A 230,686-nucleotide genomic window follows, 5' to 3' on the forward strand; every position below is an offset into this window, starting at 1 on the left:
CGAGTTCACCTCCGTCCCGGAGGAAGCCGAGGTGGAGGCCTGAGCGGCCGCGGCTACGATGGTGCGCGAGTCCGCGTCATGCAAAGGAAGCTCAATGAAGATCGTCTCCGCTCACGTCGGCACCATCCCGATCAGCTCCCCTATCCGCAACGCCTACATCGACTTCAGCTCGATGGACTGCTCCATCCTGGCCCTGGTCAGCGACGTGATCGTCGACGGCAAGCCGGTGGTCGGCTACGGCTTCAACTCCAACGGCCGCTACAACGCCTCCGCCATCCTCGAGCAGCGGCTGCTGCCCCGCCTGTTGGCCGCCCCCGAGGCCGAGCTGCTCGACGACGACGGCGCACTCGCCCCCGAACGCGCTTGGCGGGTAATGCTGCGCAATGAGAAGCCCGGCGGCCACGGGGAGCGTTCCGTCGCCGTGGGTGTGGCCGACATGGCCCTGCACGACCTGGCCGCGAAGCTCGCTGGCGTGCCCCTGTACCGCTGGATCTCCGACCACTACGGCGACGGCAAGCCCGACGCCGATGTCTTCGTCTACGCCGCCGGCGGCTACTACGCGCCCGGCAAGACTCTGACCGACTTGCAGGACGAGATGCATCGCTTCCTGGACGCCGGATACCGGGTGGTCAAGATGAAGATCGGCGGCGCCCCGCTGGATGAGGACCTGCGCCGCATCGAGGCGGTCATCGACGGCGTCCTCGACGGCGACGGCTCGCGCCTGGCGGTCGACGTCAACGGGCGCTTCGACCTGGACACCGCGTTGGAGTACGCCCGCGCGCTGGAGCCCTTGGGCCTGTTCTGGTACGAGGAGATCGGCGACCCGCTCGACTACGCCCTGAACGCCGTCGTCGCCGAGAACTACCGGCGCCCCATCGCCACCGGCGAGAACCTGTTCTCCATGCAGGACGCCCGCAACCTGCTGCGTTATGGCGGCATGCGTCCGGACCGCGACTACATCCAGGTAGACCCGGCGCTGTCCTACGGGCTGACCGAGTACCGCCGTGTCCTGGACGTGCTCGACCACCACGGCTGGTCCTCGCGCCGCTGCATCCCGCACGGCGGGCACCAGTTCTCACTCCACATCGCCGCAGGGTTGCACCTGGGCGGCAACGAGTCCTACCCGGGCGAGTTCCAGCCCACCGGCGGGTTCACCGACGACGCCCAAGTCGTGGATTCTCGGGTAGCTCCCGGAGAGCTACCGGGTATTGGGCTCGAGGGCAAGGCTGAGTTCTACTCCGTGCTGCGCGGCCTGCACGCCTGAGGCGGGCTGAGGCCCGACCCCCTGGCGGGAGAGGGCCGCGGCGGCCGTCAATCGACCTCGGCCAGCAGCTGCTGCATGCGGGCGACGCCCTCGGTGATGGCGTCGTCGCTCATGGCATAGGACATGCGCAGGAAGCCGGACGGGCCGAAGGCCTCCCCTGGCACCACGGCCACCTCGGCATACTCCAGCAGCAGGTCGGCCAGCGTAGCCGAGGAGTCGATCACGTGCCCGCGCAGCGAACGCCCGATTAGTCCCTCCACGCTCGGGTAGGCGTAGAAGGCGCCCTTGGGCGTGGGGACCTGCACGCCGTCGATCTCGGAGAGCATGGACACGATCAGCTGCCGCCGCCGGTCGAAGGCGGTGCGCATATGGGCGACCGCCGACAGGTCCCCGCCCACGGCCGCAATGGCCGCCCGCTGGGAGACGTTGGCGACGTTACTGGACAGGTGCGACTGGAAGTTGGTGGCCGCCCGAATCACGTCCGACGGGCCCATCATCCAGCCCACGCGCCAGCCGGTCATCGCATAGGTCTTGGCGACGCCGTTGAGCACCACCGTCTGGTCGGCAAGCTCGGGAACCAACGCCACAATGTGGGCCGGCTGAGCGTCGTCGTACAGCAGGTGCTCATAAATCTCATCGGTGACGACCCAGATGCCGTGCTCGAGCGCCCACTGGCCGATGTGCGTCAGCTCGGCGGGGGTGTAGACGGCCCCGGTCGGGTTCGACGGTGAACACAACAGCAGCACCTTGGTGTGCTCGGTGCGGGCGGCCTCCAGCTGCTCCACCGTCACCTTGTACTCCTGGTCCGCTCCGGCGAACACCTCCACGGTGCTGCCTCCGGCCAGGGCCACAACCTCCGGGTAGGTGGTCCAGATAGGGGTGGGCATGAGTACCTCGTCGCCCGGGTCGAGCAGTGCGGCGAACGCCTGGAATACGGCCTGCTTGCCGCCGTTGGTGACCAGGATGTCCTCCGGGGAGACCAGGTAGCCGGAGTCGCGCAGTGTCTTGGCGGAGATGACCTCGCGCAGTTCCGGCAGCCCCTTGGTGGGGGAGTACTTGTGGTTGACCGGGTCCTGGGCCGCGGCGACGGCGGCATCGACGATGTAGTCCGGGGTGGCGAAGTCCGGTTCGCCCGCGCCGAACCCGATGACCGGCCGGCCGGCTGCGCGCAGGGCCTTGGCCTTGGCGTCGACGGCGAGGGTCGCCGAAGGGGCGATGGCGGCCAGACGGGCTGAGACTCGGCTTCTAGGTGCAGTGCTCACGCGCCGATATTCTCATGACACCGCGGTAGGGCGGTGCCGCTGTCCCGCTATGCGGCGCGAGGTGGCAAGGCTCTCACGCCCGCAAGGCCGGGCACGGAGCCGCGGACGTGGCGCAGCCCACGCGGCTGAAGTTCCGCAATCGGCGGTCCGTGTGGCAAGATGGGTTGCCGCTGAAGGGCAGTGGCGCAATTGGTAGCGCACCGGTCTCCAAAACCGGCGGTTGTGGGTTCGAGTCCCGCCTGCCCTGCTGAGAACGGCGGATCTGTCGGGAGATCCCGTCGGTTCCGTCTTCTCGCCCGCCAGGGCGTGACCGAACCGTCGACCCGAGGATCACGAGAGAACATGAGCGATACGCGCGTCGCCAAGGGCACGCAGGAGAAGAGGCGCGGCCCGATCTCCCGCATCGCCCTGTACTTCCGGCAGGTGATCGACGAGCTCCGCAAGGTGGTCTGGCCCACCCGGAACGAGCTGTGGACCTACTTCGCAGTGGTGGTCGTATTCATCCTGGCGATCATGCTGTTCACCGGGGTGCTCGACGCGATCTTCGACCGGCTCGTCATGTGGGCCTTCGCCTGACCGTCCCGATCCGTCCCCGTTTCCACCAGTCGCCGTCGCCGTCAGATTCAGTCCGAGGAAAGAGAAACACCGTGTCCGAGGAGAACATCCCCGAGGAGCCCACCGTCGTCGACGAGGCCGCCCCCGCCGCCGAGTCGGCCGTCGAGCCGCAGCAGCCGGCCGACGTCGACCCGGTCGAGGAGTTCCGCAAGCAGCTGTCCTCGCTGCCCGGCGAGTGGTACGTGCTGCACACCTACTCCGGTTATGAGCGCCGCGTCGCCGCGGACATCATGGCGCGCGCGGAGAACTTCGAGCTGGAGGACTACGTCTTCGACGCCGTCGCCCCCATGGAGACGGTCATCGAGATCAAGAACGGCAACAAGAAGAAGGAGGTCTCGCGGGTCCGCATCCCCGGCTACGTGTTCGTGCGCATGGACCTGGATGACCCGGAGACCTCCGAGCAGGTGTGGCGCACCATCAAGGACACGCCCGCCGTCACCGGCTTCGTCGGCGACCGCTACGACCCGGTGCCCTTGACCTTCGAAGAGGCCGTCTCCCAGCTCGGCCCCACCCCCGAGGAGGTCGCCTCCAAGCGGGCTGCCGCAGCCACCGCCGCCCCCGAGGAGGGCGCCGCCACCCAGGTTGCCGCCGACGGCCAGGTCTACGAGGTGGCCTTCTCTGTGGGGGAGTCCGTCATCGTCACCGATGGCCCCTTCGAGTCGCTGCCCGCCACGATCTCGGAGATCCACCCCGAGACGCAGAAGCTGCAGGTGCTCATCTCCCTGTTCGGCCGCGACACCCCGGCCGAGCTGGCCTTCAACCAGGTCGCCAAGATCTGACCGCCCGGCCCGCGGGTCCTAAGGACCCGCGGGCGAGGGCGCAGCGCCTGTGAGACCGCCCACCGGCGGGGTCATGGGCGTGCACGCGGGTCTAAGATAGGCGCTCGCGTGCGAGGTACGTGCCCACGTACCAACGCATGAACCCGCTGCACGGCAGGTGTGCAGCATTCCGGACAAGAAAGATCGAATTACCCATGGCTCCTAAGAAGAAGGTCGCCGGGCTGATCAAGCTCCAGATCCAGGCCGGCCAGGCCAACCCGGCCCCGCCGATCGGCCCCGCGCTCGGTCAGCACGGCGTGAACATCATGGAGTTCTGCAAGGCCTACAACGCTGCCACCGAGTCGCAGCGCGGCAACGTCGTCCCGGTGGAGATCACGGTTTACGAGGACCGCTCCTTCACCTTCGTGACCAAGACCCCGCCGGCCGCGGAACTGATCAAGAAGGCCGCAGGCGTCTCCAAGGGCTCCGCCACCCCGCACACGGACAAGGTCGGCTCACTGACCCAGGCCCAGGTGCGCGAGATCGCAGAGACCAAGATGCGTGACCTGAACGCCAACGACGTCGACTCCGCCGCGAAGATCATCGCCGGCACCGCCCGCTCCATGGGCATCAGCGTCGAGGCCTGAATCCAGGCCAACCTCCCCAAACCAATAAGCGTGGAAGGGCCTGCGCGGCCCGTTCACCACGACTGCTAAGGAGAAGCAGATGACTAAGCGCAGTAAGGCTTACCGCGCCGCCGCGGAGAAGATCCAGTCCGGGATCCTCTACACGCCGGCGGAGGCTGTGAAGCTGGCCAAGGAGACGTCCGTCACGAAGTTCGACTCCACCGTGGATGTCGTTCTCCGGCTGGGCGTTGACCCCCGCAAGGCCGACCAGATGGTGCGTGGCACCGTGTCCCTGCCGCACGGTACCGGCAAGACCGCCCGCGTGGTCGTCTTCGCGCAGGGTGAGCGGGCTGAGCAGGCCCTTGCCGCCGGCGCCGACGAGGTCGGCGGCGACGAGCTCATCGCGAAGGTCGCCGGCGGCTACACCGATTTCGACGCAGCCGTCGCCACCCCCGACCTGATGGGCAAGGTCGGTCGCCTCGGCCGCGTCCTCGGTCCCCGTGGCCTCATGCCCAACCCCCGGACCGGCACCGTCACCATGGATGTGGCCAAGGCCGTCGCCGACATCAAGGGCGGCCGCATCGAGTTCCGGGTGGACCGCGCCGGCAACCTCAACTTCGTGATCGGCAAGTCCTCCTTCACCGAGGAGCAGCTGGCCGAGAACTTCCAGGCCGCTCTGGACGAGGTGCAGCGCCTGAAGCCGTCCGCATCCAAGGGCCGCTACATCCTCAAGGCCACCATGGCCACGACGATGGGTCCCGGCATCCCCATGGATGTCGCCAAGCTCTGAGACGTTTCGGCTGACAGACAGCTGAATCGACGGGCCGGTTCCCAGACGGGACCGGCCCGTCCGTCATCACAACCAGACTTTCCTCTTAGGATGGCCGCACCGGGCAGGCCGGGCCAGTGCGCCCACGTGCCCGGCCTGCCCCCTACCCCGAGGAGACACCCATGCCCCCGATCGACGCCGCCGCCCAACGCCTGGGCAGCGCCTATGTGTTGGACGCACGCATCGGCGGGGGCGCGCAAGGGGATGTGTGGCTCGCCCACCGCAACGACGCCCCCGGCATTCCGTTGGCGGTCAAGTTGCTGCGCGCCGACCTGCTGGAGGACGCCGACGTCGTCGAGCGTTTCATCCGAGAGCGCGCCACCTTGATGCGGGTGTCCTCCCCCTACGTCGTGGGCGTGCAGGACATGGTGATTGAGGGCAGCCGCTTCGCCATCGTCATGGACTATGTGGGCGGCGGCACCCTGCGGGGGCTGCTCAATGAGCAAGGGGTGCTGTCACCCGCCGAGGTGGCTCGGGTCGGGGCCATGCTCGCGAGCGGACTGGCCGTCGTTCACGATGCCGGCATCGTCCACCGCGACATCAAGCCCGCCAACGTGCTGATCTCCCCACCGGGCGGGAGTGCCGATCCGGCCGACGGTGATGACACCGTGGTCGGTCAGGGCGCCTGGACGCCCCGACTCGCCGACTTCGGGGTCGCCCGCATCTGTGACACGGTCGCCTCCTCCCACGCCACCGGCGCCATTGGCACCCCGTTGTACATGGCCCCGAGATCCTCGATCCCGCCGCCCCCACGCCGGCCGCCGACGTCTACTCCCTCGGTGTGCTGTTGTACGAGGCCGCCTGCGGCATCACCCCGTTCGTCGGTGCCCCTCCCAGGTGCTCGCGCAGCACGCCCGCCGTGCTCCCGGCCGCCCAGACGGCGTTCCCGACGCCCTGTGGAGTGTGCTGGAGCGCATGCTCGCCAAGCAGCCGGCCGCCCGTCCCAGTGCCCGCGAGGTCGCCGCTGCACTGCGAATGGCCGCTCCCGCGCTGGCGGGCTGCGCCCCCGCTCGCCGCCTGACCGTGCCCCCGCCGTCCGCTCCTGCGGCCGCGCCCTACCTGTGGGCCGACGACGCGCTGCCCGGTTCGGCGATGGCTCCGACTGAGGCGGGCCCGGCCGGGCCCGAGGCCGGGACTCCTCCCACCGCCCCGCTGGCGCTGCCGCCGACGGCGGTCGCCGCGGGCGAGCCCACACGCGTGTCCGCCGCATCCGCCGCACCCGCCGCAGGTGAGGCCGCTGCGCAGGCCCGGTTCGCCGGCGCCCCGCAGCCGCCCGCCCCGCCGGCCGACTGGGCGCCCCCGAATGTTGGAGCCGTGTCCCGACCAGTGCCACGCAGCCGCCGCCCCAGGCGCGCGCTTTTCGGTGTAATCGGCGCGGTCGTCGTGCTCGCCGTCGCCGTCGGCGGGGTGATCGTCTGGCGGCACCGGACCGCGGGTGCGCCCGGTCCCACCGCCGTAGCCGCACTGCCCGCACAGGCCGACACGATCGAGCTGCAGCGAATCACCGATGTCGATGAGTACCGCCTTGCGCCCGACCACGGTGCCCTGGCGGCGGAGACCAGCTACAAGCACTGGTCGCTGTACGACCTGGACGCCGCGGGCCAGGCCCCGGTCTGGTCCGGCGACTGTGACTCGGCGGGCTTCTGGACCAGCGAGACCTTCCTGTGCGTCCAGGACGACACCGGGCAGCTGATCGGCCTGGACGGCACCGAGGCCGGCGGTGTCCTCGCGTTCGACGAGCGCAAGCAGCTGGGAACCACGGGAAGCGCCGCCATTGTGCTCGACGGCAGCTACTCCGGCTCGCTCGTGGCCATGGACGCCGACGGCGAGCAGGTGTGGCGCCGCGACGGCGGCTTCCGCGAGGCGCGCATCGGTGCGGGCTTCATCGTCACCTACGAGACCGGCTCCGAGCGGCTGCTCGTGCTCTCCGCGGAAACCGGGGAGGTACTCCTGTCCGAGGCGGCCGAGAACGCCCCCGACTTCGACTCCTCCCTGCCTGGCGGCATCGGCATCGACGCTGGCACGCAGGCCTTCTACAAGGTCGATGGCGAGGCGGTGACCGTCTACGACGCCACCGGCACCGAGGTCGGCACCGTGGACGGGGCCGGTACCCGTTCGGATTGGGTGCTTTCCGACGCCGTGAGTGCCGAGCAGCTGGTGGAGCTGCTGCGCAGCGCTGCCGCTGACAGCTCGGTGCACGTGCGCGGCCGAAGCGCCGAGGCCGGGCTCACGCTCAATACGATCGACTGTACCGTCACCGGCCCCGACGGAGCGAGCTATGACGTTCCGGAGCGCACCGACGGGGAGGCCTGCGTCATCACCCCGGAGGGACTCATCGGCAAAGACGAAGGTGTGCTATTCACAATGGGGCAGCCCTCCTCGCGCACGGACGCCACCGGAGACAACGTGATCGCCTACGACCTCGACGACGGCGAGCAGCTCTGGCAGGCGGCCGGCACCCTGGTGGGTGTGCTGCCGCCGTCGGACAATGCCGCCGGCAAGGCCGCCGGGGCCCCGCGCATGCTGGTGGCCGAGGGAGACGACCTGGTCATTCACGCCGTCGTGGGCAAGTAAGCCGAGACTGGGCGCCGCCGGTCAGGCCTGCGCCACCGGGCCAACGGAACGGGGCATCTGCCCGGAAGCCGCCGTGGAGGCCTGGTCCGGCGAGGGAGTAGCCGCCGCGATAGGGCCGTGGCCTCTGCCTGGTTCTTCGGCGTCATCACCCCTCGACTCTGCGGCTGGCGGCGCCTGCGTCGTCGGAGGCCTTCGCCGCGCGGGGCGGTCTAGGTCCGGTTGTGTAAGTGCTTGGGTGGCGGTGCGCGGTTGGGTGGCGGTGTGTGGTTTTTGAGCCTGTCTGTTGGACCGCTGTTCCCCCGTTGGACCGCTGTTCCCCGGTTGGACCCCTGTTCCCCGGTTGGACCGCCGTAGCCGCCGGTTACAGCGGTCCAACGGGGCGTGGGCGGTCCAACGGGGCGGTGCAGGTCCCACTCGCCCCCTTCGTCGGGCGCACACCAAGCCCACTCAAGCTGGGGCCCGGTAGCCGCCGGATACGACGAACTCGCCATCCGCTATCAGACCATCATCCACATCGCCAGCACCGACCCACCACCACAAACGACTTACACAACACGACACTAGGTATGCGGGCTACCTGATCGGCACGGTCAAGATCTCCTCCGAGCAAGAGGTGAGCGTTCCATTGTTCTTGATACAGATCCCTGATGATTTGCTCTTCATTAGGATGTGGTCGTCTTATGCGACTTCAGGCTGCACGCTTTTGAAGGGCAACTCCCGGCATTTGGTTGTCGACTTCATTAACTCCGATGAAAATAGCATTGTGCTGGCCGGCTACATCTCGGGAACAATGGTGGCCAATGATGTTCGTAGTCTCCCGGTGGTATGGCCGGACACGGGGGAGGATACGGGGCGCTTCGCGTTTGGGGGTGTGGGTGGAGCCGGGAGGAGGTTCGTCGGCTTGCTTTGCGCTGGCGTGGTCTGCTACGCCGGTTCGGTGTCTGCTGAAGGGTTCTGGGCCCTTCAGCGGAGCTCAAACTGGCGTAGCAGAGGCCGAAGGGGCGTACCCAACGACCGCGCGCTGGCCTTGACCCCACTCGCTCTACGCCCGCGACACCGCCCCGAGGACATCCCCGCCGCCGGTGACGTCGTCGTCAGCCTCAGAACATCCTCGCAGGCCCCACGACATCGCTGCCCGGACGCCCGAGCACGACCTCGCGCGCCCGAGCACGACCACCTAGCCGGGCCGGTGCACGCCGAATAGCGCACCCGACCACGACCACCCGCGGGCCCGAACCACCACACCCACAATCCGCAGAGCCCGTGAGCATTCGATGGTGCTCCCAGCTGTCACAGATTGCACCACTTTTGCTGGGACATGCCGGAACCTTGGTCGACAGAACCGCATGATTTCAACGATGTGCGCTAGGTGGCTCGCGTCCGGGCAGGTAAAGTGGTGCAATCAGTGACAGCTGGGCGATGGTCACCGTGGTGAACCGGCAGGCTCACCGGTTTCCTCGCCCGGAGACACGCCGGCCGCCACATCCACAAGCACGACGAGCCGGCCTGGATGGCCTGGCGGGGTTGCTAGAGGACACGCCCCGGCCCTCGAGGACGCCTCCCGGGAGAGCGTCCTAGGCGGCCCGACGACGTCCCCGCCGACCCGAGCACGACCGCACCGCACCAACCACCACCCCACACCACAGCCCCGGCCGGACCTCACACCCGCAAACCGGAAGCGCCTGTTTACTACGCCGGTTGGGTGTCTGCTGAAGGGGTCTGGGGAGGTCAAACTGGCGTAGCAGAGGCCGAAGGGGCGTACCCAACGACCGCGCCCTGGCCTCGATCCCACTCGCTCCACGCCCGTGGCACCGCCCCGAGGACATCCCCGCCGCCGGTGACGTCGTCGTCAGCCTCAGAACGTCCGCGCAGGACCCACGACCTCGTTTCCCGCACGCCCGAGCACGACCTCATCGTCCCGAACACGACCACCAAGTCGGACCCGTCCGCGCCGAACAGCGCGCCGAACACGACCAACCGCGAGCCCGAACCACCACACCCACAAACGCGAAGAGCCGGATACGGTGACCATGGACATGATCGGTGAGGATGACGCTTTCGGTCAGCATCTGGCGGTTCGCCTGACCGATATACCGGTCGTGGAGGCGTAGACGCAGGGAGCGAGACCCTTGGCGGCCGCAAGCGGGGCAGTCCTCCCTATGGTGGCGGGCTTCATCGGACGGTTAGCGTCGGTGTGTTCCCGTCCGCAGTGAAGGAGCCCCCGATGCTGAGTCGACCTTCGAGCAGCCACGGCCAATCCGTGATGCCATCTGTAGCGCCGCGTACTGTTGCCTCACGCGCTTCCACGTCCTGCGGGATGACCCGCCGCGGCGTGCTGCTCGGTGCGACTGCGGTTGCGCTGGGCGGGCTGTTCAGCGGTTGCGCGGCGGGAAATCGATCTCCAGACACGGGGAGTACTACCGCGGCAGCCACAGCCGAGGCCGTCACTTTGGACGCGCAGTACAGGGGCGCAATCCTGACTGTGCAGGTGGGCCCTGCAGCGTCATACGGCGGGTATACGGTTGTGCGCCTGCGAATCGCCACCGACTCTCAGAAGATGATGGACCTCGCGGGTGTCTTCGCGTCGCCCAAAGACTCGCTCGCCATGACCCAGATCTACATGTTGTCGCTCGCTCGGGATCAGGCTTATCTGGAATTGACTCTGAAGTCCGCCGTCGGGCGATACGGGGTGGCTCAGGGAAAGCCGCTGGACCTGTTCCCCGTATTCGGTGCGGTGGACCCTGACGTACGTGAGGTGGAGGTCTTCCTACCTAACCTCGGGGTTGCCCTGGGAGTACCAGTGGTGTCCTCGGAGGAGGTCGACTTCCCCGTGACCGAGATAATCGACGACGCGGGGCTCACAAACCAATACCCCTTGCAAACTGACCCTTTCGCCATCGGATCCCTTGCCATCGCGGGTGACGGATCGTCGGATACGGCGGTGCTCAACGGCCAGACCACGGTCACCCTGCTGAGCGACCTGCTCTTCTCCGACGACAGCACCGCTGAACCGGAACTTTCCGAGCGAGCCGATGACATGCTCGCCGCCGTCGTGAAGCAGTTGGCGTCCTTCCCCTCGGGTGGCACCGTGTCGGTATGCGGGCATGAGACAGAGCACAACTACGACGGCGATGTTGAGGGGGGCGAGGCGGAGGCTCAGGCGGTCGCGGATAGATTGGCTGATCTGGCCGACCTGGAGCACTGGGAGGTGTCGATTGAAGGTGGCGATTACCGTACGCCGCGTCTCGATAGGCACAGCAGCCTCGGGACCTGGCTGTATGACGAGGAGTTCGCGCACATCAACCGGCGAGTCGAGGTCGTGCTGGTCCCCAACGATCCAACCGAGGGCGATACTTCGGACGCCGCCGTCGGCGATGCGGAGCCGCAGGCGACCGGCCCGGTCGCAAACGGCGCTCAGGGTGTCACCGTCACTGTGGGCGAATGGGGGAAACTGACCCTGTCCATGGAACGGGTCATTCGCGTAGACGGTTTCCTGGTCGGTACGGTGATGCTGGGGGTAGAGGAGACCCTCGGGGTAAACGTGTACCCCAAGGGCGCCTTCCTACTCCCTGACACCGCCCAGGGGGCTCACTGGGGTGACTGCCTGAACTATGCCTGCAACCTGACATTGCTCAATGGCAGCGTCAGGCAGCTGCCGGCGGAGTACTGGAAAACTGGTGGTGGTAACGACTACGTGCCGCTCACTAACTACATGAGCGACGACGTCCTTCCTGCCGATCTGGTTCAGATTCCGGTGATCTGGCCGGACGTGGGTGGGGATACGGTCACGCTCGACCTGCCGGGTGGTGCGAACTGTGAGGGTGAGGCGATCACCGCTCGCCTTACTGACATACCCGTCGTCGAGGCGTAGGGGATGAGGCCACCGATCGGGGCGTCTGCGGGAGAGCTCTCCCCATGGCGACGCACGCCGCCGGCCGGTTAGGGTCGGTGTGTTCCCACGCCGAAGCAAAGGAGCCAGTAATGCCCCAGCGGAATTCATATACCCACGCTCAGTCTGCGGTGCGGTCCGCTTCCGCCTGGCGCACTTCCACGCCCCATGGACCATCCCGCCGCGGCGTGCTGCTCGGTGCGACGGCGGCCGTGCTGGGTGGGGTGCTTGGCGGTTGCACGGTGGGTGGGGATTCGACGGCTGATGACGGGGCATCGCCGACGCCGACCGCGGCCCCGGTGGTGCTTGAGACTGAGTACGCGGGCGCCTCCTTGACCGTCCAAGTGGGGCCCGCCGCGGTGGTGGACGAGTTCACTGTGGTGAGAGTGATGATCAGTACTGACATCACTGATGAGATTGACGTAACCGAGTTGTTCGGAGGGTGGGGCGGCAGCTTCGGCAATATGTGGAGCATTCATATGCTCTCCCTGGCGAATGGGCTTGCATTCCCCCAGCTGGGCCACAGCTCATATGCCGGGGACTATTACATCTCTGCAGATGATGCGGCTGAGCTGTATCCAGTTTTCGCCGCGGTGAACAGTGACATCGACAGGGTCGAGGTGTTCCTCCCCAATGTCGGCACGGCCATAGACGTGCCCGTGGTGGATCTCGGTGGGGCCGCTCTTACCTCGGAGCAGGTGGACAGGGCAGTCAGTCTAGCGGAGCAGAATGAGTGGCTGCGAAACAACGGGGACGGCCCATTCCCAATCACTTCGCTCACAGTGGCAGGAGACTGGTCGGCAGACACCGCTGTCTCCAGCGATCCTTCTGGGGCCGTTGTCGTGAGCATGCTCGGCGACCGACTGTTCAACGACGAAGACCCCGACGACCCCAAGGCGGTCGAGTTGTCTGGTGATGCCGACGAGGTCATGGCACCCCTCGTGAGGCAACTCGAGTCCTATCCCTCTGGTGGTCAGCTGCAGCTCACCGGGCACCAGCCGTTCCGGGCCCCCTACTTCCACTACACGACGCACGAGGGCGGGCCCCGGGCAGAGGCGCAGGCGATAGCGGACCGGTTGGCTGAACTGACCGACCTGAGTCGGTGGGAGGTTGCGGTGTCCGGCGAGGAGGATTCGCAAGAACGGAACGTGGACTACGGCGACCCTGACAATGATCTGCTCTTCTACTACAACTACCGAGTGGAAGCGAGGGCGACGCCGGAAGATCCGGCCGAGCGCGTCGCGGCAGACGTAGCCGAAGACGAACTCGGGCTGGGAACAGGTGTGCCCGTCGCGTCCGGAGCCGAGGGCGTAGACATCGAGGTCGAAGGCGTGCGTGCCCACCTGGCCTTGGATGAGGTGGTGCGGGTTGGAGAATTCCTCGTGGGTACGGTCTCCCTCAGCGCTGAACAATCACTGCCCGCCAGCGCCTTCCTCTTGCCGGACTCGGGTCAATGCGCATATTGGAACGGCCGAATCGGCCACGCCTGCAACCTGACCCTGCTGGTGGGCGACGCTCGAAGGCTGCCAGTGGCCTATGTGGACCATATTGGCCTCAACACACCGGTGACGAATACCTGGGGTGCATCTGGGGCGCTTGTTCCGTCAGACTGGACAACCTCTATCCCCGTGGTCTGGCCGGATGTGGGTGGAGACACGGTTACGCTCGACTTGCCGGGCGGGCCCAACGCCCTCGGTCAGCCGATCGCCGCCCGCCTGACCGACATTCCCGTCGTCGACGCCTGAGCGGGTCGGCGCCTGCCACGTTCGGCGTCGGCGTGACCAAGAGCACCGTGGGCCATCGTCGTCGGGCTTGCGTCGCGTGGGGTTGCGGCGTGTATCGTCGGGTCCGCCAAAGACCGCAGGTCTCCCGCGCAAGCGGGGCCAAGTCCGCGCCACGCGGAGCCGGCGCAGGTGAGAACGAGCCCAACGGCTATCGGTGCACTCCGAGTGCCGTGACGAGCCCCGTGCCCACCGGCGCGGGGCTTTTTCAGTGCCGGAACCTGTGGCAGACCACGGAAGGAGGGCCCATGGCAAGGCCTGAGAAGGACGCGGCTGTTGCACAGCTGGCGGACAAGTTCCGTGAGGCCAACGCCGTTCTGCTCACCGAGTACCGTGGGCTGAGCGTCGCCGACCTCAAGGAGTTGCGCCGCTCGCTCGCCGGCAACGCCGAATACACCGTGGCGAAGAACACGCTGGCATCCATCGCCGCCCGTCGCGTCGGACTGGAAGCGATTGTGGACGACCTGAAGGGCCCCACCGCCCTGACGTTCGTGACCGGGGAGCCGGTCGAGGCCGCTAAGGCCCTGCGTGACTTCGCCAAGGACAACAAGAACCTCATCATCAAGTCCGGCGTCATGGACGGCAACGCCCTGACCGCCGACGAGATCGACCGGCTCGCTTCGCTCGAGTCCCGCGAGGTCCTGCTGGCCAAGGCTGCGGGCGCTATCAAGGCGTCCCTGTCGAAGGCCGCGTACCTGTTCGCTGCGCCCGCCTCCAAGGCGGTCCGCACCGTCGACGCCCTGCGCGAGAAGCAGGAATCCGCGGCCTGAGCCGCGTCCACCACCAACCCAAAATCGCCCTGCGCACAGACACGGCGCAGGACCCCTTTTCCAGGAAGGAACGCCCATCATGGCGAAGCTGACCACCGACGAGCTCATCGAGGCCTTCAAGGAGCTCTCCCTCATCGAGCTGTCCGATTTCGTTAAGGCCTTCGAGGAGACCTTCGACGTTACCGCCGCGGCCCCGGCCGCTGCCGTCGTCGCCGCCGCCCCCGGTGCTGCTGCCGGCGGTGCCGCCGAGGAGGAGAAGACCGAGTTCGACGTCATCCTCGAGTCCGCTGGCGACAAGAAGATCCAGGTCATCAAGGAGGTGCGCGCCCTGACCTCCCTCGGCCTGAAGGAGGCCAAGGACCTCGTCGAGGCCGCCCCCAAGGCCGTCCTCGAGGGCGCCGCCAAGGACGCTGCCGAGAAGGCCAAGGCTCAGCTCGAGGACGCCGGCGCCACCGTCACCCTCAAGTGAGTTCGTCCCCGACGGCGTCGGCACCTCGCCGGCGCCGGGGGACCGCATAAACACCGGCGTCGCCCCGACCACCCACGCGTGGTCGGGGCGACGCCGTATCACGCCCACGACGGGCCTGCGGCAGTGCAGCTGCTGCGGCTGGATTGCGGGGCCGTAGGCAGGGTCGGTGCTGGGAGAGCTGTGCCGCCGGGGGAGTGGGGCAGTATGCGGGATTGTGGCGGGAATCGCAAGGAGGAACACCGTCTCGGCGTGGATCGGTGCGGCGTGAGCGTGTAGGCTAGCTCTTCGCGTACCTTGTGTGTACTGGCCTCAGTGGTACTGCCCGCGAGCCGGCGCGACCAGTCGGCGGACCCGAGAGGGGAGCGTGGGGGAACTGCCGGGCCCGCACACAGGTGTACGCAGAGTGATCCCCGAGATGAGGGAAGGATCCCCTTTGGCTGCCTCGCGCACCTCTGCACCAACCGCCGCTGACATCGCCGCGCGTACCGCGTCGCGTCGAATCAATTTCGCCAAGATTGCCGAGCCGATGCAGGCTCCGAATCTTCTGGGCCTGCAGACCGAGAGCTTCGACTGGCTCGTGGGCAACGAGAAGTGGCGCGCCCGAGTGGACGCCGCCAACGCCGCCCAGCCGGGCTCGCTGCCGGAAACCTCCGGGCTGGAAGAGATCTTCGACGAGATCTCGCCGATTGAGGACTTCGGCGAGACCATGGCCCTGTCCTTCCACGACCACCGCTTCGAAGAGCCGAAGTACACGGCCGAGGAGTGCCAGGAGAAGGACCTGACCTACTCCGCCCCGCTGTACGTGGTGGCGGACTTCGAGAACTTCACCACCGGTGAGATCAAGTCCCAGACGGTCTTCATGGGCGACTTCCCGCTCATGACCGACAAGGGCACCTTCATCGTTAACGGCTCGGAGCGCGTCGTCGTCTCCCAGCTGGTCCGCTCCCCGGGCGTGTACTTCGAGCGCACCACCGAGAAGGCCTCGGACAAGTACGTCTACAACGTCAAGTTCATCCCCTCGCGCGGCGCCTGGCTGGAGTTCGAGGTGGACAAGAACGACCGCGTGGCCGTGCGCATCGACCGCAAGCGCAAGCAGGACATCGCCGTCTTCCTGCTGGCACTGGGCCTGGACGAGGCCGAGATCCGCGAGGAGTTCAAGGACTACCCGGCGCTGACCACCGCCCTGGATGAGGACCGCAAGGTCACCACCCAGGACGAGGCCCTGCTGGACATCTACAAGAAGATCCGTCCCGGTGAGCCGCCCAGCGTCGAGGCCGGCCGCACCCTGCTGGAGAACTTCTACTTCAACGCCAAGCGCTACGACCTGGCCAAGGTCGGCCGCTACAAGATCAACAAGAAGCTCGGCCTGGCCGCGGACCTGAACGAGTCCGTGCTGCGCATCGAGGACATCGTCGCCGCCATCAAGTACCTGCTCGCGCTGCATGCCGGCGCCGAGACCGTCGAGGGCGTGCGCGACGGGGAGATCGTGGACCTCGCCGTCGAGTACGACGACATCGACCACCTCGGCAACCGCCGCATCCGCGCCGTCGGCGAGCTCATCCAGTCGCAGGTGCGCACCGGCATGAGCCGCATGGAGCGGCAGGTGCGCGAGCGCATGACCACTCAGGACGTCGAGGCCATCACCCCGAATACCCTGATCAACATCCGGCCCGTCACGGCCGCGATCAAGGAGTTCTTCGGCACCAGCCAGCTGTCCCAGTTCATGGACCAGAACAACCCGCTGGCCGGCCTGACCCACAAGCGGCGTCTGTCCGCGCTCGGCCCCGGCGGTCTGTCCCGGGAGCGCGCCTCCATGGAGGTGCGCGACGTGCACACCTCCCACTACGGGCGCATGTGCCCCATCGAGTCCCCCGAGGGCCCGAACATCGGTCTGATCGGCTCGCTGGCCACCTTCGGGCGCATCAACCCCTTCGGCTTCATCGAGACCCCCTACCGGGTGGTGCGCGACGGTCAGGTCACCGATGAGATCCACTATCTGACCGCCGACGACGAGGACCGCCACGTCATCGCCCAGGCGAACGTGGAACTCACCGCCGACGAGCACTTCGCCGAGGACCACGTGCTGTGCCGCGTGACCGGTGGCGAGCCGGCCCTGGTGCCGGCCTCCCAGGTGGACCTCATGGACGTGTCCCCGCGGCAGATGGTCTCCGTGGGTACTTCGCTGATCCCGTTCCTCGAGCACGACGACGCCAACCGCGCCCTCATGGGTGCCAACATGCAGCGCCAGGCCGTGCCGCTGATCCGCCCCGACGCCCCGCTTGTGGGCACCGGCATGGAGCGGCGCACCGCCGTCGACGCCGGTGACGTACTGGTCGCCTCCAAGGGCGGCGTGGTCACCGAGGTGTGCGCCGACTTCGTGCGCGTGGCCAACGACGACGGCACCGAGACCGTCTACAAGGTCGCCAAGTTCCGCCGCTCCAACCAGGGCAACTGCTACAACCAGCGCGTGGTCGCCTCCGAGGGCGAGCGCGTGGAGGTCGGCAGCGTGCTCGCGGACGGCCCCGCCACCGACGACGGCGACCTGGCCCTGGGCCAGAACCTCCTGGTCGCCTTCATGACCTGGGAGGGCCTGAACTACGAGGACGCCATCATCGTCTCCCAGCGCGTGGTCGCCGAGGACCTGCTCACCTCGATCCACATCGAGGAGCACGAGGTCGACGCGCGCGACACCAAGCTGGGCGCCGAGGAGATCACCCGCGACATCCCCAACGTCTCCGAGGAGGCGCTGGCCAACCTGGACGAGCGCGGCATTATCCGCATCGGTGCCGAGGTCCGCAGCGGCGACATCCTGGTCGGCAAGGTCACCCCGAAGGGCGAGACCGAGCTGACCAGTGAGGAGCGGCTGCTGCGCGCCATCTTCGGTGAGAAGGCCCGCGAGGTGCGCGACACCTCCCTGCGCGTGCCCCACGGCGAGTACGGCATCGTCACCGGCGTGCGCGAGTTCGACGCCTCCTCCGAGGACGCCGAACTGCCCGCCGGCGTGAACCGGATGGTGCGCGTGTACATCGCTCAGCGCCGCAAGATCACCGTCGGTGACAAGCTCTCGGGCCGCCACGGCAACAAGGGCGTCATCTCGAAGATCCTGCCCGTGGAGGACATGCCCTTCCTCGCCGACGGCACCCCGGTGGACGTCATCCTCAACCCGCTGGGCGTGCCCAGCCGTATGAACGTCGGTCAGGTCCTCGAGCTGCACCTGGGCTGGGTCGCCTCCCGCGGCTGGGACGCCTCCGCCGCCCGCGAGGCCGGCGAGGCCTGGGCCGAGCGCCTGCCCGAGAACGGCGTGTCCGCCGAGCCCGGTACGCCCGTGGCCACCCCGGTGTTCGACGGTGTGCGCGACGACGAGATCATGGGCCTGCTCGACTCCACCCTGCCCAACCGGGACGGCCTCCAGCTGGTTCAGCCCGACGGCAAGGCGCGGCTGTTCGACGGCCGCTCCGGAGAGCCCTTCCCGTACCCGGTGTCGGTCGGCTACATGTACATCCTCAAGCTGCACCACCTGGTGGACGACAAGATTCACGCCCGCTCCACCGGCCCGTACTCGATGATCACCCAGCAGCCGCTGGGCGGTAAGGCGCAGTTCGGTGGCCAGCGCTTCGGCGAGATGGAGGTGTGGGCCATGGAGGCGTACGGCGCCGCCCACGCCCTCCAGGAGCTGCTGACCGTCAAGTCCGACGACGTCAACGGGCGCGTGAAGGTCTACGAGGCCATCGTCAAGGGCGAGGACATCCCCGAGCCCGGCATCCCCGAGTCCTTCAAGGTGCTCATGAAGGAGATGCAGTCGCTGTGCCTGAACGTTGAGGCCCTGGACGCCGCCGGCAATGTCATCGGCCTGGATGACACCGACGACGACGGCCGGCGCGCCTCCGAGGAGCTCGGCTTCGACCTGGGTCGCCGTCCTGGCGGAAGCGCCATGGCGGTGGACGAGATCTAACCCCAACGTCCGGGAGGTCGGGCGCCCAGCGCGCCGGCCCTCCCGGGCCAACGGGCCCGGTGCCGCCGTGGAAACGCGGCACCGGAAACCCTTAAGACTTTTGAGCTGACCACTCTGAATCGGAAGTAGGAACTGTGCTCGACGCCAACGTGTTCGACAGGATCCAGCTCGGCCTTGCCACCGCCGAGGACATCAAGTCCTGGTCGCATGGCGAGGTCAAGAAGCCCGAGACCATCAACTACCGCACCCTCAAGCCGGAGAAGGACGGACTCTTCTGCGAGAAGATCTTCGGCCCCACCCGTGACTGGGAGTGCGCGTGCGGCAAGTACAAGCGCGTGCGCTACAAGGGCATCGTCTGCGAGCGCTGCGGAGTCGAGGTGACTCGCTCCAAGGTGCGCCGCGAGCGCATGGCCCACATCAAGCTGGCCGCGCCCGTCACCCACATCTGGTACTTCAAGGGCGTCCCCTCGCGCCTGGGGTACCTGCTCAACCTGGCCCCCAAGGACCTGGAGAAGGTCATCTACTTCGCTGCCCACATGGTCACCGAGGTGGATGAGGAGGCCCGCCACGACGACCTGCCCTCGCTGCGCAACGAGTTCGAGGTCAAGAAGCAGCACGTGGAGGAGGCCGGCCAGGCCGACATCGAGGCCCGCCAGCGGCGTCTGGAGGAGGACCTCGCCCAGCTCGAGGCGGAGGGCGCCGAGCAGGCGCAGCGGGACAAGGCCCGCAAGACCGCCGAGCGCGAGATGGCCTCCCTGCGCCGCAAGAACACCCGCACCCTGGAGCACATGGACAAGGTGTGGGACCGCTTCGTGTCCCTCAAGGTCGGCGACCTCGAGGGCGACGAGGTCCTGTACCGGGACATGGCCGCCGACTACGGCATCTACTTCAAGGGCGCCATGGGCGCAGAGGCCATCCAGGACCGCCTGCGCAACTTCGACCTGGAGGCGGAGGCCGCCGCCCTGAACGAGATTGTCGACAGCGGCACCGGCCAGCGTAAGACCCGCGCCATCAAGCGGCTGAAGGTCATTAACGCCTTCCGCATGACCGGCACCGCCCCCGAGGCCATGGTGCTGGACAACATCCCGGTGATTCCCCCGGACCTGCGCCCCATGGTGCAGCTGGACGGTGGCCGCTTCGCAACCTCCGACCTCAATGACCTGTACCGCCGCGTCATCAACCGCAACAACCGCCTCAAGCGGCTGATGGACCTGGGCGCCCCGACGATCATCGTCAACAACGAGAAGCGCATGCTGCAGGACGCCGTCGACGCCCTGTTCGACAACGGCCGCCGCGGCCGCCCCGTCACCGGTGTGGGCAACCGCCCGCTGAAGTCCCTGTCCGACATGCTCAAGGGCAAGCAGGGGCGCTTCCGTCAGAACCTGCTGGGCAAGCGTGTGGACTACTCGGGCCGCTCCGTCATCGTCGTCGGCCCGCAGCTGAAGCTGCACCAGTGCGGTCTTCCCAGCCAGATGGCCCTGGAGCTGTTCAAGCCCTTCGTCATGAAGCGGCTGGTGGAGCTCAAGGAGGCGCAGAACGTCAAGGCCGCCAAGCGGATGGTCGAGCGCGCCAACCCGAAGGTCTGGGACGTGCTGGCCGAGGTCATCCGCGAGCACCCGGTCCTGCTCAACCGCGCTCCCACGCTGCACCGCCTGGGCATCCAGGCCTTCGAGCCGCAGCTGATCGAGGGCAAGGCCATCCAGTTGCACCCGCTGGTGTGCGGTGCCTTCAACGCCGACTTCGACGGCGACCAGATGGCCGTGCACCTGCCGCTGGGCGCCGAGGCGCAGGCCGAGGCCCGCATCCTGATGCTCTCGAGCAACAACATCCTCAAGCCCTCCGACGGTCGCCCCGTGACCATGCCCTCCCAGGACATGATCATCGGCACCTACTACCTCACCCAGGAGCCGGACCCGGCCGTGGCGGTGGAGACCGACGAGCACGGCGAGCCGATCGTCCCGGCCTTCTCCTCCTACGCGGAGGCGGTCATGGCCTACGACTTCGGCAAGCTGGATGTGAACGCCACCTGCGACATCCGCTTCGAGGAGGGCATCACCGCGCCCGAGGGCTGGCAGCCGCCCGAGAACTGGAGCGAGGGCGACCCGATCACCCTGCGCACCTCCTTCGGCCGCGCGCTGTTCAACACCGCCCTGCCCGAGTCCTTCCCCTACGTCAACTACACCGTTGACAAGAAGAAGCTGGGCAACATCATCAACACGCTGGCGGAGTCCTACCCGCGCGTGGAGGTGGCCGCCTGCCTGGACGAGTTGAAGGCCAACGGCTTCCACTGGTCCACCTGGTCCGGCATCACCGTGGCCTTCGCCGACGTGGTCTCCCCGCCCTCCAAGCCGGAGATCCTCGCCCGCTACGAGGCCGAGGCCGCCGAGATCGAGGAGCAGTTCGAGCTCGGTGCCCTCACCGAGGACGACCGCTACAAGTCGTTGATCGACATCTGGACCAAGGCCACCGACGAGGTCGCCGAGGCCATGCGCGCCAACTTCCCCGAGCGCAACACCGTCTACCAGATGGTGGCGTCCGGTGGCCGCGGCAACTGGGACCAGATTCGCCAGCTGGCCGGCATGCGCGGCCTGGTGGCCGACCCCAAGCAGCGCCTCATCGAGCGGCCGATTGAGTCCAACTACCGGGAGGGTTTGTCCGTCCTGGAGTACTTCATCGCCACCCACGGCGCCCGCAAGGGTCTGGCCGACACGGCTCTGCGCACCGCCGACTCCGGCTACCTGACCCGGCGTCTGGTCGACGTCTCCCAGGACGTGATCGTCCGCGAGGACGACTGCGGCACCCGCAAGGGTCTGACCAAGCGGCTGTTCACCTGGAAGGAGGTCGACGGCGAGCGCGTCAAGGAGGTCTCCGACATCCTGGAGACCACCGTGTTCGGCACCACGCTCGCCCGCGACGCCGTGGACGCCGACGGCAACGTCGTGATCGAGGCCGGCACCGACCTGGGCGACGCCAACATCCGCGCGGCCATCGACGCCGGCATCGAGCAGGTCGTGTGCCGCTCCGTGCTGACCTGCGACTCCGCCGTCGGCACCTGTGCCGCCTGCTACGGTCGCTCCCTGGCCACCGGCAAGCGCGTCGACATCGGTGAGGCGGTCGGCATCATCGCCGCCCAGTCCATCGGTGAGCCCGGAACGCAGCTGACCATGCGTACCTTCCACACCGGTGGTGCGGCCGGCGCCGCCGACATCACCCAGGGTCTGCCCCGTGTGCAGGAGCTCTTCGAGGCCCGCACCCCCAAGGGTGAGGCCGCGGTGGCCGAGGCCGCCGGCACCCTCAAGATTGAGGACGACGCCGACGGCAAGCGGCTGGTCATCACCCGCGACGACGGTGAGGAGGACCTGGTGGTCCCCGTTTCCCGCCGCCAGCGGCTGCTGGTTACCGACGGCGACCACGTGGAGCCGGGCGACGCCCTCACCGAGGGGCCGATCGACCCCAAGAAGCTGCTGCGCCTGCGCAGCGTCGGCGCCACCCAGCGTCACCTGGTGGACGAGGTGCAGGAGGTCTACCGCTCCCAGGGCGTGGACATCCACTCCAAGCACATCGAGGTCATCGTGCGGCAGATGCTGCGTCGCGTGACCGTGCTGGACGCCGGTGACACCAACCTGCTGCAGGGCGACCTGGTGGACGTCTCGCGCTACCGCGAGGAGAACCGCCGGGTCATGGCGGAGGGCGGCAAGACCGCCTCCGCGCGCACCGAGCTGATGGGTATCACCAAGGCGTCGCTGGCCACCGACTCCTGGCTGAGCGCCGCCTCCTTCCAGGAGACCACGCGCGTGCTCACCGAGGCCGCCATGAGCGGCAAGTCGGACCCGCTGCTGGGCCTGAAGGAGAACGTCATCCTGGGCAAGCTGATCCCCGCCGGCACCGGTCTGGCCCGCTACTCGGACATCGAGGTGGAGCCGACCGAGGAGGTCAAGGCGGAGGTCTTCTCCCGGGCCGGCTACGCCGGCGGCGACGGCTTCTCCGCGGGCGACTCGGTGGCGCTGGACGATTTCTCCTTCGGCGGTGACTTCCGCGCGGACTTCTCCGACGACTTCCGCACCGGATTCAACACCTCCTCGGAGGACATCCAGTTCTGACGCGTGGCGGTCGCCTTCCGGCCTCGCAGCGCTAACCGACCACGACGGCGGCCCGCACCCTCCACTCCGGAGGATGCGGGCCGCCGTCACGTACACGCCACCGGTCGAGCGGTGTTCCACGATGTGAGTCTGTCTTGACTGTGGGGCGCATGTGCGAAACTATCCGGGACATAACGGTCGTTCCCAAAGTTGACCGTCCCCCATCTCCTTTCCAAGGAACATTGTGATGGCCGCATATCAGAATCCAGCTGCTCCGAACTCCCACGTCGGCGGACACAACGTGACCGACTTCGCGCTCGCACCGGGCGAGACCGGGGTGTACGGCGAAAGCTTCCTCGTCTCGATCCTCGCCCCGTATCTAAAGGGGCAGCTCATGTGCTCGACGACTCGCTTCGTCTACAAGGTGCCCAATACGTTGCTCGGCATCATTCCGATCGGAAACACTGAGAACACAATTCCGCTGTCGGCCATCGCCGCCGTCTCGACCTCGTCACGTTTTAAGGTCGGCCGCGCTCTGCTCGCTCTCGTCCTGGCGATTCTCGGCTTCGCGATGATCGGTGACTCGCCGCTGGGTGGTCTGCTGTGTCTCATACTGGCGGTCATGTTCGCACTGACCTCGATTTCCCTAGCGCTGGTGGCTACCAACCACGCCGGAGGAAGTTTTGGCCCAGAGGTTTCGGTGCTGGACAAGGCCAAGCTCGAGGCCTTCCGCGCCGAGCTGCAGAATCGGGTCTTTGCTGACACCGCGGCGCTTCAGCACGGACAAGCACAGGACCTGCGGATGCAGTCATTGGCCATGCAGCAAATGCAGGTGGCCCAGATGCAGCAGATGCAACAGCAGCAGATGCAGCAGCAGTTGGCGCAGCAGCAGGCTGCTCAGGCTGCGCCACAGCAGTATCTTGCCGCCGCTCCGCAGCAGGCTGCGTATGACGCCCAGTCGGCACCGCAGCAGTTCGGCCAGCCGGTGCCTCAGCAGCCGTATGAGGCGCAGGCCCCTGCCGCGGGGAACCCCGCCGCCCAGCCGATGCCTCAGCAGCCGTATGAGGCGCAGGCCCCCGCCGCAGGGAACCCCACCGCCCAGCCGGCAACTACGCAGCAGTACCAGGCACAGTCGTACGGACCGCAGCAACCCAATCAGTCCGCCGAGGGGCAGGCGGGCTCGTGGCCTCAGGAGCAGCCTCCCACTCCGCAGACACCGCAGGCCTGAGAGGGGGTGCGACCGCGGGTCGCTGCCGCTGCTCCTGCTGCGGCGGCCGCGGCGACGCCTTCTTCGACGCGATCTCCGCAAGCTTCCGCAATAGCCGTCTTGCTCTTCGCGGGTCAATTGAGATGCGCATCACGTCGTGGCAAGGTGTGCGGCGTCCAGCCCTCCCTATTCCCAAAGGGATGCTATGAGTGACCAACACAATCTACCGAGTCCCGGCCCACATCCTGAGAGCGGCCCCGGTGGGGTAGCGCCTGCTGCGAAACCCTCCAGCTCGCCTGCGGGCGCCTCGCCGCCGGTTGCGCCCAGCCCAACTGTCCTTGAATTCGGCCCGCAGCCGGACGCGACGACGCCGTTCCCGGCGCCCCCGGTAGCCGCCCAGGATGTGCCCGCGCCATCTCAGGCGGCGCCGGCCCCGCCCCAGCCGGTACCCGGGCAGCCGGCCACGCCGGTGCAGCCGACGTCCACCGTGTGGCCCGGTACGGGGATGCAGCCGCCGGCCGTGCCCAATACCGCTGCTCCCAGTCACGTGGCAGCCGCCATGCACACGCTCACCCGCAAGCCCGCGCTCACGACGGTAGGCCTCACCCTCGCAGTGGTATTCGGAGTTGCGTTGGGCTCGGCGATCCTGCTCATGACCTCGCTGGAGCTGCTCGGGCAGCACGACGTGCCGACTCCCTTCGGGGTGTTCGTGGTCGCCATGGGCTTCAGCCTCGGGGGAGGCCTGCAGGCGACGATCTCCCCGCAGTTACTGGGGAGCGACGCATATGTGTCTGCCAACGTGGGGCTCACGGTACTGCCGCTGGGAACGCTGCTGGCAATCGCCGTCGGCGTGTATTTGCTGGCCAGGCGGCGCGCGCCCGTAGACGAGTCCGCGGCGCCCCTCGGAGCGATGACGTTACGCGCCGCCGTCGAGGCGGCCGTGGCCGCACTCTTGGCATGCCTGCTCACCGCCCTGGGATCCTACGACCCGGCGGGAACGGGCGAAGCGGTTGTGCGTGCGTCGGCCGCTTCATCCCTACTGATGACTTGGGTGATCGTCTTTGCCGCGCTGATACTCGCACGTGCGGGGGTACAGCTCACCTCCCGGGTCCCGGCCCGGTTGCGCCAGGTATTGCGCGAACTCGGCGCGCTGGCAACGATTATCGGCGTGGTGCTCGGCGTGGTCAGCATCGTCGTCGCTGTGTTTGCGGCGTTCAAGAACGACGCCGGTGGTGCCATTCCCCTGCTGCCCGTTCTGGTCGGCAACCTGATCGTCTACGCCCTCACCCTCGGCACCCTGGGCGGCATCGCCGGCTCCTTCTCTGCTCCTTTCCTGCAGGAATTCGGCGTCAGTGACGTCCCCTACCCGTCGGGCAGCGCCTCTGCCTGGGACATCATGGGCGCCTGGTCGATCCTGCTGTATGTCGCCGTGCTGGTGGTGGCCGTGGCGGGCGCGGCGCGCGTCGGAGTGCGCCGGCCGCGGCTGGCTGCGGCGGACCCGGCCCGGACCTGGCAGATGCCGGTCGCCGTGCTGGCGGCAGGACTGATCGTGCTGCACTTGCTCGCGCCGGTGCGCCTCTCGGGCCGGCTGCTGGGGCAGCAGGCCACAGCCAGTGTCGGTCCGGCCTGGTGGTCGAGCCTGACACTGGCGCTCTTCGCGCTGATCGTTTCTGTGCTGGCGGAGGTGCTGCCGGCCTGGCTGTACGCCAACGCCAACTCCTTCCTGCGGCTGTGCGCAGGCACCCAGGCGGTCGAATACTGGGCGACCGGCCAGGCCCAGCCGGCCCAGCAGCAGTCATTCGTGGCGTCGACCGCCGTCCCGCCCGCGCCTGCGTTTACGCCGGCGCCCGCCCCGGCGCCGGACGAATACGTTGCTCCCTACGCCGCGCAGCCCAACGCGACTTCGACGCCGACGCCGGCCCCTGCTGCGCCGCCGCCCCCTGCGGTGTACGTGCCATCCGCCCCGGTGGCGTCGGCCACATCCGCGCCCGCGGCCATGTCGGCCAATGCGGCGGGAGCCCCCGTGCCGCCACTGCCCGCGCCACAACCGATGGACCCGGCGGCCAGGCGACGGCTGAAGCGCGTGGCCGGCGCGGTGGTTGCCTGCCTGGTTCTTGTCGGTGCGGGTGCCATCGCGGTGCATGTGCTCAACGCGCGGCGGGGGCCGGAGCAGGCGGTCGAGGCCTACCTGGAGCTGCTCGCCGACGGCCACGCCGCGGAGGCCACCGCCATGGTCGATCCCGGCGTCCCCAACGATCAGCGACTTCTGCTCACTGACGAGACGCTGGGTGCCGCCACCTCGCGCATCGAGGTGGTGGATGTGGAGGCGCCCTCGGACACGGATACCTACGCGAGCACGGGAACGCGGGACTCGGTCACGGTGACCGCCACGATCTCCCTGGACGGCGAGCGCTTCGACGTGCCCATCGTGGTCAAGGCCGGCGACAAGGAATACGGGGTGCTGAACACCTGGGAGGTGGACACCCCGCTCGTTCGGGAAGTCACGCTGTCCTCCTATACGCTCGGCGCCGTCACCGTCGGCGGCACGCAGGTGCCGTTGGAGACCAGTGAGTACGACGGCGGCTCCGCCACCCAGTACGTCTACTTCGGCATCTACGACGTCGGCGTTGACGCAGACGTGTCTGACTACCTCACGGCCGACACCACCGAGCTGAACATCAACTCCACGTCCAGCACCACCGTCCAGGTGGAGGGTGAGGCGACCGAGGCGTTGGAGAACCTCGTGCTTGACGCAGTCAACGCGCAGGCGACGGAGTGCGTCACTCCGCCCGGAAACATGGACGAGGTATGCCCGTACGCGCTGCAGTCCACCGAACTGGATTCCCTGGAAGTGACCGCCGAGGCCACGGAAGTGACGGTGAACGGCACTGCCTTCAAGAGCGGTTCGATCACCTTCACCACCCGCAACATCCCGACCAGCTGGAACAAGAATCCCAAGGACAAGGACTGGAATTACACCTTCTCCGGCACGATCGAATGGCCGGAGGACGGTGATGACGAACCGATCGTCACCGTTACCGACTCGTACGTGTACTACGGGTACTGAGGCCGACGTACGGCGTCGCGAGCGTCATCCGCTAGCTCGAGACCGTGTCCAAGCGCACGCGCGCGATGACGCTGCGGATCGGTACCGTTTTGGATGTACCTTATCCGTAGCGCCATCGCTAAGGAGAGTCGCCCGTGACCACGCCGTCCGCACCCGAGTACCCGCCCAATCCGTCTTCATCACACAGCGCGACCAGGCGCGTAAGCGCGTTCGGCCGCAACGGCAGGGATGGACAGCTGGATCGCGACGCCGACGACGCTCAGTGGCAGGACGCCCAGCCCACGCAGGCAGTCGACATCACCACCGGTCTGGGCGACGGCGCCGCCACCACCGCCCTACCCGAGTCGTATGCACCCGCCGATTACGCGGACGCCGGCTACTCACCATCCGCCGCGGACCCCACCCCGACCATGGCGCTGCCGACCGGCATCGGCCATACGACGCCCCCAACGCAGAGCACGTATGCGCCCGCCTCCGGCAATGCGCAACCGGGCGCCCCCGCGCGACTGCCCGCGCCCCCGGCCCGCCGCCATACGGCTGCCACCCCGCTGGGCACGATCCTGGTGCTCGTGGCCTCCGCGCTGCTCGGCTGGGGCATGTACACGCTGCTTACTTCCATAGACGTATTCGCCGTCGCTCAGGGCACGGGCAGCCTGATCAACACCACGGCCGCCGCGGCCTTCGCGATCGGGGGAGTACTGGCCTTCATCGCCTTCATAGTCGCCATCGTGGCCGTGGTCCGGGCGCGGCCGAAGACGGCCGCGGCGCTGCTGCTGGTGGCCTCCCTGGTCCTGCCGACCGCGGCGACGGTGGGCGCCGCGCATTACGGGGCGAGCGCTCTCGAGGAGCGAACCGTGGCACAGGCGGTGGCATACGCCGGTTCGATCGACGTGGATGCGATCGACAGCGAGCAGATCGACGCCATCATCGATCGGGTCGAGTCCCTGGGAGTGGACATCCCCGGCAAGGACGAGGTGCTGGACATCCTCCGTTCCGTCAAGGGAGAGTAGCGGGAGCGGCTCAGGCTGGGCGGGGATCGCGGATGCGGAAACAGGTTGTGTGAGGCCTTGTCTCTCAAAATGAAAAGATGTCATTATTAACGGCTCGCCGCCGGCCTGGAGAACACCACTGTCGTGTGCGTCTCGGCTGACCTGCCCTTTGCGGCCGCACGCTTCTGCGGCGCCGAGGGCCTGGACCAGGTCGTGACGGGTTCCACCTTCCGCTCCAGCTTCGGCGATGACTACGGGGTCGTGCTGGTAGATGGCCCTACGGCCGGGCTGATGTCCCGTGCCGTCGTGGTGCTCGACACCGACGGCACCGTCCTGTACACCGAGCAGGTACCGGAGATCCGGCAGGAGCCCGACTACGACGCCGCCATCGCTGCGCTGGTATAGCCAGGCCAACTGGCATATAACCCAGCCGGCCGGTATGTGTGTGCGGGGCAGGCGGCGCTCCGGCAAGTGTCTGGCTGCGCCGACGTCGGGGGAGTCCACCACTGCGCCATTTCGGCGTTGGGTACGCACCTTAGGGGTTTGCTGAAGGCTTTTGAGGCGTTCAGCAGACCGTTAAGGGGCGTTGTAAACGGTGAACTGGCGTAGTAAACGGGTTCTTTGTGTTTGTGGGTGTGGTGGTTCGGGCTGGCGGTCGGGGTGTGGCGGTCGTGTTTGGGTGCGGGAGGACGACGTCGGGTTGGCGGGGTCGTTCTCGGGTAAGCGAGGACGTGCTCGGGTCGATGAGGACGTCGTCGGCGCCGTTGCGCGTGCGGACGGTTCGTGTGTTCCGGTGACGGTTCGTCAGGTAGCAGCAAATGTGCTGTCTCCACACTTCTGGGACGGTTGAGTCTCATGACTTCTGGGACGGTTGAGTCTCATGGGTTTTGGGACGGTTGGGAGCGGGGTGAGCGGGGTGGCCTGCTGATGATTCTGTTGGGTGGTTTGGAAGCGTTGATGGTGGCCCGGCTGTGGGTCTGTGCCTGGGTGGGCTGGGGCCAGGGGATCGCGGCGAAGTGTGTTCCGGCCTGGTCGTAAAGGTCCAGACGGGTGGGGTACTGGCGGAACTCGATTCTCTGGCCGGCCATGAAGGAACCGACGTAGATGATCCGGCCCTTGTAGGTCACGGTCCCGTTGCTCAGGGCCTGTCTGCTGGTGATGGCCGGGTCGGTGCTGGCTGCCTGCGGCAGGCTCAGCGGCACCGGCCCGGATAGCGCGTCAAGGTTGATCGGGGAGGGGTTGGGCAGGGCCCGGGGGACCTGGTGCCACACGCGTATGGGGGTTATGGCTATCCCCAGCCCCTGGTGCTGGCGCTCGGTGTTGTAGTAGGCGGTGAAACACTCCAGGCCGGTGTTGAGGTCCTCCAGGGTGGTGTAGGGGTGCGCTTCCAGCCACAGCTGGAGGGGCTTATGGGAGCTTTCGACCTTGCCCTGGGTCTGTGGGTGACCGATGGCGCCGCTGATCGGACGGATCCCCAGCGACGCGAGCCACCTCTCTGTCCGCCCGAATCCGGTGGTGCGGTGAGTGTTGAAAGCCCTGCCGTTGTCGGTCAGGATGGCTGCGGGCCGCCCCCAGGAGTCGAAGGCCTCGGACAGGATTTGGCGGGTGGCCTCATGCGTCTCCCCGCCCCAGGCCGCCTTGAGCGCCACCAGCACCCTGGAGCAGTCATCGATGACCTGGTAGATGGTCACCACACGCCCCTGGATGCGCCACTCGATACCGTCCAGCTGCCACAGCTCGTTAGCACTGGTACGCGTGAACCGCTTGAAAGACACCCGCGGGCGCTTGCGTGGCGCCGGAACCACCAGCCCCATGGCCCGCATGCGCCTGGCAATAGTCGCCCGCGACGGGGCCGGGTTGGCCCCCGCCCCGGACAGCACCCACCACACCGACCACGCACCCGCATCCTTCCCATCGGCAACCAGCTCCCGGCGTACCTGGGCGATACGCTCATCAACCCGCTCATCCCAACGGCGCGCCGGGTGCAGCGGCGCCCTGGAACGGGCGACCAGCGCCGCCCCCGGTCCCTCCTGCTTGGCCCGCTTACGGATCCGGTAGAACGAGGACTTCGAGACCCCCACCTGCCGGCAGAACTCCTCCACGCTCACACCCGCAACCCGCGAGTCAAACTCAATGATGCGCTGACGCTTGAACGGCGAAACTGCATAACCCATCCCCCAACCCAACCCCACCCACACCGCCCCAGAATCTCACTACTTCTGACACTCCCAGATGTCATGAGATCCAACAGTCCCAGAAGTCATGAGACAACACAGTACACCTACCTCACGAACCGTCGTCGGATGTGCCGAACCGTCGACCGCAACGTACGAACCGTCAGGTGAACACACGAGCCGTCGGGTGAAGGCGCGCGCCGCATCACCGGAACCCGCACGCATCGCCCTTCACCCGGCGAACCGCCACCTGTCGGCCGGCCACGTCCCCATACTTGAAGGGCCGGTCATAGCGACCGGGCTCGGTGGGGCAGCACGTGGCCAGGAACACCCCGACGCCGTCTGGCGTGCAGTGTCATGCCCGGGTAATGTGCCCCACTGGTGCCCGCGTGCGGGCCACCGTTCTCCATTCCGTTCCCAGCCACTCGGAGCTCAGGCTCCGGTCGGTGACGCGGGTCTGCCGCGGCGGGAACCGACGGGCCCCGTCACGGGGCTCCGGACGCATCGCCGTCGGCCGGGCCGACGCCGAGCGGGCCGGCCCTCACCGTGGCGCAGTGCGCCGTCGCGGGGGAGCGGGTCGGCACGTGGGCAGCGACAGCCCGCAAGCACTTCAAGATGGAGAATCAGTAGTGCCCACGATTCAGCAGCTGGTCCGCAAGGGCCGCTCGACCAAGCGCGCGGCGTCCAAGACGCCGGCGCTCAAGTCCAGTCCGCAGCGCCGTGGCGTATGCACCCGTGTGTACACCACGACCCCGAAGAAGCCGAACTCCGCCCTGCGTAAGGTCGCCCGTGTGCGCCTTTCCACCGGTATCGAGGTTACGGCCTACATCCCCGGTGAGGGGCACAACCTCCAGGAGCACTCGATCGTGCTCGTCCGCGGTGGTCGTGTGAAGGACCTTCCCGGTGTCCGCTACCACATCGTGCGCGGCTCCCTCGACACCCAGGGTGTCAAGGGCCGCCAGCAGGCACGTTCCAAGTACGGCGCCAAGAAGGAGAAGAACTAATGCCTCGTAAGGGTCCCGCACCCCGGCGCCCGCTGGCCGTCGACCCGGTCTACGGCTCGCCCGTCGTCACCCAGCTCGTCAACCGCGTCCTGCTTGACGGCAAGAAGGCGACCGCCGAGCGCATCGTCTACGGCGCCCTCGAGGGCGTGCGTTCCAAGACCGACCAGGATCCGGTCTCGGTGCTCAAGCGCGCCCTGGACAACATTCGCCCGTCCCTGGAGGTCCGCTCCCGCCGCGTCGGTGGTGCGACCTACCAGGTCCCGGTCGAGGTTCGCCCCAACCGCGCCACCACCCTCGCCCTGCGCTGGCTCGTGGACTTCTCCCGCCAGCGGCGCGAGAACACCATGACCGAGCGGCTCATGAACGAGATCCTGGACGCCTCCAACGGTCTCGGCGCCGCCGTCAAGCGGCGCGAGGACATGCACCGAATGGCCGAGTCCAACAAGGCCTTCGCTCACTACCGCTGGTAATCAACCGCACGCCCCCGGGCCCCAGGGCCCGGGCGGCGCCCAACTCCCGCACCACAAGAACGAAGGACATCACTAGTGGCACTAGACGTGCTGACTGACCTCACCAAGGTCCGCAACATCGGCATCATGGCTCACATCGATGCCGGCAAGACGACCGTGACGGAGCGCATCCTGTTCTACACGGGCATCAACTACAAGATCGGCGAGACGCACGACGGCGCCTCGACGATGGACTGGATGGAACAGGAGCAGGAGCGCGGTATCACCATTACCTCCGCGGCCACCACCTGCTTCTGGAAGGACAACCAGATCAACATCATCGACACCCCCGGCCACGTCGACTTCACGGTCGAGGTCGAGCGCTCCCTGCGTGTGCTCGACGGCGCGGTCGCTGTCTTCGACGGCAAGGAGGGCGTCGAGCCCCAGTCCGAGACGGTGTGGCGCCAGGCGGACAAGTACAACGTGCCCCGCATCTGCTACATCAACAAGATGGACAAGCTGGGTGCGAACTTCGACTTCTCCGTACAGACGATTCGCGACCGGCTTCAGGCCACCCCGATTGTCGTCAACTTCCCCATCGGTGCCGAGAACGAGTTCTCCGGCGTCGTCGACGTGCTGGAGATGCGGGCCATCCGCTTCCCCGAGAAGGACGCCGACGGCAAGGACACCCGCGGCAGCGTCGTCGTTTACGAGGACATCCCGGCCGAGCTGGTCTCCCGCGCCGAGGAGCTGCGCAACGAGCTCATCGAGACGGTTGCCGAGGCCGACGACGAGCTGATGGAGAAGTACCTGGAGGGCGAGGAGCTGTCGGTCGCCGAGCTCAAGCGCGGCATCCGCAAGCTCACCATCGCCGGCGAGGCCTTCCCGGTCTTCGCCGGGTCCGCCTTTAAGAACAAGGGCATTCAGCCCGTGCTCGACGGCGTGCTCGACTACCTGCCCTCCCCGCTGGACGTGCCCGACGTTGAGGGGCACGTCCCCGGAGACGAGTCCAAGGTCATCACCCGCAAGGCCGATGAGCACGAGCCTTTCTCCGCGCTGGCCTTCAAGGTCGCCACGCACCCGTTCTACGGCAAGCTCGTGTACGTGCGCGTGTACTCCGGCAAGGTCTCCCAGGGCGACACGATCCTGAACGCCACCAAGGGCCGCAAGGAGCGCGTCGGCAAGCTCTTCCAGATGCACTCCAACAAGGAGAACCCGGTGGAGCAGGCCCACGCCGGCCACATCTACGCGTTCATCGGGCTGAAGGACGTCACCACCGGTGACACCCTGTCCGCCCAGGGCGACCCGATCATCCTGGAGTCGATGACCTTCCCGGACCCGGTGATCCACGTGGCCATCGAGCCCAAGACCAAGGGCGACCAGGAGAAGCTCGGCGTCGCCATTCAGAAGCTCTCCGAGGAGGACCCGACCTTCACGGTCGAGCTCGACGAGGAGACCGGCCAGACCGTCATCGGCGGTATGGGCGAGCTGCACCTGGACGTCTTCGTGGACCGCATGCGGCGCGAGTTCAAGGTGGAGGCGAACGTCGGTAACCCGATGGTCGCCTACCGCGAGACCATCCGCAAGAAGGTCGACAAGGTCGAGTACACGCACAAGAAGCAGACCGGTGGCTCCGGCCAGTTCGCGAAGGTGCTCATGTCCTTCGAGCCGCTGACTCACGACGACGCGGACGAGGAGGGCGAGAACAAGCACTACGAGTTCGTCAACGCCGTCACCGGTGGCCGCGTGCCCCGTGAGTTCATCCCCAGCGTCGACGCCGGCGTGCAGGAGGCCATGACCACGGGTGTGCTGGCCGGTTACCCGATGGTGGACGTCAAGGCGACTCTGGTCGACGGCGGCTACCACGAGGTCGACTCCTCCGAGATGGCCTTCAAGATCGCCGGCTCCATGGCCTTCAAGGAGGGCGCCAAGCGTGCCAAGCCGGTTCTGCTGGAGCCGGTCATGGCCGTCGAGGTGCGCACCCCCGAGGAGTACATGGGCGACGTCATCGGCGACCTGAACTCCCGGCGCGGCATGGTCCAGTCGATGGAGGACGCGCAGGGCGTGAAGGTCATCAAGGCCAACGTCCCGCTGTCGGAGATGTTCGGGTACGTGGGCGACCTGCGTTCCAAGACCCAGGGGCGCGCCGTGTACTCCATGGAGTTCGACTCCTACGCCGAGGTTCCCAAGAACGTCGCGGACGAGGTCATCGCCAAGGCCAAGGGCGAGTGACCCAGACCGCACCGGTGCCGGGGCGCGGCGGCGCGAGCCGTCCGCCCCGGCCCCACCCGGCCCCGGAATTGCCTCCGGGGCAACTCATCCAAGTAAGATTTCCAACAATTCATCAGTAGACACTCTCGCAGTCGGTACGGCTACCATGTGCTAGTCGATCCCCGACGAAGAGAACTACCCGAGTCCCAGGAGGACACCAGTGGCCAAGGCCAAGTTCGAGCGGACCAAGCCGCACGTCAACATCGGAACGATCGGTCACGTCGACCACGGTAAGACGACGCTGACCGCAGCGATCTCCAAGGTCCTGCACGACGAGTACCCGGACCTGAACCCCTTCACTCCCTTCGACGAGATCGACAAGGCTCCCGAGGAGCGCCAGCGCGGTATCACCATCAACATCGCGCACGTCGAGTACGAGACCGCCAAGCGTCACTACGCTCACGTCGACGCCCCCGGTCACGCCGACTACATCAAGAACATGATCACCGGTGCCGCGCAGATGGACGGCGCCATCCTGGTGGTCGCCGCCACCGACGGCCCCATGGCCCAGACCCGCGAGCACGTTCTGCTCGCCCGTCAGGTCGGCGTCCCCGCCCTGCTGGTCGCCCTGAACAAGGCCGACATGGTCGACGACGAGGAGCTCCTCGAGCTGGTCGAGATGGAGGTCCGCGAGCTGCTGTCCTCCCAGGACTACGACGGCGACAACGCCCCCGTGATCCGCGTGTCCGCGCTCAAGGCCCTCGAGGGTGACCCCGAGTGGACCGCCAAGATCAAGGAGCTCATGGACGCGGTCGACGAGTACATCCCGACCCCCGAGCGTGACATGGACAAGCCGTTCCTCATGCCCATCGAGGACGTCTTCACCATCACCGGTCGCGGCACCGTCGTCACCGGTCGCGTCGAGCGCGGCAAGCTGCCGATCAACTCCGAGGTCGAGATCCTCGGTATCCGCGAGGCGCAGAAGACCACCGTCACCGGCATCGAGATGTTCCACAAGTCCATGGACGAGGCGTGGGCCGGTGAGAACTGCGGTCTGCTGCTGCGCGGCACCCGTCGTGAGGACGTCGAGCGCGGTCAGGTCGTCTGCAAGCCCGGCTCCATCACCCCGCACACCCAGTTCGAGGGCCACGTCTACATCCTGACCAAGGATGAGGGCGGCCGCCACAACCCGTTCTACTCGAACTACCGTCCGCAGTTCTACTTCCGCACCACGGACGTCACCGGCGTCATCACGCTGCCCGAGGGCACCGAGATGGTCATGCCCGGCGACACCACCGAGATGTCCGTCGAGCTGATCCAGCCCATCGCCATGGAGGAGGGCCTCGGCTTCGCCATCCGTGAGGGTGGCCGTACCGTCGGCTCCGGCCGCGTCACCAAGATCATCAAGTGACGAGCCACGGCGCTCCATGCGCTGACGCAGCTGCGGGCACTGGCTCGCGGTGAGGCTTCGCGGGAGGCCCGCCACCCACACCGGGTGGCGGGCCTCCCGTCGTTGCGGGTGAGCGCCGCGGACTGCGACACGCCCGAGCGCGTGGACCCGTGCGCGGTCTCACAGGCCCTGCGGGCCTGCTCGGCTTTCGCATGCGGGCGCGGCGCTGATAACGTAGGCCAGCCGGCGGGCCAACGCCCGCTCCGGCCGCACCGGGGGCCCACCCCGGAATCCAGTCTGACGGACCCGATCGCCATCGGGATTCCGTGTGTCCAGACCGGCTCACCAGCCCTTGACCGGGCCGAGGTGCGCGTCGCACTGCGACACGCCCGAGCGCGTGGACCGGTCACCGAAAGCAAGAGAGGTTAGGCGCCATGGCGGGACAGAAGATCCGCATCCGGCTCAAGTCCTACGACCACGAGGTCATCGACTCCTCGGCGCGCAAGATCGTCGACGTCGTGACCCGCGCGGGCGCGACGGTCGTGGGCCCAGTGCCGCTGCCGACCGAGAAGAACGTGTTCTGCGTCATCCGGTCGCCCCACAAGTACAAGGACAGCCGCGAGCACTTCGAGATGCGTACGCACAAGCGGCTGATCGACATCGTCGACCCGACGCCGAAGGCCGTCGACTCGCTCATGCGTCTCGACCTGCCGGCCGACGTCAACATTGAGATCAAGCTCTGAGGACTGAAGCCATGACTACCAACCAGCGGTCCGCCGCGCCCATCAAGGCGCTGCTCGGCACCAAGCTCGGCATGACTCAGGTCTGGGACGAGAACGGCGCCCTGCGTCCGGTCACGGTCGTGCGCGTGGACCCCAACGTCGTCACCCAGATCCGCACCGTCGAGAACGACGGCTACGAGGCCGTCCAGCTCGCCTTCGGCGAGATCGATGAGCGCAAGGTAACCAAGCCGCTCGCTGGCCACTTCGCCAAGGCCGGCGTCACCCCCCGCCGCCACGTCGCCGAGGTGCGCACCTCGCTCGCCGGCGAGTTCGCGCCCGGCCAGGAGCTCGCGGCCGACACCTTCGAAGTCGGCCAGCTGGTCGACGTCACCGGCACCTCGAAGGGTAAGGGCTTCGCCGGCACCATGAAGCGCCACGGCTTCTCCGGCGTCGGCGCCTCCCACGGTGCCCACCGCAACCACCGCAAGCCCGGCTCCGTCGGCGCCTGCGCCACCCCGGGCCGCATCTTCAAGGGCCTGCGCATGGCCGGCCGCATGGGCCACGCGACCACGACCGTCCAGAACCTCAAGGTCCGCGGCGTCGACACCGAAAAGGGCGTGCTGCTCATGGGCGGCGCCATCCCCGGCCCCAAGGGCTCCGTGGTCGTCATCCGCACCGCCGTGAAGGGAGCCTGACACCATGGCAGACACCATCACCGTCGACGTCGTCGACTCCACCGGAGCCAAGACCGGCACCGTGGAGCTGCCCGGCGAGATCTTCGACGTCGAGCTCAACATCCCGCTGATGCACCAGGTCGTCGTGGCCCAGCTGGCCGCGGCCCGCCAGGGCACCCACGCCACCAAGACCCGCGGCATGGTCCGCGGCGGTGGCCGCAAGCCCTACCGACAGAAGGGCACCGGCCGCGCCCGCCAGGGCTCCATCCGCGCCCCCCAGTTCACCGGCGGCGGTACCGTGCACGGCCCGCAGCCGCGCGACTACTCCCAGCGCACCCCGAAGAAGATGAAGGCCGCCGCCCTGCGCTCGGCCCTGTCCGACCGGGCCCGTAACGGCCGCATCCACGTCATCACCGAGTTCGTCACCTCCGAGAAGCCGTCCACCAAGTCGGCCCTCGCCGCCCTGCGCAACCTCACGGACCGCCCCAAGTCCCTGGTGGTCGCCACCGGCACCGACGAACTCACCCGACTCAGCCTGCGCAACGCCCCCGAGGCGCACGTGCTCAAGGCCGACCAGCTGAACACCTACGACGTCCTCAACTCCGACGACGTCGTCTTCACCGCCGCCGCCCTGGACGACTTCCTCGGCAAGGGTGAGGAGGAGTCCAAGTGAGCTTCGTAAAGAGCAAGAACCCCCGCGACGTGATTATTGCGCCGGTCGTCTCCGAGAAGTCGTACACCTGCATGGATCGCGGGCAGTACACCTTCGTCGTGGCCCCCGACGCCAACAAGACCGAGATCAAGATCGCCATCGAGTCCATCTTCGATGTCAAGGTCGCCTCGGTGAACACGCTCAACCGCCGCGGCAAGACCCGCCGCACCCGCACGGGCATCGGCAAGTCGAAGGACACCAAGCGCGCGATCGTGACTCTGCGCGAGGGCACCATCGACATCTTCGGCGACGTGACGGACTGACACGGAAGGTAGAAGATCGAGATGGCAATCCGTAAGTACAAGCCGACGACCCCCGGTCGCCGCGGCTCGTCGGTCGCCGACTTCAGCGAGCTGACCCGCAACCGCCCCGAGAAGTCGCTGGTCCGGCCGCTGAGCAAGACCGGTGGCCGCAACTCCTCCGGGCGCATCACCACCCGTCACAAGGGTGGCGGTCACAAGCGCGCCTACCGGCTGATCGACTTCCGCCGGCACGACAAGGACGGCGTGCCCGCCAAGGTCGCGCACATCGAGTACGACCCGAACCGCACCGCCCGCATCGCCCTGCTGCACTACGCCGACGGCGAGAAGCGCTACATCCTGGCCCCCAACGGCCTGCGCCAGGGTGACCGGATCGAGGCCGGCCCCGAGGCCGACATCAAGCCGGGCAACTGCCTGCCGCTGCGCAACATCCCCACCGGTACCGTGGTGCACGCCGTCGAGCTGCGCCCCGGCGGTGGCGCCAAGATCGCCCGCAGCGCCGGCACCTCGGTGCAGCTGGTCGCCAAGGAGGGCAAGTACGCGCAGCTGCGCATGCCCTCCGGCGAGATCCGCAACGTCGAGGCCGCCTGCCGGGCGACCATCGGCGAGGTCGGCAACGCCGAGCAGTCCAACATCAACTGGGGCAAGGCCGGCCGCATGCGCTGGAAGGGCGTCCGCCCGACCGTGCGCGGTGTGGTCATGAACCCGGTGGACCACCCCCACGGTGGTGGTGAGGGCCGCACCTCTGGTGGCCGCCACCCCGTCTCGCCCTGGGGCAAGCCTGAGGGCCGTACCCGTCGTCCCAACAAGTCCAGTGACCGGCTCATCGTGCGCCGTCGCCGGACCGGCAAGAAGCGCTGATAGGAGCCAGTCATGTCGCGAAGCCTTAAGAAGGGCCCCTTCGTCGACGACCACCTGCAGAAGAAGGTGGACGCCCAGAACGAGCAGGGCACCAAGAACGTCATCAAGACCTGGTCCCGGCGTTCGATGATCACGCCGGACTTCATCGGGCACACCTTCGCCGTCCACGACGGTCGCAAGCACGTCCCGGTGTTCGTTACCGAGTCCATGGTGGGCCACAAGCTCGGTGAGTTCGCTCCCACCCGTACCTTCCGTGGGCACGTCAAGGACGACCGCAAGGCGCGTCGCTGACGGGCGCCGGAGAGTTTGAGAGGCTAAGAATCATGGAAGCCAAGGCGCAGGCCAAGTACGTGCGCTGCACGCCGATGAAGGCACGCCGGATCGTGGACCAGGTCCGCGGCAAGCGCGCCGTCGACGCCGTGGGCGTGCTGCGTTTCGCACCGCAGTCCGCTGCAGTGCCCGTCCGCAAGGTCATCGAGTCCGCTATCGCCAACGCCCGGTACAAGGCCGAGCGCGACGGCGAGCGCTTCAACGAGAACGACCTGTTCATCACCGAGGTGTACGCCGACGAGGGCCCGACCCTCAAGCGGTTCCGCCCGCGCGCCCAGGGACGCGCGGCCCGGATCCTCAAGCGCACCAGTCACATCACCGTCGTCGTCGGCGACCGCGCCGACACCGCCAAGCAGGAAGGAGCCCGGTAATGGGGCAGAAGGTCAACCCGACCGGTTTCCGCCTGGGCATCACCACGGACCACCGCTCCCGCTGGTTCGCCGACTCCACCAAGCCCGGTCAGCGCTACCGCGACTTCGTGGACGAGGACGTCAAGATCCGGCGCCTCATGGAGAACGGCATGGAGCGCGCCGGCATCTCCAAGGTCGACATTGAGCGCACCCGCGACCGGGTCCGCGTCGACCTGCACACCGCCCGCCCCGGCATCGTCATCGGGCGTCGCGGCGTGGAGGCCGAGCGCCTGCGCGGCCAGCTGGAGAAGCTGACCGGCAAGCAGGTTCAGCTCAACATCCTCGAGGTCCGCAACCCCGACCTGGACGCGCAGCTGGTCGCCCAGGGCATCGCCGAGCAGCTCGCCAGCCGCGTCTCCTTCCGCCGCGCCATGCGCCGCGGACTGCAGTCGGCCATGCGCGCCGGCGCCAAGGGTGTGCGCGTGCAGTGCTCCGGCCGCCTCGGCGGCGCGGAGATGAGCCGCAGCGAGTTCTACCGCGAGGGGCGCGTGCCGCTGCACACCCTGCGGGCCAACATCGATTACGGCTTCTACGAGGCCAAGACCACCTTCGGCCGCATCGGCGTGAAGGTGTGGATCTACAAGGGCGACATGACCGAGCGCGAGTTCGCCCGCCAGCAGGCCGAGTCCGCCCCGCGCGGCCGCGGCCGTGGTGAGCGCCGCGGCGGCCGCCGCGGTGAGCGCGCCCCGCGCCAGAACGAGCAGCAGGCCGAGCAGGCGCCGGCCACCGAGAACGCTGCCCCCGATCAGGGAACGGAGGCCTGAGCCGTGCTCATCCCCCGCCGGACCAAGTACCGCAAGCAGCACCGCCCGCACCGTTCGGGCATGTCCAAGGGCGGCAACCAGATCGCCTTCGGCGACTACGGCATCCAGGCCCTCGAGCCCGCCTACGTCACCAACCGGCAGATCGAGGCGGCCCGTATCGCCATGACCCGCCACATCAAGCGCGGCGGCAAGGTGTGGATCAACATCTTCCCGGACCGTCCGCTGACCAAGAAGCCCGCCGAGACCCGTATGGGTTCCGGTAAGGGCGCCCCGGAGTGGTGGATCGCCAACGTCAAGCCCGGACGCATCATGTTCGAGCTCGGCGGCGTCGACGTCGACCTGGCCCGCGAGGCCATGCGTCGCGCCCAGGCGAAGCTGCCGATGAAGACCCGTTTCGTGACCCGTGAGGGTGGTGACATCTGATGGCTATCGGTTCCAAGGGGCTCACCCCCGCAGACCTCGACGCCATGGACGACGAGCGCCTCGCCGAGGAGCTGTCCAAGGCCAAGACGGAGCTGTTCAACCTCCGGTTCGCGTCCGCGACCGGGCAGCTGGAGGACCACGGCCGCATGAAGGCCGTGCGTCGCGACATTGCCCGCATCTACACCATTGTGCGCGAGCGCGAGCTCGGCATCCGCACCGCTCCGAGCACTCAGGAGGAGGACGCCAAGTGAGCGAACAGACCACTGACAACGTGACCGCCGGCGAGCAGGCCGGCACCGACGCCCCCCAGCGCAACCACCGCAAGGTGCGCCGTGGCTACGTCGTGTCCGACAAGATGCAGAAGACCATCGTCGTCGAGGTGGAGGAGCGTTACAAGCACTCCCTGTACGGCAAGGTTCTGCGCCGCTCGAAGAAGTTCAAGGTCCACGACGAGCACAACGACGCCCACCCCGGCGACCTCGTGCTGATCATGGAGACCCGGCCGCTGAGCGCCACCAAGCGTTGGCGACTGGTGGAGATCCTCGAGAAGGCCAAGTGATTCGTTGCTGGGACCGGTAGGCCATCGGGTCGCGGTCCCGCGCGGGCTTCACCACACAACGACGACGCCGCAGCCTCCGGGGCAGCCCGGGCTGCGGCGTCGTCGTATTAGGCGGAGAGCTATCGGGGCTCTTCGTGTTTGACCTCGTGACGGGGTATCCGGGTGATGGTTTGTGTGCGCATCCCGGTGGGCGCGGTGCGTGGCGTGACGGGCAGGCGCAGGAGGGGTGCGCCTACTTGGACCGCGTTCCCCCCGTTGGACCGCCTGAGACAGCGTCTAGAGCGGTCCAAGTGAGGCTGAGCGGTCCAAGTAGAGGCAGTGGGAATCAGTCGTCGAAGTCGAAACCGTCCGCATCTGCCGCGGTGACAAGGGCGGTCAGCGAATTTGGATCCGTCAAGTACGGAACGAGCGTTCGTGCCAGCCGTTCCATCAGGGGACGGCTGCCGTAGGCGATGAATGTGTCGCCCTCGGGGTCGGCCTCGACTTCGGGGAGCTCGCCGAGATCGACCAGGCGCTGAACCACACCGGCCCAGAAATACCCGTTGGGCTCGTGACCGAGTTCGGCAACGCTTTCGGCCGTGCGCGGCTCTCCGACGTCGAAGTGGCACGACCACTGGTCGAACTCGGGCGCCTCGTGCAGGTGGACGTAGTCGGGGAACTCCACAGAAGCGGGTTCAGCGGAAGCGGTCATACGCCGCACAGCCTTTCCGGATGATCGAGAACGGTTGTCGCGATTGTACGAGGCGTCGCCGCGGCAGGTCGACTTATGGAGCTCCACCATCCAAAATGCCCGGACTGGCGACCGGCCGCACGTGCCCTGGGCCGCCGCGACGGTCGCCGGCTCGCGGTGGTGAGCAAAGGCACAGGCCCGGATTTCCGGCCGGACTACCGGCGATTCCCTGCGTTGCACTAGGGTTGGGGAGTTGCGCGCGCCCTCGGTGCGCCCGGCAGAGACCTCGCGCTCCTGCGCCTGTGTCTGTCGGGGCCTGCGTACCGGGACTCGTCCGCCGTCGGCGGGCAGCGTGCACCACCAGAAGGAACGTTCGGCCAGGCTCGCGCCGCCATGCGTGGCGGGAGAACCGGCTCGACGACAGGAGAACATTCAATGATCCAGCAGGAGTCGCGACTAAAGGTCGCCGACAACACCGGTGCCAAGGAGATCCTGTGCATCCGTGTGCTCGGCGGCTCGGGTCGGCGCTATGCGGGCATCGGCGACCAGATCGTCGCTACCGTGAAGGACGCCATCCCCGGCGGCAACGTCAAGAAGGGCGAGGTCGTCAGGGCGGTCGTCGTGCGCGCCACCAAGGAACGTCGCCGCCCGGACGGCTCGTACATTCGTTTCGACGAGAACGCCGCCGTCATCATCAGGGACAAGGATGGCGAGCCCCGCGGCACGCGCATCTTCGGCCCCGTCGGCCGTGAGCTTCGCGAGAAGAAGTTCATGCGCATCGTTTCGCTCGCACCGGAGGTGATCTGACCCATGGCACGCATTAAGAAGGGCGACCAGGTCATCGTCATCGCCGGCAAGGACAAGGGCAAGACCGGCCGCGTGCTTCGGGTCATCCCGAAGGAGGACCGCGTCGTCGTCGAGGGCGTGCAGCGCGTAACCAAGCACACGCGCCCGCGGCAGACCGCCCAGGGAGCCCGCGCCGGCGGCATCGAGACCGTCGAGGCCCCCATCCACATCTCAAACGTCATGCCGATCGACCCCAAGACGGGCCAGCGCACTCGCGTCGGCTTCCGGGTCGAGGAGGGCGTGCGCCCCAACGGCCGTAAGCGCACCGTTCGCGTGCGCTACGCCAAGAAGTCCGGGGAGGATCTGTGACCATGGCTGAGAACACGGCTGAGACCACGGCGACCGCCGTCGCCCCCCGGCTGAAGGCCAAGTACGACGACCAGGTGCGTCCCGCCCTGATGGAGGAGTTCAAGCACTCCAACGTCATGCAGGTCGGGCGCGTCGCCAAGGTCGTCGTCAACATGGGTGTGGGCGAGGCCGCCCACGACTCGAAGCTGATCGAGGGCGCCGTCCGCGACCTCGCAGCCATCACCGGCCAGAAGCCGCAGGTGACTCGGGCACGCAAGTCGATTGCCCAGTTCAAGCTGCGCGCCGGACAGCCCATCGGCGCCCACGTCACGCTGCGTGGCGACCGCATGTGGGAGTTCCTCGACCGGCTCATCTCCATCTCGCTGCCCCGCATCCGCGACTTCCGCGGCCTGAGCCCGAAGCAGTTCGACGGCAACGGCAACTACACCTTCGGACTGACCGAGCAGGCGGTGTTCCACGAGATCGACCCCGACGCCATCGACCGCGTGCGCGGCATGGACATCACCGTGGTGACCACGGCCAAGACCGACGAGGAGGCCCGCTCGCTGCTCAAGCAGCTCGGCTTCCCCTTCAAGGAGAAGTGACATGGCTAAGACCTCTTTGAAAGTCAAGGCGAACCGCAAGCCGAAGTTCGGCGTCCGTGCCTACACGCGCTGCCAGCGCTGCGGCCGGCCCCGCTCGGTGTACCGCAAGTTCGGCCTGTGCCGCATCTGCCTGCGCGAGATGGCCCTCAACGGCCAGCTCCCCGGCGTGAGCAAGTCCAGCTGGTAAGAACTTACGTCGCAGGTCCGAGAAGGAAACCGCGACGAGGAAGGGCGCAGGCCCACTCATGACAATGACAGACCCAATCGCAGACATGCTGACTCGTCTGCGCAATGCCAACAACGCATACCACGAGACCGTCTCCATGCCCTCCAGCAAGCTGAAGGTGAATATCGCCAAGATGCTGAAGAACGAGGGCTACATCGACGGCTACGAGGTGACCGACGCCCAGGTCGGCAAGACGCTCACGCTGACCCTGAAGTACGGTGCCAACCGGCAGCGTGCCATCCAGGGGCTCAAGCGCGTGTCGAAGCCCGGTCTGCGCGTGTACGCAAAGTCCACGAACCTGCCCAAGGTCCTCGGCGGCCTGGGGGTGGCCATTCTGTCCACCTCCTCCGGCCTGCTCACCGACCGGCAGGCGGAGGCCCGGGGCGTAGGCGGCGAAGTGCTCGCCTACGTCTGGTGAGAGAAGGAGCGGAGAAGAACCATGTCTCGTATTGGACGCCTTCCCGTTCCGGTTCCCGCCGGAGTGGACGTAACCATTGAAGGAAATGACGTGACGGTCAAGGGCCCCAAGGGCACCCTGACCCGCACCATCGCCGAGCCGCTGACGGTCGCCCGCCAGGAGGACGGCTCCATCCTGGTGTCCCGGCCCGACGACGAGCGCCGCTCGCGCTCGCTGCACGGCCTGTCCCGCACGCTGATCAACAACATGGTCATCGGTGTGACCGAGGGCTACTCCAAGGAGCTGGAGATCGTCGGCACCGGTTACCGTGCGGCCCAGAAGGGCACCGGCATCGAGCTGTCACTCGGCTTCTCCCACACCGTCGTCGTCGACGCCCCCGAGGGCATCGAGTTGAAGGTGGATGGTCCCGCCAAGGTGATCGTCTCGGGTATCTCCAAGGAGCAGGTCGGCGAGGTCGCCGCGAACATTCGCAAGATCCGCCCGCCGGAGCCCTACAAGGGCAAGGGTGTGCGCTACGCCGGCGAGAACGTGCGCCGCAAGGTCGGAAAGGCTGGTAAGTGACCATGGCTTACGCGATCAAGAGGGACAAGACCAAGGCTGTCGCCCGCAAGATCCGCCACCAGCGCGTGCGCAAGCACGTGTCCGGCACCGCCGAGCGCCCCCGGCTGGTGGTCAGCCGTTCCAACCGCCACATGGTGGCGCAGGTTATCGACGACACCATCGGCCACACGCTCTGCGCCGCCTCCACCCACGAGGCGGCGGCCCAGGGCGTCGAGGGCCACAAGGTCGGCGCGGCTCACCGCGTGGGCGAGCTGATTGCCGAGCGCGCCAAGGCGCTGGGCATTGAGAAGGTCGTGTTCGACCGTGGCGGCTACAAGTACCACGGTCGCGTCGCGGCCGTCGCCGAGGGCGCCCGCGAGGGCGGCCTGGAGTTCTGAGCCAGACGACGAGAAAGCTAAGGAGTTTCTGATGGCTGCACCGCAGCGAGACAGGTCCGCGTCGTCCGACGGCTCGGCCCGGCGTGAGAGCGACCGCGGCGAGGGCCGCGGCCGCCGTGACCGCAACAATGACCGCCGCGACCGGGGCACCGGCCGGGGCAACGACGACAAGTACATCGAGCGCGTCGTCACCATCAACCGCGTGTCCAAGGTCGTCAAGGGCGGCCGCCGCTTCACCTTCACGGCGCTGGTCGTCGTCGGTGACGGTGAGGGCACGGTGGGCGTCGGCTACGGCAAGGCGAAGGAAGTTCCCGCCGCCATTGCCAAGGCCGTCGAGGCGGCGAAGAAGGAGTTCTTCCACGTCCCGATGATCCGCCGCACCATCCCGCACGTGGTCCAGGGGGAGGACGCGGCCGGCATCGTGCTGCTGCGGCCCGCCTCGCCCGGTACCGGTGTTATCGCCGGCGGCCCGGTGCGTGCCGTCCTGGAGTGCGCCGGCGTCCACGACATCCTGTCGAAGTCGCTCGGCTCCTCGAACGCGATCAACATCGTCCACGCGACGGTGGCCGCGCTCAAGCAGCTCGAGCAGCCGGAGTCGGTCGCGGTTCGCCGTGGCCTGCCCCTGGAGGAGGTCGCGCCGCAGTCCATGCTGCGCGCCCGCGCCGAGGGTGAGGCCGCCAAGCGCGCCGAGGCCGAGAAGAAGGAGGCCGAAAAGGCCGCTGAAGGAGTGGGTGTGTGATGGCTGACGCCGCAACCGCTAAGACACAGCAGGACGCCCGGCAGATCAAGGTGACCCAGGTCCGCTCCGGCATCGGGGGTACCCGCCGCCAGCGCGAGACCCTGAAGGCCCTCGGCCTGCACCGGATCCGCCAGTCCGTGGTCCGCGAGGACAACCCGTCCGTGCGCGGCATGATCGCCAGGGTGGCGCACCTCGTCACCGTTGAGGAGGCCTGAGATGGCTGACACGAAGAAGCACGAGGAGGCCGGGCAGGTCGTTCGCCTGCATGACCTCCGCCCCGCTCCGGGCGCCAAGAAGGCCAAGACCCGCGTGGGTCGCGGTGAGGCGTCCAAGGGTAAGACCGCCGGCCGTGGTACCAAGGGCACCAAGGCGCGGTACCAGGTTCGCCCCGGCTTCGAGGGCGGCCAGATGCCGCTGCACATGCGCCTGCCCAAGCTGCGCGGCTTCCGCAACCCGAACCGGGTCGAGTACCAGCCCGTCAACGTCGGGCGCATCGCCGAGCTGTTCCCCGAGGGCGGCCAGGTTGGCGTTGAAGACCTGGTAGCCAAGGGCGCGGTGCGCAAGGGCCGCCTGGTCAAGGTGCTGGGTGGCGGCGACGTCGCGGTCAAGCTCGACATCACCGCCGACGCCTGGTCCGACTCCGCCAAGGAGAAGGTCGAGGCCGCGGGCGGCACGCTGGTCGCGCGCTGACCGCGGGGCCGGCCGTCGCCACGGCGGCGGCCGACACGCACAGCAAATGTCACGGCTCCGGCCGGGCCGGGGGAGACCCCGGCCCGGCCGGAGCCGTTCTGCTGACCACCCCCCGACGTCCCACGCGTACGCCTCCGCCTCTCACGTGCGGGTTTGGATCTCGCGTACGCGTTCGGCTTCCACGTTCGGGTTCCGCTCCCACGTGCGAGTCTTGGAGCTTTCCCCGCGCCTGGTAGCCGAATATCTCCAAAACGCGTACGTGAGGCGGGAACTTGTGCGTTTGAGTAATCGACGGGTGTGCGTTTGGCGCGGCGGGCGCGGGACGGCGTGACCGATACCCCCGAATACGGCGCCTCGGCGGGTGGCAGCATCTGCCGGGCGGGGTAGGGTAGCCCAGGGTTGCACCCTGGGTTTAACCCCGGGTACATCCCGAGCGTCTGCCGGCGCGTCATGAATGTCGACAGGCGCAGTGCCCCGCGTCCGCAATCAGCCGCCCACAGGAGACCGAGTGTTCAGTGCGTTCATCCAGGCGTTCAAAACGCCGGACCTGAGGAGAAAGCTCCTGTTCACCCTGGGCATCATGGCCCTGTTCCGGTTCGGTTCCGTGCTGCCCACCCCCGGCGTGAACCTGGCCAACGTGCAGGTGTGCGTGGGGGAGGCCGAGGATGCGGGCCTGCTCGGCCTGATCAACATCTTCTCCGGTGGAGCGCTGCTGCAGCTGAGCGTATTCGCGCTGGGCATCATGCCCTACATCACCGCCTCCATCATCATCCAGCTGCTGCGCGTGGTGATCCCGCGCTTCGAGGAGCTGTACAAGGAGGGCCAGTCGGGCACCGCCAAGCTGACGGAGTACACCCGCTACCTCACGATCGGGTTGGGCGTGCTCCAGTCGGCCACAATCGTCGCCACCGCCGCGAACGGCAACCTGTTCACCGGCTGCTCGGTGGACGTCATCCCGAACGACTCCCCCCTGAACCTGGCGCTGATGATCGTCACCATGACCGCCGGCACCGGCCTGATCATGTGGCTGGGTGAGCTCATCACCGAGCACGGCATCGGCAACGGTATGTCCCTGCTGATCTTCACCTCGATCGTGGCGCGCATGCCGCAGAACCTGCTGTCCATCCTGGGCGGCTCCGGCGGTCTCTCCCGCTTCCTGGCGGTCGTAGCCATCATCCTGGTGGCCACGCTAGCGGTGGTCTTCGTAGAGCAGGCCACCCGCCGCATCCCGGTGCAGTACGCCAAGCGCATGGTGGGACGGCGCCAGTACGGCGGCTCCACCACCTACATCCCCATCAAGATCAACACCGCCGGCGTCATCCCGGTCATCTTCGCCTCCTCCCTGCTGGCCATGCCGCAGCTGATCGCCCAGTTCGGCTCGCCCACCAGTTCCTGGGTGCAGTGGATCGCCACCAACCTGCGGCAGACCGACACGGTCTACCTGGTGGGCTACGCCCTGCTGATCTTCGCCTTCACGTTCTTCTACACGGCCATCACCTTCAACTCCGAGGAGATCGCCGACAACATGAAGCGCTACGGCGGCTTCATCCCCGGCATCCGCGCCGGTGAGCCGACGGTGCGCTACCTCAGCTACGTAATCAACCGGATCACCGCGGCGGGCTCCGTCTACCTGGTGATCCTGGCCCTGCTGCCGACGCTCGCCGTCATCCGGCTGGGCCTGTCCCAGAATCTGCCGTTCGGCGGCACGACCATCCTGATCATGGTGGGGGTCGGCCTGCAGACGGTTAAGGAAATCAACTCTCAGCTGCAGCAGCGGCACTACGAAGGGTTCCTCTCATGAGCGCACGTATGGTCATCCTCGGTCCACCCGGAGCCGGCAAGGGCACCCAGGCAGCCCGCATTTGCGAGCGCCTGGGCATCCCCGCCATCTCCACCGGCGACATCTTCCGTGCGAACGTCGCCGGCGGCACCGAGTTGGGCCGCCAGGCCAAGCAGTACATGGACGCCGGCGAGTACGTGCCCGACTCGGTGACCAATGCCATGGTCGCCGACCGGCTGGCCGCCGACGACGCCGCCGACGGCTTCCTGCTGGACGGTTACCCCCGCACCGAGGCGCAGGTGCACGAGCTGGACAGCATGCTCGCCGCCGCCGGCCTGTCCCTGGACGTGGTCCTGGAGATCACCGCGGACGCCGAGGTCGTGGTCCAGCGGCTGCTGGGGCGCGCCGCCGAGCAGGGCCGCACCGACGACACCGAACCGGTCATTCGTCGTCGCCTGGAGGTGTACGCGGAGCAGACCGAGCCGCTGGCCGCCCTGTACGAGCAGCGCGGGCTGCTGGTGCGCGCCGACGGCGTCGGCGCGCTGGATGAGGTCACCGACCGGATCATGAGCGCGCTCGCCACGCGCGGCGTCACCGCCTGAAGGGGACACCCGCCATGCTGACGCGCGAGCGGATTCAGCTCAAGACCCCGGACCAGCTGCGGCACATGCGCCGGGCCGGGCTCGTCGTCGCCGATATCCACGCCGCCCTGCGGGAGGCCGTGCGCCCCGGCGTCACCACCGCAGAGCTTGACGCCGTCTCCGCCGACGCCATCGCCCGCGGCGGCGCCCACTCCAACTTCCTGGGTTACTACGACTACCCGGCCACCGTCTGCATCTCCGTCAACGACGAGGTGGTCCATGGGATCCCGGGGGAGCGGGTGCTCGAGCCGGGCGACCTGGTCACCTTCGACTGTGGCGCCTACATCCTCGACGACGCCGGCACCCAGTGGCACGGCGACGCCGCCTTCACCACCGTGGTGGGCGGCCGCTATGCCTCCGAGTCCGATCGGGTGCTGGACACCACCACCCGGCAGGCCCTGTGGGACGCGATCGCCGCCGTCGCCCGTGCCGCCGCCGGAGAGACCGCTGGGCGAGCCACACGGTTGAACACGGTTGGCGACACGGTCGAGGCCACCGTTGCTGCGGTGAGCGAGCGCGAGGGGGTGCATCTGGGCATCCTGCAGGACTACGTGGGCCACGGCATCGGTACCGCCATGCACATGGCCCCCGACGTGCTCAACTATTCCGTCAAGCACAAGGGCCCCAAGCTCCGGGCGGGCATGGTGCTCGCCATCGAACCGATGCTCACCGCCGGTGGCACGGAGGTGGACGAGCTCGACGACGGCTGGACCGTGGTCACGCGGGACGGTTCGCACGCCGCCCAGTGGGAGCACACGGTCGCGCTCGTGCCCGGCGGAGTGTGGGTGCTGACAGCCCCCGATGGGGGAGTGGAGGGCCTGGCCCCCTACGGCCTGGAGCCCAAGCCCCTGGACTGACTCCTCTGCTGTCCTGCTGTCCTGCGCCCGCGATCGCCGAGGTCGGTTGAAGTTACGTGCCGAGGTCGGTGGAAGTTACGTGCCGAGGTCGGTCGTGCCGGGAGCGAGGCGGGGCCGGCGACGCGCCGGAGTCGAGGCGCGCAGTGTGTCGGGAAACACCGCCGGATAATGCCCCTCCGCGGTGGTCAGCCGCGGCGGGTTTGCCGTATCGTTGGCGATCGGCGCGTCCAGGACGTGGTGCCATACCATTTTGCCCGCCGGCTCACCGGCTTCCCGCAAGGTGGGGTGGCGCGTCCAGCGCACCATGCCGGCGGCGTCGTCGCCGGAGGGAGTATCCAGCGAGAAAGCAACCGACGGAGGAACATGGCTAAGAAGGACGGCGTCATCGAGGTCGAGGGATCGGTCGTCGAGGCCCTTCCGAACGCGATGTTCCGGGTCGAGCTGAGCAACGGGCATGTCGTGCTCGCGCACATCTCGGGCAAGATGCGGCAGCACTACATCCGCATCCTGCCGGAGGACCGCGTGGTCGTTGAGCTCAGCCCCTACGACCTGTCGCGTGGCCGCATCGTCTACCGGTACAAGTGACAGTCCTCCCTGCCGGGAGGACGGAGGAACAACATGAAGGTCAAGCCGAGCGTCAAGAAGATCTGTGACAACTGCAAGGTGATTCGTCGCCACGGCAAGGTCATGGTCATCTGCGACAACCCGCGGCACAAGCAGCGTCAGGGCTGACACCCGCGCGTCGCCGGCCTGGGGTCGGCGGCAAAACAACTCAGCACTCACCCCAGTGGCGCCTCGCGCCACCACCCCCGGTTCCTGGAGGCCGGGGCCACCGGAAGGCGGTGGAGGGGATGGGTGACGACCTCCGGGAGCACACAGGAGAACCACACAGTGGCACGCATTTCCGGCGTCGACCTGCCTCGCGAGAAGCGAGTCGAGGTCGCGCTCACCTACATCTACGGGATCGGACGCACCCGCGCCCAGAAGACCCTCGAGGCCACCGGGGTCAACCCGGACACCCGGGTCAAGGACCTGACGGAGGACGAGCTGGTCGCGCTGCGCAACCACATCGACTCCAGCTACCAGGTCGAGGGCGACCTGCGTCGTGAGGTCCAGGCGGACATCCGCCGCAAGATTGAGATCGGCTCCTACCAGGGCCTGCGCCACCGCCGGCACCTGCCGGTCCGCGGCCAGCGCACCAAGACCAACGCCCGCACTCGCAAGGGCCCCAAGCGCACCGTGGCCGGTAAGAAGAAGGCCAAGTAACCAGCCGTTATCCGGGCGCCGCAGGCCCGGAACTAGACCTCACTCGAAGAAGGAAGCATGCCCCCTAAGACTCGTTCCACCGCGCGCAAGCCGCGCCGCAAGGACCGTAAGAACGTCACCCACGGTCACGCCTACATCAAGTCCACCTTCAACAACACCATCGTGTCCCTGACGGACCCCAACGGCGCCGTCATCGCCTGGGCCTCCTCCGGCCAGGTCGGTTTCAAGGGCTCGCGCAAGTCGACGCCGTACGCCGCTCAGCTCGCCGCCGAGGCTGCCGCCCGCCGCGCCCAGGACCACGGCATGAAGAAGGTCGACGTGTTCGTCAAGGGCCCCGGCTCCGGCCGCGAGACCGCGATCCGCTCCCTCCAGGCTGCCGGCCTCGAGGTCGGCTCGATCACCGACGTGACCCCGCAGGCGCACAACGGCTGCCGCCCGCCGAAGCGGCGCCGCGTCTGAGGCTCGACCCTACGGTCGGCGCCTCCCCACAAAAGCTGGGGACGACGTCGGCCATTGGCTCCGCCCGGACAGGACGGGCCGGCCGCCGACGCGTGTCGGCGGCCAACACCATGAGGAACGGCGTCATATAGCGGGCGCCGCGACGAAAGGAAACCCCTAGTGCTCATTGCACAGCGACCCACACTCTCCGAGGAGGTCATTGAGGAGGACCGCCGCTCGCGGTTCATCCTCGAGCCCCTCGAGCCCGGCTTCGGCTACACGCTCGGAAACTCCCTGCGTCGCACGCTGCTGTCCTCCATCCCGGGCGCGGCCGTGACCTCCGTCCGCATTGAGGGCGTGCCCCACGAGTTCCGCACCATTGCCGGGGTCAAGGAGGACGTCGCCCAGATCATCCTGAATATCAAGGAGATCGTCCTGTCGTCCGAGAACGACGAGCCGGTGGTCATGTACCTGCGCAAGTCCGGCCCGGGCGTCGTCGTCGCCGGCGACATCACCCCGCCGGCGGGCGTGGAGATCCACAACCCCGAGCTGGTGATCGCCACTCTCAACGAGAAGGGCAAGCTGGAGATCGAGCTGACGGTCGAGCGCGGCCGCGGCTACGTGTCCGCCAACCAGAACAAGGACCCGAACGCCGAGATCTCGCGTATTCCGGTCGACTCCATCTACTCACCGGTCAAGAAGGTCTCCTACGCGGTGGAGGCCACCCGTGTGGAGCAGCGCACGGACTTCGACCGCCTGGTGGTGGACGTGGAGACCAAGGCCTCCATGACCCCGCGCGACGCGCTGGCCTCCGCCGGCAAGACGCTGGTTGAGCTGTTCGGGCTGGCCCGTGAGCTCAACGTCGAGGCCGAGGGCATCGAGGTCGGCCCCTCGCCGATGGATCAGGCCCTGCAGCAGGATCTGGCCATGATGATTGACGAGCTGGACCTGCAGGCCCGCTCCTCCAACGCCCTCAAGCGCGAGGGCATCCACACCGTCGGTGAGCTCGTCGCGCGCAGCGAGGCTGACCTCCTCGACATCCGCAACTTCGGTGCCAAGTCGATCTCCGAGATCAAGGACAAGCTGGCCGAGCTCGGGCTGTCCCTCAAGGGGTCCCCGGTCGACTACGCCCCGGAGGGCGACTACACCAACCCCACCTTCAGCGACGAGCAGCAGGCCTGACGCCGGCTCGCCATTCCACTAGGAGACAACATGCCTCGCCCCACCAAGGGTCCCCGGCTGGGCGGATCCCCCCAGCACGAGCGCCACATGCTGGCCAACCTGGCCACGCAGCTCATCATCCACGAGTCGATCACGACCACGGAGGCCCGCGCCCGGCGCCTGCGGCCCTACGTCGAGAAGCTCATCACCAAGGGCAAGCGCGGCGACCTTCACGCCCGCCGCACCGTGATGAAGAAGATGACGGACAAGTACGCCGTCTACCGCCTCTTCGACGAGATCGCCCCGCAGATGGCCGACCGCGACGGCGGCTACACCCGCATCATCAAGACCGCGCCGCGCCGGGGCGACAACGCCCCCATGGCCCAGATCTCGCTGGTGCTGGAGCCGGTCGCCAAGAAGGCCGTCGTCGACGACGCCGTCCGCACCGCTAAGCGTGCGGCCGAGCAGGCCGTGGCCGAGGTTGAGGAGGCCGCCGCCGAGGTCGAGGCCGAGGAGACTCCGGCCGATGACGTCGCCGAGGTTGCCGTGGAGGAGACCGAGGCCGCTGACGAGGCCGCTGTCGACGAGACTTCCGGCAAGCCCGTCTACGCCGGCTCGGTGCGCCTGGAGAAGGGCTCCACCGAGGCGCCCGACGCCGACCACGAGGTCAAGGGCAACGAGGACTCCATGAAGTACCACGTGCCCGGCTCCCGCTGGTACGACAACACGGTGGCCGAGGTCTGGTTCGCCTCGGCCGAGGACGCCGAGGCCGCGGGCTTCGCCCCCGCCGGCGGTGCCGCCGCGCAGAAGGTCAAGAAGTGAGCCGGTCCCGGTAGGGTCTGAGCGCTGGTGGGCCGCAAGGCTCACACATACGGGGAGGGCCGGTCGCCGCGAGGTGACCGGCCCTCCCTGCGTCTCAGCGTCGGGCGTGCGGAGCCGGAGGCGGTAGTGGTGCGGCGTCGTCGGGCGGGACGGGGCCGTCAGGGCCGGGCCATCTCCCAGCAGCGGGCTCCGCCGGTCATGCCGGCCTCGTTGGGCACGACGACGACGTCGTCGCCGATCTTGTCGAGCTGGAAGGCGGTGATGCGGCGGGAGTTGCCGCCGCCCAGGTAGAGCCGGTCCCACATGTACATGGGGCGCAGTGCCTCGACCACGCGCCGCACCCGCCGCGACCAGTGGGCGTCCCCCAGGCGCAGGCGCTCGTGCTCGCCGATGTAGTCGTCATAGCTAAGACCCCAGCGGACCGGCCCCTGGGAGACCTCCACGTGCGGGGCGAGCACGCCGTTGTCGAAGACGGCGTTGCCCAGACCCGTCCCCAGGGTCACGATCATCTCCAGGCCGTGGCCGGTGACGACGCCGGCGCCGGCCACCTCGGCGTCGTTGAGCACCAGCACCGGGCGGCCGAGGGTCTCCTGTAGTCGCCCGCCCATGTCGAAGCGCGCCCAGGCCTCCACCAGCTCCGGCAGGACGCGGGAGCGGGGGCCGTCCTTGGTGATGTAGTGGGGGGTGGCGATGACGACCCCGTGGCGGATCATGCCGGGCATGCCGACGGTCACCCGGTCGGCGGGCGGCAGCTGATCGGCCAGGTCCTTGATGGTGTCCACCAGCAGTTCCGGCGGCAGCGGGTAGGGGGTGGGGGTGCGCAGGGCGCGGGAGATGATGGCGCCGTCGGCGTCGAGCACGGAGGCCTTGATGCCGCCGCCGCCGCAGTCGACGCTGAGCGTGGTCGTAGTGGTCACGCCCCGACGCTACCGGTTTGGGGATGCGAGAGACAGTTGAAGAAGAACTCTGCGTCACCGGTGCTCACAAGTTTGATCACGACGCGCTGAGAATGAGGATAACTGTGATGTCTCAGGACATCGGTGACACTTGTGGTCGTTTTCGGGGTCTGCCGCGGTTGGAGCGTGTGCTGGGGTCGTGGTGGCTGACGTACCTGGTGGCCGGGTCGGGCCAGGGGTAGCTGGTGATGACCTCGCCGTCGGTGTCGACGAACCAGATAGCGGTGGTGTTCCAGCAGGCGGTGACCTGTTGGCCGGCACGTTTCTTGGAGACCAGGAACGAGGTATTAGCGATCGTGACGGTGCCGTTGGATGCGATCGTCTTGGCCCGCTGACCGTGCTCGCCGAGCCGGGACCGGCTGCGGCGCCCCTTGTCGGCCAGGACTTCATAGTCGTCCAGGGCCTGCTGCGCGGCCGCGGCGCTCGGGTCCGGTGGGCCTCCAGGGATCACCGGCTCATCACGCGCGGGGTCGGGGCGCGGTGGAGCGGCGACAGGGGTGGCCCGCCATGCCTGGGCCGGGGTGATGCGCCCGGGCAGGCCCTGGTGGGGGCGCTCGTTGTTTACAGGTGGTCGAAGGCGTCTACCTGGTCCTGTAGCTCTTCGATGGTGTGGGCTAGGGGCTGGTTGTCCAGGTAGCGGAACAGGGTCTGGTGGAAGCGCTCATTCTTACCCTGAGTGGTTGGCTTGTACGGCTTGCCGGTGATCGCCTCAACCCCAAGAGTCCTGATGTGCTCTACCAGCGCGCCCTGCATGCCCCGCCTGGTGGGGTTCAGAGCAGCACCGTTGTCGGTCAATAGCCGCTGGGGCACCCCGTAGCGGACCACGGCCCGGTCGAATACCGCGATAGCAGCTTCGCTGGTTCTGCGACCAGGCGACCAGGGACGCCACCGCCAGGCGGGAGTGATCGTCGATGAGCTGGGGATACGACGCACTTGCGTCCTCCGGCGAGGACGTACTCGGTGGCGCCCCGTCTGCCAGCAGGCGTTCGGGGCGGGGTAGACGAACCGCCTCCACGCAGACCTAGGCCGCTTGTACGGCTCGCGTCTTGCCACGCCCCGTTGGGAGGGTGATGCTCCTATGCGTGTCAAGCGGTGGCGAGCCATTGGTCGTAGGTGGTGGTGAGGTCGCGGTCGGGGCGTTTGCCTCGTTCGAGTTCGCTGATGCGGGCGGGCCAGGTGTGTAGGGCGGTGGCGGCTTGGGTGAGGGTGATGTTCTTGGTCTTGCGGCGTTGGCGCAGGGTGGTGTGGTCTGGTAGGGGTTGGGGGTTGGTCAGGGTTTTGTAGATCTCGCGGGTGATGGCTCTTTTGAGGCATCTGATGGCTTCTCGTTTGGTCTTGCCTCGGGAGATCAGGCGTTGGATGTAGGCGCGTGTGGTGGGGTCGTGTGTGGCGCGGTTGTGGGCGATTTGGTGGATGGCCCAGTTGGCTTGGCGGTCGCCTCCGCGGTTGAGGCGGTGGCGGTCGGTGCGGCCTGAGGAGGCGGGTATGGGGCAGGTGCCGGTCATGGCGGCCAGGGCGGCTTGGGAGCGGATGCGGCCGGGGTTGTCCCCGGCCAGGGACAGTAGTTCGGCTGCGACGACGGTGCCTACGCCCTTGGTGGCGCGCAGGGCCGGGTTGGCTTGTAGGGTCAGGGTGTCGAGCAGGCGGGTGTGCTGGTTGATCTCGGTGTCCAGGTCGAGCCAGCGCCGGGCCAGGCAGCCCAGGACGGAGCGCACGATCTGGCCGGGGTCCTGTTGGGGGTCGGGCTGGTCCAGTGCGGCCAGCGCGTCCAGAAGGGCCCGGTCGTCCAGGCCCCGGTAGTCCTCGCGTACGCTGGTGGGGGCGGTGATCAGCAGGTCCTTGAGCTGGCGCATGGTGTCGCCCTGGGCGCGTACGGCCTGGCGGCGGGCGTTCTTGGCGGCGCGGATCGCGGTGACGCTGCCGGTGCCGGTCTTGGGTACCGGTAGTGATCCGTCGTCCGCTGCGGCGGCGCGTGCGGCCCTGTAGGCGTCGATGGTGTCGGTCTTGCCTCTGGGGCGCTTGGGGGTGCCGGGGCGCAGGGCCTCGCGTACTTGCAGGCCCTGGGACAGTAGGTGGCTGGTCAGGGTCCTGCCGTAGGAGCCGGTGCCCTCCACCGCCACTAGTGCGGGTCGGCCGTGGCTGGTGATGAAGTCGTACAGGTCTTGGTGGCCTTCCGGGGTGGAGGGGAACTGGCGGTCCGCCAGCGGGTGGCCCAGGGCGTCCACTACGGCCGCGTGGTGGGTGTCGGCGTGGGTGTCCACGCCGGCGAACACGCTCGCCGACGCTCCCGGTCCGGCACCTGCGGTGCCGGTGTGGACATGCTCGGGTGTCCTTGTCATGATGAGTCCTGCCTCTCGCGCAGTATGTGGTGTGGGGGCTGCGGCCGCCCGGGTCGTGCGCGGACAAGACGTTTACGGGACGATTCGTAGGATGAGTTCAGGCTCCTATTAGGTCACGCGCCGGCCCGGCGGCTGCGCTCGTCGGCGAGGCGGACAAATCACGCGAAAGGCACCACTACCGGCAGGCCAGTCAGTTTGAGGGTCACGCCCCACGACGAGCACAACCAACATAAACGTCAGATTGTTTGTGTAAGGGGTGTGGCCTGACCTGCGAGGAGACGAGAGGGTGAGTGTGAATGAGGATCGGGCTGCGGCTGGTGAGCGGCAGCGTGAGATCGCTGAGGAGCTGAAGGCATCGGGCGCGTTGGATGAGATCTTCGCCCAGATCGATGCCGGTACCCCGTTGACTGGAGAGGATGGCCTGCTGACCGGCGTGCTCAAGGCGGCCCTGGAGCGGGGTCCTGGGTGGCCGAGCTGGCCAGCCATTTGGGCTATGAGAAGGGCGCTGCGGACGCCGCGGCGCATCCCAACTCTCGTAACGGCACGAGTCGTAAGACGGTCAGTACTTAAGGATCGGGGATGTTGACCTGGACGTGCCGCGGGATAGGGCCGGCACCATACGCCCCGATGCTGGTACCCAAGGGGCAGCGCCGCCTGGACGGCCTGGACGGGATGATCATCAGCCTGTACGCCGGCGGCATGACGGTGCGAGACATCCAGCACCATCTGGCCTCGACCATCGGCACCGAGCTGAGCCACGAGACGATCAACACAGGTCACCGATCAGATCGGCGAGGAGGTCCTGGCCTGGCAGCACCGGCCGCTGGAGTCTCTTTACCCGGTGATTCTGGCTGGACGCGATCGTGGTCAAGATCCGCGACGGAGCCCACGTCTCCAACCGGGCCGCACACATCGCCGTAGGGCGCGGGGCATGGACGGGATCAAGCACGTCCTGGGGATCTGGGTGCAGGCCCATGAGGGGGCTAAGTTCTGGGCCGGGGTGTGCGCCCGTGCCGGCACAACCGCGGCGTCCTAGGGGCGTGCTGATCGTGTGCTGCGACGGACTGACTGGGTTCCCCGAGGCTATCGAGGCGACCTGGCCGCAGGCCACTGTCCAGACCTGCGTGGTGCACCTGATCCGGGCCGCCACACGGTTCGTGTCCTACAAGGACCGCAAGGCCGTGTGCGCCGCGCTGCGGCCGATCTACCAGGCCGCTAATGAGGAGGCCGCCCTGGAGGCCCTGGCGGCCTTCGAGACCAGCGAACTCGGCCAGCGCTACCCGGCGGCGGTCAAGACCTTCACCGACGCCTGGGAGCGGTTCACCCCGTTCCTGGCGTACTCCGGCCGATGCTGCGCCGGGTCATCTCTCCCCCACTGCGTGGGAGGTACCCCCTCCACCAACAGCATCGAGTCGCCCAGCTACCAGCAGCAGAGGTGCCCGAAGAACCGGGGCCAGTTCCCCTCCGACGCCGCGGCGGTGAAGCTTTTGTGGCTGGCGATCTGCAACATCGAGGACAAGCGCGCCAGACAGCGCGAGAAGGAGAAGAACCTACCCGCCAGCAAACGCAAAGCGCCAGGCCGGCTCGTGGAGGGAGCGGTGACCACCAACTGGAAACAAGCCCTCCAGCAACTGGCCCTGGCCTACCCAGAACGAATCAACCCCCACCTGTGACCCAACCCACTTACACAAACATATTGACAGGCTCCCCGTTGGCGGAAGATGCGTGCCAGAGCTGCTGGCGAGGGCGCGTCCAGCCCCATTGCCAGCATCTTGTCATGAACGGACACCGGCCCGTGGTCTAGGCCGGAGGACGCCATTGAGGCGCGCACCGCCACCGTCTGATTCTTGATGTCCTGGCCCAAGGCGGTAGGGCTAGACCTCGGACGCCTGGACAGCGGCTCGAGGACAGCGGCCTGCCCCAGCTCGACAGCCCTGCGTCGCAGCTTGTAGAAGGTGTTGCGGCTGATGGCGTGCTCGGCGCAAAACGAGGTCACCGCACCACGCGGGGCGTCGTCGGGCCACCGGGCAATCGCAAGTCTGATACGCGGGTCAACAGGATCATTACTCACCGGCCCATCACAGCCGACCTGTCACCACCAACAACCCCCGAACTGTCACCGATGTCCTGAGGCAGGATAGAAAATAAAGATAACAAACGGATGTCAAATGTGGCGGTTTGTCTTCAAATAGACATCGTCGTGTCGCATAGCGTAGGTTTCATAACATACTGAATCCTGTTGACGGACCGCGAATTCTGTGCGACGATGTATCTGACGCAAGCGCTGTTGCTAGCGTCGGCGTCGATACGTGCGTCGGCGTCGATACGTGCGTCGGTATTGGCGCCTGGAACTCTACTCCTGGGAGTTTGTCATGAAATGTCGCGCATTCACTTCCTTGTTGCTCGCTGGGTCGCTGATCCTCGGTGCAGCTCCGGCGTTCTCGGCGGTGACTATGTCAACCACGGGGGCGTCCGCAACTCGTTCCGGCAACACGGTCACCGTCAGGGACACGTCGGCGGACAGTCATTCGGTGTTCGCCAACGTCAACAACACGGGCAATCGTCTCGATAACAATGCCGGCTATGGTGCGTCGGTCTCGCGGACGTATGGCTTCACAGTGACCTCCGTGCGGGCGTGTGTTAACATTCAGCGCGCCCCTGACCGCTGCTCGAACTGGGGCTGACGCCGGAGCTGCTTACCTTCTCAACATGGGGAACGGTCCTCTACCATGAACGCTGTGAATGCGGCTTCCTATGAATCGAAGATCCCAGCTCTTGTCATGGACGGGGTCAGTTTCTCCTACGGAAAACAGCAGGTGCTCCACGATGTGTCGCTGACCGTCCCGGTGGGGCGGTCAGTGGCCATTGTGGGCCCCTCCGGCAGCGGCAAGTCCACGCTTCTGTCGATCGTGCTGGGACTACTGAAGCCGGACGCAGGCAGGATAAGCATTACTGGCAAGCCGGTGGACGCGGGGCTGTCCGGGGCGACCTCGCGCCTGCGCCGCGAGACCATCGGCATGGTCTTCCAATCCGGTTACCTGCTTGACGAACTCAGCCCGGTGGAGAACGTCATGTTGCCCGCGCTGGCTGCCGGCGTGGACGCGGGCGAGGCCCGCAAGCGGGCCGAACGCGCGCTGAGCGGGCTCGGGCTGGCCGAACTGGAGCGGCCCGTGGGCACCTACTCCGGTGGCGAGCAGCAGCGCGTGGCCATCGGACGTGCACTGGTGAATTCTCCCCAACTGCTCGTTGCGGATGAGCCCACCGCCTCCCTTGATCCTGACAATCGGCAGGCAGTGGTGGAGCTGCTGCTGGGGCAGGCGAGCGCACACGGCTGTGGCATCCTCCTGGTCACCCACGACATGAGCGTGGCGGGACGGGCCGATGCGGTGCTGCGCCTGGCCGACGGACGCCTGGAGCCACAGTCGTGAGAGGCGCACTGTTAAAGGGCCTGGTCGGGGTGGCGCATGCCTTGCGGCGCCAGCATGCCCACGCCGGTACACGCGCCGGCGCAATCGTGGTGGCGCTCGGGACCTTCCTTACTTGTGTAGGCGCGCTCGGAGCCGTATTGGCCGCCACCACCATTGACCTGCGTACCGAGCGCTCGGCTGCGGCCTCACCGGTCTTCGTGGAGTCCGAAGAAGATGCCCAACTGCTGTACTACTACGCCTACGGCAGCAGCAATGACCGCCCAGTGACGATCGGCGTAATCGAACCGCTCTCCGATGACGCGCCGCTACCGCCGGGTGTGGAGCAGTGGCCGGATCCTGGCCAGGCGGTGGTCTCCCCACAGCTCGCGGAAGAACTCACCGGAGATGCCGCCCTTGACTACGGACAGGTGGTCGGCACAATCGACCCGGCCGCCCTAGAGAGTCCCACTGAGCGACGCGTGTACATGCGCCCGGCTTCCGATGCGCTGCAAGCCGAGGCGATGTTTCCGGTTTCAGGCTTCGGAGCGCCGCCGGAGGACGAGAACTCGATCCTTCACGGTGTCGGCTATCTCTACGGCAGCTCCAAGGGCGAGACAGTGCCGCTGGCGCTCATTGCGCTGTCAGTCACCGGGCTTATCACCGTGGCCGCCGGTGCCTGTGTGGGCGCGCAGTCGCTGCGCCGCGACGGGCTCATGTTCATGACCATCGGCCTGCAGCGCCGCCACATGGCGATCGTGGATGCGCTGGAACTCCTGCGTGTCACGCTCGTCGGTGCCGCGGGTGCCGGGGTACTGCTGGCGGTCGCCTGCCTGCGGGACATCAGTATTCCATTCCTGGATACGCGGTACCTGGCAACCGACACCCGCGCAGCCCTGGTGGCCTTCATCGTGGCCCTTTTGGCGGCATGGCTGATGTCCAACCTGGCACTCATCCTGGCCCGTGCCGCGGTGCGGCGTCTGGGAGGAAGGCGCCGGTCCCGGGGTGGTGAGCCCAACCGCGGGCTGGCCAGTTCCATCTGCCTGTTTGCCATGGTGGCGGCCGTCAGCGTGCCGCAACTGTGGCCGAACTGGCCCGAAAAGACGATCCTGTGCACCCTGGCTGGCGCCGTGGTGGCGATAACCGCGTGGGCGCCGATCACCGCATGCACCCAGGCCATAGGCGCCGGGCTCGCGCAAGTGGGCCTACACCATCGCTCTCCGGGCGCCCTGGTGGGAGGCCGCGTGTTGCAGCGGCAGACAGTACGTAGCAGGCGCCTGGCCATCGGGGTGTGCGCCGCGGTCATTATGGCCGGCTTTGTACAGTTGTGGGTTGGCTCGCTTGGGGTGGCCTACTACGGCTCGGTCGCTAACCGGGATGTCTTCGGTACCAGCGTGCTTGAGATCGCCAGCCGTATGGACACAAGCGCCTTCGTTTCGGTGTTGCCCGAGAATACGGGCGTGGTTCGCGTGGGCCAGGCTGAATGGGACGAGGAGCTGCAGCAGGACGTGACCACGCTTAGTGCCGACTGCGCGACGCTCGAGGCCCTGGAACTGCAGTGCTCCGTCGGGGAGGCCGAGCGCGTCACCCTGACCACGGCTCGCCAACGCTACGTGGCCGGAGCGCAGCTGGCGGATGTCACTGCGGTGGATGCCACCGCCGCGGTTTCAGAGGATCAGACTCTGGTGCTTATCTCCCTGGACGGCAGCGACCTGAACGTGAATCAGCTGCAGACGCTGGCCAGCGAGCGCATCCCGGGTGCGGTGGTGGGCACTCGTTCCGAATGGATCGTTTCCGGTGTGGACACCCTCCTCAAGGCCAACTGGGTGATCACGCTCGCCATCGTGGGACTCACGGGCGTATTCGTTGCGCTCGCGGTGGTGGTCGCCACCGATGCCCGCGGGCTCGGCGCGCTGCTGGCGCCGCTGGGCTCCCTGCTGGGCCGACCCCGGATAGCCTCTGCCGCCGCGGCCTGGAGCGCGGGGGTGCCCCTGCTGGTTTCGGGCGGATTCGGCGTGCTCGCCTACCAGATCCTGCCCATGGGCATGGACAAGATCGCCGGTGATACCGACATGTTCGCCACCCTATGGCACCCCAGCTCCGCGTTCACCGCGGCCGCGTTGGTGCTGACGGTGGTGGCCGCGCTCGTCGCCGCAGGACTGGCCGGCAACCTGGCACAGCGCTACGTGCGCGCCTGGCGTCCCGGTGCCACCGCGGCCGAGCTGCGCGCCTAGAGCCTTCGCAAGGCGGGGAAGGACACGCTCTCGGTTGCTGTTGCACGACCTTGGGGTGTTTTGCACGACCCCGGGGTGGTCGTGCAATGGCACCAAGGTCGTGCATCAACACGTCCGGATGCCTCTCTGTTGCTTCTGTCAATGGGCCACAATGGCGTCGCGCCAACGCGCCAGCCGGCTCTTGATCTCATCAAGCTGTGCGGGGATGACGCCGTAGTCGGTGACATGTTCAGGCTGCATTCGCTCGGCAAACGCTAGTCGCTGCGCGAGGCGATCCAGCGTGAACCCGGTATCGGCGCGCTTGGCCAGGCGATAGAGATCCGCGTCGGAGTACTGACCGCTCCGTCGGATGGCATCAACGTCAAGGAAGTCTCGTACCTCGCCTCGCGAAAACAGTGCTGCGATCTTGTTTCCAACAGCATCATCTTGAGCCAGGACAGGACCGATGGCGAGGGAAACGGCTGGTTCGGCGCGCCAGTCGATTCCGAGGTCCATTCCGATCTCCAGCCCGTTCGGTGTCGTTACGGTCAACTGTGCGAAGCCCTGCTGCCGCCGTTCCACAAGGACGCGATACCCGTGTTCTCTCACCTGGGTGATGAGGCGATCTACGGCGGGTTCAAAACGGGCTTGCGCACTCTGCACGGTGAAAAGATCGACGTCTTGGGTGGGGCGGTTGATGAGCCCATGTTCGCGAATCGCCCCTGACCCCGCCAAGGCGAACTCGTCGTCGGCCAAGGCAGCGAGCGCTAGCTTTGTCAAGCGCCACTGCTCATCAGCCAGGCGACCGACTACCATGCGAGCCCACGCAACTCGGGGAATCGCCCTTCCCAAAGCGTGACGATTCGCTGGTCGAGGTTCAGAGTCGGCCACAGTGCCACGAGTCGGTCGCGGTTGATGAATCGCCGCTGGTCGTCAACGGTCCCCTCAGCGAGGACAGCCTGATAGACGATCTGCGCATGCGGGTCTCGGCTAACGTCATACGTTCGAGTTCCCGGTACCCAGCGCACACGCAGGGGGAGGGTGACCTCGCCTGCTGCAGGACCGGTTAGCTCATCCAGTGTGGTTGGCGCCTCGATGGGTTTAATGTCCCGGAACCGCATACGCTCTGCGGTGCGTTCAACCATATGTCTTGGGCCTCCTTGACTTCAGGGTACGCCGGCAACCTGGCCCAGCGCTATGTGCGTGCCTGGCGGCCGGGCGCCACCGCTGCCGAGCTGCGCGGATAGGGTCTTTGTCTCCGGGCGTGCGCGCGAAGGGCCGGGCTGGCCGCCGAAGGTGAGGCGGGGGCCGTTGCTGTTGAACGACCCTGGGCCACGTTGCACGACCTTGGGGTGTTTTGCACGACCCCGGGGTGGTCGTGGAACGCACACCAAGGTCGTGCAATGGCACCAAGGTCGTGCAAGTGAGACGCGGCCCGACGTCTAGCACCGAGGCGGACGGGTGAAGGCAGCACCCGGGCTGTGGTCTCATGGTTGCCATGACCGATGCCGAGCCCACGCGCGATGCTGACCCCACGTACGGAGCCGACCCCACCCGCCCCGACACGGTGCGCGTGCGCCTGGACCTCGCCTACGACGGCACCGGCTTCCACGGCTGGGCAGCCCAGCCCGGCCTGCGCACCGTCGAGGGCGTGCTGACCGACGCCCTGGCCACCGTGCTGCGCGCTCCGGTGCGGCTGACGGTGGCCGGGCGCACCGACGCCGGCGTGCACGCGAGCGGGCAGGTCGCCCACCTCGACGTGCCCGTCGCAGCCTGGCGCGCCCTGCCCGGACGCTCCACGCGTACCCCCGAGCAGACGCTGCTGGACCGGCTGGCCGGCGTGCTGGCCCGCGAGGCCCAGGGCGGCCCAGCCCCCGCCCCGCGCGGCGCCGGCGACCTCGTGGTCCACGGCGTGCGCGTGGTCCCCGCCGCCTTCGACGCCCGCTTCTCCGCCCTGACCCGCCGCTACCGGTACCGGATCGCCGACGGCGGCCCCGCCGGCGCCCCGCGCGACCCCGCGCGCCGCGGCCAGGTCCTGTGGGTGAACGAGCGGCTCGACGTCGACGCCATGCAGATGGCCGCCCACCCCCTGCTGGGCGAGCACGACTTCCTGTCCTACTGCCGCCCCCGCGAGGGCGCCACCACCATCCGCACCCTGAAAGAGCTCTCCTGGCGGCGTGTGCCCGCCGACGCCCCCGGCCCCGACGGCGGCCTGGTCACCCTCACCGTCGTCGCCGACGCCTTCTGCCACTCCATGGTGCGTTCCCTGGTGGGCGCCGCCCTCGAAGTCGGGACCGGACGCCGCGACGTCGACTGGCCCGCCCGGCTGCTGGCAGCCCGCAGTCGAGGCCGGGCTGCGCCGGTTGCTCCGGCCCATGGGCTCACCTTGGAAGCCGTCACCTACCCGGCCGACGCCGAGCTGGCCGCACAGGCCGAGCGGGCCCGCACCCTGCGTCGGGCGCCGAACTGTTGCGACTGACCGCGCGGCTGATGGTGCGGTCAGTCCCGGGCGCCGGTCCCGTCGGCAGGCGCCCCTGGTACCGCTGCACCGTCGGCGAGCGGCACAGCGGCGTGTCAGGTTTCACGGCCGCCCGGGTGCCGGCGGCTTTGACCGTCCCCGAAGCCGCCGGTAGGGTAGGGGATCGTCGTGCAGCACGCGATCACGCTCGTGGTGCCATCCCACTCGCCACTTGCGGCCGGTGCTCCGACCACCTCATCTGACCATGGCGGTCCCGCCGGATGCCAGCGCCTGCGTTGTGTCCGCGTGTCCGCCCGCCAAGAGAAACGAAGGCAACGCCAGTGCGCACGTACACACCGAAGCCCGGCGACGTCAAGAAGAACTGGTACGTCATTGACGCCAGCGACGTCGTGCTCGGCCAGCTCGCAGCCCAGGCTGCAACCCTGCTCCGTGGGAAGCACAAGCCGCAGTTCGCGCCGAACGAGGACTGTGGCGACTACGTCGTCATCATCAACGCCGACAAGGTCGTCCTCACCCGCGGCAAGGCCGACAAGAAGTTCGCCTACCGCCACTCCGGCTACCCGGGCGGCCTGACCGCCGTCTCCTACCGGGAGCTGCTGGCCACCCACCCCGAGCGGGCCGTCCAGAAGGCCATCAAGGGCATGCTGCCCCACACCCGCCTGGGGCGCGCCCAGCTGAAGAAGCTGAAGGTGTACGCCGGTCCGGAGCACCCGCACGCCTCCCAGAACCCGCAGAGCTACCAGCTCACCCAGGTCACCCAGTAAGCGCTCCAGCGCCCGGCACCCGACAAGCAAAGGACACATCGTGGCTGAGACCACCGTCGACATCGACGCGCTGGACGAGGACAACGCCCCCGCCAGCTACACCACCGAATCCACCCCCACCGAGGGACGCGGCCAGTCCATCACCGCTCCTGGCATGGGACTCGGCCGCCGCAAGGAGGCCGTCGCCCGCGTCCGCCTCATCCCCGGCACCGGCCAGTGGAAGATCAACGGCCGCACCCTGGAGGACTACTTCCCCAACAAGCTGCACCAGCAGCTCGTGCGCGCCCCCTTCACCATCCTCGAGCTCGAGGGCCGCTTCGACGTCATCGCCCGCATCAACGGCGGCGGCATCTCCGGCCAGGCCGGCGCCCTGCGCCTGGGCATCGCCCGCGCCCTGAACGAGATCGACCGTGAGGCCAACCGCCCGGCCCTGAAGAAGGCCGGCTTCCTCACCCGTGACGCCCGCATTGTGGAGCGCAAGAAGGCCGGTCTGCACAAGGCCCGCCGCGCCCCGCAGTACTCCAAGCGCTGACCGCGGCGGCGCCCCCTCCGGGGTGCCCCGAAGCGCATATTTCACGTCGGTGGCCGTCTTCCTTCGGGGAGGCGGCCACCGGTTTGCGCTCCGGCGTGGAATGATGGGGCCGTCTACCCACAGGAGGATCCCATGTCACGACTCTTCGGCACCGACGGCGTCCGCGGACTCGCCAACGAACTGCTCACCCCTGATCTCGCAGTCAGCCTCGGCCGGGCCGCGGCCAGCGTCCTGGTCGGCTCGGACGACTCGCCCCACCGGCTGGGCCGCCGCCCCCGCGCCGTCGTCGGCCGCGACACCCGCGCCAGCGGCGAGTTCCTCGACCACGCCATCAGCGCCGGCCTGGCCGCCTCCGGCATGGATGTCACCCGCGTCGGCGTGCTGCCCACCCCCGCCATCGCTCACCTGACCGCCAGCCAGGACGTCAGCCTCGGCGTGGTCATCTCCGCCTCCCACAACCCCTTCCCTGACAACGGCATCAAGTTCTTCGCCCGCGGCGGCTACAAGCTCGAGGACGCCGTGGAGGACCGCATCGAGGCAGCCCTGAACGAGGACCTGCCCCGCCCCACCGGCGCCGCCGTCGGTCGCGTCATCAAGGGCGAGACGGTCGCCGACCAGACCTACATCAACCACCTGGTGGACTCCGTAGCCACCGACCTGTCCGGCCTGCGCATCGTGGTGGACGCCTCCAACGGCGCCGCCAGCAACGTCGGCCCCGCCGCCCTGCGCTCCGCCGGCGCCGAGGTCATCGCCATCAACGCCTCCCCGGACGGGCTGAACATCAACGCCGACTGCGGTTCCACCCACCCTGAGCAGCTGCAGGCGTATGTGCGCAGCGTCGGCGCGGACATGGGGGTCGCCTATGACGGGGACGCCGACCGCTGCATGGCCGTGGACGCAGACGGCAACCTGGTGGACGGCGACCAGATCATGGGCCTGTTGGCCGTGGGCATGAAGGCCGACGGCACGCTCGGCTCCGACACGCTGGTGGTCACCGTCATGAGCAACCTGGGCCTGATCCTGGCCATGCGCGAGCACGGCATCCGCATTGTGCAGACCGGCGTGGGCGACCGCTACGTGCTGGAGAAGATGCTGCAGGGCGGCTACACCCTCGGCGGCGAGCAGTCCGGGCACGTCATCGACACGATCCACGCCACCACCGGTGACGGCGTGCTCACCTCGCTGCGTGTGGCCGCCCGCATGAAGCGCACCGGCAAGTCCCTGGCCGAGCTGGCCAGCATTGTGCAGCGCCTGCCGCAGACGCTCATCAACGTCCCCGGCGTGGACAAGGCCGCCGCCGGCACCAACAAGGCGGTGCAGGACGCCGTCGCCGACGCCGAGAAGCAGCTGGGGGAGACCGGCCGAGTGCTGCTGCGCCCGTCGGGCACCGAGCCGCTGGTGCGCGTGATGGTGGAGGCCGCCAGCCAGGAGGAGGCCGACCGCGTGGCCGCCGGCCTGGCCGCCGTCGTCAAGGACAACCTCGCACTGTGATCGCGCGGCCCGGGAGACCGGGTCGTCCACGGCTTTCATGCGTATGTGTGCCCCGCCAGGAATATCGGGCGGGGCACACATACGTCTGGGGCGGGCGGCGAGCACCGGTGATGCTGGCCGCCCCAGCCCGCACGGTTTTCAACAGGTTGCGGTTATGGCGGTCCACCGTACGACTGTCCACAGGTCGTCGTCATCGTAAGCGTGCTCCGCTGTAGCTTTGCCACACAGGAGAGCAACAGCAGGGTGGAGGGGACATGGACTTGCCAGACGGTGGATACCGTCCTCCGCCGAGTCATGTGTGTGAGGACGAGACCTACCCGCTAGACGTGGTGCTCGGCGGCGTGGTGGGAACTCATCGGATACTCGTACGTTTGAGGACATACCGGGGGAGGCTTGTCGACTACGCGCTCCAACATGAGTGGCGCAGTGAGTGGGGAGGCGACTGGAAGCCGGTGTTTCGGATCGACACGCGCCATGGCTGCATCCATTCCCACCAGTACCACCGGGATGGGGCTCGTGAGACGCGTCCCATCCAAGCCTTGGGCAGAAACGACCGTGCCATACTGGAAGAGTCCTACGAGACGTCGTATACGCAGGTATTCGACTGGATGGAGCAGCACTTCAGGAGCTGGCAGAGATGAGCGGCACCAAGACGACGCGGCGCGATGCGGCGCGCGCCGTGGGACTCTTCCTCGGCACGCCCGAGGGGCGGGAACTGTTTGCGCGCAACCACTACGTCAGTGAGACCAGGATACTTGCGGTTCCCGAATCCGAGCCCTTCGACTCCGTGCTCTCCGATCACCTCGACCATGGCGCCGACACCATAGTCGCCGTGTTCTTTCCTGATCGTCGGGGCGACGAGCGTTTCGGGTTCTTGAAGTGGGAGATGCCTGCAACAGACTTGCGTGAGGACTGGAGCGCGGAAGACGCGATGACGTTGGGGCGCGGCTCCGCTGGTCACACGTCGTCTATCGGCGCCGTTGTGGACATGATGAAAGCGCAGCGTTTTACCTGGCTCGGCCCGGAGCGTCGACTTCCCGCGCCGGAGGTGTCGGCGCTGCTTAAGCGCCTGTCCGCTAGGGCCTTCGCCGCCGCCTGACGAGGGACTCAGACGACCGGGCCCGCGCCGTTCAACGGCGCGGGCCCGGCACAATTTGGGGGAGTTCAGTGCACGTGCTCACTCCATGGCGCGGATGACTTCCTCCACGGTCTCCTTGGCGTCGCCGAAGAGCATGGAGGTGTTGTCCTTGAAGAACAGCGGGTTCTGCACGCCGGCGTAGCCGGTGGCCATGGAGCGCTTGAACACCACGACCTTGGCGGCATCCCAAACCCGCAGCACCGGCATGCCGGCGATGGGGGAGCCGGGCTCCTCCGCGGCGGGGTTGACCGTGTCATTCGCACCGATGACCAGCACCACGTCGACGTCGGAGAAGCTGTCGTTGACCTCGTCCATCTCCAGCACCAGGTCGTAGGGGACCTTCGCCTCCGCCAGCAGCACGTTCATGTGCCCGGGCAGGCGGCCGGCCACGGGGTGGATGCCGAAGGTGACGTCCACGCCCTCCCCGCGCAGCATCTCCGTCAGCGTCGCCACGGGGTACTGGGCGTGCGCCACGGCCATGCCGTAGCCGGGGGTGATCACCACGCGCTTGGCGTCCTGCAGCGCCCGGGCGACGGCGCCCACGTCGGTCTGCTGGATGGTGCCCTCCTCGCCCGCGGCGGGGGCGGCGACCGCGCCCTCGGTGCCGTAGCCGCCCAGCAGCACGGACACGAAGGAGCGGTTCATGGCCTGGCACATCAGGTAGGACAGGTAGGCGCCGGAGGAGCCCACCAGTGCGCCGGTGATGATCAGCAGGTCGTTGTTGACCATGAAGCCGGTGAAGGCGGAGGCCCAACCGGAGTAGGAGTTCATGATGGCGACGACCACGGGCATGTCACCGCCGCCGATCGCCACCACCAGGTGGGCGCCCAGGGCCAGGGCGATCACCGTCATCACCGCCAGGCACACCCAGGCCGCCGTCGACCCCGGCGGCAGCAGGATGAAGGCGACCATGAGTACGAGGCTGACCAGCAGAGCGGCGAGATTGAGCTTATTGCGCCCCGGCAGGGTGATCGGGCGGCCCGGGACACGCCCGGCGAGTTTGAGCGCCGCCAGCACCGAGCCGGTGAAGGTCACGGCGCCGACGAACACGCCCAGGAACACCTCACCCAGGTGGAATCCTCCCAGCAACTCCGACATCGCATCGGGGGAGGCGTAGGAGCTGTAGCCCACCAGTACGGCGGCCAGACCTACCAGCCCGTTCAGGACCGCGATCAGCTGCGGCATGCCGGTCATGGCTACCCGCCCGGCCAGCAGCATGCCGATCACGGCGCCGATGCCGAGGGCCAGGGCGATCAGGATGGCGGTGGTGACCACGCCCTGTCCGGGGTCGGAGGTCAAAGCCAGGCCGATGGCGGCCGCGACCGCGACCACCATGCCGACGGCGCCGGCGATGTTCCCGGCGACCGCGGTCTCGTGCCGGGACAGTCCGGCGGCGGCGGCGATGAACAGTACCGCCGCGGCGACGTAGGCCAGGGCCACCGGCGAGGGCAGGGTCAGGCCGACGGCGGCGGCGGAGGCCGCAGGGGACACGGCCGACAGAGCCGCTGGCGTGAATGCGGGCAGGGAGACAACAGCTGCGCAGGACATGCCCTCACTCCTTCCTGAACATGGCGAGCATGCGGTTGGTGACCGCGAAGCCGCCGAAGACGTTGATGGACGCGAGCAGGATCGCGATGAAGGCGACGGCGCTGATCGCCGGGTTGGCGTTGCCGACCTGCGAGATGGCGCCGAGCAGGATGATGCCGGAGATCGCATTGGTCACCGACATCAGCGGCGTGTGCAGTGCCGGGGTCACGTTGGAGATGACGTGGAATCCCAGGATGACCGCCAGGGCCAGCACGATGTAGTGGCTGGTGGCGGCCGCGGGGGTGACCAGCACCAAGACGGCGACTGCGACGGCGGCCAGCGCGAGGCCGATGCTCATGCGCCGGCGTGAACGGGCCCGGGCGGCGGCCTGGGCCTCGGCGTCTCCGGAGGCATCGGGGGCCGGCTCGGGGGTCGGGGCGGCCGGCGCCTTGGGGGCGGCCGAGACCGCCACGGGCGGCGGCGGCCACAGCAGTTCGCCGGCCTGGCACACGGTGATGGCCCGCACCACCTGGTCGTCCAGGTCCAGGGTCAGGTCGCCGTCCTTGGCGGGGGTGACCAGGGTAAGCAGGTTGAGGATGTTGCGGCCGTACAGCTGGGAGGCCTGGGCGGGCAGGCGCTCGGCCAGGTCGGTGTAGGCGACGATGGTCACACCGGAGTCGGTGGTGACCACCTCACCTGGCACGGTCAGCTCGGTGTTGCCGCCGTTGGCTGCCGCCATGTCAACGATCACCGAACCGGGCTGCATGGCGTCGATCGCGGCGCGGTCCAGCAGCAGCGGGGCGCGGCGGCCAGGGATGTTCGCCGTCGTGATCACGATGTCCGCGGCGGCGGACTGCTCCGCATACAGGGCGTTCGCCAGCGCCGCCTGGTCGGTACTCATCTCCTTGGCGTAGCCGTCGGCGGACACCTCCTGGGCGGTGGGCACGGGTACGAACTCGGCCCCCACCGACTTGACCTGGTCGGCCACCTCCGGGCGCACGTCGGTGCCCTTGACTACGGCGCCCAGGGAGTAGGCGGTGCCGATGGCGGCCAGGCCGGCCACGCCCGCGCCGATCACGTACACGGAGGCGGGCGGGAACTTGCCGGCGGCGGTCACCTGGCCGTTGAGCAGGCGGCCGAAGTGCGCGGCGGCCTCGATGACGGCCCGGTAGCCGGCCAGGTTCGCCTGGGAGGAGAGCACGTCCATGCTCTGTGCCCGGGAGATGCGCGGCACGGTGTCGATTGCCAGGGCGGTGAGGGAATGGTCCTGCAGGCTCTGCACGAGCTCGGGATGGCGGGCGGGGTCGAGCCTTCCGATGAGGGTGGCGCCCGGGTGCATGAGGTCCAGCTCGGCGTCGTCGGGTGCATAGGCGGTGACGACGACGTTGCAGCCCCAGGTCTCGGCGCGGTCGGCGAGCTGCGCGCCTGCCTCTTCATAGGCGGCGTCGGGGAACTGGGCCGGTGCCCCGGCTCCCCGCTGGACGACGACGTCGTAGCCCAGACGGATCAGCTGTTCCACTGTCTGCGGCGTGGCCGCGGTCATAGAGCGGTCCGGAGGCTGGCAGGGGATTCCAAGACGCATAGAAGCTCCTTTCAGCGGGCGCGCCCGGTGGCGCGGCGGCGACCGCGGGTTGGGGAATACGGGCGCGCGTGGTGACTCACGCAACAGTAGAACGCGTCGGGGTGGGTGTCACGCGGCGTCTCACCGCCGCGGGCCTTGAAGCGGCGCGAAGCGGTGGCCGGCGAGCCGCCCGCCTCAGTGGGAGATGTGGCTCGACTCACTTAAAAGCTCTCTTGCGGGAAGTGAGTTACTGAGGGAGAGTAACACCCGTCGGAACCACCGCACGCAGTAAGGAGAACATCGTGGCTGCTGCATCCCTCCCGTCCGTTACCGTCTTCGGAGCCGGTGCCATCGGCTCCGCCGTCGCCCAGCTCGCCGTCAAGGCCGGCGCCTCCGTCCAGGTGCTTGCCCGCGACGCCGCGAAGGCCGCCGCTGCGGCCGACGGCGCCACCGCCGGAACCATCGGCGACGCCGTCACCGGCGACCTGGTCGTCCTGGCACTGCCCTACCCGGCCATCGCCGAGGTGCTGTCCGCCTACCCCGCGGACGCCTTCGCCGGCAAGATCGTCGTCGACCCCTCCAACCCGATCGACTTCGCCACGCTCGACTCCGTCGTCGCCCCCGGCTCGTCGGCCGCCGCGGAGGTTGCCGAGCGCCTGCCCGGAGCGCAGGTCGTCAAGGCCTTCAACACGAACTTCGCCGCGACCCTCGCCGCCGGCACCATTGCCGGTGAGCCGGTCACCGTCTATGCCGCCGCGGACAGCGAGGACGCCAAGGCGACCCTGCGCGCTCTCGTGGAGGCGGCCGGCCTGGCCTATGTGGACGCCGGAGCGCTCAAGCGGGCGCATGAGCTGGAGGCCATGGGCGCGCTCCAGATCGGCCTGGCCCTGAGCGAGCAGGTCGCCTGGACCGGAGGCTTCGCCGTCATCAAGTGAACCCGCCCGCCGGGCAAACCACTAACCGTGTGACGCGTGCGCCCGCCGTCCCCAACTCGGGGCGGCGGGCGCAGCCCTGTACGCTGTACCTTTCTCAGAGGCCGGTAGAATCCCATTGTTCGGGTTCCGACGGCGGGGCGAAGGGAGGAACGGCGCATGAGTGCGACAGGTGAGGGCGAGCACGCCTACAACCCCTACAGCCGGTCCTGCCCCTCACGACGCCTGTTGCGCGAGCTCGGTGAACTGTGGAGCGTGCTGGTCATCGGCGCCCTTTACGAGGGGCCGCTGCGCTTCACCGAGATCTCCCGGCGCGTGGACGGTATCTCCACCAAGATGCTCACCCAGACGCTACGCACCCTGGAACGCGACGGCCTGGTCAGGCGCGAGTACTACACCGAGACCCCGCCGCGGGTCACCTACGAGTTGACCGCACTGGGGCGGGACCTCGCCGACGTCATGGACGCCCTGGAGAAGTGGGCCGTCGGGCACATGGATGACGTGCTCGCCGCCCGCGAGGCATACGACGCCGAACGCGCGGACTAGCCATGTTCCACAGGCCCCGACCGGCTCTCAACCAGTACGACGCCGGCACCTCCACTGCGTCACGAGCGGTGCCACCGCCCGAGCGCATCGTGGCGCGCCCAAACCGTCGGGCTCGCACCAGAGGCTGCCTGATCGTCTTCATGGGACTGCTGCCGATCGCCGCCGGCATAGCGGTGTTGGCGATCGGAGAGATCGAGGGCGGCCTGCTCCTGGTCACCATCGGGGTGCTGGTGGTCTTCCTCGGCACGGCGCCCTGGCGGGAGTACACGATCTTCGACGCCGACGGCATTCACTCCCACACCACGCTGCGTGACATCGACGCCCCCTGGCCCGACTCGCGTGCGGCCTTCGTCGTACGTCAGGCGTACGGGAAATACTTCAATACGGCGTATGTCGTTGCTCCATCGACTGTGGGCAGCTTCAAGCTGGGAGCGCCACGAGTGGTCGGTGGTTTTGTCGGCGACATCAGGGCTCAAGTGGAGACGGAGGTCGACGAGATCTGGGCCTGGGCGGTTGACCGCGGCTACGTACCTGGCGTCGCGCGGCACCGGGGCCATAAGCGGCGCAGGAGGCGCAAGGCGACCGCGCCCGGACGCCCAATGAACAGCCGGGGAGATGCTCCCGCTGCGGAGGTCTTCGACGACGCGGAGTCGCAATGGCAGAAGCCCGTGGTGTTCTCCGCCTGGTCCGGGCAGCGCTGGGAGATCATCTGGCACATTCTCGGCACCCTCGCGCTCGGCGGCGGCGGTGTGGGCTACGCCTTCTACACGCTCAGTCGGAGCGGCATTGACTCCGTGGCCGGCAAGCTGGGTTTCGCAATCGGGCTGCTCATGTTGATTGTCGCGGTGCGGGTATTGCCAGATCTCCTTGAAACCGCCCGTGCCCGCCTGACCGTGTACGCGGAGGGCATCGATTATTTCAGCGGCATGTACTCCTTCTGGATTGACTGGCCCACTTCGCGCTCGTCCATCTTCGTCGCGGAGACCGAGGAGTATCGCAGGACTGTGGTGGAGGTGAGAATCCTCGCCGCCGAGGGCCTGTCCGTATCGGTTCCGGGACTGCGGTGGTTGGGAGGCGGCGATCGCGCGCTTCTGGCTGCTGCGGCGGCGGCCGACTCCATTTGGGAAATGGGCGTCGCCTCCGGCTTCGCGGTGGACGATGGTGGCTACCAGCCGGCCGCCGACCCGGAGTGCGAACGCCGACGCGTCGCCGTCGCGCGCCGGATCGAGTACCTCAATGCCCAGGGATGAACCGAGTCATCGGAGTTTCGGCTCGAGGCGAGCCGTGCGAGGTTACGTGTGGAGGGGGTTATGAGATGGCCCTCCTGCTGGGACGCGAGACGGCGCGGCGGCTCTACTAGGCAAAAAATAACGGTATGGATATGGTGGCTGTGCGCGCCGCTGCTGCTCCGGTACCGATCTGGGGCGTTCTCGGCCCCGCTCGCGAGCTGCTTGAAGGACTTGACATGCCTGCTTCCGTTCACGGCGACCTGCCCTATTCTCGCGGCAGCGTCCCCACACCCGGAACGAGTGCGTAGGCGCAGCCCCGGGAGTTGCTGGTGCGTCGACCGGATGCCTCCAGCATGATCGCCGGCGTCGTCTTCTTGTTTGCCGGCCTGATAGTTTTTAGCATCGTCCAGGTGCCGCATGCCGTCGATCCAGAGCTGCCGGTCACCGTGCCCTTATGTGCGGGTGGGGCGCTATTACTGTTCCTTGGCATCGTGGTGCTGCGACGCCGCACCGTATTCGATGCCCGCGGCATTCACTCCCGCGGCCTGCTGCGGACGGTTCACCTGCCGTGGCCCGACTCCCGTGGCCAGCCTGTACCGGATTGTTCGGGAACGCACGATCCTCTCGCGGGAAGGGCTGGCGCTGGTGGGGTGGCGAACCCGCCGGGTGGCGTGGCCGCCGTCGCGCTCGTACTTCTTCGTGCGAACTCGGCGCTTCCTCGGGTTTGCCGAGGCCTCCGCCTGGCTGCTCGACCCGATCGGGCTGGCGCTGCGCCTACCCGGCACGCTGCGCTATGCCAAGGATGAGGACCGCGCCCTGCTCGCCTCCACGACCGCGGCACAAACCATCTGGGAGTGGGGCGTCTCCCGCGCAGTCGCCCACGACGACTGCGCCTACTGTCCGGCCCCCGACGATGCGATCGAACAGGAGCGACGCGCCAACGATCGGCGGATCGCCTACCTCATGTCCCGCGGCATCATGTAGGAAATCGGACACCTTCGGCCCACGCGGACATCGGCCCGTCAGGGACGGTGTTCGGAGCGAGGGACGCCAGCAGCTTCGGCCCATGCGGACATTCGGCCCGTCGCGGGTGGGTGCGGGCGGTTGCCGGTTGCGGGATGCTCCGCCCGAGTCCGCCCCGACCCGCCCCAGCCAACCGACCATGGGCGTTCAGGCCTTGCGCAGCAGCACCCGGCTCATGTGATGGTCGGCGTCCTTGTGCAGCACGAGGGTGGCCCGTCCCCGGGTGGGGGCGATGTTCTCCCGCAGATTCACCAGGTTGACGCTCTCCCACACCTCGTTCGCCGCCGCCAGCGCGATGTCGTCCGGGATGGCCTGGTAGCGCCGGAAGTAGGAGTCGGGGTCCTTGAAGGCCGTGTGCTTGAGCGTCAGGAAGCGGTCCAGGTACCAGCGGCGGATGTCCTCCGGGTCGGCGTCCACATAGATGGAGAAGTCGATGAAGTCGCTCACCGCCAGCGCCGACGCCACCGTGCGCTCATCGTTGCCGGGGGAGTGGCGCACCCGCGGGGCGGGCTGGAGCACATTCAACCCCTCCAGCACCACCACGTCCGGCCGCTCAATCACGAGTTTCCTGCCCGGCACGATGTCGTAGACGGTGTGCGAGTACACCGGCGCCTCCACCCGGGGTGCTCCGGACTTCACCGCGGTGACGAACTCCAGCAGCGCCTTCTGGTCGTAGGACTCCGGGAAGCCCTTGCGGGCGGTCAGGCCGCGCGCCTCCAGCACGGCGTTGGGCAGCAGGAAGCCGTCGGTGGTCACCAGGTCCACCCGTGGGGTGTCCGGGAAGCGGGCCAGCAGGTGGGCTAGCAGCCGCGCCGTCGTCGACTTGCCGACCGCAACCGAGCCGGCCACAGCCACCACGAACGGCGTGGGGCGTTCATCCACCCCCAGGAAGCCGGCGGTGCGGCGGGCGCGCTCGCGGGCGGTGGTGATGAAGTGCTCCAGCAGTGCCGTCAGCGGCCGGTAGACCACATCCACCTCCGGCAGGTCGATCGGATCACCCAGACCGCGCAGCTTCTCCAGGTCCGCCTGGGTCAGCGGCAGCGGCGCGGAGGAGGCGAGCGCACGCCACTGGTCGCGATGCAACTCGATGTACGGCGAGGGGGGCGTCCCGGGCCGGGACGCCAACGCCGCAGGGGATGCGGGGGTGTTCACCACACCAGTGTGACGCATTGTTACCTCATAGGCACGCGTGGGCGCCGCCAGGAGGCTGTGACGCCGCATCTCTCACCGGGGCCGCCGGTCGATTTCTTCGCGCGTTCACGGCGCGGGCGTTGTGCCCGGGGGCGGGTTGGTGGTTCGATCGGGCACATGTGTGGAATCGTCGGCCATGTTGGCCCCCTGACCTCGTTAACCGCCTCGTCCGCCCCCGGCTCCGGTCGCTCCCTGGAGGTGCTGCTGGACGGACTCTCGCGCCTGGAGTACCGCGGCTACGACTCTGCGGGCGTCGCCCTGGTGCGGCCCGGCGACGTCGAACGCCTAACGACCGTCAAGGCCGCCGGCAAGCTGGACAACCTGCGCGCCGCCCTGGACGAGGCCGCACCTGCGCCGGCCACTGCCGGCATCGGTCACACCCGCTGGGCCACCCACGGCGGCCCCACCACCGAGAACGCCCACCCGCACCGGGCGGGCTCCTTGGCGGTGGTGCATAACGGCATTATTGAGAACTTCCGTGCCCTGCGCGCCGAGGTGGAGGCCACCGGGCACACCCTGCTGTCCGCCACCGACACCGAGGTGGTCGCCCACCTGCTCGACCTCGACTTCACCGACCGGCTCACCGCCGCGGGCGAGGCCGGCACCGTGGACCCGGACGCGGCCGCCGCGCTGTTGGTGGAGTCCATGCGCGCCGTCACCGCCCGCCTGGAGGGCACCTTCGCGCTGCTGGCCGTCACCGAGCTCGCCCCCGGTGCGATCGTCGCCGCCCGCCGCTCCAGCCCGCTGGTGATCGGCCTGGGCGAGGGGGAGAACTTCCTCGGCTCGGACGTGGCCGCCTTTGTCGCCTTCACCACCCACGCCGCCGAGGTCGACGACGACCAGGTGCTGTTGCTGACCGCCGACTCCGTCACCGTGTGGGACGCCGCCGGTGACGTCGTCACCCCGCGCCAGTGGGAGGTCTCCTGGGATGCGTCCGCCGCCGTCAAGGGCGGGTACGACACCTTCATGGACAAGGAGATCCACGACGAGCCCACCGCCGTCGCCGAGACCCTGCTCGGGCGCGTCGACGACCGCGGTGAACTGGTCCTGGACGAGATGCGCATCGACCCGGCCGTGCTGCGCAGCATCGACAAGATCATCGTCGTCGCCTGCGGCACCGCCGCCTACGCCGGGCACGTCGCCAAGTACGCCATCGAGCACTGGTGCCGCATCCCGGTGGAGATCGAACTCGCCCACGAGTTCCGCTACCGCGACCCGATCGTGTCGGAGAAGACCCTGACCGTGGCCATCTCCCAGTCGGGGGAGACCATGGACACCATCCAGGCGGTCCGCCACGCCCGCGAACAGGGCAGCCGGGCGCTGGCGATCGTCAACACCTACGGCTCCACGATCGCCCGCGAGGCCGACGCCGTCCTGTACACGCACGCCGGCCCGGAGGTGGCCGTGGCCTCCACCAAGGCCTTCCTCGCCCAGATCACCGCCTGCTACCTGCTGGGCCTGTACCTGGCGCAGCTGCGCGGCAACAAGTGGCCCGACGAGGTCGCCGACTACCTGGAGAATCTCGGCAAGATGCCCGCCAAGCTCGAGCGCCTGCTCGCCGAGCAGGAGGACAGCATCCGCGAGCTCGGGGCGCAGCTGGCCGACCAGACCTCCTTCCTGTTCCTGGGCCGCCACGTCGGCTACCCGGTCGCCCTGGAGGGGGCGCTGAAGCTGAAGGAGGTCGCCTACGTGCACGCCGAGGGCTTCGCCGCCGGCGAGCTCAAGCACGGCCCCATCGCCCTGGTGGAGGACGGGCTGCCGGTGTTCGTCATCGTCCCCACCCCGCGGCGCCCCGTCCTGCATGACAAGGTCATCTCCAATATTCAGGAGGTGCGCGCCCGCGGCGCCCGCACCATCGTCATCGCCGAGGAGGGCGACGAGGCGGTCACCCCCTTCGCCGACACCGTCATCCGCATCCCGGCCACGCCGACCCTGATGTGGCCGCTGCTGACGGTGGTGCCGCTGCAGATCTTCGCCTCCGCGCTGGCCAAGGCCAAGGGGCTGGATGTGGACCAGCCCCGCAACCTGGCCAAGTCCGTCACCGTGGAGTAGCGCTCATGAATGGGGCTCCAGCGTCTGCCAAGAAGCAAATGCAGAGGGCTGGGTTGATGTAACGATTCGCATAGCGACTTGCCAAGACTATCGCCTGTGGTTGAACTCACGTTCAAGCGGTGAATCGAATTGGATGCGCCCAGTCCCCGGATATGTAGGAGTCGTCATGCGTGTTGTCGGCCGCATTCCCCGTAGGTCCTTGGTTTTGTCTGCTGGCATCGTTGTTGCCGCTTCGCTGTCACCTGATGCGGTGGCGGCAGGCCGATCGGTTTTGCTCCAACCGGTTGAGACAAGTTCCAAGGTCATTGTTCCGACTGAGCCTATCGAGGTTGACGGCGTGCTTCTAGGGGCTGAGGAGGGGCTGCGGCTATACTCATTTGAGGGTGAGTTTGTCTCCGGGGGTCAGAACCAATTGAATGCCTCTACGGCTTCTCCGGCAGGGTATGCTCCTTATGAGAGCAAGAAGATTTCGTGGGGCGCGTCTTATGTGCGCAACGAGCAGATTGCGCTTCTATCCTATCGTGGCTCGACGTATGCGGCGGCCAACGTATATGCCGGTAAGCGTATTATTTGTACCGTGATTAAATACAGAAGGTCTGGAAAGGAGCTTGCTTCTGCAACGTCGAATGCGCGTGTGGTATCGGGCCGTTGGGCGGCTGGGTACGTCAAGGTGGCGCTCGCGCGTGACAACCTCACGATCAATGGGGCGAAGACGGAATGGGCTTATGATTACTACGGAATTGCGCCGGGCGTGACCCCCTGAGGATTGCTATGTCTGTTTCATCTTCTATCGCAGAGCCACGGCGGATGCGGCTTGTCTTCGTCGCCGCGCTCCTGCATGCCCTGCTTGTCGCCGGCGCCATGGTGTATCTGTACCTGCTGGTCGGTGAGGTCTACGCCACCGAGCCCTCGCTCAGATTCCCGCTTCTCGCATCCGTGCTGGTCACCGCAATACCTCTGCCCTGGTTGGTCGCATGCCTGCGCGTCGCGGGATACGCGTAGAGAGCAATGCATGGCGAAACCCGCAGGCCCGAGATGCTGTTGCAACGAGTGCGGCCACTGCTGGCGGTCCAAGCCGGTGCGGCCCTGCTCATTCCGCCGTTCATCGGCTGGCTCGAGGATGTGGGGCACATAGCCGTCGCCGGGGCCTCGTTGTTCGTTGCCAGCCTGGCGCTGCTCGCCTGGGCGTTGACAGGTGTCGTCTCAGCGGAGACCGAAGCCCATTCCGACAACGGGGCCGTTCTCGAGCGGCCTTAGTGACACGGTGTCTTCCAGACGGTGGGCGTGCTCCAATCACTGTTCCGGGCGGATCCGACATGGCTCGCCTACGTGGCGTGGCGGCATATGCGGACCAGGGACTGGCAAATGTACAAGAATTAAGCCGTGAGTCAGCTTCTCCCAACTGAAAACGCCTACCCGGCCCGTGCCGTCGCCGACGCGGAGGCACCGCTGACCGCGGGCACCGACCGCTACATGCATGCCGCCGCCCACGCCCTGGCTCGGGCGGCGGTGGAGGAGCTCCGCGGTATGCGCGGTGCCGTGCCCGGAGCGCGCGTGCTGCTGCTTGTGGGTGGCGGTCACAACGGCGGCGACGCCCTGCTGGCCGGCGCCCTGCTGGCGCGCCGCGGCTGCGCCGTCACCGCCGCCCCCGCTGCCGAGATATCCCGGCTGCACGCCACGGCTCTGGCGGACGCCTGCGCCGCCGGCGTGCGTCTCGCCGCTGATCCAATGGCCGCGGCCCGTGCAGCCGCCGGGGGAGCGGCCGGAGCCGACCTGGTGGTTGACGGGCTCACCGGCATCGGCGCCACCGGGCCACTGCGCCCGGCCGCGGCCGAGCTCATCGCTCCGCTGTGCGCCGCCGGGGATCCGGGGGAGCGGCCCTTCCGGGTGCTGGCCGTCGACCTTCCCTCCGGCGTCGGCGTGGACGACGGCACCCTGCCCGGCCCCGCGCTGGCCGCCGACCGTACCGTCACCTTCACCTGCTTCAAGGCAGCCCACCTGGCGCCGCCGGCGGCGCCCCGGTGCGGGCGCGTGGACGTGGTCGACCTGGGACTGCCGGTGCCGGATGCGGCGGTGTTGGCGCGCCGGCCCGCGGATGCAGAACTGGGTCGCCTGCTGCGCGTGCCCGGGGACCGCGACCACAAGTACACCCGGGGCGTGGTCGGGCTGTGGGCCGGCAGCCAGACCTATCCGGGGGCCGCGGTGCTGGCCGCGTCGGCGGCGGTGCGCACGGGCGCCGGCATGGTGCGGTTGGCGGCGCCGGCGCGGGTGGTCGACCTGGTGCTCGCCCGCCGCCCCGAGGTCGTGCCCGCCGACGGGCGCTGTCAGGCGCTGGTGCTCGGCCCCGGCACCGACCCCGCCGACGCCCCACGCGCCGCCGAACTCGACGCAGCGTTGGGACGGGTGCTGGGTGAGGCCGGCGAGCCGGTCGATGCGGTGATTGATGCCGGCGCGCTGCCCCTGCTCGCCGCCCGCATTGCCACCGGTGGTCGCTGCATGCCGCGGCAGGTGCTCACCCCACACGCCGGGGAGGCCGCCGCCCTGCTCGGCGCGCTGGGGGAGCAGACCTCGCGGGAGTCGGTCGAGGCGGCCCCGGCCGCCGCGGCGCGGCGCCTGGCGGAGCTGACCGGCGCCACCGTGCTGCTGAAGACCACGCCGACACTGATCGCCTCCCCGGGCGGGACACTGCTGTCGGTCGACTCCGGCCCGGGCTGGCTGGCCACCGCCGGCAGTGGGGACGTACTGGCCGGAATCATCGGCGCCCTACTGGCGGCCCGCCGGGCCGATGCCGAGAACGGCAAAGCCGTCGGCGGCGAAGATGTGCAGGCCGAAGGCCCGGCCCGCTGCGCGGCCCTGGGGGTGCGGCTGCATGCGGTCGCGGCAGCCCGGGCGGCGGGCCTGGTTGACGCCAGCCCCGCAGTCACGGCTGGAGCCGGCCGGCTGTTTGCGTGCTCGGGACATCCGCTTGCCGCACTGGACCTGACCGAGGCGATTCCGGCCGCCTGGAATCACCTCTGGAGCATCGGCCCGCACCGAGCCTTGAACTCGCCGCGCGCCGGTACCGCACCTGGGCACGCCTGCCGCGGGAAAAATGTCCATCCGTGACCAGTTTGCCGTTGTTGCGGCTGCTCGGCCTCCGAGGCAATCCGAGATTTCCCCGTTCTGGAGCCGTTTGTCTGCGGCTCACCAAGGGACTTGCTCCTGAAAGTGGTCACCGATGGACACTTTTGCCGTACGGCTTCTCACCGGAACTCAATGTCACGCATGAGGATGACGAGCTGCACCCGGTCGCGCAGGTCCAGCTTGGCCAGGATGCGGGTGACGTTCTTCTTCACCGAGTCGGTGGCGATGACCAGGCGCTGAGCGATCTCCGAGTTGGTCAGCCCTTGGGCCTGAGTCCTGACAGTTTAGTGCCCTGCGGCGTTCAGGTTGTTGAGGATTTGCTGTGCGGTCTGGGTGGTCTGGGGTTGGGCGGTTATTTGGTGTCCGTTGATGGTGATTGTGACTTCCTGAAGTGGCTTCAGTTCGCGGACGAGTTGTTTGATGCTGATGCCGGTGGCGGCTTGTAGGTGGCGGGCGACGGCCAGGGATGCCATCACCACGGTGAGATGGGCCTGGATGGCGTCGTGGGTGTGGTGGAAGACGGGCCTGGCCCGCAGGTCGTGCTTGGACATGCGCAAGTGACTGCTCCACGTGCCACAGCTCGTGGTAGGAGGCGATCACTTCACTGGCGGGCATCACGGTGGCGGGGATGTTGCTCACGTAGCCTTTCAGTCCCGCGAGCCGCTTAGCGCGAGCCAGAGCCTTCTCGTCGAGCACCTGGTCGCCCTTGCGGGTGGTGACGAAGCGGGTGCCCTTGGGGCGCCTGTGGCCGGCGACCACCGCCCGCGCCCGGTTCTCCTGCGCGGTCAGGGTCTTGTTGTCCCGAGCGAACCGGCGCGCGCTATAGGCCCAGATCGCCCGCCACGAGCCCGGGAACTCCACTGGGCTCCAGACGGGCTCATCACGCGTCTTGTCGTCCCTCTCGGTCGAGCGCGTGCCTCGACGTGGGGTGATCGTATCGATCACCTGCCCGTCGGCCAGGGCGTCCCCGTGCCAGCGGAAATGGGCGGCCAGGTCCGCCGGCGCCTTGGTCATACGGGACCCGACGATGAACCCCAAGCCGGCCTGGTCGAGCGCTTCGAGGTTGGCCGCGGAGAGCATGCCGGCATCGGCCACCACCACCAGGTGCTCAATGTTGGAAGCCTTCCGGAACTCCTCGACCATGGGGATCAACGTGCTGGTCTCGGCCTTGTTGCCCTCCCAGCAGCCGATCTGTAGGGGGAAGCCGGCCCTATCCACCAGCAGCCCCACGATGACCTGCGGGTCGACCCGCCTCTCCTTGGAGTACCCCACCCGCCGCAGGGAGTCCTCCTTCTCGACCTCGAAGTACAAGGTGGTCACGTCGTATAGGCACAGGGACAGGTCCCCGCCGGCACTCACGTGCCGCAGGCAGGCGGCCTGAATACGGGAGCGGTAGTCGCCAGTAATGCAGCGGGCCAGGGACCGGAACAAGGAGCGTGGGGTTAGGGCATCAATTCCGAGTTCTCCCAGCACGGCGGGGACCTGCTCCTTACTGGTGGGCTCGACCAGACGGGCCAGCACCATCTGCATAAACCCCTCATCCCCACCCACCGCTTCATCCAGCCCCAGGGCCTCATACGCACCACACAGCACGTCCCACAGCAGGGCAGAGCGCTGCCCGACGACTACCGCCGGGGCGGCCTGGCGGGCAGCCTGAGGTGTCAGGCCGGCCAGGTCCAGCACCCCCTGGCCTCCCCGGATCTTCTCCCGCCCAGCCTGAATCAGGGCCGCCAGCTCCGCCTCATCGTGGGCCGAGCCCAGGTGCTCCACAACCCGGCGCACACCGTGCTCCTTAGCCACGATCTGCACAGCCGTAGCCCCCGACGCGGTACGCACCTTACGAACATACGGGCTCACACACCATCACTCTACCGCCACCGGATTAGTGCCCCACAACCACCAACCCAACCACACCACACCAACGAAAAACCCCAATCACCCCAGCGACCTGTCAGGAGTCAGGCCTGGAATCACCTCTGGAGCATCGGCCCGCACCGAGCCTTGAACTCGCCGCGCGCCGGTACCGCACCTGGGCACGCCTGCCGCGGGAAAAATGTCCATCCGTGACCAGTTTGCCGTTGTTGCGGCTGCTCGGCCTCCGAGGCAATCCGAGATTTCCCCGTTCTGGAGCCGTTTGTCTGCGGCTCACCAAGGGACTTGCTCCTGAAAGTGGTCACCGATGGACACTTTTGCCGTACGGCTTCTCACCGGAACTCAATGTCACGCATGAGGATGACGAGCTGCACCCGGTCGCGCAGGTCCAGCTTGGCCAGGATGCGGGTGACGTTCTTCTTCACCGAGTCGGTGGCGATGACCAGGCGCTGAGCGATCTCCGAGTTGGTCAGCCCTTGGGCCACGAGTTCGGCGACCTCACGTTCGCGTGGACTCAGCCGCTCGAGGCGCTCCCGAGCAGCGCGCTGCTGCGGCGAAGCGACGGGGCGGAAGGCATGGCGCCTGAGCAGCTCCCGCGTGATACGCGGGGTGAGTATGGCGTCCCCCGAGGCGACCGCCCGGATCGCCTGATGCAGCTGCGCCGTACGCGTGTCCTTGAGGAGGAAACCGGAGGCCCCAGCGGACAGGGCGCCGAAGGCATAGTCGTCCTGGTCGTAGGTGGTCAAGGCGAGCGTCTTGACCGAGGGATGGAGCTGGCTGATGCGTGCAATGGCCTCCACACCGTTCAAGACGGGCATGCGAATGTCCATCAACACCACGTCCGGGAGAGAGCAACGATCCGTTTCCAGGTGCGTGAGCTGATCGAGTGCGTCTTGCCCGTCGGTGGCCTGGGCGACAACTCGCAGGTCATCCGCGCGGTTGATGATCAGTGATAGGCCCATGCGGGCGGCGCGCTGATCGTCGACCACCATGACGGTGATGACCCTGCCGGTCTTGTTGAGACGTGGGGCGGTGGACGGGGTCATACGGGCTCCTGATGCGGAATGCGCGCCTGTAATTGCCAACCATTTGAGGCAGGGCCAGCATTCAAAGCGCCGCCGATTTCACCGATAACGTCGGCTAAGTGCGCGAGTCCATGGCCGGGCGTGGAATGCGGAGTCTCCGGTTTCGGCGCGACATCGGAGTCGTTGTTGCCATTGTCGGACACGGTGACCCGGGTGAGTAGGGCGGCGTGGTCCAGGGAGACAACGATGCGCGTGGCCCCATCCGCATGCCGCATGACGTTGGTCAGGGCCTCACGCACCACCATGTAGACCAGCGCTCCTGTTCCAGCGTCCTCCGTGCGGTGACCGGTCTCGGTCAGGGCGACGGCAATGCCAGTCCGGCGAACCGTGTCCAACAAGCCGGACAGTCCCTCCCAGCCGTGCTCGGGCGCTCCGGTGCCGGACGCGTCGCGGTGAGAGCCGCCGTTGAGGGGTGCCGGGTCAAGAGGGCCGATTTTCACATGCGTGGGCTGGAGGGCGTCGACGGCGCGGCGCGTGTCGGCGAGTCCGTCGCGGGCGAGGCTGTTGATGAGCTCTATCGCCTCGTCGACTTCATCCCTGCCGGTCATCCCCGCCAACCCCTCCGACAGGGCGATGATGGCGGTCAGATCGTGCCCCACCGAGTCGTGCAGCTCACCAGCCACCCGCGCCTGACGGCGGGCGGCATCGCGCTGCGCCGTCAACCGATGCTCGGCGGCCTGGGCGGCGAGCTGAGCGTCGCCGTGCTCCAGGGCCTCGCGCCGGGCCCGTGAGATAGCCGCAGCCGCGATCACGGCCACGGAGAAGAAGATGTACGGCGTGAGCCGAGCGGTCAGCGGATATGACAGCCCCCTGAGTACCGGAGGCAATATCCAGCCGGCAAGCAGCACCGGTACACCGATCAGGCGCTGAAGCGCCCCGGCACTCACGAACAACGAGTACAGGGCGACCAGCGGAGGCAGATTGAGAAACGCACCCGGTCCCCACAGCTCCGCGGCGGCGGAGGCCAGGGTCGTCAGGATCAACACCGCCAGCGGCCAACGCCGCCGCCCGAGCAGGGCAAGGACGACGAGCAGGCTGACTGCCGTCCAGGCTCGCACCCCGGGCACCGGTCCCTCGGCCAGCAGATGAGCCAGCAGCACCAGCTCGAACAGCCCCATCCCGACGACGACGGCCCACAAACCCAGCGCACTGGTACGCCACCAGGCGGCAAGCCGATCGATAAGGGTGCGCGGCACTCTCGCCGTCCCCGGTGATGCGGCGGCCATCAGACGACCCTGGCGACGGCGCGCCGCAGCGATACGGTCCATACGCCTGACCAGGCGGCGACAACCGCGGTCGTGGAGAGGATTGAGCCCACGGAGGTGACACTGTACAGGTCTCTTGGGCTGCATGCCGCCGTCATGACGGACAGTGGGAAGAACGGTGCCAGCTGCGGGGCCACCAGGATCAGGAAACTGCCAACAACGGTCCCAGCGAGCACCACGGTCATGACGGACGCGAACGACGTCATGACCACGCCGAGCCAGGCGACGAATACCTCGGTGGCGAAAACGGCCAGCGCGATGGGGATCCCCCGCAGCAGGAAGGGGCCGACGCCCGCCAGGTCGAATCCGAGCAGCAGCCCGGTGACGGCGAACTCGCCGAGCAGCACCAGCGCGGTCAGCACGGCGACCTGTGCCATGTGCATGAGCTTGCCCCTCAACATCACTCCCTGCAGGTGGTTGGCGCGCATGCGCTGCCAGTTGCGTCCGGCGTGCTCGCCGACGCCGACCTGGGCGATGAAGGAGCCGACCAGTAGGGGAAAGGCCAGCATGGTCGTCAGCAGCGTCGCCTGGCCCCAGACCGCCAGCCAGGTCGTGCCCTGTGCCTCGAAGTCGGCGCGATACTCCAGATAATTGGTTGCTCCATTGACCATGCCGACGCCGCATAGCAGTGCCAACACCGGCCAATACCACCAGGCGGCGGCCTTGTGGTTCTCCCACTTCCAGGCCGCCCACCGTGAGGGTCTTGCGGCGCCGGAGCCGAACCGTTTTGAGGAATGCGCCGGTGGGTGTGCCACGGGTTGTTGGAATGAGGCAGTCGCTGTACTCATCGGTGATTCTCCCGGTAGTTGATGATGAATCCGGCCAGTGCGGTCCAGATGCCGGCGGCCAGTACGGCCCAGAGCGCGTTGAGCCAGGGGTGGTCGACCAGAATCACCGTTCCCGCCTGCTGCGACGCCTGTGACAGGGGCGCTGCGGCGCCGGCGATGCCCCAGGGAAACAGCCAGTCCACTGCACCCAGATGCATGAAAGGCAGCGCGGAGCACAGCAGCGACGCCACCGCTCCGATCCCGAGACCCACCGCCTGCTTGGGCACGCAGATCGCCAGCACCAGTTGCGCCGCCACCGCCGCGACGGAGGCCGCGATCATGACGACGGCGATGGACCAGATCAGTTCTCGGTCTGCGGAGTCCGTCCGCAGCCCCATGCCCGGGCCGGCCAGAGCGGCGAGCCCCAGCATTGCCAGCTGGCCGATGGCGACGGCAAACGAGCCCAGAAGCAGCTTCCCGAAGAATCGCGAGCGCTCGTCCTGCCCGAGCGCGGTGAGCCACTGGCCCATGCGCCCCTCGGTGTCGACCGTGGCCAGACGAGAGGCCAGCAGTGCCGCAATGAAGGGCAGCAGCATGGCGGTCATGTTGAGCGAGTCGGCCAGGCCGAGGCTCAGTAGTCTCATCTGCTCCACGCCGTTTGCGCGTGTCACAAGCAGGCCGGCGGACCACATCACCACCAGGCCTCCCAGTGCGGCTGCCATCAGCCAGAAATGACGGCGCTTGAGCTTGCGCGCCTCCATGATGATCGCGGTCATCGGCGTCCTCCTCGTCCGTTGACGGCGGCCGGGGCGACGGGAGCGGTACGGGCCGGCGAGCCGAGCGGGTCGGTCAGTTCCAGGAAGGCCTGCTCCAGCGTCTTGCGGACCGTCTGCACCCGGAAGACGGTGCCGCCGTCGTACACGATGCGACTGACCAGGGCGCCGACCACCTCCTCGGGCAGCATCGGCGTGCGCACCGTCCGCCCGCGCAGCTCATGCCGGATGTGCTGCTCGCTGAACAGGGCCGCGGTGCCGGCAGGATCGGAGACCGTGAAGTCAATGACCCCGGCGTCCTGCAGGCCGGACAGGGGGCCCTGATAGCGCAGCCTGCCGGCGCAGATGATGCCGACCACGTCGGCCATCTGCTCGATCTCGGACAGGACGTGGGAGGAGACGATAATGGTCGTGCCCGCCTGCCGGGCCAGGTCCACGATCAGCTGGCGGATCTCGGCTACGCCGGCCGGGTCCAGCCCGTTGGTGGGCTCGTCCAAGAGCATTAGCGGCGGCTCGGCCAGCAGCGCCATGGCCAGTCCCAGCCGCTGCTTCATGCCCAGGGAGTAGTCCTTGACCAGCTTCTTGTCCTGGCCGGTGAGCGAGACCGTGGACAGTGCGTGCTGCACGCGGTCACGGGGCAGGCCGAGGTAGTCGGCCACCATGGCGAGGTTCTCCGGTCCGGTCAGCCGCGGATAGAAGGAGGGGCCCTCGATCAGGGAGCCGATGCCTCCGGCCGGCAGCGGGGAGCGTGCGCCTACCGGGTGCCCGAGCACCTGCATGCTGCCGGAGCTGGGGCGGGTCAGCCCCAGCAGCAGCTTCATGGTGGTGGACTTCCCGGCCCCGTTCGGGCCCAGGAATCCGTAGACGCCGCCGCGCGGTACGCGCAGGTCCACGTGGTCCACTGCGGGCGTGCCGCCGTAGGTCTTGGTCAGGCCGGTGGTGGTTACAACCAGGTCGGGATTGTCCGCGATGGGGTGCGCCGACACTGTTGCCGGCGCCGCCTCGTTCAGTGCTGTGCTCATGCCACTATGGGACCCCGCCGCCGTCTGCGCCGGCATCGCCGAAGGCGTGATTGACCCCCACGGGGGACCGATCCCCGCCGGCTTCCCACCGCCGCATCCAGGCGCTGAGCGCCGCGGAGTGGAACAATCGCCACCGTGAACGCGTCCACCGGCACTCCGCTTCCAGCGACGACCTCCCGCGCCGTCATAGACCTCGACGCCATCGCCCACAACGCCCACGTGCTCGCTGCGGTCGGCGGCGTGCCCTGGATGGCGGTGGTCAAGGCCGACGCCTACGGCCACGGCATCGCCCCGGTGGCAACCACCTGCCTGCGTGCCGGCGCCACCTGGCTCGGTGTCGCCCAGCTCGCCGAGGCCCTGCACCTGCGTGCCCTGCTCGACGCCGCCGGCGTCGCCCGCCCCTCCCACAATCCCGACTCCGTTCCCACCTCCGAACGTCCCCGGCTGCTGTGCTGGCTCCTGCCCGTCCTCACCCCCGAGCAGGCCGCCGCCACCGGTTCCCCGCTGCGCGCCGCGCTCGCGGCCGGCATCGACCTGTCGGTATCCACCCGCGCCCAGCTCGACGCGATTGTGGCGGCCGCCCACGCCGAACTGGACGACGTCGTCGACGGCCAACCCGCGCCAGGCCCGGCCCGTATCCACCTCAAGGTCGACACCGGCATGTCCCGCGGCGGTGCCACCCCCGCCGACCTGCCCGCGCTGGCCGACGCGGTCAAGGCCGCCGAGCAAGACGGCATCATCGCCATGGTCGGACTGTGGAGCCACCTGTCCCGCGCCGACGAACCCGCCTCCGGCTCCACCGAGAAGCACCTCTCCCGCTTCCTGGCGGCCGAACGGGTGGTGGCCGAGGCGGGACTGAGCCCGCGCGTGCGGCACCTGGCGGCCACCGCCGGCCTGCTGTGGCACCCCGACGCCCGCCTGGATCTGGTGCGCATCGGCATCGGCCTGTACGGCCTGTCCCCGGACCCTGCCGTCGCCACCTCCGCCGCCCTGGACCTGTTGCCGGCCATGCGCCTGGAGGCGCCCCTGACCCAGGTCAAGCGCATCCCCGCCGGCCAGGCCGTCTCCTACGGCGGCACCTGGCGCGCCCCCACCGACCGCTGGCTGGGCCTGGTTCCACTCGGCTACGGCGACGGCATCCCCCGCGCCGCCTCCAACGGCGGTCCCGCCGCGGTCAACGGCCTGCGCGCCGCCATCGTCGGCCGGGTGTGCATGGACCAGGTGGTCATCGATCTCGGCCCGGCCACCACCCCGAGGGTGCCGCGCTGGACGCGCCCGCCGCCGCCGGCGACGTCGCCGTGCTGTGGGGTGCACCCACCGACGCCGTCACCCCCACCGCCGACGACTGGGCGGAGCTGTGCTCCACCATCAACTACGAAATCGTCACCCGCCTGGGCGCACGGGTGCCCCGCGTCTTCGTGGGCCGCGACGCCGCCGCCATCCCCGCCGCGCACGGACAGGAGACCCGCGCATGAGCGCCGCCCGCCCCGCCACCCCGGACACCCCCGCGCCGGCGGCCCAGGTGCACACCGACTCCGCCGACGCCACCCGTGCCCTAGGCGCCCGCCTGGCCGCCCTGCTGCAAGCCGGCGACGTGGTCGTGCTCACCGGCGGCCTTGGCGCCGGCAAGACTACCCTCGCCCAGGGCATCGGCTCCGCCATGGGCGTGCGCGGACGCGTCTCCTCGCCGACCTTCGTCATCGCCCGCGTCCACCCCGCCACCGACGCCGGCCCCGACCTCATCCACGTGGACGCCTACCGAATCTCCTCCCTGGAGGAGCTGGACGCTCTCGACCTGGACTCCGCCGTCGCCGACTCGGTCACCCTCATGGAATGGGGCGAGGGCAAGGCGGAAGCCCTCTCGGCCGACCGGCTGGAGATCACCGTTGCCCGCCCCCACGGCGGCCTGGCCGCCGCAGCACCCGCAGACGGCGGCGAGGCCGGAACGGTTACCGACCTGGCCCAGGTCGACGACGGGCGGCGCACCATCACCGTCACCGCCGTCGGCCCCCGCTGGGCCGGCGTCGACCTGGGCGTGCTGGCCGGCTGACAACTCGACGCCCGGCGCTCATCTAGGCTGTGCGCGTGCGCATCCTCTCCATCGACTCCTCCCTGGGAACCCAGCTGTTGGTCGCCGACGTCCCCGACCACTCGGACCCCGGTGCGGATCCCACCGCCCTGAGCATCCTGACCGCCTCCGGTCAGGACAGTCCCCGCCGCCATGCCGAATCGCTCGGCCCCATGCTCGCTGCCGCGCTCGCGGATCCGGCGGTGGCCGCGGCCCCACTGGACGTCGTCGTCGCCGCCACTGGCCCGGCCCCCTTCACCGGGCTGCGCGCCGGCCTGGTGACCGCCCGTGCCGTCGGCCGTGCCCGCAGCATCCCCGTCTACGGCGTGCCCAGCCTCGACGCCGTGGCCCGCGCCGCCCTCGATGAGCTGGCCCGACGGGACCGGGCCTCCGCGCGATCGGCCACGGTCCTGGTCGCCACCGATGCGCGCCGCAAGGAGGTCTACACCGCCCTCTTCCGGGCCCGTGGCGCCGACGACGTCGAGCGCCTGGGTGAGTATGAGGTGCTGGCGCCCGCCGGCCTGCGTCAGCGCGAGGAGAGCGGTGGACAGCCGCCCGCCGACGTCGTGGCCGGCTCCGGCGTCGCCTTGTACCCCGAGTTGGCCGCCGGCCGCGAGGCGCTGGCCCCCGTCTCCGGGGACGCGGCAGCCCAGGTGCGCATCGCCCTGGCCCGCCTACGTGCCCTTGACGGTGCGGGGGAGGAGAGCCTGCAGCAGGCCGGATTGGGTACGGCGCCCCTGTACCTGCGTCGCGCCGACGTGCACCTCGCGGGACGCGCCCGGTGAACTCGCCCGGTAAGGAGGCCGCGGCGGTCGGGGTGCGGCTGCGTCCTATGACGCCGCGTGACCTGGAGGTGGTCTCCCGCCTGGAGCCGGAGCTGTTCGGCGCGGAGGCCTGGAGCCCGGCGACGCTCGCCGCGGAGCTGGATCGCACCACCGGCCCGGGCGCCGACCGCACCTACCTGGTCGCCCACCTGGATGATGCTGGCACTGTAGGCGCGGCCGACCCGCAGGCGGCGGCCGGTGCACCGGGCCCGGGGGTGGTCGACGCCGATGCCGAACCGATCGTCGGTTACGCCGGCCTGTGGTACGGGGACGGCCGCGGCGACGCCGACCTGCTCACCATCGCCACCGTTCCCGCCGCGCGGCGCCGCGGCGTGGGCAAGGCCCTGCTGGAGGCGCTGGTGCGGGTGGCGGCGGAAGCGGGCTGCCGCGCCGTGCTGTTGGAGGTGCGTGCCTCCAACGCGGGTGCCCAGCGGCTGTACTCGAACCACGGCTTCGCCCCGATCGGGCGACGGCGGCGCTACTACCTGGCGCCGGTGGAGGACGCCATCGTCATGCGTCGCGGCCTGCAGGATGCCGCGACGGGCGCTGAAGCTGCAAGGGGCCTGTGCGGAGTGCGGGAGATTCCCGCGGGCCCTGATATTTGTCTGACAATGGTGTGACGAAATGGTGGCGCTTATTGGCGTCGGCGGGCGCGATATGACGAGTCGACTCGAACCGTGTTCCCGCTGGCTATCCCCGGTTTTCCGCGGCGCAACGGGGGTGAGCGAGTGCCCGCGGGGACGCGGACGGCGGTTTGGGACCATCGGCCAGGGCGCGTTCGTAAACTGCACCCGTGGTGAAAACGTCTGCTCCCCCCAAGAAGAAGGCCGCCTACACGACGACGGTCTTCATGAAGCGTCTGATGGCCTGGTCGGGCATCATCTTCATCGTCTATCTGCTGCTTCACGCCTACGGCAACACCCACTACTTCCAGGGTGAGATCGCCTATGACCACTACGCGGTCTGGCTGCGCACCCTGCTTGAGCCACTGCTTCCCTACGGCGGCATGCTGTGGATCCTGCGGGTTGTCCTGGTGGCGCTGCTGCTGGCCCACGTGATCAGTGCCTTCCACCTGTGGTTCCGCAACCGCAAGGCCCGTGGGACTGACAAGTACGAGGTCAAGAAGCCGGGTGCCGACTACTTCGCCTCCCGCTACGCCATGCGCACCATGCGCTGGGGCGGCGTCATCCTGCTGCTGTTCATCATCTGGCACATCCTGCAGTTCACCACCCTGACGCTGACCCCCGGTGGCGAGTACGTCCACGGGCGCGCCTACGCCAACATGTACTACGGCTTCCAGCTGTGGTGGGTGTACCTGATCTACCTGGTGGCTCTGACGGCCCTGTGCCTGCACGTGTGGCACGGCGTCTGGTCGGCGCTGCAGACCCTCGGCGCCACCCGCGGCAACACCATCCCCCTCATCCGCCTGATCGCCTTCATTGTCGCCTTCGGCCTGTTCCTCGTGTTCATGTCGGTGCCGACGGCGATCCTCTTCGGCTGGGTCGACGCCCCGATGGCCGCGGCCGACTACTACCCCCAGTTCTGCGACGCGATCGGTTCGGCCTCCGAGCAGTTCGCCCACTGCGCTGCCTACTGATCGAGAAGTGAGTGAATGATGACTGAACTCATCGACGGCCTGTACCGCGAGGGCGAGAAGATCGCCGACACCAAGGCGCCGCACGACGTCCCGATCGCCCAGCGCTGGGAGCAGCGCAAGTTCAACGCCCAGCTGGTCAACCCCGCCAACCGGCGCAAGCTCGACATCATCGTGGTCGGCTCCGGCCTGGCCGGCGGTGCCGCCGCGGCGTCGCTGGGGGAGCAGGGCTACAACGTCAAGTGCTTCTTCTATCAGGACTCCGCCCGGCGGGCCCACTCCATCGCCGCGCAGGGCGGTATCAACGCCGCGAAGAACTACCGCAACGACGGCGACTCCGTATACCGGCTGTTCTACGACACCGTCAAGGGCGGCGACTACCGCGCCCGGGAGGACAACGTCTACCGGCTGGCCGAGGTCAGCGCCAACATCATCGACCAGTGCGTCGCCCAGGGCGTTCCCTTCGCCCGCGAGTACGGCGGCTTGCTGGACAACCGCTCCTTCGGCGGCGTGCAGGTCTCCCGCACCTTCTACGCCCGCGGCCAGACCGGACAGCAGCTGCTGATCGGCGCCTACCAGGCGCTGGAGCGGCAGGTCCACGCCGGCACCGTTAAGGAGTACCGCCGCCACGAGATGCTCGAGCTGATCGTGATCGACGGTCGTGCCCGCGGCATCGTCACCCGCGACATGGTCACCGGCGAGATCGAGACCCACCTGGCCGACGCCGTCGTGCTGTGCACCGGCGGCTACGGCAACGTGTTCTTCCTGTCCACCAACGCCATGGGTTGCAACGCCACCGCCATCTGGCGGGCGCACCGCAAGGGCGCCTACTTCGCCAACCCCTGCTACACGCAGATCCACCCGACCTGCATCCCGCAGTCCGGCGACTTCCAGTCCAAGCTGACCCTGATGAGTGAGTCGCTGCGCAACGACGGCCGCATCTGGGTGCCCAAGAAGGCCGAGGACTGCGAGAAGGACCCGCGCGAGATTCCCGAGGAGGACCGCGACTACTACCTGGAGCGGATCTACCCCGCCTTCGGCAACCTGGTCCCGCGTGACATCGCCTCCCGGCAGGCGAAGAACATGTGCGACGAGGGCCGCGGCGTCGGCCCCGCCATCAAGGAGCGCGACGCGCAGGGCAATGAGCGCATGATGCGCCGCGGCGTCTACCTGGACTTCTCCGAGGCCATCGGACGGCTCGGCCGTGACGCCGTCTCGGCCCGCTACGGGAACCTGTTCGAGATGTACCAGCGCATCACGGGCGACGACCCCTACGAGGTCCCCATGCGCATCTACCCGGCCGTGCACTACACCATGGGTGGACTGTGGGTCGACTACGACCTGGAGTCCAACATCCCGGGCCTGTACGTGGCCGGCGAGGCCAACTTCTCCGACCACGGCGCCAACCGCCTGGGTGCCTCCGCCCTGATGCAGGGCCTGGCCGACGGCTACTTCGTGCTGCCGGACACGCTCAACGACTACCTGGCGGACATGCTGCGGATCGGTAAGGTCGACCCGGACGCCCCGGAGATCGCCGAGGCCCGCAGAAACGTTGAGGAACGCGTCGAGCGGCTCATGGCGCTGCGCGGCACCCGCTCCGTGGACGACTTCCACATGGCCCTTGGCCGCATCATGTGGGAGTACTGCGGCATGGAGCGCCGCGAGGAGGGACTGCGGGAGGCCATTGGCCAGATCCGCGCCCTCAAGGAGGAGTTCTGGCGGGACGCCCGCATCACCGGCGAGGCCATGGAGCTCAACCAGGCGCTGGAGAAGGCGGGCCGCCTGCTCGACTTCTTCGAACTGGCCGAGCTGATGTGCATCGACGCCCTCCACCGCCGCGAGTCCTGCGGCGGCCACTTCCGCGCCGAGTCCCAGACCCCCGAGGGTGAGGCGCTGCGTCACGACGACGAGTTCCTCTACGTGGCGGCCTGGGAGTGGGGCGGCGAGAACCAGCCCCCGATCCTCCACAAGGAGGACCTCATCTACAAGGACATCGAGCTCAAGCAGCGGAGTTACAAGTGAACATCAAGCTGAAGATCTGGCGCCAGAAGAACCAGGACTCGGAGGGGCACTTCGAGGAGTACTCGATGACCGGCATCGAGGAGCACATGAGCTTCCTCGAGGTCCTCGACCTGCTCAACGAGCAGCTCTTCGCCGAGGGCAAGGAGCCCGTCGCCTTCGACTCGGATTGCCGCGAGGGCATCTGCGGGCAGTGCGGCGTGGTCATCAACGGGCAGGCCCACGGCCCGATCCGCTCCACCACCTGCCAGCTGCACATGCGGCACCTGGCAGAGGACCCCTCCTTCAAGGACGGCTCCACCATCACCATCGAACCGTGGCGCTCCACCGGCTTCCCGGTGCTCAAGGACCTGATCGTGGACCGCTCCGCCCTGGACCGCATCGTCCAGGCCGGCGGGTACATCTCCGTCAACACCGGCGCCGCCCCGGAGGCACACTCCGTGCCCGTGCAGAAGGACAAGGCCGACGCCGCCTTCGAGGCCGCCGCCTGCATCGGCTGCGGCGCCTGCGTGGCCGCCTGCCCGAACGCCTCCGCCATGCTGTTCACCGGCGCGAAGATCTCCCACCTGGGCCTGCTCCCGCAGGGCCAGCCGGAGCGGCTCGCCCGCGTGGTCAACATGCTCAACCAGCACGACGCCGAAGGCTTCGGCGGCTGCACCAACATCGGCGAGTGCGCGGCCGTGTGCCCCAAGTCGGTGCCGCTGGAGGTCATCACCCGGCTGAACCGCGACCTCGGCCACGCCCTGTGGAAGGGCCAGAAGACCACCGCCTGAGGGTTTCGGATCCCGGCCCGAGGCTCCGCTTTCGCGCCGCGCAGTGGCTCTGCTCAGAGCCGCTGCGCGGCGTCGTATATGTCCCGGGCCTGTATACGTGGGTAGCCGGAGTCTCGGTCAACTTTGCCGTCGTGCATGTCGTAGAACACGCAGGAGTAGCCGGAGACGCCGTTGGCGGCCCCGGCCGCGGTGCACAGCGTGACGTCGGTGAACCCCTGTGTTCCGTCAATGGCTGCGAGGATCGGGGCGGCGTGGTCAAGCGCAGGAGTGTCCTCATCGCCTAGGGGCAGACCGCGTACGTCAATAGTGGGTTGAAGCTCGTTGCCCGGATAGGTATTGGTGGCGTCGAGCGTCAGCCTCGGCTCAGTGCCGGACGCCGGAGGTATCGCGGTGACCCTGTCAATAGCATCGAGCAGTGGCTGGTTATCCGCGGTCGACTCGATCTGGACCTCCCACCCGTCCAGCGTGAACCGGTCCTTCAGGCCGACTGTGGCGGCGTTGTCGCTGAAAGATGTTGTGGCGAGCAGATCGGTGGGGACCGCGTCCACCTCGCCGCGCTTGACGTCGAGTGAGTTCGATCCGATGGTCACGGACTCGGCTCCGCCCTCGGCGAGGCCGATTGCGGTGCCGATCAGCTCGACGCGCCGGGCACGCACCGGCTCGGTGAGCTTGTCGTCGCTCGTTGTGCGCGGGTACACGCTGACGCCGTAGTGGTTCAGGGAGGCGGAGCGATACTGCCACTCCAGCTCGATGCTGAAGTAGTCCGCAGTGACGTGGCGGTCCTCCATCGCCTTCTCGAGCGCGCCGTCGATCACGGCGGCGGCGTCTGTGGCGTTCGTATCCGGAACCAGAGTGACTTCGGCTTCGAGGCCGCACCCCGTCTCCATATAAGGGCGGCAGTAAACCCTGGCGCGCGCGACGGCGTCCTGCTGCTTGAGCCACCGGCTCATTGGTATCTGCCCCTGATCGACGCAGCTCACGAACGGGACCAGGATCATGAGTGCCAGGGCGAACGCGATCGCCGCTCTGACGCGTTTTCGCCGCTTGGCCGGCGGGGCTGCGGCATTTCGAGTGTCGGCGGCGTTGGCGACAGGAGTACTCATACAGGGATGGTGGATGACTTCGCCGATGCGCACCAGGGGCAGCGTTCCCCATCGCGGCTCGCGCAGACGTCACTTGGCCGGGCAGAGCGGTGGGCTCACACCGGAGTCCTCAATCATATCGACCGACCTCGGCGCATGTGACGGCGGCCACCGGTTAGCAATCACAGTCGACCGCTGTATGGTTGCCACCTTCTCACAAGATGTCGTTACACTGCCTTAACCGGAGGGACGGTGAACAGACTTCTCGAACTGCGGCGCGCACTGGCCGCGCATACACCCAGACACGCCGCCGGCGGACTCGACGTTCGCGGGCGGGTGATCGCCGTGCTGCTCGCGCTGGTCCTGGCGGCGCCACTGGCCGGCATTTCCGGCCGCGCCGCTTATGCCGTGGGCCTCGCGCCCGCCGGTGCCACCGTCGGTGGGCAGAACATGGCCGGCATGACCCGGGCCGAGGTTGCCGCCGTCGTCGCGAATCAGGCCGCCGAGACCACGGTCACCATTACGGTCGCCGGACAGACCATCACCACGCCTTTGGCGCAGGCCGGCGGGCGCGTCGACGCCGACGCCATGGCCCTCGCCGTCGTGTCCGGTGAGGACCCGGCGTCCCCGGCCACCCCGGGGGTGAGCCTGCCGCCACCGTGGACCCCGACGCCGTGGCCGCCCTCGCCGCTCGCATTGACGCTCAGGCGGGCAGCGCCGCCGTGAACGCCTCCATCCGGCCCGCCGCCTCCGGGGACGCCTTCGAGGTCGTCCCCGGGGCCAACGGCCAGGGCGTGGACGTCGATGCACTGACCGCCGTCGTCGCGTCCGCTACCGAGACCCTTACCTCCCAGAGCGTCGAACTGACGCTAGTGGACGTCGCCCCCGCCGTATCGGATGCCGCCGCCGAACAGTCCGCCGCGGCCGCCAACACGCTCATCGCCCCCGCCGTGACGCTCACCGCCGAGGGAAAGACCATGACGGCCGACGCCGCCACCCGCGCATCCTGGGTGGGCACCACCGCCGTCAACGGCGAACTCGTGCCGACGCTGCTGGAGGAGAGCGTCGCCGTCTGGGTCGACGATGCGGCCGCGGCAATTGAACTGGACCCCATCACGGGCATCGACAATGTCGACGCCGAGGGCAACCTGCTCGAACCCGCCCGCCCCGCCCAGGACGGTCTGGAGGTCACCAACCGCACCGCGGTTACCGACGGCATCATCGCCGCTCTCGACTCCGGCGAGTCCTACAGTGGCGAACTGACCACCCAGGCGGTGTCCGCCGACACCGAGCAGCGGGTGGTCTCCGCCGGCACCGATCGCTTCGCCTACAGCGCCGACGACGGCGAGAAGTGGATCGACATCAACCTCACCGACTCCACGATTACCGCCTACGAGGGCTACCAGCAGGTCCACGGCCCGGTCCTCATGAACCATGGCGGCCCCGGCAACGAGACCATCACGGGCACCTACGAGGTGTACTGACCTACGCCGAGCAGGACCTGGGCTGCAGCCCCGGCTGGTCCTACTGCCAAAAGGACGTGCACTGGGTGACCTACTGGCACGGCAACTACGCCATCCACTCCGCCCCCTGGGCCGAGCACTTCGGGGTCGGCTCCGACGCGGGCTCCCACGGCTGCATCAACCTGCCGGAGGATGAGGCTCATTGGTTCTACAACTGGGCGGACATCGGCACCACCGTCGTCAGCCACTACTGAGTCACGGCTACTCGGCGGCCGCGATACCGCGGATGATGACCTCGAGCTTGCGGTCCAGCCAGCCGCGGTCGATCCAGGCGCTGGAGGGGGCCAGTGCGGCGGGCAACTGCTCCGCCCGCCCGTCCGCCTCGTAGCGCCTGCGGGCCTCCTCCAGACCGCTCGGCCCGTCCGGGGCGCCGCCTCGGCCGTCGGCGCTCGTCCCCTCCGGCGAGGTCGTCGGCGCCCCGCCCACGGGGGCGCGGGCGACCTCCGTCTGGAGGTGCACGCTGATCACCGTGTCGGCGATGAAGTCCAGCGCCAGGACGGCGTCGTCGGGGGACAGGCCGCCCTGCGTGAAGGCCTGCCGCGCCTGCGTAATGGGGCGGGCGAAGAACTGGTAGGCCCAGGAGGTCGACACAAGCACGCCCGCCAATCCCGGCCGCGCCTCAAACAAGACCCACAGGCGCTCGGCGTAGTCGCGCGCCACCTGCCGCCAGGGACCGCCCAGATCGGAGAAGTCGGTGTCGGCGGCCACCCGATCCAGGCAGGCCCGCAACAGATCCTCGCGTGAGCTGATCGTGCGGTACAGCGCCGAGGTCGCCACCCCCAGCCGCTGGGCCACGTCGGAGAGCGTGAACCGGTCGATGCCGATCTCAAGTGCCGCCTCCACCACGTCCCGGCGGGCGAATCCGGGCTTCGGCCCGGTGGGATTGCCAAGACGAGTCATGTGTCCGACCTTACACGGTCCGTCGATTCGGCGGTGAGGGGAGGCGTGGTGAGCGCCGCGAACCGTTTTGCGTACGGCCCTTGCCCACCGCTCCGGCGCCAACTAAGGTCGCACTCAGTAAATAGAGAAAACCATTCTTGATTGGAGCGTGAGACATGTCCGCTGCACATACCACGACGATGAGCGCATCACCGGCCCGGTCGTCGGAGGCGTCCTCTCCGCCCGTCTCTAGGCCGCCGACCGATACCGATCCCCGTGACCAGGGCACCGGACGGGGCGGTCGCAACGCCGACCCCGGCGACGACCGGGCCCGCGCCGTCGCCGGGCAGGCGGCCGTTAAACGCCTCGGTGCGCCGGTGCGTTCCCGGCTGCGCCTCGGGCAGGTGCTCGTAGCCATTTCCGGGCTGCTCTCCATCGCCCCGTATGTGGCGCTCGTACAGTTGGGCGACATCCTGCTGGCGGCGCACGAGGCGGGCTCTGCCCCCGACCCGGAGCGCGTGCGCGCCACGGTGATGGTGCTGATCGGCGCCTACTCCACCCGCCTGCTGCTGTACTCCCTGGCCCTGCTCATCACCCACTTCGCCGACCTCGCTCTGCGTGACCGGCTGCGCCGCGACATCGTGGCCCGACTGACCCGCACGCCCCTGAGCTGGTTCACCGCCTCCACCTCCGGACGGCTGCGCAAGGCGGTGCAGGACGACACCACCACCGTGCACACCGTCATTGCACACGGGCCGGTGGAGCGCCTCAACGCGGTGGTCTCCCCGGTAGCGCTGTTGGCCTGCGCCTTCTGGATCGACTGGCGGCTGGGACTGTTGAGCATCGGCACCATCCCGCTGTTCTTCGCCACATACTCCCTGTCCATGCGCGGCATGAACGAGAAGACCGTGGAGATGGACCGCCGCCTGGAGAACATCTCCTCCGCCATGGTGGAGTTCGTCGCCGGCATCGGGGTGGTCAAGGCCTTCGGGCAGGTCGGCCGCGCCCACGCCGCCTACCTGCGCGCCGGCGACGAGTTCTCCACGTTCTACCGCGCCTGGGCCATGTCGATGATGAATATCAGCTGCTTGTCCATCACCTGGGTGTCCATCCCGGTGCTGCTACTGGTCAACCTGGGCGGCGGGAGCCTGCTGCCGCGCTCCGGCCTGGTCACGCTGCCGCAGATGCTCACCACCACACTGATCGCCCTCGTGCTGCCCGGAGCCATGGTCACCATCGCCAGCGTCTCCTGGTCCTACCAGCAGGCCGGGGCGGCCGCGCTGCGCCTGTGCGACATTCTCGACGCCCCCACCCTGCCCGCCGCCGTCCACCCGCGCCGCCCGGACGGCGCCCGCGTGGAGATCGAGCACGTGTCCTACTCCTACGGGCGGACCCTCGCCGTCGACGACGCCTCCCTGGCCCTGGAGGCCGGCACGGTCACCGCCCTGCTGGGCCCCTCCGGCTCCGGCAAATCGACGCTGGCGACCCTGATCGCCCGTTTCGCCGACCCCGACGCCGGCACCGTGCGCATCGGCGGGGTGGACCTGCGCGACATGGATGAGCAGACCCTGTACGACACGGTCTCCTTCGTCCTCCAGGATCCCCAGCTGCTCGACGCCCCTATTCGCGACAACATCGCCCTCGGCCGCCCAGGCGCGGACCTGGAGCAGGTGCGTGCCGCCGCCCGCGTCGCCCAGATAGACGACTTCATCATGACATTTCCCAGCGGCTATGACACCGTCGTCGGCCGGGATACGGCCCTGTCCGGCGGGCAGGCCCAACGCATCGCCATCGCCCGGGCCGTCCTGTGCGACACCCCGGTGATCCTGCTCGACGAGGCCACCGCCATGGCCGACCCCGAGTCCGAGGCGGAGATTCAGCAGGCCCTGGCGGAGCTGGTCAAGGGGCGCACGGTGCTGGTGATCGCCCACCGGCCCGCAGCCGTCCGCGGCGCCCACCGCATCGTGGTCATGGACCGCGGCCGCATCGTGGCTACCGGCACCCATGACGAGCTGCTGGCCGAACCCCACTACCGGGCGCTGCTGCGTCAGGGCGGCATCGACGTCGACGACCCCCAGGAGAACAGCCATGACTGAAACCATGAACTCGGCCACGCCTACCACCGTGAACCCGACCGCAGTCGGCGCCCGGGCCGGAGAACATCCGGACGTCTCCCGCTCCCTGATGGCCCGGTACCACCGCCTCATGGGCCCCGTCGCCTGGCGCCAGGTGCTCGGCGGCATAGGAATCGGAGTCCTCAGCGGCATCTTCTCGGGCCTGGCGCTGCTGTTCCTCCTGCCGGCCTCAGTGGCGCTGGCGACCGGCCGAAACAGTTGGGGACTCGGCTTCGGTGGCTGGCTGATCGTGCTCGCCGTCCTCGCCGTCGCGGCCGCCGTCGGCGACTACTTCAGCCAGCGCATCGGTATGACGGGCGCACTCGGCTTCCAACACGACGTCCACTACGCCATAGGTGATCAGGTGGCCCGTGTGCCGCTGAGTTGGTTCACCGCCGACTCCGCCGGTGTCATGTCTCGGGCCGTCTCCCGGGAGATGATGTCACTGTCCGAGTCGGCGGCACACTTCCTGAATTCGCTGAGCACCACGGTGGCCGGATGTGTGGTCATCTGGCTGGGCTCCTGGGTCTGGGACTGGCGGCTGGGGCTGCTGCTGACCTGCTCGGCGCCGTTGCTGGCGGTGTTCCTGCGGGTCTCCCGCCGTCTGATCGACCGCGGCAAGGCCGTTTCCGAGCCCGCCGAACGCGAGCTCGCCGCCCGCATCGTGGAATTCGCCCGCTGCCAGGGGGCGTTGCGCTCCTGCCACGCGGGCACCGACTACCGCCAACTGGCCGACGCCTTCGACGTCGTGGCCCGCACCTCCCGCCGCGGCCTGTGGTGGGAGACCGCCGGCAACCTGGTCAACGGAGTCCTGGTCCAGATCATCATCGTCGCCATGATCACCCTGTCAGCGGCCCTGGCCGTCTCCGGGGCCTTGGAGCCGTTGCAAGCGGTCGTCACCATCGGCATCTGCCTGCGCTTCACCACCATGCTCGACGCCATCGGCACCACCACCGCCGGCATCGAGGAGCGCCGCCAGATGATGAACCATCTTGACGCCGTCATGGACGTGCCCCCGCTGCCGGAGCCGGACGCCGCCGCCGGGGAGTCCGAACCCGGTGCCGTCGAGCTCGACGACGTCCACTTCGCCTACCGGGCCGGAACACCGGTGCTGCGCGGAGTGAACATGCACGTGCCCGCACACTCCATGTGCGCCATTGTGGGCCCCTCCGGCAGCGGCAAGACCACCATCGCCCGCCTGGTCGCCCGCTTCTGGGACGTGGACGCCGGCACCGTGCGGGTGGGCGGCACCGACGTGCGTGACATGCCGGTCTCTCAGCTCATGGGACAGATCTCCATGGTTTTCCAGGACGTCTACCTCTTCGACGACACCCTGGAGGCCAATATCCGCATCGGGAACCTCGGCGCGGATGCGGCCCGGGTGCGCTGGGCGGCCGACCTGGCCGGCGTCACCGAGATCGTGGACCGGCTGCCCGACGGCTGGGACACGCGCGTCGGCGAGGGCGGACAGGCCCTGTCCGGCGGGGAGCGCCAGCGGGTGTCCATCGCCCGTGCCCTGCTCAAACAAGCACCCATCGTGCTGCTGGACGAGGCCACCAGCGCCCTGGATGCGGAGAACGAGGCCCATATCGTGTCCGCCATGCAGGAGCTGCGCCGCAACTCCACACTGATTGTGATCGCCCACAAGCTGGAAACCATCGCCGCCGCCGACCAGGTCGTCGTCCTCGGTGCCGACGGGCGCGTGGCTCAGCACGGCACCCACGCCGATCTGGTGGACGCCCCCGGCCCCTACCAGGACTTCTGGAACTACCGCAGCCGCGCCGCCGGTTGGCGGCTCGTGTGAGCGTGGAGCCGTAGCGGAGTGCCCCGGCCCGGCAATCCACCGGGCCGGCCGGGCGGCTACGCTTGGGCGCCGTGAGTGAACCACTGATCCTCGGCATCGAGTCCACCTGCGACGAGACCGGCGTCGCCCTGGTACGCGGCCGTGAACTGCTCGGCGACGTCGTGGCCACCTCCATGGACGAGTACGCCCGCTTCGGCGGCATCATCCCTGAGATCGCCTCCCGCGCCCACCTGGAGTCCTTCCTGCCCACCCTGGACGCCGCGCTGGAGCGGGCCGGGGTCGGCCTGGCCGACGTTGACGCGATCGCCGTGAGCGCCGGCCCCGGGCTGATCGGCTCCCTCACCGTCGGGGTCAGCGCCGCCAAGGCTCTGGCCGCGTCGCTCGGCAAGCCCATCTACGGTGTCAACCACGTTATCGGACACATCGCCGTCGACGAGCTCATTGACGGCCCCGCCCCCGAGCACTTCATCGGCCTGATCGTCTCCGGCGGCCACTCCAGTCTGCTGGACATCCACGGCCTGGCCACCGACGTCGTCGAGCTGGGCAGTACCCTCGACGACGCCGCCGGGGAGGCCTTCGACAAGGTCGGCCGCCTGCTCGGGCTGCCCTACCCGGGCGGCCCGCACGTCGACCGGCTCTCGCAGGAGGGAGACGTCGAGGCGATTCGCTTCCCACGCGGGCTGGCCGCCGCCAAGGACCGCGAGCGCCACCGCTACGACTTCTCCTTCTCCGGCCTGAAGACGGCGGTCGCCCGCTATGTGGAGTCGCTGGCGGACGCCGGCCAGGAGGTGCCGGCCGCCGACGTGTGCGCCGCCTTCTCCGAGGCGGTCAACGACTCGCTCACCGCGAAGGCGGTGCAGGCCTGCCGGGACACCGGCTGCGACACCCTGGTGATCGGCGGCGGCTTCTCCGCCAACTCCCGGCTGCGGGCGCTCGCGGCGCAGCGCTGCGAGGCCGCCGGCATCACCCTGCGGCTGCCGCCGCTGAAATACTGCACGGACAACGGCGCCCAGATCGCGGCCCTGGGGGCGGAGGCGGTGCGTGCGGGCGTGGAGCCGAGCCCCATGGACTTCGCCCCCGACTCCGGCATGCCCCTGGACCTCCCCGTGGCGCACTGAGCCCATCGGCCTCCCGCCCGCTCGCCTCCTGTTTCGCCGAGCTCGGCACGTGATTAGTGCCGACCTCGATGGATATCAACCGACCTCGGCGGGTTAACGGCGCCGGTTGCGGGAGGGGCGGGCCGGGGTCGCGGGGCGGGACTGATGCCGTCGGCGACCAGGGCCGTAACCTCCGCGGGGGTCAGCGGACGGCCGGCGCGCACCTCCTCCAGCAGCAGTCGCATGGCCGCCTCGTTGCTGCTCGCCGCGGTGGCCGCGGCGAGCTGGCGCTGGTAGGAGGCGCCGGCCTCCAGGGTGGCGCGCACGCTCTCCAATTCCGTCTCGCAACCCAGGTCCGCGGCCACCGGTGCCAACTCGGTGAGCATCCGCTCCACCGTGTCGGTGACCAGCTCCTCGGTGCCGGATGAGTCGGTGATCAGGATGGCGTCCATCCCGTAGCGGGCCGAGCGCCACTTGTTCTCATTCACGTACCACGGCGGCAGTGCGTCCAGCTCCTCCCCGCGGTCCAGGCGGCGGGAGAAGTCCTCCACCAGGCACTGAGTCAGGGCGGCGATGCCGGCCAACTCGGTCAGGTTGGTGGCGGCGTCGCAGGAGCGCACCTCGATCGTGCCCAGGCGCGGCGAGGGGCGCACGTCCCAGCGGACCTCGGTGAAGTCCTCGATCACACCGGTGTGGACCATGTCCCCGACGAAGCCCTCCAGCTCCTCCCAGGAGCCGAGCTGGTGCGGGGCGCCGGCGGTCGGCAGCTGCTGGAACATCATCGCCCGGTTGTCCGCGTAACCGGTGGAATCCCCCGCCCAGAACGGGGAGGAGGCGCTCAGGCACTGCAGGTGCGCGGTGCGGGTGAGCAGGGCGGACAGGATCGGCAGCACCTTGCTGCGATCCTCAATGCCCACGTGCACGTGCGTGCCGAAGATGAGCATCTGGTGGCCCCACAGGCGAGTGCGGTCGACCAGGCGGGCGTAGCGCTCGGCGTCGGTGACCTTCTGCACCAGCGGGTCGGCGAAGGGGTGGGTGCCGGCGCTGGCCAGCTGAACCCGCAGCGGCTCGGTGACCGGCAGCAGCCGGTCGTAGGCCAACGCGATGTCCTCGATGCACTCGGCGACCGTGTGGCGCGCCCCGGAGACCAGCTCCACGGTGTTGAGCATCATCTCGCCGTGGATATTCGGGTCCTCGCCCACCAGGCGCAGGATGTCCGCGGCGCATTGGCGCAGGTCCAGGCTGTCGCGGTCCACCAACTGCAACTCCCACTCGATGCCGAGTGTGGACCGTTCGGAGCGGGCGAAGGGCAGGTCCGCGCGGTGGATCAGGGGGGCGCGGTGCGTCCGGGTGAATGCGGGCGTGGTCGGTGTCATGACGGAGCTCCTTCGGGGGAGGCGTTTCGCGGATGCTTAAGGTGCTGAACGGTCCGGGCGTGGGAGCGGGGATGGCGCGGCGGGGTCCGAACCCGTTGGGGCGGGCCCGGGCGCGGCCGCCGTGGCTTCGACGGGCGCGACGACGAGCACCACGCCCCGGGGGGAGCGGCCGTGCTCGCCGCGCTCGCCGATACGGGTCAGCAGCCAGGTCTCCCCGGCCTGCCCGCGCAGATGCAGTGAGGCGCGCAACGCGTCGGGGGCGACGTCGACGCCGCGGGCGTGGATCTCCAGGCGGCCAATCCCGCGGGTGCGCACGCGCGAGCGCAGCGCCTTCAGATGGAGCGGCAACACCTCCACCAGCCGCCAGGAGCGCAGGAAGGGGGCCAGCTCCGGCTCGACAGGTGTTGCGCCGGTCAGGTAGGCGATTCGGTGGCCGACCGGGTGGGCGCCCAGTCGTCCCGCCAGGTGGGCGACCAGGCCGGCGCGGATGGCGGCGCCGTCGGGCTCGTGAATGAAGTCTCCCAATGCCTCTGGTCCGGCGATCGGGTCCAGCTGGACCGGCGGGCGGGTGGGGTCGGCGCAGTCGGGGTCGGCCAGCACATGGGCGGAGGACTCGCCGTCGGCGCCCGTGCGCAGCACCAGGGCGGAGCGGCCGGGGCCCTCCGGGGCGAGCTGGCCGCACCAGATGCCGGCCTCGACCACCTCGCCGTCCACGCTCACCCACTGGGCGTGGGCGTCGGCGGGCAGCGACGCGTGGTCGATGCCGGGAGCGACCTTGACGCCCAGGGCCGCCACCTGCTCGCGCAGGGCCAGCACGCTGTGCAGTGGCGGCGACCAGCGCTCGGGGTCGGCGATGCGCCGCCCACCGGAGCGGCGCGCCGGGTCGGCGAAGACGGCGTCCACACCCGCGGCGGCCAGGTCCACCTCCAGCGCGTCGGCGCACCGCACCTCGGCGTTGGGGAAGGGGGTGAGGTTGACGGTGGCCAGTGCCGCCGTCGCCTCGTCGCGCTCCACCGCCAGCACGCCCGGGCACAGCGAGGCCAGTGCCAGCGCGTCCCCGCCGATTCCGCAGCCCAGATCGGCCACCAACCGGCTGCCGGCGCGGGCGTAGCGGGCGGCGTGGTGGGCGGACACGGCCAGTCGCGTGGCCTGCTCCAGTCCGTCGGGCGTGAACAACATGCGGTCTGCGAAGGGGCCGAACTTGGTGGCCGCGCGCCGGCGCAGCCGCTGCTGCGTCAGGGCGGCCGAAACCAGCGCGGGGGAGTGGCCCTCGCGGCGCAGTGATTCGGACAGTACGAGGGCCTGGTCGGGGTCGTAGGGTGGCAATGATTCGAGCAGCCGCCAACCCTCGGGGGTCAGCAGCGGGGCGAGGTCGGAGCCGTCCATCGCACGAAATCATGACACGCCGACCCGCCCGCGCGACGCCGGGGAGACCCGTCTCACTATCCCCGCGCCGCCGTCCGGCAGGGGCTACGCTGGCACGTCCGTATGGGCCGCTCGGCCCGCAGTCGAAACGTCCGGGCCGTCGGCCGGGAGAAGGAGGACACGCGTGGCACGACGCGACAAGCGCCGCCGCTGGCGGTGGGTCGTGGGCGGGATCGTGGCGCTCGCGGTGGCCGCGGTGGCGCTGCCCAACGCCTGGGTGTGGGCGTCCGCCTCCGGGCATGTGACCGACTATGGGGCCTCCGACGACGAGGCGACCGCGCCGGTGGCCATCGTCCTGGGTGCCTCCGTCTACTCATCCGGCGAGCCCTCCCCGTGGCTGCGCTACCGGCTGGACGTGGCGGCCGACCTGTACGAGTCGGGGCGGGTGGACGCGATCCTGGTGTCGGGCGACAACGGACAGGCCAGTTACAACGAGCCCATCGCCATGTACGACTACCTGGTCTTGGCCGGCATCCCCAGCGAGGCGATCGCGATCGACTACGCCGGTTTTGACACCTACGCCACCTGCGTACGGGCTCGCCGGGTCTTCGGCGTGTCGGACGCGATCCTTGTCACTCAGGACTTCCATGAGGCGCGAGCGGTGGCCGTGTGCCGCGCCGTCGGCGTGGACGCCAGCGGTGTCGGGGACGCGCGTGCCCGTGCCAACCGCTCCACCTGGACCTACAGCTGGTTGCGTGAGCGCGGGGCCGCGGTCAAGGCCGCCTGGGATGTGGCCACCAACCGCACCCCGCTGCTGGGGGACCGGGAGACCAGTGTGGAGGAGGCCATTGCCTTCACCCGCGCCAACCGGGCGGCGTGAGCGACGGACTGTGCGCGCCGTCGGTCCGGTGGCCGAGACTCGGGCGCGCTGCGCCGTGGGGGCACGCCCTCGGCGAACCGGGATGCGCGTCTTAGCACTCGCGTTGACTGAGTGCTAACGGTGCGCGTAGATTCTCTTTCGGCGCGCGAGGTGCTTCGGCTTCTCGCGCGACCCGCAGCTCACGCGTGTCGGACCGACCCCCGCGACGGCGGCTCGGCACTCCCGGGATGCGGCATCCAGTCATTCCATACTCAAGAAGCGAGAAGGGGAGAACGCATGTCGATCTCCATCAAGCCGCTCGAGGACCGCATCGTCGTGCAGACGGTCGAGGCCGAGCAGACCACCGCGTCCGGGCTGGTCATTCCGGACACCGCCAAGGAGAAGCCGCAGGAGGGCAAGGTTCTGGCCGTGGGCCCGGGCCGCGTCGACGACTCCGGCAAGCGCATCCCGGTTGACGTCGCCGAAGGCGACGTCGTCATCTACTCCAAGTACGGCGGCACCGAGGTCAAGTACGACGGCGAGGACTACCTGATCCTGTCCGCGCGCGACGTGCTGGCGGTTGTCACCCGCTGACCCGGCACCTGCCGAGGTTTTTGACGTTGCCTGTGGGGCGGTAGGCGCATGCCTGCCGCCCCACAGGGCTGTTCCGGGGCTGTGGCGCATCCCCGTGTGCGGTGGGTGCCGCCGGGGCTCTACGATGCTGCTGTGAGCGACTCGATCACCAGCCCCGACATCTTCGCCCCCACCGGACTCACCTACGACGACGTCCTCCTGCTGCCCAGGCTGACCGACGTCATCCCCTCCGAAGTCGATACCACCTCCCGCCTGACCCGCAAGATCTCCCTGGCCACCCCGCTGCTGAGCGCCGCCATGGACACCGTCACCGAATCCGACATGGCCATCGCCATGGCCCGGCAGGGCGGCATCGGCATCCTGCACCGCAACCTCTCGATCGAGGAGCAGGCCCAGCACGTGCGCCGCGTCAAGCGCTCGGAGTCCGGCATGGTCTCCGACCCGGTCACGGTCGGCCCGGACGCCACCATCTCCCAGCTGGACGAGCTGTGCGGCCACTACAAGGTCTCCGGCCTGCCGGTCGTGGACGACGCCGGCAACCTGCTGGGCATCATCACCAACCGCGACCTGCGCTTCGTGCCGCCCGAGCGCTGGGACACCCTGACCGTGCGCGAGTGCATGACCCCGCGCGAGCGACTGATCACCGGTCCTACCGGCATCTCCCGGGAGGACGCCAAGGCGCTGCTGGCTGAGAACCGCATCGAGAAGCTGCCGATCGTCGACTCCGACGGCCGCCTGTCCGGCCTGATCACCGTCAAGGACTTCGTCAAGACCGAGCAGTACCCCAATGCCACCAAGGACGAGGCGGGCCGGCTGGTGGTCGGCGCCGCCGTCGGCTACTGGGGCGACACCTGGGAGCGGGCCGGGGCGCTGGCCGAGGCCGGCGTCGACGTGATCGTGGTGGACACGGCCAACGGCGGCGCCAAGCTGGCCCTGGAGATGATCTCCCGGCTCAAGCACGACCCGGCCTTCTCCGGCATCGAGGTCATCGGCGGCAATGTCGCCACCCGCGAGGGCGCCCAGGCGCTCATCGACGCCGGCGTGGACGCCGTCAAGGTGGGGGTCGGTCCCGGCTCCATCTGCACCACCCGGGTGGTCGCCGGCGTGGGCGTGCCCCAGGTGACCGCCGTGTATGAGGCCGCCCGCGCCTGCACCCCCGCCGACGTGCCGCTCATCGCCGACGGCGGCCTGCAGTACTCCGGTGACATCGCCAAGGCCCTGGTGGCCGGCGCCGACACCGTCATGCTCGGCTCCCTGCTGGCCGGCTGCACCGAGTCCCCCGGCGACCTGGTGTTCGTCAACGGCAAGCAGTGGAAGCGCTACCGGGGCATGGGGTCGCTTGGCGCCATGAGCTCGCGCGGCCGCAAGTCCTACTCCAAGGACCGCTACTTCCAGGCCGACGTCTCCGGGGACGACAAGATCATTCCCGAGGGCATCGAGGGGCAGGTGCCCTTCTCCGGGGCGCTGGCCGACGTCGTCTACCAGCTGGTCGGCGGTCTGCACCAGTCGATGTTCTACGTGGGCGCGCGCACCATCCCCGAGTTGAAGGCCAACGGCCAGTTCGTGCGCATCACCGCGGCCGGGCTCAAGGAGTCCCACCCGCACGATGTGAAGATGACCGTCGAGGCCCCCAACTACACCGGCCGCGCATCCTGACCGCGGGCGCGCTGCAACCGGGCGCGCCGCGAGACTGGGCGGGCCGGCCTGCCGTCGGCGCCGTCACACGCCGTCGGGCAGCGGCCAGGCGGTGTCGACGTCGGGCGTGCGGCCACGGCGGCGCAGGAAGTCGTTGAAGGAGACCGCCCAGTCGCGGTGCGCGGCCGCCTGCCAGGCCATCAGTTCCGCGCGCGGGATGCGGGCGATCTCCGGGTGGGCGTAGGCCATGGCGTCGAGCACATCCAGGGTGGCCACCACGTCCACCTCCGCGGTGTGCAGGCCGGCCGCCTCCGGGTCGATCCCGTAGAAGGCGCACAGGTCCGTCAGGCGCCGCTTGCCCCTCCGGTAGCGGTCCACCCGCCGATCGATCACCAGCGGGTCCACCACCGGCCCCAACTCGCGGCCCAGCCGGGCGCGCAGGGTGGGCAGGTGATGGCGAGTCAGTTCGGCCTCCAACAGGGTCAGGTCGTAGGCGGCGTTGTAGGCGACCACGGGCGTGCCCGCGGCCATCGCCGCCGCCAGCGTCGCCGCCACCTCCTCAAGCACCTCGCCGACCGGGCGCCCCTCGGCGCGGGCGCGCTCGGTGCTGATGCCGTGCACGGCCGTGGCCGACGCGGGGATCACCACGCCCGGGTCCGCCAGCCAGGTGGTGATTTGCTGCGTCCGCGAGCCGTCGGCGCCGCGCGGGCCGCGGGCGACGAGAGCCGCCGTCACCAGGCGGTCAGCGGTGGGGGAGACCCCGGTGGTTTCGGTGTCGAATCCGAGCAGTGGACCGGCGGCCCAGGAACTGGGCGCCGTGGTCGGCATGGGTACTGGTTGCTCGCTCATGTGCCGAGTGTGCCACCGCCCTCCGACACGAATAGCGCGACCGGAGACGCAGGTGTCCGGGGCGATGCTCGCTACGATGCTCGCCATGAGCGGTGAGATCGAAATCGGGCGGGACAAGCGCGCCCGACAGGCCTACTCCTTCGACGACATTGCGCTGGTCCCGGCGCGCCGCACCCGCGATGTGCGCGACGTGCGCGTGGGCTGGCAGCTGGACGCCTACCACGTGGACCTACCGGTAATGGCCTCGCCCCAGGACTCGGTGATGAGTCCCGAGACCGCGATCCTGGTGGGGAAACTCGGCGGCATCGGCGTGCTCGACCTGGAGGGCCTGTGGACCCGCTACGAGGACCCGACCCCCGCCCTGGAGCGCATCCGCAACGCGGACCCGGAGCAGGCCACCGCGGTGTTGCAGGAGGTCTACCGCCCGCCGGTGCAGCCCGAACTCATCACCGCCCGGCTGGCGCAGATTCGCGAGGCCGGTGTCGTCGTCGCCGGACGCCTCAGCCCTTCTCAGACGCAGCGGCACTGGCGCACGGTCGTCGAAGCGGGCGTCGACCTGCTGGTCATCCGCGGCTCGGTCGTCTCCGCCGAGCACGTGTCCGGCTCGGTCGAGCCACTGAACCTCAAGCGCTTCATCTATGAGCTGGATGTGCCCGTGGTGGTCGGCGGGGTCACCACCTACACCGCGGCCCTGCACCTGATGCGCACCGGTGCGGCGGGCGTGCTCGTCGGCCAGGGCGGCGGGGCCTCCTCCTCCGTGCGCCAGGTCCTGGGCCTGCACATGCCCATGGCCACCGCCGTCGCCGACGTGGCCGCCGCCCGCCGCGATTACATGGACGAGTCCGGCGGCCGCTACGTGCACGTCATCGCCGACGGCTCGGTCGGCAACTCCGGCGACGTCGTCAAGGCCATCGCCTGCGGCGCCGACGCCGTCATGCTGGGTGCTGCACTGGCACGCGCCGAGGAGGCTCCCGGCGGCGGCTATCACTGGGGCGCCGAGGCCCGCCATGAGCGGCTGCCCCGCGGCTACCGCAGCCATGTCGGTACCGTCGGCACCATGGAGCAGATCCTCTCCGGCCCCTCGGACCGCGCCGACGGCACCCTGAACATCATGGGCGCCCTGCGCCGCACGCTCGCCACCACCGGCTACGCCGACGTCAAGGAGCTCCAGCGCGTCGAGATCGTCGTCGCCCCCTACGAGCCGAGCTGACGGCGCGGGAGGAGGCTACGAGCGCACCTACCCGAGAACCAGGTGCTGGAGCTTCCGGTGAGTGCCCGGCTCTGCCGGCGCCTATGGGCGATGCCTGAGTGCTGCCGGATGCTGTCCGGGACGTCGGCCGGAGGATCACGACGTCGGAGAACCGTCTGAGGGAACGCCCGGGCCATCCGCACCGTGATCGTCGGAGTTCTTGTCGGAGTCTTCATTCCGGTTGCCGGGGGCGTCGTTCGTGCCCGCGTCCTTGTCGCGGCGACGACGGCGGATGTCCTGCTCGAGGTGGGCGAGGAACTCCGGGTCGTCGTCGGGTGCAACCGGGCGAGGGCGCTCCGCCAGGTGCAGGTCGACGCGCTCCTTGGAGGACCACACGGTGCGCTCGATCTCGCCGCCGCGTTCCTCGGCGGCACGCACCCGCGAGGTGATGATCCAGGCGATCGGTCCGACCACCGCCATGACCAGGATGAGCAGGATCCACATGGGCTTGGGCAGGCGCGCCGGCATGTTCTCAGACGGGGTGCGTATGCAGTCGAGCAGGGCGTAGAGGGCCAGCGCCAGCGCGAGGATGTAGGGGACGGCACGCACGTATCTAGCCTAACCGTTAGTGGAGCTATGGCGGCGGCCGGTCGGCGTGCCACCCTGGTGGTTGTGTCTTCGACAACTAGCTTTCCCCGCCCGTTGTTCCTCCTGCGCGGGGGCAATCGCCCCGACGATGCCGTCGCCTTCATCACGGCGCTGCGCGACCGGTTCGAGGCGGGCGCCGGGGAAAGCGGGAAAGTCCGCCCCCTGCTGGTCCCCATCGGTCCGGGCGAGGACGCCGACGCCGTCAAATCCGACCTGGCCCGGCGCCTGGATCCGCACGGTCCCGCCATCGATCCCGAGGTGGACCTACTGCTGCGCACCTCCGGCTCCACCACCGGAACCGGCGCCCTGGTGGCCATGAGCATGAGGGCGTTAACCGCCTCCGCGCGTGCCACGCACGCACGCCTGGGCGGGCCCGGCAGCTGGGTGCTGGCCCTGCCCGCGCAGCATGTCGCCGGGCTGCAGGTAGTGATGCGCTCCCTGCTCGCCGGGCGCGCACCGGTGGTCGCGGACACCTCGCGCGGTTTCAGCCCCGACGCGCTCGCGGACGCGATCACGCGGGCGCTCGCCACCCGGCCGGGCGACCCGGTGCGCGTCTCGTTGGTACCCACCCAGCTGGTGCGGGCCCTCGCCCCGGGGCAGGAACGGGCACGCGCAGCCTTGGCCCGCGTCGACGCCGTCCTGCTGGGCGGCGCCGCCGCGGACCCGGCCCTGCTGGAGCGCGCCCGCGCCGCCGGGGTACGGGTGGTGACGACCTACGGCATGAGCGAGACCGGCGGCGGCTGCGTCTACGACGGCGTGCCGCTGGATGGGGTGGAGGTGCGCATCGAGAACCCGGACGGCGACGGGGTGGGCCGAGTCGTGCTCGCCGGGCCGGTCCTCGCCCACGGGTACGCCGAGAGGGGAGCGGGGCTGGCGCCGTCGGCGGGCGCGGCGGTCTTTCGCGAGCGGAGCGACCCGGATGCCCGCCGCGAGTTGCTCACCAGTGATATCGGGAAACTGATCGACGGCACGGACGGGGTACGGCGCCTGGCCGTGCTCGGACGCGTGGATGACGTCATCATCACCGGCGGCATCAAGGTCGTTCCGCGCGAAGTCGAACAGGCGCTCACCGCGCTGGGCGGGGTGGCGGAGGCCTGCGTCGTCGGGGTGCCCGACGCCCAGTGGGGCAGTGCCGTGGCGGCCGCCGTCGTGCCGGAGTCAACGGCGAAGCCTGGCGACCGGCGGGTCTGGGCGAAGCAGTTGCGGGCGGCCGCGCGGCAGCGACTGGACGGGGCGCATGCTCCCAAGCGGATCGTCGTCGTCGATGCGCTGCCGCTGCGCGGGCCGGGCAAAGTCGACCGGCTGGCGGTCGCGCGGCTGGCCGATGGGGCCGGTGCACTCGCTCAGGACTCCGCGTAGGCCCGCCGTGTGGGCGAGGGTGGGGCGCGATGTGGACGAACGGCCCTTGTAACCCGGGAAGGGACTATTAAAATAGCGTCGTCGGTTAATTTCGTGATTGGTGCTGATCGACTCCCCGGCGCTCAGTGCCGCCTGCCGTTGCTCGGAGAGGCTCCTCGTGTATCTGCTGCTACTCGCCATCATCTACCTGGCCTTCATCAGTCTCGGTCTGCCGGACTCGCTCGTGGGCGCGGGCTGGCCCGTCATGCACGAGGACCTGGGTGTACCGGTGTCCTTTGCCGGGGGAGTCACCTTCATCATCGCCGTCGGCACCATCGTCTCCTCCCTCGCCTCCGAGCGGCTGACCCGGCGTTTCGGCGCGGGGCTGGTCACCACTGTGAGCGTGGTGCTCACGGCCGTGGCGCTGCTGGGCTTCTCGACCGCCAGCCAGTTCTGGATGCTGTGCCTGTGGGCCGTCCCCTACGGCCTGGGCGCGGGGGCGGTCGACGCGGCGCTCAACAACTACGTGGCCCTCCACTACACGGCGCGGCACATGAACTGGCTGCACAGCTTCTGGGGTGTGGGCGCGTCCATCAGTCCCTTCGTCATGAGTCTGGCCCTGTCCGCCGACGGTAATTGGCCGGCCGCATACCGGACGATCGGCCTGCTGCAGGTCGGGCTGGCGGCGGTGCTGCTCGCCAGCCTCCCGCTGTGGCAGCGTGTTGCGGCGATCCGTCCCGGTGAGCCGACGGCGGAGGATGAGCCCGCCGCGATGGCCGAGGGTGCCGGGGGCGGTGGTGCCGCGGGGGGCGCCGACGGGCACGTCTCGCTCCGGACGGCGCTGCGCATCCCCGGGGTCCCCTCCGTCCTGCTCGCATTCTTCGCCTACTGCGCCTTCGAACAGACGGCCATGCTGTGGGGCGCGACCTTCTTCGTCTCCGACCGGGGCTTTGACGCATCCACGGCGGCGTCCTTCGGGGCCCTGTTCATCCTGGGGCTGACCGCTGGCCGCTTCCTGTGCGGCTTCTTCGCCGACCGGGTCGGGGACCGGCAGCTCATTAGGGGCGGTTTCCTACTGGGGGCCGTCGGCGCGACGATCGTGGCGCTGCCACTGGGACAGGTGTCATTCGTCGGTTTCGCCCTGGCCGGCATAGGCGCGGCCCCGGTGTATCCGGCGGTCATTCACTCCACGCCCGCCAACTTCGGACGCGCCAACTCGCAGGCGATCATCGGCATCCAGATGGCGGCGGCCTACACGGGGACCACCATCATGCCGCCGCTGTTCGGGCTCATCTCCGGCCGGGTCGGCCTGTGGCTGCTCCCCTTCTACCTCCTGGCGCTGGCCCTGTTGGGCCTGGTCATGACGGAGCGGCTCAACCGGCTGCCGCGCGGCCGGTCTGAGGTGGCGAAGCCGCGGTAGAGGGCTTGCCGGCGTGCCCGGGCCCGACCGGAACGACCGACCATTCACACGCGAGAGTTCGACGGGGCGACGCCGGCGGCGCCGTCGGGGGTGAGTACCGCTCAGGCGCGCGAGTTCGGCGCAACCCTGGAAGCGGACCTGGTGGATGGGCACGTACCGCTCAAGTGCGCGCGAGCTCGGCGAGCAGCCAGGTCGCGGCGAGCGTGTAGAAGCAGGCGTATAGCGCGTGCAGCGGCAGGTTGAGCCGCAGGTAGCGGGCGGCGGCGTCGTCGGCGATCGGCCGACCGGAGACCAGCGTCTCCTCCGGTTCGGTGAAGCCGGTGACCCGGTGGACGGTGAGCAACAGGGGCAGGGCGGCGACGGCGAGGACGCGGCCGATCAGGGGCGTGTGCCAGCTTGCGGCGAGCGCCGCCACGGACGCGAAGAACTGGAGGAGCATGGCCGCTGCGTAGGTGGTCTTCAGATGCGTGCGGCGTCGGAAGGGCGCGTAATGGCGTTGTAGAGCCTCGATCTGACCGGTGCGCACCATATGGCTGAAGAAGCCGCCGATCGTCAGGCAGTACATGACGAGGAAGCCGGCGACCATGGCGGTGGCTAGCGCGGCGAGCAGGTGCAGGGCGAGGGCGATGGACACGGCGTCAGTGTTTCGCCGTCGCCGGGCAGGCTCAAGAGGCGTCAGGAAAACCCGCGCCGGGGTGGGGCCGGCGTCAGGCGAAGACGACGGTGCGCAGGCCGTTGAGCAGCACCCGGTGCTCGGCGTGCCAGCGCACCGCCTGCGCGAGCACGCGGCGTTCGACGTCCTGCCCCTTGGCGCGCAGCGTCTCCACGGAGTCCTCGTGGTTGGCGCGAGTGACGTCCTGCTCGATGATGGGACCCTCATCCAGATCGGGGGTGACGTAGTGGGCGGTGGCGCCGATCAGCTTCACGCCGCGCTCGTGCGCCTGCCGGTAGGGGTTGGCGCCCTTGAAGCTGGGCAGGAAGGAGTGGTGGATGTTGATGACCCCGCCGTGGAGCCGCTCGCACAGGGTGGGGGAGAGGATCTGCATGTAGCGGGCCAGCACCACCAGTTCGACGTTCAGGGAGTCCACCAGTTCCAGTAGCTGAGCCTCGGCGTCGGCCTTGGTCTCCTTGGTCACCGGGATGTGGTGGAAGGGGACGCCGTAGAAGTCGGCCACGGGCCGCAGGTCCTCATGGTTGCCGACCACGCCGACGACGTCGATCGGCAGGCCCTGACTGCGGGCGCGGAAGAGCAGGTCGGTCAGGCAGTGGCCCTCCTTGGACACCATGATCAGGGTGCGCATGGGGCGGCCGACCTCATCCAGCGACCAGGTCATGGAGTAGGTGCGGGCCAGCTCGGCCAGGTCCTTCTCCAACTCCTCACGGGCCACGGTGGTCATTACCTGTACGCGCATGAAGAACAGCCCAGAGGCCTCGTCGCCGAACTGCTTGGACTCGGTGATGTTGCCGCCGCGTCGGGCCAGCGCGCCGGAGACGGCGTTGACGATCCCGGGGCGGTCGGGGCAGGACAGGGTCAGCACAAGGTGGTGGGCGTCGGCGGGTGCGGTGGGGGCGGACGTGGTCATGGCAGGAGGGTAGCCGGGTGTGGCGGGTGTGTGGGCGGCGGGCCGGAGGGCGGACGGCGTTGGGTGAGTGGTGGTGTGTGGCTGACTGGGGAAGCGGCGTACTCGACTCGCAATACGTCATGGAGAGACAGGAGACAAGCGTGACGAAGGCGGCTGGGCTATCCGCAACGCTTGAGCGTCATGGTGGAACGCCTGCCGCCTTCAATCTGAGCATACTGAGCTGGTCATGATGGTGTGCGTGTGGGGGATGTGGAATAGACTCGCCCGAACAGAGGCGAGAGCCAGCCCCCACTTGGCGCGTGACGCGCTGCGGGCAGGCCAACTCGCCTCTGCCTATGCGTTTCTGACGCCCATGCGAGCCGCCTTCGTTCGCACGGATTAGGTGGAAAGGGCTTTGTGCCTGCACATGGCTGAGCTTTTGGCAGTACCCGAGGGCACGGTCCAAACATGGGAGAAGGGCGGGTGCACGCCGCCGCCTGGGGTGACAGCGGAGGTCAACCAGTTGGGGGCGTATACACGAGACGTCGTGGATGCCATCGTGGTAGCGGCCGCCGACCAGGAGCAGCCGATGCTCGTAGTGTGGCGTGAGGACGCCGACATGCCGCCCGGTCAGGTGCGTTCACTCGGGGCGTCGTGAAGCAACGCTTCGGCTTGCCATCGGTGTCGACGTTGTTCAGTGAGGTCATAGAAAGCTCAACTTGGGCCGTGGGATCATCCCCGCTCGCGCGGGGTCCACCCGATCTGCGTCGCCCGGCCGTGGTCCCAGAAGGGATCATCCCCGCTCGCGCGGGGTCGACGTGCCGACAATCTCGGTGTTGGTGGTGCCGTCCCGGATCATCCCCGCTCGCGCGGGGTCGACGCACCCGTGCCCATGCAGGAGGAGTTCCGGGCAGGATCATCCCCGCTCGCGCGGGGTCGACTGTCCATACGCCGTCGGCGAGGGAGATGGTTACGGATCATCCCCGCTCGCGCGGGGTCGACCCAGGTTTCGACGCCGCCGAGGTTGGGGACGCCGGATCATCCCCGCTCGCGCGGGGTCGACGGCGGCACCCCCTATGTAAAGACCGGTGACTGGGGATCATCCCCGCTCGCGCGGGGTCGACTCCCCAGCGTCCAGGGCAGCGATGCAGGCCCCCGGATCATCCCCGCTCGCGCGGGGTCGACCTCGGTGATCAGGCGCTGGAGCATGTAGTGTCCGGATCATCCCCGCTCGCGCGGGGTCGACCAGCCCTGACGCGTGTAGGTCTCAATATTTTGGGGATCATCCCCGCTCGCGCGGGGTCGACGCCGCCGTAGAGCGGGCGCTGACCGACCCCGACTGGATCATCCCCGCTCGCGCGGGGTCGACAATGCGGGTGGGTGAGGCGGCATGAGGCTCTACGGATCATCCCCGCTCGCGCGGGGTCGACAAAGAGCACGCCCTCAACCATAGGCCGCTGTACGGATCATCCCCGCTCGCGCGGGGTCGACCGCACCACCTCGGCAAGAATATCGACGCTCATCGGATCATCCCCGCTCGCGCGGGGTCGACGGCGTCAATCGTGCGAACAGACACGCTGCCGTCGGATCATCCCCGCTCGCGCGGGGTCGACATCGTCAACAATTACGGGGAGGTTAGCTTCAACGGATCATCCCCGCTCGCGCGGGGTCGACGCATCCGTATTTCGCTCTTGGCCCCGTCTCCCAGGATCATCCCCGCTCGCGCGGGGTCGACGCGATGCGCGTTAGCGCTCCAGAACTGGAATACGGATCATCCCCGCTCGCGCGGGGTCGACTCTGCACCACGCCCGACATCCACAGCAATGGAGGGATCATCCCCGCTCGCGCGGGGTCGACTCATCGGCGGCGGACGAAAGGAACCCTAATCGGGATCATCCCCGCTCGCGCGGGGTCGACGTGTCGATGTTCCGTATGTGTGTGCGGCGGCCGGGATCATCCCCGCTCGCGCGGGGTCGACCGTAGAGGAGTACGCCGTTGAAGACGAGGCCCGGGATCATCCCCGCTCGCGCGGGGTCGACGAGTAAGCGTCAATCCCGAGCCGGGGAGACACAGGATCATCCCCGCTCGCGCGGGGTCGACGCCCAACACATACCCAATGGGTGCAGCATCTAGGATCATCCCCGCTCGCGCGGGGTCGACAGTGCACCGAAAGCGGCCAGATTACCGGCTACGGGATCATCCCCGCTCGCGCGGGGTCGACTGTTCGTGGCGCTGGTAGTGCGCCAACTATTGAGGATCATCCCCGCTCGCGCGGGGTCGACGCTCGCATGCCTGCAAACGCGGTTCCATTGCCAGGATCATCCCCGCTCGCGCGGGGTCGACGAGGCGAGGTAGACGGACGTCCGCCCCTTAGAGGGATCATCCCCGCTCGCGCGGGGTCGACGCGTCGGCTATTTATCAGCGGGCCGCGGCGTTGGGGATCATCCCCGCTCGCGCGGGGTCGACCGGCTTCCTTCGAGGCCCATTGGTCGGGCGGCGGGATCATCCCCGCTCGCGCGGGGTCGACAAACCGCCGTAGGCGCGCCAATACGCTCGAACGGGATCATCCCCGCTCGCGCGGGGTCGACCACGAACATCTGGAACGGAATCAAGTCGTTCGCGGATCATCCCCGCTCGCGCGGGGTCGACGTGGCATGTTGTTACCGCCTTGGTTATTTGTTCCGGATCATCCCCGCTCGCGCGGGGTCGACCGGGCGCTGGTACGCGGCAAAGACGAACACGCCGGATCATCCCCGCTCGCGCGGGGTCGACTTCGCGCGCCCACGCAACGCCGCGAACGCCGCCGGATCATCCCCGCTCGCGCGGGGTCGACATCAGGACGTCGGTGCAGAGATCCGCCCAAGACGGATCATCCCCGCTCGCGCGGGGTCGACTGTATACGCCACGGCGCTACGCCCCCTTCCTCCGGATCATCCCCGCTCGCGCGGGGTCGACCCTCCTACTACACCGCCCCCGAGTTCTAACAGAGGATCATCCCCGCTCGCGCGGGGTCGACGGCCGGTTACCGTGGTGGACAGAGAGGTGACCTGGGATCATCCCCGCTCGCGCGGGGTCGACACTTGCGGATCCTTGGAATCCCAACGGCGCTGCAGCAAACACTACACGTGATTCCTTTACTGCTGACCTAGTGCCCGCTCCGTCGAATTGCGGAAGCGGCGGCGTCGGGCTGCAATCGACCATGATTCCTTGGCGGGCTTTATCGCGCCGGGAATCGACTTGGCCCCTTCGATCTGCCGATACGGTGTGCGCATCACGATGCAGCCCTCAATATCGACCGGATCGCGGTCGTGACCGAGGGAGGCGATCTCGAAGTGCTGCTCGGAGCGTGCAGACCAGATGAGCAGTGCCCGACCATCGCCGATGTACGCCCTGACGAGCTCCCACAACTGTTCGCGCACCCGGGCGGACAGATGCCCGACGAACACACCCGGGCTCACCTCGAGCAGCCAGCGCGTTATGGCGCCCCGTAGTGATGCGGGTGAGGCCGAAAGAATCAGCACTACCATCCGCCTGCATCCTCTTCCGAATAGTTCGCGCCACCTGCAACTAGTCGCCGCTGGTAATCCCACAGGGAGACCACGTTGACGCTCAGATCATCCTCTTCCTCGACGCCGAGTAGGCCACGGATGTCCTTGACAGCACGTTCGATGACGCGTAGCTCGAACACCTTGTCGCGCACTCGGCGCCTGGTAGTGCCGCTCAGATCTTCCATGCCCTCGGCAACGACATCGAAGGCCATGGGGATCGTCGTCTCCGCCTTGTAGAGGTCAGCGATGTCGTACACGAAGGAACGCTCGTGCCCGGTATGTACGAAGCCCAAGCCGGGCGAACAACCCAGCGAAACAATTACTCCGTGCACTACCCCGTACAGGGCAGCGTGTGCGGCGGAAAGCGCCTGGTTGATCGGATCCGAGGCCTCGAAGTCGTCGGGTCGGTAGTCCCGGCGGGTCCAGGGAACGCCGGTCCTGCGCGAGTTCTCCCGGTAGATTTCGCGCACGCGGGCGCCTTCTCGACCGCGCAGCTGCTGCATGGTGAGGCCGCTAACATCCTCGCCGTGGAAGCGCATGCAGTACATTTCGCGGGCGACCCGCAGACGTTTCTGTGGCGAGGAGACTCTGGCCGCTTGTTCCTCCAACAAGCGGGTTGACGTGGCCAGCGAGCGTCCATGTGCGTAGTAACGCACACCTCGTTCTCCGACCCAGACGGCGGTCGTTCCACACTCGCCCAGCAGACACATAGCCTGGTGGCTCACTGAGGTTCCGGGGCCCAAAAGCACCGCGATCAGTGAGGCTGCCGGGACCCTGACAGTGCCTTGGTCATTGCGAGCAGTAAGCGCTCCGTCTTCGCGATGCACCACGCAGTGCTCCACATAGAGGAATGTCATACGATCCTGCACGCGGGGGAGCGCAGTCACGGGAACCGGCAGCATCCGGGCCATGGTTCAGCGCCGTCCCACTCGTGCGAGGGTCATGAGCCCACACCCATACGCCTTTGAGCGCCCGATCCCTGCCACTAACGCCTGGCGGAGCTTCTCCGGATCCGCCACACGTAGAACACCTTCATAAACGGTCCGGTTGATCGTGACTCGGTCGCGCACTTCGGCGTCGGGCCGCTGGCGGTTGAAGATTGGACGTTCTCGGCGGACAACGACGACGGACTGCGCTGCTTCGTCGTCGTCCCCTTCGGTGGGGACAAGCTCGAATCCGTAGTTGGGAGTGCGGTTTATCAACCACTGACGTTGCTGCTCAACGGTCACGTGGCCGTACCGCTTTCCGCGTTTGCCGGGGCCCTGAGCGACCGAACGCGAGGGGTTGGCAGCCAGACGGAACGCCCACAGCTGGCCGGTGTCCAGCTGGTTCAGAAACGGCGAGTAGTCGAGAGTTCGGGCCTGCGAATCATGAACGCCGGCGTCGGATACAATCTGCGTGCAGTCGGGCTCCGAGGGGGTAAGCAAGTAGAGCGAAGTACTTGCTCCGGGGTCCACCCGCCACAGCACCCTGCCTGCGCCGTCCCCAGTATCCTCTCCCGCAGCCTTCATGACGACGGCGTGCATGATCTGCGGCGAGCCCAGGTACTTGCGGGCGAGGCGACGGGACGGATCAAGGTCAATCTTCGTCAGGAACACTGCGCGGCCTCCTCAACATCGGCCATCGGATCGTGGGTATCCACTGATGAAGATGGCTCATCGGTGGGTGCCGTCATCGGTACCTCCAGCCGTTCTACTTGACGGAACCCGTACTCGCGACGGCGCGGATCGAAGGACATCGGAACATCGCGGCTTCCACGGAGAGCACCCGTGTGTGCATCGTCGGGAACGGCATCCCGGTCCAGCAGTAATTCGGCGTTGAAAGCCGAGTGTCGACGGCGTTGCCGGAACCACGGCGAGGCCAGCCACGGTTCCTCCCTGAGTGCGTCGTAAAGCGACGCATCGCGCAGCCCCAATGACACGGGCTGCGTCGGTGGGCATGAGCGTCTGCCCAGGTACAGGGGGAAGACGGGGTGCTTGACTGCCTCGTCTAGCCCCTGAAGGAGTGCATCGTCTCCCTCGATCCCGGCCAGGAATACGGCGTCGGTGAGGTAGTAGCGCTCCGACAGTGGCATGGAATCCTTGCCGTCGAGTGAGCGAGCGGTGTGAAAGTCGCGGATCACGGTGCCGGGCTGGTCCTTGCGGACGCCGAAGCGGAGCTTCAGCAGATCCTCGATCGGATCTGTCCGCCGTCGTCCTACCGCGGAGGCGAGCATGCCGATCACTCCGCTCTTGGTGGGGGCGAGTTCCGTGGCCCGAACGGTGAACCTTGACTTCACCCCCCACGCCTGCATCGGGCCCGCAAGTCGTAGCAGGAGAACCGCCATCAGGCCTGCTCCTCGTCGGCCACGCGTGCCGCCACGGTCTCCCGCAGGCGGCCGGACAGATCTGCGAAGGAGACCCGCTCGCCCAAGGACGCAACGGCGTCGGAGTCCTTCAGGGAGACGACAAAGCTCGCTAGGGGGCGTAGGCCGTAGGTGTTTTCCACCGCGCGCGCATGCTCCGCCAGCGCCTCGATAGAGCGCCCCAGATAGCCATGAGTCTCATCGGTGCGTACGGGCTGCTCGAACGCACCCACCAGCGACACCGGCTGGTCATCCCGGACAGAGATGACGATTGCCTCGGGCACGGTCCGGTTGGCGAAGGTGTTCTGCTTCCCGGTGGGCATGGATAGGCAGAAACCCTTTACGAAGACTTCGAGAGCGCGCAGCGCGGCGTCAGTGTTGCCAAGGTTCTCGGCGAGCAGGTCGAAGTTGACGGTGGCGTAGCGGTACATCGTTGCCGAGGAGAACTCGACTGTGCCCATCATGCCGGCGCCGGCGTCCTCCTCCTCGGAACGGGACTTCGCGTCGTCGACGGCAGTGAAGAAGTCATACTCGTTCTCGGCGGCGTGGGTGGAGATCGCGTGCGCGACCTGGCAGGCGGCGTCTACGTTGAGATCCGTATCGTCGGCGACCATACGGCCGAACAGCGACACGTCCACCGCATGAGCTTCCTTGAAGATCTTCTTGACTTCTTTGGCGTCAACCTTGCCTCCGCTGCGGGCGGCGGCTATGGCGAGCTCTGCCAGTCGCGCGACCTGACTCGTTGAGAGGAACAGTAAGTAACCGGATTCCTGCGGAGCATCCTTCTTGCCTCGGGGTGCCGAGACCTTGATCTTGGTTGCCTTGAATACGTCCTCAGCCAGCGCGAGGGCGGACTCGGCGAGGTCGGGCGCCTCAGCCGCGATCTTGTTCGCCAGCAGTTCTACGACGCGCTTGGTGCGAACGCCGACGTCGGACGCGTCCAGGAGCTCGTTGAAGTACAGGCGTGTGGCCCGCTTCCAGGACTGGCTGGATACCCTCAGGCGGCGTACCCCACCGTAGGCCGCGGATTTGGGGGAGCCGGAGTCGTCGCGGTTGACGCAGGACGGCGGCAGGTTCTGGATGATGTGGAGGTCGACGTAGGTGCTCATTTCAGTTCTCCGGGGTTGAAGGTGTGGGGGCGGAATCGGATGCGGAATCGACAGCTGTTGTGCCGGTAGATGACGTGGAGCCGTCGGAGGCAGTGAGCCGGCCGTACTGGCGGGACCACCGCAGCCGGACATCCTTGGCACCTCCTGGACGTTGGAAATCAACCAAGTCATCGGCGAGCATGGCGTGATCCAGGGGGATGCGGTGGGCGCGCAGCTGGGAGACGAAACTCCGCAGATGATGGCGTAGCTCATTGACGGTTGTGGAAGTAACCAGGGCGTTGAACCGTGCACGCGCGGAAGGGTTCTCCTGGTCGCGCGTACCGATTAAATCCCGTGCTGCTTGGCCAAGGCCGACTCCGGGCTGGAACATGCCCTCGGTCCGCGACTGCTGGTGCACGGCATACAGGGCCATGGCGGTGTGCACTGCGAGCTCTCCCCATGTGGGAGCGTCTCCGGCACTGGACGCTACAGGCACAGCGGTCAACGACCAGACCTCGGGCAGCTCCCCGGGGGCTCGGTTTGCGGCCTTGCGTAGGGCGGCAACGTCGGCGCGCCCCTGAGATTCATTGCGCAGGTAGCGGGCCTGCAGACCATTCTTCCCACCTAGGCGCTTATCCACGAGCTGCCCGACATCTGCCTTTAGCCTGCGTTTCGGTTTTTGCGGCGGTGCTGTGCTCTGGGGCCCTGTGGGAGCATCGGCTTCTGGCTGCGTCATGCAACTGTCCTCTTTTCTTCATTGTTGGGCGCATCTTCGCTATCGGGCGGAGGGATGATCTTGTTGAGGGCGGCGCGGAAGAAGACCAGAGCGCGGCTGACGTCCATGCGTCCCGTTCCCTCGCCCCGACCGGCGAAGGCCGTGTACGGTGCTGCGGAAGCGAGTGCGTCCTGCTGGCGCCAGGCCTCCGACCGTAGGAGGGTCTGCCATTGCTCGCGCCCCGCTGTCGGGTCGATTTCCGCCAGGGAAGCGAGCCAGCGGGGGAACTCTTCGTCTATCACCTGGTAGAAGGCGGTGCTGGCACGGTCGCGAGCCGCCGATGCCGTATCCGGGCTGCCGCCACCGGCGCGGTCTAGATTTGCGGCGAGTTTGCGTAGCGCGCCGGCCACCTGCTCGGTCTGCTCCATGGCGTCCCGGACCACGGCAAGCAGGCGCGTTTCCTTGGGATCGAGCAGTTTCGCCGGTAGCACCAGGGTGTCATCAACCAGTTCGGAGACCACGGCTTCTTGCGCGCCATACTCGATGCCGGTGGCGTGCAATGGTATGAGGCCCGACAATGGAACGATTTCATACATCATGAGACCCTGGTAGAAGTCCACCACGCCGGGAGGCATAAATCTGGTCACCTCTCCCGCGCCCTTAACTGTCAGCGAGGGGCTGAGTTGCGCGATCAGCGAGGACAAACCCCGCCAGAAGGCTCGATCCGTCGGCAGTTTGCGCGGCATGTAGACGGGGGCCTCGAGCTTCTTGGTCTGCGGCTCGGAGAAGCGCCACGCGGTCATGGGCTCAACGGAGAAACGGTTCTGCGGGGTGGCCTTGTTCCCGTTCCCGAGGAAGAGCCCTGTCACCGAGTCGTCGTCGCCGTGCAGCAGGACGCGTCGCGTCTGCCATGTGTAGCAGGAGACCGGGCCGGTCGGTTCCAGCGCCGACGCACCTGCCGGGCCATCGGGATCTCGTTCCCACGGGGCGAGGTCGAGCTCCGGGGCGACATCGTGTAGGCCGTGTACCTCTTTGCAGACTACGGTGTTGAGCAGCAGCGTGCGCTCCAGGTTCTCTCCAGTCACAGCTACGGCGCCGATCTGCCCGGTCCACCCCGGACCAATCGGATAGCCCTTTCCATTCTTTACCTGCGGGTCGCCAACGGCGCCGGACCGAATACCTGAGGGGTCGTAGGCGTGGACGTGTACCAGCCACCTCGCGGCCTCCGCCCAACTGATGGAATCCAGGCCCTCGGCGATGCGGGTGGTGAAGAAGGGATTGCCGTTGGGCACGTCCACGATCAGGGACTCCAAGCCCGAGATCTTGCCCGAAGCCGAGTGAATCCCGGCAACTTGAAAGAACGGCCGCTCGGGGTCGCGCAGGTCGAATCGGTCCCGGAAGCGCTCCAGATAAGCGGCGGCGTCCGTCCCGAGCCTTCCCGGCTCATCCCAGTACTCCTCCCACGCGTCCAGATCCTTCGGGCCGTCCATGGCGCGGTGGCAGATGGCCAGGAGTAGACGCAGAATCGCCATGTCCTGACTGGCGATCTCGCCGTGGATTCCCTCAATGCTTTCTGCATCGCGGAAGAGGGCGAGGAGAGAGACCTCAGCGGGTGTGCCGTCGAGTCGGGCCACCCTGATCCAGGGCTCGTCGAGAAGATTGAAGCTTGCTGTCATGCGTCGCGGACCTCCTTTAGCCCGGTGGTGGATGAGTATTCGAGGGCGGTTCCGGCCAGCTGTGCCCGGCCATCCTCAAGGAGGAGGAAGAGCTGCCCCCGGAGCTGTGGATCAGCCTGCCACGCGGGTACGACACGAATCTCAAGCTCATCAATCGCCTGGTCCATCTTGTCGCCCCTGGTAATACCGGCCGGCAGCCGTACGGCAGACATCACCATGGCCCGTACAAGGTCACGGCCGGGAACCTGGTCCGTTGGAATCAAAGCCCCCGGAGCTCCGGGCGCGTGTGCCAGCGTCCGCAGCTCCTCCTGCCAGCCTTCCCGATGCAGCTCAAGCAGGATGACTTCCAACGAGTCCTCACCGTCGCGGACCTGTGCACGCCCGGTCTCCTCACTGTCCGACGCCGTAGTGTGAAGCCAGTCGATCAAAGAAGCGGACTCGCCACTGCGCTCGGGTTCTTCCAAGAGGAACGCCCGCGCGGCGTTCCGCTTCTTCTCGAGCTCTTGCGCGTAGGCGTCGCGCGCTTGCGCGAGCGCGTCCTGCCACGCTGGCGGCACGTCGGCGCCATCTCCATATACGGCTTCGATCAGCCCGTGGACGTCGTCGGGCACCGTCACGACTCCGCTGCCGTCGACGACGCCGCGTAAGGCGGCGGCGCTGAGCAGCATGTCGTGCCCGCCATAGATCGTTGCAGCTCCGGGTTCAAGCGAAGGTTCGCTTGAACCCGTCGTCGGAAGCCAATCTATGTAGCAGGTGGGCGTAGTGAGCCGGGGCGGACGCGGGCGGGTGTGGCGGTGCAGTCGGCCCATGCGCTGAAGTACCAGGTCGACGGGAGCAAGGTCGGTGACGAGCAGGTCGAAATCGACGTCAAGCGACTGCTCCACCACTTGCGTGGCGACGACGATAGCCCGGTGCGGGCGTTCGGGATGGCTGCGCGGCGGACCAAACCGATGAAGTAAGTCGGCGTCCTTGGTAAGGCGATCACCGATGGTGAAGCGGCCATGGTTAAGGGTGACATCTTCGCCGAAGTGCTCTCGCAGTGCCTCATAGGTCTCCTGAGCCCGCCCGACGGTGTTGCGGACGATTAGGGCACAGCCGCCGTCTGCGAGCTTGTCCTCCAGCAGTGGTAGCAAACCGTCTTTGCCGAGCTGTCGGATCTGGACGGTGGAGTGACGTCCCGCGGAGGTAACCGGGATGATCTTGGTGGATTCGCGACCGGCAGCAACCAAGCACGGGAAAGGCGTATTGATCGTCTCGGGGGCGGAGTGTTCGCTGAGCCGCTGTCCACTGGACAGCAGCAGGCCGCGGCGGTATGCATCAACCATCGCCGTGCAGCGTGCTTCCGACAGTGTCGCGGATAGCAGCACCACCGGCACGCCGTAGGCGGCCAGCCATGTCAGCGCCCGGTCAAGGTAGGCGTTCATGTAGGTCGAGTAGGAATGCACCTCATCCACCACAACTACCTTGCGGGACAGGCCCAGGTGGCGCATCGCCAGATGGGGCGAGCGCATCGCGCCGAACAGTAGATGGTCCACGGTGGTGACGACGAAGTCCGACAGCATCGATTTCTTCCGCCCACTGAACCACGCCATGATGGCCACGTCCGCCGCGCGCCGCCCTGCTGCATCGAGAGGTTTCTTGCTGCGTGCCTCCTCTTCGTCCCAGCCAATTCCCGTCGGCCGGGGACCGTCCGCCTGCTCGCCGCCGAGAGACCCGAACAACCGGTCACGCAGTTGGTAACCGCGGCGTCGTAGCTCCCGTGCCTCCGCATTCAGGCGGGCGCGACCGTGAATCAGCTGCACGGCGAAGTCCGAGGGAGCGCCGTCGTCGGCGTATGCCTGCTCGACGGCATCCAGCCAGTCCAATTCGCGGGAGAACATGGCGTCGGTAGTTGCCTGGGTCGGCAGAGCGAAGAGGATGCCCGAGCGTCCGGTGCGAGCGGCAAGCACCTCGGCGGCCATGAGTGCCGACTCGGTCTTGCCCCCACCGGTGGAATCTTCAACAACCAGGATCCCGGGGAGTTCCATGGTGCGGGCGGCATCGAGCGCATGTGCCTGAACATCGGTGGCGCACGCGCCGTCGGGCAGCTTGAACCGCTGCGTCAGCAGCGAGTCGGCATCGGTGCCGGTGTCGCGCGGGTGCCACGGCGTCGGGATCTCCAGCAGCGACAGGCCCCGCTGAACACGGGCAGCATGGGCGCCGGGTGCGAGCAGGGTGGTGCCGTCGTCGTCCAAGGGAAGCAGCGGGAAATAGTCCTCCGTTGAAGCGATCCAGTCGGCCACGATGACCAGACCGGACAATTCAACGAGGAACGGTTGGGACCACTTGCGGCGGCTCCAAGCGCCTAGCAGGGGAGCGGCACCGGTCTTCATGGTAACCAGATCCAGTAGCTCGCCGCGCGTGGCATCCCAGAGCGCGCCGCCCAGCAGATGATCACGACCTGCGAAATCCATGGTGAGCCTCGCCTTTGTGGGCGGGATGCCGTGATGGGCCCCTACAACAGACGCCAGCGCCATGCTGCCGCTCCGGTTAGCGGCATACTCCATACGGAGCCAGCGCTGGAGGACGACGTGCCCAGCCAGCCCGTGCGGCATATTGCGGCGGTCGTTAGCGTGGAGCGTTTCGTGCTTTAGGCCGACCTCTCGCATTCGATCGTCGAGGTGCTTTACCTTGTCGGAGAACGCCGGCGAACACTTGCCAATGTCGTGGACACCTGCGATCCAGGAAGCCAGCAGGCAGAACTCGTCGACGGGGGAGAGGTCGGAATCGGATCCGGCGAACTCGCGGTCAATGAGATCCCGGACGGTCGGCGCCAGCCAGTTGCGCGCCAGGTGGTCGGCCACGGCCGCACTGTCCAACAGGTGCAGCCACAGCGGCAGCCATACACGGCTGTCGGGGTCGTATCCGGACTTCGCCCACACGTACCGGGCGCGCACGGAGAGTGCCACGGGACTCCTTTGTCTAAGGGGATGCTTGACAGTAGATCTGCGGAGACGGTGGAGGTGCCGTAACGGGTGAGCTGCCACTTAGTTGTTACTTGTGTTCGCGGGTGCCTGGCTAGGCAGCATGGAGTCGCCCCGCTCCCACCTGGCCCCGCCGCGTCGTCAGCGCTAGCATGGGGCCGTCGTCGCGACTGGCGAAAAGGTGGTCACCACCGGGGAGCGGCGGCACGTCACGGGTCCGCCCGCACCCTGCGGTGGCTCCGGGACGCAGCAACGGAGAACCTGGTCGCCCGCCTGGGCCGAGGTCGACGCCCACGCGCGGCCCGCGCCGCGCAGACATCAGGAGAACCATGACCGACGTCGCGGCCACCGCCCGCACCGCCCTCAACAACCAACCCCTGGCCGACCTCGACCCGGAGATCGCCAAGGTCCTCGACGACGAGCTCGCCCGCCAGCGTGGCACCCTGGAGATGATCGCCTCGGAGAACTTCGTGCCCCGCGCCGTCCTCCAGGCACAGGGGAGCGTGCTGACCAACAAGTACGCCGAGGGCTACCCCGGGCGCCGCTACTACGGCGGCTGCGAGGTGGTCGACGTCGCCGAATCCCTGGCCATCGAGCGCGCCAAGGCCGTCTTCAACGCCGAGTGGGCCAACGTCCAGCCGCACTCCGGCGCCCAGGCCAACGCCGCCGTCCTGCACGCCCTGGCCAACGGCGGCGACACCATCCTCGGCCTGTCGCTCGCCCACGGCGGTCACCTCACGCACGGCATGAAGATCAACTTCTCCGGCAAGAACTACCACGCCACCGCCTACGGCGTGGACGAGACCACGCACCGCATCGAGATGGAGCAGGTGCGCGAGGCTGCCCTGCGCGAGCGCCCCCGCGTGATCATCGCCGGCTGGTCCGCCTACCCCCGCCACCTCGACTTCGAGGCCTTCCGCTCCATCGCCGATGAGGTCGGTGCCGCCCTGTGGACCGACATGGCCCACTTCGCCGGGCTGGTCGCCGCCGGCCTGCACCCCTCCCCGCTACCGTGGTCCGACGTCGTGTCCACCACCGTCCACAAGACCCTCGGCGGCCCTCGCTCCGGCATGCTGCTGACCAACCGCGCCGAGCAGTGGGGCAAGAAGCTCAACTCCGCCGTCTTCCCCGGTCAGCAGGGCGGCCCGCTCATGCACGTGATCGCCGCCAAGGCCGTCGCCATGAAGATCGCCGGCACCGACGAGTTCAAGGACCGTCAAGCCCGCACCCTTGAGGGTGCCTCGATCCTCGCCCAGCGGCTGCTCGCCGACGACGTCGCCGCCGCCGGCATCAAGCTGGTCACCGGCGGCACCGACGTCCACCTGGTGCTGGTGGACCTGCGTGACTCCGCCCTGGACGGCCAGCAGGCGGAGGACCTGCTGCACGACGCCGGCATCACCGTCAACCGCAACGCCGTCCCCTTCGACCCGCGCCCGCCGCGCGTCACCTCCGGCCTGCGCATCGGCACGCCGGCCCTGGCCACCCGCGGCTTCGGCCCCACCGAGTTCACCGAGGTCGCCGACATCATCGCCACCGCCCTGGTGGCGGGTGCGGCCGGCAAGGCCGACGACGAGCTGCTCGCCTCCCTGCGCGGACGCGTGCGCACGCTCACCGACGCCTTCCCGCTCTACCCGGGGCTGGCCCAGTGAGGGCCCCGTGGACGGGCGCCGCCCGCGTCCTGGACGGCAAGGCCACCGCCGCGGCGCTCAAGGCCGAACTGGCCGAGCGCGTGGCCGCCCTGCGTGAGCGCGGCATCACCCCGGGTCTGGGCACGGTGCTGGTCGGTGAGGATCCCGGCAGTGTCAAGTACGTGGCCGGCAAGCACGCCGACTGCGCCGAGGTCGGCATCGAGTCCATCCGCGTGGACCTGCCGGCCACCGCCACGCAGGCGGAGATCGAGGCGGCCGTTGACCGCCTCAACGCCGACCCCGCCTGCACCGGTTACATCGTCCAGCTGCCGCTGCCCGCCGGCATCGACACCAACGCCATCCTGGAGCGCGTCGACCCCGACAAGGACGCCGACGGCCTACACCCCACCAACCTCGGCCGCCTGGTGCTGCGCGGCACTGGTCCGATCACCTCGCCGCTGCCGTGCACGCCGCGCGCCTGCATCGAGCTGATCACCCGCCACGGCATCGACCTGGCCGGCAAGAACGTGTGTGTCATCGGCCGCGGCGTCACCGTGGGCCGCTCCATCGGCCTGCTGCTGATGCGCAAGGACGTCAACGCCACCGTCGACGTCTGCCACACCGGCACCCGCGACCTGGCCGCGCATGTGCGCCGCGCCGACGTCGTCATCGCCGCCGCCGGCTCGGCCGGCATCGTCACGGCCGACATGGTCGCCCCCGGGGCGGTAGTCCTGGATGTGGGCGTCTCCCGCGTCGTCAACCCCGAGACCGGCAAGGGACGGATCATGGGCGACGTCGCCGACGGCGTCGACCAGGTCGTCGCCTGGCTGTCCCCGAACCCCGGGGGAGTCGGCCCGATGACGCGCGCCCTACTGCTGGCCAACGTCGTCGAGATCGCCGAACGCAACGCAGCCGACTCATAGGCGCTGGGCCCTGGAGCAGCGGTTCTGGGCTGCGTCACCTGGTTGTGGCTCCCGCTGTGATACGTCTCGAATGGACTGCAACGCGGTTCACGGGGCTAATCTGGCTGACGGTTCGTACCTTTGCTTCGACGCTTCGTACTTCGGCGTGACGGTTCGTACCCGTAGGTGCCGAACCGTCGTAAGGAGGTACGAACCGCCGACCGGAAAGTACGAACCGTCGGCGTTGGTGCCGAACCGTCGTACGGCTGCGTGGTCCGGGAGTGTTGGCTGCGCACGGTGTGCCGGCCCGCCGACGTCCACAGGTGTGGTTGGTGCGCCACTCATTCAAAAACTTGTGAACGGTCAGATGTGGCACGGCGCTGACATCCTCCATGCTGTAGTTATGACCGTTCACGTTTCCGCTGTGCTCCCAGCTGTCGTATCCACCACCGGATGCCTTGGCGCCGTTCCTGAAACTGCGGTACCGATCATGCGTGGACAGGTTCTCCTGCCGCAGGTCTCTGCCGGGCACTGGGCCCAAAAACGTGAAGTGACCCTGGCCAGGGCCGTTGCCGCGCTGCATGCTGGCACAGGTACGATCGCCATTGCATACGAGGCCGCGGTACTCATTCATGGGGGATCGCTGCGCAGATTCGAGCCCGATATTGATGTCGTGCTGTCGTATAGGCCACGCGTGTCTGCCACTGCGCTTCCGCAGGTCGTCTATGGTGGAACACTTGCGAGGCGGGTCCCCAGGTGCGAGCGTATCCCGTTAGAACGTGCGGAACGGTTGGGACGACAGGTGCAACTGCGCCGTCACTACCGCGAAGACCTCAGCGAGCACGACATTGTCACCATCAACGGTGTGCCGGTGACTTCGCTCGCCCGTACGTTGACCGATTGTCTGCTTGACCTACCGCCCGCAGACGCGTTGGTGGCAGGTGACTCGCTGCTGAGAGTCCACTGCCGCCCGGACCGTTGGCGCAGTCGAGACACCAACGCGCTGTGGCAAGAGCTGGTTGCCGACGTCGAAGAGAGACTCAGTTCTTACCGCCACCGCAACGGGCGGGTACGCGCACAGAGCCTGCTCAAGCTGTTGTCTCCCTGGGCGGAGTCGCCGGGCGAGAGTGAGCTGCGCAGGATTCTCCTGGCGGCAGGCTTTCCGCTGCCGGTACTTCAGCACCGGGTAGTCGCTGAGAACAACGAGTACTTCCTGGATCTGTCCTGGCCGGACATCATGCTCGACGTTGAGTTTGATGGCGCCCTGAAGTATGCGGGAGATGATGTGGTATTCCAGGAGGGAATCCGCCAGGACCGGCTCAAGCGGGCCGGTTGGCATGTAGTGCGTTTCAAGACACCGGCACTGCGCGAACCAGACAGCGTTGTCCGCCAGGTGCTTGATGCCTCTCCGCAGGGAAGAATGTGGGTGTTGCAGCCGCGGGCCTGGATGAACACGATGAGCCCGTTGCCCTGAATCGCACCTGTGCGGCGAGGGTGGTATGCCTCGGCGAGATTGCTTTGCATGACGTCAGCAAGGCGATCGGCGGGCCCGGGTTCTTGTCGGTGCCTGTTTGGAGGTGTTGGCTGTGCCGTAAGTCGACGGTCAACATCCGCGCGAGTCTGACGGTTCGTACCTTTGCTTCGACGCTTCGTACTTCGGCCTGGCAGTTCGTACCTGTGATGTCTCAGGACATCGGTGACAGTTTTGTGTCAGGACATCGGTGACACTTGGTGTGTCAGGACATCGGTGACAGTTGTGGTGGTTGGTGGGGTTGGGTGTGTGTGGGTGGAGACGTAACGGACGCCGGGTGCGGGCCAGGGGTACTGGGCCAGGATCTCGCCTTGGGTGTCGGTGAAGGCGACTTGGTGGGGGTCCCAGGTGATGGTCACTGGCTGGTGTGCGTGGGTTCTGGATACCAAGAAGCTGATACCGGCCAGGCTGACCACTCCGTTAGCCCCGATGGTGCCTTGGCGCTGCCCTGAGGGCGGTGTTGTGGGCCGGCGCCTGGGGCGGGGTTGTGTGGGGATGCCGCCGACGGATACGGGCTCGTGGTGCTTGGGGCGTGGCGGGGCGGCGACGGGGGTGGCGTCCCACGCCTGCTGGGGTGTCATCCTCCCGGGCAGGGCCTGGTGTCCTCGCTCGGTGTTGTAGATGTGGTCGAAGGCGTCGACTTGGGCTTGTAGCTCTTCGATGGTGTGGGCCAGGGGCTGGTTGTCGAGGTAGCGGAACAGGGTTTGGTGGAAGCGCTCGTTCTTGCCCTGGGTGGTGGGCTTATAGGGCTTGGAGGTGATGGGTTCTACCCCCAGGGTGCGCACGTGGCCCGTCCAGTTTGCCTTTGCGGCCGCGTCGGGTGGGGTTCAGGGCCGTCCCGTTGTCGGTCAGTAGCCGCTGGGGCACCCCGTAGCGGGCGACGGCCCGGTCGAATACCGCGATAGCCGCCTGGCTGGTCTCGGCGGCGGCGACCAGGGATGCCACCGCCAGGCGGGAGTGGTCGTCGATGAGCCGGGGAGATGACGACCTTGCGTCCTCCGGCGAGGACGTACTCGGTGGCGCCCCGTCTGCCAGCAGGCGTTCGGGGCCGGATAGACAAACCGGCGCCATGCCGCCCGGGGCCTCTTCGTGGGCTCGGCTCGGGCCACGCCGGCGGAGCGAAAGATGCGGGCCAGTGATGTCGGCGAGGGCGCCTTGAGGCCCATGGCCCGCATCTTGTCGTGCACGCTGATCGGGCCGCAATCCAGGCCAGAGCGTTCCAGCGCGGCACGCACGTCAAGGGCCTGGGAGCGTACCTGGTCGCTTATGCGTCCCGGGCTTGTGCGAGGACGGCGGGAGCGGGGCTCGAGTACCGCGGCCTCCCCGTCAGCTCGGGCTCGGGCCCGCAGCACATAGAAGGTCTTGCGGGAGATGCCCTCCTGTTCGCAGAACGTGGTCACCGCCCCGCGCGGGGCGTCATCAGGCCACCGGGCGATCGCCAGACGCACACGCGGATCAACACCACTACTGTTGGACTTCCTGACTGAGCTCATGCGCCCAAAAGCACACCAGAACTGTCACCCCCAACAACCCACGAACTGTCACCGATGTCCTGACACAGAACTGTCACCGATGTCCTGAGACATAACACTGGCAGTTCGTACCCGTAGGTGCCGAACCGTCGTAAGGAGGTACGAACCGCCGACCGGAAAGTACGAACCGTCGGCGTTTGTGCCGAACCGTCGCCTGGGTGACAAGCGACGAACCGCCTCAGAGGGCGATTAGAGACGAACCGCCTCAGAGGTCGTAGTCGACCACCAGCGGGGCGTGGTCCGACCAGCGCTCGGCGTAGCTGGGCGCCCGGTCCACGGTGAAGGCGCGGGCCCGCCCGGCCAACTGCGGAGTGGCCACCTGGTAGTCGATGCGCCAGCCGGCGTCGTTATCGAAGGCCTTGCCGCGCTGCGACCACCAGGTGTACGGGCCCTGTGCGTCGGGCGCGAGACTGCGGGCCACGTCTACCCAGCCGGCCCCGAACCAGCGCTCGAGGTAGGCGATCTCCTCATCCAGCGCGCCTGCGGACTTGTTGTGGTTGGGCCGCCAGTTCTTGATGTCCCGCTCGGAGCGCACGATGTTCAGGTCACCGGCCATGAGCACCTGTGGACCGCCGGCCGCCGCGCTTGCCAGCAGCGATGTCATGCGCGCGTCCACCAGGTTCAGGTGGGCGTATTTCTGATCCATCTTGATCGTCCCGACCTGGCCGGAGTGGAAGTAGGCGGACACAACCGTCAGCGGGGTTTGTGCCCCGGTGCCGTTGGTGGCCGTCAGGTCCATTTCCAGCCAGCGGCCGGAGTCCACATCCGGCTCCTCGCTCCCCGGTGTGCTGACACCGCGACGCACCGCGCCCACGGTCACCGGCGCCCCTTGGCGCACCGCGACGGCGACGCCGGCCCTTCCCTTCACCCGGCAAGGCCAGATCACCGACTCGTACCCGGGCAACAGCGCGGCCGCGGTGGTCTCGTCGGCTCGCACCTCCTGCACCAGCAGTACATCCGGGGCGCTGGACTCCAGCCAGGAGTCCATGTGCTTGCGGGCTGCGGCCCGGATGCCGTTGACGTTGATGGTGGCTACGCGCATAACGCCCGAGTGTACGTGTGTGCCGTCAGCCCTGTGCACCGTCGGCCCTGTAAGGCGGGCCGGTTTCCTGCGACAATGGGCATATGCCGCGCAGCTTCTTCGACGTCTTCCGCCGTCCGGCGAACCAACCCGCCGCCGACGCCACGGACAAGAGTGCTGCGGACCGGGCCGCCGCCCACTCCGGGGACGACTCCGCCAGCGCCGACACCGAACGCCGGCGCACGATTCACGCCATCGTCTCCGGCCGCGTGCAAGGAGTCGGCTTCCGCTGGTCCTGCATGGAGGAGGGGGAGCGGCTCGGGCTGGTCGGCGAGGTACGCAACCTGGACGACGGCGACGTGGAGGTCTTCGCCCAGGGGCCGGCCGACGACGTCGCCCGCATGATCGCCTGGCTGTACCACGGCCCCCGCTGGGCGAATGTCGCCTCCGTGCATGTCACCGACCTGCGTCCCGGCAGCCTGCGCCATCGCGCCTTCGTCATGGGTAACTGACGTTCCACGACCTTGGTGCACGTTGCACGATCCCGGGGCGGTCGTGGAACACCCCCGAGGTCGTGGAACGCGAGGACAACCGGTGTAACGCACCGCTCGGTTACCCCGGTGCGACCGGTAAACCCCTGCCGCGCCGCGGTCAGTAGCGGATCGCGTCAATGGGCTTGATGCGCACGGCCACCACCGCCGGGATAATGCCGGACAGGGCACCCACCCCGGTCGCGGCGATCAACCCGATCAGGGCGGCGGACATGGGGAACGGCGGCCGGGTCTCCACCGCCACCCCCAGCAGCGTGCCGAGCGGCGCGACTCGCATCCCCACGATCGCGATGCCGATGCCGATGATCCCGGCGACCACGGTCGCCACCACCGACTCCAGCATGATGGAGAAGAAGATGCGCCGACTGGTCGCCCCGAAGGCGCGGCGCACGCCGATCTCGTGAATGCGCTGGCGCACCGTCACCATGGAGATGTTGATCAGGCTGAGCGCGCCGAGGATCATGACGAACACGCCCGCAATGGTCACCGTGGTGGTGAACCCGCCGGTGTCCAGGCCCTGCATGCCGTCGGTGTTCGACCAGGCGTTCGTGGATCCCGCCCCGAACTGGGCGTCCAGGTCTTGGGTGGCCAGGCTGATCAGCTCCTGTTCCTGTTCCGGGCCGGCCCAGATCTCCAACGTCGGCGCGGGCAGGGAGGCCTGCGCCTCGCCACCCAGCCACTGCTCGTACGGTCCGGTCAGTGCGAAGGCGCTGATCGTCTGGTAGCAGTAGTTGGCGGCATCGACGTCGTTCTCGCACCAGGCCAGGTCGTCTGGCTTGAGCACCCCGACGATGGTGAAGGTCGTCTGGGCGGGGGAGTAGGCGCGCACGGTCAGCGGGCCATCCAGGGTGGTGTAGCCCAGCTCTTCCAGGAAGCCCTGCGAGACCACCAGCGACGGCGAGAGGTCGTCTTCGTCCTCGGCCGAGAACCAGCGGCCCTGCGCCACCGCCGTGTGGTGGAGGGTGCCGTAGCCGAGGCTGACGACGGTCGTCTCCACGCTGCGGGATCCGCCTGGGAAGGCGATGCGCAGGTTCTGCAGGTAGTTGGTGGCCCAGCTGTTGGCGCTGTAGCGGTCGACCAGGTTCATCTCCGCCTTGGTGATGCGCTCGGTGGCCGTGGTGTCACCGCCCGCGCCCTCCGCGCCCGGGGCCTCGGTCGGGCTCGTGCCGCTGTCGCCGCCGGATACGCCGCGGCCGGTGGGTGTGACTTCGATGCGCACGGTGCCGGGGCGGCCCGCATAGGTGGCGATCTCCTGGTCGATGATCGCGCTGGTCACCTGGCCCAGGGCGATCACGAAGGTCATGGCGGCCACGGCTGCGCCCACGCCCACCAGGGAGAGCATGACCCGCAGCTTGCCGATGCGCAGCTGCGCCCACGCCTCCACCAGGGCCCCGAAGAATCCAGTGAAGATGCCCGTCATGACGCTGCCTCCTGCTGCACGGTGTGGCGTCCCTGCGGCTCCGCCGGGCCGTCGCTCTCGGCCGCCGACGGGTCGGTGATCTCTTCGGTGAACTCGTCCAGACCGCCGGTGCGCTCGTGCCGCACGATGATCGGGGTGAGCACCCCGTGGTCGAGCCGGTACTGCTTCTGGGCGCGGCCGGCCACCGCCAGATCGTGGGTGATGACGATCAGGGCCGCCCCGGTCTCGTGGCACTGGCGTTCCAGCAGCCCCATGACCAGGGCGCCGGTGTCCACGTCGAGGGCGCCGGTGGGCTCGTCGGCCAGGATGACCCGCGGGCGGCGGGCCAGGGCGCGGGCGATGGCCACGCGCTGCTGCTCGCCGCCGGACAGACGACCGATGGGGGAGCCGAGCTTGTCCTCCAGGCCGACGGAGGCCAGCAGCTCCTCGGCGCGGCGGGTGCGGGTCCAGAAGGCGGCGCCGGTGTCGTACAGGAGCGGCGCGGCCACATTCTCCGTGGTGGACAGTCCCTCGATCAGGTTGAAGGACTGGAACACGAAGCTGAAGGTCTGACCCCGCAGGTGGGCGCGCCTGGCCTCGCTCAGACGGCGCGTGTCCCGCCCGTCCACGGTGTAGGTGCCCTCGGTCGGCTGGTCGATCAGGCCGATCAGGTTCAGCAACGTGGACTTGCCCGTGCCGGAGCGGCCGACCACGGCCACATGCTCGCCGGCGGAAATGTCCAGGTCGACGTTGGTGAGAATATTCAGGGGCGGGGAGTCCGGCACCTCGAAGGTGCGGGCGATGCCCCGCATGCTCAGCAGCGGACTCACAGGAGCTCCTCGCCGTTCTCGTCGTAGCACACCGATCCGTCCGGCTCACAGGTGTTCGGCTCGCCGGTGCGCACCGTGTCCTTGTTCGGCACGAACAGTAGGATCTCGTCCCCCTCGGCCAACCCGTCGGTGACCTGGATGTTCTCGCCGTCGGTGATGCCCAGCGCGACCTCCCGTTCCTCGGCGGCGTCCGGGTCCTCCGGATCGGTGACCACCCAGACATTCCCCTTGGTGACAGACCCCTCGACGGCGGTGACGGGCACGATCAGCGTATCGGTGGCGGAGCCGGCATCCACGCCGATGGTTACCGACAGCCCCGGGAAGACCTGCTGGTCGGAGGGCACCGCGCAGCGCACCTCCACGGTGGTGCCGTCGCCGGTGGTGGTGGTGACCTCGCCGGTCTCTGAGGTGGTGGTGGAAGTGGTCTCCCGGGTGCCGATCGTCAGCCCCGTGCAGTCGAAGGGCGCCGGCCCGCCGTCCACGGTCAGGGTGGCCGACGACGGCGCATTGGTCAGCCGGTACTGCTGATCGGCGGTGATAGTCCCCTTGGCGGAGTAGGTACCGGGGGAGACGGTGGCCACCACCATGCCGACGCTCGTCTCCTGGTCCTTGATCACGTTGAAGGAGACCACGCCGGCGGCCGGCGCGTACACGGTCGACCAGGTGACCTTGTCCTCCACGGGCGTCTCCACCGGGTTGCCGTCCTCGTCGGTGCCGATGATCGGCTGCTGCGGCTCAACCTGCTTGAGGTAGACCAGCGGCTCCCCCTGGGTGACGGTGGCTCCCTTGCTGACGGCGAAGGAGTCGACAACGCCGTTCAGGGTCGCCTGCGCCTCCACGGCCGCGTCCTCCACGATCTGCCCACTGACGTCCACGGTGTTGGCGATGTCCCCCGTGGTCACGACCGTGGTTTGCGTGGTGACGTTTATGCCGGGGGAGATGTTCGCGGTGGTGCCCGAGTCGGAGTCGGGGAAGAAGGCGATCTTCACCAGGGCCACCGCGATTGCGACGCCGATCAGCAGCTTGATGGTGGGCAGGACATAGCGCTTCACGGCGCACCTCCGGTCGGCCGACATGGCCGGAAGCGGCGGCTGGAGGCCGCCGGGTGGTGGGATGGGCCACGGCGGCGATTGCCGCAGCCCGGGTGACACCCCGAGGCTACGTCGCGGCACACGCCCTTGCGCTCATCCGCAGGTAGGAGAACACCCTGGTTGGTCCCGGATTCAGAGGTCGGGGATCTCCTCCGCTAGGAGGATGCGGCCCGGGCGTCGAGGTGAACCGCGTGGCCCGGGCGGCCATGAGGCGGTTCTGAGAGGACTCCGCGCCGGCCGCCGGGCGGCAGCTGTGTGACGCTCGCGGCCGGCGTCGCACAGACGCCCCGCGGTTCAGACCAAGCGGCCCGCCGGGGCGGAGGGGACCGCGTTCAGGAATGCCGGTGCGGCGAAGCCGTGGTCGGCATAGGCGTCGACGACGGCGCGGGCCACCGCATCCACGGCGGCGGTATCCACGAGTGCGATGGCGCTGCCGCCGAAGCCGCCTCCGGTCATGCGCGCGCCGTGCGCGCCGGCAGCGCGAGCGGCCTGCACGGCGACGTCGAGCTCGGGGCAGGTGACCTCGTAGCCCACCCGCAGCGACTCGTGGCTGGCGTCCATGAGCGCCCCCACCTGGGCCAGTTTCTCCCCGGTCAGGGGCGTCCCGTCCTGCAACAGTGCCACCAGGCGGCGGGTGCGGTCGATCTCGGTGACCACGTGGCGGGTGCGCGCCACCAGCACCTCGGCGTCCGTGGCCTTCGAGGCGCGCAGCGTAGCCAGGGCGGCCTCGAGCGAGCCGGGCTCGATATCCGCCAGCAGTGACACGCCCAGAATCTCGGCGGCTCGCTCGCAGGCATCCCGGCGGGCCCCGTACTGCCCGTCCACCAGGGAGTGCTTGGCCTTGGTGTCGATCACCAGCAGCGTCAGGTCGGCGGCCGCCAGGTCGAAGGGCACATGCACCACCGAGCCGTCCCGGCAGTCCAGTTCGAGGGCGTGGCCGGCGCGGCAGCGCATGGAGGCGGACTGGTCCATGCCGCCGGTGGGGGCGCCCGCCATCTCGTTCTCGGCACGGATGCAGGCCTCCACCAGGCGGGCGCGGCCGGCGTCGTCGGGGGTGTCCACCGTCCCGGCCAGGCCCAGTGCGCACACGTCGTCGAGGGCGACGGCGGTGGCGCACTCCAGCGCGGCCGAGGATGACAGGCCGCCGCCCAGCGGCACGCAGGAGTACAGGGCGGCGTCGAAGCCGCGCAGCGGCCCGAGCCCGTCGCGCTCCAGCGCCCAGGCGACGCCCGCCACGTAGGCGTTCCAGTGGCGCACCTCGCCGGGCGTACCCTTCGGGCCGATCGCGTCCAGGTCCAGCACATCGATGGCCTCGCGCGTCTGCGGGGACACCAGCCGGATCGTGCGGTCGTCGCGGCGACGCAGCGCCAGGTGGGCGCGGTGGGGCAGGGCGATCGGCAGTGCCAGACCGCCGTTGTAGTCGGTGTGCTCCCCGATGACGTTGACGCGGCCGGGCGCGTACCACACGCCGTCGGGCTCGGCGCCGAAGGCTTCACGGAACAGGTCGGTGGCGGCTTCCACACCCTCCTGCGGGCTCAGTGCGGGGGAGAAGACGGGCTCGGATCCGGCGACGGCGGCGGGCGGGGTCTCGGTGCGCGGCATGGGCCCATTCTGCCAGACGAACCCCCACCTGTGAGCCCCTGGCAAGCTCCTTCTCCGGAGTCGCCGAGTGACCGCCTCCGGGATGTTTCCACCCCTGCCGCGGGGGTAAGGTGCAGCTGCTGTCAGCCCGTGCCGTCAAGAGGAGGAGTGCGCGCCTCATGGACGTCCCCGCGCCCACGCCCACCCAGTGCGTCCTCGGCGTCACCATCGTGCTGCCCGAGCCGTGGGCCACGCGTGTGCGCGGCGTGCGTCTGGCGGTCGGTGACCCCCATGGCAATGCGATCCCGCCGCACGTGACCCTGCTGCCGCCCACCGCCGTGGAGAAGACGGAGTTGGACGCCGTGACCGCGCACGTGTCCCGGGTGGCGGCCGCCTCCGCTCCCTTCACCCTGCGCGTCGCCGGTGTGGGCACCTTCCGCCCGGTCAGCCCGGTGGTGTTCCTGGGCGTGGCCGAGGGCGGCCCCGCCATCGACGCGCTCCAGCAGGACCTGCGCGCCGCCGACGGGCCGCTCAGCCGCGGCCTGCGCTTCCCCTTCCACCCGCACATCACCCTCGCCCATGAGGTCGACGACGCCGCCCTGGACCGGGCCGCCCATGCCGGCCAAGACATCGCGGCGACCTTCGTGGTGGACCGCATCCACCTTCAGCGACTCGCCCCGGACGGCAGCTGGGCCTCCCTGGCGAGCCCGGCGCTGGGAGTGCGGGCGCACCCGGACGGGGCGGACCACCCGTTAGCCTGAACGCGTGAACGCCGAGCCCCGCCCCGACCAGCCCGCCCCCGCGACCGCATCCACGGCCCCCGCCATCCACGCGATCATTCCCGCCGGCGGCGCCGGCACCCGGCTGTGGCCGCTGAGCCGCAAGGCCCGCCCCAAGTTCCTGCTGGACCTGACCGGCACCGGGCGCAGCCTGTTGCAGGGCACCGTTGCCCGCCTGGCCCCGCTGGCGGCGACGACGACGGTCGTCACCGGCGTCGCCCACGTCCCCGCCGTCGCCCGGCAGCTCCCGGACCTGCCCGAGGAGAACCTGCTGGCCGAGCCGGCTCCGCGCGACTCCATGGCCGCCATCGGCCTGGCCACCGCCCTGATCGCCCGCCGACACGGGCGTGAGGCGATCGTCGGCTCCTTCGCCGCCGACCACCTGGTGGCCGATGTCGCCGCCTTCCAGGAGGCCGTGCGCCAGGCGGCAGCCCTCGCCGAGGCCGGCTGGCTGGTCACCATCGGCATCCAGGCCACCGGACCGTCCACCGCCTTCGGCTACATTCACGCCGGTGAGGCCCTGGACGTGCCCGGGGCGCCGGACGGGCACCGCGTGCTCGACTTCGCCGAGAAGCCCGATGCCGCCACCGCCGCCCGCTACCTGGCCACCGGCGACTACCGATGGAACGCCGGCATGTTCGTGGTGCGTGCCGGCGTGCTGCTGGACCACCTGGCGGTGGGCCGGCCGGCGCTGGCGGCCGGCCTCGATGAGATCGCCGCCGCCTGGGACACCCCCGCGCGCGACGCCGTCATGGCGCGGGTATGGCCCGGCCTGGAGGCGATTGCCATCGACCACGCCATCGCCGAGCCCGTGGCCGCCGCCGGCGGCGTGGCCACTGTCCCCGGGAACATGGGTTGGGACGACGTCGGGGGCTTCGACACCCTGGCCGAGCTGATTCCCGCGGCCACCTCCGGGCCGGCGGCCGGAGTCGAAGTGCTGGGGGAGGCCGACGTGGAGGCGGTGGGTGCCGACGGCGCCCTGGTCGCCTCCAGCACCGGCCGGAAGGTGGCGCTGCTGGGAGTACCCGGCGTCGTCGTGGTTGACACCCCCGACGCGCTGCTGGTGACCACCCCGGAGCGCGCCCAGGACGTCAAGGGCGTCGTCGACCGGCTCAAGGCGGCCGGGCGGGACGCGCTGCTGTGACCGGGCCGGGTGCGTCAATCCGACCCGCGGGCCTCGTGTCTGGTTCACGCCGCGGGCTCGGCCCCCGCCTGCAAGCTCTGCAAGACTCTGCAAGGCGGAGGTCGGCAGAAACCGGGTAGCGGCATCATCAGCGAGCTGAAAGGTTCGCTGGGGCGTGGGTCACGTCATGGTCGCAATATGGCGCTGTAACGCCAATTGTGAAGCAGGCCGCGGGGAAGCGTCTATCCTAGATATCCGAGCCAGCGCCGTCCCGGCCAGCTCCTTGCAAGGGCGCAAGCCCGTACCTCATCTGGAGACACGACCGTGAAGAAGAAGTATCCCGCCATTACGCTCGGCCTGGTCGCAGCGTTGTCGCTTGCCGCCTGCGGCTCGGCCCCCGACTCCTCCGGCGGAGACGCCGGCGACTTCCTCGCCTGCATGGTGTCCGACGAGGGTGGGTTCGACGACCAGTCCTTCAACCAGTCCGGCAAGGAGGGTCTGGACCGCGCCGGCAGCGAACTCGGCGTGCAGACCAAGGCCGTCGAGTCCCAGTCGGTATCCGACTACCCCACCAACGTCGACTCCCTGATCCAGCAGAACTGCGACCTGATCATCGGCGTCGGCTTCAACCTCTCCGCGGACCTGGCCACCGCAGCCCAGGAGAACCCGGACATCAACTTCGCCCTCATCGACGAAAGGTTCAGGGATGCAGACGGCGAGATCGTAGAGCTGGACAACGCCAAGCCGCTGGTCTTCAACACCGCGGAGGCCGCCTACCTCGCCGGCTACGCCGCTGCCGGTACCACCGAGAGCGGCAAGGTCGCCACCTACGGCGGTCAGGCAATCCCCACCGTGCAGATCTTCATGGAGGGCTTTGCCAAGGGCGTGGAGAAGTACAACGAGGACAACGGTGCCGACGTGGAGGTCCTCGGCTGGGACCCCGACAACCCGGGCTCCGGCTCCTTCGTGGGCAACTTCACCGACACTCCCATGGGCCAGCAGCTGACCGAGCTGTTCCTGTCCCAGGGCGCCGACATTGTGATGCCGGTGGCCGGACCGGTCGGCTCCGGCACGATCGCGGCGCTCAAGGCGGCCGGTGACGACAACAACGCGATCGTTTGGGTCGACGCCGACGGCTATCTCACCACCGAGTCCATCGGCGGCAGCCAGTACATGGTCACCTCCGTCATGAAGGGCATCAACACGGCCGTGTACGACGCCGTCAAGGAGGCCTCGGAGGGCAACTTCACCTCCGAGCCCTTCATCGGCACGCTCGCCAACGACGGTGTCTCCATCGCCGACTACCACGACTGGTCCGACCGGGTCCCCGACGAGGTGAAGGAGCAGGTCGAGGTACTCAAGCAGCAGATCATCGACGGCACGCTCGACGTCTCCACGCCGTACGACCCGTCCTGATCGGCCCCGTGCCAATTCAACTCGGTGACGCCGTCGTCCTTGACGGGGCGGCGGCGTCACTGTCGCTCGGGTGGCACCGGCGCCACCCGAACACTCACTCCCAGTTCACCAACCCCACCAGTACTGCCTGAACCCACAGGAAGCGAGCCTCTCGTGTTGCTCGAGCTCCGCGGAATTACCAAGGTCTTCGGATCCCTCGTGGCCAACGACCACATCGACGTCACCGTCGAACCCGGCCAGATCCACGCCCTCCTGGGCGAGAACGGTGCCGGCAAGTCAACGCTGATGAATGTCTTGTACGGCCTGTACGACCCCGACGACGGCGAGATCCTCATCGACGGCCGGCCGGTCACCTTCAAGGGCCCCGGCGACGCCGTCGCCGCCGGCATCGGCATGGTCCACCAGCACTTCATGCTCGTGCCCGTGTTCACCGTGGCCGAGTCCGTCGCCCTGGGCTACGAGCCGGTCGGCAAGGCCGGCGTCATCGATGCCAAGGCCGCCGCCGCGAAGGTGCGGGAGATCTCCGAGCGCTTCGGCTTCGACGTGGACCCGAACGCCTACATCGAAGACCTGCCCGTGGGCGTACAACAGCGCGTCGAGATCATCAAGGCCCTCTCCCGCGACGCCAAGGTCCTCATCCTGGACGAGCCCACCGCCGTGCTCACCCCGCAGGAGACCGACGAGCTGATCGCCATCATGCGCGATCTCAAGGCCGCCGGCACCTCCATCGTGTTCATCACCCACAAGCTGCGCGAGGTGCGCGAGGTGGCGGACACGATCACCGTCATCCGCCGCGGCAAGGTCGTCGGCACCGCCGAGCCCACCGCCTCCGAGTCGGAGCTAGCCGGTCTCATGGTCGGCCACTCCGTCTCCCTCACGGTGGCCAAGGACGCCCCCAGGCTGGGCGACGTCGGCCTGGAGCTGAAGGGCATCAGCCTGGTTGATGAGGGCAACACCCTGCTCGACGACGTCAGCCTGCAGGTCCGCTCCGGCGAGATCGTCGGTGTGGCCGGCGTGCAGGGCAACGGACAGACCGAACTTGCCGACGTACTGCTGGGGCTGCGCGCCCCCACCGCCGGTTCCGTGCACTTCGGCGGCCAGGACGTCACCGCCCTGGGCGTGCACCGGCGCATCGACGCGGGCCTCGGCTTCGTCCCCGAGGACCGCTCCACCGACGGCATGGTGGCCGCGTTCTCCGTGGCCGAGAACCTGATCCTGGACCGCTTCGACGACCCGGCCTTCGGCTCGGGACCGTCCATCAGTCCCACCAAGGTCCGTAACCACGCCGAGCAGTTGCGCGACGAGTTCGACGTACGTGTCACCGACGTCGCCGACCCCATCTCCACCCTGTCCGGCGGCAACCAGCAGAAGGCGATCCTCGCCCGGGAGCTGTCCCGCCAACTGAAGGTCCTGGTGGCCTCGCAGCCCACCCGCGGACTAGACGTCGGCTCCATCGAATTCGTCCACAAGCGCATCGTGGCCGAGCGCGACAACGACACCGCCGTGCTGATCATCTCCTCCGAGCTGGATGAGATCTACTCCCTGTCAGACCGCATCGCCGTCATGTACCGCGGCCGGATCGTCGGCATTGTGCCGCCGGATACGCCCCGCGATGTGCTGGGCCTCATGATGGCCGGCGTCCCCCTCGACCAGGCCCGCGCCCAGGAGGAGAACTGATGAGCGAAGCTACCCCGAACGGCACCGCGCAGGCGGAATCACGGACGGGTCGGCCGTCCGTCGTCCCGCCCGCTCAGCGCACGGACAAGCAGCCGGAGCGGCCGGGCCTACTGCGGCAGATCGCCGAGTCCAACATTCTTATGGGAGTGCTTGCGGTCATCTCCGCCATGATCGTCGGCTCGCTGCTGATCCTGCTCGCCGACGACAACGTGCGCACCACCGCCGGTTACCTGTTCGCCCGCCCCAGTGACTTCTTCGGTGCGGTCGGCTCGTGCCTGGTGGATGCCTACGCGGCCATGCTACGCGGCGGCATCTTCGACTGGCAGGCCTCCTCGGTCGCGCGCATGTGGCGCCCGATCACCGAAACGCTGACCGTGGCCACGCCGCTGATTCTGGCGGGCCTCGGCATGGCGGTGGCCTTCCGCGCCGGCCTGTTCAACGTCGGTGGGCAGGGGCAGATCATCCTCGGTGCCATCGTCGGCGGCTACGTCGGCTTCGCCTGGGACCTGCCCAGCGGACTGCACATGCTGGTGGCGGTGCTCGGCGCGATCGTCGGCGGTGCCCTGTGGGGCGCCATTCCCGGCGTGCTGCGCGCCACCACCGGTGCGAGCGAGGTCATCACCACCATCATGCTCAACTCCGTGGCCAGCTACCTGATGGCCCACATGCTGACCACCGCCACCTTCATCGGCGCGGGCAACGCCAACCCCAAGTCACTGCCGGTGGCGGCCAGCGCCCAATACCCGAAGCTGATCGGTGGGCCGTTCCGCCTGCACCTGGGCTTCATCGTGGCCCTGCTGGCCGCATTGTTCGTGTGGTGGCTGCTGGAACGCAGCGAGATCGGTTTCCAGTTCCGCGCCACGGGCCTGAACCCGCAGGCGGCGCTGACGGCAGGCATCAACGTGCCCCGGATCACCGCCCTGGTCATGATCGTCTCCGGCGCGCTGTGCGGGCTGGCGGCGACCGCCCCGGTGCTCGGCACCCAGCACTACCTGACCGGCTCGGTGGCCGGAAGCATCGGTTTCGACGCCATGACCGTGGCCCTGCTGGGCCGCTCCACCCCGCAGGGCACCGTGCTGGCGGGGCTCCTGTTCGGGGCCCTGACCGCCGGCGGCACCACCATGCAGGCCGCCACCGGCACCCCGATCGACATCGTGCTGGTGCTGCAGTCCATGATCGTCCTGTTCATCGCGGCCCCGCCGCTGGTGCGCGCCATCTACCACCTGCCCGCACCCGGCTCCTGGCGGCGCCGCCGCCGCGAGGCCATTGACGCCGCAGCCGCCGTCGCCCCGGCCGCTGAGAAGAAGGAGGCCTGAGCCATGACCGCCTCACCTACCGCCACGCCGACCCGTGACGCCCGCCCGGAAGCGGGGCCGGCCGTCGTCGTCGAGCCGATCGCCTACAAGCTGCCGATCACCGGCACCGTCGTGGTCATCCTGGAACTGCTGATGGGTCTGGCCAGCCACGGTGACACCCGCTTCCAGCTGGCCACCAAGGCCGACTTCTTGAAGATTCCCATGCTCACCCTGGGTGCCCGACCCGTGATCGTGGTGATGGTGCTGCTGGCCGTTGCGGTCACCGTCTACATGTGGGTTCGCGCCGTGGGCCGCGCGCCGATCCCCACCTGGGCGGGGCTGGTGCTGGGAGCCAGTTTCATCGTCGCGTTCCTCACCTGGGCCGGCGCCGGACGCTCCACCGTCATCCCGCTGGTGACGATCCTGTCCTCCACCCTCGCCCTGTCCGTGCCGCTGGTGTTCGGCGGGCTCGCCGGCGTGGTGGGGGAGCGTTCGGGCACCATCAACATCGCCATCGAGGGGCAACTGCTGGGCGGGGCCTTCCTCGGCGTGGTGGTCGCCTCGATCACCGGCTCCGCCTGGGCCGGCATGATCGCCGCCCCCTTCGCCGGCATCCTGGTGGCCCTGCTGCTGGCGCTGTTCGGCCTGAAGTACCGGGTCAACCAGATCGTCGTCGGCGTGGTGCTGAACGTGTTCGTCTCCGGCCTGACCAGCTTCCTGTTCTCCACCGTGCTCAGCGACAACCCGACGCGGCTGAACGCCTCCATGCGCCTGCCCACCCTGCCGATCCCGGTGCTCTCCCAGATCCCGGTCATCGGCCCGGTGCTGTTCCGACAGACGATCCTGGTGTACCTGATGTATGCGGCCGTCGCGGTGCTGTCCTTCATGCTGTTCCGCTCCCGCTGGGGTCTGCGCATGCGCGCCTGCGGCGAGCACCCGCGGGCCGCGGACACCGTTGGCATCAACGTCATGCGTACCCGCGTGAACAACCTGATGCTGGGCGGTGCGCTGGCGGGCCTGGGCGGCGCCTTCTTCACCATCGGCTCCGGACTGGCCTTCACCAAGGACATGTCATCCGGCAACGGCTACATCGCCCTGGCCGCCATGATCCTGGGCGCCTGGAACCCGGTGGGCACCCTGTACGCTGCGCTCCTGTTCGGCTTCGCCACTGCGGTGGGGCAGACGCTGTCCGTCATCGGCTCCCCGATCCCGGCGAACATCATCTTGATGATCCCCTACATCGTGACCGTCTTCGCCGTCGCCGGCTTCGTGGGGCGTGTGCGCGCCCCCGCCGCCGAGGGGGTCCCGTACCCGTGATCGGCACCGACAACCACCCGGCCGGGCCGGCCCGGGGCGTCTCCGACGCCGCGCCCGCCGTCGACGCGGACATGTGGGCGCGGCTGCGGGCGCTGGCCACCGAAGCCATGCGGTGCGCCTACGCGCCCTACTCCCACTTCCGGGTGGGGGCCGCCGCCCTGGTCGACGACGGCCGCCTCGTGTCCGGCTGCAACGTGGAGAATGCGGGCTACGGGGTCGCCCTGTGCGCCGAGTGCGGGCTGGTGTCCGAACTCGTGCGCACCGGCGGCGGCCGCCTGATCGCCTTCGTGTGCGTCGACGGCGACGGGCGGGTCTGCTCCCCGTGCGGGCGCTGCCGCCAGGTGCTGTCCGAGCACGCCGACCCGCACATGCTGCTGGACATGCCGTCGGGGATGATGACCATCGACCAGGTGCTCCCCGACCGCTTCAGCAAGGCCGACATCGACCGGGTCACCGGCACATCCGCACCCGCACCAGAAGGAGATCGGTCGTGACCACAGCCCCCAACCCCGCCCCCGGCGTGGAGCCCTTCGACGCCGTCGACGTGATCGCCGCCAAGCGCGACCGTCAGCGGCTCAGCGACGCCCAGATCGACTGGGTGGTGGACGCCTACACCCGTGGGGTGGTCGCCGACGAGCAGATGAGCGCCCTGGCCATGGCGATCTACCTGAACGGCATGGACCGGGGTGAGATCGCCCGCTGGACCGACGCCATGATCCGCTCGGGGGAGCGCATGGACTTCTCCGGTCTGGGACGCCCCACCGCGGACAAGCACTCCACCGGCGGCGTGGGCGACAAGATCACCCTGCCGCTGGCGCCGCTGGTTGCGGTCTTCGGCGTCAGCGTTCCGCAGCTGTCCGGCCGCGGCCTGGGGCACACCGGCGGCACGCTGGACAAGCTCGAGTCCATTCCCGGCTGGCGGGCCGCCCTGACCAACGCCGAGATCCTGGACATGCTGTCCGCCTCCGGCCCCGGCGCCGTCATCTGCGCCGCCGGCAGCGGGCTCGCCCCGGCCGACAAGAAGCTGTACGCACTGCGCGACACCACCGCCACCGTCTCCTGCGTGCCGCTGATCGCCTCCTCCATCATGAGCAAGAAGATCGCCGAGGGCACCGGCGCGCTGGTCCTGGACGTGAAGGTCGGCTCCGGCGCCTTCATGAAGGAGCTTGACCAGGCGCGCGAGCTCGCGCAGACGATGGTGGCGCTCGGCACCGACGCCGGGGTGACCACGCGCGCCCTGCTCACCGACATGTCCACCCCACTGGGGCTCACCGCGGGCAACGCCCTGGAGGTGCGTGAGGCCGTCGAGGTGCTTTCCGGCGGAGGCCCCCAAGACGTCGTCGACCTGACCGTGGCGCTGGCCGGTGAGATGCTCTCCGCCGCCGGGCACCCGGTGGACGAGCCGGAGCTGCGCGCCGCCCTGGGCGACGGGCGCGCCATGGACGTGTGGCGGGAGATGATCCGCCGCCAGGACGGGGACCCGGACGCCCCCCTGCCCGTGGCCCCGGAGACCGAGATCATCAGCGCCGTAGACGACGGCGTGCTCACCCGCCTGGACGCCCTGGGCGTGGGCGTGGCCGCCTGGCGCCTGGGGGCCGGCCGCGCCCGCAAGGAGGACCCGGTGCAGGCCGTCGCCGGCGTGGAGATGCACGCCAAGCCGGGCGACAGTGTGCGCGCCGGGCAGCCGCTGCTCACCCTGCACACCGCCACCCCGGAGCGCTTTGAGCGCGCCCGCGCCGCGCTCGAGGACGCGATCGCCGTGTGTCCCGCGGACTCGCCCGAGGCGCGCGCCGCCGTGGCGCGCCGCCGTGCCGGCGTCGTGCTGGACCGGATCGTCTGAAGGCACGCCGTGGACACCCGCACCGGCGCGTCCGCACCCCGGGTGCGTGTGGCGAACTCGCGGCTGCGCGTGGGGGGATTCACCACCGCCGGCGATGCCATCACCCTGACCCAGTGCGACGCCACCACCTGCGGCGCCACCGCCGTGCTGGCTGCCCGGCTCCTGCTGGGCCTGCCGCTCGATGACGCCTCTTCGCCGTCGGGCACCGGCGCGGCCCGGCCCGGCCGGGCGCTGCGGGACTCCCTGGCGGTCCGCCAGCGCGGTCTGCAGCGGGCCATGAACCGACACGCGCGCGGCCCCCTCGGTCCGCTGCCGTGGACGCGGCGCCTGGGCTCGACCCCGTGGGCGGTGGCCGCGGAGCTGACTCGCACCCTGCGGCGGGTGCGCCCCGGCGTAGGGGAGAGCACCGTGACCTGGGTGGACGACCGCGGCACCGGCTGGGGCGGCGTCGTCGCGGGGCTGCGCACCGGACTGGCCGATGGCGTGCCCGCCATCCTGCTCACCGGTGGTCCCCTGCTCGGGCGTGCGGCGGCCGCCGGCCGGGCAGGTCGCGTCCTGCGCGCCGCCGTGGGCGTCCTCATCCCGCGGCACTACGTGCTGGCCGTGCCCTGGGGAGTGATCGGCCGCGCCGACCCGGGCCCGGGTCGCGTTCACCTGTACGAGCCGTCCTCCGGCACGGTGCGCGCACTGGACCTGCTGGCGCCCCGGCCGGCGCTTGGGAACGGGCCGCGCGAGCTGGGCGGCTGGCCCCGTGTACTCGCCGTGATTGCCCCACCATTACCCTTGACCGAGCGGATCTAGCGAAAGGAAGCTCATGCCCACACGTGCGGAAGTCGCCGCCATTATCGACCACACCCTGCTCAAGCCGGAGGCCACCGGCGCGCAGATCGCCGACCTGGTAGCCCAGGGCGCCGAGCTCGGCACCTACTCGGTGTGCGTATCCCCCAACCAGCTGCCCGTCCAGGCGCCCGCCGGGCTGCACGTGGCCACCGTGTGCGGCTTCCCCTCCGGGGCGCACGCCAGCTCTGTCAAGGCCGCCGAAGCCGCCGACTCCGTCGCCAAGGGCGCGGACGAGGTCGACATGGTGGTCAACCTCAAGCTCGTCAAGGAGCACGACTACGAAGGCGTCGAGGCGGACATTCACGCCGTCAAGGAGGCCGTGGGGGACAAGCTGCTGAAGGTCATCATCGAGTCGGCCGTGCTCACCGACGACGAGATCGTCGCGGTCTGCCAGGCCGCCGAGCGGGCCGGCGCCGACTATGTGAAGACCTCCACCGGCTTCCACCCCGCCGGCGGCGCCTCGGTGCACGCCGTGGAGCTCATGCGTGCCACCGTGGGGGACCGCCTGGGCGTGAAGGCGTCCGGCGGCATCCGCACCGCGGCGGATGCGCTGGCCATGATCGAGGCGGGCGCCTCCCGGCTGGGCGTGTCCGCCACCGTCGCGATCCTGGAGGGTTTGCCCGTCTGACGGGCGGAGACCGGCACTACTGACGTGCCGGTCTCCGCAGCGCGTCACATAAGTCGGTTTCGGTGTGTTGCTTGTGCCGGTTTCGGTCGTTGTGGGCCGCAGGTCGACCGCCTGAGTCCGGAATGACGCCCGGGATCAGATGCCGAGCACGCCGCGCAGGTCGGTTTTAATGTTTTCTAGGCGCTTGGCGGCGGCACGGCGCGCCACCTCCACCGGCTCGTCGACCGCTACCGGCATGACCACCTCGCAGTAGCACTTGAGCTTCGGCTCGGTGCCCGAGGGGCGCACCACCACCCGGTCGAGCAGATCGTCTAGTGGTCGTGTTGTGTAATTCGTCGTGGTGGTGGGTGGGTGGTGGATGGTGAGTTGGTCGTGTCTGGTGGCCACGGGGCCCTAGTTTGAGTGGGCTGCCTCCGCTCGTCGAGGACGCGGAGTGACCTTCGTGAGCACGCTCGCGCTGTTGGGGGCGTCGTCCCGGAGCCGGGTTGTCGACGCGGGTGCCTGTGGGCGGGCCGGTTGTGTGCTCAGCGAGGACCGTTTGCGCTGTCAGGCGTGCAGGGCTGTTCCCGCGGTGTCGGGGGTCTGGTTGTCGGCAGTCGAGGGGGCGAGTGGGTCTTGCACCGGCCGGTTGGACCGCTCACGCCCCGTTGGACCGCCCACGCCCGGTTGGACCGCTGTAACCGGCGGCTACGGCGGTCCAACGGGGGAACAGGGGTCCAACGGGGGAACAGGGGTCCAACGGGGGAACAGCGGTCCAACGGGGGGACAGGGGTCCACTTTCCGCCGCCGGACGCCCGGCGGACGAGGAGGGCCTGCCCGTCTGATTGCGGCATGCGGCCCTGCCACGAGCGGATCCCGACTTGAAAGTTTCGGGTACCCGAAATTAGCATGTGGCACATGAGAACTATTATCAACACGCCGGCTCGGGCGGCTGCGGCGCTTGCCTCCCTCGCGCTCACTGTTCCTCTCGTCGTCGCGTGCACCCCGACCGATGCTGCCGCTACGGGCGCCATCAAGGTTGTCGCCTCCACCACGCAGATCTGCGATTACGTCACCCAGCTGGCCTCCGGCGCCGATGATCTCGCCTTGACCCGCGTCGGCGCTGATGGCGCGACCGCCGAAGTCGGCGCCGACCCCGCCAAGGCCTCGGTGCACGTATCCCTCACCTGTTTGCTGGCGCCTAACGCCTCCGCCCATGAGCATGAGATGACCGCAGCCCAGTCACGTGCGTTGAGTGAAGCCGACCTCCTCCTAGTCAATGGTGTGGATCTGGAGCGCTTCCTGAACGATGCGGTTGACGCCACGGGGTTCAAGGGCACCATGGTGGTCACCTCGGGTGTGCTCTCGGCCGATGAGGCAGACGCCGGATCGGGAAGGCCCGCGAGCCGGCAGAAGCGGGACGACGAGCGCGCCTACACCATCGACCGCGGGGCGGAGGCCGTGGATGTCGCCCCCTGGCCCTTCGCCCCGGAAGGCGGCGAGGAGGCTGAATTCCGCTACGACCCGCACGTGTGGACCTCGCCTCGGAACGCCGTCGTTCAGGTATCCAATATCGGGCGTGCATTGGCTGCGGCGGCACCTGACTCGAAGGAGGTGATAAACAAACGCGTGCGCGCCTATGTCGCTCGCCTGGATGCGCTGGATCGCTGGGCGGCTGCCTCATTGGAGTCCGTTCCGGAGAATCGCCGTGTGTTGTTCACCAGTCACGACGCCTTCGGGTACCTGGCGGCGGCGTACTCCATCCGCTTCGAAGGGGCGGCGCTTAGCGACTTCAACGCCCAGCAGGACGCCACCGCGCAGAAGATCCAGGAGACTGCTGACGCCGTTAAGAGCACCGGTGCCGTGGCGATCTTCGCCGAGAACTCAAATAATCCGAAATCCGTGGAGAAAGTGGCTCAACTCGCCGGCGTCACCGCCGTCATCGGTGACGAGGCCCTGTACGGGGACTCTCTGGGCGGCCCCGGAACGGACGGTGAGACCTACGTCGGCTCGCTGCTGCACAATGTCACCAATATGACGAATGCGTGGGGCGGTACCGTCGCGCCCATACCCGATGAGCTCGCAAAGTGGGCGCCAAAGCAGACGGTGCGGCAATGACCGCCCGACACCGTCGCGCATGCTCGCCGCAGCAGGCGGAGCATGTCGTGGAGTTTGACGACGCGGCCCTCGGGTACGGCGGCACCCCGGTGATCACTGGGGTGAGCGGCGCCGTTGGGACCTGCGAGGCGCTGGCGCTCGTGGGCCCCAACGGCTCGGGGAAGACCACTCTGCTGCGCGCCCTGGTCGGCATGGTCAACATCGTCTCCGGCTCCGTGCGCGTCGTGGGCGCCCAGCCGGGACATGCGCCTCGCGGTTCCATCGCCTACGTTCCCCAGAACAGCGATCTGGACCCGACATTCCCCGTAACGGCACTCGACGTCGTCCTCATGGGCACATACCCCCGACTCGGCCTCGGGCGCCGCCCCGGGCGCACGGAACACGCCCGTTGCCGGGAGGCGCTGAACGCCGTCGGCCTCGACTCGATGACTAGCAAACGTTTCGGATCGCTCTCCGGCGGGCAGCAGCAGCGCGTGCTGCTTGCACGCGCCATCGCCTCCGCGCCGAAACTGGTACTGCTTGACGAGCCCTTCAACGGGCTCGACCAGCCCAACCGTGAGGCGCTGCTGAGAATCCTGACGGACCTGAAGGAAGGCGGTACAGCGGTGGTGGTGTCCACGCACGACCTGGTACTGGCCTACGACGTCTGCGAACAGGTGGCGTTATTGGCTGGTAGGCAGATCGCCTTCGGGCCCCGTGAACAGGTACTCGTGCCTGAGTACATCGAGCAGGCCTTCGGGCGGTGTCGGTACCACAATTGCTCACCTCCGATTCACGCGGTCTTCAACGGGACTCGAACCGTTCCCCCGCTGCGCACCCGTCCGGGACAATGGCATGAACGACTTCTCACGGGCGCTGGAGGCGCTGCGGCTGCTGCTCGCCGAAGTCCCTGGACTGGCGCCACTGGCGGGAGCGCCCTACCTGTTTCGGCCCCTGGTTATGTTGGTTGTGCTGGGAATTGTCGGCGCCGTAGTCGGTGTGCTAATCAATCTGCGCTGCGCGGAGTTTCACGCCGAGGCGCTGGTGCATGCCGTCTTCCCTGGAGTAGTGATCGGCGCGGTGACCTCCGGGCTGGACGCCATTATCCCGGCCGCCGCCGTGGCCGGGACAGCGGCGGCCGCCGCGCTGACTCTGCTGGGGCATCACGCCCGCCGTGAGGCCACGGAGGCTGGAACGGCGGTTGTGCTCACAGGCTTCTTCTCCCTGGGAATGATCGTGCTTCTGGCTGTCGGCGACCGATCCGGGCAACTGGAGGCACTCATGTTCGGGCGTCTACTGGAAGTGACCGACCTACGTCTGGTTCAGGCCCTGGCAGTATGCGGCCTTGCGCTTGTACTGGTGATGGCGACCTGGAAGGAACAGATCGCTCGCGCCTTCGACGCGGTGGGCGCGCGCTCCGGCGGGCAGCGCATCGCGGTGCTCGATCTGATTGCGAACACGGCGATCGCCGCCGTGGTCGTCTCCGCCTCAATCGCGGTGGGCACTCTACTCGTCATCGGCTTCCTCATCATTCCCGCCGTCACGGCCAGGCTGCTGGCCCCGAGCCTGCGTGCGATGGTGTGGATCGCAATCGTGACGGGCGTGGGAGGCGGTTACGTCGGCCTGTTGCTGGCAACCGCCCCGCTGCCGCGCCCAGTGTCCCCACAGGCGTGTGTCATCGTCGTGATGGCGCTGGTATTGGCGGGCGCGGCGACGTACACGGGTATGCGGGCGGGGCGGTCGCTGTGAGCCTCACCCCCCAGCTGCTGGTACTGCCCCTGGTGGAGACCGTCGTCGTCGGGGTCCTGGCGGGTGTCATCGGCGCCCTGGCGGTCCTCGACCGGCGTGTTTTCTTCACCGAGTCCGTCACCCACGCAACGTTTCCCGGGGCGGTGGCCGGGGTCGTGGCGGCCTCGGGCCTCGGAGGTGTGCTGACCGGCGGCGAGGTCGGCTACGGGACGTTGTCGCTGGCGGTTCCCGTGGGCACAATCGTCATGTGTCTGCCGATGATCTGGCTGATGCGCCGGCTGGGAAGGTTGCCGGGCATATCCTCGCAGGCCGCGGCCGGAGTTATCTTGGCCGTCGGCTTCGCCCTGGGCTCCCTGCTCAGTACTTGGTTTGCCCCGCTGCCGTTGAAAGTGGATGGATTCCTGACCGGCTCGATCCTGAACGTGAATCGCACGGATGTGGGTCTGACGGTCGCAGTGCTCGTGATCACGCTGCTGACAGTCGCCGTCGGTGGGCGACGACTGGCCATGTACTGCTTCGACTCGGTCGGTTACCGGGCCGCGGGGCTGAGTGCACGGATGGCGGAGTGGACGGTACTGATCCTCATATGCCTGGCCATTGGCGTACTGGTGCCTGCGGTGGGCACTATCCTTCCCATCGCGCTGATCGCCGCGCCCGCCGCCGCGGCGTGCCCATGGGTGCGCACCGTCAACGGGCTGCTCCTGGGCGCCGGTGCTATGGGGGCGGGGTGCTGCTTGCTCGGGTTCTGCGTGGCGCTGGCCCTCGAATTGTCGGTCGGTGGGACGATCGCCTTGGTCTGTGCGCTTGCCTACACGGTTTCAGCGGGATTCTCCCTCAGATGCCGAGCACGCCGCGCAGGTCGGCCTTGATGGCCTCCAGGCGCTTGGCGGCGGCGCGGCGCGCCACCTCGACCGGTTCGTCGACGGCGACGGGCATGACCACCTCGCAGTAGCACTTGAGCTTCGGCTCGGTACCGGAGGGGCGCACCACCACGCGGTCGTCGTCGGCGGTCTTAAAGATCAGGCCGTCCGTGGCGGGCAGGCGCTTGCCGTTTCCGTCGGAGGCGCCGTCCATCAGATCGAAGACGTCCACCACCGGCGAGCCCGCCAACGCCGCGGGGGCCCCGCCGGCGCGCAGCCGTTCCATGGCGTTGGTGATGAAGCTGCGGTCCTCCACCCGCACACTCAGCGGGCTGGTGGCGTACAGGCCGTGCTCACGCGCCAGCCGGTCCAACAGATCGTCGAGCGTGCGCCCCTGCTGCTTGAGCGTGGAGGCCAGCACCGCCAGTCGCACGGAGGCGGAGATGCCGTCCTTGTCCCGCACGGCGGCCGGGTCCACGCAGTAGCCCAGCGCCTCCTCGTAGCCGAACACCAGGTTGGGTACGCGGCTGATCCACTTGAAGCCGGTCAGCGTGTTGCGGTGCGCGAGTCCGTGGGCCTGCGCGATCTTGCGCAGCAGACGGGAGGAGACAATGGAGTTGGCCAGCACGCCGGTGCCGTTGAAGGCCGCCAGCTCGGCGGCCTGCTCGCCCAGCAGCGAGCCGACCTCGTCGCCGGTCAGCTGCCGCCAGCCGCCGCGAACGTGCTCATCGGGGACGGCGGCCGAGCAGCGGTCGGCATCCGGGTCGTTGGCGATGATCAGGTCCGCACCGACCTCGCGGGCGCGTGCGAAGGCCAGGTCCAGGGCGCCGGGCTCCTCCGGGTTGGGGAAGGCGACGGTCGGGAAGTCCGGGTCCGGGTCGAACTGCTCGGGCACCACCACGACGTCGTCGAAGCCCGCCCGGGCCAGCACCTCCCGGCAGATCTGGCCGCCCACGCCGTGCATGGCGGTCAGCACGATCTTCAGCGGGGCGACCGCCTGGGTGCGGGCCGCCTTGACCGCCCGCTGCACGTACTCCTCGACCATGTCCGCCCCGATCGTCTCCCAGCCGTCCTCGGGCATGGGCACGGAGGCGAGCGGGCCGACGGCGGCGATCTTCTCCGCGATTCCGGCGTCGTGGGGCGGGACGATCTGCGCGCCCTGACCGGAGCCGGTCACCGCGCGCCCACCCAGGTAGACCTTGTAGCCGTTGTCCTGCGGCGGGTTGTGGGAGGCGGTGACCATGACGCCGGCGTCGGCACCCAGACGGCGCAGCGCGAAGGCGAGCACGGGCGTGGGGCAGTGGGAGTCGAACAGGATGGCGTGGCCGCCCGCACCGGTCACGACGGCGGCGGTGTCGCGGGCGAAGCGGGCCGAGCCGTGGCGGGCGTCGTAGCCGATGACCACGCGGAAGTCGTCACCCAGCATTTCGTGCAGATAGGCGGACAGCCCCGCGGCGGCGCGAATCACGACCACGCGATTCATGCGGTTGGGGCCGCCGCCCAGGCGGCCGCGCAGCCCGGCGGTGCCGAACTGGAGGGTGCCGGAGAAGGCATCGGCCAGTGCGGCGGTAGCGGCGGCGTCGCCATCACGATGAGCGGAGAGCAGGTCCGTCAGTTCCCTGCGGGTGTCTGGGTCCGGATCCTCGGTGATCCAGGCGTTCACGGCGGCATCGAGTTCATTGGTGGCCGCGCGCTCGTGCGCATATGTCATGGGCCGACCGTACCGTGTCGGCGTCGGCGCACGCCCCGCCAGTGACCGCTGTCATGGGTGGTGGTGAGCACATCGGACGCACAGGAAGCAGACTCGCCCCGTGCGCTGCCGCGGGCGGCGGGGGTGCGTGCGAGATCATGCCCCGTATGGCTAAGGACACCAAGGACGGGCGCAAGCCGCGCCCAACGAACGGCTCACGCGAGATCTACCGCAAGGGCCCGGTGATGCTTCGCGGCGCCCAGATCCCCACGCGCACCACCGATGCCCGGCTGCTCGACCGCCGCGGCGACACCGATTGGCTGCACGCTGATCCGTGGCGTGTGCTGCGCATCCAGTCGGAGTTCGTGGAGGGCTTCGGCGCGCTGGCGGAGGTCGGCCCGGCGATCAGCCTGTTCGGCTCCGCCCGCACCGGCGCCGACGACCCGAACTACGCCCTGGCCGAGCAGATCGGGGCGGGACTGGCCGACTCCGGCTACGCCGTCATCACCGGCGGCGGTCCCGGCATCATGGAGGCGGCCAACAAGGGCGCCCGCGAGGCCGGTGGAATCTCGGTGGGACTGGGCATTGAACTGCCCCACGAGCAGGGGATGAACGACTATGTGGACCTGGGGGTGAACTTCCGCTACTTCTTCGCCCGCAAGACCATGTTCCTGAAGTACTCCGACGGCTTCGTGATCATGCCCGGCGGCATGGGCACCCTCGATGAACTGTTCGAGGCGGTGACGCTGGTGCAGACCCAGAAGGTGCCCTCCTTCCCGATCGCCCTGGTGGGCTCGGAGTTCTGGGGCGGCCTGGTGGACTGGCTGCGCGGCACGCTGGTGAAGGCCGCCACGATCGACGCCGACGACGTCGCCCTGCTGCGGGTGGTCGACACCGCCGAGGCCGCGGTCGACTTCGTCGTCGACGCCGCCCGCACCATGCGCGCCAACGGGCTCACCCGCACTCCCGACCGGTCCGAGTGGACCGCCGAGTAAGACCGACGGCGGGCCAACGGCGGGCGATAAGCGGCGGCCGCGGGGAGGCCACGAGGGCGTCGTGAAGGCTCGCTGTGGGCCCGCCGTGGACGGGTCCGCAGGCGTGGATTCAGCCACGTTTCGGCGCAAACTGGCGGCTTTATGCCGTAGAATACGGCTGGGAGAAGCGGTAAAAGTCCGCGAATCATCAGTGAAAGGGGAGCATATGGCTGCCATGAAGCCCAGGACCGGAGACGGGCCGCTCGAGGTCGTCAAGGAGGGCCGCTCCATCATCATGCGGATGCCGCTCGAGGGCGGCGGTCGCCTGGTCGTAGAGATCACGCCCGACGAGATCAAGGAGCTCCAGGAGGCGCTGGCCTCCGTCAAGTACTGAACCGGATTCTGGGCGGCACGGCAACAGTCGCCGGCAGGCCACCCCGAAACCGGCGGGTCCGCCCGGCCGGGTCGTCAGGCCCGGCGGACGGCAACCAGCAGACCGTCGCCGACTGGCAGCAGTGACGTCAGCAGGCCCTCTTCATCCCGCAGCGTCTTGCCCAGCTCGCGCGCCGCAACCGTAGTGGCGTCGCGACGTGCCGGGTCGGCGACGTGGTCGTTCCATAGCGCATGCGTGATCGCCAGGACTCCGCCCGTGCGCAGCATGCGGACCGCCTGCACCACCAGTTCCGCGGCCTCCTGAGGGGAAACGTCGAGTACCACCATGTCGTAGGACTGGGCGGCCATGCGGGGCATGACGTCGGAGGCGCGTCCCTGAATGATGCGTGTGTGGGAGCCCGGGTAGCCGGCCTCGTCGAAGGCACGGCGGGCCTCGCGCTGGAACTCCGGCTCGACATCGATGGTGGTCAGCACGCCGTCGGCCCCCATGCCGGCCAGCAGCCACAGGCCGGAAACACCGGTGCCCGTGCCTACCTCGGCGACGGACTTGGCGCCGCCGACGGCTGCCAGCATGCGCAGTGCCGCGCCGGTGGCCGGGGAAACCGGGTCGGTGCCCAGCTCGATGCCGCGCAAACGCGCCTGCGCGGTCGGCTCGCTCTCGACCGGGAACTCCTCCGTGTAGGACCAGCTCAGTGTCTTGTCAGCAGCCACCATATGCCCCTTCCGCGGCACCGGGCCGCCTAGCCGTCGTTTCAACCCCGCGGCGCCGGGATGCCGGCGCGGGGCTGCGCCCATTGTTTCAGGTCCGGGGGCGGTTGCGCGTCCACGCGCTCGCCCGGTCGCGTGCATTCCTCCCTATACTGACCCCGTGTTGGGTATCTCAGGAGCTGAGTTCTTCGTCATCCTGCTGGTGATCGCCATCGTGGTGGGGCCGCAGCGCCTGCCCGAGTACACCCGCAAGCTGACCCAGGCGGTGCGTCGTCTGCGCGTGTTCTTGGATGACACCAAGACCCAGATCGCCGAGGAGGTCGGCCCCGAGCTGGGAGAGCTGGACCTGTCCGATCTGGATCCGCGCAACTACGACCCCCGCAAGATCGTGCGCGACGCGCTGGGGGAGGACCTCGACGCCATCCGCAAGGATCTGACCAACCCCTTCCAGTCGGTGATGGAAACCGCCAAGGAGGCCAGCGATGAGGCCGCGGCCGCGGTGAGCGGCAAGGGTCAGAAGAAGTCCAAGTCCCTGTCGAAGATGATCGAGGACAAGGCCCAGGAGACGCGCTCCGCTCGGACCGCGTCCACCGGTGCGGCCGCGGCGGCCACGGTTGCGGCCGCGGCGGCGCCCGGCGACCAGCAGGGCGCGGATGGTTCAACGCAGGCGGACAAGCAGGCGGAGAAGGACCCGGAGCAGGCGGCTCAGGAGGCCGCGGCGGTGACGGCCGAGCTGCCTCAGGTCGAGCCGGTAGCCGCCGTTGCCGAGGACGAGAACTCCGCCGTTGAGCAGGAGGTCGTCGACGAGCCCTCAGCCACAGAGCTCACCGCCGCGCAGTCCGCCGCCGACGCGGGTGACGCCAGCGCGGAGGGCACTGAGGAGATGGCCGACGCCTCCACCGACGCGGCCCAGATTGCGCTGGAGGCGGGGGAAACGGCCACCGCCGAGATCCCCGAGGTGCAGCCGACCGCCGACGCGGAAGAGGTCGCCGCCGACATCCCCTCCACCCTCGCGGAGGAACCCCAGCAGGACGAGACCGTGCAGGCCCTGCGCCCGGTCTCTCCGCGCGACATCGTGCGCGCCGCCAACGAGGCCGCCCGCACCCGCGCCGAGGCGGCAACGGCCGCCGTCGCCTGAAACCCTTTCGTCGCGGGCGCGCTCAGACTCACGCCGCTGAGGCGCGTGCGGACTAGCCGACGGCGCCGACCGGGCTGATCCCCAGCGACTTGCCGGACAGGCCGCGCGCGCGATGCCCGAGCCTGCGGGCCACACCCGCCAATTGCAGGGCCGCGGGGGAGTCGGTGGCGGGTCCGTCACCGACGGCGATGGTCGCCGGGATGCCCACGTCCGCGCCCTCGCGCAGCTTGATGTCCAGCGGCAACTGCGCCAGCAGCGGCACCTCGTATCCCAGCGCGGTCGTCAGCGACTCGGAAACGGCCTGGCCGCCGCCGGAGCCGAAGATCTCCAGGCGCGACCCGTCGGGCTGCGGCAGGTAGGACATGTTCTCGATGACCCCGGCGACCTTCTGGTGGGTCTGCGATGCGATCAGTCCGGTGCGCTCGGCCACCTCGGCGGCGGCCGTCTGTGGGGTGGTGACCACCAGGATCTCAGCGTCCGGCAGCAGCTGCGCCACCGAGATGGTCACGTCGCCGGTCCCCGGCGGCAGGTCCAGCAGCAGCACGTCCACGTCGCCCCAGAACACGTCGGACAGGAACTGCTGCACGGCTCGGTGCAGCATGGGGCCGCGCCAGACGACCGGCTGCTTCTCCTCCACGAACATGCCGATGGAGATGACCTTCACCCCGTGCGCGATGGGCGGGATGATCATGCCGTCCAACTGGGTGGGAACCTGATCCACACCCAGCATGCGGGGGATGGAGAAGCCGTAGATGTCGGCGTCGACCACCCCGACGTTCAGCCCCTGGGAGGCCATCGCGGCGGCCAGGTTGGCGGTGACTGAGGACTTGCCGACGCCGCCCTTGCCCGAGGTGACCGCGTAGACGCGCGTGAGGTTGTCGGGCTTGGTGAAGGGGATGACCGGCTCGGCGGCGCCGCCGCGCAGGCGGGTGCGCAGCTCGGCCCGCTGCTCGTCGTTCATCACGCCCATGTTGACGCGCACGTCGGTCACACCGTCCAGGGCGCCGACCTCCTTGCGTGCATCCGCGGTGATGGTGTCCCGCAGCGGGCAGCCGGCGACGGTCAGCAGCACCCCTACGGTGACGACGCCGTCGGCGGCGATCTCGATGGAATCGACCATCCCGAGGTCGGTGATCGGGCGGCGCAGCTCGGGGTCAATCACGCGGGCGAGTGCCTCGCGGACCGCGTCTTCAGTGGGCAGGCTCATGGCTCAATCCTATGGCCGGTTGCCCGCTCCGCCGGGGGCCGCCATGGTGGTGAGGAGCACGCCGACGGCGGGAATGCGGCGGGCGGGGCGGGCGCCGTCCACCCGGCCCACCGGATGAATGGGGCCGCCTGGAGTGATGCCGCCGGGGGCCTGCGTTCAGCCCGCGTCCTCCTGCTGCGGCCGCGCGGTGTTCGAACCATCGGGAGTCTCCGGGGCATCCGGGGTCTCCCCGCCCTCATCGACAATGTCGTCATGTAGTTCTTCGCGGGTGCGCCTCTCCTCCTGGAGCAGTTCCTCCAGTACGACGCGCAGCTCGGAGCGCACGAAGTCGCGGGTGGCGACGTCGTTCATGGCCAGGCGCAGGGAGGCGATCTCCCGGGTGAGGTACTCGGTGTCCTCCAGGTTGCGCTCGGCGCGCTGACGGTCCTGCTCGGCGGTCACCCGGTCGCGGTCGTCCTGCCGGTTCTGGGCCAGCAGGATCAGTGGCGCCGAGTAGGAGGCCTGCAGCGAGAGCATGAGCGTCAGGGCGGTGAAGCCCAGGCTGGCGCGGTCGAAGCGCAGATTCTCGGGCCCCCATGAGTTCCAGATCATCCACAGGGCCACGAAGACGGTCAGCCAGATGAGGAACGTCGGCGTGCCGGAGAAGCGTGCAATGGCCTCCGCCACCCGGCCCGAGGTATCCGAGCGGCTGCGGGAGGGATGCGTCCAACGCATCCACCGGGAGCGGTTCTTCGACAGGGGCTGGTCGAGCTGATCAGGCATTGGCGCTCCTCTCAATCATCTCGTCGGTGACGGCGTCGTCCGCCTCCCGCCAGTCGTCGGGCATGAGGTGGTCCAGGACGTCGTCGACGGACACGGCGCCGAGCAGGCGGCCGGCATCGTCGAGCACGGGTAGGGCCGTGAGATTGTAAGTCGCCAGCAGGCGGGTGACGGTGCCGATCGAGTCGTCGGCGTGCACCTCCTCCAGGTCCTTGTCCAGCACGGAGCCGAGCAGCTGCTGGGGACGCTCCCGCAGGGCGCGCTGGAGGTGCACCATGCCCAGGAACCGGCCGGTGGGCGACTCCAACGGGGGGCGGCACACGAAGGCGACGGCGGCCAGCGCCGGCGGCACCTCGGCCTTGCGGGCCTGCGCCAGGAAGGTGGCCACGGTGGCCTCCGGCGGCAGGATGATCGGCTCGGTGGTCATCAGACCGCCGGCCGTGTACTCGTCATAGGTCATCAGGCGGCGTACGTCCTCCGCCTCCTCCGGCTCCATCAGGTCCAGCAACTGGGCGGCGATGGAGGCGGGCAGGGCGGAAACCAGGTCCGCGGCGTCGTCGGGCTGCATGGCGTCCAGAACGTCGGCGGCACGGGCGGCGTCCAGACCGGAGAGCAGGGCCACGGCGTCGTCGTCGGACAGCTCTTCGGCCGCATCGGCCAAACGCTCGTCGGACAGCTCGGCCGCCACCTCCAGCTGCCGCGACAGCGGCAGGTCGGACAGCACATCGGCCAGGTCGGCGGGCTTGAGCCCCTCCATGGTGGCCAGCAGCGCGGTCGCCCCCTGCTGATCGGCGGAGCCGGCCAGGCCCGTGACCTCGTCGGGGCGCACGGTGAAGGTCTCGCCGCGGCGCAGCCCCAGCGGACCCGAGGAGCCGCGTTGAACGAACAGGCGGGTCACCTTCCAATCCATGCCGCGGTCGCGCTCGATGGCGACGTCGCGGATGGTTACCTGCCCGGAGCCATCGCGCAGGGTGACGACTCGGTCCAGCAGCTCGCCGACCACCAAGGTCTCCACGCGGCGCTTCTCGAATCGGCGGATGTTGACCAGCCCGGTGGTGATGACGGCGCCCGGCTCGATCGCGGTCACCCGTGACAGTGGCAGAAACACGCGGCGGCGGCCCGCCACCTCGATCACCAGGCCGACGGCGCGCGGCTGACCACGCAGGCGGATGAGCACGACGACGTCGTGCACCTTGCCGACGGCGTCGCCTAGAGGATCGAAGACGGTCGTGCCCACGAGTCGGGCGACGAAGACTCTGAGGGTGGCGCGCGTCTTGGTGTTTTCCACAGCGGCCAGCCTATCGGCGTGGCGGGGTTGATGCCGCCTCACGGTTTCGCCGCTCGATGAAGCTGGCCCCGTGCCGGGACTACGTGGGACGATGTACCCATGAGCCAGACTGAATTCTCCACGCAGGCCGCGCCGTTCGGCATGACGCGGGGAAGCATTCCGCGCGGCGACGAGGTCGCCTCCTTCGCGACCTACGCGGAGGCGCAGCACGCGGTCGACTCCCTGTCCGACGCCGGCTTCCCCGTCCAGCACTTGGCGATCATCGGTACCGACCTGCGCCAGGTCGAGCGCATTACCGGACGCATGAGCTGGGGGCGGGCGCTGGCCAACGGCGCCATGTCCGGGCTGTGGATCGGGCTGTTCTTCGCCGCCATGATGCTGCTGCTGGGCCCCAGCGAGGGGACCAGCACCGTGCTGATCGCCGCGATCATCATGGGCGTGATCTGGGGGATGATCTTCCAGGTCGCCGCCTACGCGGTCACTCGCGGCAAGCGCGACTTCACCTCCATCAGCCAGGTGGTCGCCTCGCGCTACTCCATCATCGCCTCCGAGCTGTCCGCGGAGGCGGCCCGCGCGCTCGCGGACCTGCCGGGGAATCTCGCCCGCGGCGGGCAGTCGGCGCGCCGTGCCGAGGAGCGCCGCGCTGCCCGGCAGCAGGCCCGCGGTCAGGGCCGCAGCACCTTCGGCTCTCGTCCGGACGAGCAGCCCCGCTTCGGCGTGCGCCTGCCCGAGGGAGTGGACCCGCAGACCTACTCGCAAGGCGGCAGTGCAGCCCCGGCGGCCGCAGCCCCGGAGGCCGGTCAGATGCCGGGTGCCACCATGCCGAACGGCGCCGCACCTCGGACGCCGATCGCGCCGCGGCCTGAGGAGAACCAGCCACAGGGGACGGATAACGGACCGGTGCCTTCGGTGGCGGACGGCCGAGCCGAAACGCCGGCGGGGGAGCGCGGCCAGGGGCAGGCCGACCCCGAGGACGACCCCTACCGCCGTCGTCCCGACGACGCCTGAGTCCTGTCTACGCCGCCCTACGAAATATACGGCCTACCGACGCCCTACGCCCTGCCCGCGTCTACAACGAGCACAAACTCGTGTCTGAGAGGGGCACGGGAGGAGCGGCCAGGCCGACTTGGTTGCTTGCCGCCGGAGTCAGACGCAGGGGACGTGCTCGTGGGCGCGGTGCGCGGCGGGCTCAAGCTGGAAGGTCGCGTGCTCGATGTGCACCGGGAAATGCTCGGCGACGCACTCCTGCAGCGCGTCCAGGACCTCGCCCGTGAGCCCCTGCGCGAAGCAGGTGTCTGAGACGACGACGTGCGCGGTGAGCACCGGCAGGCCGGAGGCCACCGTCCAGGCGTGCAGGTCGTGGACCTCCTCCACGCCGTCCACCGCCAGCAGGTGACGACGCACCTCCGCCAGGTCCAGCGCCTCCGGGGTGCGCTCCATGAGCACGCCGAGTGCGGTGCGCAGTAGGGAGAAGGCCCGCGGCACGATCAGCGCGACGATCACCAGGGAGGCAACTGCATCGGCGCGCGCCCAGCCGGTGAGTGCCACCACGGCCGCCGCCACGATCACGCCCACACTGCCCAGTGCGTCGTTGGCGACCTCCAGGAAGGCGGCCCGCATGTTCAGGTTGTGGTCACGTCCGCCGGAAAGCACCAGCAGCCCCACCACGTTTGCCACCAGGCCGATCACGCCCATGACCAGCATGCCATGTGCCTCTACCTCGGCGCCGCCCACCAGCGTGATCACCGCTCGCACGCCAACGATGACTCCCACCACGCCCAACAGCGTCGCCTGCAGCGCGGCACCCAGGATCTCGGCGCGCCGCAGCCCCCACGTGGAGCGGTCGGTTACGGGCCGGGTGGACAGGTGCGCGGCCACCAGCGCCATCACCAGGCCGACGACGTCGGTGAGCATGTGCCCGGCGTCGGCAAGCAGTGCCAAGGACCCGGTGAGCGCGGCGCTGACCACCTCGGCCACCAGCACGCCCGTCGTCAGGGCCAGGACGGCGGCGAGCCGGCCCCGGGAGGCAGTCGAGCCGTGGTTATGGCCGTGTACGTGCCCGCTGGGGCGTGTGCGATCGGGATCGCGGCTCCCGAGGGAGGTCATGCCTGCTCCCCGGGGGCTGAACTCGGGCGCCGACGGGGGCCACGAACCGGTGACACGGCCTCAATGGTAGCGACGTGCACCGGAGCGGACTCAAGGACCGTCAGCAAACCCGCGGACCGGGCCGACTAACCGCGCCGCCCCGTCATTTGGGGATCAGGCGATGAGGCCGGTCACCCAGGCCTCCACCTCCGCGACGGTACGGGGAATCGCCTGCGTCAGGCGCCGCACGCTCCCGTCGGCGTCCACGACGACGTCGTCCTCGATGCGCACGCCGATGCCGCGCAGCTCCTCGGGAACCAGCAGATCGTCGGCGCGGAAGTACAGGCCCGGCTCAATGGTGAAGACCATGCCCGGGCGCAGCACCGCGTCCATGCTCATCTCGCGGCGCGCCTGGGCGCAGTCGTGCACGTCCAGTCCCAGGTGGTGGCTGGTGCCGTGCACCATCCAGCGGCGGTGGAACTGGCCGTCCGGCCCCAGGGAGTCGGCGGCGGTGACGCCGTCGGGCAGCATGCCCCACTCCTCCAGGCGGGCGGCGATCACCTCCATGGCGGCGGCGTGCACGTCCCGGAAGCGGCAGCCGGGAGTGTTGGCACGGGCGAAGGCGGCGTCGGCGGCGTCAAGCACGGCCTGGTAGACCCGGCGCTGCGGGGCGGTGAAACGACCGTCCACCGGGATGGTGCGGGTGACGTCGGCGGTGTAAAGGGAGTCGACCTCCACGCCGGCGTCCACCAGCACCAGTTCGCCGGGGTGCACGGCGCCGTCGTTGTTGATCCAGTGCAGCGTGTTGGCGTGGTTCCCGGCGGCGGCGATGGTCTCATAGCCGAGCCCGTTGCCCTCCTCGCGGGCCTTGGTCCCGAAGGCACCCTCCAGCACACGCTCGCCGCGCCAGTGCCCGGTGGCGCGCGGAATAGAGCGGATCAGGTCGTCGAAGCCGGCGCGGGTGGCGTCCACGGCCCGCTGCAGCTGCTCGACCTCCCAGGAGTCCTTGGTCAGGCGCAGTTCGCTGGTGGCCTCCGCCAGGGCGTCGTCGACCTGCTGGGCGTCCTGCCCGGCGGCGAGTCCGGCCGCGGTGCGCACGCGGTCCACCAGGGCGGTGACCGCGGCGTCGGCCTGTTCCACCACGCGCAACTGCACGCCGTCCGGACCGGCGTCCTTGGCGAGCGCGTCGGGCAGCGAGTCGATGTGGGCGCAGCGGATTCCGGTGGCCGCCTCCACCTCCTCGATCGAGGGGCGCTGGCCCACCCACAGTTCTCCGTAGCGGGGGTCGGCGTAGAACTCCTCGGACGACCGGGAGGCGCGGGGGCGGAAGTACAGCACCGCCTCGTGGGTGGGCGCGGTCGTGGCCTCGCCCGGGTTGTCGGCATCCCCGGCGACGGCGGAACCGGCGCTCCTGCCCGCGGTGCTGCTCGTCCCGGCACCCGCGCTACCGGCGGCCAGCGGCTCCAGCACGAGTACGGCGTCGGGCTCGAAGTCGGTGCCGGTGCCGGCCAGGTGGGCGAAGGCCGAGTGCGGGCGGAAGCGGTAGTCGCAGTCGTTGTTGCGGGTCACCAGCCCCCCGGCGGGGATGACCAGCCGGTCGCCGGGGAACAGGGCGCCCAGGGTCTCGCGTCGGGCGGCGGCCCAGGGGGCGGCGGCGGAGCGGTCGGGCAGCGCATCGGGGCGCGGGCCCCAGCCGGAGCCGATGAAGTCGCGGAAGGCCTGGTTGGTGGGCCGGTGGGAGCGGTTGTTGCCGCGCTCTGCGAGCGTCTGGGGCGCCTCGGCGTCCGCTGCGGAGGGTGCGGGGGAGTCGGATACGGAATCGGTCATGGCCCCATAGTGGCACGCTCGCCGATCGGGGAGTGCACCGGCCGAAGCCGCCGGGTGGCGTCAGTCGGGGTCGCCCGGGAACCGCACTCCCACCTGTCGGCGCGCCTCGTAGAGCACCTCGACGGCGGCCACCGAGTTGGCCAGCGGGTGCAGTTCCGACTCGCGTGCCCCGGAGCGCACCAGGCGGCAGAAGGCCTCCAGTTCGTAGGCGAGTACCGGCCCGCTGCGCTGAACCGACAGGTCCTGGACGGCGTCGGCGCCGGCGGCCGCCTTGATCCGGTCCGCGCCGGCCGTGCTGCCGGCGGCGGCTGTGCCCACCGCGGGGCCGCGTAGGGCGATTTGCTGGGGCCACTGGCAGTCGTCCAGGGTCAGCACCGCGTGGTCGCCGGCGATCGCGGAGCCGGTGCCGGCGGGGGAGGTCTTGGAGTGCAGGCACACCACCTCGAAGCCGGCGGGCTGGACCTGGCGGGCGGTGTCGGTGCCGGCGTAGTCGAGCACGACCGTGCCCAGGGCGTCCGCGCCCGAGTCCAGCAGCACCCCGGCGGCGGTCACCCGCGTGGGCGCCCCGAACAGGTGGATCGCCAAGCTGATCGGGTACACCCCCAGGTCCATGAGAGAACCGCCCGCCATGGCCGGGTTGAAGGCCGGCGGCAAAGCCCCGTCCCGGTAGGCGTCCATGCGGGAGGAGTACTGCTCCTTGACCAGCAGCGCGCGCCGAATCGGACCCAGCCGCCGCAGGTTCTCACGCAGCACCGCCGTGCCCGGCTCGAAGGCGGGCAACCACCCCTCCATGAGCAGCCGATCATTGCGCCGGGCGGCCGCCACCATGGCCCGCGCCTGGGCGGGCGTGGGGGCGAAGGGCTTCTCCACCAGCACGTGCCGGCCGGCCTCGAGGGCGGCGAGCGCGTGCTCGGGATGCAGCAGGTTGGGGGACCCGACGTAGACGACGTCCACCAGGGGGTCGCCGTCGGCGTCGCGGGCGGCGAGCATCTCCTCCAGCGATGCGAAGGCGGCGGGTATGGCGTGCTCGGCGGCGAAGGCGGCCGCCCGCTCCGGGTGCGCGGAGGTGACGGCGACGACCTCGGCGTCGGGAACCGTGTGGGCCGCCTCCACGAACCAGCGGGCGATGAAGCCGGCACCGATCATGCCGAAGCGGATCGGGGCGGTCGGTGTGGAGGCGGGGCCGGATTGGGCGGGCGAGTCGGATGCGGCGGCGGTGCTCATGGCTTCACGCTAGCAAGTAACCGGCGTCACAGTCAGGGGGTGGTTTCGCGCGGTGCGGCCGCGGCCACCGGCGGTACGCGGCATGACCGCGGCCCGGCCCGCTGCGTCCGAGGATCCGAGCGGCAGGGGCCCAGCCCGTATTCGTACACTTGGCGGGTGCGCATCGACCCCCACACTCACTCCTCCTACTCGGACGGCACGGACACTCCCGCCGCGCTCATGGCCGCCGCCGCCCGTGAGGGTCTCGACGTCGTCGGCCTGACCGACCACGACACGACCGAGGGGTGGGCCGAGGCGGCCGCGGCGGTGCCGCGCACGGGCGTGACCCTGCTGCGTGGCACGGAGATCTCCTGCTCCGTCGACGGCGTGACCCTGCACCTGCTGGCCTACCTGTTCGACCCCGACTACGGCCCGCTCGCGGATGCGCTGACCGCCGCCCGCCAGTCGCGCTCCAACCGGACCCGGTACATGGTCGAGCGCCTGGCGGTGGACTACCCCATCACCTGGGAGGACGTGCTCGCCCAGTCCTCCGACGCCGTCACGATCGGCCGTCCGCACATTGCCGACGCGCTCGTGGCCGCCGGGGTCTTCCCCAACCGGTCCGCCGCCTTCGCCGGGCCCTTGGCGACCTCCAGCCCGTACTACGTGCACTACTGGGCCCTGGACCCGGTTGAGGCCTGCCGGCTCGTGCGCGCGGCCGGGGGAGTGCCGGTGGCGGCGCACCCGCGCGCCGCCAACCGCCAGCGGCGCCTGGTGCCGGATGCGACCTTTGCGCGGATGGCCGAGGCCGGCCTGGCCGCGCTTGAGGTCGACCACCGCGACCACGATCCCGCCCAGCGGGAGCAGGCCCGTGCGCTGGCACGGGAGCTTGGGGTCGGCACATCCGGCGCCTCCGACTACCACGGCGACGGCAAGCCGAACCGGCTCGGGGAGAACCTCATGCCGCCGGCACTGTTGGAGCAGATCGTCGCCGAGGGTGCGCTCCCGCTGATCACGCCCTGACCGGGTGCCGGTCGCCGTCGCCCCGGGCGGCAGGCCGCCCGGCAGGGAAGCCGTCCAGCCAAAGATCCGCCGGGCCGCCCGGATCTCCGGACGCCCAATCGTCAAGCCCAATCAAAACGTTCCGCTCCCTCCGCCCCAGTCATGCTCGCAAACATCTTCGACCTCACGCTCTTCGCCACCGCGCTCACCACGATCCTGGTCATTCAGGACCCGTTGGGCGCCATTCCCATCTTCCTGTCGCTGACCAGCCGGCAGACCGACGCCGAGCGCACCCGCTCGGCCCGCCAGGCCACCCTGGTGTCCTTCGCGGTGATTCTCGTGTTCGCGATTTTCGGCCGCTACATTCTGCGGTTCTTGGGCATCACCGTGCCGGCGCTGCAGATCTCCGGCGGGCTGTTGCTGCTGCTGGTGGCGCTCGAGCTGCTCACCGACAAGACCGATGAGCACCCCGACCCGGACTCGGTGGCCACCAACGCCGCACTCGTCCCCCTGGGCACGCCCCTGCTGGCCGGGCCGGGCGCGATCGTGGCCACCATGGTGGCGGTGGAGTCGGCGTCCGGGCCGGTGGTCGGCTGGGTGAGCGTGACCGCCGCGATCGTGGTCACGCACCTGGTCATCTGGGTGGTCCTGCGGTTCTCCGTGGGCCTGCACCGGTTGCTGGGGGAGTCCGCGATTCAGGTGCTCACCCGCATCTTCGGGTTGTTGTTGGCCGCGATCGCGGTGCAGATGATGGCCGACGGCGTGATTGCCTACATCGGCGCGGTCACCGGTGCCTGAGCGCACCCGGGCGCCGCGCGCGGGTAGGTGCGCGGCGCGCCAGGGTGCGGTAGTGCGGTGGGTGCGCGGCGCGCCAGGGTGCGGTAGTGCGGTGGGTGCGCGGCGCGGCGTCGTGCGGACCGGCTCCGGCGGCCGATTAGCGCCAAGCCGCGATGGGCCTCAGGCGTCGGCGCGACCGCCGTGGGTGCGGCGGCGGTTGCGCTTGCGGCGCGGCCGGTCGTCCTGCGCGGATGCGGAGCGGCCCGTGCGGGAACCCGTGCTCGAGTCGTTGCGCCGCGAACCGCCGTCGCGCCCGGTGCTTGAGCTGCGCCGTCCGCGGCCGCGGCCCCGCCCCCGACCGCCGCGCTCCTCGCGGGCGTGGGCGTGCCGGCCGGTCTCGCCCAGGTCCTCGATCTGCTCGGCGTCGAGCCCCGCCAGGACCCGCTTGCTGCGCGGCAGCTTGCCGGTGACATCTCGGGGAATGTTCAGGTCCGTGTAGAGGTGGTCGGAGGTGTGGTACGTCTCCACCGGCTCCTCGATCGGCAGGCCGAGCGCCTTGGCGATCAGACGCCAGCGGGAGACGTCGTCCCAGTCGACGAAGGTGATCGCGGTGCCCGAGCCGCCTGCCCGGCCGGTGCGGCCGATGCGGTGGACGTAGATCTTCTCGTCCTCGGGGCACTGGTAGTTGATGACGTGGGTGACGTCGTCGACGTCGATGCCGCGTGCCGCCACGTCGGTGGCCACCAGCACGTCCACCTTGCCCTTGCGGAAGGCGCGCAGCGCCTGCTCGCGGGCCCCCTGCCCCAGGTCGCCGTGCAGGGCCGCGGTGGCGAAGCCGCGGGCAGCCAGGTCCTCGGCCACGCGGGCGGCGGTGCGCTTGGTGCGCGCGAAGATGATGGTGCGGCCGCGGCCCTCAGCCTGCAGGATGCGGGAGAGCACCTCGACCTTGTTCAGCGCGTGGGTGCGGTAGACGACCTGCTGCACGGTCTTGACCGTCATGGAGTCGTCGCCCGGGTCCTGGGCGCGAATGTGGGTCGGCTTGGTCATGTAGCGGCGGGCCAGGGCTACGACGGCGCCCGGCATGGTGGCGCTGAAAAGCATGGTGTGGCGGTCGGAGCGGGTGCGCGAGAGGATCTTCTCCACGTCCGGCAGGAAGCCCAGGTCGAGCATCTCATCGGCCTCATCCAGTACCACGGTGGTTACGTGGGTCAGGTCCAGGACCCGACGATCCATCAGGTCGATGATGCGACCGGGGGTGCCGACGACGATCTCGGCTCCCTGCTCGATCGCCTCGATCTGCGGCTCGTAGGCGCGCCCGCCGTACACCTGGACGATGCGCACGGTGCGCTTGGCGGCGGCGCCCGCCAGCTCCTCGGCCACCTGCTTGGCCAGCTCGCGGGTCGGCAGAATGACCAGCGCCTGCGGGGAACCCGAGGCGGGGTCCTCATCCCAGCCCTCCTCGCCGGGGCCGAGCGTGTCCATGAGCAGCGGGATGCCGAAGCCGAGGGTCTTGCCGGTGCCGGTCTTGGCCTGGCCGATGATGTCCTGGCCGCGCAGCGCGATCGGCAGGGTGAGTGCCTGGATGGGGAAGGGGTGGGTGATGCCCCTGTCCGCCAGGGCCTGGCAGATCTCGTCCTCAACGCCGAAGTCGGCGAAGGTACGTGTGGTCAGGTCGGTTTCGGAGTCGGCATCGGTGATGTCGGGCTTGGCGTCGTCCAGCACCGGGGCGTGGGCCTGCGCGGTGGAGATGATCCCGGAGGCGGTGTCGGCCGGCGCGGTGGGCGCCTGGGTCGTCGCGGTGGGCGACTGCGACTCGGTCGATGCGGCGGGAGTGGTGGTCGATTCAGTTGTTGCGGTCTGCTCGGTCACGATGCGGTATGTGCTTTCGGTTGTATGTAATCCGGGTGGGCCCCGGGCTCAGGCGGCGCGGACGAGGCGCCGGCGTGCGGCGGAGTCCGCGCCTGCGGTCATATACGGCAGCCGATCGCGAATGACGCCACGCACGCTGCCGTAACGGCAGGTGGGGCTGAGAGGCATGACGATGGGCATGGCGACCGGGCAACCTGCGTCCAGCCTAGTCAACCGGGCGTGGATGCGTGAGTGACCGATAAGAGAGATGGATCGCGTTGGCCGTCGAGCACTTGTGACGAACACGGGGGTTGGCACGGCGTCAGGGCCTACCCTGACACCATGACGAGCTCAGCCCTTCCTGCCAGCCGGACCGTGACCGCGTCGCCGTCGCCGCACACGGTTGCCGTGGTCGGCCTGGCCGCCTACGCCCGGACCATCGCCTGCACGCGCTACGCCAAGGACGCCGACAAGGCCCCGGATATGGGACTGCGCGCCGAGCTGCTGCGCATGAGCGGGGAGGCGGTCGCTTCTTTCGAACGGCTGCGGGTCTCGGCGGCGGACGCTGGCGTCGACGTGCTCGCGGCGGCCGAGCCCTTCGTCGGGGCGCTGGGCGACTTCGATGAGCGGCTGCGTCCCCTGGACTGGTATGAGCGACTGACCAAGACCTACCTGACTTTCGGGCTGTTGCGCGACTTCGTCGTCGCGTTGGCGGAGACGGTGGAGACGCCCCTGCGCGATCAGCTGACGGAGGACACCGACGCCGACCGACTGGCGGCCTTCGCCTCCTCCCAACTGGTGCCGGCAATCGGCGAGGACACCCAGCTGGCGGCGCGCCTGGGGCTGTGGGGACGCCGCGTGGTGGGCGAGGAGATCGGCACCATGAAGCGCCTGTTGGCCACCGCCCCGGACCTGGCCGCGTCGGGTGCCGACGGCGAGGCGCTGCACGAGGCCCTCTCCCAGGGGGCGACCACCCGCATGCGGGGGCTGGGCCTGCGCGTCTAGTCCGGGCGCCGTCGTCGGGCCGGGATCAGAAGCCGAGCAGCAGCCAGACGGTCAGGACCAGACCGCCGACCACCACGGCGGCGTGAATGACCCGCTCGGGAATCAGCCGCTGAATTAGCGGGGCCACGTAGCCGCCGGCGAAGGAGCCCAGGCCTACCGTGATCGCGGCGCCCCAGTCGACCTGCCCCTGCACGATGAACAGCACGGCGGCGGCGAAGTTGGACAGGGTGGTCATGGGCGTCTTCATCACCACGGCCGCGTGGGTGTTCATGGGCGTGCCCAGGGTGCACAGGGCGAAGAAGAGCACCCCTGCGCCGGCGCCGAAGTAACCGCTGTAGACCATGATGGCGGCCATCAGGGCCAGGAACGCGGGCGCGGGCAGTCGGTAGTTGGTGGCGCCGCGCCGCAACCGCGGGCTCAGCGCCACCAGGGCGGTTGCGAGCAGCACCAGCCAGGGCACGATCGCCTCGAATACGCCGGGCGGGGCCACCAGCAGCAGCGCGCCGCCCACGAGCCCGCCGACGACGGCGATGAGCGCCTGGGGAAGCAACGGGTAGTAGCGGATCTGCTTGAGCCGGTCCCAGGAGGTAATCAGTGAGCCGATGCCGCCGGGAATCAGGCTGACGGTGTTGGAGGCGTTGGCGACCACCGGTGGCACGCCCAGGGCGAGCATCGCCGGGTAGGAGACCAGCGAGGCCATTCCCACTAGGTAGCCGACGATGGCGGCAACCACTCCGGCGAGAAACAGGAGGGCGTAGGTGATCACGGGCGACATCGCCGCTAACAGTAGCCGTAACGCGTTGTGCCCCGTCGGGGCGGGCGCGGCGCGCGTGCGCGGTGGGGGCCGCGTGCGCGGCGGGGCCCACCGGGGACAGAAGTGTGCGGCATGATACGTGCGTGGCTCACATCGGGGCGCCGGTGCTCCGCGCTGGGCACACTGGCGAAGCAGATTCGCACAGGCAAAACAGATTCGACAATCAGCAGTCCTGACGCTGAAAGGGGACCACATGTTCGTTCGTCGCGAGGCAATCGCCGTCCGTTGTGACCACGAGGGGTGCGACCGCATGGTCGCGCATCGGGTGGTCGACACGGTCCACGACCCGGATGGCACGGCGATTGAGCGCGTGCTCGCCTTGAGCTACACCGAGCACGACGCGTTGCGCGCGGCCGAACGCGACGGCTTCAAGATCATGGGGAACCACGTCTTCTGCGAGAAGCACGACCGGCTGTAGTGCTGCCCGCGGGGTGCCGACGGCGATGATGGGCTGGCGGTGGGCATGATGGGCGCAGCGCGCCGCCAGAGCTGTGCTGATCTGGTGACTGTGGTGCGCCGACTGCGGCTGCCGAATGCGATCGCCGGCGGTGTGTTTAGCGGTTCTTCGTTTGGGTGTGTGGCGGGCTGACGGGCGGCGACTGTCCGGGTTGTGGTTGGTGTGCGGGGCACGGCGGCGCGGTGGGTGACGCGATGGGTGGGAATGCGCCTTGGCTGGGATGTGCGCGGTGGGTCGGGTGCGACGGTTCGCGCGTTGGACCGCCCACGCCCCGTTGGACCGCTGTAACCGGCGGCTACGGCGGTCCAACGGGGGAACAGGGGTCCAACCGGGGAACAGCGGTCCAAGTAGGCACACCCCTGCGCCTGCGGGGCCCGCCCGCCCAGATGCGCGGGGAGCCATCCATCTGGGCCCCGCGCCTGCGGGATCCGCATGATTCCGACGACTCCAACGATTCGTCCGCGGTCGCCAACACCGCCAACCCGAGAACGTCCCCGCCCCCAGAGACGACCTTCTTGGCCTGAAGACGTCCTCCTTGGCCCGAGGACGACCCGGTGTGCCCGAGAACGTCCTGGTTCGCCCGAGAACGTCCCCATCGGCCCGAGGACGTCCCCATCGGCCCGAGGACGTCCTGGGTTCGGCCAAGACGTCCTCGTCGGCCCGAAACCCTCCCGAATGTGGAGGGTTTGGGGATGAAGAGGTCGTTTTCGGCAGGCCGGCACCCACCGAGTACGACCTCGCCGACCCGAAGACGACCTCGCGCACCCGAGAACGACCTCCGGCGTTGCAACCAGTGCCCGAACCGCCACGCCCACAAACGAGAAGAGCCTGTTTAGTGTCCTTGTTGGGTTTCGGCTTGGTCGGTGAGGTAGGTGGTGGTGCGGACGATGTTGTAGGCGGTGGTGGTGTTGGTGGTGGTGATGGTGCCGACTACGGGGGTGGTGGTGCCGCCGGTGGGGGTGTAGGTGGCTTGCCAGGTGGTGGTCAGGGTGGTGGTTACGCCTTGGGCGGTGGTGGTGTATTGGTGGGTGACGGTTTGGTTTGGCCAGGGGGCTCCGGGGTCGGTGGTGGTTGTGGTGGTGTTGTCGCCCCAGTTCCAGGTGTAGGTGGTGGGGGTGGCGTGGATGGTGACCTCGGTGCCGGCGATGGTGGTTGTGAGGGTTTGGGTGTCGGGGTTGGTGTAGACGATGAAGTCTTTGGTCAGTAGTACTTCCGGGCCTGGGGGTTGGCGGGTGATACCGGACCCGTCGGCCAGGAGGGTGGACACGTCGGTGGCGGTGATGGTGATGGTTGTGATGGTGCCGGTTGTGGTGGGGGTGTTGGTGGTGGGGGTGTCGGCGAGGCATTCCGAGATGGATCTGTTGTGGCTTCCGACGGCCATTGCGTCGACCGCTAGCGACTGGAAGCATTGCCGGTAGCGTTCCTGTGCCTTGCGCACCGCAGCCTCGTCGTACACGACCCCGCTACTGCCGGCTGTGTTCGCTGCGGCCGGCCCACCCGGGGCGAACGAGAGAACCTGGCGAGACGTGCTGCCAGTCACCACCACAGAACTACCGCGCGATTCAGCGCGGTAATCACTGGATGGTGGTGTAGCGGCGGCAGCGCTTGCCGCTGTCGCAGAACTTAGTGTGAGGGCGATTGCCGTAATGGTGCGGAACGTGGGAGTGTGGAATCGCAATTCAATCATCTGCATCCTCGATGTCAACGATTTCTACGCTCCATGTTGAACCTGTCCAATACATCTGGATCAGAAGGATTTCGTCTGCTGCGTTGGTCTGCGCGGACTCTATTCCGTCGCCTGAATGCGACGCATGCCCAGTAAAGCTAGTTTGAATCCGAACGACGTTACGGTTGGGGTCCGCGTCGTCATCCCACCACTCCAGGGGTGTGATCTCCTGCCCCCACGGGTCGGTCCAGCCGCCTGCGTCGTGTAGCTCGGTGACGTTGTTGATTACGCTGTTGCAGAATTCGCAGTTGTCGTCGCTCATGTTTTGCCAGGCGTCCAGGTCGCCGGTGGCATAGACGTAGGGGTAGAGGTTGAGGAAGTATGTGGCTGCGGTGGCTGCGCCTTCGGGGGTGAACTCCGGGGTGTAGGCCTCTGGTGGTTCCATGGCCAGGGCGGTGGCCCGGGCGGCGGCGTCCTCGGGCGAGAGTGTGGGCGTGGCGCTAGCGCTGGCGGTGGCGGGTGGGGTCCAGGTGGGGGTGTAGGTGGTGCGGTTAGTGGCGTTTGCGCAGCCTGCACCCAGGACGGTGAGGCAGATGGCCAGCGCCGCTGCTTGGCGTGCTCGGTGCGCTGGTGCCGGGGTGTACTGGCGGTGTTGGCCGGAGCGGAGGCAATTCGTGCCGGACTGAGCCTGGTGACGTCGCGGAGTGCTGGGGTGTGTGGGCATGTTGGGGGTGGCCTCCTCGTTGAGGGCCCGGGTGGGGTGTCGGCGGCGTGCCGATGCTCCGCAACCGTACCGTGACCCTCACCGTTGTCGCCACCCGGTCCGCGGCCCCTGTGGATAACCCCAGGGCCGGGGCGGTCGGCGGAGCCCGCGGGCCGCCTGGCTGTGCCGACCGGCTGGCCCTAGTGACGTTTTACGACCTTGGGGTACATTCCACGACCACCCCGGGGTCGTAAAACGCACCCCAAGGTCGAAAAACGCCGACTGGAGCCCCCGGGACATGCCTCCCGCCAGTCGGCGCGGGCGGCGCGCCCGACCGCCGCCCGCCTGCCCGTACACAAAGGCCGGCGCCCGTCTCCATGGACGAGCGCCGACACAGAGGCTTGAATCAGGCGCCGAAGCCGACGCGGCGCCGCGCTTACACTTACTTAAGGCTTGAGTCAGATCCCGAAGCCGACGCGGCGGGGAGAGGCCTCGCCGATCTCGATGTAGGCGAGCGAACCCGCCGGGACGAACACCTTGCGACCCTTGTCATCGGTCAGGGTGACCGCGGAGGTGGCGGCGTCAGCCACGGCCGCGAGGACCTCCTCTTGGGAGGCAGAGGTCTCCAGCTGGAGTTCGCGAGTCGAGTGCTTGATTCCGATGGTGACCTGCATGGGTACTCCTTGTGTCCAGGACTCGGGTCGCAAAACCTGTAAAGGCAACGGCCCGCGATGGGGTGTCTGGCCCGATCCTATGGGCCTTGCTGTCGCAAAGGCTTGCCCGGCCCACCACAATCCGGGCCGTTTCGCGCCGCGCGGACAGCAAGCCACCGTCGCGCGTCTAAGCCCGCGACCGGGACGGGGCTAAGGGACCGCCGCGACACGTCCAAGACCGTCGCGCGAAGACCGATACCCAGACGACGTTAAGGGCGTTCCATTCATGTCGGACCCCCGTGGTGAGATGGGCACATGACCAGCCCCACCGGCGCCCCCCGCCTCCTACCCCCGCTCGTGCAGCCCCCGCTGCCCGAGCCGGACGCCTCCGCCGCCCGGGTGCTCGCCCGTGCCACAGACGGCGCGAACCTCGTCGTCCTGGGCGCCCCGGGCACCGGCAAGACCACCACCGCCCTGCGCCTGCTGGTCGAGGCAGTGACCGACCGCCACAAGGAGGCCCTCCTGCTAGCCCCCACGCGCGCCCGCGCCGACCGCCTGCGTGAGCGCGCCTCCCACCTGCTCAGCCTCGCCGGCGCCTCCTCCGGCACGGTCCGGGTACGCACACCCGTCGGCCTGGCCCTGACGATCCTGACGACCTCGTTCACCCAGCGTCCCGACCCGCTGCCCGCCCCGGTCCTGCTTGCCGGGGCGGAGGAGGACGCCGCGCTGGCCGGGCTGGTGCCGGGCGCCGACTGGGGGACCTGCCCGCCGAGGCCGTCGAGTCGCGTGCCTTCCGCACCGAGCTGCGCAACCTGCTGGCCCGTGCCGGTGAACTCGGCGTCACCGCCGAGCAACTCGCCGACCTCGGTGCCGAGCTCAACGTCCCCATCTGGCGGCACGCCGCCCCACTGCTGCGCACCTGGGACGCGCAGGGCCGCCCCAGCGCCGCCAACCGCTCCACCGTCCGCAAGATGGACTCGGCCCGCTTGCAGGACCGCGCCCGCGAGGTCCTGGACACCTGGGAGGCCGACGGCGTGCGCGTCCCGCGTCCGGTCCCGGACGTCGTCATCGTCGACGACTACCAGGACTGCACCGCCGCCACTGCCCGCCTCCTGGTAGCGCTCTCCGAGCCCGACGCCGATGGCCACCGCACCCAGATCGTCGCCCTGGGGGATCCCGACGCCGCCGTCGAGGTCTTCCGCGGCGGCAACCCCAGCCTGCTCAATGCCGCCGAGGACCGCTCCGGGCTCGCCGCCGAGCGCCTCATGCTGCGTACGGTCCACCGCGGTACACCCGAGCTGGCCCGGGTCTGGGCCGCGCAGGCCGACCGCATCCCCATCACCGGCACCGCCACTCACCGACACCCCGAGTATGCGAACGGCGTGGCTGCCGCCGGCGCATTCGCCGACCGTTCCGCCGCTGCTCCCGCTGCCCCACAGGCGAACCGTGGGGGAGACGAAGGTGACGAAGCGGGATGCGGAGGCGCACCGGATGGGGGGAGTGCGGTCGGCACCGAGCGTCAGCCGGCTCCTCCCAGTGGCGTTGAGACCCTCATCGCCTCCGGCCCGCTCCAGCAGACCGCCCAGATCGCCCGCATCCTGCGCAGCGAGCACGTCCACCACAACACCGCTTGGGACCAGATGGCCGTGATCGTCCGCTCCGCGGGCACCGCCCGCGCGGTCAGCCGCGAACTACGTCATCACGGCGTACCCCTGGCCTCCACCACCCCGGCCGTGCTGCTGCGCGCCGAGCCGGCCGCGGCCGCCATCATCAACGCCTGTCGTGCCGCACTGGCCGGAACCCTCGGAGACGCCGACACCCCGCCCGAGTGGGCCACTGCTTTCGACCTGCTCACCAGCCCCCTGATCGGGCTGACCAACCTGGACCTGCGCCGGCTGCGTCGTCGCCTGCGCGCCGACCGCCCCGCCGAGGCCGGCCGGGATGAGAACCTGCTCGGCGTCCTGGCCACCCCCGCGGCCGCCACCGCCCTGGTCCGCGAGCTTGCCGACGAGCCCCTCGCCGAGCAGGCCATGCGGCTGGAACGTGCGGCGCGCGTCGTCGCGGCCCTGCGGGACGTGGTCGAGGCCGCCCGGGTAGAGCAACGCCTGATCGACGCCGAGGCGCTCATGTGGGCGGCCTGGCAGGCCTCGGACTGTGCGGAGGCGTGGCGCGCCATGGCGCTGGCGCCGCACGCCACGCGCGCCGCCGCGCTCACGGCCGAGGCGGCCGAACATGACCTGGACGTGGTTACCGTGCTGTTCAAACGCGCCGAGGTGTGGGCCGAGCGCCACCCCGGTGCTGCGGCAGGCGACTTCTTGAACGAGCTCGCGGCGGAGGTACTGCCCTCGGACACGGTGGCCCCGCAGGGCATCCGCCCGCCCGGCGTCGCCGTCCTGACCCCCGCCGCCGCGGCCGGAGCCCAGTGGGAGGTGGTCGTCGTCGCCGGGGTGGAGCGGGACGCGTGGCCCGACCTGCGGCTGCGCGACGGATTGACCCGCTCCGGCCTGCTGGTCGACGCCGTCACCGGCCGCCTGCCGGAGGCTGATGGTAGACGGTCGGCCGACCAGGACCCGACCGAGGCCCGCAGCCAGGTACGCGGTGACGAGCGGCGCATGTTCCTGTCCGCCATCTCCCGCGCCGGCCGCCGCCTGATCGTCACCGCGGCGCTGGACGGAGACTGCGCACCCTCCTCCTTCCTGCTCGAGGTCGCCGAGGCGACCGGGCAGACGCTCTTCAACGACGACGGCGAGCTCGAGCCCCGGCCGGATGTTGCCGACCTGACCCTGCCGGGCCTCGTGGGGGAACTGCGCGCCGCAGCCGTAGCCGGCCGCCTGGAGCGGGCCGACGCCGGTGCTCGCGCCCGCGGCCGGAAGGCCGAACGGCTGCTGGCCGCGCTCGCCCGCGACGGCGTCAGCGCCGCCGACCCCGCCAACTGGGCCGGCCTGGGGCAGCCGACCTCCACCACCCCCCTGGTCGGCGCGGGCCAAGAGGTCCGCATCAGCCCCTCCGACGTGGACGCCATCAGCCAATGCCCGCTGAAATGGTTCCTCCAGCGCAACGGCGGCGGTACCGGCACCAGCGATGCCCAGAGGATCGGCATGCTCGTGCACGGCCTGGCCGAGCGCGCCGAACGGGAGGGACTGCGCGGAGAGGTGCTGCGCCAGGCCTTGGAGGACGCGCTGCCGGAGCTGGGCTACCCGGACACCTGGCTCGGCAACCTCGCGCGGCAGCGCGTGCGCGACATGATCGACCGGCTCGACGCCTACCTCGGCTCGGCCCCCGCCCCCACCCTGGTGGAGCAGACGGTGGACGTCCACCTGGATCTGCCCGTGCCCGAGGACGGCGATGAGGAAGGCATCGCTGCTGGGGGTGGCGAGCCCGTGGCGCGCGCCGACGGCGGGCGCGCGGCCGGTGCCGGGTTCCCGGCCGACGGCGGTGAGCCCACGGGCGGTGGGCCCGTGGCCGCGGGCGAGCGGATACCGGTGCGCATACGCGGGCGCATCGACCGCCTGGAGTTCCTCGACGGCACCCCGCCCGACTCATCCGCGGACGGTGTGCTCCCCGCCGGGCAGGGGCAGCGCGTGCGCGTCATCGACTTCAAGACCGGCAGAACCGCGCCTACACAGAAGAGTTCGGCCCGCAACGCGCAGCTAGCCACCTACCGCATGGCGCTGGCCGCTCTCGGTTACCGGGTAGACGGTTCGGCTTTGGCATTCCTGGCGGAAGAACCCCGGAAGACAACGGCCACTCCGTACCTGGTGCCCAGCGGCGTTGTGCTTGACCCCAGCCCTGACCCTGACACCGGGCAGGAGTGGGACTTGGAACTGCTCGCCCGCGCCGCACTGGATATCTCGGGCCCGACTCTGCCCGCGCGTAGCGGGGATGCCTGCGAACTGTGCGCCTTCAGGACATCCTGCCCCGTCAACCCCGAAGGAAGGAAGACCGTGGCATGAGCGCCGCCGACCTCACCCCGGAAGCCCTCGCCGAGCGGCTCGGACTGCCCCGCCCCACCGCGGAGCAGTCCGAGGTAATCGGCTACGATCTGCGGCCCCTGCTGGTGGTTGCCGGCGCCGGCAGCGGTAAGACCGCCACCATGAGCCAGCGCGTCGTCCACCTGGTCGCCACCGGTGTCGTCCGCCCCGACCAGGTGCTAGGACTGACCTTCACCCGCAAGGCCACGGCCGAGCTGGCCGAGCGCGTCTCCGTCCGCCTCGCCCAGCTGGTCGAGAGCGGCGTCATCACCGGCGTCGACGACTCGCCCGAGCCGACGGTGGCCACCTACGACTCCTTCGCCGGTTCGCTCGTGCGCGAATACGGCCTGTACGTCGGCGCCGACCCGGACGCCACCCTGATCACCGAGGCGCGCAAGTGGCAGATCGTCACCGACATTCTCGAGCGGCGCACCGACCCGCTGCCCATCGACAAGCTCTCCACGGCTGTCAAGACCGTGCTTGACGCGGACAACGCCCTGTCCACGAATCTGCTCAGCATTGAGGACGCCCGCGAGCAGCTGACAGATCTGCACGAGTTGTTTTCCGGCCTAATTGGCACGAAAGGGCTGAAGACGGCATTCAAAGGCACGACCGACGCCACGGAGGCCTGGCTGGGCGCGCTCGACGCCGTACAGGACTTCCGCGACTACAAGCGCCGGCACGGGCTGGTCGACTTCGGCGACCGGCTGGCGCTGGCCTGCCGCATCGCCGAAGAGGTGCCCGACGCCGTGGCGGCCATGCGCGCGCAGTACCCGGCGGTGCTGCTGGACGAGTTCCAGGACACCTCCGTCGCCCAGGTGCGGCTGCTCTCCGCCCTATTCGCGGGCCAGGGCGTCACCGCCGTCGGCGACCCGAACCAGGCCATCTACGGCTGGCGCGGTGCCAGCGCCGGCGCGCTGGACACCTTCCACGACCGCTTCAACCCCTCCGGCGTGCAGGCCGTCGCCGGTGGCGGGAACCCCGAAGTCGAGACGCCGGTGCTGCAGCTGTCCACCGCCTGGCGCAACGACTCCGCGGTCCTCGCCGCCGCCAACGTCGTCTCCAAGCCGCTGCGCAACCCCGATTATCAGCCCGGTGATGCCCTGGTCAGACACGTCCCGGTCCGCGAATTGCAGGAGCGTTCGGCCGCCGATGGCCTGGGCGCCGGGCAGGTGCTCGCCGCTTTTCTCACGGACCCACTGCAGGAGGCCGACGCCGTCGCCGACTTCATGCAGGAGCGCTGGCGCCCCGACGCCGAGTTGGCCGTCCTGTGCCGCGCCCGCAGCCAGATGGTGCCGGTGGCCGAGGCGCTTGAAGCCCGTGGAGTGCCCTACGAGGTGGCGGTGTCGGGCGGCATGCTCTCCATCCCCGAAGTGGCGGACATGCGGGCCCTGCTGGCCGTGGCCGCCGATCCCGAACGCGGCGACCGACTCATGCGCCTGCTTACGGGAGCCGACATCGGCGCCGCCGACCTGCGGGCCCTGCAGGGCTTCGCTCGCGAACTCGCGCGCCAGCGCGACCGGGCCGACGGTGCCGGTGCGGACGCGCGGTCAGGCGGCGGCGTGGCACGAGCCGGGGACACACGTGCCGAGGGCGCTGAATCTGCAAGCGGTGGAGGCGGCTCAACGGAGCTAGAGGAGGCGGCCCTGTCCGAGGCGCTCGAGGAACTCGCCCGCCGCGACGACGCCGCCCGCGTCTCCGGTGCCCGGCGTGCCGGGAGACCGGGCAGGCCGACGGTGAGCCCGGCGGTCGCGGGCCTCAGCGAGGCGGGACGCCAGGCGGCCGTGCGGATCGCCCGGGCGCTGCGTCGCGTACGGGGCGCGCTCGCGCTGTCACTGCCGGACCTGGTGGCCGTGGCCGAGCAGGCCCTGGGGCTGGACGTTGAACTGGCGGCCCGCGTCGGCAACCGCATGGGGCGGCGCGGCCTGGACGCCTTCCGGGCCGCCGCCGAGCAATACGCCGCCGACGTCGAAGTGCCCACCGTCTCCGGGTTCCTGGAGCTGCTCGATTACGCGGAGTCGGAAGAGCGGGGACTGGAATCGCCCGAGGTCGAGCCCGAACCCGGCGCCGTGCAGATCATGACCGTCCACGGCGCCAAGGGACTGGAATGGGACCATGTGGCCGTTATCGGACTGACCGAGACCTCGTTCCCCTCATACCGGGCCAAACAAGTCCCCACGGACAAGAGAGTGCGTGCGAATGGGTGGATGACCTCCAAGCGGGAGTTCCCCTACCCGCTGCGCTCCGACGCCGACCAGCTACCGCCCTTCGAACTTGGTGACATTGGTGTTCCCCTGGGTGAGGGCGTGAATCTCAGCAACGATGAGAAGAGCGAGATCAAGGAACTCAGGGAGCAGTACCGGCTCGCGCTCGGGCGTCACCTGGTTGCCGAGGAGCGTCGCCTCGCCTACGTGGCCGTCACGCGGGCCCGGCATGACGTGCTGCTGACCGGTTCGCACCTGGTCAAGACCGGCGACACACTCAAACCTGCCTCCCGGTTCCTGACCGAGCTGCAGCAGGCGGGGCTGCTTGCCGAGTTCGGACCCGGCTTCATCGACGCGCCTAAGGACGCCGTCAACCCCGTCGGGGTCGCGCAGGCATCCTGGCCGGTTACGCACCCGGCCGCCCCTAGTTCGGAGCGGGCCGCGCGCATCGCCGTCGCCGAGGCCGTCGGCCGCGCCATGGCGGCCCCCACCGCAGTCTCTGCGGACGAAACCCCCGCGGCGGGCATCCCACGGGGGAGGGCGCCGCCGACGGGCGCGTGGCCCGCTGGTGGGAGGACGCCCGGCTACTGCTGGCCGAGCGCGACGCCGCCGCGGCCGAAGCCCCCACGGTCCGCCAGCCCGCCCACCTGGCCGCCACCCGGCTGGCCGACCTGCGCGACGATCGAGACGGCTTCGCACTCGACCTGCGCCGTCCCCTGCCGTCCCAGCCTCAATCCGCCGGGCGCCTGGGCACTGTCTTCCACGACGCCATCGCCCAGCGCCTGAGCAGCCGCGGCACTTTGTTCAGCCTGCAAGACGCCGGCGTCCCGGACACGCTCGCCGACTCCGACCGCAAGCGCGTGGAGCGCTGGCTCAAGGTCGCCGCCGAGCATCCGCTGCTAGACGGCTACGAGCTGGTGACCACTGAGGATTCCCTTGAACTCACCCTCGGCGACACCACCCTGCGCTGCCGCATCGACGCCATCTTCCAGCGCCCCGGCAGCAACCATTTCCTGGTGGTCGACTGGAAGACCGGCCACCAACGCGTGCCGGTGGACCAGCTCAGCGTGTACGTGCACGCCTGGGCCGCGAAGAAGCAGATCCCCACCGACCAGATCCGCGCCGCCTACGTCTACGTCGCGGACGGCGGAGAAGTCGACGAACTGGGCGAGGAGGCCTTCCTCTCGCTGGAGGAGATTCGGCGCAGCGTGGACCGGCAGGCTCAATGAGCGTCTGAGCCGTCCCCATCGGCTTCTGCATCGGTACCGTCGTCGACGCCCTCGTAGTCGGCGTCTTCGTCGGCGTCCTCCTCGACCAGCACCATCTTGACCTCGCTGGTGGTGGCCTCCGGCTCGGCCGGCTCCTTGACCCCGGGCACGGGCGCCAGGCGCGGGCCGGTCTGCTCCACCAGCGGCTCATCCCCAACCTGGTCGGCCAGGTCCGTCAGCATTGCCACGGCATCGTCAATGATCGAGTCGCTGCCGGTACGCACCCCGTGCCTGAGCCACTCGGCCAGACTCAGTTCACTGACCAGCTCCGCCCGGTCGCGCAGGTGCCGGTCGACGCCCTCGGTGCGCGCCAAGTCGTAGGCGGACTCGATCGAGTCCAGGCAGTCCACAGGCACGGAGGCGTACACCCACGCCATGTCCTCGGCCGGGTCGCCCACATGCGCCTGGCCCAGCCCGCGCACGGCCACCACCGCGCCGCCCGCCGTCAGTACGTTCTCCGGCGCCAGGTCCCCATGCACCACCACCGGCCGGAAGCGCCACAGGGCCGTGTCCTCCAGCGCCACCTCCCATCGGGCCAGCAGCGACGGCGGCACCTTGCCGGTCCCGGCGGCGTCGTCAAGCAGGTTCAACCAACGGGTGCGCACGTCGTCGGCGTCGTAGACGGGCAGGCCCGCCTCGGATACCACCGTGGTGGGCAGGTCGTGCAACTCGCCCAGCGCCTTGCCCAGCCCCGCGGACAGCCCCGGCCCCGGGCGCAGCGAATCGATGTCAATGGGCCGCCCCTCCAGGTGGGAGCGCACCTGAATGTAACTGCCTTCCAGCCGCAGCGTGCCGGCGGGGCGGGGCACGTCGAAGGACAGTCGGCCGTCGTCGACGATCCTCCCGATGCGTCGCAGTACCTCGGCCTCCGCCTCCAGGGTCGCGCCGGTTGCGTCCGCGCGGGTCTCCAGCACCTCCCAGTGGCGGCCCCGGGTGTCGACGACGCCGACCACCCGCAGGTCGGCGGAGCGCTCCTGAGGCAGGGCCAGGCGCGCGGGGTCCAGTCCGGGCACGGCCACCGCGGCCAGGGCCGCCAGGGCCAGTGGCGAGCGCTCGCGGGCGGACTCCGCGTCGGGCGCGGACCCACCCGACGTGGCGGTGCGAGGCGACTCGGAGGCGGAAGCGGGGGTGGACGGTCCGGCGGGCGGCTGTGACATGACTCCACCGTAAGCGAGGAACCCGCCGGACGGGGTGGCGCCGCGCCCCGGCGGCCGCCCACCATTCAGACGACTGTCAGGCGGCCGTCACCGTTGATGCCCCCGCGCCGACGGCCGGAGTTTTCCACAGGCCGCTGAGACGGAGTGGCGTCGATGCGCAGTTGTGACCTATGGTCGCGGCGTGGCACTGCTCAACGCCGAGTCAGCGCCACGCAAGACACCCGCTGGCGAGCGCCTCGCCAGCGCCCAAGCAACCATCAACCGTTAGGCCCGCCATGGATGCCGCAGCCCTGCTGCACTCCGAAATCCGCGAACTCGTCCGCCGCCGCGGCGTCGACCCGCTCACGGACGCCCCCGGCCTGGAGGCCCTCGTCGCCGAGGCCAGCGCCGACTACCTCGCCCGCGCCGACGCCGGCCTGGTCCCGCCCCTGCCCGACCCCGACGACGCCGGCGCTCGCGCCGTCGACGCGTTGGCCGGCCTAGGCCCACTGCAGCGCTACCTGGACGACGACACGGTGGAGGAGATCTGGTGCAACGCCCCCGGCCGCGTGTTCATCGCCCGCGCCGGCCGTCCCGAACTGACCACCACCCTGCTGGAGGATGAGGAGTTGCGCGTCCTGGTGGAGCGGATGCTGCGCGCCTCCGGGCGCCGTCTGGACCTGGCCAGCCCCTTCGTGGATGCCCAACTGCCCGGCGGCGAACGCCTGCACGTGGTCATCCCACCCATCACCTCCCACCACTGGGCGGTCAACATCCGCAAGCACACCTCGCGGGCCGCGCGCACCAGCGACCTGGTGCGGATGGGGTCGCTGACCGCGCACGCCGCCGCCTTCCTGGACGCCTCCGTGCAGGCCGGGTTGAACATCCTCGTCTCCGGCGCCACCCAGGCCGGCAAGACCACCATGGTGCGGGCCCTGGCCGGCGCCATCCCCGCCGGGCAGCGGGTGATCACGTGCGAGGAGGTCTTCGAGCTGGCGCTGCGCAATCGGGACTGCGTGGCCATGCAGACCCGCGCCGCCAACCTGGAGGGGACCGGCGAGATCAACCTGCGGCGCCTGGTCAAGGAGGCGCTGCGCATGCGTCCGGACCGGCTGCTGATCGGCGAGGTGCGCGAGGCGGAGGCCCTGGACCTGCTGATCGCCATGAACTCCGGCATGCCGTCTATGTCGACATTGCATGCCAACTCCGCCCGGGAGGCGATCGTCAAGATCTGCACGCTGCCGCTGATGGCGGGAGAGAATGTCTCCGCAGGGTTCGTGGTCCCCACGGTGGCCGGCGCCGTCGACCTGGTGGTCCACCTGGACCTGGGCGCCGACGGCCACCGCCAGGTGCGGGAGATCGCCGCCCTGTCCGGGCGGGTGGAGAACGGCACCATCGAGATGTCCGACGTCTTCCACCGCGACGACGCCGGCCGGCTGGTGCGTGGCCCGGGGCTGCCGCGCGCCGCCGAACGCTATGCCCGCTCCGGCCACGACCTGGCCGCCCTGCTCACCGGTGACGCAGTGGGGTCCCATCCGGGCCTGCGCGCCGGGGCCAGCGGGCGTACCGGGACGGCGGGGGCCGCGGGGGAGTGGTCCTGATGGGCGCCGTAGCCGGGCTGCTGGGCGGCAGCGGCATCATCCTGATCTGGCTCGCCCTGACCAGCGAGCCGCCCCAGTGGCGTTCGGCCCGCCAACGGCACCTGGCGGACCTGCTCGTGCAGGCCGGCGTCGGCCGCACCAGCCCCGCCCTGTTCGTCACCGGCAGTCTCGGGCTCGGACTCGTGGTCGCACTGGTCTTCCTGGGAGTCTCCCGCGCCTGGCCGATCGCGGCCGCCTTCGGCGCCATCGCCGCCGGCGCACCGTTGCTGGTGGTCTCCTCCCGAGCCCGCACCCGCCGCACCAACCTGCGCGAGGTCTGGCCGGAGGCCGTCGACACGCTGGTGTCGGGCGTGCGCGCCGGCATGAGCCTGCCCGAGGCACTGGCCAACCTCGGTGAGCGCGGACCCGAACCGATCCGGGAGGAGCTGCGCGCCTTCGGCGTCGACTACGCCACCACCGCCCGCTTCGACCAGTCCCTGGACCGGCTCAAGGCCCGCTTCGCCGACCCGGTGGCCGACCGCATCGTGGAGGCCCTGCGGCTGGCGTACGAGGTCGGCGGCAACGACCTGACCACCCTGCTGCGTTCGTTGTCGCGGATGCTGCGGGAGGACCTGCGCACCCGCGGCGAGTTGGAGGCCCGCCAGTCCTGGACCGTCAACGGGGCGCGGGTGGCGGTGGCCGCGCCGTGGATCGTGCTGGCACTGCTGTCCACCCGCCCCCAGGCGGCCGCCGCCTACGCCACCGCCACTGGCGCCCTCATGCTCGCCGTCGGCGGGGTGGTGACCGTGATCGCCTACCGGCTCATGCTGCGGCTCGGGCGCCTGCCCGAGGAAGATCGGGTGCTGCGATGAGTCCCGGCCTCGCCGGCGCCCTGGCCGGGCTGCTCGCCGCCTGCGGCATCCTCGCCGTCATCCAGGCCGTGCGGCGCCACCGCCCCACCCTCGCCTCCCGCCTGGAGCCATACGTGCACCCCCGCTCGGCCGCCTCGCGGCTACTGGTCGGCGCGCCGGCCGCGGACGGGCAGACCGTCAGCGCCGTGCTGCTGGGTACGGTCACCCGCCTGGGCGGCCTGCTGGAGGCGATCGGCTCCTCGGCCGACTCGGTGCGTCGGCGCCTGGCCCGCTCCGGGACCGGCCTGACCTATGAGGAACTGCGCACCCAACAACTGCTGTGGGCGGTGGCCGGGCTCGCCGTCGCCGCCGGGAGCGGACTGGCGCTGTCGCTCCTCTGGCGGGTCAACGTGCCGCTGCTGATCGTGCTGGCGCTGCTGGCCGGCGTCGGCGGGGCGGCCGCCCGCGACTGGTGGCTCACCCGCACCGTGACCCGGCGCTGCGAGCGCATTGAGGCGCAACTGCCCGACGTCGTCGAACTGCTTGCGCTCGTGGTCGGGGCCGGGCAGGGCCCCATCGCGGCCATCGAGCGGGTCGCGCGCGTGGGCCACGGCGAACTCGTGGAGGAACTGGAAGTCACCCTCGCCGACGTTCGTTCGGGCACCGTACTGTCCACCGCCCTGGCCCACCTGGAGCAGCGGGTCGGTTCCCTGCAGGTCACCCGCCTGTCGGAGGCGATCGCCGTCGCCCTTGAGCGCGGCACCCCGCTGGCGGACGTGCTGCGCGCCCAGGCCGCCGACGCCCGCGAGGCCTCCCGACGCGCCCTGATGGAGGAGGGCGGGCGCCGCGAGATCGCCCAGATGGTGCCCGTCGTCTTCCTGATCCTGCCCATCACCGTCGTCTTCGCCCTCTTCCCGGGCCTGTTTGTGCTGCGGATCGGCCTATGAGCCGACTCCCCGCGCCGGTCGCGCCGCGCGCCCGCGGATTCCGGGCCGCCCGAAACCTCCCCACCGCCAGACCCATATCCACCACCCCTCCACGGAAACGGAGAATCCCATGCAAACTCTCAAGCGCCTCAGTATTCGCCTGCAAACCCGGCTCCACCACTTGGACGACGAGCGCGGCGACGTCCCCGGCTGGGTGCTGGTCACCCTCATGACCGCGGGGCTGGTCGTCGCCCTGTGGGCGGTGGCCGGCCCGGCCCTGATCCAGGTGTTCAACGACGCCATCGCCAAGGTCTCCGGTGCCATCTGAACGGCCGGGCCGGTGCGCCCGCGGGCACGTCGGGCGCGGTGACGCGGACGGGCCCGACGGCCGGCACCGGCCGGCGGCCCACCGCATGGCCACCGAGCGCGGCTCGGCCGTAGTCGACTTCGTGCTCGTCGGCGTGCTCGTCGTCGCCGTGTCGGTGGCGCTGCTCCAGCTCGCCCTCGGCCTGCACGTGCGCAACCTGCTCACCGACGCCGCCGGAGAGGGCGCCCGCCGCGCCGCGCTGGTCGGCGGCACCACCGCCGAGGCGGATGCGCGCGTGCGCGCCCTGGCCGACGCGGCACTCGCCGACGGCTACGTCGACGCCGTGAACGTCACCCGCACCCGGGTCGACGGCGTGACGGTGGTACGCGTGGACGTGACCGCCCCACTGCCGGTGTTGGGCCTGCTCGGCCCCGGCGGGACGCTGCACGTCACCGGGCACGCCGTCGACGAGGCCGTCCTCGTGGGCGTGGACGGAGACGAACCGTGAACCGGCGCGCGCAAAGCCGACCGCACACGCCGGTCGAGCCGTCGGGGAGGCGTTGGTCTGGTCGCCGGGCCCCCGGCCCGCGCCTCCGCCGGGCCGGACGGCGCGGCGAGCCGGAGGCCGGCAACGCCGCGGTGGAGTTCATCGGGTGGACGGTGGTGCTGGTGGTGCCCGTGGTGTACCTGCTCGTCGCCCTCGCCCAAGTGCAGGCCGCCTCCTTCGCCGTGGCCTCCGCCGCCGACGCCGCCAGCCGCATCCTGGAGGTCGAGCCGGGGGAGTCCGCCGTGGCTCACGCGCGTGTGGCCGTGGGCCTGGCCCTGTCCGACCAAGGCGTTGACGCCGACCCCGCCACCGCCCTGAGCGTGGGCTGCGCGGACGCCGCCTGCACCGGGGCGGTGGTACGCGTACAGGCGGGCGTGGACCTGCCGGTGCTCGCGTCGGCCGGGGTGGGGCGGGACGTCGTCGTCGTGGATGCCGAGCGCGCCGTCACCCTTGCCGTCAGCAAGGGAAGCGCACCATGATCTCGCGGGAGCCCTGCCGGGCCGCCGCCGCCCGGGTGCGCCGGACGGCCGCCGCGGAGGACGGACAGACCCTGCTGCTGGGCGTCGGGCTGGTCGCCGTCGTCGCCGCACTGATTCTGGCACTCGCCTCCGCCAGCGCCGTCTACCTGGACCTGAAGACCCTCACCTCGCTGGCGGACTCGGCCGCGGCCGCCGCCGCGGATGCGATCGACGACGCCTCCTACTTCGCCGGAGACTCCACAACGGCCGGCCCCGGCACGCTGTCGGCCGCGAGCGTGCGGGCCGCGGCCGCCGCCGACCTGGCCGGACAACCGGTCGAGCTGACCGGGGTGCAGATCACCGAGGCCGCCAGTCCCGACGGTGCCACCGCCGTCGTCACCCTGACCGCGCATTCCCAACCGCCCTTCCTGCCCTGGGGCGTAATCCCCGCAGCGGGCTTCACGATCACCGCCACCGGCACCGCCCGGGCCACCACCAACATGTGAAGGCGCGGGGCCGAATGTCCGGATTCGGCATAAACGGGTCCGAAGCGGCCAAGAGCCGTTTCCGGATCGTTGGAATCAAGCCGTTTTATGGGCGGCCAGAGAGCGCGCGCCCGACGTTCCCGCCGGATTTGGACATTCTTCGGCGGGCGAGAGAGGTGGAGGAGCTACGGGGGATCAGGGTCGGGGTGGCGACGCGGTTAACCACTTGTGAATCGCCACTGGTCTGCGCGGCGAGCAGATCGAGTGCCCCGGCGGCGATCAGGTCGAAAGGCACACGCACCGTCGTCAGTGGCACGGTCAGTTGGCCGGCCAGCGGGGTGTCGTTATAGCCGACGACGCTCAAGTCCTTCGGGACGGAGCGTCCCAACGTCTTGGCCGCGGACAGCGTCCCCATGGCGAGGGAGTCATTGGCGGCGAAGACGGCGGTGATTCCCGGCGCCTCGCTGAGCACGGCTGTCGCCGCCGCGCTGCCGTCTGTGAAGCCGAAGCCGCAGTGGCGGACGTACGCCTCAGGGACCGGCACATCTGCCTCCGCCATGGCGCGGCGGTAGCCGGCCAAGCGCTGCCTGGCGGTGGAGGCGAAGTCGGGCCCGGGAAGCACTGCGACTTTGGTGTGCCCGAGGTCGAGCAGGTGGCGGGTTGCGAGATACCCGCCGAGCTCGTCGTCGCATACGGAGGAGGGTGAAATGTCGTCGGTGCGCAATGCGAGCACATGCGGCACACCGAGTTCACGCAGGGAACTGGGCAGAGGATCATCAAGCCGAGCGGTGGCGAGTACGAGGCCGTCGACGCGCCGGGCCAGTAGCGAGTCCACGGCGTGGGCCTCGGCGGCGGAGTCGTCGCCGCACACGGATACGAGTGCGAACAATCCCCGAGCGGCCGCCGCTGAGAAGATCGCCTCGAACAGCAGCGCCATCACGGTGTCGGACAGCCGCGGCACCAGCACCCCGACGGTGCCGGTGTCGCCGCGTCGCAGTGCGGAGGCTGCGGCGTCGCGCCGGTATCCGAGCCGTTCGGCCGCCTCCCTCACTCGCTTGGCGGAGGCGGAGCGTGAGGTCGGAAGCCGTTCGTCCAGGATGCGGGAGGCCGTAGAGATGGACACGCCAGCTGCTGCGGCGACGTCCTTAAGGGTGACGGTCTTCACGGTGTGCCTCCTGGTCGGCTGATCGCATCGTAGCTGCGCGACTCGCAGACGAGGAGACGGACCCGCGGCACCCAAGGACGTCGCGAGTCCGTCTCGGACAGGGCTACTCGTGATCAAACGACGACGGCGGCCAGTACGAAACCGTAGAGCACGCTCAGCCCCGTCGCCATGAGGCCCGGGACTAGGAAGGGGTGGTCGAAGAAGTGTGTGCCGAGCCGCGTCGAGCCGGTGTCATCGAGGTCCACCGCCGCCAACAGCGTCGGATAGGTGGGCAGGATGAACAGGGATGAGGTCGCCGGGAAGCAGGCGACCACGGTCGCCGGAGCCACACCGATCGCCAGCGCGGTGGGGAACAGCGCCCGCGTGGAGGCGGCCTGCGAGTACAGCAATGAGGAGGCAACTACCACCAGGATGGCGAACAGCCAGGGCTTGCCGGCGAGCGCGTCACCCAGGTGGGCTTGGATCCACTCCTGGTTGGCGGTCATAAAGGTGGTACCCAGCCAAGCGACACCGAGGATACAGGCGCAGGCATTCATACCGGTGCGGAAGATTGACGAGCCCGGTATCGCCTTCGGATCTGCGCGGCAGGCCACGATGATCGCCCCGGCGGCTGCAAGCATGACGGAGATACGGCACTGTCCGGCGTCCATAACGGGCTCGGAGATCAGGCCCACCTTCTCGGAGATGGCAATGGAGTAGGCGAGCACCACAACCAGGGCGATCAGGAAGATCAGCACCGACAGCTTGGCGCCCGGGCGCAGTTCGCGGACCTCGTGCTTAGGCGGGGTGATCTCGCCAGCGGCGAGGCGGCGCCGATACTCCGGCACGACATCGAGTCGGTCCGTCCCGCGCGCCTTGTCCCAGAACATGAATACCAGTGCGGTAGTCATCGTGCCTAGGAAGGTGGCGGGGATCGACACCAGAATCAGGTCGATGAAGGTCCACCCGGAATTCGTCTCCTCAAGTTGGCCAGAGAGGAACACCACGGCGGCGGAGATCGGGGAGGCGGTGATGCCAAGCAGCGATCCGGCCACGCCGACCGCCAGCGGGCGGGTGGGGCGGATGTTGTTCTCCTTGGCGACCTCCACGATCACCGGCATGGTCGCGAAGGACACCTGTCCGGTGGAGGCGGCGAAGGTGAGCAGGTAGGTAACCAGGGGCGCCAGCAGGGCGAGGTACTTGGGGTGGGCACGCAACAGCCGGTCGGTGAGATTGACCAGGTAGTCGAGCCCGCCGGCCACCTGCATGGCCGAGGCCGCATAGATCACCACCATGATGAACACGATCACCTGCATGGGCAGGTCGCCGGGGGTGGCACCGAGCAGGCCGAGGACCACCACGCCGGCTCCGCCGGCGAAGGCAATGCCGATGCCGCCGATTCTGGCGCCGATGATGATGAAGGCAACGAAGACGAGGAACTGCAGAAGGATCACGGCCTACTCCATTGTGGGCGGTGGGTGGGGGGAGGAACGCGGCACGGGGCGTGATCACCATCGGCACCGATCGTGATGGGACACACTTGGTGTGGGGCGGCCGCGGGGCGTGGCGGTCGCGGGAATAAGGCCGCGACCGCCACGTGTAGTGGTCAGGCCGGGATCTGCGCCTTGCCGATTCCGGCGGCAGCCAGGGCCGCGGCGATCTCCTCGTGGGCGCCCTCTGCCAGGGGGCGTAGCGGAGAGCGCACGGTGGCGGTCTCCAGCACGCCGCGCTCCACCAGCGCCTCCTTCAGGGCGACGGTGCCCTCCATGTGACTTCCGCGGTGGTAGACCGCCTTGGTCACCGGCAGGAGCTGGTCATGCACGGCGCGGGCGGCGTCGTAGTCGTGCGCCTGGCCGGCCTTGAGCAGCTTGATCAGCAGCTCGGGGGCGATGTTGCCGTAGCCGACCAGGAGGCCGTCGACGTCGAACATGGTGTGCAGCAGGTACTCGTCGTGGCAACTCATGATCGTCAGGTCCGGGAAGGCCTCACGCAGTACCGGGATCTCGGTGTCCCACCGCTTCATGTTGCGCACGCCGTTCTTGGTGTAGTGCACGCCGGGCAGCGCCGCGATCTCCAACTGGGTGTCCAGGTCGTAGCTGCACTTGGTGTTGTCCGGGTACTGGAAGAGGATTTCGTTCAGGCCGGTCTCCTCATAGATCGCCTTGTAGCGGTCCTGCGGGGCGCCGGGCTGGAACCCGAACCGCAGCCAGCCGTGGGAGGGGTAGATCAGGCCGGCGGTCGCCCCGGCGTCGACGGCACGCTGTGCCTCCTCGCAGGCGACCCTGGTGCCCTCGCCGGTGATGCCGGCGACGACGGGGACGCGGCCGTCGGTGGAGGCGACGAACGCCTCGATGACGGCCACCTGCTCGGACTGGGTGAGGAAGGTGCCCTCACCGGCGTGGCCCAGGACGACCAGTGAGGTGACTTCGGGGAAGGAGCCCAGCCAGGAGCCCAGGCGCTTGATGGCGGGGAAGTCGATCTCGCCGTCGGGGGTGAAGGGGGTGACGGGGGCGGGGTTGAGGCCGCGGAGGTTGGGTACTGGGACGCTCATATTGGTTCACTTCCTTGGGATCAAGAGCGGATCATGCCACCGGGAGCGCCTCTTGCAAACGTTCCCGGGAACGTTTGCAAGAGTAGGTGAGGAGGCTCGCCGTGTCCATAGGTCGGAAGGCCCAGATGGTGGCTGTGCGGCCTTCCGGTACGCGCGCAGAATGATGCTCCGAATACGGGACAAACGCGTGTGCGCGACCGAACTGTGGCTGATAGATCGCTGATATCAAGCCGTTTTATGGGCGGCCAGAGAGCGCGCGCCCGACGTTCCTGCCGGATTTGGACATTCTTCGGCGGTGGCCTCACTCGCCGGGCCCATACTGGGCCCATGACAGACCCCGAAACCGCGCCCGCGCTGCGCGACGACGACGCCTACGCCGACTCCATCATCGACTTCGTCACCGCCTCACCCACCTCCTATCACGCAGCCGCGGAGGTCGCCCGCCGCCTGGACGCCGTGGGCCTGACCGCCGTAGACGAGCGCGAGCCCTGGGGAACCGACCTGCCCCGCCGCGGTTACACCCGCCGCGACGGCGCCATCATCGCCTGGCTGCTGCCCGAGCAGCTGGACGCGGCCGCCGGATTGCGGATCGTCGGCGCCCACACGGACTCCCCGGCGCTGCGGCTCAAGCCCCGCGCCGCCATGGTGCGCGACGGCGTGCAGGTGCTGAACGTCGAGGTCTACGGCGGGCCGCTGCTGAACTCCTTCCTGGACCGCGAGCTCGGCCTGGCCGGCCGCCTGACCGCCCTCGACGGCACCACCCACCTGGTGCGCACCGGCCCCATCGCCCGCGTCGCCCAGGTCGCCCCGCACCTGGACCGCAGCGTGAACGAGTCCCTGCACCTGGACAAGCAGGCCCATCTGTTGCCGCTGTGGACCCTGACGAGCGGCAAAACGAGCGATGCGGCGGTGGCCGCCGGCACGGCCCCGGCAGGCGCTGCAACCGACGCGGCCGGAGCTGGGAATGACGCCGCGTCCGCCCTGCCCAGCCCCGACGCGCCCGAGCATTACCTATGCGAGCTGGCCGGCATCGACCCCGCCGACCTGGCCTTCTGCGACATCCTCACCTACCCCACCGAGGCGCCGGCCCGCTTCGGTCGCAATGGCGAGTTCCTCGCCTCCTCCCGCCTGGACAACCTCTCCTCCGTGCACGCCGCCCTGGTGGCGCTGGAGGCGTTGGCCCGCGCGGGCGATCCCACCGGCCCGATCGTCTTCATCGCCAATGACCATGAGGAGGTCGGCAGCGGCACCCGCACCGGTGCCGCCGGCCCGTTCCTGCAGACCGTGCTGTCCCGCCTCGCCGGCACCATGGGGATCACGGGCGACGCCTACGCGGCGCTGCTGGCCCGCTCGGTGTGCGTCTCCGCCGACGCCGGCCACGCCGCCCACCCGAACTATCCACAGTTGCACGATCCCGCCGTGCGCCCCGTCCTCGGCGGCGGGCCGCTGCTGAAGATCAACGCCCAGCAGCGCTACGCCACCGACGCCACCGCCGTGGCCACATGGGCACGCGCCTGCCGCACCGCCGCGGTTCCCAGCCAGGACTTCGTGTCCAACAACGCCGTGCCCTGCGGCACCACGATCGGCCCGCTCACCGCCACGCGCCTGGGCATCCCCACCGTCGACGTCGGCCAGGGGCTGCTGTCCATGCACTCCCAGCGGGAGATGTGCGCGGTCACCGACGGACGCGGCCTCGCCCGCGCCATGCACGCCTACTGGCAGGGCGCCTGAACCCCAGAGGGCGGTGCGCCGCCCGGCCCCGCCCGCTTAGCCGCGCCGGCCGCCGGCCCCGCCACAAGACGACGGTGCCGGGCAGCCGCTCAATGCAGCCGCCCGGCACCGCCTGCCTTCAAGCGCGAGCCGGTGCTCAGCGCCAGGCGCCGCGCCAATACTGGATCGGCAGATGCGCGGCCTGCCAGTCGCTGACGCCCAGCTCGTGAGCCCAGCGCACCGGCAGGTACGGGTCGCGCAGGGCCGCCCGCCCGGCGGCGACGGCGTCGGCCAGGCCGGCCACCAGGATCTGCTCCGCCTGCATGCCGGAGTCGATGATGCCGACGGCGACCACCTGCGGCTGCCCTCCGCCCGGCGTCGTCATGCCGTCCACGGCCTGCTTGACCTGGGCGGCGAAGGGCACCTGGTAGCCGGGGCCCGCCGGCACCTGGGCGGGCGCGTTCCCGCCGGTGGACACGTGCAGCACGTCCACGCCCGCCGCCACCAGCTGCCGCGCCAACTCGGCGGTGTCATCCCCGGTGAGCCCGCCCTCGGTCCAGTCGGTGGCAGACAGGCGGATGTCGAGGACCTTGTCCTCCCCGATGGCCGCGCGCACCGCCCGAACCACCTCCAGGGCGAAGCGGCGCCGCCCCTCGGCGGAGCCGCCGTAGGCGTCGGTGCGGGTGTTGGACAGCGGCGAGAGGAACTGGTGGATCAGGTAGCCGTGGGCGCCGTGCAGTTCCACCACGTCGTAGCCGGCGGCCACGGCGCAGCGGGCGGCGTCGGCGAAGGCCTGCACGGTGTCGGCGATCTCCGCGGTGGTCAGCGCGCGCGGCACCGCGTGGCCGGGGTAGGCCACCGCACTCGGCGCCACCAGATCCCAGTCGGGCAGGGTTCCGGAGCGGGCCCCCTCGACGTCGGGCCGCCACGGGGGCGTGCCCGCCTTGCGGCCGCCGTGGCCCAGCTGCACGCCCGCCAGCGCGCCGCCGGCGTGGATCGCCTCGACGATGCGGCGGTGGCCGTCCACCTGGGCGTCGTCCCACAGGCCGAGGTCGTAGGGGGACAGGCGCCCCGCGGGAGTGACGCCGGTGGCCTCGACGATCACGGTGCCGAAGCCGCCCTGGGCGCGCGAGCCGTAGTGCACCACGTGCCAGTCGGTGGCGATGCCGTCCTGGTTCTCGACCGAGTACATGCACATGGGTGGGAGCCAGAGGCGGTTGCGGGCCGTGAGCCCGCGCAGAGAAAGGGGCTGAAGGAGCTGTGGATTCGCCATGGCGTCACGCTACGCGTGCCGACCGTCGACGGCCAGGGGTGCGGTCGGGATCACTGCCGCCCACCCACGTGGGCTCGATAGCCTTGGCACATCATGACCACTTCCGCCCTCGCCCCCTCCCGCCCCGTCCCGTACGGCGACCCCGCGCACACGCCCGCCCCGATCACCCGGCGCGTCGACGACGTCGCCCTCGTATTCGAAGGCGGTGGCATGCGCGGCACCTACACCGCGGCGCTGGTGCAGGTGCTGCTGGAGGAGGGGTTGTTCTTCCCCTGGGTGGGCGGCATCTCCGCCGGCACGACCAACACCGTCAACATGGTCTCCCGCGACCTGTGGCGCACCCGTGAGGCCTTCGTCGGGCTGACCACCGACCCCGACGCCGGCGGGTGGGGCAGCTTCGCCCGCGGCCAGGGCTACTTCAACTCCGAGCACATCTACCAGCACACCTCCCTGCCGGACGAGCTGTTCCCCTTCGACTGGGACACCTTCAAGTCCTCCGCGGCCACCGTGCGCCTGGGCGCCTTCCGCTGCGACACCGGCGAGGAGGTCTACTGGGGCCTGGAGGACATGGACGTCATGGAGGACCTGCTGGTGCGCTGCCAGGCCTCCTCATCCATGCCGGTGCTCATGCCCACCGTCCACATCGACGGCGTGCCCTACCTCGACGGGGCGCTCGGCCCCACCGGCGGTTTCCCCACCGACGCCGCCGCGGCCGACGGCTACGAGCGCATGCTCGTGGTCTCCACCCGGCCGGCAGGCTACCGCAAGCCCGCCGAGAAGCGCGCCGCCGCCTACCGGCGCATGTTCCGCAAGCAGCCGGAGGTCGCCGAGGCCATCATCAACCGGCCCGACGGCTACAACCGCACCATTGAGGAGCTGGAGCAGGGGCGCCGCGAGGGGCGCGTCTACCTGTTCCAGCCCGACCGCATGGCGATCGAGAACGGTGAGCTGCGCTACGACCGCGTGGTGACCGCCTACGAGGCCGGCCTGGCGCAGGCCCGCCGGGAGCTGCCCGACATCCTGGAATTCCTCGGGTTCTGAGCCCGACGGCGACCGCCGCCGGGCGGTGGACGACGACGCTGTGACAATGTCAACGTCTGATTTCGTTGGCGTCACGAATGGGGTCATGCTGTTCTTGGGGCTCGTACCGCCCGAACCCGGGCGGGCGACGGCCTGAACGGAGACATCTATGACCAATAAGCCCAAGATCGGGATCGTGCTCGGCTCGGTGCGGGAGGTTCGCCTCGGCGAGCAGATCGCCCAGTGGGTGCTTGAGCACGCGCGCGCCCGCGGCGACGCCGACTACACCATCATCGATGTCAAGTCCTTCGACCTGCCCCTGTTCACCTCGCAGGTTCCGCCAATGATGGCGAACAAGCAGTATGACGACCCGCGGGTGCAGGCCTGGTCAGACGCCATCGACTCCCAGGACGGCTTCGTGTTCGTCACCTCCGAGTACGACCACGGCATTCCCGGCGCCTTCAAGAACGCCACCGATCACCTGTTCTCCGAGTTCCAGAACAAGACCGTCGGCTTCGTCGGCTACTCCGGCGACGGCGCCATCCGGGCGGTCGAGCAGTGGCGCACGGTCCTGGGCAGTTGGAGCATGCACGTGGTCTACCCGCCGGTGCAGCTGATCCTCGTCACGGACACCACGGCGGACATGGCCACCTTCACCCCCGTGGACCGGCGCGACGTCCAGTTGGCCGAGACCCTCGACGCCGTCGTCGCCTCCATCGCCGCCCGTCAGGGCTGAGGCGCGCCGGGCGCGCCCGCGAAGCCGAAGGTGGTGATCGCGGGCACGGCCCGGCCGCCGTCGAGCGCCGCGGCCAGCAGCCGCAGGACCTTCAGTTCGTGCGGCGGGACCGGCTCGGGCAGTGCGTCCAGCGCAAACCACCTCAGGGCGCCGGACTTGTGCGGCTCCTGGATGGTGGGTGTGCCGCGCCAGCGAGTCAGGGTGAAGAAGAAGTCCGCCCGCTGCTCGAGGGCCGGCCCGCCGACGGCGTTGCTGCGGTGCATGGCGGTGAGCGGCACCAGATCGCCGGGATCGACGACGACGCCCATCTCCTCGGCGCCTTCCCGCACGGCCGCCGCGGTCACCGACTCGCCGGGCTCGACGTGCCCCGCGATCCCGGCGGCCCAGTGCCCGTCCATGAATCCGGTGTTGCGGCGCAGCTGCAGCAGCACCTCGGTAGCGGCGGCGCCGTGAGGCCAGCCGGCAGGGGAGCGGGGCGCGCGGTCGACGCCGACGGGATGGCCGGCGCCGAGTGTCTCCGTGGCCATGGCTGTGGTGGCGTCCTTTCGGGGACGCAGCAACAGCACGTAGGCGGCGGGCACGAGCGCGAAGGGCGCGGCGTCGTCGGGGCCGGCAGGGCGGGGGAGAGCGGGCATGCCCGCACGCTAGCGCAGCGCTGCGGCCTCGTGGCATTCATGCCGGAGCCCTACGGGGTACACAGGTGGCACATAAGCGGGGTCACCAGACTGGTTGGCGACCAGCAAGCCGGTACCGCGGCGGCGGTGGAACATGCGCACCGTCGTCGGGCGCCGGCAGCACACCTGAAGGAGATCCCCGTGCGTTTCAGTCGTACCACCGAATACACCGCCGACCTCGACGACGACCGCTTCTGCATGCGGCGCCGCTCCGTGCTGCTGGGCGGACTCGGCCTGGCCACGGTCGGCGTGCTGACGGCCTGCGGCCCCTCCAACGACTCCGCCTCCACCGCCACAGCCACCACCGAGACGGCCGCCGACGCGGACACCACCACCTCCGCCGACGCGGAGGCCGCCGTCGGCCCGGAGTACCACGAGGCCTCCGAGTCCAACACCGCCCTGTCGGGCGGTTCCTGGACCGGCTCGATCGGTGACAAGGAGATCACCCTGAGCGGCGCCTACTTCGTCGACGGCATCGCGGCCACCATCGACGGCGGCACCTTCGAATCCACCAACGGCGACGAGACCGTCTTCCTGGTCGTCAACGGCGGCAGCCTCACCGTCACCAACGCCCGCGTCAACAAGTCGGGCGACGCCTCCACCGACGGCGAGCACGGCGTGGATGACTCCTACAGCTTCTACGGGCTCAACTCCGCGATCGTGGTGGTCGGTGAGGGCAGCAGCGCCAGTATCGACCAGACCACGCTGACCACCGACGCCTCCGGCGCCAACGCCGTCGTCGCCACCGGCGGCGCCACGGCCGAGGTCACCGCCTCCGCCATCGCCACCACCGGCGAGTCCTCCCGCGGCCTGCACGCCACCTACGCCGGGGCGATCACCGGCGCCAACCTGACCATCACCACCGAGGGCGCCCACTGCGCCGCCGTCGCCACCGATCGCGGCTCCGGTACCGTGACGGTGGACGGCACGAACACCTTCACCACCGCCGGCGACGGCTCGCCCTGCATCTACTCCACCGGTGAGATCACCGTCTCCGGCCTGACCGGCGCCTCCGGCCAGGGGCAGGCGATTGTGGTCGAGGGCAAGAACCACGCCACCGTCTCCGATTCGACGTTCACCACCGACTCGGAGACCGCCGGCGTCATGCTGTACCAGTCCATGTCCGGGGACGCCGCCGACTCCGACGCCGCCACCGAGACCTCCACCCTCGCGCTCACCGACGTCACGCTGACCTGCAGCCGGGACGTGCCCATCCTCTACGTCACCAACACCACCGCCGAGGCCACACTCACCGGCTGCACGCTGGAGACCGCCGGCGGCCTGGCAGCCGCCGACGAGGACCGCTGGGGCAACTCCGGCTCCAACGGCGGCACCCTGACCCTCACCCTGGACGCAACCAGCTTCGATGGCGCCATCACCGCCGGGAGCACCTCCGCCATCACCGTCAACACCATCAACGGGGGCGCCGCCACCGGCACCACCTCCGGCGACGTCACCGTCTCCTGACGCCACGGTTCGCAGGGCCCCTTGCGGCGTGTGCGGCGCGCTTGAGGCCGGCACTTGTCATGGAATGCACCTCTTTCTGCGTCTGCTTCCTGAGGGGGCTCCGCGCTCACCGCAGAATCATGCGACTCGATGCGGCGCGCCAGGGGCGGTTGCGGTTGAAAGTGGTGCATTCCGTGACAGGCGTACCTCGTCTAGCGGCCGCGGTGTGCCGCGGGTACCGGCGTGGGCGTGTAAGCGGCGGTTGCACGGGCGAGTGGGGAAGGCCTTTGACGCGTGGGCTAGCCATTAATAGGGAATTGGAGGAATCCCACAAGTTGCGCTCGCGGATCCGGGCGGCAAACGGCGGTGCGTTGCGGGCCCTCGCACCTCTACGGTGGTGGCATGAGCACAAACATGCGCCCTGCCGTCCGCTCCAACACCGCTCCCGCCGCGGTGCCCCTGGCCCGCCGCGTCGCCCGCGAGGCGGCGCTCATCATCGGTGGCGCCGCCGCCATCGCCCTGATCGGTCAGATCGCCCTGCCACTGCCCTTCACCCCGGTGCCGGTCACTCTCGGCACACTGGCCGCCCTCGGCGTGGGCGGCGTGCTCGGCTCCCGGCGCGGCCTGGCGGCCGTGGCCCTGCTCGCCGCGGCGGCCGCCCTCGGAGCCCCGGTGCTCGCGGGCTGGAGCGGCGGTATCACCGCCTCCTTCGGGTACGTGCTCGGCTACGGGCTCGCCGCGCTGCTCGCCGGCCGCGCCGGAACGGTCGCCGTGGGCCGCGGTACGCCGGCGGTCCTGCGGGCGGCGGCGGTGCGCGTGGGACTCATGCTCGCCGCCTCCGCGCTGGTGTACGTGCCCGGCCTGCTGTGGCTCAAGGCCGCAACCGGCGCGCCGTGGAACGCGGTGTTCGTCATGGGGCTGGCGCCGTTCGTGGTGGGTGACCTGCTGAAGTCCTTCGCGGCCGCCCTCGTGGTCCGCCCGGCGGCGCTGCGCTGACTCGCCCCACTCCCGGATCCTGAGACCGGCCGTTCGCAATCCGGTCGGCAGCGATAGGACTGAATCATGACCTCCCCAGCGCAAACCCCTAGTTCCTCCCAACCCGCCGACCCGACGCCGGCTCCCCGCCGCAACGACGAGGACCGCTCGGCCTACATCGCCGTCACGGTCTTCCCCTTGCTGATCCTGCTGGCCTTCGCCGCCGCGATGTTCGCCCCCGAGGCGCTCAGCCCGCTGTCCGCCGGCACCAACTACGCCCTGGGCATCATCATGTTCGGCATGGGCCTGACCCTGACGGTCCCCGACTTCGCCCTGGTGGTGCGCCGCCCCCTGCCGGTGCTGGTGGGAGTGGCTGCCCAGTTCGTGGTCATGCCCCTTATCGCCTGGACCCTGACCCGCATCTTCCAACTGGACCCGGCCCTGGCCGCCGGCGTCATCCTGGTCGGCTGTGCCCCCGGCGGCACCTCCTCCAACGTCATCTCCTACCTCTCCCGCGGTGATGTGGCGCTGTCGGTGACCATGACCTCGATCTCCACGCTGCTGGCCCCACTGCTCACGCCCCTGCTCACCCAGTGGCTCGCCGGCCAGTACATGCCCGTCGACGCCGGGTCCATGGCCATGTCGATCGTGAAGATCGTGCTGGTGCCCGTCATCGGCGGCCTGCTGATTCGTGCCTTCCTGGGCCGCTTCGTGGAGCCGCTGCTGCCCGCGATGCCCTGGATCTCTGTGCTCGGCATCTGCTACGTGGTGATCGCCGTGGTCTCCGGTTCTGCCGACAAGATCGCCTCCGCCGGAGCGCTGGTGCTGCTGGTGGTCGCCCTGCACAACTGCCTGGGTTACCTGCTCGGCTACCTGATCGGCCGGGTGACCAGCCACGACGAGAAGGCCTCGCGCACCACCGCCATTGAGGTCGGCATGCAGAACTCCGGCCTGGCCGCCGGCCTCGCCGCCCAGTACTTCAGCGCGGAGGCCGCCCTGCCCGGAGCGGTCTTCTCCATCTGGCACAACCTCTCCGGCGCCGTGGTCGCGGCCCTGTTCCGCCGCCGGGACGCCCGCGCCGCCAACTGAGGCTTCGCCCGACGACGGCGTGTGCCCGCCCGTGGTGGTGGGCATACGCCGCGGCCTCGCGCCCAGGCGGTGTTTCACGGCGGCTGGCGCTCGCGGATCCCCGGAGCGGGCGGGCGGACTCACCTGCGAGTGTCCGAGTCCGGGGCCTACTGCCTGCCCAGCGGCAGGAATGTGGCGGAGGTTACTTGCGCGGCCGGTAGTGGCCGGTTCTGCGCCGCCCATCGTTGGACATAGCCCCGGCCTTGACGTCCGGGGTGTAAGGCGTGTTTCCAAATGCGGGTATCGTGAGACGGTCCGTTCGGTCCCAAGGTCGCCCGCGGGTGGCTGTGTCTGGGCGGCAATGTCCGTAGCCTCACCGGAATCGGCTCCCACGCGGGGCCCGGCCCTCCGGCGGCCCGCCAAAGAGAAGACCGCATGTTTCCGTACCTAATGCGCAGGCTTGCGAACTACGCGATCCTGTTGGTCATAGCGACCGTCTTGGCGTATTTCCTCGCCGCGACGCAGCTCAACCCACTCGGGTTGTATGACCTGAGCAATACCAAGCTCAACTGGGACGGCATTTACGCCACACTCACGTCCTATAACATCAACCCCAATGATCCGGTCCTGGATCGGTTCAAGATTTGGGCCACGGGCGTGCTCACCGAGTGGGACTGGGGCAAGACTCCCAAGGGTGAATCCGTCAATGCCATCGTTGCCCGCCGCATGTGGGTATCGGTGCGGCTGGTCTTCCTCGGCTCCCTCATCGGTATGGGCGTCGGCACGGCGCTGGGCGCCTGGACCGCCACCAAGCAGTACTCCGCCGCGGACCGCATCATCACGGTGCTGTGCCTGATCGTCTTCTCCACGCCGGTCATGGTCATCGCCCTGTTCCTCAAACTCGGGGCCATCAAGGCCAATGCCGCCCTGGGCGGGCAGGTCTTCGAGTTCGTCGGCGAGGGCTCCGGCTTCGTCGGTCGCGCCCAACACCTGCTGCTGCCGACCATTTCCATGTCGCTTACGGGCATCGCGACCTACTCGCGCTATCAGCGCAACCTCATGCTCGACACCCTCGGCGCCGACTATGTGCGCACCGCACGCGCCAAGGGACTGCGCAAGCGCCAGGCCATCACCCGTCACGCGTTGCGCACCTCGCTGATCCCCATGGGCACCTACTTCGCCTTCGCTCTGGCCACCATGTTCGTAGGCGCCTCCATCACGGAGACCGTTTTCACCTGGCACGGTATGGGCGAGTACGCCGTCACCTCGATCTCCACCTTCGACATCAACGGCACCGTAGCCGTGGTCGCCTTCTCCGGAATGATGACGCTGATAGGCGCCCTCTTGTCAGACGTCCTCGTGGCCGTCATCGACCCCCGCGTGAGGGTGAGCTGAAATGGCAGACGCGTCCCGCAATGACAGCACCTCCGGCGGCAGCAGCCGCTCGGATTCGGTCATCGGCCCCGACTCGGCGCCTGGCGCCTCCCTGGAGACCGCCATTCCCGGCAATGCGCCGGAGATGGCCGACTCCGCCGCGCAGACCGCGCGCCTGACCCGCGGTCAGATCCTGCGCCGCCGCTTCTTCCGCAATAAGAGCGCCGTGGGCGGCCTGGTGGGCTTCGGCCTGATCGTGCTGCTGGCCGTCGTCGGCCCGCGCATCGCCCGCTACCACTACACCGAGCCCGATTTCCTCGCCTTCCACGTCCCCCGAACGCCGATCACTGGCTGGGAACCACCAAGGACGGCTCGGACGTGTTCGCCATGGTGATCGAGGGCCTGCGCAAGTCTCTGATCATTGGCCTGAGCGTGGCCGCGATCCAGACCGGCGTGGCTGCCATCGTCGGCAGTGCGGCCGCCTACTTCGGCGGCTGGTTCGACAAGGTCGCCCTGTGGGTCATCGACCTGCTGCTGGTGGTGCCCTCCTTCCTGATCATCGCCATCGTGTCCCAGTCGGTCTCCGGCCAGTCCAAGGGCTCGATTCCGCTGTTCATTATTCTGCTGGCCGCATTCGGCTGGATGCTGACCGCCCGCGTCATCCGTTCCATGACGCTGTCCGTGCGGAACATGGAGTACGTGACGGCGGCCCGCTACATGGGGGTCAGCGCCCCGCGGATCATCGCCCGCCACATCCTGCCCAACGTCTCCTCCTACATCATCATCGACGCCACGCTCGGCATTGCCAGCGCGGTGCTGAGCGAGACCACGCTGTCCTACTTCGGCTTCGGCGTGAAGCCCCCGAACACCTCCCTGGGGACGCTCATTCAGCAGTCGCAGGGTGACGTCGCCGTCTACCCGTGGGCCTTCATCGCCCCCGCCGTGGTGCTGATGGTCATGCTGGTGTGCGTAAACCTCATTGGCGACGGCGTGCGTGACGCCCTCGATTCCTCGTCTAAGTCTGGAGGCCAGGCATGAGCCGCTCCCACAAGCAGGCCCCCGCATTCGAATCCGACGCTCTGCCCGACCCGGCCGCCGCCGCCCCACTGCTGGAGGTCCGCGACCTGTGCGTCACCTTCCCCTCGGAGGACGGTCAGGTGCACGCCGTGCGCGGCGTCAACCTGGACCTGGCTCGCGGCGAGGTGCTCGCCCTGGTCGGTGAGTCGGGCTCGGGCAAGTCGGTGACCTCCACTGCCGTCATGGGACTGCTGGACGAGTCGGCTGCCGTGTCCGGTTCGGTCAAGCTGCACGGCACCGAGCTTCTGGGCCGTTCAGACGCATACATGTCGAAGCTTCGCGGCACCCAGATCGCCATGGTCTTCCAAGACCCGCTATCCGCCCTCACCCCGGTGTACACGGTGGGTCAGCAGATCGTGGAGGCCCTGAAGATCCACAACCGCGGCATGTCGGACAAGGATGCGAAACGACGCGCCATCGAGTTGCTGGACCTGGTGGGTATTCCCAACCCCACCGTGCGCGTGAACGCCTATCCGCACGAGTTCTCCGGCGGTATGCGTCAGCGCGCCGTGATCGCCATCGCGATCGCCAACGATCCCGACCTGATCATCGCCGACGAGCCCACCACCGCGCTGGACGTGACTATTCAGGCGCAGATCCTGGACGTGCTGCGTACCGCGAAGCAGGAGACGGGCGCCGGCGTCATCATGATCACTCACGACCTGGGAGTGGTGGCCGGCATGGCCGACCGGGTCAGCGTCATGTACGCCGGCCGGATCGTGGAGACCGGCGACGTCGACGACGTGTTCTACCGCCCCCGCATGCCCTACACGATCGGTCTGCTCGGCGCGCTGCCCCGCCTGGACACCAAGAAGGACTCCGCCCTGGCCACCCTGGAGGGAAACCCGCCGTCGCTGCTGGCCGAGCCCACCGGCTGCCCCTTCGCCCCGCGCTGCCCCATGGTGCAGGACGCCTGCCTGGACGGCGAGCCCGCCCTGGCGCCGGTGCGCCCCGATGGCAGCCTCGACGCCGTAGACGACGCCCCCGCGGGCCCGCAGCTGTCCGCCTGCCGTCGTTTCCCGGAGATCGAGAAGAACAACCTCAACTACCGGGACATCTACCCGGTGCCCAAGCTCAAGACGCCGGAGGCCCTCGACCTGCCCCATGAGCAGCGCGAGGAGGTGCTGCGGGTCACCGAGCTGGTAAAGGACTTCCCGCTGATGAAGGGTGCGGTCTTCAAGCGCCGCGTGGGCACCGTCCATGCCGTGGCGGACGTGTCCTTCGACGTGCGCAAGGGTGAGACCCTGGCGCTGGTGGGGGAGTCCGGCTGCGGCAAGAGCACCACTCTGCTGGAGGTCATGGACCTCAAGTCTCCCCAGCACGGCACGATCGTGGTGCTCGGCAAGCAGACGGACAAGCTGTCACGCGGTGAGCGTCGCCGGATGCGTCAGGACGTGCAGATCGTCTTCCAGGACCCGATGGCCTCGCTCGACCCGCGCCTGCCGGTGTTCGACCTGATCGCCGAGCCGCTGCGCGCCTTCAAACGCCCCAAGCAGGAGATCGCCGACCGGGTGGCCGAACTGATGCAGCTGGTCGGCCTGGAACCCAGCCACGCCAACCGCTACCCGCGCAACTTCTCCGGCGGGCAGCGCCAGCGCATCGGCATTGCCCGGGCGCTGGCCCTGGAGCCGAGCCTGTTGGTGCTGGATGAGCCGGTTTCCGCCCTGGACGTCTCCATCCAGGCCGGGGTGATCAACCTGCTCGACGAGCTGCGCGCCACCCTGGGGCTGAGCTATCTCTTCGTGGCTCACGACCTGTCCGTGGTGCGGCACATCGCCGACCGGGTCGCGGTCATGTACCTGGGGCGGATTGTGGAGATCGGCGACGTTGACGCGGTCTTCTCCGCGCCGGCTCACCCCTACACGCAGGCGCTGCTCTCCGCCATCCCGATTCCGGATCCGGTTAAGGAACGCACCCGCAGCCGCATCATCCTGCAGGGCGATCTGCCCTCGCCGGCCAACCCGCCCTCGGGCTGTCCCTTCCGCACTCGCTGCCCCAAGTTCGCAAATGAGCTCGACGATGAGCAGCGAGAGGCCTGCCTGACCCGGCTTCCGGACTTCTTCACGATGGGGGAGGACCATCGGCTCTCCTGCCACTACTCGGAGCACGCCAGCGTGTTCTGAGCCTTCGGGTGTGCTCGGATCGGTGTGGTTTGGCGGCCAACGCCAATCCGAGTATCAGACAGGTGTCAGAAACACTCGTATGGTTTTCACAGCTGCCGGGCACTTCACGCGTCCCGCTTGCCAACAACCGTTCAGCCAAACCGCTCAGCCGATCCAGAAACGGAGTACCACCAATGCAAATCAACCGTCGTCTCTTCCTCTCGGGCACCGCCTCGGCGGCCGCCCTGGCGGCCCTGGCCGCCTGTGGCGGGGGCTCGTCCTCCTCATCCGCCAGTGCCTCTGCCGGCGCGGTGGAGTTGGCTGCCGCGGACATCAACCCGCAGGACCGCTCCGCCCTGCAGCAGGGCGGCGAGTTCCGCATTCCGATCGAGGCCATGATCCCGAACTACAACCCGCTGCACATCGACGGCAACGTCGGGGACAACGGCACCACCCTGCAGGGCTTCACCGGCGTGCGCAACTGGATCTACAACGAAGACGGCACCTTCGAGGTGAACGAAAACTTCTGCCTCGACTACACCGAGGAGGAGGTGGACGGCAAGACGGTCATCACCATGCACCTCAACCCCGAGGCCAAGTGGAACAGCGGCGAGTCGATCCAGGTGGCCGACTATCAGGGCTGCTGGCAGGCCTGCAACGGTGAGAACGAGGACTTCAACGCCGTGGTCGCGTCCACCGACGGCTGGGATCACATCGAGTCCATTGAGGCCGGTGCCGATGAGTTCGAGATGATCGTCACCTTCGATGCCGTTTTCCCTGACTGGTCGAGTGTTTTCTCGGACGCCTCCCTCGTTCCGGCGTCGCTCACCACCGATGCGGAGACCTTCTCCTCCTGGACCGATGCCTCCGTCACCGACTATTGGACCGGCCCCTACCTCGTCACGGATGCCGATTCCGCCAAGCAGGTTCTCACCCTGGAGCCCAACCCGAACTGGTGGGGCGACGCCCCGCTGCTGGACAAGATCACCCTTCGGGCCATGGACTCCTCCCAGCTCGGTACCGCCTTCGGCAACAACGAGATCGACTATGTCTATCCGATTATCGACGCCGCCATCTACGACCAGTGCAGCCAGCGCGCCGACGGTGAGATTCGCCAGGCCTACGGCGTGCAGTGGCGCCACTTCACCATGAACGGCTCCTCCGGCATCCTGGCCGACCAGGCCGTGCGCCAGGCCCTGGTCAAGGGCATGGACCGCCTCACCATCACCGAGGGCGACTTGCAGGGTCTGCCGGTGCCGGCCTCCCAGCTGCAGCTCGGCAACCATCTGTTCATGCCTCATAACGAGGGCTACGCGGACAACACCGGGGACTACGCCTACGACCCGGAGGCCGCGGCGGCCGATCTCGAGGCCGCCGGCTGGACCCTGGCCGAGGGCGCCGAGTTCCGTGAGAAGGACGGGCAGAAGCTCTCCATCAAGTACCTGCGCATGCCCGACATCTCCACCTCCGCCACCGAGGGCCGTATCCTGCAGGCCAATATGGCGGAGATCGGCGTGGAGATCGTTATGGATGACACCAATCCTGAGGACTTCAACGTTCGTCTTCATGACGGCCAGTTCGAAATCACGGCCTTTGCCTGGGTGGGTACTCAATACCCCATGGCCAATATCGGCCAGATCTACGGCGAGGGCTCTGCCTCCAACTACTCCGGTGTCTCCGACCCGGAGCTGCAGGAACTCATTGGCCAGGTGGCCACCGAGGCGGACCCGGACAAGCGCATCGAGCTGGCCAACCAGGCCGACGCCAAGATCTGGGAACTGGCCACCGTCACCCCGATCTACTCCCGCGTGGACTACCGTGCGGTGCCGAAGACCCTCGCCAACTACGGCGCCTTCGGCCTGTCCACCGCACGTCCGGAGGACGTCGGCTACATGGCGGAGTAAGCGACCTTCGGTTCGTGATCCGGCGCCGGTCGGGGTTAGATCACGGGACACCACGCACGGTTCCCCGCTGACAACCGAGCCGGCATTGTTGACGGCGGTGCCCACCTCAACCAACTGCTTGAGGTGGGCGCCGCCGTTTGCACAGCGGCATTCGCCTACGTGGATGAGGCAGGATGGGGGAGTGCCCACGATTGTTCTGCGTTCACTGACGGGCCGGATCGGGACCGTCCTGGTTGCGCTCGCCTGCCTCTACCCGGTTATGGTCATCTGGCTCGCCGATGGCTACGGCCACGGCCTGAAGGCGCTGGCGGTGGCCGTCGCCGTCGTCGTCGCGGTCTGGCTGCTGTGGTGGCGCCCGCGGGCCGTGGTCGCCGAAGACGCCATCGGCGTGCGCAACGCCTTCCGCAGCCACCGCATCCCCTGGGAGTCGCTGCACGGCACCCGTACCCGCTGGGGACTCGTCTTGGAACTCGGATCGGATGACTCTGCCAGCAACGTGACCGTGTCCGCCTGTCAGCGCGGCGGGGTATTCACCGCTGTGCGGCACGAGCGCCGTGCCGTTCGCGTGGACGAGGCCTACGTGACCGCCACGGTCACCGACCCGTCCGAGGATGCGGCTAACGCCGAGCGTCCCACTTACCGCACCCATATGGACGCCGGCGACGCCGCCCACCTGATCGAGCTCTACCGCGCCGCCCGCACCGAGCACCTGGCACTGACCCGCCGGCTGCGGCGACGCGCCCAGCGGCTCGGCAAGCTACCTGCTGACTCCGCCGGTCAGGACCGTCCGTCTTCGGCTGGATTTTCGCCGGTTCCCACCACCCGCTGGGACTGGGCCCCCACTGCCGCCACCGCCGTCGTCGTGCTCCTGCTCGCGGTCGCGCTCATTGCCCTCTGACGCCCCGCAGCCGACCGCACGGCTTCCGGCGGTGTCGCGGCCGCTTGCCGGCCCCCACCCGGCCGACGTCGAGGAGGGGAACAGACGCCGTCCCGGTCCCCGTCGGATCACGGGGAAGCAGAGGTGAGCGGCCGCACAGGCGGCATGTCGCGCCTGTCATGGCCCGCCGGCGCGCGCGGCGGTACCCTTGCTGAGTTTGTGCGCCCGCGGGCGCTTGCCTAGGGGAGGAATCAGCCCATATGACCGTGCGCCAGGATCTGCGCAACGTCGCCATCGTCGCCCACGTCGACCACGGCAAGACCACTCTCGTCGACGCGATGCTCTGGGAGGCCGGTGCCCTCGGCAACCACGCCAACCAGGACAACACCGGCGAGCGCGTCATGGACACCGGCGAGCTGGAGCGCGAGAAGGGCATCACCATCCTCGCCAAGAACACCGCCGTCCACTACGCCGGCCCGGCCGCCATCGACGCGGGACTGCCCGCCGGCATCACCATCAACGTCATCGACACCCCCGGACACGCCGACTTCGGCGGCGAGGTCGAGCGCGGACTGTCCATGGTGGACGGTGTGCTGCTGCTCGTGGACGCCTCCGAGGGCCCCCTGCCGCAGACGCGCTTCGTGCTGCGCAAGGCCCTGGAGGCGAGCCTGCCGGTGATCCTGGTGGTCAACAAGGTGGACCGCCCCGACTCCCGCCTGGACGAGGTCGTCTCCGAGACCACCGACCTGCTGCTCTCGCTCGCCTCCGACCTGGCCGACGAGCACCCGGACATCGACCTGGACGCCGTGCTGGACGTGCCCGTCGTGTACGCCTCCGCCAAGGCCCGCCGCGCCGACACCGTCAAGCCCGCCGACGGCGAGCTGCCCGCCTCCAAGAACCTCGAGCCCCTGTTCCGCACCATCATCGAGCGGATCCCCGGCCCCTCCTACGACGAGTCCGCGCCCCTGCAGGCGCACGTGACCAACCTGGACGCCTCCCCGTTCTTGGGGCGTCTCGCCCTGCTGCGCATCCACGCCGGCACCCTGCGCAAGGGGCAGACCGTCGGCTGGGCCCGCCACGACGGCTCCATTGCCTCCGCCCGCGTCTCCGAACTGCTGGTCACCGAGGGCCTGGAGCGCAAGCCCGCCGAGGAGGCCCACGCCGGTGACATCGTCGCCGTCGCCGGCATCGAGGACATCACCATCGGCGAGTCCCTGGTCGACCCCGAAGACCCGCGGCCCCTGCCGCTGATCAAGGTGGACGACCCCGCCATCTCCATGACCATCGGCATCAACACCTCCCCGATGGCCGGCCGCACCAAGGGTGCCAAGGTCACCGCCCGCCAGGTCAAGGACCGCCTGGACCGCGAACTGATCGGCAACGTCTCCCTGCGCGTGCTGCCCACATCCCGCCCCGATGCCTGGGAGGTGCAGGGCCGCGGCGAACTGGCGCTGGCCATCCTGGTGGAGCAGATGCGCCGCGAGGGCTTCGAGCTGACCGTCGGCAAGCCGCAGGTGGTCACCAAGATGGTCGACGGCAAGCGCTATGAGCCGGTCGAGCGCATGACCATCGACGTGCCCGAGGAGCACCTGGGCGCCGTCACCCAGCTCATGGCCGCCCGCAAGGGCCGCATGGAGACGATGACCAACCACGGCACCGGCTGGATCCGCATGGAGTTCCTGGTGCCCGCCCGCGGCCTGATCGGCTGGCGCACCCAGTTCCTCACCGAGACCCGCGGCACCGGCATCGCCTCCTCCATCGCCGAGGGCTACGAGCCCTGGGCGGGCCCGATCACCGCCCGCACCACCGGCTCCCTGGTCTCCGACCGCGCCGGCGCCGTCACCGCCTACGCCCTGATCCGGCTGCAGGACCGCGGCACCTTCTTCGTCGATCCCGGTCAGGAGACCTATGAGGGGCAGGTCGTTGGGGAGAACCCCCGCGACGAGGACATGGACGTGAACGTGGTGCGCGAGAAGCAGCAGACCAACATGCGCTCCTCCACCGCCGACGTCTACGAGGCACTCACACCGCCGCGCCGGCTCACCCTGGAGGAGGCCCTCGAATTCGCCTCCGACGACGAGTGCGTGGAGGTGACTCCGGACGCCGTGCGCATCCGCAAGGTCATCCTCGACTCGCAGGAGCGCTTCAAGGCCGCCGCCCGCCGTCGTCGCGCCGGCGCCTGAGGCGCCGGACTGTCGCCGTCCCAACCCGGGAGTGTGCCCATGAACCAGGTCCCGCTCGACGACGCCGTCGGCTCGCCCGCCGCGGCCCCCGAAGCCTCGGCGGCCTCAGCCGCGTCCGGTGCCCGCGCCGGCCACACGGTGCTGCGCCCGCTGCTGGCCGCGCTCGGCGCCACCCTGCTCATCGCTTGGCTGGGGCTGGCTTGGGCGACCACCCGCACCCTGGCGCCCGGTTCCGCCGTCTCCGGCGTAGACGTCTCCGGCATGACCCGTGCCGAGGCGGTCGCCGCCGTGGAAGCCGGCATCGGCGCCCAGCTCGAGCAGCCGGTCACCCTGATCGTCGACGACGCCTCCGACGCCCTCGTTCCCGCGCGCTCCGGCGTGAGCGTGGACGCCGCCGCCAGCATCGACCGCCTGACCGGCCCCACCCTCAACCCCGTAACCCTGGTGCGGCGGCTGTCCGGCACCCGCGTCGACGCAGTCGTAGCCGTGGACGCCGACGCGCTCACCCGCGCCCTCAACACCCGCCTGGACACGCTCGCCACCGGCACCGCAGACGCCGTCGTCACCCTGGACGGCACCACCCCGGTGCTCACCCCCGGCTCGGTCGGCACCGGGCTGGATGTGGCGGCGAGCGTGAGCGCCCTGGACGACGCCTGGCCGCTGGGTGCGGACAGCATCGCCCTGGCCTCCGGCACCGCCACCCCGGCCATCACCGACGCCGACGCCCAGGACTTCATCGACACCGTCCTGAGCCCCCTGTTGAGCGCCGACATCACCGTCACCGCCGCAGGTACCGGCGCCGCGGCCGCCACCGGCGAGGCCGTGCTGACACCCGCGACGCTCGCCGCGATGACCACCATCGACTCCAGCGACGGCACCCTGACCGCCGTCCTGGACGCCGATGCGCTGCACGACGCCGTCGTCGCCGCCCTGGGAGAGGGCATCGAGACTCCGGCCACCGACGCCACCTGGACCATCGACGGCGATCCCGCCACCGCCGCGGACGCCACCCCCGTCTACCACGCCGCCACCACCGGCACGGGCATCGACGCGGGCGACCTGGCCGACGCCGTCCTGGCCGCCGGCACCGAGGTCGGCGGGGCACGCACCGCCGCCGCTACCGTCGCCGTCCTACAGCCGGAGGTCACCACACCGGAGGAGGAGTGGGGGGTGGCCGAGATCGTCGGCGAGTTCTCCACCCCCTACTTCTCCCAGTACGGGCGCGACCAGAACCTCCAGCGCGGCACCGAGATGATCAACGGCACCCTCGTCGCCCCGGGGGAGACCTTCTCCACCACCGACGCCCTCGGTCCGGTCGACCTGGAACACGGCTACACCTACGCGGGCGTGGTCACCGACGGGCAGCACACCGACGCCATGGGCGGCGGCCTGTCTCAGGTGGGCACCACCGTGTTCAACGCCGGCTTCGAGGCCGGCATGGACGACGTGGAGCACTGGCCCCACACCTACTGGTTCACCCGCTACCCGGCCGGCCGGGAGGCCACCATCTGGACCGGCGTCAAGGACGTCAAATGGCGCAACTCGACGCCTTACACGGTGTTGGTACAGGCCTGGGCCGGCGACGGGGAGGTGCACGTACGGCTGTGGTCCACCCCCTACTACGAGGTCACCATCACCGAGGGGGAGCACACCAACTACCGGCCCTACGCCACCGTGCACGGCTCCGGGCCGGGCTGTGAGCCCTACGGCGGCGGCACCCAGGGATTCGACGTCACCGTCACCCGCACCCGCAGCCACGACGGCGAGCGCCTGCCCGACGACGTCCTCACCACCGCCTACGACTCCGACAACCCCGTGGTGTGCAGCTGAGCCAGGCGGCGTCGGGCTGTGCGGGGCCGGGGAAGGCGCGTCGGGGGCAGGCGGTCCGCGGTCAGCGGGCGCAATTCGCACTTGGTGCGTGACGCAAAGAGGGGCGCCCGGCGGGCTGGAATCGGCGTATTTGCTGACATCTTGCGCGGCTATTGGGTCCGGCACCGCGGCGGGGAGATACTTGGGGGCGCAGATGCACCCGGCCGCGGCCCCGCGCGGTATGCCCGGATACAGAGAGGAAGCAGTCAATGACCTACGTGATCGCTCAGCCCTGCGTGGACGTCAAGGATCGTGCGTGCGTGGACGAGTGTCCGGTCGACTGCATCTATGAGGGCGAACGCAGCCTGTACATCAACGCCGACGAGTGCGTCGACTGCGGCGCCTGCGAGCCGGTGTGCCCCACCGAGGCGATCTTCTACGAGGATGACGTGCCCGACGAGTGGGAGGACTACACCCGGGCGAACATCGACTTCTTCTCCCTGAGGGGCCTGGGCTCCCCGGGCGGCGCGCAGAACGTCGGCCCGCAGGACTACGACGATCCCATGATCGCCGCCCTGGAGCCCCAGAATGAGGACTGGAAGGCCGCCAACGGCTACTGAGCCTGCCACCCCCACAAGGAGAGCAACGAATGAAGAACACCCTCCGCAAGCTCATCGTCCTGCCCCTGGTAGCCGTCGCTGCGCTGGGGCTGACCGCCTGTTCCGACGCAGCCGAGACCGCGTCCAACAACATCTCGAAAGCCTCGGACAACTTCGAGATCAACCGCCGCATCGTGTTCTTCAACGGCATCACCGACAAGTACCTCCTCGAGATCGAGGGGTACTGCTCCATCACCGCCGACAGCGAGGACAGCCAGCTGGAGGTCATCTGCCTGGTCGGCAAGGACGAGGACGGTGGCTACCTGTTCAAGAAGCACTTCCTGGGCCTGAGCGACAACGTCACCTACTTCGTCGAGCAGACCGACGCGTCGGTCGTGGACCCGTATCACTACCGAGTCGTATACCGTCCCGAGACGATCGTTCCCGACATCGACTTCCAGACCTCGGGGTCGAACAGCACCGCTTCCGGTGACGCCGCTGCCGACACCGGGTCGGTGACCGAGGGCGGGGAGGAGTCCGCGTCCAACCCGACCGGCGGCGCAACCCAGGACCCGGCCCTGGATCGCGACGGCGACGTCACCGCGCCCGATGACGAGGACTGACTCAGTATTGGGACTCCCCGAATCCATAGAGGGCGCGCTGGAGCAAGGTATCGGAAGATGAGACGCCTTACGCCGCGGTTTGCCGGAGCGCTGCCGCGGAGGCGAGAACGCGACACAATGGCGGCGTGAACGCCTCCACGCCCGCCGCCCCCGACTCCGCCGCTCCGGCTGCCCTGCCCCGCCCGCTCGCGCTGCCCGACTTCCCCTGGCACTCCCTGCGCCCCTACCGGCAGCGGGCCGCCCAGCACCCGGGCGGCGTCGTCGACCTGTCGATCGGCACGCCCGTGGACCCCAGCCCGGCGATCGCCCGCGAGGCCCTTGCGGCCGCCGCGAACGCCCCCGGCTACCCGCCCGCCGACGGCACCCCGCAGGTGCGCGCCGCCATCATCGACTGGATGCGGCGCCGTCGCGGCGTCACGGGCCTGAGCGACGCCGCCGTGATCCCCACCATCGGCTCCAAGGAGTCCGTGGCCCAGCTGCCGCTCCAGCTCGGCGCCCGCCCCGGTGACCTCATCGCCCATCCGCGCGCCGCCTACCCCACCTACGACGTCGGTGCCCGCCTGGCGGGCGCCACCCCCGTCCCGGTCGACACCGCCGCCGACCCCGACTCCTGGGAGCTGCCCGACGGTCGGCTCGTCGCCATCTGGCTCAACAGTCCCGGCAACCCCGACGGGCACGTCCTCTCCGTCGACCAGCTCGCCCGCATCGTCGCCTGGGCGCGGGCGCGCGGCGTCGTCGTCCTGTCCGACGAGTGCTACGCCGAACTCGCCTGGGAACAGCCCTGGGCCACCGACGGCGTCCCCAGCCTGCTCGACGCCCGCGTGACCGGCACCGGCCCCGACGGCACCCCCGACCTCACCGGCCTGCTCGCCCTGTACTCCCTGTCCAAGCAGTCCAACCTCGCCGGCTACCGGGCCGCCTTCCTCGCCGGCGACCCGACGCTGGTGGCCGCCGTCACCGAGGTGCGCCGCCACACCGGCATGCTTCCGCCGGCGCCCGTGCAGGCCGCCCTGGCCGCCACCCTCGCCGACGACGCGCACGTGGTGGCGCAGCAGGCCGTCTACCGGGCCCGGCGTGAGGCGCTGCTGGAGGCGACGGCCGCCGTCGGCCTGGTCAATGACCCCGACTCGGTCGCCGGCCTATACCTGTGGCTGAGCGGGTCGGCGTCCATGAGCGCCTGGGATCTGGTGGGCGCCTTCGCCGAACTGGGGATCGTCGTCGCCCCCGGGGACTTCTACGGCGCGGCCGGCGCCGGGCATGTGCGCATGTCCCTGACCGACACCGACGAGCGGGTGGCCGCCGCGGTGCGGCGCCTGCACGCCCCCGACGCGGCCGCCCTGTTCGCCGGCTGAGGCGGCCGGCCGGCGCCCCGTCCGGGATGGCGGGTGCCGCGCCGTCCTCGTCCGGTCTGCGTGACTGAAGCTGGTGTTGCCGCATCGGCTGGGGCCGTAGATTTCCGCAGCACCCCGGAAACCGACGGGATGGAGGCGGCCTGCGAATGCTCATACCTTTCTTTGTCGTCAACGACGACGGCGAAGGAGGCGAGCGGTGGACGAACGCATCTGGGACGTACTGGACGCCTTCGGAGACACCGAGGTCGTCACCGCCGCGGAGCTCGCCGACCGCCTGGGCGTGACCAGCCGCACGGTCCGCAGTCTCCTGTCGCGCTCACGCCGCGCCCTGGCCGACGGCGGCGCCCGCATCGACTCCAAACCCGGCACCGGATACACCCTGACCATCACCGATGCCGACGCCTTCGCCGACCTCAAGGAGACTCGTGGCGCCGTTGACGGCACCCCGGTGACGGCGATCGAGCGTCGGCGCTATCTGCTGCGGCTACTGCTGACCGCACAGGACTACATCAAGATAGAGGTTATCGCTCAGGCGCTGTTCGTCTCGAAGAAGACGGTGACGGCCGACCTGGCGCAGGTGGAACGCATACTCGCCGAACACAGCCTGCTGGTGGACCGGCGCCCCTACAAGGGCGTCCGTGTGATCGGCGCCGAACTCGACATACGCACCTGCCTGGCAACCGTCTACGACCCGGAGCACAGCTCACGGTTCGCGGTAGAGGACCTGGAAGCGGGCGTGGGCCGGGCGGAACGGCACGTACGTGAGGTGCTGGAAGCCCATGGCGCTCCGCTGTCGGATGAGGCGGTGCGCAGCGTGATCCTACACATCGCCATCGCCACGAACCGGGTCAGGGCGGGGCGCGCCATCACGGGTGAGATCGCCGGGCTGCGCCGGTACGTGACGGAGGCGGAACTGGACGTTGCCAGTGACATCCTCGACCGCCTGGAACGGGACCTGGGGGTGTCCTACCCGCTGCAGGAGCGCTACTACCTGGCGCTCCACTTCGCCGGGCGCAGAGTGCTCACTTCTCCCGCCGACGCCTCCGACTCCCAAAGCATCGTCGAGGCCCGGCAGGTGGTGGACGGGATGCTTCGCATCGTCGACGAGGGCTTCGGCCTGGGCCTGGCCGACGACGACGAGCTGCGGGCGGCCCTGGTGCAGCACACGATCCCGCTGCTGGTACGGCTGCGCTTCCAGATGCGGATGCCCAACCAGAGCCTCGAACGCATTAAGCAGTCCTACCCGCTCGCCTACGCCGTGGCCGTGCAGGCCTGCACCGCCCTGGCCCGCCACCTGGGCCGCACCGTCTCCGAGGATGAGGCCGGATACGTCGCCCTGTGGTTCGCACTCGCCCTTGAGCGCAGACGGCCGGAGCAACGGCGCAAGCGCGTATTGCTCGTCTCCGGCGCAGACGGCGCGGCGACCCGACTCATTGAACTGCGGCTGCGGGAGCGCCTCGGGGACCTGATCGAATCGCTCATCACCGTAAACACGCGCAAGCCCATCCGGACCCAACCGGACACGGACCTGGTCCTGACCACAGTCGCTCTAGACGCCGATCCGGGTATTCCCGTTCTCAAAGTCGGCACGTTCATCGACGACGCCGACGTACGCAAGATCCGGCGGATGCTGGTAACCGAGCCGAGCACCCGGATCGACCAGGTCTTCTCGCCCGAATTGTTCGTCCCCCACCTAGATGCGCACACCGCGCGCGAGGCGATTGAAGCACTCACTCGGCGCGCCCGAACCAGATACGACCTGCCCGCCGTGTTCCTCGACTCGGTGCTGCGTCGGGAGGCACTGGCGCCGACCGACTTCGGCAACCGGGTCGCCATGCCGCACGGCGAGGTGGCCATGAGCGAGGAGACCTTCATCGCCGTCGGCGTTCTGGACGAACCCATCCGCTGGACGCGCAACCCGGTCCAGGTCGTATGCCTGGTGTCCATCTCCACGCGAGAGGGCAAAGACCTGCAGCAGTTCTATCAGGACCTATCCAGGTACCTGATGAGCGAGGAACACATCACCACCCTCATTGAGAGACGCGACTTCTCCGCCATCGTCCATTCGATTCGAGAGATTACCCAGCAACCACAGGAGGAAGCATGAGCGAACCGCAGTCGGTGAGCGAGCAACCCGACGATCCCTATGCCGTGTCATTCGAATTGATCCTCGCCGCCGGGACGGCGAAGTCCAAGGCCATGGAGGCCGTTGAACTCGCAAGGGAGGGGCAGCTCGACGCGGCCCGTCAGGCCCTGACCCGTGCGGACGACGACTTCCGCCAGGCCCACGACATCCAATTCGCGCTCCTCCAGAGGGAGGCCGGCCAGGACCACGTGGATGTGGACATCGTTCTGGTGCACGCCAATGACCACTTGACCATGGCGCTTATGGCCAAGGAGAACGCCGAAATGCTCATCGAGCTTTACTCCCGGATCCACCGCCTGGAGGCACGGCTCCCGTCGACGGCCGTCTCGAGCCCGCCCCCGACCGCGCCGGCAGACCAGACCACCGCAACCGACACCAACACAAACACGAAGGAGAACTGAAATGACCGAGCAGAACCCCCATCCGGAGAAGGCCGCCGATCAGGAAGGGCCGACGCTGCGCATCATGCTCGCCTGCGCCCTAGGAATGTCCACCTCCATCCTCGTCCAACGCATGCAGGAGGCCGCCGCGAAACAGGGGAAGAACTACAAGATCTGGGCGGCCGACCAATCATCCATCGAGTCCGAGCTGGGCAACTTCGACGTCGTCCTACTCGGCCCGCAGGTGCGCCACATCCTGCGCAAGGTGCGGGGCGTGGTTGGTGACGCCGCCCCGGTGGAGGTGATCGACGCCCGCGCCTACGGCCGTGGGGACGGCGCCACCGTCATCGCCCAGGCCGAGTCACTGACCGGAGGTGAATAACATGCCTTCCCTCTCCGACCGGTTCTCCGACGGCCTGACCGCCGTCGCCGAGAAGGTCGACGACAACAAGTACCTGAATTCGCTGAAGAACTCCTTCAGCTACTTCCTGCCCTTCATCCTCGTCGGTTCCTTCGCCAGCCTGCTGCGATCCCTGGTCTCCTCCGAGGAGACAGGACTGGCCCGCTGGGTCCCCGCCTTGGCTAACCTTGACGGGGCCTTCACCGCGATGAACTTTGCCACCATGAGTTTCATGACGATCCCCATCGTCATCCTGCTCGGGTGGCAGCTGGCCAAACGCAACGGCACACCCACCCAGGCCACCGCAATCCTGTGCGTGGCCGCCTACGTGACCGTCGTCCCGCAGAGCGTGCAGGCCCTGCTTGAGGACGGCTCCGACGGCGGCAGTGCGGCCGGCCTCGGCGACGGCGCACTCGGCGCCCAGGGCCTGTTCATCGGCATCATCTGGACCGTTGTCATCACGGAGCTGTTCCGCTGGCTGTCAGGCATCAAGGCGCTGCGCATCACCATGCCGGACTCCGTCCCGCCCGCCATCACGCAGTCCTTCAACTCGCTCATACCCGTCTTCCTCATCCTGACCTTTTCGGCGGTCTTCGGCGGCCTGTTCCGGCTGGGGACTGGCAGTTACCTGAATGAGTGGGTGTACGCGGTGCTTCAGCACCCGCTGGAGATCATCTTCCAGTCCACCGCGGGCATCGTTCTCATGGCCCTGTTCTCGCAGCTGTTCTGGTTCCTCGGTATTCACGGCGGGCTGGTGATCTCCCCGATCCGCAACCCGCTGTTCGCCACCGCCATTGCCGCGAACATTGCGGCGGTCAACGCCGGTGCGGAGCCGACTCAGCCGCTCACCTACGGGTTCTGGGTGACCTTCATCGTCCTCGGCGGCGCCGGCGGCATCCTCGGCCTGACGATCGTGGGGGCGCTGATGTCCAAGCAGGAGGACTTGCGGATGATCTCCCGCCTCGGCTTCGTCCCGGCGATCTGCGGCATCTCCGAGCCGCTGGTGTTCGGAGTGCCGCTGGTACTCAACCCCCTGTACGCGATTCCGTTCATCTTCAACACCGGCATTTCGGCGGCAATCGCACTGGGCGCCATGAACCTGGGCTTCATCCAGGCCAACACGGTGGACGTGCCCTTTGGTGTCCCGATCTTCATCAACGGATTCATCGGCTTCGGCTGGCAGGGGATCGTGGTCCAGGCGGTCATCCTGATCGTCACCACTCTGATGTGGGTGCCCTTCGTCGCCATCGACGATCGCCGCGCCGCACGCGAGACTCTAGGCGAGGAATCCGCCGCTCAAAACGACAGCAAGGAGGCTGTTCCCGTATGAATGCACCAGACAACCTGCAGCCGGTATTCCCCGAGGGCTTCCTGTGGGGAGGGGCGCTCGCCGCCAACCAGTGCGAGGGCGCCTGGAACGAGGATGGCAAGGGGCCGTCGGTGGCCGACGTCACCCGGCACAAGCCCGACGTTGATCCGCGTGACTATCGTGCCGGCCACGCCATCAGCCTGGCCGATATCGAGACCGCGCTGGAGTGGAGCGATGCCAAGGGGCCCTACGCCAAGCGCCGTGGCAACAACTTCCACCACCGCTACTTGGAGGACCTGGACCTCATGGCGGAGATGGGGTTCAAGACGCTACGGGTCTCCATCCAGTGGAGCCGGCTGTTCCCAACGGGGGAGGAGCCTGGCCCCAATGCGGCCGGGGTGCGCTTCTACCACGAGTTGTTCCGTGCCATGCGTGAGCGCAACATCCAGCCGCTGGTCACCCTGCATCACTACGAACAGCCGCTAGCCACGGTCTTCAACCACAGGGGCTGGTACGACCGCGCCATGGTTGACCTGTTCATGCGCTTCGCTGAGGTCTGCTTCCGCGAATACGGGGAGGAGGTGAAGCTCTGGCTGACCTTCAACGAGGTTGACTCGATCTTCCGGCACCCCTTCACCACCGCGGGTCTGCTTGCCGAGCAGTTCGAGGGGATGAACATGGAGGAGGTCTGCTACCAGGCGCTGCACCACCAACTCCTCGCCTCGGCGCGTGCCACCAGCCTTCTGCACGAGCTCGTTCCCGACGCCCGGATGGGATGCATGCTCACCAAGCTGCTGCATTACCCGCTCACCGCTCACCCGGAGGACCAGCTGCTGGCGCAGCGCACCAACCGGGACAACGAGATGGCCGCGGACGTGCACGTGCGCGGCGACTATCCGCGGTGGGTGGAACGCTACTGGACCCGTAAGGGACTGTACATTGAGGTCACCGATGCCGACCGGGCCGAGCTCGCCGCCGGTACTGTCGACTTCCTGTCCTTCAGCTACTACATGTCGCTCGTGTCTGCCCGGGATGAGGGGGAGCATGAGCGGGTGAGCGGCAACCTGTCCTCCGGGGTGAAGAACCCGTACCTGGAGGTCAACGAGTGGAACTGGCAGATCGACCCCGAGGGTCTGCGCTACTCGCTCATCGCCCTGTACGACAAGTATCGGCTCCCGCTGTTCATCGTGGAGAACGGGGTGGGCATACGTGAGACGCCGGATGCCGATGGGAACGTCCGGGATGAGGCTCGCATTGACTACCTTCGCCGCCACATCCGTGAGATGGGCAGGGCGATCGACGACGGCGTCGAACTCATGGGATACACGCCTTGGGGCTGCATTGACCTGGTGTCGATGTCCACCAGCGAGATGAGCAAGCGGTACGGCTTCGTGTACGTCGACGCCGACGATGAGGGAAACGGCACCTACAACCGCACCCGCAAGCAGTCCTTCGACTGGTACCGGCGCGTAATCGCCTCCAACGGAAGGGAACTGTAGTGGTGGCGGCACTGCCATGAAGATGCCGGCGGCGCGGTGGGTACGGAGTGCCATCGCGTCGCCGGCACGCTCTGTGACGGCGGCGGTCGCCTGCCGGTATGGTTCCGGGCAGACAGGTCCGGGGCCGCTCCCGCGGCCCGCCGTCGCCAACAAGGAGACACTCATGACCGAAACGCCCACTGACCTCAGCGCCCAGGACGCCCCCGGGATGCTCACCGTCGGCGAGACCAGCCTGGAACTGCCTCGTGCCCTGGCCACCGACGGCTCCGACGGACTGGCCATTGGCAAACTGCTGGGGACCACGGGCCTGGTCACGCTCGACCCCGGCTTCACCAACACGGCCGCCTGCACCTCCGAGATCACCTACATCGACGGCGCTGCCGGCATCCTGCGCTACCGCGGCTACCCGATCGAGGAGCTGGCCAAGTCCTCCACCTTCCTGGAGGTCGCCTACCTGTTGATCAACGGGGAGCTGCCCGACCCGGACACCTTCGAGCGCTTCGAGCGGCGCATCGGCCGGCACCGCCTCCTGCACGAAGACTTCCGCAGCTTCTTCACCTCCTTCCCCTCCTCGGGGCACCCCATGGCGATCCTCCAGGCGGGCATTGCGGGCCTGGCCACCTACTACGAGGACACCCTCAACCCGCACGACCCCTACGAGACCGAGCTGGCCACCGTGCTGCTGCTGAGCAAGATGCCCACGATGATCAGCTACATCGCCCGCCGTGCCATCGGGCTGCCGCTGCTGTACCCCGACCCCAAGCGCGGTTACGTCGAGGACTTCCTCAACATGACCTTCGGCATGCCCTACCAGGCCAGCGACATCGACCCCACCGTCGTCCGCGCCCTGGACATGCTGCTGATCCTGCACGCCGACCACGAGCAGAACTGCTCCACCTCCACCGTGCGCCTGGTCGGCTCATCCGACGCCAACCTGTACGCCTCAGTGGCCGCGGGTGTGGGGGCCCTGTCCGGGCCGCTGCACGGCGGCGCCAACGAGGCCGTGCTGCGCATGCTGGATCGGATCCAGTCCGAGGGCATGAGCACCACCGAGTTCGTCCGCAAGGTCAAGAACAAGGAGGACGGGGTGCGCTTGATGGGCTTCGGGCACCGCGTCTACAAGAACTACGACCCGCGCGCCGCCCTGGTCAAGGAGACCGCCCACGAGGTGCTGGCCCGCCTGGGCTCCAAGGACGGAGACCGCAAGCTGGAGATCGCCATGGAGCTGGAGGAGGTCGCCCTGTCCGACGACTACTTCATCTCCCGCAACCTGTATCCGAACGTCGACTTCTACACGGGACTCATCTACCAGGCGATGGGCTTCCCCACGAAGATGTTCACGCCGCTGTTCGCGCTCGGGCGCCTGCCCGGCTGGATTGCCCAGTACCGGGAGATGATGAGCGATCCGGCCAAGCGCATCGGCCGTCCCCGCCAGGTGTACACCGGCGAGGTGGAGCGCCACTACGTGGCCATGCACCGGCGCAAGCGCGTGCGCGACTACCCCGACACCCGCATCGGCGAGCCCACCCTGGACCGCGTCCCGCGCGTGTGAGGGGCCCGCGTTTTGGACCTACGCGACTTCGCACAGGCGGGGCCGCCTGCGCTCATGAGGGCCACGCGGCCAACGTCTTGCGCCTAGTCCGCGTCCGTGACCCGCCAGCGGCCCGCCCGGGCGCTGCCCTCGCGCCGCAGGCGGCCCGAGGCGCGCAGGTCGGCGACGACACGTTCGGCGGTCCGGCGGGAGCAGCCGAGGAGGTCGGCCAGGTCGGCGACGGTCGCCGTCGGGCTCCCCGAAAAGAGGCTCAGCGCCTGCTCCTCGCGGCTGTCCGCGACAGTTTGCGCAGAGGGCTTCGCATACGGCATCAGCGCCTGGCGGATCACGGTGAGCATAAAGGCGACAAAGTCCTCGCAGGTGCCCACGGCGTTCGAATGGGCGAGCGTCGCATAATACTCCCGCTGCCGGTCGCGGATCACCGTCTCAATCGGCAGCCACCTCAGGACTGGGCGCCAACGGGCCAGCAGCAATGTGTGCCACAACCGCCCGGTCCGGCCATTGCCATCGGTGAAGGGATGAATGAACTCGAACTCGTAGTGGAAGACACAGGAAACGAGCAGCGGGTGGAGGTCGGTGTGCCGCATCCAGTCGAACAGTTCGGCCATGACCTCGGGCACGTAGGCGGCGGGCGTGCCCGCATGGATGAGCCGATCGCCGTCGAAGACACCGGCATTTGCATTGCGCAGCCGACCGGCGTCTTCAATGATCCCGTCCATCATCACGCCATGGGCCCGCAGGAGATCGGTGATCGAGTATGGATCCAACTGGTCCATGATTTCGTAGGCGCGGTGGGCATTCTCGACCTCACGAATCTCACGGGATGGCCCGAGCACGCGTTTGCCGTCGATGATCGCCGTGACGGCGTCTTCTGAGAGGACATTGCCCTCGATCATGAGCGAGGAGTGGATCGTGCGAATGCGCAGCTCGCGGTGCAGCTGCGGGCTCGTGCTCAGTGGGGAAGCGGGGCCGAGCGTCCCAACGAGTTCCGCGATCTCCATGCATAAGTTGTCGATTGCGGGCGTGCGGGTGAAGGGGGGCGTATAAGCCATCTGCTTCCTGTCGGTCCGACGGTGTCCGGTCGTATGAGACGCCGATCACCGCCAAAGTTTACCGTCACTGGCGGCATTGATGGCGTTGAAAGGCTGACGGTAGGTGCCGATAACCCTAGGAGCCCTCGGGCGTTGCGTCGTCTCGGAGCGTGCAAGGGCTGGTTGTGTGAGTGGTTGGGTGTCTGCGTGCGGTTGGGTGTCTTGGGTGTTGGCGTGCGCGGCCGCCGACCCGCCCGTTGGACCCCTGTTCCCCCGTTGGACCCCTGTTCCCCCGTTGGACCGCCGTAGCCGCCGGTTACAGCGGTCCAACGGGGTGTGGGCGGTCCAACGGGGTGTGGGCGGTCCAACGGGGCGTGGGCGGTCCAACTGGGCGTGTTCTTGAAGGTGATTCCGCGTCAGAAGCGCCTTCTTCGGCACCTCCTCTCGGAACAATCCATGTCCTTGGCCGAGGAGGTAGGAGCCAGGAGGGAGGTGGGGGCCATGTCCAAGCCGAAAGGCCGGCATGCCAAAGTCCGCAAGGGCAAGGGAATGGCCCGGCAGGTGAGCGAAGTGTTCGAGTCTCTCGCTCATCTGATCCGGGCCATTGGTATCCTTGTGGATGCCCTCGGCAGGTGGTTCAACTGAGCCGTCTGCCTCGGGGAGTCATCCGGTTGCCGCCGGGTGGCTCCCCACAATTATGCCGCCCGGTTTTCCCGGCGGGCAAGCGCTCCGGCAGGGCTGACGCCGCGATGCGCCCGGCCAGATGGAGTGGATTGGGCGGGTTCAGGCGGCCAGGGTCAGGCGTCCATGGGCTCCACGAAGGTGCGGAAGTCGCCGTCGTGCTGTGCGTGCAGTTCCCAGATGCGGTCGGCCAGGGCCTCCGGCTCGTGGGAGGGCTCGCCTCCGCTGATGCCGCGCGGAATGATCAGCTGGGCGACGTGAATCCCCTCCGGGGCGAGCGCGTCGTGGAGGAGCTGCCCGTAGGCGCTCTCCCCGGCGAAGGCGACCGAGGTGCCGGTGACGTTCTGGCCCGGGCGGACGGCGGAGCCTCCGTTGATCAGCAGGATCGTGCCGCGGCCGAGCTCGCGCATGCCCGGCAGCACCTGCTGCACCGCGTTGACGGGGCCGTAGACGGACATCTCGATGGGGCCGACCAGGTCCTCGGCGCTCGTCTCCAGCACGGGCTTCATGAACTCGCGGGCCGGCACGGGGCTCCACTGGAGCACCTCGATGGGGCCGAGCTCGCCGGCGGCGTCGGCCAGGGCCCGGGCCAGTGCCTCGCCGTCGCGGCCGTCGGCGACGTAGCCGCGGGCGTTGATGCCGTCGACACTCAGGGCGGCGACCCGCTCGTCCAGGTGCTGGCGGCTGCGGGAGATCAGGGCGACGTCGAAGCCCTCTCGTCCGAAGCGGCGGGCGACGGCGCGGCCCAGTCCCGGGCCGCCACCGATGATGGCGATGGTGGTCATGGTGATTTCCTCCGGTTTCCGGCTTTGCTTGATGTTTATTCGGCGTTCTGTCCTGGTGGCTTTGCACCGAGACCGGCGAGAGTGGCGTGCCCTGACCGGCACGGGTAACGCGTCGCGGCCGCCGGCGCCGCACTGCGCTGCCTTTGGCAGGCTATGCCGGTCTTTCCGATTTCGGGAGTCCCTGCCAGTGCCTCCCGGAAGCGCCGTTTATGGCTGTCACAGCCATTTGCGGTGCTTGAAGAAGACGATACAGCCGATGACCACCAGAACGCTCAGGACCGCGACGGCCGGATAGCTCCACGGCCACGCGAGCTCGGGCATGTGCTCGAAGTTCATCCCGTACCAGCCGACGATGAGCGTCAGCGGCGCGAAAATCGCGGTGACGATCGTGAGCGCCGCCATAATGTGGTTCTGCCGCACGTCCAGGTGCATCTTGTACAGGTCACGCATCTGGAGGGCCTGGTCGCGCAGGGAGGATGCCTGATCGCGCAGTTTGTCGAGTCGGCCGTAGACCGTGCGGAAGTACCGCAGGTCCTCCTCGCGGAAGAAGCCGTTCTCGTTCTCCTCTAGGACCTGGGTCAGGTCCATGAGGTCGTTGTAGTGGGTGTCGAGGTCGCGTAGTTCGGAGCGCATATCGTTGATGCGTTCCGAGGCGCCCGCGGCCGTCTCCTGGGCGTCGATGAACACCACGCCCTTCTCATCCAGCGCGAAGGCGAGTCGATGTCGATGCCCAGCTCGAAGGTGCTGCGGCGCTGGGTCCACTGATCGGGAGTCAGCACGGCGACGAACTGTCTGTCCGTGTTGCGCAGATCCTCCGGGGCGCGCGGAGTCAGTGACTCGTCGATCAGGTAGTGCACGGATTCTCCTCGGTGTAGTAGGGCGCCGTCGGCCTCAGCGAGAGCCGCGTAGAAAACTGCGCCCCTCGGACTCGTCGAAGCCGCGGTGCCCGTGAACCTCGACGGCGTCCAGCGCTGCCTCCAGCCGGTCCAGCTCCGCGCCGGTGAGCGAGACATCCGCGGCGCCGAGGTTCTCCAGGATCCGTTCCTTGCGCTTCGAACCCGGAATCGGCACCACATGCGGCCACTTAGCGAGCATCCACGCCAGGCTGATCTGGGCGCTGG

212 protein-coding genes, 1 tRNA gene, 9 pseudogenes and 1 CRISPR repeat array (2 of these 223 only partly in view) are annotated in these 230,686 nt (G+C 69.0%); of the genes and pseudogenes, 154 read left to right on the forward strand and 68 right to left on the reverse strand.

Translation table 11 applies throughout. The features are described from left to right. Together C3B71_RS03455 and C3B71_RS03460 are read left to right on the forward strand one after the other, a co-directional pair. Positions 1-43: the 3' portion of an alanine/glycine:cation symporter family protein gene (locus tag C3B71_RS03455; RefSeq protein WP_083565420.1), read on the forward strand. Its footprint begins 1,421 nt before the window's first position; the window shows 43 of its 1,464 coding nt (coding positions 1,422-1,464); the start codon falls outside the window, past its left edge; its stop codon occupies positions 41-43. A 51-nt stretch (positions 44-94) separates the two neighbouring features. After that, entirely contained in the window at positions 95-1,264 is a 1,170-nt protein-coding gene (locus C3B71_RS03460; RefSeq protein ID WP_108966195.1) for a mandelate racemase/muconate lactonizing enzyme family protein, read from the forward strand. Between the two features lie 47 nt (positions 1,265-1,311). Here the strand turns inward: C3B71_RS03460 and C3B71_RS03465 are convergent, their stop codons facing one another. Further along, the gene (locus tag C3B71_RS03465; protein ID WP_108966197.1) at positions 1,312-2,526 is read right to left on the reverse strand and encodes a pyridoxal phosphate-dependent aminotransferase; all 1,215 of its coding nucleotides are present in this window, start codon (positions 2,524-2,526) and stop codon (positions 1,312-1,314) included. A gap of 174 nt (positions 2,527-2,700) precedes the next feature. Here C3B71_RS03465 and C3B71_RS03470 point away from each other — a divergent pair. The 17 genes and pseudogenes from C3B71_RS03470 to tpx all read left to right on the forward strand — a co-directional run. Next, positions 2,701-2,773: transfer RNA gene (locus C3B71_RS03470), tRNA-Trp, on the forward strand. A gap of 95 nt (positions 2,774-2,868) precedes the next feature. Continuing rightward, entirely contained in the window at positions 2,869-3,102 is a 234-nt protein-coding gene (gene secE, locus C3B71_RS03475; RefSeq protein ID WP_083565331.1) for a preprotein translocase subunit SecE, read from the forward strand. A 71-nt stretch (positions 3,103-3,173) separates the two neighbouring features. Continuing rightward, positions 3,174-3,920 carry a transcription termination/antitermination protein NusG gene (nusG, locus tag C3B71_RS03480; protein ID WP_073327586.1) on the forward strand — a complete coding sequence of 249 codons (747 nt, stop codon included), beginning with the start codon at positions 3,174-3,176 and terminating at the stop codon, positions 3,918-3,920. A 194-nt stretch (positions 3,921-4,114) separates the two neighbouring features. Beyond that, on the forward strand, positions 4,115-4,546 hold the full coding sequence (rplK, locus tag C3B71_RS03485; protein ID WP_073327584.1) for a 50S ribosomal protein L11: 432 nt from the start codon (positions 4,115-4,117) through the stop codon (positions 4,544-4,546). Positions 4,547-4,625: 79 nt separating this feature from the next. Next, positions 4,626-5,315: a 50S ribosomal protein L1 gene (gene rplA, locus C3B71_RS03490; RefSeq protein WP_073327583.1), complete on the forward strand. Its 690-nt coding sequence runs from the start codon at positions 4,626-4,628 to the stop codon at positions 5,313-5,315. Positions 5,316-5,476: 161 nt separating this feature from the next. Further along, positions 5,477-6,025: pseudogene (locus C3B71_RS16325) on the forward strand (serine/threonine-protein kinase); the annotation flags it as partial. Positions 6,026-6,191: 166 nt separating this feature from the next. Continuing rightward, positions 6,192-7,928, forward strand: a complete 1,737-nt coding sequence (locus C3B71_RS03495) for a hypothetical protein (RefSeq protein ID WP_234416080.1) — start codon at positions 6,192-6,194, stop codon at positions 7,926-7,928. A 2,557-nt stretch (positions 7,929-10,485) separates the two neighbouring features. Continuing rightward, positions 10,486-11,799, forward strand: coding sequence for a hypothetical protein (locus C3B71_RS03505; RefSeq protein ID WP_146752442.1), 1,314 nt, complete (start codon positions 10,486-10,488; stop codon positions 11,797-11,799). A 317-nt stretch (positions 11,800-12,116) separates the two neighbouring features. Continuing rightward, positions 12,117-13,562: a hypothetical protein gene (locus C3B71_RS03510; RefSeq protein ID WP_146752441.1), complete on the forward strand. Its 1,446-nt coding sequence runs from the start codon at positions 12,117-12,119 to the stop codon at positions 13,560-13,562. Positions 13,563-13,846: 284 nt separating this feature from the next. After that, positions 13,847-14,368: a 50S ribosomal protein L10 gene (rplJ, locus tag C3B71_RS03515; RefSeq protein ID WP_073327571.1), complete on the forward strand. Its 522-nt coding sequence runs from the start codon at positions 13,847-13,849 to the stop codon at positions 14,366-14,368. 79 nt (positions 14,369-14,447) lie between these two features. Beyond that, positions 14,448-14,837 (forward strand): 50S ribosomal protein L7/L12, encoded by a 390-nt coding sequence (gene rplL / locus C3B71_RS03520; protein WP_073327570.1) that lies wholly within the window; start codon positions 14,448-14,450, stop codon positions 14,835-14,837. A gap of 433 nt (positions 14,838-15,270) precedes the next feature. Next, complete coding sequence (gene rpoB, locus C3B71_RS03525; RefSeq protein ID WP_108966205.1) at positions 15,271-18,789, forward strand: DNA-directed RNA polymerase subunit beta; 3,519 nt, start codon at positions 15,271-15,273, stop codon at positions 18,787-18,789. Between the two features lie 134 nt (positions 18,790-18,923). Beyond that, positions 18,924-22,889 carry a DNA-directed RNA polymerase subunit beta' gene (locus tag C3B71_RS03530; RefSeq protein WP_073327566.1) on the forward strand — a complete coding sequence of 1,322 codons (3,966 nt, stop codon included), beginning with the start codon at positions 18,924-18,926 and terminating at the stop codon, positions 22,887-22,889. A 226-nt stretch (positions 22,890-23,115) separates the two neighbouring features. Next, on the forward strand, positions 23,116-24,096 hold the full coding sequence (locus tag C3B71_RS03535) for a hypothetical protein (protein WP_108966207.1): 981 nt from the start codon (positions 23,116-23,118) through the stop codon (positions 24,094-24,096). A gap of 499 nt (positions 24,097-24,595) precedes the next feature. Continuing rightward, entirely contained in the window at positions 24,596-27,142 is a 2,547-nt protein-coding gene (locus C3B71_RS03540) for a hypothetical protein (protein ID WP_146752440.1), read from the forward strand. A gap of 134 nt (positions 27,143-27,276) precedes the next feature. Further along, positions 27,277-28,152: a hypothetical protein gene (locus C3B71_RS03545; RefSeq protein ID WP_108966211.1), complete on the forward strand. Its 876-nt coding sequence runs from the start codon at positions 27,277-27,279 to the stop codon at positions 28,150-28,152. A 90-nt stretch (positions 28,153-28,242) separates the two neighbouring features. Beyond that, positions 28,243-28,536, forward strand: a pseudogene (tpx, locus tag C3B71_RS03550) (thiol peroxidase); the annotation flags it as partial. Between the two features lie 473 nt (positions 28,537-29,009). Here the strand turns inward: tpx and C3B71_RS03555 are convergent. Further along, positions 29,010-30,305 carry a DDE-type integrase/transposase/recombinase gene (locus C3B71_RS03555; RefSeq protein ID WP_108966214.1) on the reverse strand — a complete coding sequence of 432 codons (1,296 nt, stop codon included), beginning with the start codon at positions 30,303-30,305 and terminating at the stop codon, positions 29,010-29,012. Positions 30,306-30,934: 629 nt separating this feature from the next. Between C3B71_RS03555 and rpsL the strand changes: the two genes are divergently transcribed. The 15 genes from rpsL (at position 30,935) to rpsQ (ending at position 41,074) form a co-directional block, all read left to right on the forward strand. Beyond that, entirely contained in the window at positions 30,935-31,309 is a 375-nt protein-coding gene (rpsL, locus tag C3B71_RS03560; RefSeq protein WP_073327562.1) for a 30S ribosomal protein S12, read from the forward strand. Next, complete coding sequence (gene rpsG / locus C3B71_RS03565) at positions 31,309-31,779, forward strand: 30S ribosomal protein S7 (protein WP_073327560.1); 471 nt, start codon at positions 31,309-31,311, stop codon at positions 31,777-31,779. Before rpsL ends, rpsG begins: the two co-directional genes overlap by 1 nt. A gap of 75 nt (positions 31,780-31,854) precedes the next feature. After that, complete coding sequence (fusA, locus tag C3B71_RS03570; protein ID WP_073327558.1) at positions 31,855-33,990, forward strand: elongation factor G; 2,136 nt, start codon at positions 31,855-31,857, stop codon at positions 33,988-33,990. A 199-nt stretch (positions 33,991-34,189) separates the two neighbouring features. Then, entirely contained in the window at positions 34,190-35,380 is a 1,191-nt protein-coding gene (gene tuf / locus C3B71_RS03575) for an elongation factor Tu (RefSeq protein ID WP_073327557.1), read from the forward strand. A gap of 413 nt (positions 35,381-35,793) precedes the next feature. After that, positions 35,794-36,102 (forward strand): 30S ribosomal protein S10, encoded by a 309-nt coding sequence (rpsJ, locus tag C3B71_RS03580; RefSeq protein WP_003786051.1) that lies wholly within the window; start codon positions 35,794-35,796, stop codon positions 36,100-36,102. 11 nt (positions 36,103-36,113) lie between these two features. Beyond that, on the forward strand, positions 36,114-36,776 hold the full coding sequence (gene rplC / locus C3B71_RS03585; protein ID WP_073327555.1) for a 50S ribosomal protein L3: 663 nt from the start codon (positions 36,114-36,116) through the stop codon (positions 36,774-36,776). Positions 36,777-36,780: 4 nt separating this feature from the next. Next, positions 36,781-37,428 (forward strand): 50S ribosomal protein L4, encoded by a 648-nt coding sequence (gene rplD, locus C3B71_RS03590; protein ID WP_073327554.1) that lies wholly within the window; start codon positions 36,781-36,783, stop codon positions 37,426-37,428. After that, complete coding sequence (rplW, locus tag C3B71_RS03595) at positions 37,425-37,730, forward strand: 50S ribosomal protein L23 (RefSeq protein WP_073327552.1); 306 nt, start codon at positions 37,425-37,427, stop codon at positions 37,728-37,730. The genes rplD and rplW overlap by 4 nt, the downstream gene beginning before the upstream one ends. Before the next feature lie 21 nt (positions 37,731-37,751). After that, complete coding sequence (rplB, locus tag C3B71_RS03600; protein ID WP_073327550.1) at positions 37,752-38,588, forward strand: 50S ribosomal protein L2; 837 nt, start codon at positions 37,752-37,754, stop codon at positions 38,586-38,588. A 12-nt stretch (positions 38,589-38,600) separates the two neighbouring features. Next, on the forward strand, positions 38,601-38,879 hold the full coding sequence (rpsS, locus tag C3B71_RS03605; protein ID WP_073327549.1) for a 30S ribosomal protein S19: 279 nt from the start codon (positions 38,601-38,603) through the stop codon (positions 38,877-38,879). 32 nt (positions 38,880-38,911) lie between these two features. Continuing rightward, complete coding sequence (gene rplV, locus C3B71_RS03610; protein WP_108966216.1) at positions 38,912-39,289, forward strand: 50S ribosomal protein L22; 378 nt, start codon at positions 38,912-38,914, stop codon at positions 39,287-39,289. Further along, positions 39,289-40,092, forward strand: a complete 804-nt coding sequence (rpsC, locus tag C3B71_RS03615; RefSeq protein ID WP_073327546.1) for a 30S ribosomal protein S3 — start codon at positions 39,289-39,291, stop codon at positions 40,090-40,092. The genes rplV and rpsC overlap by 1 nt, the downstream gene beginning before the upstream one ends. A 3-nt stretch (positions 40,093-40,095) precedes the next feature. Then, positions 40,096-40,515 (forward strand): 50S ribosomal protein L16, encoded by a 420-nt coding sequence (gene rplP, locus C3B71_RS03620; RefSeq protein ID WP_073327544.1) that lies wholly within the window; start codon positions 40,096-40,098, stop codon positions 40,513-40,515. After that, a complete protein-coding gene (gene rpmC / locus C3B71_RS03625) occupies positions 40,515-40,766 on the forward strand; it encodes a 50S ribosomal protein L29 (protein WP_073327542.1) in 252 nt (83 codons plus the stop codon). Before rplP ends, rpmC begins: the two co-directional genes overlap by 1 nt. A 20-nt stretch (positions 40,767-40,786) precedes the next feature. Continuing rightward, positions 40,787-41,074, forward strand: coding sequence for a 30S ribosomal protein S17 (gene rpsQ, locus C3B71_RS03630; protein ID WP_234416191.1), 288 nt, complete (start codon positions 40,787-40,789; stop codon positions 41,072-41,074). Positions 41,075-41,399: 325 nt separating this feature from the next. Here rpsQ and C3B71_RS03635 read toward each other — a convergent pair whose 3' ends face one another. Then, entirely contained in the window at positions 41,400-41,765 is a 366-nt protein-coding gene (locus C3B71_RS03635; protein WP_111890689.1) for an Imm51 family immunity protein, read from the reverse strand. A 414-nt stretch (positions 41,766-42,179) separates the two neighbouring features. On the opposite strand from C3B71_RS03635, the gene rplN reads away from it, so the two are divergent. The 13 genes from rplN to map all read left to right on the forward strand — a co-directional run bounded on the left by rplN (position 42,180) and on the right by map (position 49,772). Continuing rightward, positions 42,180-42,551, forward strand: a complete 372-nt coding sequence (gene rplN / locus C3B71_RS03640; protein ID WP_073327539.1) for a 50S ribosomal protein L14 — start codon at positions 42,180-42,182, stop codon at positions 42,549-42,551. Positions 42,552-42,554: 3 nt separating this feature from the next. Further along, on the forward strand, positions 42,555-42,899 hold the full coding sequence (gene rplX, locus C3B71_RS03645) for a 50S ribosomal protein L24 (protein WP_073327537.1): 345 nt from the start codon (positions 42,555-42,557) through the stop codon (positions 42,897-42,899). A gap of 2 nt (positions 42,900-42,901) precedes the next feature. Further along, positions 42,902-43,483, forward strand: coding sequence for a 50S ribosomal protein L5 (gene rplE, locus C3B71_RS03650; protein ID WP_073327536.1), 582 nt, complete (start codon positions 42,902-42,904; stop codon positions 43,481-43,483). Between the two features lies 1 nt (position 43,484). Then, positions 43,485-43,670, forward strand: a complete 186-nt coding sequence (locus C3B71_RS03655) for a type Z 30S ribosomal protein S14 (RefSeq protein ID WP_073327534.1) — start codon at positions 43,485-43,487, stop codon at positions 43,668-43,670. 58 nt (positions 43,671-43,728) lie between these two features. Further along, the gene (rpsH, locus tag C3B71_RS03660; protein ID WP_073327533.1) at positions 43,729-44,127 is read left to right on the forward strand and encodes a 30S ribosomal protein S8; all 399 of its coding nucleotides are present in this window, start codon (positions 43,729-43,731) and stop codon (positions 44,125-44,127) included. 21 nt (positions 44,128-44,148) lie between these two features. Further along, entirely contained in the window at positions 44,149-44,688 is a 540-nt protein-coding gene (gene rplF / locus C3B71_RS03665; RefSeq protein WP_073327531.1) for a 50S ribosomal protein L6, read from the forward strand. 2 nt (positions 44,689-44,690) lie between these two features. Beyond that, positions 44,691-45,065: a 50S ribosomal protein L18 gene (gene rplR / locus C3B71_RS03670; protein ID WP_108969510.1), complete on the forward strand. Its 375-nt coding sequence runs from the start codon at positions 44,691-44,693 to the stop codon at positions 45,063-45,065. A gap of 31 nt (positions 45,066-45,096) precedes the next feature. Continuing rightward, the gene (rpsE, locus tag C3B71_RS03675) at positions 45,097-45,804 is read left to right on the forward strand and encodes a 30S ribosomal protein S5 (protein WP_073327530.1); all 708 of its coding nucleotides are present in this window, start codon (positions 45,097-45,099) and stop codon (positions 45,802-45,804) included. Further along, positions 45,804-46,019, forward strand: a complete 216-nt coding sequence (gene rpmD / locus C3B71_RS03680) for a 50S ribosomal protein L30 (RefSeq protein ID WP_073327528.1) — start codon at positions 45,804-45,806, stop codon at positions 46,017-46,019. Before rpsE ends, rpmD begins: the two co-directional genes overlap by 1 nt. A 1-nt stretch (position 46,020) precedes the next feature. Further along, on the forward strand, positions 46,021-46,494 hold the full coding sequence (gene rplO, locus C3B71_RS03685) for a 50S ribosomal protein L15 (RefSeq protein ID WP_073327527.1): 474 nt from the start codon (positions 46,021-46,023) through the stop codon (positions 46,492-46,494). Between the two features lie 508 nt (positions 46,495-47,002). Next, a complete protein-coding gene (gene secY / locus C3B71_RS03690) occupies positions 47,003-48,295 on the forward strand; it encodes a preprotein translocase subunit SecY (protein WP_108966220.1) in 1,293 nt (430 codons plus the stop codon). After that, positions 48,292-48,876: an adenylate kinase gene (locus C3B71_RS03695; protein WP_234416081.1), complete on the forward strand. Its 585-nt coding sequence runs from the start codon at positions 48,292-48,294 to the stop codon at positions 48,874-48,876. Before secY ends, C3B71_RS03695 begins: the two co-directional genes overlap by 4 nt. A 14-nt stretch (positions 48,877-48,890) precedes the next feature. Next, positions 48,891-49,772 (forward strand): type I methionyl aminopeptidase, encoded by an 882-nt coding sequence (gene map, locus C3B71_RS03700; protein ID WP_108966222.1) that lies wholly within the window; start codon positions 48,891-48,893, stop codon positions 49,770-49,772. A 75-nt stretch (positions 49,773-49,847) separates the two neighbouring features. On the opposite strand, the gene C3B71_RS03705 is transcribed toward map, so the two are convergent. Further along, positions 49,848-50,078 carry a hypothetical protein gene (locus C3B71_RS03705; protein ID WP_108966224.1) on the reverse strand — a complete coding sequence of 77 codons (231 nt, stop codon included), beginning with the start codon at positions 50,076-50,078 and terminating at the stop codon, positions 49,848-49,850. Positions 50,079-50,135: 57 nt separating this feature from the next. Between C3B71_RS03705 and infA the strand changes: the two genes are divergently transcribed. The 6 genes from infA to rplQ all read left to right on the forward strand — a co-directional run bounded on the left by infA (position 50,136) and on the right by rplQ (position 53,459). Next, a complete protein-coding gene (gene infA, locus C3B71_RS03710) occupies positions 50,136-50,357 on the forward strand; it encodes a translation initiation factor IF-1 (protein ID WP_003781847.1) in 222 nt (73 codons plus the stop codon). Positions 50,358-50,390: 33 nt separating this feature from the next. After that, positions 50,391-50,504 carry a 50S ribosomal protein L36 gene (gene rpmJ, locus C3B71_RS03715; protein WP_073327519.1) on the forward strand — a complete coding sequence of 38 codons (114 nt, stop codon included), beginning with the start codon at positions 50,391-50,393 and terminating at the stop codon, positions 50,502-50,504. A 159-nt stretch (positions 50,505-50,663) separates the two neighbouring features. Next, complete coding sequence (gene rpsM, locus C3B71_RS03720; RefSeq protein WP_073327517.1) at positions 50,664-51,038, forward strand: 30S ribosomal protein S13; 375 nt, start codon at positions 50,664-50,666, stop codon at positions 51,036-51,038. A gap of 57 nt (positions 51,039-51,095) precedes the next feature. Beyond that, a complete protein-coding gene (gene rpsK, locus C3B71_RS03725; protein WP_073327516.1) occupies positions 51,096-51,497 on the forward strand; it encodes a 30S ribosomal protein S11 in 402 nt (133 codons plus the stop codon). Positions 51,498-51,656: 159 nt separating this feature from the next. Beyond that, entirely contained in the window at positions 51,657-52,658 is a 1,002-nt protein-coding gene (locus tag C3B71_RS03730) for a DNA-directed RNA polymerase subunit alpha (RefSeq protein ID WP_073327514.1), read from the forward strand. A gap of 30 nt (positions 52,659-52,688) precedes the next feature. Beyond that, entirely contained in the window at positions 52,689-53,459 is a 771-nt protein-coding gene (gene rplQ / locus C3B71_RS03735; RefSeq protein ID WP_108966226.1) for a 50S ribosomal protein L17, sunset domain variant, read from the forward strand. A gap of 158 nt (positions 53,460-53,617) precedes the next feature. On the opposite strand, the gene C3B71_RS03740 is transcribed toward rplQ, so the two are convergent. From C3B71_RS03740 to C3B71_RS03750, 4 genes are all read right to left on the reverse strand, one after another. Continuing rightward, positions 53,618-54,376: an ROK family protein gene (locus tag C3B71_RS03740; protein ID WP_108966228.1), complete on the reverse strand. Its 759-nt coding sequence runs from the start codon at positions 54,374-54,376 to the stop codon at positions 53,618-53,620. A 112-nt stretch (positions 54,377-54,488) separates the two neighbouring features. Then, entirely contained in the window at positions 54,489-54,866 is a 378-nt protein-coding gene (locus C3B71_RS16885) for a hypothetical protein (RefSeq protein WP_181574885.1), read from the reverse strand. Between the two features lie 110 nt (positions 54,867-54,976). Then, positions 54,977-55,348: an integrase core domain-containing protein gene (locus C3B71_RS16890; RefSeq protein ID WP_199912571.1), complete on the reverse strand. Its 372-nt coding sequence runs from the start codon at positions 55,346-55,348 to the stop codon at positions 54,977-54,979. Positions 55,349-55,500: 152 nt separating this feature from the next. Further along, positions 55,501-56,754 carry an IS110 family transposase gene (locus C3B71_RS03750; protein ID WP_108966230.1) on the reverse strand — a complete coding sequence of 418 codons (1,254 nt, stop codon included), beginning with the start codon at positions 56,752-56,754 and terminating at the stop codon, positions 55,501-55,503. A gap of 672 nt (positions 56,755-57,426) precedes the next feature. Here C3B71_RS03750 and C3B71_RS16895 point away from each other — a divergent pair. Genes C3B71_RS16895 through C3B71_RS16905 form a run of 3 tightly spaced genes read left to right on the forward strand, consistent with a single transcriptional unit; the run spans position 57,427 to position 58,427 of the window. Continuing rightward, positions 57,427-57,675 (forward strand): hypothetical protein, encoded by a 249-nt coding sequence (locus tag C3B71_RS16895; protein ID WP_396027140.1) that lies wholly within the window; start codon positions 57,427-57,429, stop codon positions 57,673-57,675. After that, positions 57,578-57,790 (forward strand): hypothetical protein, encoded by a 213-nt coding sequence (locus C3B71_RS16900; protein ID WP_396027141.1) that lies wholly within the window; start codon positions 57,578-57,580, stop codon positions 57,788-57,790. Before C3B71_RS16895 ends, C3B71_RS16900 begins: the two co-directional genes overlap by 98 nt. Beyond that, positions 57,765-58,427, forward strand: coding sequence for a transposase (locus tag C3B71_RS16905; protein ID WP_396027139.1), 663 nt, complete (start codon positions 57,765-57,767; stop codon positions 58,425-58,427). Before C3B71_RS16900 ends, C3B71_RS16905 begins: the two co-directional genes overlap by 26 nt. 32 nt (positions 58,428-58,459) lie before the next feature. Here the strand turns inward: C3B71_RS16905 and C3B71_RS16335 are convergent. Beyond that, positions 58,460-58,825, reverse strand: a pseudogene (locus C3B71_RS16335) (IS481-like element ISAar28 family transposase); the annotation flags it as partial. Between the two features lie 301 nt (positions 58,826-59,126). Between C3B71_RS16335 and C3B71_RS15810 the strand changes: the two are divergent. From C3B71_RS15810 to C3B71_RS03770, 3 genes are read left to right on the forward strand one after another with little or no spacing between them, the layout of a single operon-like run. Continuing rightward, a complete protein-coding gene (locus C3B71_RS15810) occupies positions 59,127-59,438 on the forward strand; it encodes a hypothetical protein (protein WP_146752384.1) in 312 nt (103 codons plus the stop codon). 54 nt (positions 59,439-59,492) lie between these two features. After that, a complete protein-coding gene (locus C3B71_RS03765; RefSeq protein ID WP_199912572.1) occupies positions 59,493-60,182 on the forward strand; it encodes an ABC transporter ATP-binding protein in 690 nt (229 codons plus the stop codon). Then, positions 60,179-62,392 carry a hypothetical protein gene (locus tag C3B71_RS03770; RefSeq protein ID WP_146752385.1) on the forward strand — a complete coding sequence of 738 codons (2,214 nt, stop codon included), beginning with the start codon at positions 60,179-60,181 and terminating at the stop codon, positions 62,390-62,392. The genes C3B71_RS03765 and C3B71_RS03770 overlap by 4 nt, the downstream gene beginning before the upstream one ends. Before the next feature lie 138 nt (positions 62,393-62,530). Here the strand turns inward: C3B71_RS03770 and C3B71_RS03775 are convergent, their stop codons facing one another. Next, a complete protein-coding gene (locus tag C3B71_RS03775; protein WP_199912573.1) occupies positions 62,531-63,127 on the reverse strand; it encodes a nucleotidyl transferase AbiEii/AbiGii toxin family protein in 597 nt (198 codons plus the stop codon). Positions 63,128-63,180: 53 nt separating this feature from the next. Further along, a complete protein-coding gene (locus C3B71_RS03780; protein WP_108966239.1) occupies positions 63,181-63,516 on the reverse strand; it encodes a transcriptional regulator in 336 nt (111 codons plus the stop codon). 353 nt (positions 63,517-63,869) lie between these two features. On the opposite strand from C3B71_RS03780, the gene C3B71_RS03785 reads away from it, so the two are divergent. From C3B71_RS03785 to C3B71_RS03810, 6 genes are all read left to right on the forward strand, one after another. Continuing rightward, positions 63,870-64,850, forward strand: coding sequence for a tRNA pseudouridine synthase A (locus tag C3B71_RS03785; protein WP_108969512.1), 981 nt, complete (start codon positions 63,870-63,872; stop codon positions 64,848-64,850). 320 nt (positions 64,851-65,170) lie between these two features. Continuing rightward, complete coding sequence (rplM, locus tag C3B71_RS03790) at positions 65,171-65,614, forward strand: 50S ribosomal protein L13 (protein ID WP_073327509.1); 444 nt, start codon at positions 65,171-65,173, stop codon at positions 65,612-65,614. A 40-nt stretch (positions 65,615-65,654) separates the two neighbouring features. Beyond that, on the forward strand, positions 65,655-66,146 hold the full coding sequence (gene rpsI / locus C3B71_RS03795) for a 30S ribosomal protein S9 (protein WP_073327508.1): 492 nt from the start codon (positions 65,655-65,657) through the stop codon (positions 66,144-66,146). Positions 66,147-66,278: 132 nt separating this feature from the next. Next, positions 66,279-67,637, forward strand: coding sequence for a phosphoglucosamine mutase (glmM, locus tag C3B71_RS03800; RefSeq protein ID WP_073327507.1), 1,359 nt, complete (start codon positions 66,279-66,281; stop codon positions 67,635-67,637). Positions 67,638-67,891: 254 nt separating this feature from the next. Next, on the forward strand, positions 67,892-68,278 hold the full coding sequence (locus C3B71_RS03805) for a DUF7718 family protein (RefSeq protein WP_139240716.1): 387 nt from the start codon (positions 67,892-67,894) through the stop codon (positions 68,276-68,278). Further along, positions 68,275-68,736 (forward strand): hypothetical protein, encoded by a 462-nt coding sequence (locus tag C3B71_RS03810; protein ID WP_108966241.1) that lies wholly within the window; start codon positions 68,275-68,277, stop codon positions 68,734-68,736. The genes C3B71_RS03805 and C3B71_RS03810 overlap by 4 nt, the downstream gene beginning before the upstream one ends. Positions 68,737-68,814: 78 nt before the next feature. Here the strand turns inward: C3B71_RS03810 and C3B71_RS03815 are convergent, their stop codons facing one another. Together C3B71_RS03815 and C3B71_RS03820 are read right to left on the reverse strand one after the other, a co-directional pair. Then, positions 68,815-70,323, reverse strand: coding sequence for an NAD(P)(+) transhydrogenase (Re/Si-specific) subunit beta (locus tag C3B71_RS03815; protein WP_108966243.1), 1,509 nt, complete (start codon positions 70,321-70,323; stop codon positions 68,815-68,817). 4 nt (positions 70,324-70,327) lie between these two features. Next, entirely contained in the window at positions 70,328-71,884 is a 1,557-nt protein-coding gene (locus C3B71_RS03820) for a Re/Si-specific NAD(P)(+) transhydrogenase subunit alpha (protein ID WP_108966245.1), read from the reverse strand. 281 nt (positions 71,885-72,165) lie between these two features. Here C3B71_RS03820 and C3B71_RS03825 point away from each other — a divergent pair, with 281 nt between their 5' ends. The 4 genes from C3B71_RS03825 to C3B71_RS03840 all read left to right on the forward strand — a co-directional run bounded on the left by C3B71_RS03825 (position 72,166) and on the right by C3B71_RS03840 (position 75,554). Beyond that, complete coding sequence (locus tag C3B71_RS03825) at positions 72,166-72,798, forward strand: NADPH-dependent F420 reductase (protein WP_083565324.1); 633 nt, start codon at positions 72,166-72,168, stop codon at positions 72,796-72,798. 156 nt (positions 72,799-72,954) lie between these two features. Further along, positions 72,955-73,341: a winged helix-turn-helix transcriptional regulator gene (locus tag C3B71_RS03830; protein ID WP_108966247.1), complete on the forward strand. Its 387-nt coding sequence runs from the start codon at positions 72,955-72,957 to the stop codon at positions 73,339-73,341. Between the two features lie 2 nt (positions 73,342-73,343). Next, a complete protein-coding gene (locus C3B71_RS03835; RefSeq protein WP_146750785.1) occupies positions 73,344-74,591 on the forward strand; it encodes a hypothetical protein in 1,248 nt (415 codons plus the stop codon). Between the two features lie 678 nt (positions 74,592-75,269). Beyond that, entirely contained in the window at positions 75,270-75,554 is a 285-nt protein-coding gene (locus C3B71_RS03840; protein WP_146752386.1) for a hypothetical protein, read from the forward strand. A gap of 186 nt (positions 75,555-75,740) precedes the next feature. Here C3B71_RS03840 and coaA read toward each other — a convergent pair whose 3' ends face one another. Beyond that, positions 75,741-76,763 carry a type I pantothenate kinase gene (gene coaA, locus C3B71_RS03845; protein ID WP_108966253.1) on the reverse strand — a complete coding sequence of 341 codons (1,023 nt, stop codon included), beginning with the start codon at positions 76,761-76,763 and terminating at the stop codon, positions 75,741-75,743. A 138-nt stretch (positions 76,764-76,901) separates the two neighbouring features. Between coaA and glmS the strand changes: the two genes are divergently transcribed. The 5 genes from glmS to C3B71_RS03865 all read left to right on the forward strand — a co-directional run bounded on the left by glmS (position 76,902) and on the right by C3B71_RS03865 (position 81,941). Beyond that, the gene (gene glmS, locus C3B71_RS03850; protein WP_108966255.1) at positions 76,902-78,836 is read left to right on the forward strand and encodes a glutamine--fructose-6-phosphate transaminase (isomerizing); all 1,935 of its coding nucleotides are present in this window, start codon (positions 76,902-76,904) and stop codon (positions 78,834-78,836) included. Between the two features lie 166 nt (positions 78,837-79,002). After that, positions 79,003-79,599 (forward strand): hypothetical protein, encoded by a 597-nt coding sequence (locus C3B71_RS15815; protein ID WP_146752387.1) that lies wholly within the window; start codon positions 79,003-79,005, stop codon positions 79,597-79,599. Between the two features lie 44 nt (positions 79,600-79,643). Further along, positions 79,644-79,838 carry a hypothetical protein gene (locus C3B71_RS03855; RefSeq protein WP_108966257.1) on the forward strand — a complete coding sequence of 65 codons (195 nt, stop codon included), beginning with the start codon at positions 79,644-79,646 and terminating at the stop codon, positions 79,836-79,838. Positions 79,839-79,844: 6 nt separating this feature from the next. After that, positions 79,845-80,093: a hypothetical protein gene (locus tag C3B71_RS03860; RefSeq protein WP_146752388.1), complete on the forward strand. Its 249-nt coding sequence runs from the start codon at positions 79,845-79,847 to the stop codon at positions 80,091-80,093. A 126-nt stretch (positions 80,094-80,219) separates the two neighbouring features. Further along, positions 80,220-81,941, forward strand: coding sequence for a bifunctional ADP-dependent NAD(P)H-hydrate dehydratase/NAD(P)H-hydrate epimerase (locus C3B71_RS03865; RefSeq protein WP_234416083.1), 1,722 nt, complete (start codon positions 80,220-80,222; stop codon positions 81,939-81,941). 137 nt (positions 81,942-82,078) lie between these two features. Here C3B71_RS03865 and C3B71_RS03870 read toward each other — a convergent pair. The 7 genes and pseudogenes from C3B71_RS03870 to C3B71_RS03900 all read right to left on the reverse strand — a co-directional run. Next, positions 82,079-82,228 (reverse strand): annotated as a pseudogene (locus C3B71_RS03870) (LuxR C-terminal-related transcriptional regulator); the annotation flags it as partial. 15 nt (positions 82,229-82,243) lie between these two features. Further along, positions 82,244-83,816, reverse strand: a pseudogene (locus C3B71_RS16910) (IS1634 family transposase). A 347-nt stretch (positions 83,817-84,163) separates the two neighbouring features. Beyond that, entirely contained in the window at positions 84,164-84,877 is a 714-nt protein-coding gene (locus C3B71_RS03880; protein WP_108966262.1) for a response regulator transcription factor, read from the reverse strand. Next, positions 84,874-86,142: a sensor histidine kinase gene (locus C3B71_RS03885; protein ID WP_108969518.1), complete on the reverse strand. Its 1,269-nt coding sequence runs from the start codon at positions 86,140-86,142 to the stop codon at positions 84,874-84,876. The genes C3B71_RS03880 and C3B71_RS03885 overlap by 4 nt, the downstream gene beginning before the upstream one ends. Then, positions 86,142-86,969: an ABC transporter permease gene (locus C3B71_RS03890; RefSeq protein ID WP_234416084.1), complete on the reverse strand. Its 828-nt coding sequence runs from the start codon at positions 86,967-86,969 to the stop codon at positions 86,142-86,144. The genes C3B71_RS03885 and C3B71_RS03890 overlap by 1 nt, the downstream gene beginning before the upstream one ends. Continuing rightward, on the reverse strand, positions 86,966-87,724 hold the full coding sequence (locus C3B71_RS03895) for an ABC transporter permease (protein WP_108966266.1): 759 nt from the start codon (positions 87,722-87,724) through the stop codon (positions 86,966-86,968). Before C3B71_RS03895 ends, C3B71_RS03890 begins: the two co-directional genes overlap by 4 nt. Further along, positions 87,721-88,743, reverse strand: a complete 1,023-nt coding sequence (locus C3B71_RS03900; RefSeq protein WP_108966268.1) for an ABC transporter ATP-binding protein — start codon at positions 88,741-88,743, stop codon at positions 87,721-87,723. The genes C3B71_RS03895 and C3B71_RS03900 overlap by 4 nt, the downstream gene beginning before the upstream one ends. 126 nt (positions 88,744-88,869) lie before the next feature. Between C3B71_RS03900 and alr the strand changes: the two are divergent. The 7 genes and pseudogenes from alr (at position 88,870) to C3B71_RS03935 (ending at position 96,021) form a co-directional block, all read left to right on the forward strand. Continuing rightward, a pseudogene (gene alr / locus C3B71_RS03905) lies at positions 88,870-90,218 on the forward strand (alanine racemase). Then, on the forward strand, positions 90,215-90,793 hold the full coding sequence (tsaE, locus tag C3B71_RS03910; RefSeq protein ID WP_108966270.1) for a tRNA (adenosine(37)-N6)-threonylcarbamoyltransferase complex ATPase subunit type 1 TsaE: 579 nt from the start codon (positions 90,215-90,217) through the stop codon (positions 90,791-90,793). The pseudogene alr and the gene tsaE overlap by 4 nt, the downstream one beginning before the upstream one ends. 35 nt (positions 90,794-90,828) lie before the next feature. Further along, positions 90,829-91,596, forward strand: coding sequence for a tRNA (adenosine(37)-N6)-threonylcarbamoyltransferase complex dimerization subunit type 1 TsaB (gene tsaB, locus C3B71_RS03915; protein ID WP_108966273.1), 768 nt, complete (start codon positions 90,829-90,831; stop codon positions 91,594-91,596). Continuing rightward, positions 91,593-92,255 (forward strand): ribosomal protein S18-alanine N-acetyltransferase, encoded by a 663-nt coding sequence (gene rimI, locus C3B71_RS03920; protein WP_234416085.1) that lies wholly within the window; start codon positions 91,593-91,595, stop codon positions 92,253-92,255. The genes tsaB and rimI overlap by 4 nt, the downstream gene beginning before the upstream one ends. 230 nt (positions 92,256-92,485) lie before the next feature. After that, positions 92,486-93,232, forward strand: coding sequence for a succinate dehydrogenase cytochrome b subunit (locus tag C3B71_RS03925; RefSeq protein WP_170866444.1), 747 nt, complete (start codon positions 92,486-92,488; stop codon positions 93,230-93,232). Positions 93,233-93,250: 18 nt separating this feature from the next. Beyond that, entirely contained in the window at positions 93,251-95,251 is a 2,001-nt protein-coding gene (locus C3B71_RS03930) for a fumarate reductase/succinate dehydrogenase flavoprotein subunit (RefSeq protein ID WP_073327838.1), read from the forward strand. Beyond that, on the forward strand, positions 95,248-96,021 hold the full coding sequence (locus tag C3B71_RS03935) for a succinate dehydrogenase/fumarate reductase iron-sulfur subunit (RefSeq protein ID WP_073327481.1): 774 nt from the start codon (positions 95,248-95,250) through the stop codon (positions 96,019-96,021). The genes C3B71_RS03930 and C3B71_RS03935 overlap by 4 nt, the downstream gene beginning before the upstream one ends. Positions 96,022-96,074: 53 nt before the next feature. Here C3B71_RS03935 and C3B71_RS03940 read toward each other — a convergent pair whose 3' ends face one another. Then, the gene (locus C3B71_RS03940; RefSeq protein ID WP_146752389.1) at positions 96,075-97,124 is read right to left on the reverse strand and encodes a hypothetical protein; all 1,050 of its coding nucleotides are present in this window, start codon (positions 97,122-97,124) and stop codon (positions 96,075-96,077) included. Between the two features lie 231 nt (positions 97,125-97,355). On the opposite strand from C3B71_RS03940, the gene C3B71_RS03945 reads away from it, so the two are divergent. Together C3B71_RS03945 and C3B71_RS03950 are read left to right on the forward strand one after the other, a co-directional pair. Continuing rightward, positions 97,356-97,829 carry a hypothetical protein gene (locus tag C3B71_RS03945; RefSeq protein ID WP_108966279.1) on the forward strand — a complete coding sequence of 158 codons (474 nt, stop codon included), beginning with the start codon at positions 97,356-97,358 and terminating at the stop codon, positions 97,827-97,829. Positions 97,830-98,454: 625 nt separating this feature from the next. Further along, a complete protein-coding gene (locus C3B71_RS03950) occupies positions 98,455-98,820 on the forward strand; it encodes a L,D-transpeptidase (protein ID WP_108966281.1) in 366 nt (121 codons plus the stop codon). 7 nt (positions 98,821-98,827) lie between these two features. Here the strand turns inward: C3B71_RS03950 and C3B71_RS03955 are convergent, their stop codons facing one another. Then, a complete protein-coding gene (locus C3B71_RS03955; RefSeq protein ID WP_073327478.1) occupies positions 98,828-99,526 on the reverse strand; it encodes a TetR/AcrR family transcriptional regulator in 699 nt (232 codons plus the stop codon). 179 nt (positions 99,527-99,705) lie between these two features. On the opposite strand from C3B71_RS03955, the gene C3B71_RS16770 reads away from it, so the two are divergent. From C3B71_RS16770 to tsaD, 3 genes are all read left to right on the forward strand, one after another. Next, positions 99,706-101,601, forward strand: a complete 1,896-nt coding sequence (locus C3B71_RS16770; protein WP_181574854.1) for an ABC transporter ATP-binding protein — start codon at positions 99,706-99,708, stop codon at positions 101,599-101,601. Continuing rightward, positions 101,594-103,423, forward strand: a complete 1,830-nt coding sequence (locus C3B71_RS16775; RefSeq protein WP_309300310.1) for an ABC transporter ATP-binding protein — start codon at positions 101,594-101,596, stop codon at positions 103,421-103,423. Before C3B71_RS16770 ends, C3B71_RS16775 begins: the two co-directional genes overlap by 8 nt. Before the next feature lie 71 nt (positions 103,424-103,494). Further along, positions 103,495-104,541: a tRNA (adenosine(37)-N6)-threonylcarbamoyltransferase complex transferase subunit TsaD gene (gene tsaD / locus C3B71_RS03965; protein WP_073327835.1), complete on the forward strand. Its 1,047-nt coding sequence runs from the start codon at positions 103,495-103,497 to the stop codon at positions 104,539-104,541. 53 nt (positions 104,542-104,594) lie between these two features. Here the strand turns inward: tsaD and C3B71_RS03970 are convergent, their stop codons facing one another. Together C3B71_RS03970 and C3B71_RS03975 are read right to left on the reverse strand one after the other, a co-directional pair. Next, the gene (locus C3B71_RS03970; RefSeq protein WP_108966283.1) at positions 104,595-105,896 is read right to left on the reverse strand and encodes a glutamate--cysteine ligase; all 1,302 of its coding nucleotides are present in this window, start codon (positions 105,894-105,896) and stop codon (positions 104,595-104,597) included. A gap of 36 nt (positions 105,897-105,932) precedes the next feature. Next, positions 105,933-107,282: a class I SAM-dependent methyltransferase gene (locus C3B71_RS03975; RefSeq protein WP_108966286.1), complete on the reverse strand. Its 1,350-nt coding sequence runs from the start codon at positions 107,280-107,282 to the stop codon at positions 105,933-105,935. A 163-nt stretch (positions 107,283-107,445) separates the two neighbouring features. On the opposite strand from C3B71_RS03975, the gene C3B71_RS03980 reads away from it, so the two are divergent. From C3B71_RS03980 to guaB, 3 genes are all read left to right on the forward strand, one after another. Then, the gene (locus tag C3B71_RS03980) at positions 107,446-108,141 is read left to right on the forward strand and encodes a SanA/YdcF family protein (protein ID WP_181574856.1); all 696 of its coding nucleotides are present in this window, start codon (positions 107,446-107,448) and stop codon (positions 108,139-108,141) included. 276 nt (positions 108,142-108,417) lie between these two features. Continuing rightward, positions 108,418-108,714: a co-chaperone GroES gene (groES, locus tag C3B71_RS03985; protein ID WP_073327475.1), complete on the forward strand. Its 297-nt coding sequence runs from the start codon at positions 108,418-108,420 to the stop codon at positions 108,712-108,714. Positions 108,715-108,846: 132 nt separating this feature from the next. Continuing rightward, positions 108,847-110,370 (forward strand): IMP dehydrogenase, encoded by a 1,524-nt coding sequence (guaB, locus tag C3B71_RS03990; protein ID WP_073327473.1) that lies wholly within the window; start codon positions 108,847-108,849, stop codon positions 110,368-110,370. Between the two features lie 63 nt (positions 110,371-110,433). Here guaB and C3B71_RS03995 read toward each other — a convergent pair whose 3' ends face one another. After that, positions 110,434-111,198 carry an exonuclease domain-containing protein gene (locus tag C3B71_RS03995; protein WP_108966288.1) on the reverse strand — a complete coding sequence of 255 codons (765 nt, stop codon included), beginning with the start codon at positions 111,196-111,198 and terminating at the stop codon, positions 110,434-110,436. 85 nt (positions 111,199-111,283) lie between these two features. Between C3B71_RS03995 and C3B71_RS04000 the strand changes: the two genes are divergently transcribed. Further along, positions 111,284-112,408 carry a GuaB3 family IMP dehydrogenase-related protein gene (locus C3B71_RS04000; RefSeq protein ID WP_073327832.1) on the forward strand — a complete coding sequence of 375 codons (1,125 nt, stop codon included), beginning with the start codon at positions 111,284-111,286 and terminating at the stop codon, positions 112,406-112,408. A 135-nt stretch (positions 112,409-112,543) separates the two neighbouring features. Here C3B71_RS04000 and C3B71_RS04005 read toward each other — a convergent pair whose 3' ends face one another. Continuing rightward, positions 112,544-112,996, reverse strand: a complete 453-nt coding sequence (locus tag C3B71_RS04005) for a PLD nuclease N-terminal domain-containing protein (RefSeq protein ID WP_073327470.1) — start codon at positions 112,994-112,996, stop codon at positions 112,544-112,546. Positions 112,997-113,059: 63 nt separating this feature from the next. Here C3B71_RS04005 and C3B71_RS04010 point away from each other — a divergent pair, with 63 nt between their 5' ends. Continuing rightward, positions 113,060-114,394: an AMP-binding protein gene (locus tag C3B71_RS04010; protein ID WP_234416086.1), complete on the forward strand. Its 1,335-nt coding sequence runs from the start codon at positions 113,060-113,062 to the stop codon at positions 114,392-114,394. Positions 114,395-114,494: 100 nt separating this feature from the next. Further along, positions 114,495-115,793, forward strand: coding sequence for an MFS transporter (locus tag C3B71_RS04015; protein WP_234416196.1), 1,299 nt, complete (start codon positions 114,495-114,497; stop codon positions 115,791-115,793). Positions 115,794-115,953: 160 nt separating this feature from the next. Here C3B71_RS04015 and C3B71_RS04020 read toward each other — a convergent pair whose 3' ends face one another. From C3B71_RS04020 to C3B71_RS04070, 10 genes are all read right to left on the reverse strand, one after another. Next, entirely contained in the window at positions 115,954-116,427 is a 474-nt protein-coding gene (locus tag C3B71_RS04020) for a hypothetical protein (protein ID WP_234416092.1), read from the reverse strand. A gap of 73 nt (positions 116,428-116,500) precedes the next feature. Beyond that, positions 116,501-117,376, reverse strand: coding sequence for a formyltetrahydrofolate deformylase (gene purU, locus C3B71_RS04025; RefSeq protein WP_108966291.1), 876 nt, complete (start codon positions 117,374-117,376; stop codon positions 116,501-116,503). Between the two features lie 708 nt (positions 117,377-118,084). Beyond that, positions 118,085-120,433: a CRISPR direct-repeat array (repeat unit 28 nt; unit sequence GGATCATCCCCGCTCGCGCGGGGTCGAC). A gap of 56 nt (positions 120,434-120,489) precedes the next feature. Then, the gene (gene cas2e / locus C3B71_RS04035) at positions 120,490-120,882 is read right to left on the reverse strand and encodes a type I-E CRISPR-associated endoribonuclease Cas2e (protein ID WP_108966296.1); all 393 of its coding nucleotides are present in this window, start codon (positions 120,880-120,882) and stop codon (positions 120,490-120,492) included. After that, complete coding sequence (gene cas1e, locus C3B71_RS04040) at positions 120,876-121,814, reverse strand: type I-E CRISPR-associated endonuclease Cas1e (RefSeq protein WP_108966298.1); 939 nt, start codon at positions 121,812-121,814, stop codon at positions 120,876-120,878. The genes cas2e and cas1e overlap by 7 nt, the downstream gene beginning before the upstream one ends. A 3-nt stretch (positions 121,815-121,817) precedes the next feature. Continuing rightward, the gene (cas6e, locus tag C3B71_RS04045; protein ID WP_108966300.1) at positions 121,818-122,501 is read right to left on the reverse strand and encodes a type I-E CRISPR-associated protein Cas6/Cse3/CasE; all 684 of its coding nucleotides are present in this window, start codon (positions 122,499-122,501) and stop codon (positions 121,818-121,820) included. Next, a complete protein-coding gene (gene cas5e / locus C3B71_RS04050) occupies positions 122,492-123,229 on the reverse strand; it encodes a type I-E CRISPR-associated protein Cas5/CasD (protein WP_092612012.1) in 738 nt (245 codons plus the stop codon). Before cas5e ends, cas6e begins: the two co-directional genes overlap by 10 nt. Next, the gene (gene cas7e / locus C3B71_RS04055; protein WP_092612015.1) at positions 123,229-124,356 is read right to left on the reverse strand and encodes a type I-E CRISPR-associated protein Cas7/Cse4/CasC; all 1,128 of its coding nucleotides are present in this window, start codon (positions 124,354-124,356) and stop codon (positions 123,229-123,231) included. Before cas7e ends, cas5e begins: the two co-directional genes overlap by 1 nt. Before the next feature lies 1 nt (position 124,357). Then, complete coding sequence (gene casB / locus C3B71_RS04060) at positions 124,358-124,975, reverse strand: type I-E CRISPR-associated protein Cse2/CasB (RefSeq protein WP_234416094.1); 618 nt, start codon at positions 124,973-124,975, stop codon at positions 124,358-124,360. 92 nt (positions 124,976-125,067) lie between these two features. Continuing rightward, positions 125,068-126,726 carry a type I-E CRISPR-associated protein Cse1/CasA gene (gene casA, locus C3B71_RS04065; protein WP_108966304.1) on the reverse strand — a complete coding sequence of 553 codons (1,659 nt, stop codon included), beginning with the start codon at positions 126,724-126,726 and terminating at the stop codon, positions 125,068-125,070. After that, entirely contained in the window at positions 126,723-129,674 is a 2,952-nt protein-coding gene (locus C3B71_RS04070) for a CRISPR-associated helicase/endonuclease Cas3 (RefSeq protein WP_108966306.1), read from the reverse strand. The genes casA and C3B71_RS04070 overlap by 4 nt, the downstream gene beginning before the upstream one ends. A gap of 344 nt (positions 129,675-130,018) precedes the next feature. On the opposite strand from C3B71_RS04070, the gene glyA reads away from it, so the two are divergent. The 3 genes from glyA to C3B71_RS15820 all read left to right on the forward strand — a co-directional run bounded on the left by glyA (position 130,019) and on the right by C3B71_RS15820 (position 133,693). Next, complete coding sequence (gene glyA / locus C3B71_RS04075) at positions 130,019-131,338, forward strand: serine hydroxymethyltransferase (RefSeq protein WP_108966308.1); 1,320 nt, start codon at positions 130,019-130,021, stop codon at positions 131,336-131,338. Next, complete coding sequence (locus C3B71_RS04080; RefSeq protein WP_108966309.1) at positions 131,335-132,240, forward strand: bifunctional methylenetetrahydrofolate dehydrogenase/methenyltetrahydrofolate cyclohydrolase; 906 nt, start codon at positions 131,335-131,337, stop codon at positions 132,238-132,240. The genes glyA and C3B71_RS04080 overlap by 4 nt, the downstream gene beginning before the upstream one ends. Before the next feature lie 382 nt (positions 132,241-132,622). Further along, the gene (locus C3B71_RS15820) at positions 132,623-133,693 is read left to right on the forward strand and encodes a hypothetical protein (RefSeq protein WP_146752390.1); all 1,071 of its coding nucleotides are present in this window, start codon (positions 132,623-132,625) and stop codon (positions 133,691-133,693) included. A 236-nt stretch (positions 133,694-133,929) separates the two neighbouring features. Here the strand turns inward: C3B71_RS15820 and C3B71_RS04090 are convergent. Next, positions 133,930-135,243, reverse strand: a pseudogene (locus C3B71_RS04090) (integrase core domain-containing protein). Positions 135,244-135,487: 244 nt separating this feature from the next. Further along, on the reverse strand, positions 135,488-136,324 hold the full coding sequence (locus C3B71_RS04095; RefSeq protein WP_108966313.1) for an exodeoxyribonuclease III: 837 nt from the start codon (positions 136,322-136,324) through the stop codon (positions 135,488-135,490). Between the two features lie 83 nt (positions 136,325-136,407). Between C3B71_RS04095 and C3B71_RS04100 the strand changes: the two genes are divergently transcribed. Continuing rightward, positions 136,408-136,815 carry an acylphosphatase gene (locus tag C3B71_RS04100; RefSeq protein ID WP_083565310.1) on the forward strand — a complete coding sequence of 136 codons (408 nt, stop codon included), beginning with the start codon at positions 136,408-136,410 and terminating at the stop codon, positions 136,813-136,815. A gap of 139 nt (positions 136,816-136,954) precedes the next feature. Here C3B71_RS04100 and C3B71_RS04105 read toward each other — a convergent pair whose 3' ends face one another. From C3B71_RS04105 to galK, 4 genes are all read right to left on the reverse strand, one after another. Further along, on the reverse strand, positions 136,955-138,274 hold the full coding sequence (locus C3B71_RS04105) for an ABC transporter permease (RefSeq protein ID WP_108966315.1): 1,320 nt from the start codon (positions 138,272-138,274) through the stop codon (positions 136,955-136,957). Then, positions 138,271-139,083, reverse strand: a complete 813-nt coding sequence (locus C3B71_RS04110) for an ABC transporter ATP-binding protein (RefSeq protein WP_170866429.1) — start codon at positions 139,081-139,083, stop codon at positions 138,271-138,273. Before C3B71_RS04110 ends, C3B71_RS04105 begins: the two co-directional genes overlap by 4 nt. Continuing rightward, positions 139,080-140,135 (reverse strand): efflux RND transporter periplasmic adaptor subunit, encoded by a 1,056-nt coding sequence (locus tag C3B71_RS04115; RefSeq protein ID WP_234416095.1) that lies wholly within the window; start codon positions 140,133-140,135, stop codon positions 139,080-139,082. The genes C3B71_RS04110 and C3B71_RS04115 overlap by 4 nt, the downstream gene beginning before the upstream one ends. 333 nt (positions 140,136-140,468) lie before the next feature. Then, a complete protein-coding gene (gene galK, locus C3B71_RS04120) occupies positions 140,469-141,776 on the reverse strand; it encodes a galactokinase (RefSeq protein WP_108966317.1) in 1,308 nt (435 codons plus the stop codon). A gap of 158 nt (positions 141,777-141,934) precedes the next feature. Between galK and C3B71_RS04125 the strand changes: the two genes are divergently transcribed. From C3B71_RS04125 to deoC, 11 genes are all read left to right on the forward strand, one after another. Further along, complete coding sequence (locus tag C3B71_RS04125) at positions 141,935-142,516, forward strand: 2'-5' RNA ligase family protein (RefSeq protein WP_073327442.1); 582 nt, start codon at positions 141,935-141,937, stop codon at positions 142,514-142,516. Positions 142,517-142,520: 4 nt separating this feature from the next. Beyond that, a complete protein-coding gene (locus tag C3B71_RS04130; protein ID WP_108966319.1) occupies positions 142,521-143,678 on the forward strand; it encodes a mannose-1-phosphate guanylyltransferase in 1,158 nt (385 codons plus the stop codon). A 303-nt stretch (positions 143,679-143,981) separates the two neighbouring features. Further along, positions 143,982-145,073 carry a BMP family lipoprotein gene (locus C3B71_RS04135; RefSeq protein ID WP_073327439.1) on the forward strand — a complete coding sequence of 364 codons (1,092 nt, stop codon included), beginning with the start codon at positions 143,982-143,984 and terminating at the stop codon, positions 145,071-145,073. A gap of 8 nt (positions 145,074-145,081) precedes the next feature. Continuing rightward, positions 145,082-145,204 (forward strand): hypothetical protein, encoded by a 123-nt coding sequence (locus C3B71_RS16675; protein ID WP_258522253.1) that lies wholly within the window; start codon positions 145,082-145,084, stop codon positions 145,202-145,204. Between the two features lie 22 nt (positions 145,205-145,226). Beyond that, entirely contained in the window at positions 145,227-146,750 is a 1,524-nt protein-coding gene (locus C3B71_RS04140; RefSeq protein ID WP_073327437.1) for an ABC transporter ATP-binding protein, read from the forward strand. Beyond that, positions 146,750-148,066 carry an ABC transporter permease gene (locus C3B71_RS04145; protein ID WP_108966321.1) on the forward strand — a complete coding sequence of 439 codons (1,317 nt, stop codon included), beginning with the start codon at positions 146,750-146,752 and terminating at the stop codon, positions 148,064-148,066. The genes C3B71_RS04140 and C3B71_RS04145 overlap by 1 nt, the downstream gene beginning before the upstream one ends. A 3-nt stretch (positions 148,067-148,069) precedes the next feature. After that, complete coding sequence (locus C3B71_RS04150) at positions 148,070-149,362, forward strand: ABC transporter permease (protein WP_073327433.1); 1,293 nt, start codon at positions 148,070-148,072, stop codon at positions 149,360-149,362. A gap of 71 nt (positions 149,363-149,433) precedes the next feature. Beyond that, positions 149,434-149,856, forward strand: coding sequence for a cytidine deaminase (locus C3B71_RS04155; RefSeq protein WP_108969528.1), 423 nt, complete (start codon positions 149,434-149,436; stop codon positions 149,854-149,856). Between the two features lie 26 nt (positions 149,857-149,882). Continuing rightward, the gene (locus C3B71_RS04160; protein ID WP_199912613.1) at positions 149,883-151,202 is read left to right on the forward strand and encodes a thymidine phosphorylase; all 1,320 of its coding nucleotides are present in this window, start codon (positions 149,883-149,885) and stop codon (positions 151,200-151,202) included. 9 nt (positions 151,203-151,211) lie between these two features. Next, complete coding sequence (locus C3B71_RS04165; protein ID WP_108966325.1) at positions 151,212-152,003, forward strand: hypothetical protein; 792 nt, start codon at positions 151,212-151,214, stop codon at positions 152,001-152,003. A gap of 13 nt (positions 152,004-152,016) precedes the next feature. Continuing rightward, positions 152,017-152,670 (forward strand): deoxyribose-phosphate aldolase, encoded by a 654-nt coding sequence (deoC, locus tag C3B71_RS04170; protein ID WP_108966327.1) that lies wholly within the window; start codon positions 152,017-152,019, stop codon positions 152,668-152,670. 135 nt (positions 152,671-152,805) lie between these two features. Here the strand turns inward: deoC and C3B71_RS16110 are convergent. Beyond that, a pseudogene (locus tag C3B71_RS16110) lies at positions 152,806-152,970 on the reverse strand (hypothetical protein); the annotation flags it as partial. A 597-nt stretch (positions 152,971-153,567) separates the two neighbouring features. On the opposite strand from C3B71_RS16110, the gene C3B71_RS04180 reads away from it, so the two are divergent. The 4 genes and pseudogenes from C3B71_RS04180 (at position 153,568) to C3B71_RS04195 (ending at position 157,364) form a co-directional block, all read left to right on the forward strand. Next, positions 153,568-154,767, forward strand: a complete 1,200-nt coding sequence (locus C3B71_RS04180) for a metal ABC transporter substrate-binding protein (protein WP_108966329.1) — start codon at positions 153,568-153,570, stop codon at positions 154,765-154,767. Further along, positions 154,764-155,342, forward strand: a pseudogene (locus C3B71_RS04185) (metal ABC transporter ATP-binding protein); the annotation flags it as partial. The gene C3B71_RS04180 and the pseudogene C3B71_RS04185, both read left to right, overlap by 4 nt. A 259-nt stretch (positions 155,343-155,601) precedes the next feature. After that, positions 155,602-156,495 (forward strand): metal ABC transporter permease, encoded by an 894-nt coding sequence (locus tag C3B71_RS04190; protein ID WP_073327424.1) that lies wholly within the window; start codon positions 155,602-155,604, stop codon positions 156,493-156,495. Continuing rightward, on the forward strand, positions 156,492-157,364 hold the full coding sequence (locus C3B71_RS04195; protein WP_108966331.1) for a metal ABC transporter permease: 873 nt from the start codon (positions 156,492-156,494) through the stop codon (positions 157,362-157,364). The genes C3B71_RS04190 and C3B71_RS04195 overlap by 4 nt, the downstream gene beginning before the upstream one ends. Here the strand turns inward: C3B71_RS04195 and C3B71_RS04200 are convergent. Continuing rightward, positions 157,330-159,066 carry a phospho-sugar mutase gene (locus C3B71_RS04200; RefSeq protein ID WP_108966333.1) on the reverse strand — a complete coding sequence of 579 codons (1,737 nt, stop codon included), beginning with the start codon at positions 159,064-159,066 and terminating at the stop codon, positions 157,330-157,332. The genes C3B71_RS04195 and C3B71_RS04200 overlap by 35 nt on opposite strands. A 146-nt stretch (positions 159,067-159,212) precedes the next feature. Between C3B71_RS04200 and C3B71_RS04205 the strand changes: the two genes are divergently transcribed. After that, positions 159,213-160,040, forward strand: a complete 828-nt coding sequence (locus C3B71_RS04205; protein ID WP_073327420.1) for a TIGR00730 family Rossman fold protein — start codon at positions 159,213-159,215, stop codon at positions 160,038-160,040. 205 nt (positions 160,041-160,245) lie between these two features. Then, positions 160,246-160,413, forward strand: coding sequence for a DUF3117 domain-containing protein (locus C3B71_RS04210; protein WP_073327418.1), 168 nt, complete (start codon positions 160,246-160,248; stop codon positions 160,411-160,413). A gap of 74 nt (positions 160,414-160,487) precedes the next feature. Here the strand turns inward: C3B71_RS04210 and C3B71_RS04215 are convergent, their stop codons facing one another. Then, the gene (locus C3B71_RS04215; RefSeq protein ID WP_108969530.1) at positions 160,488-161,123 is read right to left on the reverse strand and encodes an O-methyltransferase; all 636 of its coding nucleotides are present in this window, start codon (positions 161,121-161,123) and stop codon (positions 160,488-160,490) included. A 157-nt stretch (positions 161,124-161,280) separates the two neighbouring features. On the opposite strand from C3B71_RS04215, the gene C3B71_RS04220 reads away from it, so the two are divergent. Beyond that, complete coding sequence (locus tag C3B71_RS04220; protein ID WP_108966335.1) at positions 161,281-162,258, forward strand: twin-arginine translocase TatA/TatE family subunit; 978 nt, start codon at positions 161,281-161,283, stop codon at positions 162,256-162,258. Positions 162,259-162,310: 52 nt separating this feature from the next. On the opposite strand, the gene C3B71_RS04225 is transcribed toward C3B71_RS04220, so the two are convergent. From C3B71_RS04225 to C3B71_RS04235, 3 genes are all read right to left on the reverse strand, one after another. Continuing rightward, the gene (locus tag C3B71_RS04225) at positions 162,311-163,465 is read right to left on the reverse strand and encodes an Mrp/NBP35 family ATP-binding protein (RefSeq protein WP_108966338.1); all 1,155 of its coding nucleotides are present in this window, start codon (positions 163,463-163,465) and stop codon (positions 162,311-162,313) included. A gap of 156 nt (positions 163,466-163,621) precedes the next feature. Further along, positions 163,622-164,227, reverse strand: coding sequence for a DUF1003 domain-containing protein (locus tag C3B71_RS04230; RefSeq protein ID WP_073327412.1), 606 nt, complete (start codon positions 164,225-164,227; stop codon positions 163,622-163,624). After that, a complete protein-coding gene (locus C3B71_RS04235; protein WP_073327411.1) occupies positions 164,220-165,512 on the reverse strand; it encodes a magnesium transporter MgtE N-terminal domain-containing protein in 1,293 nt (430 codons plus the stop codon). The genes C3B71_RS04230 and C3B71_RS04235 overlap by 8 nt, the downstream gene beginning before the upstream one ends. A 99-nt stretch (positions 165,513-165,611) precedes the next feature. Here C3B71_RS04235 and C3B71_RS04240 point away from each other — a divergent pair, with 99 nt between their 5' ends. Next, the gene (locus tag C3B71_RS04240) at positions 165,612-166,520 is read left to right on the forward strand and encodes a general stress protein (RefSeq protein WP_234416096.1); all 909 of its coding nucleotides are present in this window, start codon (positions 165,612-165,614) and stop codon (positions 166,518-166,520) included. 138 nt (positions 166,521-166,658) lie between these two features. Here C3B71_RS04240 and C3B71_RS04245 read toward each other — a convergent pair whose 3' ends face one another. From C3B71_RS04245 to C3B71_RS04255, 3 genes are all read right to left on the reverse strand, one after another. Next, on the reverse strand, positions 166,659-167,618 hold the full coding sequence (locus tag C3B71_RS04245) for a cation diffusion facilitator family transporter (RefSeq protein WP_108966340.1): 960 nt from the start codon (positions 167,616-167,618) through the stop codon (positions 166,659-166,661). A 153-nt stretch (positions 167,619-167,771) separates the two neighbouring features. Next, positions 167,772-169,424 (reverse strand): aminopeptidase P family protein, encoded by a 1,653-nt coding sequence (locus tag C3B71_RS04250; protein WP_108966342.1) that lies wholly within the window; start codon positions 169,422-169,424, stop codon positions 167,772-167,774. A 60-nt stretch (positions 169,425-169,484) separates the two neighbouring features. Beyond that, positions 169,485-170,648: a Gfo/Idh/MocA family protein gene (locus tag C3B71_RS04255; RefSeq protein WP_234416097.1), complete on the reverse strand. Its 1,164-nt coding sequence runs from the start codon at positions 170,646-170,648 to the stop codon at positions 169,485-169,487. Positions 170,649-170,804: 156 nt separating this feature from the next. On the opposite strand from C3B71_RS04255, the gene C3B71_RS04260 reads away from it, so the two are divergent. Continuing rightward, positions 170,805-171,650 carry a PHP domain-containing protein gene (locus tag C3B71_RS04260; RefSeq protein ID WP_073327401.1) on the forward strand — a complete coding sequence of 282 codons (846 nt, stop codon included), beginning with the start codon at positions 170,805-170,807 and terminating at the stop codon, positions 171,648-171,650. Positions 171,651-171,791: 141 nt separating this feature from the next. Further along, positions 171,792-172,427, forward strand: coding sequence for a MarC family protein (locus C3B71_RS04265; protein ID WP_073327400.1), 636 nt, complete (start codon positions 171,792-171,794; stop codon positions 172,425-172,427). Positions 172,428-172,586: 159 nt separating this feature from the next. Here the strand turns inward: C3B71_RS04265 and C3B71_RS04270 are convergent, their stop codons facing one another. Together C3B71_RS04270 and C3B71_RS16680 are read right to left on the reverse strand one after the other, a co-directional pair. Then, positions 172,587-174,125 (reverse strand): DEAD/DEAH box helicase, encoded by a 1,539-nt coding sequence (locus C3B71_RS04270; protein ID WP_396027154.1) that lies wholly within the window; start codon positions 174,123-174,125, stop codon positions 172,587-172,589. 198 nt (positions 174,126-174,323) lie between these two features. Further along, positions 174,324-174,455 (reverse strand): hypothetical protein, encoded by a 132-nt coding sequence (locus tag C3B71_RS16680; RefSeq protein ID WP_258522948.1) that lies wholly within the window; start codon positions 174,453-174,455, stop codon positions 174,324-174,326. Between the two features lie 141 nt (positions 174,456-174,596). On the opposite strand from C3B71_RS16680, the gene C3B71_RS04275 reads away from it, so the two are divergent. Continuing rightward, positions 174,597-175,259, forward strand: coding sequence for a ferritin-like fold-containing protein (locus C3B71_RS04275; RefSeq protein WP_073327397.1), 663 nt, complete (start codon positions 174,597-174,599; stop codon positions 175,257-175,259). A 25-nt stretch (positions 175,260-175,284) separates the two neighbouring features. Here C3B71_RS04275 and C3B71_RS04280 read toward each other — a convergent pair whose 3' ends face one another. Beyond that, entirely contained in the window at positions 175,285-176,034 is a 750-nt protein-coding gene (locus tag C3B71_RS04280) for a sulfite exporter TauE/SafE family protein (protein WP_159097639.1), read from the reverse strand. A 232-nt stretch (positions 176,035-176,266) separates the two neighbouring features. Between C3B71_RS04280 and C3B71_RS15825 the strand changes: the two genes are divergently transcribed. Next, positions 176,267-176,491 (forward strand): hypothetical protein, encoded by a 225-nt coding sequence (locus C3B71_RS15825; protein ID WP_073327394.1) that lies wholly within the window; start codon positions 176,267-176,269, stop codon positions 176,489-176,491. Between the two features lie 871 nt (positions 176,492-177,362). Here C3B71_RS15825 and C3B71_RS16115 read toward each other — a convergent pair. The 3 genes from C3B71_RS16115 to C3B71_RS04295 form a co-directional block, all read right to left on the reverse strand. After that, the gene (locus tag C3B71_RS16115; protein ID WP_108966348.1) at positions 177,363-177,986 is read right to left on the reverse strand and encodes a zinc transporter; all 624 of its coding nucleotides are present in this window, start codon (positions 177,984-177,986) and stop codon (positions 177,363-177,365) included. 223 nt (positions 177,987-178,209) lie between these two features. Continuing rightward, positions 178,210-178,920, reverse strand: a complete 711-nt coding sequence (locus tag C3B71_RS04290; protein WP_108966350.1) for a DUF6318 family protein — start codon at positions 178,918-178,920, stop codon at positions 178,210-178,212. A gap of 437 nt (positions 178,921-179,357) precedes the next feature. Next, positions 179,358-179,573, reverse strand: a complete 216-nt coding sequence (locus C3B71_RS04295) for a DUF3107 domain-containing protein (protein ID WP_108966353.1) — start codon at positions 179,571-179,573, stop codon at positions 179,358-179,360. Positions 179,574-179,867: 294 nt separating this feature from the next. Between C3B71_RS04295 and C3B71_RS16350 the strand changes: the two genes are divergently transcribed. The 4 genes from C3B71_RS16350 to C3B71_RS16360 all read left to right on the forward strand — a co-directional run bounded on the left by C3B71_RS16350 (position 179,868) and on the right by C3B71_RS16360 (position 186,956). Further along, positions 179,868-180,671, forward strand: a complete 804-nt coding sequence (locus C3B71_RS16350) for a DEAD/DEAH box helicase (protein WP_234416098.1) — start codon at positions 179,868-179,870, stop codon at positions 180,669-180,671. A 1,493-nt stretch (positions 180,672-182,164) separates the two neighbouring features. Beyond that, positions 182,165-183,505 carry a RecB family exonuclease gene (locus tag C3B71_RS16355; RefSeq protein ID WP_234416198.1) on the forward strand — a complete coding sequence of 447 codons (1,341 nt, stop codon included), beginning with the start codon at positions 182,165-182,167 and terminating at the stop codon, positions 183,503-183,505. After that, positions 183,502-186,513, forward strand: coding sequence for an ATP-dependent helicase (locus C3B71_RS04305; RefSeq protein WP_234416100.1), 3,012 nt, complete (start codon positions 183,502-183,504; stop codon positions 186,511-186,513). The genes C3B71_RS16355 and C3B71_RS04305 overlap by 4 nt, the downstream gene beginning before the upstream one ends. After that, positions 186,474-186,956 carry a PD-(D/E)XK nuclease family protein gene (locus C3B71_RS16360; protein ID WP_234416200.1) on the forward strand — a complete coding sequence of 161 codons (483 nt, stop codon included), beginning with the start codon at positions 186,474-186,476 and terminating at the stop codon, positions 186,954-186,956. Before C3B71_RS04305 ends, C3B71_RS16360 begins: the two co-directional genes overlap by 40 nt. Here C3B71_RS16360 and C3B71_RS04310 read toward each other — a convergent pair. Continuing rightward, positions 186,950-188,152: a phosphotransferase gene (locus C3B71_RS04310; RefSeq protein WP_108966355.1), complete on the reverse strand. Its 1,203-nt coding sequence runs from the start codon at positions 188,150-188,152 to the stop codon at positions 186,950-186,952. The genes C3B71_RS16360 and C3B71_RS04310 overlap by 7 nt on opposite strands. Positions 188,153-188,427: 275 nt before the next feature. Here C3B71_RS04310 and C3B71_RS04315 point away from each other — a divergent pair, with 275 nt between their 5' ends. The 7 genes from C3B71_RS04315 (at position 188,428) to C3B71_RS04345 (ending at position 193,306) form a co-directional block, all read left to right on the forward strand. Then, the gene (locus tag C3B71_RS04315) at positions 188,428-189,732 is read left to right on the forward strand and encodes a CpaF family protein (RefSeq protein ID WP_108966358.1); all 1,305 of its coding nucleotides are present in this window, start codon (positions 188,428-188,430) and stop codon (positions 189,730-189,732) included. Next, positions 189,732-190,583 (forward strand): type II secretion system F family protein, encoded by an 852-nt coding sequence (locus C3B71_RS04320; RefSeq protein ID WP_108966360.1) that lies wholly within the window; start codon positions 189,732-189,734, stop codon positions 190,581-190,583. Before C3B71_RS04315 ends, C3B71_RS04320 begins: the two co-directional genes overlap by 1 nt. Further along, positions 190,580-191,509: a type II secretion system F family protein gene (locus C3B71_RS04325; protein WP_108966362.1), complete on the forward strand. Its 930-nt coding sequence runs from the start codon at positions 190,580-190,582 to the stop codon at positions 191,507-191,509. The genes C3B71_RS04320 and C3B71_RS04325 overlap by 4 nt, the downstream gene beginning before the upstream one ends. A gap of 109 nt (positions 191,510-191,618) precedes the next feature. Beyond that, on the forward strand, positions 191,619-191,816 hold the full coding sequence (locus C3B71_RS04330) for a hypothetical protein (RefSeq protein ID WP_073327381.1): 198 nt from the start codon (positions 191,619-191,621) through the stop codon (positions 191,814-191,816). Positions 191,817-191,901: 85 nt separating this feature from the next. Continuing rightward, complete coding sequence (locus C3B71_RS04335) at positions 191,902-192,303, forward strand: TadE/TadG family type IV pilus assembly protein (protein ID WP_108966365.1); 402 nt, start codon at positions 191,902-191,904, stop codon at positions 192,301-192,303. Beyond that, positions 192,300-192,821 (forward strand): peptidase T4, encoded by a 522-nt coding sequence (locus tag C3B71_RS04340; RefSeq protein ID WP_234416102.1) that lies wholly within the window; start codon positions 192,300-192,302, stop codon positions 192,819-192,821. The genes C3B71_RS04335 and C3B71_RS04340 overlap by 4 nt, the downstream gene beginning before the upstream one ends. Further along, a complete protein-coding gene (locus C3B71_RS04345; protein WP_108966369.1) occupies positions 192,818-193,306 on the forward strand; it encodes a glycosyltransferase in 489 nt (162 codons plus the stop codon). Before C3B71_RS04340 ends, C3B71_RS04345 begins: the two co-directional genes overlap by 4 nt. A gap of 85 nt (positions 193,307-193,391) precedes the next feature. On the opposite strand, the gene C3B71_RS04350 is transcribed toward C3B71_RS04345, so the two are convergent. From C3B71_RS04350 to C3B71_RS04360, 3 genes are all read right to left on the reverse strand, one after another. Next, entirely contained in the window at positions 193,392-194,450 is a 1,059-nt protein-coding gene (locus C3B71_RS04350) for a LacI family DNA-binding transcriptional regulator (protein ID WP_199912574.1), read from the reverse strand. A 113-nt stretch (positions 194,451-194,563) separates the two neighbouring features. After that, positions 194,564-195,883 (reverse strand): anaerobic C4-dicarboxylate transporter family protein, encoded by a 1,320-nt coding sequence (locus tag C3B71_RS04355; RefSeq protein ID WP_108966371.1) that lies wholly within the window; start codon positions 195,881-195,883, stop codon positions 194,564-194,566. Between the two features lie 152 nt (positions 195,884-196,035). Further along, positions 196,036-196,980, reverse strand: coding sequence for a dihydrodipicolinate synthase family protein (locus C3B71_RS04360; RefSeq protein WP_108966373.1), 945 nt, complete (start codon positions 196,978-196,980; stop codon positions 196,036-196,038). Positions 196,981-197,307: 327 nt separating this feature from the next. Between C3B71_RS04360 and C3B71_RS04365 the strand changes: the two genes are divergently transcribed. Next, the gene (locus tag C3B71_RS04365; RefSeq protein ID WP_108966375.1) at positions 197,308-198,711 is read left to right on the forward strand and encodes a M18 family aminopeptidase; all 1,404 of its coding nucleotides are present in this window, start codon (positions 197,308-197,310) and stop codon (positions 198,709-198,711) included. 136 nt (positions 198,712-198,847) lie between these two features. On the opposite strand, the gene C3B71_RS04370 is transcribed toward C3B71_RS04365, so the two are convergent. Continuing rightward, on the reverse strand, positions 198,848-199,963 hold the full coding sequence (locus tag C3B71_RS04370; protein ID WP_108966378.1) for an NADH:flavin oxidoreductase/NADH oxidase: 1,116 nt from the start codon (positions 199,961-199,963) through the stop codon (positions 198,848-198,850). Positions 199,964-200,056: 93 nt separating this feature from the next. Here C3B71_RS04370 and C3B71_RS04375 point away from each other — a divergent pair, with 93 nt between their 5' ends. Beyond that, positions 200,057-201,004: a patatin-like phospholipase family protein gene (locus tag C3B71_RS04375; RefSeq protein ID WP_108966380.1), complete on the forward strand. Its 948-nt coding sequence runs from the start codon at positions 200,057-200,059 to the stop codon at positions 201,002-201,004. Positions 201,005-201,152: 148 nt separating this feature from the next. Next, positions 201,153-201,719 carry an NADPH-dependent FMN reductase gene (locus C3B71_RS04380; protein WP_073327365.1) on the forward strand — a complete coding sequence of 189 codons (567 nt, stop codon included), beginning with the start codon at positions 201,153-201,155 and terminating at the stop codon, positions 201,717-201,719. Here the strand turns inward: C3B71_RS04380 and C3B71_RS04385 are convergent. After that, positions 201,710-202,354, reverse strand: a complete 645-nt coding sequence (locus tag C3B71_RS04385; protein WP_181574876.1) for an NUDIX hydrolase — start codon at positions 202,352-202,354, stop codon at positions 201,710-201,712. The genes C3B71_RS04380 and C3B71_RS04385 overlap by 10 nt on opposite strands. 180 nt (positions 202,355-202,534) lie before the next feature. Between C3B71_RS04385 and C3B71_RS04390 the strand changes: the two genes are divergently transcribed. From C3B71_RS04390 to C3B71_RS04480, 20 genes are all read left to right on the forward strand, one after another. Then, the gene (locus C3B71_RS04390) at positions 202,535-203,860 is read left to right on the forward strand and encodes a hypothetical protein (protein ID WP_199912575.1); all 1,326 of its coding nucleotides are present in this window, start codon (positions 202,535-202,537) and stop codon (positions 203,858-203,860) included. 381 nt (positions 203,861-204,241) lie between these two features. Then, the gene (locus C3B71_RS04395; RefSeq protein ID WP_073327362.1) at positions 204,242-204,835 is read left to right on the forward strand and encodes a biotin transporter BioY; all 594 of its coding nucleotides are present in this window, start codon (positions 204,242-204,244) and stop codon (positions 204,833-204,835) included. Positions 204,836-204,901: 66 nt separating this feature from the next. Beyond that, a complete protein-coding gene (locus C3B71_RS04400; RefSeq protein ID WP_108966382.1) occupies positions 204,902-205,903 on the forward strand; it encodes a bile acid:sodium symporter family protein in 1,002 nt (333 codons plus the stop codon). A 414-nt stretch (positions 205,904-206,317) separates the two neighbouring features. Further along, the gene (locus tag C3B71_RS04405) at positions 206,318-207,277 is read left to right on the forward strand and encodes an ABC transporter permease (RefSeq protein ID WP_073327359.1); all 960 of its coding nucleotides are present in this window, start codon (positions 206,318-206,320) and stop codon (positions 207,275-207,277) included. Between the two features lies 1 nt (position 207,278). Then, complete coding sequence (locus C3B71_RS16780; protein ID WP_325048218.1) at positions 207,279-207,650, forward strand: hypothetical protein; 372 nt, start codon at positions 207,279-207,281, stop codon at positions 207,648-207,650. Further along, positions 207,644-208,294: an ABC transporter permease gene (locus C3B71_RS04410; protein WP_325048225.1), complete on the forward strand. Its 651-nt coding sequence runs from the start codon at positions 207,644-207,646 to the stop codon at positions 208,292-208,294. Before C3B71_RS16780 ends, C3B71_RS04410 begins: the two co-directional genes overlap by 7 nt. Then, positions 208,291-210,456, forward strand: coding sequence for a dipeptide ABC transporter ATP-binding protein (locus C3B71_RS04415; protein WP_108966384.1), 2,166 nt, complete (start codon positions 208,291-208,293; stop codon positions 210,454-210,456). The genes C3B71_RS04410 and C3B71_RS04415 overlap by 4 nt, the downstream gene beginning before the upstream one ends. Before the next feature lie 173 nt (positions 210,457-210,629). Then, complete coding sequence (locus C3B71_RS04420; RefSeq protein ID WP_073327356.1) at positions 210,630-212,339, forward strand: ABC transporter family substrate-binding protein; 1,710 nt, start codon at positions 210,630-210,632, stop codon at positions 212,337-212,339. 181 nt (positions 212,340-212,520) lie between these two features. Beyond that, complete coding sequence (locus tag C3B71_RS15830; RefSeq protein ID WP_159097640.1) at positions 212,521-213,237, forward strand: PH domain-containing protein; 717 nt, start codon at positions 212,521-212,523, stop codon at positions 213,235-213,237. A gap of 239 nt (positions 213,238-213,476) precedes the next feature. Further along, positions 213,477-215,399 carry a translational GTPase TypA gene (gene typA, locus C3B71_RS04430; RefSeq protein ID WP_108966387.1) on the forward strand — a complete coding sequence of 641 codons (1,923 nt, stop codon included), beginning with the start codon at positions 213,477-213,479 and terminating at the stop codon, positions 215,397-215,399. Positions 215,400-215,438: 39 nt separating this feature from the next. Beyond that, positions 215,439-217,229: a VanW family protein gene (locus C3B71_RS16685; protein ID WP_108966389.1), complete on the forward strand. Its 1,791-nt coding sequence runs from the start codon at positions 215,439-215,441 to the stop codon at positions 217,227-217,229. Between the two features lie 248 nt (positions 217,230-217,477). After that, positions 217,478-217,828, forward strand: a complete 351-nt coding sequence (gene fdxA / locus C3B71_RS04440) for a ferredoxin (RefSeq protein WP_108966391.1) — start codon at positions 217,478-217,480, stop codon at positions 217,826-217,828. Between the two features lie 29 nt (positions 217,829-217,857). Beyond that, positions 217,858-218,430: a beta-sandwich lipoprotein gene (locus C3B71_RS04445; protein WP_199912576.1), complete on the forward strand. Its 573-nt coding sequence runs from the start codon at positions 217,858-217,860 to the stop codon at positions 218,428-218,430. A gap of 125 nt (positions 218,431-218,555) precedes the next feature. Next, positions 218,556-219,782, forward strand: a complete 1,227-nt coding sequence (gene dapC, locus C3B71_RS04450) for a succinyldiaminopimelate transaminase (protein ID WP_108966393.1) — start codon at positions 218,556-218,558, stop codon at positions 219,780-219,782. Between the two features lie 196 nt (positions 219,783-219,978). After that, complete coding sequence (locus C3B71_RS04455; protein ID WP_108966395.1) at positions 219,979-221,889, forward strand: BglG family transcription antiterminator; 1,911 nt, start codon at positions 219,979-219,981, stop codon at positions 221,887-221,889. Next, a complete protein-coding gene (locus C3B71_RS04460) occupies positions 221,886-222,329 on the forward strand; it encodes a PTS lactose/cellobiose transporter subunit IIA (protein ID WP_108966397.1) in 444 nt (147 codons plus the stop codon). Before C3B71_RS04455 ends, C3B71_RS04460 begins: the two co-directional genes overlap by 4 nt. Before the next feature lies 1 nt (position 222,330). Then, a complete protein-coding gene (locus tag C3B71_RS04465) occupies positions 222,331-222,690 on the forward strand; it encodes a PTS sugar transporter subunit IIB (RefSeq protein ID WP_199912577.1) in 360 nt (119 codons plus the stop codon). 1 nt (position 222,691) lies between these two features. Then, positions 222,692-224,038: a PTS sugar transporter subunit IIC gene (locus C3B71_RS04470; RefSeq protein WP_108966398.1), complete on the forward strand. Its 1,347-nt coding sequence runs from the start codon at positions 222,692-222,694 to the stop codon at positions 224,036-224,038. Continuing rightward, positions 224,035-225,516, forward strand: coding sequence for a glycoside hydrolase family 1 protein (locus C3B71_RS04475; RefSeq protein WP_108966400.1), 1,482 nt, complete (start codon positions 224,035-224,037; stop codon positions 225,514-225,516). The genes C3B71_RS04470 and C3B71_RS04475 overlap by 4 nt, the downstream gene beginning before the upstream one ends. Before the next feature lie 163 nt (positions 225,517-225,679). Continuing rightward, entirely contained in the window at positions 225,680-227,068 is a 1,389-nt protein-coding gene (locus C3B71_RS04480) for a citrate synthase (RefSeq protein ID WP_108966402.1), read from the forward strand. An 83-nt stretch (positions 227,069-227,151) separates the two neighbouring features. Here the strand turns inward: C3B71_RS04480 and C3B71_RS04485 are convergent, their stop codons facing one another. After that, positions 227,152-228,120 carry a Fic family protein gene (locus C3B71_RS04485; RefSeq protein WP_108966404.1) on the reverse strand — a complete coding sequence of 323 codons (969 nt, stop codon included), beginning with the start codon at positions 228,118-228,120 and terminating at the stop codon, positions 227,152-227,154. Between the two features lie 480 nt (positions 228,121-228,600). Here C3B71_RS04485 and C3B71_RS16120 point away from each other — a divergent pair, with 480 nt between their 5' ends. Beyond that, positions 228,601-228,744, forward strand: coding sequence for a hypothetical protein (locus C3B71_RS16120; protein ID WP_181574875.1), 144 nt, complete (start codon positions 228,601-228,603; stop codon positions 228,742-228,744). 152 nt (positions 228,745-228,896) lie between these two features. On the opposite strand, the gene C3B71_RS04495 is transcribed toward C3B71_RS16120, so the two are convergent. From C3B71_RS04495 to C3B71_RS04505, 3 genes are all read right to left on the reverse strand, one after another. After that, positions 228,897-229,565, reverse strand: coding sequence for an SDR family NAD(P)-dependent oxidoreductase (locus tag C3B71_RS04495; RefSeq protein WP_108966408.1), 669 nt, complete (start codon positions 229,563-229,565; stop codon positions 228,897-228,899). Between the two features lie 216 nt (positions 229,566-229,781). After that, positions 229,782-230,327: a CorA family divalent cation transporter gene (locus C3B71_RS04500; RefSeq protein ID WP_199912578.1), complete on the reverse strand. Its 546-nt coding sequence runs from the start codon at positions 230,325-230,327 to the stop codon at positions 229,782-229,784. A 129-nt stretch (positions 230,328-230,456) separates the two neighbouring features. Next, positions 230,457-230,686, reverse strand: partial view of an aldo/keto reductase gene (locus tag C3B71_RS04505; RefSeq protein ID WP_108966410.1) — the 3' portion only. It continues 778 nt past the right edge of the window; 230 of the gene's 1,008 nt are visible here — the last part of the coding sequence; its start codon lies off the right edge, out of view; it ends in the stop codon at positions 230,457-230,459.

Source organism: Actinomyces sp. Z16 (genome assembly GCF_003111765.1).
Classification (GTDB): domain Bacteria; phylum Actinomycetota; class Actinomycetes; order Actinomycetales; family Actinomycetaceae; genus Actinomyces; species Actinomyces glycerinitolerans.

Bases quoted from the DNA above. Each gene is read 5' to 3' on its own strand.
- C3B71_RS03460 (WP_108966195.1), top strand. From the start codon at position 95: ATGAAGATCGTCTCCGCTCACGTCGGCACCATCCCGATCAGCTCCCCT.
- secE (WP_083565331.1), top strand. From the start codon at position 2,869: ATGAGCGATACGCGCGTCGCCAAGGGCACGCAGGAGAAGAGGCGCGGC.
- rplK (WP_073327584.1), top strand. From the start codon at position 4,115: ATGGCTCCTAAGAAGAAGGTCGCCGGGCTGATCAAGCTCCAGATCCAG.
- rplA (WP_073327583.1), top strand. From the start codon at position 4,626: ATGACTAAGCGCAGTAAGGCTTACCGCGCCGCCGCGGAGAAGATCCAG.
- C3B71_RS03505 (WP_146752442.1), top strand. From the start codon at position 10,486: ATGATGGACCTCGCGGGTGTCTTCGCGTCGCCCAAAGACTCGCTCGCC.
- rplJ (WP_073327571.1), top strand. From the start codon at position 13,847: ATGGCAAGGCCTGAGAAGGACGCGGCTGTTGCACAGCTGGCGGACAAG.
- rplL (WP_073327570.1), top strand. From the start codon at position 14,448: ATGGCGAAGCTGACCACCGACGAGCTCATCGAGGCCTTCAAGGAGCTC.
- C3B71_RS03535 (WP_108966207.1), top strand. From the start codon at position 23,116: ATGGCCGCATATCAGAATCCAGCTGCTCCGAACTCCCACGTCGGCGGA.
- C3B71_RS03555 (WP_108966214.1), bottom strand. From the start codon at position 30,305: ATGGGTTATGCAGTTTCGCCGTTCAAGCGTCAGCGCATCATTGAGTTT.
- rpsG (WP_073327560.1), top strand. From the start codon at position 31,309: ATGCCTCGTAAGGGTCCCGCACCCCGGCGCCCGCTGGCCGTCGACCCG.
- rpsJ (WP_003786051.1), top strand. From the start codon at position 35,794: ATGGCGGGACAGAAGATCCGCATCCGGCTCAAGTCCTACGACCACGAG.
- rplC (WP_073327555.1), top strand. From the start codon at position 36,114: ATGACTACCAACCAGCGGTCCGCCGCGCCCATCAAGGCGCTGCTCGGC.
- rplD (WP_073327554.1), top strand. From the start codon at position 36,781: ATGGCAGACACCATCACCGTCGACGTCGTCGACTCCACCGGAGCCAAG.
- rplB (WP_073327550.1), top strand. From the start codon at position 37,752: ATGGCAATCCGTAAGTACAAGCCGACGACCCCCGGTCGCCGCGGCTCG.
- rpsS (WP_073327549.1), top strand. From the start codon at position 38,601: ATGTCGCGAAGCCTTAAGAAGGGCCCCTTCGTCGACGACCACCTGCAG.
- rplV (WP_108966216.1), top strand. From the start codon at position 38,912: ATGGAAGCCAAGGCGCAGGCCAAGTACGTGCGCTGCACGCCGATGAAG.
- rpsC (WP_073327546.1), top strand. From the start codon at position 39,289: ATGGGGCAGAAGGTCAACCCGACCGGTTTCCGCCTGGGCATCACCACG.
- rpmC (WP_073327542.1), top strand. From the start codon at position 40,515: ATGGCTATCGGTTCCAAGGGGCTCACCCCCGCAGACCTCGACGCCATG.
- C3B71_RS03635 (WP_111890689.1), bottom strand. From the start codon at position 41,765: ATGACCGCTTCCGCTGAACCCGCTTCTGTGGAGTTCCCCGACTACGTC.
- rplN (WP_073327539.1), top strand. From the start codon at position 42,180: ATGATCCAGCAGGAGTCGCGACTAAAGGTCGCCGACAACACCGGTGCC.
- rplX (WP_073327537.1), top strand. From the start codon at position 42,555: ATGGCACGCATTAAGAAGGGCGACCAGGTCATCGTCATCGCCGGCAAG.
- rplE (WP_073327536.1), top strand. From the start codon at position 42,902: ATGGCTGAGAACACGGCTGAGACCACGGCGACCGCCGTCGCCCCCCGG.
- C3B71_RS03655 (WP_073327534.1), top strand. From the start codon at position 43,485: ATGGCTAAGACCTCTTTGAAAGTCAAGGCGAACCGCAAGCCGAAGTTC.
- rpsH (WP_073327533.1), top strand. From the start codon at position 43,729: ATGACAATGACAGACCCAATCGCAGACATGCTGACTCGTCTGCGCAAT.
- rplF (WP_073327531.1), top strand. From the start codon at position 44,149: ATGTCTCGTATTGGACGCCTTCCCGTTCCGGTTCCCGCCGGAGTGGAC.
- rplR (WP_108969510.1), top strand. From the start codon at position 44,691: ATGGCTTACGCGATCAAGAGGGACAAGACCAAGGCTGTCGCCCGCAAG.
- rpsE (WP_073327530.1), top strand. From the start codon at position 45,097: ATGGCTGCACCGCAGCGAGACAGGTCCGCGTCGTCCGACGGCTCGGCC.
- rpmD (WP_073327528.1), top strand. From the start codon at position 45,804: ATGGCTGACGCCGCAACCGCTAAGACACAGCAGGACGCCCGGCAGATC.
- rplO (WP_073327527.1), top strand. From the start codon at position 46,021: ATGGCTGACACGAAGAAGCACGAGGAGGCCGGGCAGGTCGTTCGCCTG.
- C3B71_RS03695 (WP_234416081.1), top strand. From the start codon at position 48,292: ATGAGCGCACGTATGGTCATCCTCGGTCCACCCGGAGCCGGCAAGGGC.
- map (WP_108966222.1), top strand. From the start codon at position 48,891: ATGCTGACGCGCGAGCGGATTCAGCTCAAGACCCCGGACCAGCTGCGG.
- C3B71_RS03705 (WP_108966224.1), bottom strand. From the start codon at position 50,078: ATGGTGCGCTGGACGCGCCACCCCACCTTGCGGGAAGCCGGTGAGCCG.
- infA (WP_003781847.1), top strand. From the start codon at position 50,136: ATGGCTAAGAAGGACGGCGTCATCGAGGTCGAGGGATCGGTCGTCGAG.
- rpmJ (WP_073327519.1), top strand. From the start codon at position 50,391: ATGAAGGTCAAGCCGAGCGTCAAGAAGATCTGTGACAACTGCAAGGTG.
- rpsK (WP_073327516.1), top strand. From the start codon at position 51,096: ATGCCCCCTAAGACTCGTTCCACCGCGCGCAAGCCGCGCCGCAAGGAC.
- rplQ (WP_108966226.1), top strand. From the start codon at position 52,689: ATGCCTCGCCCCACCAAGGGTCCCCGGCTGGGCGGATCCCCCCAGCAC.
- C3B71_RS03750 (WP_108966230.1), bottom strand. From the start codon at position 56,754: ATGACAAGGACACCCGAGCATGTCCACACCGGCACCGCAGGTGCCGGA.
- C3B71_RS16895 (WP_396027140.1), top strand. From the start codon at position 57,427: ATGATCATCAGCCTGTACGCCGGCGGCATGACGGTGCGAGACATCCAG.
- C3B71_RS15810 (WP_146752384.1), top strand. From the start codon at position 59,127: ATGAAATGTCGCGCATTCACTTCCTTGTTGCTCGCTGGGTCGCTGATC.
- C3B71_RS03780 (WP_108966239.1), bottom strand. From the start codon at position 63,516: ATGGTTGAACGCACCGCAGAGCGTATGCGGTTCCGGGACATTAAACCC.
- C3B71_RS03785 (WP_108969512.1), top strand. From the start codon at position 63,870: ATGACCGATGCCGAGCCCACGCGCGATGCTGACCCCACGTACGGAGCC.
- glmM (WP_073327507.1), top strand. From the start codon at position 66,279: ATGTCACGACTCTTCGGCACCGACGGCGTCCGCGGACTCGCCAACGAA.
- C3B71_RS03805 (WP_139240716.1), top strand. From the start codon at position 67,892: ATGGACTTGCCAGACGGTGGATACCGTCCTCCGCCGAGTCATGTGTGT.
- C3B71_RS03810 (WP_108966241.1), top strand. From the start codon at position 68,275: ATGAGCGGCACCAAGACGACGCGGCGCGATGCGGCGCGCGCCGTGGGA.
- C3B71_RS03815 (WP_108966243.1), bottom strand. From the start codon at position 70,323: ATGTCCTGCGCAGCTGTTGTCTCCCTGCCCGCATTCACGCCAGCGGCT.
- C3B71_RS03820 (WP_108966245.1), bottom strand. From the start codon at position 71,884: ATGCGTCTTGGAATCCCCTGCCAGCCTCCGGACCGCTCTATGACCGCG.
- C3B71_RS03830 (WP_108966247.1), top strand. From the start codon at position 72,955: ATGAGTGCGACAGGTGAGGGCGAGCACGCCTACAACCCCTACAGCCGG.
- C3B71_RS03835 (WP_146750785.1), top strand. From the start codon at position 73,344: ATGTTCCACAGGCCCCGACCGGCTCTCAACCAGTACGACGCCGGCACC.
- coaA (WP_108966253.1), bottom strand. From the start codon at position 76,763: ATGCGTCACACTGGTGTGGTGAACACCCCCGCATCCCCTGCGGCGTTG.
- glmS (WP_108966255.1), top strand. From the start codon at position 76,902: ATGTGTGGAATCGTCGGCCATGTTGGCCCCCTGACCTCGTTAACCGCC.
- C3B71_RS15815 (WP_146752387.1), top strand. From the start codon at position 79,003: ATGCGTGTTGTCGGCCGCATTCCCCGTAGGTCCTTGGTTTTGTCTGCT.
- C3B71_RS03855 (WP_108966257.1), top strand. From the start codon at position 79,644: ATGCGGCTTGTCTTCGTCGCCGCGCTCCTGCATGCCCTGCTTGTCGCC.
- C3B71_RS03860 (WP_146752388.1), top strand. From the start codon at position 79,845: ATGCATGGCGAAACCCGCAGGCCCGAGATGCTGTTGCAACGAGTGCGG.
- C3B71_RS03880 (WP_108966262.1), bottom strand. From the start codon at position 84,877: ATGACCCCGTCCACCGCCCCACGTCTCAACAAGACCGGCAGGGTCATC.
- C3B71_RS03885 (WP_108969518.1), bottom strand. From the start codon at position 86,142: ATGGCCGCCGCATCACCGGGGACGGCGAGAGTGCCGCGCACCCTTATC.
- C3B71_RS03890 (WP_234416084.1), bottom strand. From the start codon at position 86,969: ATGAGTACAGCGACTGCCTCATTCCAACAACCCGTGGCACACCCACCG.
- C3B71_RS03895 (WP_108966266.1), bottom strand. From the start codon at position 87,724: ATGACCGCGATCATCATGGAGGCGCGCAAGCTCAAGCGCCGTCATTTC.
- C3B71_RS03900 (WP_108966268.1), bottom strand. From the start codon at position 88,743: ATGAGCACAGCACTGAACGAGGCGGCGCCGGCAACAGTGTCGGCGCAC.
- tsaE (WP_108966270.1), top strand. From the start codon at position 90,215: ATGAGCGCCGCCCGCCCCGCCACCCCGGACACCCCCGCGCCGGCGGCC.
- C3B71_RS03925 (WP_170866444.1), top strand. From the start codon at position 92,486: ATGAAGCGTCTGATGGCCTGGTCGGGCATCATCTTCATCGTCTATCTG.
- C3B71_RS03930 (WP_073327838.1), top strand. From the start codon at position 93,251: ATGACTGAACTCATCGACGGCCTGTACCGCGAGGGCGAGAAGATCGCC.
- C3B71_RS03940 (WP_146752389.1), bottom strand. From the start codon at position 97,124: ATGAGTACTCCTGTCGCCAACGCCGCCGACACTCGAAATGCCGCAGCC.
- C3B71_RS03955 (WP_073327478.1), bottom strand. From the start codon at position 99,526: ATGACTCGTCTTGGCAATCCCACCGGGCCGAAGCCCGGATTCGCCCGC.
- C3B71_RS16770 (WP_181574854.1), top strand. From the start codon at position 99,706: ATGAGCGCATCACCGGCCCGGTCGTCGGAGGCGTCCTCTCCGCCCGTC.
- C3B71_RS16775 (WP_309300310.1), top strand. From the start codon at position 101,594: ATGACTGAAACCATGAACTCGGCCACGCCTACCACCGTGAACCCGACC.
- C3B71_RS03970 (WP_108966283.1), bottom strand. From the start codon at position 105,896: ATGACACCGACCACGCCCGCATTCACCCGGACGCACCGCGCCCCCCTG.
- C3B71_RS03975 (WP_108966286.1), bottom strand. From the start codon at position 107,282: ATGGACGGCTCCGACCTCGCCCCGCTGCTGACCCCCGAGGGTTGGCGG.
- groES (WP_073327475.1), top strand. From the start codon at position 108,418: ATGTCGATCTCCATCAAGCCGCTCGAGGACCGCATCGTCGTGCAGACG.
- C3B71_RS03995 (WP_108966288.1), bottom strand. From the start codon at position 111,198: ATGAGCGAGCAACCAGTACCCATGCCGACCACGGCGCCCAGTTCCTGG.
- C3B71_RS04000 (WP_073327832.1), top strand. From the start codon at position 111,284: ATGAGCGGTGAGATCGAAATCGGGCGGGACAAGCGCGCCCGACAGGCC.
- purU (WP_108966291.1), bottom strand. From the start codon at position 117,376: ATGACCACGTCCGCCCCCACCGCACCCGCCGACGCCCACCACCTTGTG.
- cas2e (WP_108966296.1), bottom strand. From the start codon at position 120,882: ATGGTAGTGCTGATTCTTTCGGCCTCACCCGCATCACTACGGGGCGCC.
- cas1e (WP_108966298.1), bottom strand. From the start codon at position 121,814: ATGGCCCGGATGCTGCCGGTTCCCGTGACTGCGCTCCCCCGCGTGCAG.
- cas5e (WP_092612012.1), bottom strand. From the start codon at position 123,229: ATGGCGGTTCTCCTGCTACGACTTGCGGGCCCGATGCAGGCGTGGGGG.
- cas7e (WP_092612015.1), bottom strand. From the start codon at position 124,356: ATGAGCACCTACGTCGACCTCCACATCATCCAGAACCTGCCGCCGTCC.
- casA (WP_108966304.1), bottom strand. From the start codon at position 126,726: ATGACAGCAAGCTTCAATCTTCTCGACGAGCCCTGGATCAGGGTGGCC.
- glyA (WP_108966308.1), top strand. From the start codon at position 130,019: ATGACCGACGTCGCGGCCACCGCCCGCACCGCCCTCAACAACCAACCC.
- C3B71_RS15820 (WP_146752390.1), top strand. From the start codon at position 132,623: ATGACCGTTCACGTTTCCGCTGTGCTCCCAGCTGTCGTATCCACCACC.
- C3B71_RS04095 (WP_108966313.1), bottom strand. From the start codon at position 136,324: ATGCGCGTAGCCACCATCAACGTCAACGGCATCCGGGCCGCAGCCCGC.
- C3B71_RS04100 (WP_083565310.1), top strand. From the start codon at position 136,408: ATGCCGCGCAGCTTCTTCGACGTCTTCCGCCGTCCGGCGAACCAACCC.
- C3B71_RS04105 (WP_108966315.1), bottom strand. From the start codon at position 138,274: ATGACGGGCATCTTCACTGGATTCTTCGGGGCCCTGGTGGAGGCGTGG.
- galK (WP_108966317.1), bottom strand. From the start codon at position 141,776: ATGCCGCGCACCGAGACCCCGCCCGCCGCCGTCGCCGGATCCGAGCCC.
- C3B71_RS04125 (WP_073327442.1), top strand. From the start codon at position 141,935: ATGGACGTCCCCGCGCCCACGCCCACCCAGTGCGTCCTCGGCGTCACC.
- C3B71_RS04145 (WP_108966321.1), top strand. From the start codon at position 146,750: ATGAGCGAAGCTACCCCGAACGGCACCGCGCAGGCGGAATCACGGACG.
- C3B71_RS04150 (WP_073327433.1), top strand. From the start codon at position 148,070: ATGACCGCCTCACCTACCGCCACGCCGACCCGTGACGCCCGCCCGGAA.
- C3B71_RS04155 (WP_108969528.1), top strand. From the start codon at position 149,434: ATGTGGGCGCGGCTGCGGGCGCTGGCCACCGAAGCCATGCGGTGCGCC.
- deoC (WP_108966327.1), top strand. From the start codon at position 152,017: ATGCCCACACGTGCGGAAGTCGCCGCCATTATCGACCACACCCTGCTC.
- C3B71_RS04180 (WP_108966329.1), top strand. From the start codon at position 153,568: ATGAGAACTATTATCAACACGCCGGCTCGGGCGGCTGCGGCGCTTGCC.
- C3B71_RS04190 (WP_073327424.1), top strand. From the start codon at position 155,602: ATGAACGACTTCTCACGGGCGCTGGAGGCGCTGCGGCTGCTGCTCGCC.
- C3B71_RS04200 (WP_108966333.1), bottom strand. From the start codon at position 159,066: ATGACATATGCGCACGAGCGCGCGGCCACCAATGAACTCGATGCCGCC.
- C3B71_RS04205 (WP_073327420.1), top strand. From the start codon at position 159,213: ATGGCTAAGGACACCAAGGACGGGCGCAAGCCGCGCCCAACGAACGGC.
- C3B71_RS04210 (WP_073327418.1), top strand. From the start codon at position 160,246: ATGGCTGCCATGAAGCCCAGGACCGGAGACGGGCCGCTCGAGGTCGTC.
- C3B71_RS04225 (WP_108966338.1), bottom strand. From the start codon at position 163,465: ATGAGCCTGCCCACTGAAGACGCGGTCCGCGAGGCACTCGCCCGCGTG.
- C3B71_RS04230 (WP_073327412.1), bottom strand. From the start codon at position 164,227: ATGCCTGATCAGCTCGACCAGCCCCTGTCGAAGAACCGCTCCCGGTGG.
- C3B71_RS04240 (WP_234416096.1), top strand. From the start codon at position 165,612: ATGAGCCAGACTGAATTCTCCACGCAGGCCGCGCCGTTCGGCATGACG.
- C3B71_RS04245 (WP_108966340.1), bottom strand. From the start codon at position 167,618: ATGACCTCCCTCGGGAGCCGCGATCCCGATCGCACACGCCCCAGCGGG.
- C3B71_RS04250 (WP_108966342.1), bottom strand. From the start codon at position 169,424: ATGACCGATTCCGTATCCGACTCCCCCGCACCCTCCGCAGCGGACGCC.
- C3B71_RS04255 (WP_234416097.1), bottom strand. From the start codon at position 170,648: ATGAGCACCGCCGCCGCATCCGACTCGCCCGCCCAATCCGGCCCCGCC.
- C3B71_RS04265 (WP_073327400.1), top strand. From the start codon at position 171,792: ATGCTCGCAAACATCTTCGACCTCACGCTCTTCGCCACCGCGCTCACC.
- C3B71_RS16680 (WP_258522948.1), bottom strand. From the start codon at position 174,455: ATGCCCATCGTCATGCCTCTCAGCCCCACCTGCCGTTACGGCAGCGTG.
- C3B71_RS04275 (WP_073327397.1), top strand. From the start codon at position 174,597: ATGACGAGCTCAGCCCTTCCTGCCAGCCGGACCGTGACCGCGTCGCCG.
- C3B71_RS04280 (WP_159097639.1), bottom strand. From the start codon at position 176,034: ATGTCGCCCGTGATCACCTACGCCCTCCTGTTTCTCGCCGGAGTGGTT.
- C3B71_RS15825 (WP_073327394.1), top strand. From the start codon at position 176,267: ATGTTCGTTCGTCGCGAGGCAATCGCCGTCCGTTGTGACCACGAGGGG.
- C3B71_RS04290 (WP_108966350.1), bottom strand. From the start codon at position 178,920: ATGCCCACACACCCCAGCACTCCGCGACGTCACCAGGCTCAGTCCGGC.
- C3B71_RS04295 (WP_108966353.1), bottom strand. From the start codon at position 179,573: ATGCAGGTCACCATCGGAATCAAGCACTCGACTCGCGAACTCCAGCTG.
- C3B71_RS16350 (WP_234416098.1), top strand. From the start codon at position 179,868: ATGACCAGCCCCACCGGCGCCCCCCGCCTCCTACCCCCGCTCGTGCAG.
- C3B71_RS16355 (WP_234416198.1), top strand. From the start codon at position 182,165: ATGTTCCTGTCCGCCATCTCCCGCGCCGGCCGCCGCCTGATCGTCACC.
- C3B71_RS04305 (WP_234416100.1), top strand. From the start codon at position 183,502: ATGAGCGCCGCCGACCTCACCCCGGAAGCCCTCGCCGAGCGGCTCGGA.
- C3B71_RS04310 (WP_108966355.1), bottom strand. From the start codon at position 188,152: ATGTCACAGCCGCCCGCCGGACCGTCCACCCCCGCTTCCGCCTCCGAG.
- C3B71_RS04315 (WP_108966358.1), top strand. From the start codon at position 188,428: ATGGATGCCGCAGCCCTGCTGCACTCCGAAATCCGCGAACTCGTCCGC.
- C3B71_RS04320 (WP_108966360.1), top strand. From the start codon at position 189,732: ATGGGCGCCGTAGCCGGGCTGCTGGGCGGCAGCGGCATCATCCTGATC.
- C3B71_RS04325 (WP_108966362.1), top strand. From the start codon at position 190,580: ATGAGTCCCGGCCTCGCCGGCGCCCTGGCCGGGCTGCTCGCCGCCTGC.
- C3B71_RS04330 (WP_073327381.1), top strand. From the start codon at position 191,619: ATGCAAACTCTCAAGCGCCTCAGTATTCGCCTGCAAACCCGGCTCCAC.
- C3B71_RS04335 (WP_108966365.1), top strand. From the start codon at position 191,902: ATGGCCACCGAGCGCGGCTCGGCCGTAGTCGACTTCGTGCTCGTCGGC.
- C3B71_RS04345 (WP_108966369.1), top strand. From the start codon at position 192,818: ATGATCTCGCGGGAGCCCTGCCGGGCCGCCGCCGCCCGGGTGCGCCGG.
- C3B71_RS04360 (WP_108966373.1), bottom strand. From the start codon at position 196,980: ATGAGCGTCCCAGTACCCAACCTCCGCGGCCTCAACCCCGCCCCCGTC.
- C3B71_RS04365 (WP_108966375.1), top strand. From the start codon at position 197,308: ATGACAGACCCCGAAACCGCGCCCGCGCTGCGCGACGACGACGCCTAC.
- C3B71_RS04370 (WP_108966378.1), bottom strand. From the start codon at position 199,963: ATGGCGAATCCACAGCTCCTTCAGCCCCTTTCTCTGCGCGGGCTCACG.
- C3B71_RS04375 (WP_108966380.1), top strand. From the start codon at position 200,057: ATGACCACTTCCGCCCTCGCCCCCTCCCGCCCCGTCCCGTACGGCGAC.
- C3B71_RS04380 (WP_073327365.1), top strand. From the start codon at position 201,153: ATGACCAATAAGCCCAAGATCGGGATCGTGCTCGGCTCGGTGCGGGAG.
- C3B71_RS04385 (WP_181574876.1), bottom strand. From the start codon at position 202,354: ATGCCCGCTCTCCCCCGCCCTGCCGGCCCCGACGACGCCGCGCCCTTC.
- C3B71_RS04395 (WP_073327362.1), top strand. From the start codon at position 204,242: ATGAGCACAAACATGCGCCCTGCCGTCCGCTCCAACACCGCTCCCGCC.
- C3B71_RS04400 (WP_108966382.1), top strand. From the start codon at position 204,902: ATGACCTCCCCAGCGCAAACCCCTAGTTCCTCCCAACCCGCCGACCCG.
- C3B71_RS04405 (WP_073327359.1), top strand. From the start codon at position 206,318: ATGTTTCCGTACCTAATGCGCAGGCTTGCGAACTACGCGATCCTGTTG.
- C3B71_RS16780 (WP_325048218.1), top strand. From the start codon at position 207,279: ATGGCAGACGCGTCCCGCAATGACAGCACCTCCGGCGGCAGCAGCCGC.
- C3B71_RS04410 (WP_325048225.1), top strand. From the start codon at position 207,644: ATGGTGATCGAGGGCCTGCGCAAGTCTCTGATCATTGGCCTGAGCGTG.
- C3B71_RS04415 (WP_108966384.1), top strand. From the start codon at position 208,291: ATGAGCCGCTCCCACAAGCAGGCCCCCGCATTCGAATCCGACGCTCTG.
- C3B71_RS04420 (WP_073327356.1), top strand. From the start codon at position 210,630: ATGCAAATCAACCGTCGTCTCTTCCTCTCGGGCACCGCCTCGGCGGCC.
- typA (WP_108966387.1), top strand. From the start codon at position 213,477: ATGACCGTGCGCCAGGATCTGCGCAACGTCGCCATCGTCGCCCACGTC.
- C3B71_RS16685 (WP_108966389.1), top strand. From the start codon at position 215,439: ATGAACCAGGTCCCGCTCGACGACGCCGTCGGCTCGCCCGCCGCGGCC.
- fdxA (WP_108966391.1), top strand. From the start codon at position 217,478: ATGACCTACGTGATCGCTCAGCCCTGCGTGGACGTCAAGGATCGTGCG.
- C3B71_RS04445 (WP_199912576.1), top strand. From the start codon at position 217,858: ATGAAGAACACCCTCCGCAAGCTCATCGTCCTGCCCCTGGTAGCCGTC.
- C3B71_RS04460 (WP_108966397.1), top strand. From the start codon at position 221,886: ATGAGCGAACCGCAGTCGGTGAGCGAGCAACCCGACGATCCCTATGCC.
- C3B71_RS04465 (WP_199912577.1), top strand. From the start codon at position 222,331: ATGACCGAGCAGAACCCCCATCCGGAGAAGGCCGCCGATCAGGAAGGG.
- C3B71_RS04470 (WP_108966398.1), top strand. From the start codon at position 222,692: ATGCCTTCCCTCTCCGACCGGTTCTCCGACGGCCTGACCGCCGTCGCC.
- C3B71_RS04475 (WP_108966400.1), top strand. From the start codon at position 224,035: ATGAATGCACCAGACAACCTGCAGCCGGTATTCCCCGAGGGCTTCCTG.
- C3B71_RS04480 (WP_108966402.1), top strand. From the start codon at position 225,680: ATGACCGAAACGCCCACTGACCTCAGCGCCCAGGACGCCCCCGGGATG.
- C3B71_RS04485 (WP_108966404.1), bottom strand. From the start codon at position 228,120: ATGGCTTATACGCCCCCCTTCACCCGCACGCCCGCAATCGACAACTTA.
- C3B71_RS16120 (WP_181574875.1), top strand. From the start codon at position 228,601: ATGTCCAAGCCGAAAGGCCGGCATGCCAAAGTCCGCAAGGGCAAGGGA.
- C3B71_RS04495 (WP_108966408.1), bottom strand. From the start codon at position 229,565: ATGACCACCATCGCCATCATCGGTGGCGGCCCGGGACTGGGCCGCGCC.